This window comes from Kosakonia sp. Marseille-Q7440, from assembly GCF_965119485.1.
Window position 1 is genome coordinate 1,091,120 of record NZ_CBCPLT010000002.1, and the last position, 224,912, is coordinate 1,316,031.

Here is a 224,912-nt window from a genome sequence, read left to right on the forward strand (position 1 = left end):
AGACATGGAGCAGTATTATATCAATACAAAACAAGACGTTCCGTTAGACGTAAACTGGAAGGTTCTCTACGATATGCTTATGGCTGCCAGGGTATATGAATAGGTACTGATTTTGTGTGTGTTTAGTTGATATCGACGGGGGAATGAGCATGAGTGATAATTTTGGATATATGGAGTATGATTTTTCAAGGCTTAATAAAATTAAAAAATTAGAGCCAGAAGATGCAAAAGAGAATTTCCTTCGGCATTATCAAATTATGAAACAGTATAAATCTAAATGTACCCTTCACTTTACCGATCTGAATAAAGTACTCATCCATGAAAAATATCTTTTGATGAATAATGAGCCTCGTCGTAAAGGTAAAGTTATTTTTTTTACTGGTAATGTCATAGTCACTCATAAAGAAGATTTACTGGCATGGATTGCTGAGCCGATAAAGCGGCATGACCTTATTATTCCTTTATTGATTATCCCTGTCGTTGAAAATCCTCATCCTGACTACATTCTGGCAACCCAGGAAGACCCTGTCTTCGAATTTTTAGTGCCTATTGAATAATGTCAGATTTTATAATTATAAATTGCAACGCTGAGAGTGAGCCCTATGAGGTTTATAGAACAGACTGTGTTAAACGAGTGGAAGAATCTTGGCGCAATAGTTAGTCACGATTCTTTATCAATGGCGTTTTCTAAAATCCTTGAGTCTCTTCCCTGGGCGGCTGGTCATATTGATTTTAGCCAGCTAAATCTAATAAGCACTTCACTATGTTCACTCTCTGATGACAATGGTGATTTAGAAAGTGAGAAAGTAAAAAAATGGATAACTACTGCCGGGGCCGTTGAAGGTGAGTACATTGCTTTTTGGTATTCACAGAAGCAACCTTGCGTGATATGTAGCGCTGATTTTGCTTTTAAAAATATCGATACAGCATACTGGGGGATACCCGGTTGGAACTATATGTTTTGGTGCTCACAAAATAATGGCGTTATTGTGCCAAATTATAAAAACATTCTTTGCTATGACTCAGCAGACCAACTCGTATTGGTAACAACAGAATAAATATTGTGGCGGTCATGATATTGTTGGCAATGATTCATAGCATGAGCCTAAATTTATTTAATGAAAACGATTACGCACAAGGATCTTTATGAGCTACATCGATGGCTTTGATCACGAAATAATCGGCACCCTTGGCTACCTGCCGATCTACCATCCGCTGGAAACCATCGAGGGCGACGGCGGCTGGGGGGCGTATGACTTCAGCGCCACGCCACAAAACCTGGTGCTGGGCGGCGGGAGTGGCGAGCATCCGGGGCTGGTGGTGCATCACTTGCCGACGCTTGCCGCGCGCTTCCTGTTGGATAGCCTGACCGAGGCGCAAGCGGAGACCTTAAGCCGCGACGAGAGCGAATATGTCGACGAGCTTTATTACGCAGGCGAAACGCTGGAGTTTTGCGGCTGGCGCATCGGTCACTATGCGCGACTGCAGACGATGGCGCAAAGCCCGGCGCTGAACAATCCCGTCAGCGAAGAGGGGGAGGTTGAAGAGTGGCTTGAGCGCTCGCTTGGCGAACTGGTGTGGTTTTCGCTGCCGGAACTGAACCCGGAGCATCAACGGCTGGCAGCCATATTCCAGCGCTTCGATATCTTTCCTTCAATGCGCAACGTCGCGGTCGATCCGCCGGGCTATCCGGCCTGCGGCGGCAGGATTGTCGTTAACGGCGCGCTGAGCTGGGGGCACCAACGCTGGCGTTCACGCTAGCCGCCGCAGGCGGTTGACTATTTTGTGCAGCAGTGGTGCAGGGCGGCAATATCCGCAGGCGTAGTGCGACAGCAGCCGCCAATCAGTTTTGCGCCGCAGGCCAGCCACGCGGGCAGATGCCCGGCCAGCGTGTCGCAGGCCGCACCGTGCGCGTGCCAGCTTTTGCTTACCGCATCGTAGGTTTCGCCCGAGTTGGGGTAGACCACCAGCGGCAGCGCGCTCAGGCTATGCAGGTGCTCCAGCGCGTCGTTGGTGTTAGCAAGCGCAATGCAGTTAATGCCGAGTGCAACAATCTGCGGCGTCGCTTCCACCACCTTCACCACCTCTGCGAGCGGCGTGCCGTCGCTTAAATGTTGGGCGTCACGCAGGGTAAAAGAGAACCACGCCCGCGCGTCAGGCCAGGCCTGCAACAGCGCGGCGAGGGCTTTTATCTCGGCAAAGGAGGGGAGCGTTTCGCAGGCCAGCAGATCGGCACCCGCCGCTAACAGCGCCTCGATGCGCGGGCGGTGGAAATCCGTAAACTCGTCAGCGGTGCGCTGATAATCGCCGCGATACTCCGACCCATCCGCCAGATACGCGCCATACGGCCCCACGGAGCCTGCCACCAGTAGCGGCCCGGCCTGCGGGTTTTCCGCCAGCGCGGCATCCCGCGCCGCCTGCGCCAGCTCGACGCTTTTGCTAATCAGCGCCCGCGACTGCGCCTCATCCAGGCCGCGTGCGGCAAAGCCGAGCGGCGTCGCCTGGTAGCTGGCGGTAATCGCGACCTGCGCCCCGGCGCGAAAATAGTCGAGATGCACATCGCGGATCAGTTCCGGCGCGTCCATCAGCACTTTCGCGGACCAGAGATTATCTGCAAGGTTACAGCCGCGCGCTTCCAGCTCCGTTGCCATCGCGCCGTCGAGCACAATAAAGGGCTGCTTTTCCAGCAGCGCGGTCAGGGGATTAGGGCGCGACATGTTCACTCTCCTTCGCTTTTTCATGATGGGTCAGCCAGTAAGCACCATAGCACAGGGCCACAAATGGCAGCCCGCAGTAGAGCGCAATGCGCTGATCGGGATCGAACGCCAGGCCGACACACGCCAGCAGGCAGAGCAGGAAACCGGCGATCGGCACCAGCGGATACCACGGCGCGCGGTAGTGCAGATCCGCCAGTGTCTTGCCGGACTGCAAATGGCGGCGGCGAAAGACAAAGTGCGCCGCGCAGATGCTGAGCCACACGGCAACCACGGCGAAACCGGAAATCGCCGACAGCGCGACAAACACCGTATCCGGTGCGATAACGCTGGAGAGCAGCGCCAGCACTCCACCCAGCATAGAAACGGAGAGCGCCGTCAGCGGCACGCCGTTTTTGGTGACGCGCATAAAGCAGCGCGGCAGCGTCTTCTCATTTGAGAGCGACCACAGCATGCGCCCGGAAGCATACAGCCCCGAGTTAGCTGCCGAGAGGATCGCCGTCAGGATGACAAAGTTAAAAATATCGGCGGCATAAGGAATGCCAATCTTCTCAAACACCACCACGAAGGGGCTCTTCTCTACGCCTGCCTGCTGCATCGGGATCAGCGCCGCCAGCACAAACACGGTGCCGATAAAAAAGAGGATTAAACGCACGATAGTGGCGCGAATAGCGACCGGGATCACCTGCTGCGGGTTCTGCGTTTCGCCTGCGGCAATACCAATCAGCTCGGTGCCGGAGAAGGCAAAGTTCACCGCCACCATGGTCATCAAAATCGGCAGGCCGCCGTGCGGGAACCACCCTTCGGCGGTGATGTTGGCAAGACCGGGAGCGGCGGAGCCATCCTGCATCGGGATAAAGCCAAAGATCGCCGCGCCGCCAAGCAGGATAAAGGCAATGATGGTGATCACCTTTACCAGCGAGAACCAGAACTCGCCCTCGGCGAAAAAGCGCGTTGAAACCACGTTAAGGGCGAAAATCGCCACGCAGAAGATGACGCACCATATCCAGACCGGAACATGCGGGAACCAGTACTGCATGCAGAACCCGGCGGCGGTAAAGCTTGAGCCCAGCGCTACGGTCCAGGTGAGCCAGTAGAGCCAGGCCACGGTATAGCCGGTTGCCGGGCCGAGATAGCGCGCGGCATAGACATGAAACGCGCCGGTCACCGGCATCGCCACGGAGAGTTCGCCGAGGCACTGCATCACCAGCCAGACCACCAGCGCGCCAATCAGATATGCCAGCAGCGTGCCGGCCGCGCCGGTAGTGGAGATGATATAGCCGGTATTAAAGAACAACCCGGTACCAATCACGCCGCCCAGCGACAGCATAATTAAGTGGCGGGTCTTCATGGTGCGCTTAAGCTGCCCCTGCGCCTGATCCTGCTGATTTTGCATACAACCCTCTAAACGTATGGACGTCTAAACATCTGCGTTCAGGGTTTATAACGTGATTGTTAATAAAAAGCCAGTCTCGCAGCGGGCAGGGGCGGTTAACTGCACACTCTCTGGCCGGGATTAGCTAAAGAAAAACACCACGCTCCAGAAGAGCAGAGAGGTGAGCATATGGACTTTCATCACTCGCAGCCAGTCGATGCGTTGGCCTGTGGCATCGGTAAAGCGGAACCACTTCAGATGGGGCAGATGGGTTGCCAGCGTTTTAGCTAATAACAACCAAATAATTATCGACAGCGTGTTTATGCACAGCAAGGTCAGATAGTGCAGCGCTAATTGCCCCAGATTAATTGAGTAGAGCAATTGGGTATTTATCTGCTGATAAAGCCAGAACTGCGCGGAGGAAATCCAGGAGAAGATATGCGGAACAGGCAGCGGGCCTGACAGGGTATTAATAAACGCATACCACCAGGAGGCCAGCATATTGAAAAGATAAAAAAGAAACTCATACAGCAGAAATAATTTCAGCGCACGAGCGGCAGAGCCTGGCCATAATTTCGGCGCACCGCGCGTAAGAAAGGCTTTAGCGGCAAAAAAGAGCAGTGCGAAAAGCGAAAAAGCGGCAATTAATACAATCATGACTACACTTACCGCCGCCGGGCCTGCTGCTGCGGCATGGGGGTTTTGCGCAGCTAATCTGCGGTTAGCCTCATCGCGTTCAAACTCGCTGAGGTGGCTGTTACCGTTGTAATCGTAGTACACGATTAATCCTTATATGAGTGATAGAAAAAGCAAGGCGCACATCCTGGCTGCTTAACCGGGGGAAGTAAACAACCGCAATGAATACCCACTGAAAATGGGTGGTTTGCGCATCATCTTATTAGGATTTGAAAGGCACATAATAAAGGAGGGTTATATTTCTGGCCGTCCGGGAATAACCCGTGCACTTAAAAAAGTATTAAAAAACAGCGCCACAAAAAATAGTTAAACGCTATCTGCTTCACTCGTAACCTATTTTGTGCGGAATACTTTTATCTATTGCAGCGATTAGTGAAGCTTTAGCGCAAATTGACGATAACGTCTTTGCGTCACCCTCAATCACGCAGGGGCGCGCTTATCTTTTTTTAACGAGTTCTGATCGCGAACGGATCTGCTTTTAGCCCTCCTTTAACAATCTCTGCAAGCGCATTTTCAGGCGCAATTTTTTATTTTAAGGAAAACAGTACTATGGCTTTCGTAAGATCACTGTATCGCGGTTTGTTGGGTTCCCGTCTGGCGGGTGGCGCTCAGCCTGCCAACGGCATTTTCGACTGCCGGGATTTACCGACCTCACTTTCGGCTGCGGGTCTTAGCGCGCGCTCATCCGGTATTTTATTGACCTTCGTCCCGCCCGAAGCAGATTTTCACCGCGTTAGCCAGGCGTGGCAGCGTTTCACCTCTGCCGATCTGACGGTGATTACGCTCTCTTCTTATGGTGCGCTGAGCGCCAGCGGCCGCCAGACAACTTACTGTGCGGGCGACGGACAAGAGGGGAGTTTCCTGCTGCTACCGGATAGCCTTATCGCCGAGCACGAGACGCACATTGTCGATCTCCATCTGCACGACACCCAGAGTGCTTCACAGCGTATTAGCGCCATTCAGCGCGAATTAAACACCATTAAACCGCGTATGGCGCTCTCCGCTGAGCGCACTTTCGCGATGATTTACTGCGACGGGCTCTCCGCCTCGGAAGGTTTCTTCATGCAGGCCTGGTATAACAGCGGCCTCTTTCCGTGCCTGGCGATTGGCGGCTCCGCAGGCGGACGCGCAACCTTTGACGGCACGTGGATTGGCGTTGGCGACCGCGTTTTACAAGGCAAAGCGGTTGTTGTTTTCTGTCGCATGGCGGAAGGCAAATCCTTCTCGCCCTTCAAGAGCCAGAACTTCACCCCGCTGGATCAGAGTTGGTTGATTGCCGACGCTGACCCGATTGCCCGCACGGTAACATCGGTCTTTGACCGCCAGGGGCAGCAGAAGGCCTTTACCGAGGCGCTGGCCGAACATCTGAAATGCAAAGAGTCGCAGCTGAGCGAGCGCCTGAAAGGGCTGACCTTTGGTGTGAAAGTGGGTGACGAGTACTTCATCCGCTCGGTGGCGAAAATCGAGCACGGCATGGTGCACTTCTTCTGCGATCTGGAGTTTGGCGACCGGCTGTTCCTGATGCAGGAGACCGACTTTAAACAGGCGACGCTGCGCGACTGGCAAACCTTTATCACCGGTAAAGGCAAGCCTGCCGCCATCATGATGAATGACTGTATTTTGCGGCGTATGGGCAACAGCGATCAGCTGCACGATGCCCACTTCTTTAAAGGCATCCCGGCGGCGGGCTTCTCCAGCTTTGGCGAAATCCTCGGCGTGCCGATTAACCAGACCCTCTCCGCGCTGGTCTTCTTTAACCATGACGTGAAAGCGATGACCCAGTTTCCGGTGGAGTACGCCGGTTATGCCGCGCACTATGCCCAGCGCGCGCTGCGCCGTTGGGAAGCGCTGAACAGCATTCAGACCCGCGTGCTGGATCGCGTGGTGAGTTATCAGCAGGAGCTGGCGCCGATTGTGCAGGCGCTGCCGGCGCTGGAAGCCGCCACCCAGAGCCAGAGCGAAGCGCTGGTGATGGCAGAAAGCAGCATTCGTGGCATCAGCGATATCGCCACCGAAAGCCAGCGGGCGCAGGGGCGTCTTGGCGAAGGGCTGGATTCGCTGGAGCAGATCTCCAACGGCATCGGCGTGATCACCCACGGCATCAGCAACATCGCCTTCCAGACCAATATTCTTGCGCTCAACGCGGCGGTAGAAGCGGCGCGCGCGGGCGATGCGGGGCGCGGTTTTGCGGTAGTAGCAGGGGAAGTTCGCCGCCTGGCACACTCCTCAAAAGAGCAGGCGGAAGCGACGGCGAGCAATATCAGCGACGCGGTCAACACCATCTCCCATATCCGTGAAGTGGCCAGCAATACGGTGGAGACGGCAACCGATATGGCGGAGCGCAGTATTCTTGCCGCTAACGCCATCGCTGAGATGAGCCAGCAGACGCGCCAGGAGCGGGAAAACATTGCTAAGCAACTGAGCAACCTGCGCACCCTGACCGCCGGGATGGATGCAATGCAGGAAGCGGTTGCCCAGCTGAAAGTGCTGCAAACCCTCTCTACGGGTCGTTAAGGCGTTGAGTTGCAGACCTCCGGCGGCGCAGGCCGCCTGGGGTCAGCTTAAATCATGCAGCGCTTTGCCGAGCGGGCGGGTGATGCGCAGCTGTTCGAAGCGCACATCCAGCCCCTCTCGTTCCGGTGAGCAGCACATCACACCAACAAAGCGCTGGCCGCTGTCCTGCCACGGAAACAGCCGCAGCAGTGGCCACGTTTTACCGTCGGCGGAGTATTGCAGGCGTAACGCCTGCTTCTCAAGGGTAGCGCGCATCCAGAACTCACGCGCATCGCCGGGGAAAACACCGGTCGACCAGTCAGATTGTCCCTGCGTCACTACACAGCCAATGGCGGGCGCGCCATCGTTATACTCAATGCCGCTTTTCACCCACTGCGTCTCCGAGGCTTCAATAAAGATCCCCGCCTGGTCGTAGAGCTGTTCAAACGCGGCGGCGATCTTCACTTCAAGGGTAAACTCCCCCTCCAGCATAAAACCAAAGGCATGACCGGAGTGGCGCTCAAAGCCGTACCAGGTTTTGACCCAAAAATCGGTGTTCGCCCCGGTGCGCATCAGCAGTTGCTCATCGGTCTGCGAAACGTGGGCCGGTTTATTTATCCACAAACCTTTTTCTGACGTGAAGCTCTCAATCGGTGTCACAGGCAACCTCATCAATGTTTACAGGAAAACCGCGGCCACTCTGCCACGCTTTTGCAGTGATTGCCGCGCGATGTTTAACGTTTCGCTTTGCGCGCCAGTCTTTTACTGCGCACCGTTAACAGCGGCGTCACCGAGATGCCGTGCAGCAGCACGCTTAGCGTCACAATGGTGATGGCGATATCGGCGATGACATTGGCATCCGCGCCCTGCAAACCGTGGACATAGGCAAAGGCAATATAGTTGAGACTGCCGATGCCGCGAATGCCCAGCCAGCCGAGGCTCGCGCGGTGAAACCAGGTCGTGCCGGAGCGCAGGGTGACGATAAACACCGACAGCGGGCGGATCACCAGAAACAGCACAAAGGCCAGCCCGAGCGCGTGGGCATCCCAGTGCTGCGCGAGGGTGACGCCAAGAACAATTACCAGCAGCGCCGCCAGCAATCGCTCAACGGTATCGCCAAAAGAGAGGGCATCGCCAATCACCAGTCCGACGGATTTAATCGGGTTTTGCTCCTCCAGTGCATGGCGCAGGTGCGGGTTGACCTGCATCTCCGCCGGCACATCCTCCTCCTCTTCGGGATCGCCGTGGCGCTTCTGCACGCTAACTTCGGCGCTGCGCAGGCCAATCCCGGCGGCAAAGGCGGCGAGGAAACCGGAGGCGCTCAGCGACTGGGCCAGCGCAAAGCTCAGGCAGATCAGCGCCAGGGCGATAAAGTCACTCGGTGCGACCTCGCCCTGTTTATGGCGCGAACGGGTGGCGAGAAGGCCAATTAAGCGCCCCATAAAGAAGCCAATCAGCAGCCCGCCGACCAGCGCCCACAGCAGATCGATGCTCAGCCAGTGCAGCAGCTCTTCGCCCGACGGCACGCCATCGGCTTTGTACCAGATCAGCGCCAGCATCAGGAAGGGGAGCGCGGTGCCGTCGTTAAGCCCCGCCTCGCTGGAGAGCGCAATGCGCAACTGGTCATCATCGCGCGCGTCGTTGATCGCAACAAGGCTTGCCAGCACCGGATCGGTGGGGGCGAGGATCGCGCCAAGCGCCAGCGAGAGCGGCCAGGCCAGATCGAGCAGATAGTGGGCGGCGACCATAATTCCGCCGATGGTCAAAAGCATAGCGGGCAGCGCCAGCTTAATGCCCATCTTCCAGTAGGGGGAGGTGAGCGGCAGGCGGATTTTCAGGCCGGTAATAAACAGCGAGGCCGCCATCGCGATTTCGGTAATGCGGGCGGTGAGATCCGCATGGGCCGCCACATCGATATTAAGAACGCCCATCTCCCACGGGCCACAGATAATGCCAACCACCAGATACAAACCAAACACCGGGATCGGCACGCGGCTTATCCAGCCGTAGGATAATGACATCAACAGTAACAGGCCGCCGGTTGCGGCCATCCACATCAAATAACTCATACTCCTCCACATCAGGCCGCAACCTGAACATTGCACCCCAAAAGGTATAGTTGCTGAAAAAGGTCTGCACCAGGCCAGACGGCGCGAATAGTGCAAGGGCTGAGCATTAGCTACGCTTAAAAAAAGCGGGCGTAACGGGGGTGATAAATGAGCAAGAAGATCATGCAAGAGTATCTTGTGCTGGGCGGTAAACATCACGGCGAGGTGTGGCGTGGCGTCTACCCGGCGATGGGGCTTAATCTCTCGAAGCATGATGAGCGCTTCGGGCAGTTCTTTGACCGAAGCGGGCAGAAGAAGGTCGAGCTATCGCGTAAAGAGCAGTACTTCATTACCGAATGGCTATCGCCCGAAGGGCACACCTATCTGCTGGCCACCGCCGAAGATCTGACGGAGTTCAATATTGAAGAGGAGATAGGCCGGATCGCGCCACCGCTCCGGCCTCTGGACAGCGCTATCGAAGACTGGGCTTAGCCGTGCTCGTGCGCTGCCTGCGTTTTCAGGCGTTTCGCCGCGCGCTGCTTGCGTAACTTATCAATCAGCTTGTGCGCTTCTGCGCGGGTGGCGACCGCAGGTGACGATCCGCTCAGCGGTTTACGCGCCGTTTCGCGCAGCGTCAGCACGGTCAGCGCGCCAATCAGCCCTGCGCCCATCATGTAGTAAGCGGGCATCATCACATTGTGGGTGGTATCAACCAGCCAGGCGGTGACCAGCGGCGTGGTGCCGCCGAAGAGCGAAACCGAGAGGTTAAAGCCAATCGCCAGCGCGCTGTAGCGAATATCGGTGATAAACAGCGCTGGCAGCGTGGCTGGCATGGTGCCGCTAAAGCAGGTGTGCAGCACGCCCAGAATCACCAGCCCGCCGAAGACCGCCCACATATTGCCGGAGCCAATCAGCATAAAGCTCGGGATCGCCAGCAGCACCAGCCCCAGCGCGCCGAAAGCGATCACCGGGCGGCGGCCCAGACGGTCGGTCCAGTGTCCCCAGGCCAGCGTCAGCGGCATCATCACAAACATGATGACCATCACCAGCAGCAGGCCGGTCAGCTCGCTCATGCCCAGCACGCTGGTCAGGTAGCTCGGCATATACGAAGTGAGCATATAGTTCGAGACGTTAAACACCAGCACCAGGCCAATGCATTGCAGCATCTGTTTGCGGTATTTGTGCAGCATCTGCAACAGAGTTAGTGTCGGTTTGCTGTGCTCCAGCGCATCCTGCTTATCCATATGCTCTTTAAAAGCCGGGGTCTCTTCCAGCTTCAGGCGGATATAGAGGCCAAACAGGCCGAGCGGTGCGGCGAGGAAGAAGGGAATACGCCAGCCCCAGCTGTGCATCGCCTCGGTTGGCAGCACGGCAATCATAATCGTCACCAGGCTGGCACCCATCAAATAGCCGCCAAGGGTGCCGAACTCGAGGAAGCTGCCCATAAAGCCACGGCGCTTATCGGTGGAGTACTCGGCGATAAAGGTGGCTGCGCCGCCATACTCACCGCCGGTCGAGAAGCCCTGAACCAGGCGCGCCACCAGCAGCAGGATCGGTGCGGCAATACCGATGCTGTCGTAATCGGGGATCAGGCCGATACAGAAAGTACCAATCGACATCATGATCATCGTCAGGGCGAGGATCTTCTGGCGGCCAAAGCGGTCACCGAGCGGGCCGAAGACCATGCCGCCAATCGGACGAACCAGGAAGGCAGCGGCGAAGGTGCCGAAAGAGGCAATCAGCTGTGCGGTGCTGCTGGCACCGGGGAAGAAGACCTGGCCGATAATCACTGCCAGATAGCTGTAAACGCCGAAGTCGAACCACTCCATCGTGTTGCCCAGTGCGGCGGCACCGACGGCGCGTTTCAGCAGCTTATTATCGATGACCGTGATGTCTTCGACGGTCAGTTCACTGGCCGTTGCGGCCGAATTCGTGTGGTGCGGTAAAGTCGTTCCGTTGCTCATAAACTCCCCATGAGTGCTGGTGGTGCGACCTTATAGCTTTCGCAGCCGTAGTGCTCAAATGGAGGGAAATGAAAGCTATAAGATGCAAGAAAAAGCAGATTGCCGACGTTTTCGGCAGGGGCACACCATAATTAAAATTTATGGATGAGGCAAATTTTTGGCGAAATTCGCTACTTTTATACTGGAAAGCTGAATATTAACGTGCCGTGAGTAAAAGTAGCGGAACAAGCTAATCCCTTAGCCTCTGTTCACTCCGTGGACTTCAGTTTGTTGATGCCCATCGCCATCACCTGCGAGGGGTGGAACAGCGACAAACTCTCCACCTGCGACAGCAGCAGCACCTTGCGGAAATCGAGCGCCGACATTGGCTCTGAGGCGAGATCGATATTATGGTCGTCATACCAGGCGCTGTAGTTATGCTCGACCCGCAGATCCAGCGTCTCATGGTTGCGGTAGCCGCTCAGCATCGGGATGAGCACAATGTTGTTAGCATCGCCAACATCAAAGGTGGCGGTATGGATCATGCCGATGTAGATACGCTGAGATTTCAGGGTGATCCACGCCAGATCGCCGCGCTCCATGCACTGGTAGATCAACCCTTCAATGCCGTTAGCGCGCGAGAGGTGTTTATACAACTCGCGGCGGCCAGGGATATCAAGGCGCGCGCTGCTGGACCAGTTCGAATGCCACAGGCAAAACAGCACCGCAAAGGAGAGCATAATCACTACCGGTGCCTGGATGCCGAGGAAGGTCCAGTTCATAAACGTCATATGCAGGTGGTGCTCTTCCGCGCCAAACGTGGCGGGAAAAGAGTTCATCACCGCCGAAGTGGCGAGCAGGCAGAGCCAGATTACGGCGGTGGCGATAATCCCCTGCAGGACGAAGACGCAGCCGTAGAGCGCCACCAGAAAGTAGACGTCCCAGCCGAAGCTGCGTTTAAATTTAAAGCGTGTCGAGAGGTCGTGTGAGGTGTACCAGTAGCCGCAAACCATCAAAACCATGAATATTGCTGTACCCATCCTAAGCCCTCTTCAATGCATCAACGTGCTCTCTAAAATCTTCCTGTACCCTTTTGCAGTGGATATTCACCGAGGCGTTGCCGTCAGCATCGACCACAATGCGCTCACCATCTTCAATCGAATCCTGGATTTCACTGTGACTCATCACCTGTAACAGCTTGTCAGGGCTGGCAAATAAAGAACGAAGTAATTTTCTCATTAATAAACCTCCGCAGAGAGTATAGAAACCATTTCATGAATGTGTGAAATTTCCGAGAAAATTCTGTGCGAGAGAGATCTAAAAATGAATTTATCTTTATAGACATATCGAAACATCCTGAATGACTATTACCCGCCCAATAATAGTTGTTAAGGAGGTCTTTTTCGGGTTATCCCCCTTGTTTATCAATAATCTTATCTTTCTGTATTTGTTAACTTTCTTATATTTCACGCATTCAGGGTAAGACGCGCAAATTAAATTAAAGGGAATCTTTATTCAGCGCGTTTATATATTAATAAATGGACTGATTATTATGCATAAATCATTACTCGCACTGCTAATTACAGCAGCCTGTGCCCACGCCTCTGCACAAAAATTAACGGTTGAGGAGCGACTGAGCCAACTGGAAATGGCATTACAACGCAATATGACGGAGCTGGCGCAGGCAAAAGCGGAGCTGGAACAGGCCAGAGCAAGCGGCGATGGCGGGGCAAAATCGACCGCACAGCCGCAGGCCGCTGCGGCAGAAAAATCCCCTTATACGCTGAAAGAGATCAGCGAGTACGTCAAAGAGGATATCGGTTTTGCCTGGCACGGCTATCTGCGTTCCGGCTGGGGCGCTGCCGGTAACGGCTCGCCAAAAGAGTACGCCATCGGCTCGCTGGGGCGTTTTGGCAATGAGTACTCATCATGGTTCGATTTAACCTTCTCGCAGCGGGTCTATGAGGAGGAGGGCAAATCGGCGCATGCCGTTGTGCAGTTAGATGGCAACGTCGGCGCGCAGTACGGCACCGCGTGGTTCGACAAACACTCTGAAAATCTCCTGCAATTCTCCGATATCTACCTCACCACACGCGGCTTCCTGCCCTTTGCGCCGGAGGCGGATCTCTGGGTCGGTAAACACAACCTGCCAAAGTATGAAATTCAGATGCTGGACTGGAAAAGCCACCAGACCGACAGCGGTGCCGGGATCGGCGTGGAAAACTGGGCGCTCGGCGCGGGCAAGCTCAACGTTGCGCTGGTACGCCAGGATCTGGACGCCCATGCGGTGAATTACCCTGTCAGCCACAACACCCTTCAGGTCAACACCCACACTGTCGATCTTCGCTATAACGCCCTGCCGCTGTGGGATCGCGCCACGCTGGAGCTGTTTGGCCGCTACTCGCTGGCCAATAAATCTGCCACCTACCGGGCGGGTGAAAAAGCGGGGCAGTACTACAGCATTAAAGATGCGTGGTTAGCGGGCGCGATCCTGCGACAGAGCTTTAGCGCGGGCGGGTTTGAGGAGTTCACGCTGCAGGCGGCGGATAACGCGCTGGCGAGCGGCTTCGCGCTTATCTCCAACTCGGGAGCGAGCTACGGTTATCACGACAACTATTATGGCGAACACACCTACGGGCACGCGGTGCGCGCCATCTCGCAGGGCGAATTCTACCCCTCATCGCAGATCGTGCTGGCGCACGCGCTGGTCTATGCCGCCGGGCAGGATATTTACTGCTATGACACCGGCGCGCATACGGATTTTAGTAGCTACCGGGCAGTGATGCGCCCGGCGTGGATCTGGGATAAACATAACCAGACGGGCGTTGAGCTGGCGTGGTTTAAACAAACCAACCGCCAGCAGGGCGAGGATTACCGTGAAAAGGGGGTTAAAACCACGCTCTATCACGCGCTGAAAGTGGATACCAGCCTGCTGACGTCGCGACCGGAGCTGCGTTTTTACGCCAGCTGGATCCGCGCGCAGGAGAACGGCATCAGCCAGTTCCGCTTCGGTGACGAGCGGCGGGAACAGTTCACCGTCGGCGCTCAGGCTGAGGTGTGGTGGTAAGTCACAAATGCGGCGCAGAAATGCGCCGCAATAGTGCTGCCAAACGCCCCGGTATCAAGCTTGCTGATGCCTGAGGCGCGCAAGGGTAGCGGCGAAGTTCGGCAGCCACTTCTCATGGGCCAGCAACATCTCGCGCGCCAGCACCTCGGCGTCACCGTCGGAGTGCACCAGCGGGCTGAGGTTGAGAGCTAAAAGCACATCGTTAAACTCGCCGCTCAGGGCCGCACGGCTGGCGGCGATCTCAAAACCTTTAATGGTGTGAATAAGCCCCAGCACTTTGTCATCAAAATGGGTGACGCGTGGATGAGGCCTCGCACCATCCCGCCCAATCAGGCAGGTCATCTCAACCGCCCATTCGGGCGGAATGTTGTCGATATGTCCGTGATGGGGAATATTCACATAGTGTTCGGTCTGCTTATCGTTATAGATGGCATTAATCACTTCGCAGGCCGCATCCGAGTACCAGGCACCGCCGCGCTGCTCCAGCGCCTGCGGTTTCACATCAAGGTTGGGATCTTTATAGAGCTCAAACAGCTCTTTTTCGATCTGCTGTACCACCTGCGCCCGCGCGCCGCCTTTGTAATATTCGCCAAGCTCAATCGCCAGCATCTCTTTCTGCTTGAAGTAGTAGAGCAGGTAGGAGCAGGGCAGCAGGTTGAGGGCGCGAATCAACCCTTCGCTAAACGGCAGGTCGAAGATGTTTTTCACCGACGATGGCTGCAATTTTCCGCTGGCAACGCCGTCGAGCAACTCCGCGAAGCGCGACACGCCGTTTACCTGCACATCGCTGAGAAACACCATATGGTTGAGGCCGAAAAGATCGAGCGCGATCTCATCACTCGCCTCCAGCGCCAGCACATCGCGGACAAACATCTTCATGCCGACAGGAATATTGCAGACGCCGATAAATTTCCTGAAGTCGGTATGGCGACAGACCGCTTCGGTCACCATCCCCGCCGGGTTGGTGAAGTTAATCACCCAGGCGTTCGGGCAGATCTCCTCCACGTCGCGCAGAATATCGAAAATGACCGGAATGGTGCGCAGCCCTTTAAACAAGCCGCCTGCGCCGTTGGTCTCCTGACCAAGATAGCCGTGGCTTAAGGGAATGCGCTCATCCAGTTCGCGCGCTTTCAGCTGGCCGACGCGCAGCTGAGTGGTGACAAAATCCGCGTCCTGTAGCGCCTCGCGGCGATCCAGCGTTTGGTACACCTTCAGCGGAATGCCCGCTTTTGCCACCATCCGCTGGCAGAGCCGGAAAATAATCTCCTGCTTCTCTCTTCCCTCCTCGACGTCAACCAGCCACCACTCCGTAATCGGCAGTTCGTGGTAGCGCTTGATAAACCCCTCGAGGAGTTCCGGCGTGTAGCTGCTACCCCCGCCGATAGTGACGACTTTCAGTTTCGGATTCATGCTCTCTCCTGTGGAGGGTCGCGCCAGCGGGCGTTACTGCGTGATTTCCGTCAACCGCTTGCGATAACTGTTGGGTGTAAAGGATGTCATTTTTTTGAAGGTTTTAATAAACAGGCTTGGGCTGCTGTAGCCCGATTCCCAGGCGATATCGGCCACCGAGTAGTTGGTCATCTCGAGCTGCTTTTTCGCAAAGTCGATGCGGATCTCATTGATGATCTGCATCGGCGTTTTGTCATAAAAGCGCCGGGTCGCGCGGGTAAGGTACTCCTGTGATTTGCAGGACAACCGCACCATATTCTCCAGCGCATTGTCGCTGAACTGACGCTTATCGTGCATCGCTTCAACGGTGCTTCTCAGCCAGTGCGGAATATCCTCCAGCACCTGCTCTTCGCGGTAGTGGCGCAGGCGATTGAGCACATAAAAGGTGACGGTTTCGATAAACTCATCCAGCCCGTTCTCGCGAAAATTGAGCGAGGCAATCACTGTTTCAACATAGGTCAAAAATGCGCTGTGCGTGCGGTAAGGTTGCGAGGCAACAAAGCAGAATGGCAGCAGCGATTGATAGTACTGCTCGAAAAATTTGCGGCTGATCCCCACATTAAGGATCCGCGCGGCACCGTACTCATAGACGCTCTGGTGGTGTGAACCGAGCGGGATAAAGACGAAGTCGCCGCGCTCCAGCAGCACGCGTTTACCGTTAATGACCTGGTAGTAACGCCCGGTCAGAACAAGGGTAAATTCATAATAATCATGCTGATGCAGCCCGCTGGCGCTCTCCGATTTGTTGAAGATAAACACATGGAAAGGCTTTCCCTTAAAGAGCTGCTGTTCGTGGACGGTTTTAATCTCCTGTGTGCCGATCATTGGCGTTGGCTGCATCGTTCACTCCTTACGACTTGCTCATACATGTCAAAATTTCAGCGCGTTGGCGATCGCTTTGCGCGCGCTTCCTGCTTAATGAACGCTGCCTTTTTTTCCGGCGCGAACGCTCTTTATCTGCGTTCCGGGCTCCTGAAAATGCTTCAATAATGACCGAAGCGGCAGGATACCTGCCTCATCATTAACGGTAAGCAAACAGGCTCGCCTGCAATGTCGAAAGAGTAATATGCTTCTTTACCCTCAACGCGCGCGGCAATTATTCCCATTTTTGCCAAAAGGGCGTCAGTACATCTTCACAGGAGCCGTAAATTTGCGTTTAGTACTTTTTTCCTGAGATAAAACAAGTATACGGGAGCGTATCGGCGGGAGGTATTCTGCAATCTGCCACAATTATCTCTGGTTGACCGATTGCTATGCTCTTCTTCACAATTTCGGTAATTTTTTAGCGAGTCCGGAGAGGGCGCACGCTCCTCTCCGGCAAAAAATGTCCCTCAGGCAGCAGCAAAAATAGCTTTGCCGATCTCACGCGCTTTTTGCAGGCAAGCCTGTGGCGAACCGAGATCGGGCTGCATTAGCGTGGCGTTGGTTAACACCGGCGCGCCGCAGTAATCGAAAATACCGTGCGGAATTTGCGTATTCCAGGATTGCGCATAGCCATGTTTTTCAAACGTTTTAGTATCTGCGCCTCCTGTCGCCACCAGATGCACCGGCAGATGCCCCAGCTTCTTAATGACCTTGCCGGTGCCGCTATCTTCGTAGGCCCAGCCATTGGCAAAGACGCGATCGATCCAGCCCTTTAACTGCGCGGGCATCGTCCACCAGTAGATAGGAAACACCAGTATTAAGGCGTCAGCTTTCTCAATCCGCGCCTGCTCAGCCAGCACGTCAGCGGGCAGCGGGGCGGTTTGCATAAAAGCGTTGTAATCGGCGGCAGTGAAAGAGGGGTTAAACCCTTCGCGCGCCAGATCGGCGATCTCAACGCTGTGCTGCGCGTTCTCTTCGCGGATCCCTTCTGCGACCGCGTGCGCCAGGCCGTGGGTTAATGAGGTGTCGAGCGGGTGAGAGACTACGATCAGTGCATGCATTTTCTTCTCCTCGGTTGCCATTACGGATCAATCACCGTAGGCTTATATACTATCGGTAACCTACTACTAGTAAGTTACTAACGGTATATAAGCTTGTCAAGGAGGCAAATTATGGCCGATACGCGTGTACGCCAGCGGCTCTCGCGGGAAGAGCGCTACGCACAGCTGGTAGAAGTGGCATGGCAGATCATTCATGAGTTGGGTACCGAAGCGCTGACGCTCGGCTATTTAGCCGAACGCGCGGGCGTTACCAAACCGGTGGTTTATGACCACTTCACCAGCCGCTCCGGGCTGCTGGCGGCGCTCTATCGTGAGTACGATCAGCGCCAGAATCGCAAAATGGAGGCGCTGCTGGCGCAGACCGCGGCGGAACTGCAGCCGCGCGCGGAAGTGGTCGCGAAAGCCTATATCGAATGCGTGCTGTTCCAGGGGCGCGAGATGCCAAGCCTGCTGGCGGCACTGGCAGGAACGCCGGAGCTGGAGAAGATCCGCCGCGAATACGCGGTGGATTTCACCGGCACGTGTCGCACGCTGTTTGCGCCGTTTTGTGGTGCGCCTCTGCGCGACGCCGCATTATGGGCGATGCTCGGCGCTGCCGAAGGGCTCTCCTGGGCGGCAGTGCAGGATGCGATTAGCGAACAGCAGGCGAAAGAGGAGCTGGAGCGGGTGATTATTACCATGGTGCATGCGACGTTGAGTGACGAGAGGGCATAAAACGCGCACCCAGGGTGCCATCACGAGGCATTAAGTTGTATTATGAATGCATCTTAGTTATTGGTGATAACCATGTCTGGACCACGCATCCTGCGGGAAAAATTGACCATCCGGAAGATGATTGCCCTCTATCAACGCGCCTGCCCGGATGCGGTGAGCAGCGCGGCGCACTACGCGGATCTCTACGCCTACGCGGAGAAGCGGCTTGATAAGTGCGTCTTCGGCGAGGCGAAACCGGCCTGCAAGCAGTGCCCGGTGCACTGTTATCAGCCCGCAAAACGTGAAGAGATGAAACAGGTGATGCGCTGGGCGGGTCCACGCATGTTGTGGCGGCATCCGATATTGACGGTGCGCCATTTGATCGACGATAAGCGCCCGGTACCGGAGTTGCCGGAGAAATACCGACGTAAGTAGGCCGGATAAGGCGGAGCCGCCATCCGGCAACGGGGGGGCCAATGGAGGTTGTAGGCCGGATAAGCGTTTACGCGCCATCCGGCAATGGGGTTGCCTCGGTGGAATGGTTCCGTTCACATGACCCGTAGGCCGGATAAGCGTCAAGCGCCATCCGGCATTATCTCCGCGGCATCATTGCCGGATGGCGGCTGCGCCTTATCCGGCCTACCAAAACGAGCCTTCAGCGACATCGTTGCGACATTTATCTGCAATATGACAGCGATGGTGTTGACCCCCGCTGAAATCGGCGAACCGAAGCGGGAATGACAAGGTCTGGACGCCATGGATGGCGGACAGAGGCGAACCGAGACAGGGACTCGTTCCAGAATGGAACGAGTAAGTCGAGTCGAGCCGGCCGCGGTCAGGCACGCGAGAGGTGAGCGCAGTGCGCAGCACCGATTTCCTTGCGGGGCCGCGGGGATTGATAAGGGGAGCGCGGCTGTATGAACCGGGCACATAGGTAACACTTTAAACCGGGCACATGGGTAACAGGTTATAACGGTACGGTAAACAGCTGACGGAGGTTTACCGTGCCCTGGACTGAGACTGTTACCATGCAACGTTTGCAGTTTGTTGCGGCCTGCCTTGAAGGCAACCTCACGGTTGCCGAAGTGTGCCGCCGCTTTAATATCAGCCGTAAGACCGGCTACAAGTGGCTGGCCCGTTTTTCACCCGATGATGCCACCTCCCTCAGTGACCGTTCCCGGGCCCGCCATCACCAGAACGCAACGTCTGAACCCATGGTGAAGCTGCTGCTGGATACGAAGCAACAGCATCCCCTCTGGGGGCCTGAGAAGATAAGGCAGCGCCTTCTTAACCTGAACATCACCGGCGTTCCTGCCGCCAGTACCATTGGTGAGCTGTTCCGCAGTCATGGTCTGGTTAAAAAACGTAAGCCCCTCACCTTTAAGCCCACGAAGCGGCATGAGCTGCACGCTGCCGTGCGGCCAAACGATGTCTGGAGTGCCGATTTCAAGGGGCAGTTCACCCATGCCGGCGGCCGCTGGTGCCATCCCTTCACGCTGACCGATAACTGCAGCAGGATTGTGCTGGCCTGCGATGCCACCTATACGCCTGATGGCCGGTTTGTTATCCCCTGCCTTGAGCGGGTGTTCCGGGAATGCGGGATGCCGCAGGTGCTGCGTACGGACAACGGTCCTCCCTTTGCCGGGGCCGGTCTGTGGGGGCTGAGCCAGATGTCCGTATGGCTGATTAAATGTGGTGTCCTGCCGGAACGTATCCGGCCGGGTAAACCCACCGAAAACGGAAGACATGAGCGGATGCACCGCACCCTGAAGGATGCGCTGAAGCGACATGCGAAGTTCACTTCTCTTGAGGAGCAGCAGATCTGGATGGATGCATGGCGTCATGAATTTAATGAGATACGCCCCCACAGGGCGCTGGGCGGAAAAACACCCCGTTCGGTCTGGTATCCGTCAGAGCGCATCTTTACCGGCCCGCTGAAGGCAATGCCCGTACCGGATGATGCCCGGACACTGCGTGTCTCATTAAAAGGCGATTTATGCTTTAACAGCACACGGATATTTTTATCAGAAGCGCTGAGAGGAGAATGGGTATGGATGAAGCAGGTCGGGGAAGAGCTGGACGAAATAGGTTTTGGTGAACTGATACTGGCCCGGTACGACAGACGGAATCATCGTATAATCCGGGCCGACTGAAGCAAAAAGTGTCACCCATGTGACCGGTCAGATCTGTAACCCATGTGACCGGTTCATACACGGCCGCTTCCCTTATCCCGTTCACCGCATAAGTTGTCAATGGAACCGCACCACGTATGGTGAACGGAACCCTTCCACAAAAAGCCACATGCCAGATCCATTGCCTGATGGCGGCTTCGCCTTATCAGGCCTACAACTTATCCGGCCTACAGCCCCTCTTTATCAATCCCCAACCGTTTCATCCTTGAGAGCAGCGTCGTGCGCTTCAGCCCCAGCCGTTGCGCGGCACCTTTTGGCCCGGCGACCACGCCGTTGGTCTCCTTTAACACGCGCACAATCAGCTGATACTCATCTTCCCCGTCGCGCGGCGACTCGGCGGGCGGCGTCACGACCGCAGGCGGCATGGCGATCTCCGCCATCGAAAGCTGCAACACATTGCCGCGCGTCAGCAGCACCGCGCGCTCAATCATATTCTCCAGCTCGCGCACATTCCCCGGCCACTCCATCGCGCTCAGCACCCGCAGGGTTTCCGCCGGAATACTGTCGATATTGCGCCCCATCTTGCGGGCGATTTTGAAGGTGAAAGCTTTCACCAGCAGCGGAATATCCTCCGGGCGCTCGCGCAGCGACGGAAGCTGGATAGGAAACACATTCAGGCGGTAGTAAAGATCGCTGCGAAACTCGCGATCGGCGACCATCTTCTTCAGATCGCGATTGGTGGCGGCGATCAACCGCACATCGGTACGGATCAGTTTGTTACTGCCGAGCCGCTCAAACTCCTGCTCCTGCAACACGCGCAGCAGCTTCGGTTGCAGCTCGAGCGGCATATCGCCCACCTCATCAAGAAACAGCGAGCTCTTATCCGCCAGCTCAAAGCGGCCGATGCGCTGGGCGCTGGCGCCGGTAAACGCGCCGCGCTCATGACCAAAAAGATCGCTCTCCATCAATCCGGCCGGCATTGCCGCACAGTTCATCTTCACCATCCGGCGGCTGTTGCGCTCGCTCAGGTTGTGGATAGCGCGGGCAATCAGCTCCTTGCCGGTGCCGGTTTCGCCGAGGATCAGCACCGTGCTGTTACTGCGCGCTACCATCTCCACCTGTTTCAGCACCCGTGACATCGCCTCGCTGCGGCCTATGATCTCGCCAAACTCGCTGTCGACCTTATTCAGCTGCTCGGTCAGCGCGAGGTTCTCATCCACCAGCCGCTCCTTCAGGCGATGGATCTCCTGGTAGGCCAGCGCGTTATCCACCGCAATGGCGATACGCTCGGCGATCTGGCGCAGCAGCTTGAGGTTCGCCTGGGTAAAGACCTCTTTCTGGCACTGCGCCAGCTTCAGCACGCCGAGCAGGTTCTTGCCCGACATCAGCGGCAGCAGGCAAAGCGTCTGGATCTGGTTGCCCCAGGTCTCAAACAGCATCCGCTCATAGGGCGCAAGCTTGTCGCGCTCGTGCAGGTTGAGCAGCAGCATCTCTTTACTCATAAACACGCGCTCCGTCAGCGTGCCCGCCTCGTCCGCCTCCTGAGTTTCGTGCGTCGGGTTGGCCTCATCCAGATAGTGCGTGGAGTAGATGGTCAGCTTGCCTTTACGGCTGCCGCGTAGCACCAGGCTGATGGCGTCAATGCCGAAGTAGTAGTGGATCTCTTTGGCGACTTCGCTCACCAGCTCATCCATATGCAGCCGCGAGAGCACGGCGTTAGTGATGGCGACCAGAATGCGGTAATCGTTGCGCTCCTGGCTGAGCAGGGCATAGTCCGGCGTGCGCCGGTCGCGGGTCTGCAACTGTTCAGCCACTACCGCAACTAACTGCGTCAGCGTATTAAGGCGCTCCAGCTCGCGCTCGCTCCACGGCTGGTCGTCATAGCGGAAGAACTCGCAGCCGCCGAAAATCTGCCCCTCTGCCGCCAGCGGCAGCAGCGCGTAGTGGGCGAAGGGTGGGTAAAGCCCGCTTGCGGCAAGGACGGGCCAGGTCTCGTTAAACAGCTCCGCCGTGCAGTGCAGCGCCTGCGGGTGAGAGAGAATATGCCGCACCGGCCCGCTCGCCAGCAGCGCCTGATCGCCATACTCCGCGCCCTTTTCCGTTGTCTGCACACTGTAGCGGCTCGCCCGGTGGCTATCCGCATGCCACAGCACAATCGCCGCACCCTGCGCCAGCCCCGCCTGACGCGCCAGCTGCGCCAGCGTTTCGCTGAGCGCCGCCACGTTCGGCTGCTGTAATAAAATCCGCGTGATATCGAAAAGCCCTTGCTGTCCGAGATCGCTCATCGGTGTATACGACATTTTGCTCATCCAGAAACACACCAAGAGGTGTGAAAAATAACAACTAGCAGATCCGCGGTAACGGCTCCGCATGGGGGAGATCTAACAGGCGTTTCACGCCGTAAAGCCCGGCTAACCGCACGCCCTGTTGTTCGACGACTTCACCAATCATCGCAGCATCTTTACCTGAAGGGTGGGCGCGTAAGCGGCTGAGCGCCAGTTCGGCGCTGTCGCGCGCGACGGCGATCACCAGTTTGCCCTCATTGGCGAAGTTAAGCGCATCCAGCCCCAGCAGTTCACAGACGCCGCGCACCGCCGGGTTAATCGGCAATTTGCTCTCTTGTAATTCAATGCCATATCCGCAGGCGGCGGCAAACTCGTGCACCACCGCGTTGACGCCGCCGCGCGTCGCGTCACGCAGGGCTTTGACGCCGGGCAGATCGCGCAGCGTCCCGATTAACGGCGTCAGCACCGCGCAGTCGCTGCTTAACTCACCGTCCAGCCCCAGCCCTTCACGCAGGTTAAGGATCGTCGCGCCGTGATCGCCCAGCGTACCGCTTGCCAGCAGCACATCGCCCGGCTGTAACGAGGCCGCCGCCCAGTGAATAGTGGCGGGGATCGCGCCTATACCGGCGGTATTAATAAACAGCTTATCCGCCGCGCCGCGCTGCACCACTTTGGTGTCGCCGGTGACAATGGCGATCCCGGCGCTGCGGGCAGTTGCCGCCATGCTCTCCACCACCTGTTTTAGGGTTGCTATCGACAGCCCCTCTTCGAGGATAAAGCCGCAGGAGAGGTAGCGCGGGATCGCGCCGCTGACCGCCACATCATTAGCGGTGCCGCAGACGGCGAGTTTGCCGATGTCACCGCCGGGGAAAATCAGCGGGTCAATCACATAGCTGTCGGTGGAGAAGGCAAGCCTGTCGCCGCCCGCTGCCAGCGCGGCGAGATCGAGGCGCGCCTGATCCTCCTGCTCCGCCAGCCAGGGGTTGGCGAAGGCCTGCATAAAAAGTTCGCCGATTAGCTGCTGCATCGCCTGGCCGCCGCTGCCGTGCGCCATCTGAACCTCATTCATACTTCACACTCCTGAGCACGATAGTGATACCAGGCAGCGCAGGCCCCTTCAGAGGAGACCATCAGCGCGCCAAAGGCGCTTTGTGGATTACAGGTATTGCCAAACAGCGGGCAGTGGTGCGGTTTGCAGCGCCCGGTCAGCACGTCGCCGCAGCGGGCGCGCGGGTCGTCATACACCTGCTGCACCGCCGGCTGGAAATGGGCTTCGGCGTCAAAACGCTGATAGGGAGCGGTCAGATGCACGCCCGACTCGCCAATCATTCCGAGCCCACGCCACTCGCTGTCGCCGCGCACGGTGAACACGTCGGCAATCGCCTCTTGCGCCCGTCGGTTGCCCTCATCCGGCACCACGCGGCGATACTGATTCTCCACCTCGCTTCGCGCCGCAACTTTCTGCTCGACCAGCATCAGCACGCCCTGTAACAGGTCGAGCGGCTCAAAACCGGCGACCACCAGCGGGCGCTGAAACTCATCGGCAATAAAGGTATAGGCATCGGTGCCAATCACCATGCTGACGTGGCCGGGCGCGAGAAAGGCGTCGATGCCGTTATCGGGCTGCTCAAGCAGGCTGCGCAGGGTCGGGATCAGCGTGATGTGCTGGCAGAAGAACCAGAAGTTGTTGATATCGCGCGCTTTCGCCTGCTGTAGCGTGATGGCGGTGGCAGGCATGGTGGTTTCGAAGCCGAGGCCGAAAAAGACCACTTTACGCTGCGGGTTTTTCTCCGCCAGCGCCAGCGCATCGAGCGGCGAGTAGACGATGCGCACATCCGCGCCGTGCGCTTTCGCTTGCAGCAGGGAGCCGTTTTTGCCCGGCACACGAATCGCATCGCCGAAGGTGCAGAAGATCACCTCCGGGTGGCTGGCAATCTCTACGCAGGTGTCGATGCGCCCCATCGGCAGGACGCAGACCGGGCAGCCGGGGCCGTGGATAAACTCAATATTCTCCGGCAGCAGCTGGTCGAGGCCAAATTTGAAAATGGCATGGGTGTGGCCGCCGCACACCTCCATAATGCGCAGCGGTCGCGCGGCGGTGTAAGCCAGCCCGGTGGCGCGCTCTCGCAGGCGGGCGATAAGCTGCATCACCTGCTCCGGGGCGCGGTATTCATCGACAAAGCGCATCACCCCTCCTCGCCGTAGAGCAGCGCGCCGACATCCGGCTCAACGTCGAACATATTTTGCAGCGCCGCCAGCGTTTCGCGCGCTTCCGCTTCGTTGATGATGCTCATGGCAAAGCCGACGTGCACCAGCACCCACTGGCCGATACGCGAGCGACCTTGCTCATCTTCACTGCCGACCAGCGTTAAATCGACATTACGCTGGATGCCGCTGACGTCGACTTTCGCTTGCAGGCCGTCAATGGCGCAGATTTGCCCCGGAACGCCTATGCACATCGTTGCGCCTCCAGCCACTCAAGCCACGCGTCCATGCCGTCGCCTTTGGTGGCGGAAACCAGCAGGATCTCAATCTCCGGGTTCACCTCCCGGGCGTAGGCAATGCACTGCTCAACATCGAAGTTGAGGTAGGGAAGCAGATCGACTTTGTTGAGCAGCATCAGCGAGGCGGCGGCGAACATATGCGGATATTTGAGCGGCTTATCCTCGCCTTCGGTTACAGAGAGCACCGCCACTTTATGCCGTTCGCCGAGGTCAAAACTCGCCGGGCAGACCAGATTGCCGACGTTCTCAATAAACAGGATGCCCTGCTCAGCGAGCGGCAGACGCGGCGCGGCATCGGCAATCATCTGCGCGTCGAGGTGGCAGCCTTTGCCGGTATTAACCTGAATCGCCGGGGTACCGGTGGCGCGGATGCGCGCGGCGTCGTTAACGGTTTGCTGATCGCCCTCAATCACCGCGCAGGGGAGGCGGTTTTTCAGGCGCAGCAGGGTTTCCGTGAGCAGGGTAGTTTTGCCGGAGCCGGGGCTGGAGACCAGGTTCAGCACCAGTTGCTGGCGGGCCGCGAAGCGCGCGCGGTTGCGGGCGGCGATGCGGTTGTTCTTATCCAGCACGTCGATCTCAACTTCCAGCATCCGCCGCTGACTGATGCCCGGCGCGTGGGTTCCCGCTGCGCCGTGTCCATAATGCAGGTCGCCTTCGTCAAGCTGAGTCGGGCTGAATGCATCGGTTTTGACCCCGGTAATGGTCAGCGCCGGGCGCGTCGCCGGAGCGAAGGGGGCGCTGCGAAAGGCAGAGTGGGGGTTATGTTCATCGCCTTCTATATAGCGGTTTCCATCCTGACAACCACATGTCGTACACATTGCTTACTCCTCAATTTCCAGTCGCTGAATTTGCATACCGTCGTCGGCGACGATCTGCAACTGGTCGCTGTGGCATTGTGGACAGCGGCGTACACGCTGACTGAGTAACGTCACATACTGCTGGCAAGACTCACACCAGCACTCGGCCTGTTGTTGTTCGATATGCAGTCTACAACCTTCCGCCAGGCTGCCGCGGCAGACCAGATCAAAACAAAACGTTAAAGCGTCCGTTTCGACGCAAGAAAATGCGCCCACCTTCAGCCAGACGCCGGTGACCTTGCGTGCGCCATTCGCCGCCGCCTGTTGTTCAATCACCTCCAGCGCGCGCTGGCACAACGTGATTTCATGCATAACGCCTCCTTATCATTTCCCCTGCTAATGCAATAACAGTGCCACTCCCGGTTTAGTCAGGGTGACGATGACGACAATGACGAGATGACACGTCGAAACACGCTCCGGTTTTTATAAAATGATTAAAAATCAATTGCTTGAAAACTGGCATGGATGATGCTTATCAGCAGTTGTTTCAATTAAGCGGGTAAGCTGAGATGACGATTTGGGAAATTAGCGAAAAGGCGGATTACATCGCCGGACGGCACCACCGTCTGCAAGAGGCGTGGCGCAGTTACTGCAATACGCTGGTTCAGGGCATTACGCTCGCCAAAGCGCGTTTGCACCACACCATCGGCTGTGCGCCGGAGCAGCAGCTCTGCTTCGTACTGTTCGATCACTTCACGGTTTACATCACCCTGAGCGGCGGCTTTAACGGCCACACCATTGAGTACGCGATTGCCAATAAAGGCAGTGAAGAGAAGCGTTTAATCGCCGAAGCGCGGCTCACCAGCGACGGAAAAATTGATGGTCTGTTTGACGTCCGCGATCGCGAAAAGGTGCTTGAGCATTACCTCGGCAAACTCGCCGCCGTGTACGACAACCTCTATGCCGCAATGGAAGCCGATACGCCGGTCAACCTCACCACCCTTGCCCGCGACGGGCACTCGCCGGTGCTGGCCTGAGCTGGAGTGTCGACGGGTGTCGAGATGACACCGAAAGCGACATGTTTCGTCAAAAATGACTGCCCGTAAGCGGGCGACTCACCTGAGGATCGACTGGTGAACCGTTTTGTAATTGCCGACCCGGCGCTCTGTATTGGCTGCCACACCTGCGAGGCGGCCTGCGCCGAGACGCACCGCACGTATGGGTTGCAGGCGATGCCGCGCCTGCGCGTTATGCGCAGCCAACATGAATCCGCGCCGCAGCAGTGCCACCACTGTGAAGATGCGCCCTGCGCCGGGGTCTGCCCGGTGAACGCCATCAACCGTGAGGATGGCGCGGTGCAGCTCAACGAGAGCCTCTGCGTCAGCTGTAAGCTCTGCGCGATTGCCTGTCCGTTCGGCGCGATTGAGTTTTCCGGCAGCCGTCCGCTGGATATTCCGGCCAACGTCAACACGCCGAAAGCGCCCGCCGCACCGCCGATGCCTGCGAAAGTGAGTTCGCTGCTCGACTGGGTACCGGGTGTGCGCGCCATCGCCGTGAAGTGCGACCTCTGCTATTTCGACGCCGACGGCCCGGCCTGCGTGCGCATGTGCCCGACCAAGGCGCTGCACCTGGTCAGCCCGCACGACATCAATCGCGCCAGCCGCCGCAAACGCGAGCAGACCATTAATAGCGATTACGGCGATCTGGCGCAGTTTGCGCAGAATAACGGGAGTGCAAAATGACGCTTTTCTCTTTGTTGAGCGGCGCGGTCGTCACACTGAGCGCTGCTGCGCTGCTGGCGGGCCTGCTGAGCGCGTTCAAACCCCTGAGCGGTTTCTTCGCCGGTCTTGGCGGCGCGGCTGGCTGCCTGCTGGCGACGGCTGCGGGTGCTGGCGCACTGCTCGACGGGCAAACCGTGAGTGGTATTGTGCCGCTCATCAACCTTCATCTGTTGCTCACGCCGCTGAGCGCTGTCTGGCTGCTGACGCTTGGCGTCTGCGGCTTCTTTATCAGCCTCTTTAACCTGGCGTGGCACCGCCATCAGGCGGTAAAAGCCAATGGCCTGCTGATTAACCTTCTGCTGGCGGCGGCGATCTGCGCGGTGAGCGCAGCTAACCTCGGCGCGCTGGTGGTGATGGCGGAGATCATGGCGCTCTGCGCGGTGTTCCTCACCGGGTGCAGCGCCTCCGGCAAACTCTGGTTCGCCCTCGGGCGTCTCGGCACGCTGCTGCTGGCGCTGCTCTGCTGGCTGCTGTGGCAGCGCTACCAGACTCTCGATTTTAGCGTGCTGAGCCTGCACCCGCTGAGCGGCGGCCTCTGGCTGCTCGGCGTGATTGGTTTTGGCCTGCTGGCGGGGATCATCCCGCTGCACGCCTGGGTGCCGCAGGCCCATGCCAACGCCCCGGCTCCGGCGGCGGCGCTCTTCTCCGCCGTGGTAATGAAAGTCGGGCTGTTCGGCATCCTGACGCTCTCTTTATTTGGCGGGCAACCGCCGCTGTGGTGGGGCGTGCTGCTGCTGGCATTTGGTCTGCTGACCGCGTTTGTCGGCGGGCTTTATGCGCTGATGGAGCACAACATTCAGCGGCTGCTGGCTTACCACACGCTGGAGAACATCGGCATTATCCTGCTCGGCCTTGGCGCGGGCATCAGCGGGCTTGCGCTGCGCCAGCCTGCGCTGGTGGCGCTCGGGCTGGTCGGCGGTCTCTATCATCTTTTCAACCACAGCCTGTTTAAGTGCACGCTGTTTCTCGGCGCGGGCGCGCTCTGGTTTGCCACCGGTTTTCGCGATATCGAAAAACTGGGCGGCCTCGGTAAACGCATGCCGCTTATCTCGCTGGCGATGCTGGTCGGCCTGATGGCGATGGCCGCGCTGCCGCCGCTCAACGGTTTCGCCGGCGAGTGGGTGATCTACCAGGCCTTCTTCCGCTTAAGCGCCAGCGGCAGTTTCCTGCTGCAAGTGATGGGGCCGCTGCTGGCGGTTGGGCTGGCCATCACTGGCGCGCTGGCGGTGATGTGCATGGCGAAAGTCTATGGCGTCACCTTCCTTGGCGCACCGCGCAGCGCGCAGGCAGAAAATCCGCACCCGTTGCCGTGGCTGATGAGTGTAAGCGTGGCGGCGTTGGCAATCTGCTGTGTGATTGGCGGGGTTGCCGCGCCGTGGCTGCTGCCGCGCCTGTTCAGTGCCGTGCCGCTGCCGCTTGAAACGGCGAACACCGTGGTGTCGCAACCGATGATTGCCCTGCTGCTGATTGCCGCGACGCTGCTGCCGCTGGTGCTGCTCGTGCTGCTGAAGGGCGACCGCCTGCCGTCCCGCAGCAGGGGGGCAGCGTGGGTGTGTGGTTACGACCATGAAGCATCGATGGTCATCACCGCCCACGGTTTTGCGATGCCGGTTAAAGCGGCCTTCGCGCCGGTACTCGCGCTGCGCAAATGGCTGGAGCCAACGCTCTCGCTGCCCGTCTGGCGGGGCGACGCCGCGCCGCTGCTGTTTCGTCGCCTGGCGCTGATTGAGCTGGCGGTGCTGGTGGTTGTGGTGATTTCCCGAGGAGCCTGAAGATGAGTTTTCTGTTTGCTGTTGTACAGGCGCTGGTGCTGTTCGCCCTTGCGCCGTTGCTTTCCGGCATCAGCCGCGTGGCGCGTGCGCGTCTGCATAACCGGCGCGGGCCGGGCGTGCTGCAAGAGTATCGCGATCTGTTCAAACTGCTTGGGCGGCAGAGCGTCGCCCCGGCGGCTTCCGGCTGGGTCTTTCGCCTGACGCCGCTGGTGATGGTTGGCGTAATGCTGACGATTGCCACCGCGCTGCCGGTAGTGACGGTGGCCTCACCGCTACCGCTGCTTGGGGATCTGATCACGCTTATCTACCTCTTCGCCATTGCCCGCTTCTTCTTCGCCATCGCCGGGCTGGATACCGGTAGCCCCTTCACCGGGCTGGGTGCCAGCCGCGAAGCGATGCTCGGCGTGCTGGTGGAGCCGATCCTGCTGTTGGGGTTATGGGTGGCGGCGCTGGTCGCCGGGTCAACTCATATCACCCACATTACCGACACCGTTTATCACTGGCCGCTGCACGCCAGCCTGCCGCTGTTTCTCGCGCTCTGCGCCTGCGCTTTCGCCACTTTTATTGAGATGGGCAAACTGCCGTTCGATCTGGCGGAAGCGGAGCAGGAGTTGCAGGAGGGGCCGCTCTCCGAGTACAGCGGCAGCGGCTTCGCCATTCTCAAGTGGGGCATCAGCCTGAAACAGCTGGTGGTGCTGCAACTGTTTGTCGGCGTCTTTTTACCCTGGGGGCAGATGGCCTCCTTCAGGGTTGGCGGGCTGCTACTGGCGCTGGTTGTCGCGCTGCTGAAACTGCTGCTCGGCGTGCTGGTTATCGCCCTGTTTGAAAACAGCATGGCGCGCCTGCGTTTTGTTGCCGCCTCGCGCGTCACCTGGGCCGGTTTCGGCGTCGCCTTTCTGGCCTTTGTCTCCTTGCTGGCGACCTATTAAGAGAGTTCATCTATGTCTGAAGAAAAGATCGGCCAACACTACCTTGCTGCGCTGCATGAAAAATTCCCCGGCGTGGTGCTGGATAGCGCATGGCAGACGAAGGATCAGCTGACCCTGACCATCAAAATCAACTATCTGCCGGAAGTGGTCGAGTTTCTCTACTACCAGCAGGGCGGCTGGCTGTCGGTGCTGTTTGGCAACGATGAGCGCAAGCTCAACGGCCACTTCGCCGTTTACTACGTGCTGTCGATGGAGCAGGGCGTGAAGTGCTGGATCACCGTGCGCGTCGAAGTGGATGCCCTGAAACCGGAGTACCCCTCGGTCACGCCGCGCGTGCCGGCGGCAGTGTGGGGCGAGCGCGAAGTGCGCGATATGTATGGCCTGATCCCGGTAGGCCTGCCGGATGAGCGCCGTCTGGTGTTGCCCGACGACTGGCCGGATGAACTCTATCCGCTGCGCAAAGACAGCATGGATTACCGCCAGCGCCCCGCGCCGACCACCGATGCGGAAACCTACGAGTTCATCAACGAACTGGGTGATAAGAAGAACAATGTGGTGCCAATTGGCCCGCTGCACGTCACCTCTGACGAACCGGGCCATTTCCGCCTGTTCGTCGATGGCGAGAACATTATCGACGCCGATTACCGCATGTTCTATGTCCACCGCGGCATGGAAAAGCTGGCAGAAACCCGCATGGGTTACAACGAGGTGACCTTTCTGTCGGATCGCGTCTGCGGCATCTGCGGCTTTGCCCATAGCACCGCTTACACCACCTCGGTGGAGAACGCGATGGGCATTGTCGTGCCGGAGCGTGCGCAGATGATCCGCGCCATTTTGCTTGAGGTCGAGCGCCTGCACTCCAACCTGCTCAACCTCGGCCTTGCCTGCCACTTTGTCGGCTTTGACTCCGGCTTTATGCAGTTCTTCCGCGTGCGTGAAACCTCGATGAAGATGGCGGAAATTCTCACCGGGGCGCGTAAAACCTACGGCCTGAACCTGATTGGCGGCATCCGTCGCGACATGCTGAAGGATGAGATGATCCAGACCCGCCAGCTGGCGCAGCAGATGCGCCGCGATGTGCAGGAGCTGGTCGATATGCTGTTAAGCACGCCGAACATTGAGCAGCGCACGGTCGGCATTGGCCGCCTTGATCCGCAAATCGCCCGCGACTTCAGTAACGTTGGCCCGATGGTGCGCGCCAGCGGCCATGCCCGCGACACCCGCGCCGATCACCCGTTTGTCGGCTACGGCCTGCTGCCGATGACTGTCCACACCGAGCAGGGCTGCGATGTGATTTCGCGCCTGAAAGTGCGTATCAACGAAGTCTTTACCGCCCTGAACATGATTGATTTCGGGCTCGATAATCTGCCCGGCGGCCCGCTGATGGTCGAGGGCTTTACCTATATTCCGCACCGCTTTGCCCTCGGTTTTTCCGAAGCGCCGCGCGGGGATGATATCCACTGGAGCATGACCGGCGACAACCAGAAACTCTACCGCTGGCGCTGCCGCGCGGCGACCTACGCCAACTGGCCAACCCTGCGCTACATGCTGCGCGGCAATACCGTCTCTGACGCGCCGCTGATTATCGGCAGCCTCGATCCTTGTTACTCCTGCACCGACCGCATGACGGTGGTGGATGTGCGCAAGAAAAAGAGCCAGGTGGTGCCCTACAAAGAGCTGGAGCGCTACAGCATTGAGCGTAAGCACTCGCCGCTGAAATAGGAGGAGCGTTGCAAGCCATGTTTACCTTTATCAAAAAAGTGATCAAAACCGGTGCACCGACAAGCGACTATCCGCTGTCGCCGATGCCGGTTGATAAAAATTTTCGCGGTAAGCCGCAGCACAACCCGCAGCAGTGCATCGGCTGCGCCGCGTGCGTCAATGCCTGCCCCTCTAATGCCCTGACGGTAGAGACCGATCTCGCCACCGGCGAGCAGGCCTGGCAGTTTAATCTTGGGCGCTGCATCTTCTGTGCCCGCTGCGAAGAGGTCTGCCCGACGGCGGCGATTACCCTGTCGCAGGAGTATGAGCTGGCGGTGTGGAACAAGGCTGACTTTCTGCAACAGTCGCGTTTTGAACTGTGCCAGTGTCGTGAATGCGCGCGCCCCTTTGCCGTGCAGAAAGAGATCGATTACGCCATCGCGCTGCTGGCGCATAACGGCGACACCCATGCGGAAGCGCACCGTGCCAGCTTTGAAACCTGCCCGGCCTGTAAACGCCAGCAGTGCCTGGTGCCAACCGATCGGATTGAATTGACCCGCCACATGAGAGAGGCCAGCTGATGAGCCAGCTTATTGGACCGCGCGACGCAGAGGGCATTCCGCTGCCGATGACGGTGGAGGAGTCCATCGCCAGCATGAAAGCCTCGCTGCTGAAGAAGATCAAACGCTCCGCTTACGTCTACCGCGTGGATTGCGGCGGCTGCAACGGCTGTGAAATCGAGATTTTCGCCACTCTTTCGCCGCTGTTCGACGCCGAACGCTTTGGCATAAAGGTGGTGCCGTCGCCGCGTCACGCCGACATTTTGCTTTTTACCGGTGCGGTCACCCGCGCGATGCGCTCCCCGGCGTTACGCGCCTGGCAATCGGCGCCCGATCCGAAAATTTGTATCTCCTACGGTGCCTGCGGCAATAGCGGCGGGATCTTCCACGATCTCTACTGCGTCTGGGGTGGAACCGACAAGATCGTGCCGGTCGATGTCTATATTCCCGGCTGCCCGCCGACGCCTGCCGCCACGCTGTATGGCTTTGCGATGGCGCTCGGGCTGCTGGAGCAGAAAATTCACGCTCGTCTGCCCGGCGAGCAGGACGATCAACCGGCAGAGATCCTCCATCCGCAGATGGTGCAACCGCTGCGGGTCAAGGTGGATCGCACCGCGCGTCGGCTGGCGGGTTACCGCTATGGCCGCCAGATTGCTGATGATTACCTGCGCCTGCGCACCCTCGGCGAGCATGAAGTGATGAACTGGCTGGCGCAGGAGAACGATCCGCGCCTGACGGAGATTGTCAGCCACCTTAACCAGGTGGTGCAGGAGGCGAAAATCTGATGGGCGAAACGGTGGTCTTTAGCCAGCTGCGGCGCAAATTTATCGATGAAAACGAGGCGACGCCGCCGCAGGCGCAGCAGGTGGTCTACTACAGTCTGGCTATTGGCCACCATCTTGGGGTGATCGACTGTCTGGAGGCGGCGCTCACCTGCTCATGGGACGACTACATGGCGTGGATCGCTACCCTTGAAGCGGGCAGCGAGGCGCGGCGAAAAATGGAAGGGGTGCCGCGCTACGGCGAAATTGTGATCGACAGTACGCATGTGATGCTGCTGGCGAACGCTTTTGACCGCGCGCTGGCGCAGCAAAACGCAACGCAGCAGGCGTGGAGCCGCGAGTTGTTGTCGATACTGCATGATATTTACCAGGAGAGCGCCATCTATCTGATGGTCAGGAGGTTACGTGACTGACGTTTTACTCTGTGTCGGCAACAGTATGATGGGCGACGACGGCGCAGGCCCGCTGCTGGCGGAGATGTGCGCCGCCAAACCTGCCGGAGAGTGGCGGGTGATTGATGGCGGTAGCGCGCCGGAGAATGATGTTGCCGCGATCCGTGGTTTGCGCCCGGCGCGGCTGCTGCTGGTCGATGCCACCGATATAGGGCTTAACCCCGGCGAGATCCGCGTGGTTAACCCGGACGACATCGCCGAGATGTTTATGATGACCACCCACAATATGCCGCTCAACTACCTGATCGATCAGCTGAAAGAGGATGTCGGCGAGGTGATTTTCCTTGGCATTCAGCCCGATATCGTCGGCTTTTACTACCCGATGACGCCGCCGGTGAAGGCGGCGGTAGAGACGATCTATCAGCGGCTTGAGGGCTGGCAAGGGCAGGGCGGTTTCGCCACCCTTTAACGGCGACGTTTCTCTGCGTACATCACTTTGCCGCTCTCCTCCAGCATGTCGCGCAGGGTGGTGTACTTCTCATCCTGCTCAATCACGCCGTGAGAGTAGTTGATGTGATAGTTTTTGCCGCCGCTCATCTCCAGCGCGTCCATTCGCGTTTGCAGATCGAAGAGGAAGGCATCGACATCGTGCTCGGCGCTGTTACTGAGCAGCACGGCAAACTCCCCGCCACCCATGCGCGCGGCGATATCCTGCTCCTGCAGGCATTTCGTCAGCGTGCTGGCGAAGGTTTTCACCACCGCATCCCCCTCTTTACTGCCCAGCACTTCATTGATCGACTTCAGGTTGTCGATGCTGAAATAGAGCAGGCTAAAAGGGGTGTTGTGCTCTTTCGACAAGTTGAAGCGCTTCTCGCCGGAGCGGTAAAAGCCGCGGCTGTTGGGCATGCCGGTCAGGGCATCGGTCATCGCCATACTGAGGATTAAAAACTCATCTTCGACGATGGCGGCGAAATCGAGCAGGGTGTTGATCTCCGCGCTGGAGAAGGGGCGCGGGTAGGTATCAATGATGCAGATGGTACCGGCAATCGCGCCATCCGGCAGACGCACCGGGCAACCGGCGTAGAAACGCACCCACGGCTCGCCGGTGACAAAGGGGTTATCGGCAAAGCGCGTATCCATCTGGGTATCTTTCACAATAAAGACGCCCTCTTCGAGGATGGCGTGGGCGCAGAAAGAGAGGTTACGCGGGGTTTCGTGGGTATCGATGCCGCCGCGCGAGAGCAGCCACTGGCGATCGCGATCGAGCAGGCTGATCACCGCAATCGGCACATCGAAGGTGGTTTTCGCCATGCGGGTTAAGCGGTCGAAGCGTTCGTCATCTTTTTTATCAAGCAGATCCATCATGTATAAAGAGTGCAGACGCTCTTTTTCGTTGACTGGCATAGCTGGAAAAATCATATGACATCCTCGATAGGGCCCGTTTTCTCAAGTGTAGACATTTCTTGTAACGATTGCGTTATATATCCGTGGCTTGAGGATGGCCTTTACCCTTCGCACAAAAGGTGCATTGCCGCCTTCAGACGCGCCGCCTACAATCGACTGACTTAACACACAGGAGCAATGCTATGTCTGAACTTTCGCTTACTTATCGTCTGGGCGACAACGAAGTGGGTCGTCTGGGTTACGGTGCAATGCAGCTCGCAGGCCCTGGCGTGTTTGGCCCGCCGGCCGATGAAGCGCGCGCGCTGCAGGTGCTGCGCGATGCGGTGGCCGCCGGGGTGAATCATATTGATACCAGTGATTTTTACGGCCCGCACGTTACCAATAAATTGATTAAGCAGGCGCTGCATCCCTACCCGGATAACCTGACGATTGTCACCAAAGTCGGCGCGCGCCGCGATGAGAAAGCCAACTGGCTGCCCGCCTTTAGTGATGAAGAGCTGACCCGCGCGGTGGAAGATAACCTGCGCAATCTCGGGCTCGATGTGCTGGATGTGGTGAACCTGCGCGCGATGTTCAGCGCTCATGGCCCGGCAGAGGGTTCACTGGATGCGCCGCTGGAGACGTTAATTAAGCTTAAAGATCGCGGGTTGATTCGCCATATCGGCCTCAGTAACGTGACGGCGAAGCAGGTGGCGGACGCGCAGAAAATGACGCCCATCGTCTGCGTGCAGAATCTCTATAACGTGGCGAACCGCCAGGATGACGCGCTGATTGATAGTCTGAATGAGCAGGGCATCGCCTTTGTGCCGTTCTTCCCGCTCGGCGGTTTTTCACCGCTGCAATCGAGCGAGCTGAATGCAGTGGCGGCAGAGCTTGATGCAACGCCAATGCAGGTGGCGCTGGCGTGGTTGTTGCAGCGTTCGCCCAATATTTTGCTGATCCCTGGCACCTCCTCTCCGCAGCATTTGCAGGAGAACCTCGCCAGCGCGAAGCTGGTGTTGCCGCACGAGGCGCTGGAAACATTAAACAGCATCGGCGCGTAGCAAACGATTCGGTATTTGTCGGCGTGATAAGTATTTGTAGGCCTGATAAGCGTAGCGCCATCAGGCGTTAATCGGCGGCACTGCCGGATGGCGACTGACGCCTTATCCGGCCTACAAAGCTATCAACCGATTCGGTGTGCGTAGGCCTGATAAGCGCAGCGCCATCAGGCATTAATCGGCGGTATTGCCGGATGGCGGCTTTGCCTTATCCGGCCTACAAAACTCTCAACCGATTCGGTTTACGTAGGCCTGATAAGCGTAGCGCCATCAGGCATCAATCTGCGGCATTGCCGGATAACCGGCCCACAAAAATCCGGCATTACCCAACCTTAACCACCGACTCGCGGCACACCAACTCGCCCTGATGGGCGCGCGGCGGTGTCTCGTCCGGCAACAAGAGGATCGCCACCGCGTGGCGGATCATCTCATCCATCGGCACATGCAGGGTGGTGAGCGCCGGATTGTAATATTTGCCAATTACCGAATCATCGAACCCGGCAAGGGAAACATCCTGCGGCAGGCGCAGCCCGGCCTCCTGACACGCTTTTGCCACGCCAATCGCCATATCGTCATTCCCCGCCAGCACACAGCTGAACGGCACATTGCGCGCCAGCAGCTCGCGCCCGGCTTCATAACCGCTGTCGGTGCTCCAGCTTCCGCGCACCAGCAGTTGCGGGTCAGGCTCGATTCCGGCGTTGCGCAGCGCCTGGTGATACCCCGCCAGGCGGCTGTCACCGGTCGGCGAACCCTCGGAACCGGCGACGAAGGCAATACGCGTATGCCCCTGCGCCAGCAGATAGGCCACCATCCTTTCACTGCTCTGCTGGTGGTTAACAAACACGCACTGGCTGCGGTGGCGGGTCAGCTCGCGGTTGATCACCACAATCGGCGTCTCGCTGGTATCGATAATCTCATCCAGCTCATCAACCGTCAGGTATTTCGGGTAGATAAGAATCGCTTCACAGCGCAGCGACAGCAGCAGGTCGATAGCGTCCCGCTCCTCTTGCGCGCTGTGTTTTCCATCCGCCAGCACCAGCTGCCGACCGTGCATTTCGCTGTCGGTCGCCGCATGGTAAATCATGCTGGAGAAGAACGGGCCGTTGTAGAGCCCGTTAGTGATCACCAGACCGACGGAGTTGGTTTTATTATTGGCAAGGTTGCGCGCCAGTTGGTTTGGCTTGTAACCCGTTTCGTCAATCGCCTGCATAATGCGGGCTTTAACCTCTTCGCGGACAAAGACTTTGCCGTTCAGCGCGCGCGATACCGTCGCTTTGGAGACGCCTGCCAGCCGTGCGACATCCAGTATCGTTACCATTCTTCATCCTCGCTCGTGTTATCTCTCTTGTCAGGCCAGCGACATCAGCGGCGCTCCCGCCGTGACGGCACCTTGTGACTGATGGTGAGTAAGCGTGAACTCATCGCTGTTCACCACCAGCACCGGCGTTGTTAAATCATACCCGGCCTGCTCAATTTTCGCCTTATCGAATGCCAGCAGAGGCGTGCCTGCGGTAACCCGGTCGCCCTCTTTAACCAGCGGCGTAAAGTATTGCCCCTGTAAATTAACGGTATTCAGGCCAACATGGATCAGTAATTCTGCGCCATTGTCACAGATCAGGCCGATAGCGTGATGAGAGTCAATTAATGTCGCGACCTGCGCATCGCACGGCGCGACCACTTTCCCTTCGGCTGGGACAATCGCGATGCCATCGCCCAGCACTTTGCCGGCAAACGCTTCATCTTTCACGCTCTCCAGCGCAATCACTTCGCCTTTAATCGGGCTGAGCATTTGCAGTGTGCCAACGGTAACCGTCGCCGGTTTCTGCTCTGCGGGCGTCTCTTCAACCGGATCGTCAAAACCGACAAACTGCACCATCACCACGGTGAGCACAATCGCCGTCCCGGCACCGGCCAGTTCGCCAATAAAGGACATCGGCGCATCGGGGCTGATGGCGTTCACCAGCGTAAAGAGACCCGGCAGCGCGGCATAAGCATAATAAAGGCTGCCAAACAGGCTGGCGACCACCGCGCCGATGGCACCGCCAATACAACCGCAGATAAAGGGCTTTTTAAAGCGCAGCGTAACGCCGTAAATCGCCGGTTCGGTAATACCAAAAATGGCCGTCACGCCCGCCGAGAGCGAGGTGGCTTTCAGCTGTTTGTTACGGCTTTTGATAAACACGCCGAAGACCGCTGCCATCTGACCAATCACCGCGATGGTCTGGTAGGCCTGGAAGGAGTCATACCCCTGGGTGTCGAAGTTGGCCATGATCACCGGCGTAATGCCCCAGTGAACGCCAAAGATCACAATCACCTGCCAGACGCCGCCAATAATTGCTGCCGCCAGCGCCGGAGCGGCATGGAACAGGGCGTTGTAGCCATTTGCCACGCCAATCGCTGCCCAACTGGTCAGCGGCCCAATCACAATCAGCGTCAGCGGCACAATCACCACAAAGCAGATAAGCGGCGTAAAGAGCGGGCTTATCACCTCTGGCAACCATTTTTCCACCCGGCGCTCAAACCACGACAGCGCCCAGACGAGGAACAGCGGCGGCAGCACCGACGAGGTATAGACCGTTTCCGCCAGCGGGAAGAAGAGGAACTTCACTTCGTTACCGGCGGCGATTTTGCCCGCCAGCGCCGTCCACTCCGGGTTGATCAGCGCACAGCAGCAGAGCACGGCGATAAACGGATTGCACTTAAAGTGGCGCGCGGCGGTGATGGCAATAAACACCGGCAGGAAGGCAAACGGCGTCCAGGACATAAAGTTGAGCACCGCAAAGGTGCCGGTGGATTTGATATCCGCATCCGCAAGGCCGAGCAGGATCAACAAACCCTGTAAAATCCCGGCGGCGGCAAGAATATAGACGATCGGGGCAAAGACTGCCGACATGGTGGCGATCACCGCATCGAGCCAGCGCGTTTTGGGTGGCGGCGCATCATCGCCGCGCTCTTTCACCATGCCGCTCAGGGCGTTAAAAACATCGGCGACGTGAGTACCAATCACCACCTGAAACTGACCGCCGCTCTCAACGACCGCAATCACGCCGGGCAGACTCTGCACATTGCTTTTCGCCGTGGCGGGCGTTTCATTGAGGACGAGGCGCAGTCGTGTGGCGCAGCGGGAGAAGTTGCTGATGTTCTCTTCACCGCCAACCTCCCGCAGGATATCGCTCGCTAACTTATTGTAATCCCTGATAACGGCCATTTTTATTTACCTTTTATTATCGGAAACTGAGTAGGTGTAACTGGGTGAAACCGGTTTCATGCTAGCCTGGTGACGCTCTGCCGCAACCGGTTTCATGGAAAAGTGCGAGCTAAATCACTCCTAAAAAAGAGGGGTTACGGCGACATTTCGTTGCCGGGCGAAGCATCGCGTTGGGCGCTGCATAACACTGGCGAAACGGAACAGTGGAGGGAGTACTTATGATCGCAGTGTTATTTGAAGCGGATATTGCGCCTGGCGAGCAGCCGCGCTATATGCAACTTGCCGCAGAACTGAAGCCGCAGCTGGCGGAGATTGACGGCTTTATCACCATTGAGCGCTTTCAGAGCCTGAGCACGGAGGGGAAGATTTTGTCCCTCTCCTGGTGGCGCGATGAGGCAGCGGTGATCGCCTGGAAGCAAAACGTCCTGCACCAGGCCGCGCAGGCAGAAGGGCAGCGCACCATCTTTTCGTTCTACCGCATTCGCGTCGCGCAGGTATTTCGCGACTATGCCTCGACCGACAGGAGAGCCTGATATGTACGATCTTCACGTGGTGCTGGATAACGCGCCCGGCGCGCTGGCGGCGCTTGGCGAAACGCTTGGTCGCAATGGCGTCGGTCTTGAGGGCGGCGGGGTGTTTACCGTCAATGCGCAGTGCCATGCTCACTTTCTGGTGGAAGAGGGGGAGCGCGCAGGGCAGGTGTTGAAGGCGGCAGGCTTTACGCTGCAAAGCGTGAGAAAGCCGCTTATCCGCAAACTAAAGCAGGAGAGGCCGGGCGAGTTGGGTGAGATTGCGCGCGCGCTGGCAAACGCCGGGATCAACATTGAGGTGCAGTACAGCGATCACGATAATCGCTTGATCCTGCTCACCGATAATGATCCACTGGCGCACGAGGTGACACAACATTGGGACGTTTCGAAAGTATGAGTTTACCTGCCGACAATTCACCGCCAGTGCTGGAGACCGCTCTTGCCGCCATCGCCAGCGCCATGGCGGAGCCGTCGCGCGCGCGGATGCTCTGCGCGCTGATGGATGGGCGGGCGTGGACCGCAACGGAACTCTGCGCGGTGGTTGATATCGCCGCGTCGACGGCCAGCGCGCACTTAACCAAGCTGCTAAACAGCGGGCTGCTGGTCTGCGTCTCGCAGGGTCGGCATCGCTACTACCGGCTGGCGGGCAGCGATGTCGCCGGGCTGCTGGAAAATATGATGGGTGTCTCGATGCGCGGCGCAAAAGCCCCCGTCACCCGCACGCCGCAAGCGCTCCGCCGGGCACGTACCTGTTACGATCACCTCGCCGGTGAGGTCGCTGTTGGCATTTACAGCGTGATGCAGCGAGATGGGTGGATAACCGAAGCGGGAGATGCGGTAACCGAAACCGGCAGGCGCGAGCTTGCGAAACTCGGCGTAGCGCTCGACCCGCACACCCGGCGTAAACCTTGCAGCGCCTGCCTCGACTGGAGCGAGCGCCGCTTTCATCTCGGCGGCGATGCCGGTGCTGCGCTGCTTATCGCCTTCGAACAGCGCGGCTGGCTGCAGCGCACGCCGGGCTACCGCGAAGTGACGATTACCGAAGAGGGAAGAAGTGCACTGTTCAGGGTGTTTGGTGTGCAAGGATGAGGATAAAATTGCCGACGCAGAGTTCAGCAAGCATATGCGAAATAAGGAGTTATTATGGCAACCTTAGACGAACTATTAGTGAAACGAAGTCCTGAAAGTCTGGCGCGCATTGAAGAGCGGGTTGATGAGTTACGACGCAGCATTGTGTTAAGCCAGCTTCGTGAAGAGTTGAACATTTCCCAGACGGAGCTTGCCAGCCTGATGGGGGTGAAGCAGCCAACGCTTGCAAAAATAGAGCAGCCGGGCAACGATCCGCGTCTCTCAACCCTTAAACGCTATGTTGCGGCGCTGGGCGGCGAGTTAACCATTGATATTACGTTGCCTACCGGTAAACGGGTGGCTTTTCAGATTTGAGGCTGCCGCGCTATACCGCGTATGGCTTTCTGGTGGACGGTTGCAATATATCCAGCTACCAACCACTGTGCTGGCCCCAGCTTTAACCGCCTCGAATGCCACCATTCGCGCCCAAAGTCGTCGCATTTGTAGGCCGGATAAGGCGTCAGCCGCCATCCGGCAATGCAGCCGATTGCTGCCTGATGGCGCTGCGCTTATCAGGCCTACGCAACCCGAATCGTCTGTAGGCCGGATAAGGCATATCCCTCTCTTTGTTGTGCAAAGCGATGTGCTGTAAGGTTATGTCTCGTTTTAAAGCAAGGAGAGCTCAATGCGTATCAGTGGTGTGACAACATTACTCGTAATCCTTTTTCTCAGCGCACCCGCGATAGCGGAGCCCAAACAGCAAGCCTCTGAGCTGGTGAAAAAGTACACGCTGGCAGAGGATGCGGATAAAACTGCCGTGTTAGAGGATTTCGACAAGCTCGCGCACAAAAATCCTGAAAATATGAATGTTATTCGCAGTTATACCAGCCTGCTTTCTTCCAGAGGCGACTATCAGAAATCGCTCACTTACCTTGAGCCTGTTAACAGAGCTAACGCTAATCCATCATTATTGCTGCAAGAGTGCATGCTCAAAGAGCGTCTGGGTAAAAAAGAGGATACGTGCTATCAACGTGTAATCAGCGAATCGGAAAGTAATCATATTGAAAATATGGATTATCTGATGGCGCTGTTTTTTACCAACGACGATAAATTTCCGGCGGTTAAACAGCGTTTATTAACAAAAAATCCGGCGCTAAGTGATGATTTCAATATCTTCTCGCAGGATAAACGTAGTGTACTGATGGCGATTTATCCTTAAGAGAATAATTATGAGCCCAGTCACTGGGCTCAAAATCAGTTATCGCTAAATATTTCTGTATTACCGTCATTATCCTGAACGGCAAAGCCTACAGAGAATATGCGTGAAGAGGGGATTATCGCTTTCTCTCTTTTTTCGTCTGAGTCGAGGTACACGGTGAAGTTATAGGAGTGCCCTTTTTCAAACTTATAGCCATAAGTCGGCATGCAACTATCAGAGCTGGCCGCTGTATCGTTGATATCATATTTTTCAAACGCATTTTGCGGATTCCCGACTTCTGAGATTTTGACAATCGCCACTTTTTCATCGCCTTCGGGTTGAACAAGAACACAAACATTATTCGCGACGGTAACAGCCTTAGCCCGTAGCTGCGGAGGCTGTGGGTTCTGATGACAGGCTGCAAGCGATAATACTAACAGGCTTACTAACACCATTTTTTTCATTGGCTATTACCTTTGGTTTAAAAAGTGTGAAAGAACATATTCGTATTCTGGCAGGACAGTCTTATTTGTTACACCCCTGAAATTGATAAGGCGTACGTTTTTAATCCATCTGGAATACCCTAGTTTTCGAAGCAACCAATAATCAGCAATGATGGATGCTTGCTGTTCCATCGTGTAGTGATGGAGCAACCTCTTACCATCAAGGCGGTATGTATAATCAGCAACTCCGCTAAAAAGGCCGCTCAACCTTACCCACATACCTTTCTGGTGCTGCCAGACATGAGCCATTTCATGTATGAAAGTATGCTGAGATTCATCATTTCCTTGCGAGAAGTCGGATAAATAACCCTCTTTTCGAAACCACAGCTCTCCATTGGGGGCCATAGCATAAGCCGGATCTTGTAATCCGAATGGAAAGTAACTGTCACAATGTACTTTGACGTCGTTATAAAAAATTGAATTGCCATATATAGAGCGTGCCAGCACAACTTCCCCACATGTTAACGCTCTTTCAAAGCCTTCCCTGGTTTCCATCTTTATGCTCCCTGTTTTCCCTAAACACCAAAATAAGACCACCATTTGTAGGGGAAAAGCCAGAATCAAAATCTCAAAGTATCCGAAGAAAAAGATTAATTTCGAACGATACTGCCAGTCCACAGGAGGTGTTCCTGATAAAGAGAGGCTCTGATCCAGCTAAAACATTACTTTGCGAGGGGGCGTGAGGCCGCTTTTAGGGGGTTATAGCGGGCATCGGTTGCAGCGATGATCGGCGCTGTAGCCTGATGTTTTGGCAAGGATTACCCTATCAGCCACAAGATAAAAAAGATCCGTTCTCTACCGAGGCGCACATTGTCACCTTTTTCCCCAAAAAGCCGAATAACTTCAGCAAGGTCGATATTGTGATGACTTACGCCTTCGAAGCGAACGGCCAGACCTGGAGCAATAAAAATCAAACGCTACCATCAACACTGTCAATCCTGGCGATCACCACATCGGCAAAGCGGTTCCGGTGATCTATTACCGTGGCGACCCCAGCTTCAACCGTTTCGATCGCCACCATCCGCGCCTGAAGCCATAGCTTTGTAGGCCGGATAAGGCGTCAGCCGCTATCCGGCATTGCAGCCGATTACTGCCTGATGGCGCTGCGCTTATCAGGCCTACGTAAGCCAGTCATTTGTCAGCCGGATATCCTTTGTAGGCCGGATAAGGCGTTAGCCGCCATCCGGCATTGCAGCCGATTACTGCCTGATGGCGGCTTTGCCTTATCAGGCCTACGCAACCTGAATCGCTTGTAAAACAAACCGCATCAACCTCTTACGAATGTTCCGTTATTGCCTGCGCGGCGCAGATCAGCGCCAGATGGCTCAACCCCTGTGGCAGGTTGCCGCTCCATTTTCCGGTGCGCACGTCGAACATCTCGTTGAAAGTTTCGACGTTGCCTTTATCGCAGATGCACTCGAGGATCTCCTCCATCGCGGTTTTCGCGCAGTCAATCTCGCCCATTGCCGCCCAGGCTTCCGCCAGCCAGAACGAACAGGCGACGAAGGTGTTCTCCTCCTCCTGCACGCCGCTGTAACGGTAGGTCATGGCGCAGCCGTCGCCCAACTCTTCGCGGATGGCGCGGTAGGTGGATAACATGCGCTGCTGATTAACGCTGTTGCCATAGCGGTGCACCAATGCCAGGGACGCGTCGAGGCGCTCCTCGCTTTGCGGGTAAAAGAGGTAGGCCTGCTTGCTCTCGGACCAGCAGTGCTCCTCAACCCAGTCGCGGATGCGGTCTCGCTCGCGCTCCCAGCGGCCCACCCAGGTCGGCTCAATATGCTTCTCGCGCGCCATCTCCACCGCGCGGTCGAGCGCCAGCCAGCAGGCCATTTTGGAATGGGTATAGTGCTGGTGCTCAGGCAGTTCCCAGATGCCGCAATCCTTTTGCCGCCAGTGATCGGCGCAGCAGTTCGCCAGCTCGCCCAGTAAACGTGAAGTACGCAGATCCAGCACATGCCCGGCGTTAACAAACAGCTGCGCCGTCGCCAGCATGTCGCCATACATACTCAGCTGGAGCTGATCGCGGGCGTTGTTGCCGACGCGCACCGGGCGTGAATCTTTGTAACCGCGCAGCGGCGGATAGGTCTCGGCGGGCACCGCTTCTCCCTCTAGCGTGTAGCAAGCATGGAGGCGCACACCGTGGCGAATAATGGTTTTGGATAACCAGGAGAAGGCGGCCTTGCACTCCTCCAGCGCGCCGAGAAAGGCGAAGGCTTTGATAATCAGGCAGGCGTCGCGCACCCAGGCATAGCGGTAGTCATAATTTTTCTCTTTGCCGACCCCTTCCGGGATCGACGTCGTTGCCGCTGCGGCAAGGGCGCCGGTCGGCGAATACCAGAGAAACTTCAGTGCCAGCGCCGAGCGCCCGACATGATTTTCATACGCCCCGCGGTAGCTGAGGCTTTTTGACCAGTCGACCCACGCGGTGTGGCTGGTCTCGATCCGCTCATCAATCGCCGCGAGATCCGGCACCGCCAGCGGCTCCTTCTCCGTCACCAGCAGCGCCACCAGCGTGCGGCTCTCGGGCGATGTGGTAAAGGTGCCGTGGATCTGCTCATCATCAACATCGACGATCGCCACATCTTCGCTGGTGCGCAGCATCGCCATCAGATCGGCAATGTGGTAGACGTTGCCGTGAGCGGTCTCATTAAGCCACGGCGAGCAGGTTTCCGCCCGCGTGCCAAAACGCAGGGAGAGCTTCATCTTCACCTCTCCCTCTAGGCCTTCGACGCGCCGCGCCAGCTCGCTCCACGGCAGGCGACCCGCCAGCGTGCTGTTAATCGATTCGGTGATTAGCACTTTGCCGCTGTCGGTGGTGAAGGTGGTTTCCAGCACGTTGCTGTCATCGCGATAGCGCCGCGTCACGCTGTAGGGCGCATCCGGCTCAAGCTGAAAAAAACCGCCGATATCGGGGTCGAGCAGGCGGTCAAACAGCGGGGCCGAATCAAGATTGGGCGCGCACCACCAGTCAATCGAACCATCCGGCGCAATCAGCGCCACGGAGCGACCCTCGCCGATGGCCGCATAATCGCCCGCCTCGACAAAGCCATTTTCCCGCACGGGAGAGGTGTATTGCGCGTTCTTCACGGTCTGTTGTGTCCTGTTGAGAGGAGGGGAGAAACGGACGTGGCCGCCGGGCGGCGACCACGAGATGCAGGATTGTGGCAATCCTTACAACGTACCGGTACCCCCGTCGGAGCACCATACCTGGCCGGAGCTGTAGCTGCTTTCCGGCGACGCCATCGTTACGTACAGCGGCGCAATCTCAACCGGCTGGCCTGGGCGTTTCAGCGGTGCGCTGGCACCAAACTGCTGCACTTTCTCCTGCGGCTGACCGCCGCTCGATTGCAGCGGTGTCCAGTAAGGACCCGGTGCAACGGCATTGACGCGAATACCTTTCTCGCCCAGCTGCTGCGCCAGGGATTTGGTAAAGGCGACAATCGAGGCTTTGGTCTGGGCGTAATCAAGCAGGATCGGGCTTGGCTGGTAGGCCTGCACCGAAGAGGTGTTGATAATGCTCGCGCCTTCCGGGAGGTGTTTCACCGCCGCTTTAGTGATCCAGAACATCGCATAGACGTTGGTCTTAAAGGTGGCGTCGAAATCTTCCGTCGACAGGGTGAGGATCGATTCGTTGAACTGCTGACGACCGGCGTTGTTAACCAGAATGTCCAGCCCGCCAAGACCTTTAACGGCATCCTCTACCAGCTGCTGGCAGAAGGCTTCAGAGCGGATATCGCCCGGAATGGCAATCGCTTTGCGGCCTTCCGCTTCAATCAGTTTGATCACTTCTGCCGCATCGGACTCCTCTTCCGGCAGATAGTTAATCGCCACGTCAGCCCCTTCACGGGCATAAGCGATGGCGACAGCGCGCCCGATACCAGAGTCACCCCCGGTGATCAGCGCTTTACGTCCGGTCAAACGGCCAGAACCGCGATAACTGGTTTCGCCATGATCCGGTACCGGGATCATCTTACTGGCAAGGCCAGGCGGCGTTTGCGGTTGCTCGGCAAAAGGAGGGGTCGGGTAGTGCGGCGCTAAAGGTCGTTTAGTGTTTTGCTCTGCCATGCTTGCTCCTTAAACGTTATGTAGACACGTGTTTAAGCCTGGCATAGATGTGAGCGTTGTCACGTTACGGGCAGGAAAACCAGGAATATGTGAAATAAAACGGCAGCGAAAAGCCGTGTTTTCGCTGCCGTCAGGATCAGTCGAGATCCGCGCCGTTGCTGGCGATCACCTTCTTATACCACCAGAAGGATTTCTTGCGGCTGCGCGCCAGCGTGCCGTTGCCCTGGTCGTCGCGATCGATATAGACAAAGCCGTAGCGTTTGCTCATCTCACCGGTGGAGGCCGCCACCAGATCGATGCAGCCCCAGCTGGTATAACCCATCACCGGAATACCATCTTCAATCGCGTCACCCATCGCGCGGATATGCTCGCGCAGGTAGCTGATGCGGTAATCGTCATGGATCTCGCCGTTGGCATCGACCTCATCTTTCGCCCCCAGCCCGTTCTCCACCAAAAAGAGCGGCTTCTGATAGCGGTCATACATCATGTTCATGGTGATGCGCAGGCCAAGGGGATCGATACCCCAGCCCCATTCGCTCACCTCAACATGCGGGTTGCGCAGGGATTTGACGATATTCGCTGCGCTGGTGTTGGCGGCGTTCATCTCCGCCGAGGCGCAGCGCGAGGCGTAGTAGCTGAAGGAGACAAAATCGACGGTGTTTTTCAGGATTTCATCATCGCCATCTTCTTTAACAATCTGCACCCCTTTCTCACGGAATACGCGGGCAGAGTAGGCCGGATAGCTGCCGCGCGCCTGCACATCGATAAAGAAGAGGTTTTCGCGATCCTTCTCCAGCGCCGTCCAGACATCGGCCGGTTTGCAGGAGTAGGGGTAGAAGTTACCGCCTGCCAGCATGCAGCCCACCTGGTTTTGCGGGTTCACCTCATGGGCGATTTTGGTCGCCAGCGCGCTGGCAATCAGCTCATGGTGTGCGGCCTGGTACTTCACCTGATCCTGGTTTTCGCCCTCTTCGAACACCAGCCCGGCACCGGAGAAGGGGCTGTGCAGCATGATGTTGATTTCGTTGAAGGTAAGCCAGTACTTCACCAGCCCGTCAAAGGCTTCAAAACAGGTGCGGGCATAGCGGGTGAAAAACTCCACCATTTTGCGGTTGCGCCAGGATCCATACTCCGTCACCAGGTGCATCGGCACATCGAAGTGGCACAGCGTCACCAGCGGTTCGATATTGTACTTTTTGCACTCGGCAAACACCGCGCGATAGAAGGCGATCCCCTCTTCATTCGGCGTTAATTCGTCGCCTTTCGGGTAGAGACGGCTCCAGGCAATCGAGGTGCGGAACACCGTAAAGCCCATCTCCGCCATCAGAGCGATATCCTCTTTGTAGCGATGGTAAAAATCGATCGCCTCATGGCTGGGATAGTACTCATCGTCGCGCAGGGCAAAGCGTTTCTCCTGCCCCAGTTTCACCGCCAGACGGTTCGCGCCGTGCGGGATCATATCGACGGTGGTCAGCCCCTTGCCGCCCTCCAGATATCCCCCTTCCGACTGGTTGGCGGCCAGTGCGCCGCCCCATAAAAATCCTTGCGGAAAAACAGCCATGCGTTACCTCGCTCTATTAATCAGGCTTGTGCTTCTTTTACCGTTACCGGCTGCGCCGTCGGTGCGTTTTTCTCCGCTTCGACCGGGATATCCTCAAAGCCGAGCAGCAGCGTCAGCACAAACGACAGCACTACCGCCAGCGCCATCACGCCAAACACCCAGACAATGGTCATCGGGTTTGCCGGATCGAAGAACTGCACGCTGGTAAATAACCCCGGAGCCGCCATTGAGTGGCTGGCAAGCCCGGCGATACCGGCCACCGCGCCGCAGATAAAGCCGCTGATGAGGCTTGCGATCAGCGGGCGTTTCAGGCGAATCGCCACGCCATAAAGCGCCGGTTCGGAGATCCCGGCGAGGATCGCCGAGGCTGCCGCCGCCATCGCCGTCTGGCGCAGCTCCGGGTTTTTCGTTTTCCACGCCACCGCCAGCGACGAGCCGCCAAGGGAGAGGTTCGCGCCGATTTCCGACGGCATTACCATTCCCTCTTTGCCCGTTTCGGCAATGGTCTGAATGATAGTGGGCGTAAAGACGCGGTGCATACCGGTCATCACCAGCAGCGGCCACAGCGCGCCCATAATGGCAACCGAGAGCCAGCCGAGATAGCCGTGAATGGTGTAAACCAGCGCGGAGATGGCGCTACCGATCCAGATGCCGAGCGGGCCAATCAGCACAATCGCCAGCGGTGCAGCAATCAGCACAATCAGCATCGGCTTGAGGAAGTTTTTCGTCACCGCCGGGGTGATGCGATCGACCCAGCGTTCAATGTAGGAGAGGCACCAGGTCATCACCAGCGCCGGGATAACCGTGTAGGTATATTTCACCGCGGTCACCGGGATCAGCGCAAACTCGACGTGCTCGCCCTGCGCCGCTTTCGCCATCAGCTCGATAAAGCTCGGGTGCACCAGCACACCGGCAATGGCGATCGCCAGCGACATATTGGTTTTGAATTTTACCGCCGCCGAGGCGGCAACCATCAGCGGCAGGAAGAAGAAGGCACCGTCGCCGATCACCGTCAGGATCGTCAGGGTGGAGGAGCCTTTTGGCAGCGCGCCGGACATCTCCAGCACCATTGCCAGCAGTTTGACCATCGACCCGCCGATAATCGCCGGGATCAGCGGCGACATGGTGCCGATCAGCGCATCGAGAATGCCCGCGCCGATGCGGCGCAAGGTGAGTTTTTGTTTGGTCTGCGTCTCGACGGGCTGCATATTCTGCGGCAGCAGGCTGACCACTTCACGAAACGCCTGCGAAACCGTGTTACCGATAATCACCTGGCACTGGTTGTCGTTGCGTACCACGCCCATCACGCCGCTGATGCTTTTCAGCGTCGCGCTGTCGATGCGCGTTTCATCTTTCACCACGAAGCGCAGGCGCGTCATGCAGTGCGTTACGGCGGCAATGTTATCGACACCGCCCAGCGCATCTACCACCGAGTGGGCAAGCGCCGCATAGTTCTTAGCCATTGTTTTTTTATCCTGTTTAATCAATAGGGTAATGACTTATCGCACGCCCAGGCGGCGATGAAACATGAAATAGGTAACCGGTTCCACAAAATCATGATGAGTTTATGTGAGGGAAACAAGACCTAAAAATGAGCACTTTTTCAAAGCGTGACCGAGATCACCGGATAATCACAAACGCGCGCTTTTTGCCGGATGGTTAACTGTTTCAATACGCCTCGTGGCTGAAGTACACTTCGCCACAGGACATTTGCAGGAGCAGGACAGATGGCGACAATGCAGGAGGTGGCGAAGCGGGCAGGGGTGTCGAAAGCCACGGTTTCACGCGTATTGACGGGCAAAGGCTATGTCAGCGAGGAGACAAAAAGCCGCGTCTTTCAGGCGATTAGCGAGAGCGGCTACCGGCCAAACTTGCTGGCGCGCAGCCTTGCCAGCAGCACCACCCAGACGCTGGGATTAGTGGTTACCAACACCCTTTACCACGGCGTCTACTTCAGCGAACTGCTCTCCCACGCGGCGCGCATGACCGAAGACAAAGGGCGTCAGCTGCTGCTGGCAGACGGCAAACACAGCGCCGAAGAGGAGCGCCAGGCGATCCAGTACCTGCTCGATCTGCGCTGCGACGCCGTCATCATCTACCCGCGTTTTCTCAGCGTCGACGAGCTGGATGCGATTATCGACAGCCATACTCAGCCGATTGTGGTGCTCAACCGCCGCCTGCGCAAAAACCTCAGCCACTGCGTCTTTTGCGATCAGCACGCCGCCAGCCAGCAGGCGGTCTCGGCGCTGATTGCGCGCGGTCATCGCGATATTGCGCTTATCACCGGCTCGCTCGATTCGCCTACCGGTATTGAGCGTTTATCCGGTTACAAAGACGCGCTGCAACAGCAGGGCATTGCGGTACGTAACGAATTGATTGTCGAAGGGAAATGGACACCACAAAGCGGCGCGCTCGGCGTGCGTGAACTGCTGGAGCGCAAGGTCTCTTTCAGCGCGCTGGTGGCGAGCAATGACGATATGGCGGTGGGTGCTATCAAACAGCTGCATGACAGCGGCATCGCCATACCCGGCCAGGTTTCCGTGGTGGGCTTTGATGATATCGCCATGGCTCCCTTCACCGTGCCAGCGCTCTCCAGCGTCAAAATTCCGGTCACCGACATGATCAAAGAGACCATCAACCGCCTGATCTTTATGCTCGATGGCGGCGACTTTACCCTGCAATCCACCTTTCCCGGCGAGTTGATCCTGCGCGACTCCATCACCAGCGGCCCCTGCGCCTGAGGTGTCAGCCGTCATCGACACTTCTGTCGATGACAGCGCTGCGCTTTTACTAACATCATTAAATTCAGCCACTTAAAAAGTGGCACGCTTTATGAATACTTCAGCGGGACAAGGCTCTTAGCTGGAGAAAATGATGAACCGATTTATTATGGCCGACGCCGCAAAATGCATCGGCTGCCGCACCTGCGAGGTGGCCTGCGTGGTCTCCCATCAGGCGGATCGCGACTGCGCGGCCCTCACCCCGGAAACCTTCCTGCCGCGTATTCACGTGGTGAAAGGCGTCAATGTGTCGACGGCAACCATGTGTCGTCAGTGCGAAGACGCACCCTGTGCCAATGTCTGCCCGAACGGCGCAATCCGCCGCGATGAAGGTTTTGTGCATGTGATGCAGGAGCGCTGCATCGGCTGCAAAACCTGCGTGGTGGCCTGCCCCTATGGCGCGATGGAGGTGGTCGTGCGTCCGGTTATTCGCCACAGCGGCGCGGGCCTCAATGTGCGGGCGGAAAAAGCCGAAGCCAACAAGTGCGATCTCTGCCACCACAGCGAGAGCGGCCCGGCCTGCATTCAGGCCTGCCCGACCAAAGCGCTGGTCTGCATCGATCGTAATGTGCTGGAGCAGATGAGCGCGGATAAACGGCGTCGCGCCGCGCTCGACAGCTCCCTCTCCATTACCTTCTAACCCCTTTATTTTCACTTTTAACAGGTCTGTTACTGATGAAGAAGATCACAAGTGTTTGCCCATACTGCGGCGCGGGCTGCAAACTGAAACTGGTTGTTGATGACGGAAAAATCATCCGCGCGGAAGCCGCCGACGGCCATACCAACCAGAATGAACTCTGCCTGAAAGGCTACTACGGCTGGGATTTCCTCAACGACACCAAGCTGCTCACCCCGCGCCTGACGCAACCGATGATCCGCTATCAGAAAGGGGGCAAGCTCACCCCGGTCAGCTGGGATGAAGCGATCCGCTACACCGCTAAGCGCCTGGGCGAAATCAAAGCCCAGTTCGGCCCGCGCGCCATTATGACTACCGGTTCATCGCGCGGGACGGGGAACGAAACCAACTATGTGATGCAAAAATTCGCCCGCGGCGTGCTCAATACCAACAATGTCGACTGCTGCGCCCGCGTCTGCCACGGCCCCTCTGTTGCCGGGTTGCAGGAGACCCTCGGTAACGGCGCGATGAGCAACTCCATCAGTGATATTGAAAACTCCCGCTGCCTGCTGATTTTTGGCTACAACTGCGCCGATTCACACCCGATCGTGGCGCGAAGAGTGATTAAAGCGCGGCAAAATGGCGCGAAAATTATCGTCTGTGACCCGCGTCGTATTGAGACCGCGCGCATCGCCGACCAGCATCTGCAACTGAAAAATGGCTGCAATATGGCGCTGGTCAATGCCTTCGGTTATGTGCTGCTCGAAGAGGAGCTGTATGACAAAGATTATGTCGCCAGCTTTACCACCGGGCTGGATGCCTACCGTGAAACGGTAAAAGAGTACGCCCCGGAAGCGGTGGAACACCTCACCGGCGTGCCGGCAAAACAGGTACGCCAGGCGATGCGCACCTTTGCCGCCGCGCCGTCGGCCACCATTATGTGGGGCATGGGCGTCACGCAGTTTGGTCAGGCGGTCGATGTGGTGAAAGGGTTATCGAGCCTTGCGCTGCTCACCGGCAACCTCGGCCGCGAGCATGTCGGCGTCGGCCCGGTGCGCGGGCAAAATAACGTGCAGGGTGCCTGCGATATGGGCGTCATCCCGAACCAGTTCCCCGGTTATCAGGATGTGGTTGATCCACAGGTACGGGCGAAATTCGCCGCTGCCTGGGGGATCGATCCGGCGGTAATGGATGATCAGGTGGGCGTGCGCATTACCGAAGTGCCGCACCTGGCGCTGGAGGGCAAAGTGAAAGCCTACTACATCATGGGCGAGGATCCGCTCCAGACCGAAGCGGACCTGGGCCTGGTGCGCAAAGGCTTTGAGGCTCTCGACTTTATCGTGGTGCAGGACATCTTTATGACCAAAACCGCCGAGCAGGCAGACGTGCTGCTGCCCGCCACCTCGTGGGGTGAACATGGCGGCGTCTTTACCTGTGCCGACCGCGGTTTCCAGCGTTTCGAAAAAGCGATTGAGCCAACCTACAACGTCAAACGTGACTGGGAAATTATCAGCCTGATTGCCACCGAGATGGGCTACCCGATGCACTACGACAACAATCAGCAGATTTGGGACGAACTGCGCGAACTCTGCCCGCTCTTTTACGGCGTCACCTACGAGAAGATGGGCGATATGGGCCATGTTCAGTGGCCGTGCCCGACGCTCGAACACCCCGGCACGCCTTACCTTTACCACGACAATAAGTTTGATACGCCGGATGGCAAAGGCCACCTTTTCGCCGCACCGTGGCGCGCGCCCGCCGAGCGACCGGACAGCGAATTCCCGCTGGTGCTCTGTACCGTGCGCGAAGTGGGGCACTACTCCTGCCGCTCAATGACCGGCAACTGCGCGGCGCTGCAAACCCTCGCCGATGAGCCGGGCTTTGTGCAGATCAACCCGCAGGATGCCGATGCGCTGGGGATCCGCGACCGCCAGCTGGTGTGGGTGGAGTCGCGTCGCGGGAAGGTCATCACCCGCGCGGATGTCAGCGAGCGCATCAACCAGGGCAGCGTCTATATGACCTACCAGTGGTGGATCGGTGCCTGTAACGAGCTGACGCAGGATAATCTGGATCCGATATCGAAAACGCCGGAGACCAAATATTGCGCGGTACGGGTGAGTGCGATCAACGATCAGCCCTGGGCCGAAGCGTACACTCAGCGCACCTATCAACAGATGAAGACGCGCCTGCGCGATGCGGCGCTGCAATGATGATATGAGCCAAAGCCCTGGGGTTTGCTTACGCGTTTATGGAAAAGTGCAGGGGGTGGGCTTCCGCCCCTTTGTCTGGCAGCTGGCGCAGCAGCTGGCGCTGAACGGCGATGTCTGTAACGACGCGCAGGGCGTAGAGATACGCCTCGCTGGCGACGCGCAGGCCTTTCTCTCCCTGCTGCACCAGCGCTGTCCGCCGCTGGCGCGCATCGATCGCGTTGAGCAGCACCCCTTTCACTGGCCTGTTTTACCGCAGGCCTTCACCATCCGCGACAGCGCGGGCGGGGCAATGGATACGCAGATTGTTCCCGATGCCGCAACCTGTCCTGATTGCCTGGCGGAGATGTTCAATCCCGCCGGGCGCCGCTACCGTTATCCCTTTATCAACTGCACCCACTGCGGGCCGCGTTTCACCATCATTCATGCCATGCCCTATGACCGCCCGTTGACGGTGATGGCGGCGTTTCCCCTTTGCCCGGAGTGCGAGGCGGAGTATCGCAACCCGCTGGACAGGCGATTTCACGCCCAGCCGGTGGCCTGCGCAGAATGCGGCCCACAACTGAGCTGGCATGATGCGAGCTACCGGGCAGCGGGCGAAGAGGCGTTGCAGATGGCGGTGGCGCTGATCAAAAGCGGCGGCGTGGTGGCGGTGAAAAGCATCGGCGGCTTTCATCTGGTCTGCGATGCGGGCAACGAGGCCGCCGTGCGCTATCTGCGCGCGCGAAAACAGCGCCCGACGAAACCGCTAGCGGTGATGCTGGCGTCAAGCGACGGGCTCTCCCCTGAAGCGCAGCGCCTGCTGGCTACGCCTGCGGCACCGATTGTGCTGGTGGAGAGCGCAAGCGTCAGCGGCCTGTGCGATGCCATTGCGCCAGGGCTTGATGAGACTGGTGTGATGCTGCCTTCAAACCCGGTGCAGCATCTGCTGGCGCAGGCGTTGCAGCGCCCGCTGGTGATGACCTCCGGCAACCTCAGCGGTAGACCGCCAGCACTCACCAACGCTGCCGCGCAGGCTGAGCTGGCGTCGATGGTCGACGGTTTCCTGCTGCATAATCGCGATATTGTGCAGCGTATGGATGACTCCGTGGTGCGGGCGAGCGGCGAGATGCTGCGGCGCGCCAGGGGCTATGTGCCCGATGCGCTGCCGCTGCCGCCGGGCTTTCGTGACATTCCGCCGCTGCTCTGCCTCGGCGCGCAGATGAAAAATACCTTCTGCCTGCTGCGCGGCGATCGTGCCGTGCCGGGGCAGCATTTCGGCGATTTAACCGATGACGGCGTCGAGGCGCAGTGGCAAAATGCCCTGCGCCTGATGCAGCAGATCTACGATTTCACCCCGCAGCAGGTGGTGGTGGATGCACATCCGGCCTACCGCACTCGCGCATGGGCGGATCGCGCCGGGTTGCCGGTTCACACCGTGCTGCATCACCACGCCCACGCTGCTGCCTGCCTTGGCGAGCATGGCTGGCCGCTCGACGGCGGGGATGTGATTGCCATAACCCTGGATGGTATCGGTATGGGCGAGGACGGTACGCTGTGGGGCGGGGAGTGTTTGCGGGTCAACTACCGCGACTGCGAGCACCTCGGTGGCCTGCCGGCGGTAGCGCTGCCGGGGGGCGATCTCGCCGCGCGCCAGCCGTGGCGCAACTTGCTGGCGCAGATGCTGGCCTTTGTTGAGAGGTGGCAGGATTACCCGGAAACGGCGCTTATCCGGCAGCAGAACTGGCCGGTGCTGGAGAGAGCAATCGCGCGCGGCATCAACGCGCCGCTGGCCTCATCCTGCGGGCGTCTGTTTGATGCGCTGGCCTGCGCGCTTGGCTGCGCGCCAGAACAGCTGAGCTATGAAGGGGAGGCCGCCTGCCAGCTGGAAGCGCTGGCGGCAAAAGCGGAAAACGTTGAGCACCCGGTGAAAATGCCGCTTCGCGGGAACCGGCTAGATCTGGCGACCTTCTGGCAGACGTGGCTGGGCTGGCAGGCGGCACCGCCCGCGCGGGCATGGGCATTTCACGATGCGCTGGCGTGCGGCTTTGCCGGGCTTGCGCGCGAGCAGGCTCGAAAGCGCGGCATTACGACGCTGGTTTTCAGCGGCGGCGTGCTGCATAACCGCCTGCTGAAAGCCCGCTTACAGCACTACCTGGCCGATTTCACGCTGCTTTTTCCCCACCAGCTTCCGGCCGGGGATGGCGGCATCGCCTTCGGCCAGGGGCTGGTGGCGGCCGCGCGGGCTATTGCCCCAGCGCCTTCAGCAGCGCAAAGGCCTCTTTCATGCGATCTTCACTGACCACAAACGCGCGCAGCTTGTCGGCGTCGTCGACCCCTTTTGCCACCATGCCTGCGGCATCGGTAGCGATGTGCCAGCGCAGGTCGGCGCGCGAAGTTTCGCCCGCCAGATGCAGCGGCATCAGCGGCGTTTTCACCTTCACCAGCATCGGCGGCAGCGTCAGTTGCGACGGGCTGCCGGTGAGGTTTTTCGCCAGCGTCATGGCGCTGAGCTGAATGGGTTGCAGGAAGGGCAGCACCTGACCGTGGATTTCGGCGCAGTCGCCCAGCGCGAAGATATGCGGATGGCTGGTTTGCAGCGTTGCGTCGACGACAATTCCGCGGCGGGTCTCCAGCCCGGCAGCTTGCGCCAGTGCGGTGTGCGGCACCAGGCCGGTGGCGGCGACCACCACATCGGCATCGATACTGCGTTCATCATCCAGCTGCGCCCGTACGCCGCTCTCCCGAGCCTCAAGCCGTGCAAGCTTAGCGGCGAGCAGCAGGCGCACGCCGTTTGCCGTCAGGCAGTGTTGCAGGCGAGCGCTCACCTCCGGCGGCATCAGCGCCGGAAGGATGCTGGCGGCGTTATCCAGCAGGGTGACGGTTTTGCCCGCGCGCTGAAAATCCATCGCTAACTCACAGCCAATCAGCCCGGCACCGACAATCAGTACCCGCTTTGCCGCCCGCAGTTGCTCTTCGCAGGCGTGGTACTCCTGCAAACTGTTGAGCGTCAGCATCATTTCACGCCCCGGCAGCGGCGGCACAAAGGCTTTCGCCCCGGTCGCCAGCACTAACTTATCGTACTGCCAGCTTCTGTCGGCGCTTTTCACCACCTGCGCATGGGGATCGATGGCGGTGACGAAGGTGTAGGGGAAAAGGCGCACGTTGAACTGCTCGGCGAAGTCGCCCGCCGTCTGGCGGATCAGATCCTCAGCGCGCTGCGCCTGGCTTATCACATGGCTCAGTTCCGGCTTGCTGTACTCTTCCATGCCGTCGGCGGCAATCAGCGTCAACGGCACCTGGCTGTCCAGCTTGCGGATATTTTTCACCAGCGTGCGGGCGGCGAAGCCCGAGCCGATAATCACAATCCCGGCGCTCATTTTGCCTCCACTGCCAGTTCGTCAAATACCTCTTTACCCAGCGAACACTCCGGGCAGAGGAAGGTGTCCGGCACCTCAGACCACGGCGTACCCGGCGCGACCTCCTGCATCGGCTCGCCTTTTACAGGATCGTAAATCCACTGGCAGACGCTGCACTGCATACGCGGGCCGAGATCGGCGGCTGATTCTGCGCAGCCGCTGGCGGCTTGCGCGGCGGGCTGGCTGAGCGGCTCCGGCAGCGGAGCGAGCGCCCACTGGCGGGCGATATCGCGCCCGTGCTGGCGGCAGATCTCCAGCGCGTCGACATCCGGCCGCCATTTCGCTTTCAGGCTGAGGGACATCTCAAACCCGGCATCCTGCAAACGCGTCGAGAGGCGATCGACCGCGCCGCCGCTCCAGCCGTGGGAGCCAAAGGCGCTGGCGCGCTTATTACGAAAACGCAGACCAGTTATCTCCTCCACCAGCCCGGCGATCTTCGGCATCATCACGTTGTTCATCGTCGAGGTACCGACCAGCACCCCTTTGGAGCGGAAAACATTGGTGAGCACGTCGTTTTTATCGCTGCGCGCGACGTTAAAGATTTTCACCGCCACGCGCGGATCGACTTCGGTAATCCCCTGGGCGATGGCGTCGGCCATCATGCGGGTGTTGTTCGACATGGTGTCGTAGAAAATGGTGATGCGATCTTCCTGATAATCCGCCGCCCATTTCAGATACAGCTCAACAATCTGCGTCGGGTTATCGCGCCACACCACGCCGTGGGAGGTGGCAATCATCTCTACCGGCAGGTTAAAGCCGAGGATCTCGGTAATTTTCGGCGTCACCAGCCGGCTAAAGGGGGTGAGGATATTGGCGTAGTAGCGCTGGCACTGCTCAAACAGCTCGGCCTGATCCACCTCATCATTAAACAGATGTTCGTCGCAGTAGTGCTGGCCGAAGGCGTCATTGCTGAACAGCACCGCGTCGCCGGTCAGGTAGGTCATCATGCTGTCGGGCCAGTGCAGCATCGGCGTTTCGACGAAGATTAGCTGTTTGCCGTTGCCGATATCCAGCGTATCGCCGGTTTTCACCACATGGAAATTCCATTCAGGGTGGTGATGGTGACCGTTAATAGAGTCGATAGCGTTATGGGTACAGTAGATTGGCGTGTTGGGGATGTGCGACATCAGCTCCGTCAGCGCGCCCGCGTGATCCTCTTCGGCATGGTTGATCACGATGTAGTCGATCATCGCCAGATCGATTTCGCCACGCAGGTTCTGCACGAACTCGCGGCTGAATTTGTGAGCGACGGTATCGATCAGCACGTTTTTGCCCTCGCGGATCAGGTAGCTGTTATAGCTGCTGCCCTTCAGGGTTTTGTATTCGGTGCCGTGAAAATCACGAACTTCCCAGTCGCGCTGTCCTATCCAGTGAATGTTGTTTTTTACGTGAATCGCCATGATCGTAGTCCTGTGCAGTTTCTCAATGTGATACATGGCTATATCAAGAGGCGTGCCAGCTTTTTATCATTTTGATATTGATATATTTTTTTAAAATAATCGAAAATTGTAATGTCATTATGACTATGATAAATATAGTCAATATGACACTATGCGTTGTCAAAATGACAGTGAGGTCAGAATGAGTTTTTCACTGAATGTACTGGCGGGCATCGCCATTGAGCTGCAAAGCGGGATCGGTCACGCGGATCGTTTCCAGCGGCTGATCACCACCCTGCGCCAGGTGCTGGCGTGCGATGCCTCGGCGCTGCTGCGCTACGAGGCGCGGCAGTTTATCCCGCTGGCAATCGATGGGCTGGCGCAGGATGTGCTCGGGCGGCGCTTTACCCTTGAAGGCCACCCGCGGCTGGAAGCGATTGCCCGCGCTGGCGATGTGGTGCGCTTTCCCGCCGACAGCGATCTGCCCGATCCCTACGATGGCCTGATCCCCGGCCAGGAGAAACTCAAGGTGCATGCCTGCGTCGGCCTGCCGCTGTTTGCCGGGCAAAACCTGATTGGCGCGCTGACGCTTGATGGCATGTCGCCGGATCAGTTTGACGCCTTCAGCGACGAGGAGCTGCGGCTGGTTGCCGCGCTGGCGGCAGGCGCGCTCAATAACGCGTTGCTGATTGAGGAGCTGGAGCGGCAGAACATGTTGCCCGGTGCGCCCGCGGCATTTGAGCAGGTCGCGCGCAGCGAGATGATCGGCCTGTCGCCGGGGATGGTGCAGCTGAAAAAAGAGATCGCCATCGTTGCGCCTTCGGATCTCAACGTGCTGATTGGCGGCGAAACCGGCACCGGTAAAGAGCTGGTGGCGAAAGCAATCCATGAAGCCTCGCCGCGCGCCGACAAGCCGCTGGTCTACCTGAACTGTGCCGCGCTGCCGGAGAGCGTCGCTGAGAGCGAACTCTTCGGTCATGTGAAAGGGGCCTTTACCGGAGCCATCAGCAACCGCAGCGGCAAGTTCGAAATGGCCGACAACGGCACGCTGTTTCTTGATGAGATTGGTGAGCTTTCGTTATCGCTACAGGCGAAGCTGCTGCGCGTTTTGCAGTATGGTGATATTCAGCGCGTCGGCGATGATCGCAGCCAGCGCGTCGATGTGAGGGTGCTGGCCGCCACCAACCGCGATCTGCGCGAAGAGGTGGTTGCCGGACGGTTTCGCGCCGACCTCTATCATCGCCTGAGCGTCTTTCCTTTACAGGTGCCGCCGCTGCGCGAGCGGGGCGAGGATGTGGTGCTGCTGGCGGGCTATTTTTGCGAGCAGTGCCGCCTGCGTTTTGGTCTGGGGCGCGTGGCGTTAAGCCCCGCCGCGCGTGCGCATTTACAGCGCTACGGCTGGCCGGGAAACGTGCGCGAGCTGGAGCATGCCATCCACCGGGCGGTGGTGCTGGCGCGCGGCACGCAGCATGCCGGGGAGATCGTGCTGGAAGTGCATCACTTTGCCCTGAGCGATGAGCCTGCGCCGCAGGCAAAGCCGGTAAGCTTGCCGTTAAGCGGGCAAAACCTGCGTGAAGCGACGGAGGCGTTCCAGCGCACACTTATCTCCCGCGCGCTTGAGGAGAACGGCGGCAAGTGGGCTGCCTGCGCCAGAGCGCTGGAGATGGACGTCGCCAACCTGCACCGGCTGGCGAAGCGTCTTGGGCTGAAGGCCTAGAGAATACCGGCCTGGTAAAAGTCCTGCAGGTTGATAGCACCGACCAGTTCACCTGAATCATCCACCACCGGTGCGGCGGCGATTTTGCGCTGCATCAGGCGCTCTTTGGCATCCACCGCGCGGCTGCTGGCCTCAAGGGTAATGCCGCCCGGCGTCATCGCCTCGCTGACCGCTGCGGTTAAGGCTCCGCCCGCCACCAGCCAGCGGCGCAGGTCGCCGTCGGTAAAGACCCCGTGCACGTGGCGCTCGCCGTCGCAGACCGCCACCAGGCCCAGCCCGGTGCGGCTTAGCTCCAGCATCGCGTCCATCACGCTGCTGGTCAGCGTTACCTGTGGCACCTGGTCCGCTTTGCGCATCAGATGATGCACTTTGTTCAGCAGCCGTGCGCCCAGCGCGCCCGCCGGATGCGAGCGGGCAAAGTCCTCTTCGTCAAAGCCGCGCGCCTGCATCACCGCAATCGCCAGCGCATCGCCCATCATCAGCGTATTGACGGTGCTGGAGGTGGGGGCAAGATGCATCGGGCAGGCTTCGCGCTCAACGGTGATATCCAGCACCGCGTGGGCGGCAAGCGCCAGCGGCGAACGCGGTTTACCGGTCATCGCCAGCAGCGTGACGGCTTTCTCGTCGAGACGCGGCAGGATCAGGTCCAGCTCTTTTGCCGAGCCGGAGTAGGAGATAAACAGCATCACGTCGCGGCTCTCGATCATGCCGAGATCGCCGTGCAGCGCCTCTGCCGGGTGAACAAAAAAAGCCGGTGTGCCGGTGCTGGCAAAGGTGGCGGCAATCTTCTTGCCGATATGCCCGGATTTACCGATCCCGGAAACAATCACTTTGCCTTGGCAGTTCAGCACCGTTTCAGCGGCGCGGACAAAATCGTCGCCGAGGCGCTCCGGCAGGCGGCTTGCTTCCTGTAGCTCCAGCAGCAGCGCCTGGCGGGCGGCGTTAATAAAAGAGTCACGCATTTTCTTCTCCGGCAATAATCACATCGATTCCTTTCTCTTCCAGCGCGGCGCGAACGTCCGGCGGGATCCCGGCGTCGGTAATCAGTTTATCGACCCTCTCAAGGCTACAGACAATATTGGGGCTTTTACGGCCAAACTTGGAGGAGTCCGCCATCAGGATCACTTCGCGGGCGGCGTTGCACATCGCTTTGCTAACGGTGAAGACCTCATTAAAGGTGGTCACCCCGGCGTTGAGATCGATGCCGTCGGTGCCCATAAACAGCTTGTCGAAGCTGAACTGTTCAAAGGCGTTCTCCGCCAGCTGGCCGTGGAAGGAGGCCGATTTTTTACGGAATGTGCCGCCGGGCATCAGGATGGTCTGTTCGTTATCCAGTTCTGACAGGGCGTTGACGATATGCAGGCTGTTGGTCATCACGGTGATGTTATTGAAGTGGCTGAGCAGCGGCACCATTTGCAGCACCGTGCTGCCCGCGTCGAGGATAATCGAGTCGCCGTCGTGGATGTAGCCAACGGCTGCTTCGGCAATCAGCCCCTTTTGCACGGTGTTGATCAACGTTTTGTGATCGATGGGCGGATCGGCCTCGTCTTTATTAAGCACCACCCCGCCGTAGGTGCGGATCACCGCACCGGACTGCTCCAGCGCGACCAGATCTTTGCGGATGGTCGTCCCGGTGGTATCAAAGTGGTGTGCCAGCTCTTCAACAGAACACTTTCCCTGCTTCTGAAGATGCTCAAGAATTGCCGCCTGACGCTGACGTGGTTTCATAGGCGAAGATATCCTGCGTTACGTTGCGAAATGATAATTTCGCAAGCTATTAGCGTTCACAACGAAATTATCCATGTTTCATTTTAAGCGCCAATGATAGAGCATTCTGACAGCCGGGATCATGGGGAAAGATCACATCGGGCTCTAATTCCTCTCTTTTTACGCCGATTAAGCGCTCGATTTTGCTCGGGCGGGCAAAAACCGTCAGGCCGCGCATCAGCAGCGTGTCGCTGACGCGATCGTGTTGATCGAAGGCCACCGCCAGCACCACGCGCGGTTTAAAGCGCCCGCCCGAGCGCCCAACGCCGACGCGCCCGCGCTGGCAGAGCGCGTCAAAAGCTTTGTTAAACTGGCGGATTTGCCAGCCGCCAAGCGCCAGCTGGCTGAGCCAGGCGATAACGGCGAGAGTGATAAGGGATGAAACCATCGGTGTTTCCTTTATAAATCGCTGAACCCGTAGGCCTGATAAGCGCAGCGCCATCAGGCGTTGGTGCGGGCTGTTTGCCGGATGGCGGCTGGCGCCTTATCCGGCCTACAAAACTGCAGTGCCATCAGGTATTTGTGCGGCGGTTTGCCGGATGGCGGCTGGGGCCTTATCCGGCCTACAAAACCACAGCGCCATCAGGCGTTGGGGCCGAATCAGAACATCACCTGACCGCCGGTGACGTTGATCGACTGGCCGGTACAGTAGGAGGCTTTCGGGCTGGCGTAGAACATCAGCACGTTCAGCACATCCTGATAATCGCAGCCGCGCTTCAGCGGCACTTTATCAACGTAATGCTGCTCCACTTCCTCTGCCGGGATGCCCAGCTTGCTGGCGTATTGCGGGATCAGCGACTGGAACATCGGTGATTTCAGCAGGTTGCCAAGCATCAATGAGTGCACGGTAATGCCATACTCCGCCAGATCCAGCGCCAGGGATTGCGTCAGCCCTACGCCGCCGAACTTCGCTGCGCTGTAGCCGGAGTTGTGCTTGCTGCCCACTTTGCCGGACTTGGAGTTGATCTGGATAATGCGCCCCTGGATGCCATCGCGGATCATCAATTTGGCGAACTCGCGGGCGCAGAGGAAATACCCCACCAGGTTGACCTGCAATGAGCGGTCAAAATCCCCCAGCGCAAAGTCGCTGATAAACGCCGCTTTGGCGATCCCGGCGCTGTAGACCAGCAGATCGGCGCGACCAAAAATCTCATCAACACCGCGCGCCAGCGCCAGCACACTCTGCTCGCTGGTGGCGTCGGCACCAAAGCCATAGGCCATCCCTTCGCCATACTCGCTGTTAATTTCATTAGCGACCGTCGCCGCTTTATCACTCTGAATATCGACAACCGCCACGCGGTAGCCTTCTGCGGCAAGCCCACGGCTGAGGAACGCCCCAAGGGTCTGCCCTCCACCAATGACAACGGCAACCTGTTTCATACTCTTCTCCTTAGACCTTAAGCGACAAATTTTAAAATGCAGCCCGGCGCGATAGCGTCCGGTATCGGGCCGGCGACGTGCACCGTGCCCGGAAACTCCGCCTGCGTCTGCCCATCGAAACGCAGGGTGATATGGCCCAGCTCGCGCAAATTCTGCTCGGCGACCTCGCCGACGGCAGTCACGGGGTAGTGTTTTTCACCGAGGGTAAACTGCGCGCCCGGCAGCAGCGCGCCGCAGAGCGGGCCGTGGTTATGGATAAAACAGAACTCGGCGACATCGGCAGGTGCGCCCTCCCGGAAGGTGATCAGCATATTGTCGCTGAGCGCCTCCGGTGCGCTTTCACCAATTGCGGTTATGGTGGTTTGATAGATAACGGTCATGCATCACCCCTTATTGATAGATAAAACCGGAGACAAACCAGGCGATCAGTACCGTTGGCGCACCGGTTAAAAAGCGGCTTACCAGCACGGACGGGACGCCGACGCGTACCGTCTCCTGGCGGGCTTCTGCCAGCGACAGGCCAACGGGAATAAAGTCGCAGGCGGCCTGGGCGTTAATGGCGAACAGTGCCGGCAGCGCAAGGTGCGGAGGGATGTGCCCCTGGCCTATCTGCACGCCAATCAGCACGCCAATGACCTGAGCGATAACCGCCCCCGGGCCAAGAAAAGGCGAGAGCAGCGGGAAGGAGCAAATTAGCGCCAGCGTCACCAGCCCAAGCGGATGGCTGGCCAGCGGCGCGAGGCCGTGCGCGATCCAGTCGCCCAGCCCGGAAGCCATGATGATGCCGATCAGCGCCGAGACGAAGGCCATAAACGGCAGGATGGTTTTCAGCACCGTATCAATGGTGTCGCGACCGGCCTGGAACAGCACCGCCACCGCCGAACCCATGCCCATGCCGACTTTCGCCAGCAGGCCATCGCTCTGCTCGGTGATCTTTTTCGTGGTGTCGTAATCCCGCGGCTGTGGCTCTCTGGCAGCCGGAGCGTCACCCTGCAGCCGGATGTTCTCCTCTTTCACCCCGGAGACATAGATATCCTCAAGGATGTATTGCGCCAGCGGCCCCGACTTGCCCGTCGCATGAATATTGACGGTCGGAATGCGGCGTTTGGGGTAGATGCCGCAGCGCAGGGTGCCGCCGCAGTCAATTACCGCCACGCCGATCTCCTCTTCGGGCGGTTCGCCCTCTTTAAAGCCGTCCACCGCTTGCCACCCGGTCAGCTGTGCCAGTTTGTCGACGATTGCCGGGCGCGTGCCCGCGGTGATATAGACGATCTTCTTCTCGCTGCTGGCATCGATCTCCAGCGGGCCGCCCCAGCCGCCGGCACCTTTTTCAATAATGATTCGGCTCATGATTTTGCTCCGGCGAGGTGAACCTCTTGTGCAAGCTGAATGCCCATTTTTCGCTCAAAAATGCGGGTAGTGAGATCGGTGACCCAGCCACGGAAGAAGTTGGTCACCAGGCCGACCAGCAGGTAGCTCACCGCCAGCGGGCCGAGAGGTAAACCGAGCGTGGTGAGGCCGCTGGCGATACCGAGATAGACGAAGAGCTCCCCGGGGTTGATATGCGGGAAGAGGCCGTTCATTGAGTGGCAGCTGTAGGAGGCGGCGGCGTAGTAGCTTGGTTTGTATCTCTCCGGCATAAAGCGACCGAGGCTGAGCGTCATCGGGTTACAGAACACAAATGTGCCGATGCAGGGCAGCAGTAAGTAGCGGGCGAGCGGGTTGCCCGCGCAGCGCTGGGCAAGTTTTTCAATGCGGTGTTGGCCAATAAAATTAATCAGCGCGTTCATGATCACCAGCAGGCTTATCAGCAGCGGCAAAATACCGGTCACCATGCCGGTAAAGACCTCACCGCCTTTCTGAAACAGCCCGATGAACCATTCGGCACCATGCGTGATGGTTTCCATTGTTCTCTCCTGTAGGGGTTTTTGTTATGTCACCGGGCGCTATCATAATCATGATGAAAGGTCTTAATGTGTTATTTAGATCTCAATATGAAAGAAAAAATGATCATTTTGAAAGTTTTTGCGAGGTGCTTCGGTTTTAAATGAATGAAAAGGGGAGGGGATACAGAGGAAATGCGATCCTCTACGCAGGTGATGCCGCGCTTCCTTGTCGGCGGGGAAATGCTTTACCATACTTGCCCCCTGGCTGAATTCGTTTAAGTGGATATCCCATGTTGAAGCGTTGTTACGCGGCGTTGTTGCCCGCGTTTGTTGTGCTCTGTGCCTGTAGCAGTAAACCCCCGCTCGCTGAAGCTCCCCAGACCGTGTCGCCCGCGCCATCCGGCGGCTTTCTGCTTAAACCGCAGCATGAGGTGGTGATGAGCGGCGGCGACTTTGCCAATAACCCGGCGGCAGAGCGCTTTATTGATGCGATGGTGAGCAAGCATGGATTCGACCGTCAGCAGCTGCGTGAGATCCTCTCGCAGGCGAAACGTCTTGATTATGTGTTGCGCCTGATGGACAAACAGGCACCAACGACCGCGGGCCCAACCGGGCCAAACGGTGCGTGGCTGCGCTACCGCAAGCAGTTCATTACGCCGGATAACGTACAGAACGGTGTCGCCTTCTGGAACCAGTATCAGGATGCCCTTGATCGCGCATGGCGCGTCTACGGCGTACCGCCGGAAATTATCGTTGGCATTATCGGCGTGGAAACGCGCTGGGGCCGCGTGATGGGCAAAACCCGCATCCTCGATGGGCTGGCGACGCTGGCCTTTGACTACCCGCGTCGTGCGGACTATTTCGCCAGCGAGCTGGAGACCTTCCTGCTGATGGCGCGCGATGAGAGCGACGATCCGCTGGAGCTGAAAGGCTCTTTCGCCGGTGCAATGGGCTACGGCCAGTTTATGCCGTCGTCCTATAAGCAGTATGCGGTGGACTTCAACGGCGACGGCCATATCAACCTGTGGGATCCGGTGGATGCGATTGGCAGCGTGGCTAACTACTTCAAACAGCACGGCTGGGTGAAGGGCGATCAGGTTGCAGTTCCGGCTAACGGCCAGGCACCGGGTCTGGAGAACGGCTTTAAAACCAACTACAGCCTCGGACAGCTGGCGGCGGCGGGTCTGACACCGCAACAGCCGCTGGGCGATCATCAGCAGGCGAGCCTGCTGCGCCTCGATGTCGGCACCGGGTATGAGTACTGGTACGGTTTGCCGAACTTCTACACCATCACCCGCTATAACCACAGCACCCACTACGCGATGGCGGTCTGGCAGCTTGGCCAGGCAGTGGCGCTGGCGCGTATTCAGTAAATTGCTTTCCCCTCCTGCGGGAGGGGATTGAAACATTTCGACGCACTCCCGTTACGCTCCGCGATTTACATCAATATCACTACAGCTTATTGTTACGTTATAACATATGAGGTGTGTGAATGATTCCCGTAACCCTTTTCTCCCTTTCTGCTGCAAGCCGCCTGCTGCTGGCGTCAGGGCTATTGCTGCTGCTTTGGCTACTGACTGAGTGGGCGGTTGCGCTGCCATGATGGAACTGGACCACCTGGTAGCAGGCTATGAGCGGCTGGCGATCACCCCGGCGCTCTGCGGCACGCTGGCGCGCGGCAGTATGACGGCGATTGTTGGTGCCAATGGCTGCGGCAAATCGACACTACTGAAAACCCTTGCGGGGTTTTTGCCGCCGGTCAGCGGCGTACTGCGCTGGCAGGGCGCGCGGCCAACCATCGGCTGGCTGGCGCAGCGCCACGCGCTGGAGGCGCAATTTCCCCTGACGGTGCAGGAGGTGGTGAGCATGGGCTGCTGGCCGCGCATCTCGCTGTTTGCTGGCCTGAACCGCGATGCGCGCAAACGCGTGGCGCAGGGGCTGGAGCGTGTCGGGCTGACGGAGATGGCGCGCGAGACCATCGACACCCTCTCTGGCGGCCAGTTTCAGCGCATGCTGTTTGCCCGCATCTGGGTGCAAAATGCGCCGCTGGTGATGCTCGACGAACCCTTTACCGGCATTGATGAAGCGACGTCGCAGCTGCTGATGGAGCAGATGGTGGATATGCACCGCGCCGGGCAAACGCTGCTGGCGGTGCTGCACGACAGCGCGCGCGTCACCCGCTACTTTCCGCAGACGCTGCGGCTGGATGAGAAGCGCGCGCAGTGGGGGGCGACGCTGAGCCTTGAGGAGAACTGCGCATGATCTGGCATCTCTTTTTTCAGCCCTTTATCGAATACGGGTTTATGCGCCGCGCGCTGGTGGTCTGCCTCGCGCTCTCTGTCAGCACTACGGCGCTCGGCATCTTTCTGCTGCTGCGGCGCATGAGTCTGATGGGCGATGCGTTATCTCACGCCATCCTGCCCGGCGTCGCGGTCGGCTACCTGCTGAGCGGTATGTCGCTGCTGGCGATGAGTATTGGCGGCTTTATCGCCGGGATTAGCGTGGCGCTGGTGGCGGGGTGGGTGAGCCGCCGGACGCCGCTGAAAGAGGATGCCAGCTTTGCCGGTTTCTACCTTGGCTCGCTGGCGCTGGGCGTGACGCTGGTGTCGCTGCGCGGCTCGAACGTTGATCTGCTGCACCTGCTGTTCGGCTCAATTCTGGCGGTGGATCGCGACGCGGCGCTGTTTGTCGCAGGCGTTTCCAGCCTGACGCTGATTACCCTTGCCGTCTGCTATCGCGGATTGGTGAGTGAGGCGTTTGACAGCGCCTTTTTACAGGTCAACGCACCGCGCTTGCCGGGCGTGCTGCACGGGCTGTTTCTGGCGCTACTGGTGCTCAACCTGGTGGCCGGTTTTCAGGTGCTCGGCACGCTGATGGCGGTGGGGGTAATGATGCTGCCCGCCGTGGCGGCGCGCTGCTGGGCACGAACCTTACCGCGCCTGTTACTGCTGGCTGCGGCGATTGGCGCGCTCTGCGCCTGGCTCGGCTTGAGCCTGTCGTGGTTGGCGGGGCTGCCTGCCGGCCCGGCGATTGTGCTGACTGCCAGCCTTATCTTCTTTTTATCCATCTTATTCGGCACGCGCAGCGGGCTGGCAAACAGCCTGCGCGCGCTTTTTACATAAAGGGGAAAATAATGAAACGTACAGGGGTGATTCTGGCGCTGGCGCTCGGGTTGATGGCGCAGAGCGCAGTGGCAAAAACCATCAACGTGGTGACCAGCTTTTCGATATTGGGCGATATCACCCGCCAGGTGGGCGGAGACCATGTAAAGGTGACCTCGCTGGTGGGGCCGGATGGCGATCCGCACACCTTTGAGCCTTCGGCAAAAGATAGTGCGCTGCTTAATAAAGCAGATGTAGTGGTGGTCAACGGGCTTGGGCTGGAAGGTTGGCTCGACCGATTAGTGAAAGCCTCCGGTTTTAAAGGCCAGCTGGTGATCGCCTCTGACGGTGTGCAAACCCATACGCTGGAAGAGGATGGTGCGACGGTCACCGATCCCCACGCGTGGAACAGCGCCGCGAATGGCGCGCTTTATGCACAAAATATCCTCAAGGCGCTGGTGAAAGCCGACCCGGCGGATGAAGCGGCGCTGAACGCCTCGGGAGAGCGCTATATTGAGCAGTTGAAAGAGATGGATAGCTGGGCGAAAGAGCGCTTCAGCGCCATTCCGCAGGCGAAACGCAAAGTGCTCACCAGCCATGACGCCTTCGGCTACTTTGCCCGCGCGTATGGCGTTGAGTTTATGGCACCGCAAGGGCTCTCATCGGAAAGCGAGGCCAATGCATCGCAGGTGGCGGCGCTAATCAAACAGATCAAGGCCGATGGCGTGAAGGTGTGGTTTATGGAGAACCAGCTCGACCCGCGTCTGGTAAAACAGATCGCGAATGCCACCGGCGCGCAGCCGGGCGGCGAGCTCTACCCGGAAGCGCTGAGCGCGAAAGGGGGCGTGGCGGATACCTATCAGAAAGCCTTTCGCCACAACGTGGAAACCATCGCCAATAGCATGAAGTAAATTCTGCACGGATAGCCTGTAAACTACCCGGTGACGCTACGGCTCACCGGGCTTCTCCTCACCGCTTCGGCGGTATATCACACTGCTTTTTTCGGAAGTCACCTCGTAAAATTGCCATCTCATCCCCCTATTTGACGGGAAAGTGCTATCTTTCACGCCACGGTTTAATGGAGGTATGGGAGCCATCATGACGGACAGTGAATTAATGCAGCTCAGCGAGCGCATCGGGCTTGCGCTAAAGGCGCGCGGCGCGACGCTGACCACCGCTGAATCCTGCACCGGCGGTTGGGTTGCGAAGGTAATTACCGATATTGCAGGCAGCTCCGCCTGGTTTGAACGCGGGTTTGTGACCTACAGTAATGAAGCGAAAGCGCAAATGATCGGCGTGAAAAGCGAGACGCTGGATGCGCACGGCGCCGTCAGCGAGCCGGTGGTAGTCGAGATGGCGATTGGTGCCCTGAAAGCCGCGCGCGCTGACTATGCGATTTCGATTAGCGGCATCGCCGGGCCGGATGGCGGCAGCGAAAGCAAACCCGTCGGCACCGTCTGGTTTGGGCTTGCCTGCGTTAACGGAGAAGGGATTACGCGGCGCGAATGCTTCCAGGGAGACCGTGAATCGGTGCGTCGTCAGGCGACGGCTTATGCACTTACGACCCTCTGGCAACATTTTCTACAAAAGGCTTGATACTGTATGACTATACAGTATAATTGCCGCAACAAATCAGTTATTCACCACGGGGCGTAACGCGCTTCACTCTGCATGACAGGAGTAATAATGGCTATCGACGAAAACAAACAAAAGGCGCTTGCAGCTGCACTGGGTCAGATCGAAAAGCAATTCGGTAAAGGCTCCATCATGCGTCTGGGTGAAGACCGCTCCATGGATGTAGAGACTATCTCTACCGGCTCACTCTCCCTCGACATCGCGCTGGGCGCGGGCGGTCTGCCAATGGGCCGTATCGTCGAAATTTACGGGCCTGAGTCGTCCGGTAAAACCACCCTGACTCTGCAGGTTATCGCTGCGGCGCAGCGCGAAGGCAAAACCTGTGCGTTTATCGATGCGGAACACGCGCTGGATCCGGTGTATGCCCGCAAACTGGGCGTTGATATCGATAACCTGCTCTGCTCCCAGCCGGATACCGGCGAGCAGGCGCTGGAAATCTGTGACGCGCTGGCGCGCTCCGGTGCGGTTGACGTGCTGGTGGTCGACTCCGTTGCGGCACTGACGCCGAAAGCGGAAATCGAAGGCGAAATCGGTGACTCTCACATGGGCCTCGCGGCACGTATGATGAGCCAGGCGATGCGTAAGCTGGCCGGTAACCTGAAGCAGTCCAATACGCTGCTTATCTTCATCAACCAGATCCGTATGAAGATCGGTGTGATGTTCGGTAACCCGGAAACCACCACCGGTGGTAACGCGCTGAAGTTCTACGCTTCCGTTCGTCTCGACATCCGCCGTATCGGCGCGGTGAAAGAGGGCGATGTGGTTGTCGGCAGCGAAACCCGCGTGAAGGTTGTGAAAAACAAAATCGCGGCACCGTTTAAACAGGCTGAGTTCCAGATCCTCTACGGCGAAGGCATTAACTTCTACGGCGAGCTGGTCGACCTGGGCGTGAAAGAGAAGCTGATTGAAAAAGCGGGCGCCTGGTACAGCTACAACGGCGACAAGATCGGTCAGGGTAAAGCGAACGCGACCTCCTGGCTGAAAGAGAACCCGGCTGCTGCGAAAGAGATCGAGAAGAAGCTGCGCGAAATTCTGCTCAGCAACCAGACTGCGACGCCAGAGTTTACCGTTGACGACAAAGACGCGGGCGTTGAAGAAACTAACGAAGATTTCTGATAACGTTATCCGTAATCAAGGGCTGCTGATGCAGCCCTTGATAACGTTATCCGTAATCAAGGGCTGCTGATGCAGCCCTTTTTGTTTTTATGGTGACAGGATTTTACGATGTCCGATAACTCCTCTTCTGATAACACCTCCCGCCGCAGCGCTATGGCGCGCTTACGCGATCGCGCTATGCGCATTCTGGCGATGCGCGACCACAGCGAACTTGAATTTCGCCGTAAGCTTGCAGCACCCATCATGACGAAGAAGGGCCCCGAAGCGGTTGACGCGACGCCGGAAGAGATCGATCAGGTTGTGGCGTGGTGCATAGAGCACAGCTTTCTCGACGACAGCCGTTTTGTCCGCCAGTTTATCGCCAGCCGCGCGCGCAAAGGGTATGGCCCGGTGCGTATTCGTCAGGAACTGAACCAGAAAGGCATCGCCCGGGAGACCAGCGAAAACGCCATGCGCGAATGCGAGGTTGACTGGGTGAGCAGCGCCCGCGATCAGGCGCAGCGCAAATATGGCGAGCCGTTGCCCACTGAATTTGCTGCAAAAGTGAAAGTGCAACGCTTTCTGCTCTATCGCGGCTTTATGCAAGAAGATATTCAGGAAATATGGCGAAATTTTGCCGACTGAGCGCATACGGGATTTTACTTCCCACTAAAGAAAACTTATCTTATTCCCACTTTTTCCAGTAGCGGATGCGTCTGTCATGCGATGGCGATGGTCCGCTGCCACATTTCGTTAGCTTGATTTCAGGATAATTATGAGCAAGAGCACCGCTGAGATCCGTCAGGCGTTTCTCGATTTTTTCCATAGCAAGGGACACCAGGTAGTTGCCAGCAGCTCCCTGGTACCGAATAACGACCCGACTCTGCTGTTTACCAACGCCGGGATGAACCAGTTCAAGGACGTTTTCCTTGGGCTCGACAAACGTAATTATTCCCGCGCAACCACGTCGCAGCGCTGCGTGCGTGCAGGTGGTAAACACAACGACCTGGAAAACGTCGGCTACACCGCACGTCATCACACCTTCTTTGAAATGCTGGGCAACTTCAGCTTCGGCGACTACTTCAAACATGATGCTATTCAATACGCGTGGGAACTGCTGACCAGCGAAAACTGGTTCAACCTGCCGAAAGAGCGTCTGTGGGTGACGGTGTACGAAACCGACGATGAAGCGTACGAAATTTGGGAAAAAGAGGTCGGTATCCCGCGCGAACGTATTATTCGTATCGGTGATAACAAAGGCGCAGCGTATGCGTCTGACAACTTCTGGCAGATGGGCGACACCGGTCCGTGTGGCCCCTGCACCGAGATCTTCTACGATCACGGCGACCACATCTGGGGTGGCCCGCCGGGCAGCCCGGAAGAGGATGGCGATCGCTATATCGAGATCTGGAACATCGTCTTTATGCAGTTCAACCGCCAGGCCGATGGCACCATGGAGCCGCTGCCGAAGCCGTCCGTAGACACCGGTATGGGCCTGGAGCGTATTACAGCTGTGCTGCAGCATGTGAACTCCAACTATGAAATCGATCTCTTCGCGAAGCTGATCCAGCAGGTCGCGAAAGTGACCGGCGCAACGGATTTGAGCAACAAATCTCTGCGCGTTATCGCTGACCATATCCGCTCTTGCGCCTTCCTGATTGCGGACGGTGTGATCCCGTCGAATGAGAACCGCGGCTACGTGCTGCGCCGCATTATTCGCCGCGCGATTCGCCACGGCAACATGCTCGGCGCGAAGGATACCTTCTTCTATAAACTGGTTGGCCCGCTGATTGAAGTGATGGGTTCCGCCGGGGAAGAGCTGCAGCGTCAGCAGGCGCAGGTTGAGCAGGTTCTGAAAACCGAAGAAGAGCAGTTCGCACGTACGCTGGAGCGCGGTCTGGCGCTGCTGGATGAAGAGCTTTCCAAACTGCAGGGCGACACGCTGGATGGCGAAACCGCCTTCCGCCTGTACGACACCTACGGTTTCCCGGTCGATCTGACCGCGGACGTCTGCCGCGAGCGCAATCTGAAAGTTGATGAAGCGGGCTTCGAAGCAGCAATGGAAGAGCAGCGCCGTCGTGCACGCGAGTCGAGCGGCTTTGGCGCAGACTACAACGCGATGATCCGCGTTGATAGCGCAACGGAATTTAAAGGCTACGACCAGCTTGAGCTGAACGGCAAAGTGACCGCGCTGTTTGTCGATGGCAAACCGGTTGAGTCGATTGCAGCTGGCCAGGAAGCGGTTGTGGTGCTTGACGAAACCCCGTTCTATGCGGAATCAGGCGGCCAGGTTGGCGATAAAGGCGAGCTGAAAGGCAACGGCTTTACGTTCACCGTCCAGGATACGCAGAAGTATGGCCAGGCGATTGGTCATGTCGGCAAGCTCAGCAGCGGTTCGCTGAAAGTGGGGGACGGCGTGAAAGCGGAAGTTGACGAAGCGCGTCGCGCGCGTATCCGCCTGAACCACTCTGCCACCCACCTGATGCATGCCGCGCTGCGTAGCGTACTTGGTACGCATGTTGCGCAGAAAGGGTCGCTGGTGAATGACAAAGCGCTGCGTTTTGACTTCTCCCATTTCGAAGCCATGAAGCCGGCGGAAATCCGCGCGGTGGAAGATATGGTGAATGCGCAAATTCGTCGCAATCTGCCGATTGAAACCAACATCATGGATCTCGAAGCGGCAAAAGCGAACGGCGCGATGGCGCTGTTTGGCGAGAAGTATGAAGATCGCGTCCGCGTGCTGCAGATGGGGGATTTCTCCACCGAGCTTTGCGGCGGTACGCATGCTTCGCGCACCGGTGATATTGGTCTGTTCCGCGTTGTGTCTGAATCCGGCACCGCGGCGGGCGTGCGTCGTATCGAAGCCGTTACCGGCGAAGCGGCGATTGCCAGCCTGCATGCGCAGAACGATCAGCTACAGGATATTGCTCAGTTGCTGAAAGGCGACAGCCAGAATCTCGGCGACAAAGTGCGTTCAGTGATTGAACGTACGCGTCAGCTGGAAAAAGAGTTGCAGCAGCTTAAAGCACAGGCGGCAGCGCAAGAGAGCGCAAACCTCTCCGGTAACGCGATGGACATCAACGGCGTTAAGCTGCTGGTGAGCGAGCTGGAAGGTGTCGAGCCGAAGATGCTGCGTACCATGGTGGACGACCTGAAGAACCAACTCGGCGCTTCGGTTATCGTTCTTGCCACTGTTGTTGAAGGTAAAGTTTCTCTCATCGCGGGCGTCTCTAAGGATGTGACTGACCGCGTCAAAGCAGGGGAACTGGTAGGAATGGTCGCCCAACAGGTTGGGGGCAAAGGCGGTGGACGTCCGGACATGGCGCAAGCCGGTGGTACCGATGCGGCCGCGCTGCCTGCTGCTCTCGCCAGTGTTAAAGATTGGGTAAGCGCTAAACTGTCATAATTACAAAGCGAACGCACAAGCCATAACCTCGAGGTTATGGCTTTGTTGCCACTACGCTATTGATAACGAGAAAGTCAGGTTGAAGTTGTGTATATCGGCTAAACTTACGTCTACAGAATGTAATGCCATGGCTGCTTGCATGTTATGAGTTTGTCATCGCTTATGTTTTTGCGTTGTATGACGGATAATGCCGGGATACAGAGAGACCCGACTCTTTTAATCTTTCAAGGAGCAAAGAATGCTGATTCTGACTCGTCGAGTTGGTGAAACCCTCATGATTGGGGATGAGGTCACTGTGACTGTATTAGGGGTTAAGGGTAACCAGGTGCGCATTGGCGTAAACGCCCCCAAAGAAGTATCGGTCCATCGTGAAGAGATCTACCAGCGTATCCAGGCTGAAAAATCCCAGCAGTCCAATTTCTGATGCCATTATGCGTCTCGCGGTTGTTCGGCGAGACGCAACCCTCCCGTCGATTCTCCCGCTTCTTTGTCTCATTTTTATTGCAGATTTCCTGCATCTGATACTTTCTCGCGCCGTTTTTGTTTATCACTCATGTGTAATGTCATGCCTGCGGGGCAGTGAATTTTTGCTGATAAAACATCCTTTTTGCCCTTTTTACCGCCTAATTGCCTGCGAAGTGTGCAAACGATTCAGGGCTGGGAAAAATTGTTTGACTTATAAGTCCCAGAAAGTAATATGTGCGCCACGCAGCGACGATGAGCTCTTAACGAACTCTTCGAAGCACTCGTAAGAGGCGTGTGGTGAGGTGGCCGAGAGGCTGAAGGCGCTCCCCTGCTAAGGGAGTATGCGGTCAAAAGCTGCATCCGGGGTTCGAATCCCCGCCTCACCGCCATTTTGCATCCGTAGCTCAGCTGGATAGAGTACTCGGCTACGAACCGAGCGGTCGGAGGTTCGAATCCTCCCGGATGCACCATCTTCAGTGAAAAGCAGTTTTCGCTTTTCATCGTTAAAGTAGTAATCCTGATGCATCCGTAGCTCAGCTGGATAGAGTACTCGGCTACGAACCGAGCGGTCGGAGGTTCGAATCCTCCCGGATGCACCATCTCAATGAAAAAGCAGTGTTGCTTTTCATCGTAAAGCAGTAATCCCGATGCATCCGTAGCTCAGCTGGATAGAGTACTCGGCTACGAACCGAGCGGTCGGAGGTTCGAATCCTCCCGGATGCACCATCTTCTGCGAGATAACAGCGAATCTGTTTTCTCAGGGGTAGCGGGCCTAAACGCAAGCACCAGGGAGGATAGCGTTGCTTCAGCAACGACCCGAAGGGCGAGGCAAAGCCGAGTCATCCTCCCGGATGCACCATCTCAATGAAAAAGCAGTGTTGCTTTTCATCGTAAAGCAGTAATCCTGATGCATCCGTAGCTCAGCTGGATAGAGTACTCGGCTACGAACCGAGCGGTCGGAGGTTCGAATCCTCCCGGATGCACCATCTTTTACGAACTTATCAAAAAACTCCTCTCTTATTCTTTCTGCTTAAATCATCATCCCCACAACTCCCACACTTTCGACGAAATTCTGCCCAAAATCATATTCCCTGAAGCTAATCTCGCGCTGGATGCGACAAAAAGCCTTGTTTACGTTAAAGTAAATGCTAGTTATCCGGTTTGTGAGAACATGATGTACGCACGTTACGCTGGTTTGATTTTTGATATGGATGGCACCATCCTGGATACTGAACCAACCCACCGCAAAGCCTGGCATGAAGTGCTGGGGCGTTACGGCATGCATTTTGACGAACAGGCCATGGTCGCGCTGAACGGTTCGCCAACCTGGCGTATTGCCGAAGCCGTTATCAAAGAAAACCATGCCGATCTTGATCCCCACTTACTCGCGCAAGAGAAAACCGCAGCCGTGAAAGCGATGCTGCTCGATTGCGTGCGCCCGTTACCGCTTATTGAGGTGGTAAAAGCGTGGCACGGGCGTCGCCCGATGTCGGTTGGCACCGGGAGTGAAGGCGCTGTTGCTGAAGCGCTGCTGGCCCATCTTGGCCTGCGACACTATTTTGATGCGGTGATTGCCGCCGATCACGTTCAGCACCATAAACCCGCACCGGATACCTTTTTACTCTGCGCCGAACGTATGGGCGTGGAGCCGTCGAAGTGCGTGGTATTTGAAGATGCCGATTTCGGCCTGCAGGCGGCGCGCGCGGCCGGTATGGACGCTGTGGATGTCCGCGTATTGTGAGCGATGCGCTGTCGCTCCTTTCACTGTTCGCCAGCAGTTTTCTCAGTGCCACGATTTTACCGGGCAACTCGGAGGTGGTGCTGGTCGCAATGCTGTTGGCGAAAGTTAGCCAGCCCTGGTGGCTTGTCGTAATAGCAACAATGGGTAATAGCCTTGGAGGGCTGACTAACGTTATTCTTGGGCGCTTCTTCCCGCAGCGTAAAGCATCGCGCTGGCAGGAGAGGGCGACCGGCTGGCTCAAGCGTTACGGCGCTGCGGCGCTGTTATTGAGTTGGATGCCTGTTATAGGCGATTTGCTGTGCATACTTGCGGGATGGCTACGCCTTTCGTGGGGGCCAGTGCTCTTTTTTTTATGCCTTGGCAAAGCGTTACGCTATGTGGCTCTCGCCCTCGTAACGCTTCAGGGTATGACGTGGTGGCACTAATTGGATTGCGTGAGTGACCTTTCATCGTCAACCATTACAATTATGCTTAATAAAACGATTATTACAGGCGGGAGGTCAATTTGATCCCGGACGTATCACAGGCGTTGTCCTGGCTGGAAAAACATCCTCAGGCGCTCAAAGGCATCCAGCGTGGTCTTGAGCGCGAAACCCTGCGCGTTAACGCGGATGGGTCTTTGGCGACAACCGGTCACGCGGCAGCGCTTGGCTCTGCATTAACTCATAAATGGATTACGACGGATTTTGCCGAAGCGCTGCTGGAGTTTATCACCCCGGTTGAGGGTGATATTGACCGCATGCTGACTATCATGCGCGACATCCATCGCTATACCGCCCGCCAGATTGGCGATGAGCGTCTCTGGCCGCTGAGCATGCCCTGCTATATCAAAGAGGGGCAGGAGATTGAGCTGGCGCAGTACGGCACCTCAAATATTGGTCGCCTGAAAACCCTCTACCGCGAAGGGCTGAAAAACCGCTATGGCGCGCTGATGCAAACCATCTCCGGCGTGCACTATAACTTCTCGCTGCCGATGGCATTCTGGCAGGCGAAAAGCGGCAGCACCGATAAAGAAGCGGTCTCGGAGGGCTATTTCCGCCTGATCCGCAACTACTATCGCTTCGGCTGGGTCATCCCTTATCTTTTCGGTGCCTCACCGGCTATTTGCTCCTCCTTCCTGCAGGGCAAAGAAACGTCGCTGCCCTTCGAGAAGATGCACAACGGCATGCTCTATCTGCCTTATGCCACATCGCTGCGCTTAAGCGATCTGGGCTATACCAATAAGTCGCAGAACAGCCTCAATATTACCTTCAACAATCTTCACGATTACGTGGTAGCGCTGAAGCGCGCGATCAAAACGCCGTCGGAAGAGTACGCGAAGATCGGTTTGCAGAAAGAGGGCAAGTATCTGCAAATCAACACCAACATCCTGCAGATTGAAAATGAGCTCTACGCGCCGATTCGCCCGAAACGCGTGACCCGCAGCGGCGAAACACCGTCGGATGCGCTGCTGCGCGGCGGCATTGAATATATCGAAGTGCGCTCGCTGGATATCAACCCGTTCACCGCGATTGGCGTTGATGAAGAGCAGGTGCGTTTCCTCGATCTCTTTATGGTCTGGTGTGTGCTGGCGGATGCGCCGGAGATGAGCAGCGATGAACTGCTCTGTACGCGCACTAACTGGAACCGCGTGATCCTTGAAGGCCGTAAGCCAGGCCTGACGCTCGGAATAGGCTGTGAAACCGCGCAATACCCGCTCGCCGATGTCGGACGCGATCTGTTTAACGACCTGAAACGGGTAGCGCAAACGCTGGATGGCGTGTACGGTGGCAATGAGTATGAAGCCGTATGCGATCGGTTGGTCGCCAGCTTTGACGATCCTGAGCTGACCTTCTCGGCGCGTATTTTGCGTTCGATGATTGATGAAGGCATGGGCGGAACAGGTAAAGCGCTGAGCGAGCAGTATCGTTCGCAGCTGCGTGAAGAGCCGCTGGAAATTCTGCATGAAGAGGATTTTATTGCTGAATGCCACGCTTCGCTGGCGCGCCAGGCGGAAATTGAAGCCGGGGATAAGGAATCGTTTGAAGCGCTGCTTGCGCGTCACGCGTAGTAGAAAAGAAAAAGGCCACATCGCTGTGGCCGAAATTTCATCTCTTGAAGAACAGGGATGATGATAACAAATGCGCGTCTTTCATATATTCAGACTCGCACGCGAACAAAGAGTTCAGTTTATTTTAAAAAAAATCACTATCGGAGGTGACTAAATGCCGTTACTGGATAGCTTCACTGTCGATCATACCCGTATGGAAGCGCCTGCAGTCCGTGTTGCTAAAACTATGAACACGCCGCACGGCGACGCCATCACCGTATTCGACCTGCGTTTTTGCATTCCTAATCAAGAAGTTATGCCGGAAAAAGGGATCCACACGCTGGAGCACCTCTTTGCTGGCTTTATGCGTAATCACCTCAATGGCGATGGCGTAGAAATTATCGATATTTCGCCGATGGGTTGCCGCACTGGTTTCTACATGAGCCTGATCGGTACGCCGGATGAGCAGCGTGTCGCTGATGCCTGGAAAGCGGCGATGGCTGACGTGCTGAAAGTGAAAGAGCAGAACCAGATCCCTGAGCTGAACGTTTACCAGTGCGGTACATACCAGATGCACTCGCTGGAAGAGGCGCAGGAGATCGCGCGTCACATTCTCGATCGCGATGTCCGCGTCAACAGCAATGATGACCTGGCTCTGCCGAAAGAGAAATTGCAGGAACTGCATATTTAGTTCGCCATGCCGCTTTCTGGTTAACAGGAAGCGGCACTATTATTTGTCCGCATATTTATAAGAAAATTTTTATACATTATATCTATTTAATTCTCTTAATTATTACCTGCACTTAATATATAAATAATATCCTTGCCGCCGCCGCGCCTTCTTATTGTTATTTCAATCTTGCCATGATAGTTTGCACCGCACGTCGCTATTAGGCGAACGTGTACCTTCTGTATTTATTTTCTGCATCTATTTCAGTGAAAAGAATGCCTGAATGACGAGGATATTATGCGGCGCTCACCCATCTCTTACTTATGTCTCTCTTTTTGTCTCTCACTCACATTAACCGGCTGTGTTAAATCAAAGGCACCCGCGCTGGTGCAGGATGCGCCGCAGAAGCAGGAGACACAGCAGTGCTATGAACTGCTTACCGCCCTGCAGGGGCTCGACAAAACGGCATTTGAAACCTACAAACAGCAGTTCACCACCCTTAATCAAAGCTATGAAGTCTACAAAAAAAACCAGCCGATTATTGATAACAACTCGGCGGAAATAATGAAGACGGAAATTGATAACAAAATTGAAGTTGTTTGTTCGCGCGTACGCAGCGCGGTATTCGTTAACATGTCCCGGCGCGCAAATGCACTGAAACAGTTATGAGAAAATTATTATATTCGTCAGCTGTATTGCTATCAGCTATTTCATCCTCCGGGGTTCGTGCCGATCCGGCTGCATTACTTGAGCAGTTAAATAAAGAGAAGATTATCGCCGTTACTCCTCAATCGCCGTTTATTAACGATCGCTTTTCGGCGCAGCCGAACGCGACGCCTGCACCACCCGTGGAGGTGCAGAGTAAGGCGAGTGAGAGTGCGGCCAAGCGTGAGGAAGTCGCGCAGCTGAAGCGTAAGCTTACATTAGCGCAACGCCAGATCGCCGCGCTGAAGAAAAAGCAGCGGGCTACGACGATTGTGCTGCCCGCTAAGCAGGATGCGGTGGCAAAAGAGAGTGCGTCGTTAAGGCAGCAGTTGCAGACGCATATTCAGCAACTTGCCGAAACGAAGCAGAAGCTTGCCGATGAGAGCGACGCGCTCAAACATCTGCGTGATGAGAAAAGCCAGCTGGAAGTACAGCTCAAGACCAGCCAACAGCAACTGGCGCAGACGAACCAGAAGCACGCCGATGACACACAAGCGCTGCAGGCGTTTCGTACAGCAAACAGCGAACTTCAGCAGCAGGTGAAAACCCATCAGCAGCAGCTGGAAGCGCTGGAAAAGCAGGGCCAGCAGCACACCGCCGCACCGGCGCAAAACGCTGAGCAGGTGAAGCAACTCACCCAGGCCAAAGAGGAGATGAGCGGCAAGCTTGATCTCGCTACAAAGCAGGTCAGCAACCAGGCCGCGCGTATCGCCACGCTGGAGGCGCAGCTTAAGCAGCGCACAGAAGAGAAAGCGCAGGCTGCGCAGAAGAGTGCTGCGCCGTTAGCGCCGCCAAAAGCGCAGAGCCACTATCTGCTGACAGAGAACAAATCCTCCGCCGCGAAGATGAACTACGCCTGGGGCGCCTGGTTTGCGGCGAAAGCGCAGCAGGAGAGCATCACGCTGACCCACTCCGGGCAAAAATATCTGCCAGAGGCGTTTTTACAGGGCTTTCAGGATAAGTTCGCTGGCAGCCTGCAAATGAAGAGCGACGATATCGAAAACGTGCTGCAAAGCCTGAATAAAAAGATGGGCGATGCGCAGAAAAACGAGCTGGCGCAGAACAAGAAGCAGGCACAAAAGCTGCTCGCCGAGGCGGCAAAGCTGAAAGGCGCTGAGCGCACCGCCAATGGCATCATCTATCTGGTGGAGAAAAAAGGGCAGGGCGTGGCGCTGCTGTCCGGCGATGTGATCCGCTTTCGCGTGGATGAGAAACTGAGCTCCGGCAAGGTGCTGTCGCGCGGCGCGGTACACAGTGGGCGTATTAGCGAGCTGCCGCCGCTCATGCGCACAGGGATTGAAAAAGTGGTGGTCGGGGGGCGGATTCGAATCTATACCCCCGCTGAGCTGGCTTACGGCGAGCAGGGGATCCCGGGCATGGTGCCACCGGGTGTCGCGTCGATCATGACGCTTGAGATCCTCGGTATCGTGAAATAAAAAAACGCCTCCCTGCGGAGGCGTTTTTATTTGGCGTTAATGCGCGCCGCCGCTGCTGCCTGCACCAAACGGAGGTTTGGCGAACCACACCAGGCCAAGCAGTATCAGGAACACCCCCGCCGAGACCCAGAAAATCTCGTTCGCCGAAATGATCAGCCCCTGGTTGGTGATCTGCTGGGCAATCCAGCCTGATGACTGCTGCTGCGACATCCCCATTCCCTGCAGCTGGTTATACATCTCCTGCGCGTTCGGGTTGTAGGGGTTAACGGACTCCGTCAGCTGCGCGTGGTGCATCGATTCACGGTTAGTCCACAGCGTGGTGGTGATGGACGTGCCGATCGAGCCTGCCAGCGTTCGCGTAAAGTTCGACAAACTGGAGGCCGCAGCCAGCCGCTCCGGCGGCAACCCGGAGAGGGTAATCGTCGTCAGTGGCATAAAGAAGCAGGCCACGGCGAAGCCCTGAATAAACTGCGGCCACGCTGACGCGCCAAAATCCATTCCCGGCTCAAATGTATAGGCGCGCCAGTAGAAGCACACCGCATACATAATAAAGCTGAAGGTCACCAGCCGGCGCATATCCAGCTTATGCGCAAAGCGGCCAATAATCGGCGACAGCAGCACCGGAATCACCCCGACCGGTGCGGACGCCAGCCCGGCCCAGGTTGCGGTATAGCCATACACTTCCTGCAACAGCTGCGGCAGCAAGACAATCGCGCCGAAGTAGAGCATATAGGCAAGGCTGATACACAAGCAGCCGATGGTGAAGTTCCGCGACTTAAACAGTGAGAGATCGACAATCGGGTTATCGTCAGTAAGCTCCCACACCACGAGGAAACTCAGGGAGATCACCGCGACAATCGTCAGCACAATAATCTCTGTAGAGTTGAACCAGTCCAGTTCTTTCCCCTGGTCGAGCATCACCTGCAGGCTACCGATACCCACCACCAGCAAGGCCAGGCCAACGCCATCAATCCGCCGCTGCTCGGTACGCGTCTCGCGCCCGCGCAGGCTTTGCAGAGTCAGCAAGACCACCAGCGCGCCAATCGGCACGTTGATAAAGAAGATCCAGCCCCAGTGGTAGTTATCGCTGATATAGCCGCCGAGGATCGGCCCGCAAATCGGCGCGACAATCACCGTCATTGACCAGAGCGCCAGCGCGATAGAGCGCTTCGCCGGTGGGTAGTTACTCAGCAACAGGCTCTGCGAAAGCGGGATCAGTGGCCCGGCAACAATCCCCTGGATAACGCGGAAAAAGATCAGCATCCCAAGGCTGTTGGAGACGCCGCACGCCCACGAAGCGATGGCAAACGCCACCGTCGACCAGAGAAAGAGCCGCACTTCGCCGAAGCGTTTCGCCAGCCAGCCGGTAATCGGAATTGAGATGGCGTTCGCCACCCCAAAGGAGGTGATCACCCAGGTTCCCTGGCTCAGCGAGGAGCCAAGGTTACCGGCGATCGTCGGGATAGCCACGTTGGCGATGGTGGAATCCAGCACCTGCATGAAGGTCGCGAGTGAAAGTGCAATGGTCATTATGACCAGCTGCGCGCCTTCCAGCGGTTTCTGTTGCATGGCACTCATATAAGATTACCCGGCGTTGGCTTTCACGATGTTATTGATAAGCGTGTTGACCGGCTCAAGATTGATCTCCCGCGCGTTACTCTCATACGCTGGCGTGGTGCGTGCCTGCTTCGCCAGCACGGCGCCATCGCGCGCGGAGGTATCGACTTTCACCGTCGTTGAAAGGCCGATACGCAGCGGGTGATCGGAGAGCTGCTGGGCATCAAGCTCAACACGCACCGGCAGCCGCTGAACCACTTTGATCCAGTTCCCGGTCGCGTTCTGCGCGGGCAGCAGTGAGAAGGCGCTGCCGGTACCCATATCGAGACCGACCACTTTGCCTTTGTACTCAACCTCATCGCCATAGAAATCGCTGATGATGGTCGCGCTCTGGCCAATACGCATATGCGCCAGCTGCGTCTCTTTAAAGTTGGCATCCACCCAAAGATTGGTCGCCGGAACCACGGCCATCAACGGGGTGGTGACAGAAATCTGCGCGCCAGGCTGCACCGCGCGGCGGGAGACATAGCCGGTAAGCGGGCTGACAATTTTGGTGCGTTGCAGCGCCAGCCAGCTATTACGTACTTCAGTCGCCGCCTGCTTCACTGCGGGCTGCTCTTCAAGGGGCGTGTCCAGCACGATCGCCTGGTTGGCGTTATATTGCTGAACCGCGACATCCAGTGCGGCCTGCGCGCTGGCAACCGCATCACGGGCGTGCTGCAACTCTTCGCGGCCAATCAGATTCGCGCTGCCAAGCGGCACGCGGCGGTTAAGATCGCTCTGCGCCTGCGCAAGGGCGGTCTTTTTCAGCTCAACGCTCGCCTGCAGTTGTTTGCTGTTGATGATCGACTGGCGGGTCTGGCGCACGCTGGTGGCCAGTTGGGTCTGCGCTTTTTCAAACGCCTGGCGGGCATCGGTTTCATCAAGCGTGACCAGCACATCGCCTTTCTGCACAAAATCGGTGTTGTCGGCCCAGACTTTCGTCACGCTGCCGGAAACCTGCGACATGATCTGTACCTGGTTGCCTGCTACATACGCATCGTCCGTCTCTTCAAAATGACGCAGGACTAAAAACCAATAAATTCCGTATGCCACGGCAATAACAACAAAGAGCAAGGTCAGTAACAGCAGCAATCCCTTACGTTTGCCGCGCTTTTTGACCGGTTGCTGCGGGGTCTGGCTCTCCGCATTTGCGCTCATGATTCTCTCCACGATCTTATTTTTAGTTATGTCGGCGTGTACCGACCTTTCGTCAGAAAGGCCAGCTTAGCTGGCCCTTCACATTGCTCATCCTGGAAACTAAAGCTGCTTATCGCGTTAGCGCAGCGCCTCAAGGACCACGTCCTCTTCATCCATCTGGTCGAGACGCGACAGAAGCTTACGGGTAATCTGCTCGAGCTGATCTTTCTCAGCGTTGGTCAGGGTTGACCAGAGTTGATGCAGGCAGTTGTGCTGCGGTGGCAGAACCTGACGCAGGAACTCGTGTCCTTTGTCGGTCAGTTGCAGATGCAGACAGCGGCGATCGTTGTCGCTTTCGCGGCGCTCGATCCAGCCGCGCTTCTCCAGCTCATCGGCGATACGGGTAGCGTTGGTGCGTGACGAGCCCAGCGCGCTACTCAGCTCCGATGGCTGAATGCTGTGATTTTCCTGCGACTCCAGGGTAATCAGGGCCATAAACAGTGTCTCGTTAATGCCCTGCGCTTTCAGCATCTTATTGCGGTTTTCCAGCAGCTTGCCCTGCATGTGCATACAGAGGCGGGTCAATAAAATCTCCTGAAACGGGAAATCTTCATAGCGGCTGGCGCGAAACTTAAGCATTTGTTCGATGGGCGTAAACGAACTATCCATTTGGGTATAACCTCATTAATTGCAGTCGATATAGTAACGACGGTGACAAATAAAGTAAATGTATTATTTGTGCTAATAAATTTGCTCTATCTATGCATGTGGCAGAAATTTCCAGGCGACACCGGACAGCAGTGCGCTCACTAGCGTGAAGAAGAGAGGGCGGTGACGATGCCAGAGGTAGCGACCGGCGAAGCGGGCGTATAAAACGAAGGAAAATGCCACGGCAGGGTGGCTAAGCGTAAGGGGCAGGCGGTTTGTGATGCCTTCCGTGTGTGATGCCGCCTTTTCAGGCCCGGCGGTGTAATTCAATGAACGATCCATATCCATAAAGTTTGTTATATATCACCCACGTTAATATAACCGGGATAAACAAGTCCTATAACCTTAGCAGAGTGAAGGACGTGTTAACACCCCGGTTTGGCACCGAATTGCCTAAACGTGAGCGGTTACTTAGCTCTGCGCCTCCGTATGGCGATATCCTCGCCACCACACCAACACGTTCAGCAAGGCGAGGATACCGCCCGCAGCGCAGACGCCAGCCCAACCCGCATGCTGCCATGCCGTGGCCGAAATCAGCGACCCTGCGGCACCGCCGATAAAGTAGCTGGTCATGTAGCCAGCGGTCAGGCGGTTACGCGCTTCCGGGTTAACGCGATAGATAATCGTCTGGTTAGTGATATGCACTGCCTGCACCGCAAGATCCAGCACGATAATGCCAATAACCAGCGCCACCACCGAAGTGTGACCCCACCAGGTGGCGAGCCACGAGAGCAGCAGAAGCAGCAGACCGGCAGTGGTGGTGAGATTGCCTTTCCCGCGATCCGCAAGCCCGCCCGCCTGACGCGCGCCTAATGCACCGGCGGCACCCACCAGGCCAAACAGGCCGATCATCGCATCAGAGAAGTGAAACGGCGGCGCGGCGAGCAGAAAGGCCATCGACGTCCACAAGACGCTGAAGTTGGCAAAGCTCAGGCAGCCAAGCAGCGCGCGGGTGCGCAGCAGTTTATTGCTGACGAAAAGGGTGAAGACGGAGCCGAGCAGCTGCGGATAGTTAAGGTGCGTTTCAGACTTGAGTTTCGGCAAGCCGCGCCAGAGCGCCAGCGCCATCAGCACCATCAATACGCTGGCGACCCAGTAAACGGTGCGCCAGCCGCCGAGGCTTGCCAGCAGCCCGGCAACGGTGCGCGCAAGTAAAATCCCCAGCAGCAGGCCGCTCATAATCGTGCCGACCACTCGCCCACGGCTCTCGGGCGTGGCAAGCGTAGCGGCCAGCGGCACAAGCAGTTGCGCCACCACCGAGAAGAGGCCGGTGAGTGCCGTGCCCAGAATCATCAGGCCGAGCGATGGGCTACTGGCGGTAATCAGCATCCCGCCCGCTGAGAGTAGAGTCATCACCACAATTAATGCGCGCCGCTCAAACATATCGCCAAGCGGCACTAACAGCAGCAGCCCGGCGGCGTAGCCAAGCTGCGCGGCGGTGACGATAAACCCGGCCTGGCTTGCGGTGATCGAAAAGGCGTTAGCGATGGTATCCAGCAGCGGCTGCGGGTAGTAGTTGCTGGCAACGGCGAGACCGGTTGCCATCGACATCAGCGCAATCAGCGCCGGGCTAAGGCTGTGGTGAGTTTTTGTCATAGGTATCAACTATCAATGAGGTTTTTTGTCAGAAATCCATCATAGACAATTGCCCGGCGGCGCGTGTTGTTATCTGTGCACCCTGAGCGGATAAACGAACGCGCCACCGGGCGATAACCCGATGGCGCGTGAGAAGGTCAAAGAGTTAGCGCGTTACTTCTGCGCGGCGAGCGCCTCTTTCACCCAGCCATCAAACTGCTGCTGATGGGCTTTGATCCAGCCATCAACGTGGCCCTGCACATCTGCTTCTGAGGCTTTACCGGCGTGCATCATCGCATTCTGCGCGTTGATATCCGCCAGCGGCAGTTTCATGACAGCAAACAGCTTCGCCGCCGCCGGGTTTTTCTCCGCCCAGGCTTTATTGGCAACAATGTGCATGGTGTTCACCGGGAAGCCGTAGTTCATGCCGTTCGGCAGTTTGGTATCGATATTTTTCTGCTCGCCCGGCAGGGAGGAGAACGGCACCTGCAACCAGACCACATCTTTACCCGGTTTCAGCACATCGCTCACCCAGTACGGGGTCCAGGTGTAGTAGAGGATCGGTTTCCCTTCTTTAAAGCGGGTGATGGTGTCCGCCATCATCGCCGAGTAGTTACCGTGGTTAACCGTAACGGTGTTCTCCAGGCCATAGGCTTTGTGCTGGTGGTTAATCACCGTTTCACATCCCCAGCCCGGGGAGCAGCCCATCATATCGGCTTTACCGTCACCGTTGCCGTCGAACAGTTTGGCGATTTTCGGATCTTTTAACTGCTCAATATTGGTGATGTGGTACTTATCAGCGGTTTTTTTGTCGATCAAATAACCCTGCGCCGCGCCGGTCACATAGGTGCCTTCACGGTAGAACTTCTTATCGCCCCCGGCGGCGGCATACATATCATCATGCAGCGGCTGCCAGTTGACGGCGGTAAAGGTGACATCGCCTGCCGCCATTGAGGTGTAGCCAACGTTGTAATCCACCTCATCCGGTTTTTCGACCGTATAGCCGAGCTTCTCAAGGCCGCGGCTAACCAGCAGCGTCTGGAACGCCTCTTCGGCGATGGTGCTCTGAAACGGTTTAACGGTAATGCCTTTGCCCGGCAGATCGGCGGCAAAAGCGCTGGTGGAGAGAAGGGTGGTAAACGCTGTGGCAAAAAGTACGCTATGTCGCATCGTTATTCCTTATTTTTCAGGTGTGATGTTGTTGCCCGGCCGGTGCGCCGGGCAACAAAATTATTTGGCGAAGGGGCGGGTCAGCAGGCCGAGCGGGCCGGTCTGATACCAGCGGCGGTTACCGCGGCTGCGCGAATCGCGACCCACGGCCTGGGTCAGGCGGTCAAGAATAATCGCGAGGATAACAATCCCGACGCCGCCGACGCTGGCAAGGCCCATATCAAGGCGACCAATACCGCGCAGCACCATCTGCCCCAGCCCGCCAACGGCGATCATCGAGGCGATCACCACCATCGACAGCGCCAGCATCAGGGTCTGGTTGATGCCCGCCATAATGGTTGGCATTGCCAGCGGCAGCTGAACTTTGAACAGCATCTGGCGCGGGCTGGCACCAAAGGATCGCGAGGCTTCAATCAGATCCGCCGGCACCTGGTTAATGCCGAGGATCGTCAGGCGCACCACTGGCGGCAGAGCAAAGATAATCGTCACCACCACGCCCGGCACGTTACCGATGCCAAACAGCATCACAATCGGCACCAGGTAGACAAACGCCGGGGTGGTCTGCATCGCATCCAGCAGCGGGCGAACGATCTTCGCCGCCCGCGGGCTGCGCGCCAGCCAGATCCCCATCGGCAAGCCGATCACCACGCAGAACAGCAGCGCGGTGAGCACCAGGGCGAGCGTAATCATCGCCTGCGACCAGGCACCAATTGCGCCGATGGCAATCAGCGACACCAGCGTTGCAACACCCATTCCGGCGCTGCTCATCTGCCAGGCGATCAGCGAGAAGAGAATAATCGCCACCGGCGATGGCATGCCGAGCAGCAGCTGTTGAAAGCCGCTGAGAATGTAATCCACCGGCACGCGAATGCCCTGGAAGAGCGGGCGGAAGTGGAGCACCACCCAGTCAATCGCCTGTGTCACCCAGCTGTCGAGCGGGATCAGAGTCTTATGGAACGGATCCATAATGTTGAAGTGCTCCGGCGCGGGCGCCTGGGCGCTGTTAAGCCAGTCAGCGCTGCCGCTGTCGGTGGGTGCCGCTGCACCGCCGCCCCACGCATCTGCCGACTGTGCGGCGTTGTCTGTTGCCGGTGCGCTCTGCCACGGATTGTTTTGATCAGCCATTGTTTGCCCCCTCGCGATCTAAAGCCTGCAGCAGCATTCGTTTCGAAATGATGCCCACGTACTGTTGCTCTTCACCCACCACCGGCACCGCGCAGGGCGCCTGGCCGACATGGGAGAGCAGTTCGCTGAGTGGCGTGTCTGCCTCCACCGCAAGCGGGGAGTCAATCAACGCCGCCTCGATCCCCTGCGCTGCGGCCAGCGCCGCTTTCAGGGAGTCGATGGAGACAATGCCGACAAACTTATTGCCGCGCTCAATGACATAGCCATATTCGCGGTCCTCATCCTGCAACACTTTCAGCGCCGAGCGCGGGCCGAAACCGGGCGTTTTACGGATCAGACCCACGGGCGTACGGCGCGCAATATCTTTCGCGCTGAACACCTGGCTAATATCGACGCCGCGGAAGAAGGTGCGCACATAATCATTGGCCGGATTATTTAAAATCTCATCCGGCGTGCCGACCTGCACCACTTCACCGTTTTGCATAATCGCAATCCGGTCGCCAATGCGCATTGCTTCATCAAGATCGTGGGAAATAAAGACAATGGTGCGCTGATGTTTCGCCTGCAGCTTTACCAGCTCATCCTGCATCTCGGTACGAATTAAGGGATCGAGCGCGGAGAAGGCCTCATCCATTAATAAAATATCGGGATTGATGGCTAATGCGCGGGCTAATCCAACGCGCTGGCGCATACCGCCGGAGAGTTCATCCGGGTAGGCGTGGGCATAATTTTCCAGCCCCACCTGGCGCAGTGCATCAAGCGCTTTTTCCTGGCGCTCCTGCGCGGGCGTGCCGGCTAATTCCATACCAAATGCGGTATTATCCAGCACCGTCATATGGGGCATTAGCGCGAATGACTGGAAGACCATCGCAATTTTTTTTCTGCGCACCTCGCGCAGTTCGGCATCGGATATTTTGGCAATATCGACGCCATCAATCAGCACCTGCCCGCGGGTGGGTTCAATCAGGCGATTGAGAAGGCGTACCATAGTGGATTTACCCGAGCCGGATAACCCCATGATGACGAATATCTCGCCTTCTTCAATGGCCAGACTGGCGTCTTTCACGCCAAGCGACAGACCCGTTTTTTCCAGTATTTCTTCTTTCGAAAGTCCTTTTTCTATATATTTGAAAGCTCTCTGCGGATGCTCGCCAAATACTTTATAGAGATTCTTAACTTCTAATTTAATTGCCATGCAATAATAGAGTTCCTGTTATTTATTATTTCGATACGCTACCCAATGAATATATTTGACTGGTCATACCCTACCACACTCTCCATCTGAGACAACCCTTCTGTGCCGCGCTTTACAGAATTTGCATGCAGTCAAATGGCATTATTTCCCATGATATAAGGGCTGGCGTGGGTAATCATTTTTTCGAATTGGACAGAAAAATGCAGTTGAATGGAGATGATTTTGCGGAATATGAACAAACCATGACAGCGCAGAACGCCATAGTTATTTTGCTAAGAATCAGCTTAGATGGGGCGGAATAAATAGTGGTGAATTAAAAAACGGGGGGATATTCTCCTCCCGCAGCGCGAGAGGAGAGAATATTTAAAAGTTCCAGTCTTCGTCTTCCGTTTCGACGGCTTTACCCATCACATACGAGGAGCCGGAGCCGGAGAAAAAGTCGTGGTTTTCGTCGGCGTTGGGTGACAGCGCTGACAATATCGCCGGGTTGACGTCCGCCATCTCCGGCGGGAAGAGTGCCTCATACCCGAGGTTCATCAGCGCCTTGTTCGCGTTGTAGCAGAGAAACGCTTTCACCTCTTCGGCCCAGCCGCTGTCGGCATAGAGATCGTCAGTGTAAGCAAGCTCGTTATCGTACAGCTCCATCAGCAGATCGAGGGCGAAAGCTTTCAGCGACTCGCGCTCGGCCTCGCTCACTTTCTCTAACCCTTTCTGATACTTATAACCGATATAGTAACCGTGCACCGCTTCATCGCGGATGATGAGCCGAATCAGGTCGGCGGTGTTGGTCAGCTTGCCGCGGCTTGACCAGTACATCGGCAGCCAGAAGCCGGAGTAGAAGAGAAACGACTCCAGAAAGACGCTGGCGATCTTCTTCTTCAGCGGATCGTCAGCGCGGTAATGGCCCAGCACGATCTGCGCTTTGCACTGTAGGGCGCTGTTCTCTTCGCTCCAGGCGTACGCGGCATCGACATCGCGCGTCTGGCAAAGCGTCGAAAATATGGAGCTATAAGAGCGGGCGTGCACCGCCTCCATAAAGCTGATGTTGGAGAGCACCGCCTCTTCATGGGGCGTGGCGGCATCCGGCATCAGCGCCGGTGCGCCGACGGTATTCTGAATGGTGTCGAGCAGCGTCAGGCCGGTAAAAACGCGGATTGTCAGCTGCTGCTCAGCCGGGCTTAAGCTCTGCCAGGCCGGAATATCGTTCGACAGCGGTACTTTTTCCGGCAGCCAGAAGTTGCTGGTCAGCCGGTTCCACACTTCGAGGTCTTTATCATCCTGGATTTTGTTCCAGTTCACCGCGCTGACGCGGGAGAGTGGGGTCATCGTGTTTTCCTCATAGCGCACAGGAGACGCAGCCCTGGATTTCGGTACCTTCCAGCGCAAGCTGGCGCAGGCGTATGTAGTAGAGCGTCTTAATGCCCTTTTTCCAGGCGTAAATTTGCGCCCGGTTGATGTCGCGCGTGGTGGCGGTATCTTTGAAAAAGAGCGTCAGTGACAGGCCCTGATCGACATGGCGCGTCGCTTCGGCGTAGGTATCAATGATCTTCTCCGGCCCAATCTCATAGGCATCTTCATACAGGGCCAGGTTCTCATTGGTCATAAACGGGGCAGGGTAGTAAACGCGCCCGGTTTTGCCCTCTTTGCGGATCTCAATCTTCGACACAATCGGGTGAATACTCGATGTCGCATGGTTGATATAGGAGATCGACCCGGTCGGCGGCACCGCCTGCAAATTCTGGTTATAGATGCCGTAACGCATCACCTCTTCGCGCAGTTGTTGCCACATCTCGCGCGTTGGGATCGTGATATTGGCGCGGGCAAACAGCGCGCGCACTTTATCGGTTTTCGGCTGCCAGTCGCCTTCAAGATAGCGGTCAAAATACTCGCCGCTGGCGTAGCGAGAGGCGGGGAAACCGGCAAAGGTCTGGCAGCGCTCGCGGGCGATCATCATCGAGGTATGCAGCGCATGCCAGGTGATGGTGTAGAAGTAAAAGTTGGTGAAATCGAGTCCTTCCGGGCTGCCGTAGGCAATGCCTTCGCGGGCCAGATAGCCGTGCAGGTTCATCTGCCCAAGCCCAATCGCATGGGAGGCGGCATTGCCCGCTTCCACCGACGGCACCGAGCGAATATGGCTCATATCGGAGACGGCGGTTAAACCGCGGATCGCCGTCTCAACGGTGCGACCGAAATCGGGTGAATCCATGGTGTGGGCAATATTCAGCGAGCCAAGATTACAGGAGATATCGTGCCCGGTGTCGGCGTAATCGAGGTTGTCATCAAAGGTTGAGGCGCTGTTAACCTGCAAAATCTCCGAGCAGAGGTTGCTCATGTTGATGCGCCCGGCAATCGGGTTGGCGCGGTTAACCGTATCTTCAAACATGATGTAGGGGTAGCCGGACTCAAACTGGATCTCTGCCAGCGTCTGGAAGAAGTCACGTGCATTAATCCAGCTTTTGCGCACCCGCTCGTCGGCCACTAACCGATCGTAGTTTTCGCTGATCGCCATATCGCCAAACGGCTTGCCATACAGACGTTCCACATCGTAGGGGGAGAAGAGCGCCATCTGCGCGTTCTCTTTTGCCAGCTGGAAGGTGATATCCGGGATCACCACGCCTAATGACAGAGTTTTGATGCGGATCTTCTCATCGGCGTTTTCGCGCTTGGTATCGAGGAAACGCAGAATATCGGGATGATGCGCATGCAGATAGACCGCCCCCGCGCCCTGCCGCGCGCCCAGCTGATTAGCATAGGAGAAGGCATCTTCCAGCATCTTCATCACCGGGATCACGCCGGAAGACTGGTTTTCGATGCGCTTGATCGGCGCGCCGGCTTCACGCAGGTTGGAGAGCAAAAAGGCCACGCCGCCGCCGCGCTTGGAGAGTTGCAGGGCGGAGTTCACTGCACGACCAATCGACTCCATATTGTCTTCAATACGCAGCAGGAAACAGGAGACCAGTTCACCGCGCTGTTTCTTGCCGCAGTTGAGGAAGGTCGGCGTCGCGGGCTGGAAGCGGGCAGAGAGGATCTCCTCCACCAACTCCTGCGCCAGCGCGGTATCGCCCTGCGCCAGCGTTAGAGCCACCATGCAGGCGCGATCTTCAAAATCCTCCAGATAGCGTTTGCCATCAAAGGTTTTCAGCGTGTAGCTGGTGTAGAACTTCCATGCACCGAGGAAGGTCTGGAAGCGGAAACCGCGCGCCTTCGCTTTCGCCAGCAGATCGATGACAAACGCCCGCTCATAGCGCGCGAGCACGCTTTCATCGTAATAATTTTCCGCCACCAGCCAGTTAAGGCGCTCATCCTGGCTCGCAAAGTGAACGCTGTTGGGGCGAACATGGTGCGCCATAAAGGCGTCCACCGCCTGGTGGTCTTTTTCAAACTGAATGCGGCCATCACGATCGTAAAGATTGAGCATGGCATTCAGGGCATGGAAATCGGGCGTGCTCTGCATCACGCGCGCTGCGGTTGTCGTTGCCAAAATTCGCTTACTCCTGTTCGCACGTTGATGATGTCCTGCGCAGTCCCCATCAATTCAAACCGATAGAGATAGGGCACCGCGCACTTCTGCGCGATCACGTCGCCCGCGCGGCAAAACGCATCGCCAAAGCTGCGATTGCCGGCGGCGATCACGCCGCGAATCAACGCCCGATTATGCGGATCGTTCAAAAAGCGGATCACCTGGCGCGGCACAGCGCCTGCCGTACCGCCGCCGCCATAACTGGGAACCACCAAAATATAGGGTTCGTCTACCTGAATGCGCTCACGTTCGTTAAGCGGAATGCGCACCGCCGGCAGCCCAAGACGCTCAATAAAGCGATGGGTGTTTTCCGAGCTGCTGGAGAAGTAGACGAGCGTGCTCATGCGGCTGCGCTGAGACGATTAATCATATCCGGGCGGAAGCCGGACCACTTTGTCTCGCCTGCAACCACCACCGGCAACTGGCGAAAACCCATCGCGCGCAGCTGGTCTGCGGCATCCGGTACGTGATCAATGTTCACCATCTCAAACTCAAAGCCGCGGCTCTCCATCGCCCGTTTGGTGGCGTGGCACTGAACACAATCATCTCGAGTGTAAATAGTAATGCGCATGATTCGTATTTCCGTTAAAAGTAATAGAGCGGCGCGATAAGTCGCGTCAGTTAGTGTATGGAGTACAAGAAGAGATACTAGATGTAGTTATAAATTTTATCAACCATACAATATATGGGAAAAAGACACAGGCCGTGCCCAGGGAAGTGGCTGAATGGATAAGGGCGAAATGTCGCCGCGTATTGTAAAGCGGGGCGGAAAAAGGACAAAGAAAAACCCCTGCCATCCGGCTGGATGGGCAGAGGTTTCAGATTATTTGTATAAATTAACGACGGAAGCTGAGCAGCGCACCGACAAAAATACCGACGGCAGCAGCAGCGCCTACACTGCACCACGGACGGTCTTTCACAAAGCTATCGGCACAGCCGACGGCGTCACGTGCAGCTTGTTGCACACGGTTGCGACCATGCATGCGGGCGCGAGTCTCTTTCAGCAGCGCCTGTGCTTTACGGCGCGCAGATTCGCCTTCATCTTTCGCGTCGCTGCCCCAGGATTTAAGCAACTCTTCCAGGCTATCAGCTAACTGGTTGACATCATTATTGATATCTTCAACACCTTCATCTACTTCACGGCGTGTGGGTCTGTTTAACATAGTAGCCTCCCTTTTTTTGGTGTGCTTTTAAGCGTAGACCATAATTTTACAGGCCAAACGGCAAACGCCCTTTTACGCGCAGTTTGTGGAATTTTCTGAGTCACTGACCATGCTCAGTACTGTAAGGTTGCGAAGCAGTTGAGAGATGATGAGGAAAATCTATGTATTTACGACCCGATGAAGTGGCGCGCGTGCTGGAGAATGTCGGCTTTACGATGGATGTGGCGACCAACAAAGCGTACGGTTATCGCCGTGGCGAAAACTATGTTTATGTTAACCGTGAAGCTCGTATGGGCCGCACGGCGCTGATTATCCATCCAACCCTGAAAGAGCGCAGTTCATCGCTGGCCGATCCCGCATCGGACATTAAGTTGTGCGATCACTACCACAATTTCCCGCTCTACCTGGGCGGTCATGAACAGGATCATTACGGCATTCCGCATGGTTTCAGTTCGCGTATGGCGCTTGAGCGCTTCCTGACTGGCCTGTTCGGCGAACAGCACTAATCGAGAGCTGCCATCAGGCTTTCGCCTGGTGGTAATGACTCACCCGGAAGAGACGGCGGCAGTAGTCGAGGAAATAGCCGTACACCGCACCCATCAACATCGATATCACGATATTTGAACTGACCGCCGCCATAATCTGCTGCCAGTCCGCACCGACCGACCACAAAATCGCCACATACACCGGCGACTGGAAAGTGACATACGCCAGCACATCCGCCAGATTTTTCATCCAGCCTGCGGGGCTTATGCGGCGCGCATAGTGCATAAAGAGATCGCGATAGAAGCCATAAGGCCAGGCAATAATAATGTTAACCGGGATCGCCACCAGACGAGAGGAAAGGGACTGCTCAAAGCTCATTCCGGAGAGGAATATTTCAATCACCATGTTCACTACTGAACAGTAGACCACCATCGCGAAAGTGTCCGCAGCGGCGTGGCGCAGGCGAGACTGCGAAGAGAACATGATGAAGCTCCTTGAAAAATGATGGCGCAATGAAGATGCTTAGCGTTTTAAAACGGACTTATTTACGCGCATAGCGTATCTGTCTGATTTAAAACTCTCAACTAGCTATTAATTTTTATTTTTGACTGCCGCCTGGATAAAGTGCTCTGCAACTGCTGCAATTTTATGCATTGCCCTATTATTGTTGGAGCAGTGTATGAAAGCTTTAATTTTCATTGTGTTACATGTTTTAATTGCAGGGCGTAACGGTCAAGGCAGCGCGCTATGCTTTGGCGAAGAGTGAAAAGCGTTGAGGCAGTATGTTTTATGCTAATAAGGCGTTTTTAGCAGCATAAGATGCGGTCTGGAAGGAGAGGGGTTTTACGCATCAGGAGAGGGGATTTATGCAGGTACGCGGCGGGCGAGCCCACCGCAATAACTCAGCAGACGCCAAAGTCACCCTCTTCTTTATAGAGCGCGACATCTTCGGCTTTAAGCGTCAGCTTATCCGCCTGTTCGTCGTGAGTGGGCACCACAATAAGCTGGTCCTCATGCACTTCGAGCACTTTGAGTTTTGGCCCGCCAATGCGCGGTTGCACGATATCGCCTACAGAAAACATACGTCTCTCCTTTGTAACGAGGTTGTAAAAGTAAACATAGACTGAACGACGAGCGTGGTACAGCGTAAAAGAGGGTAAACCTCTCGATGGCAGACTGGCACACTGGCATGTAGCGGCTACGCTTAAACAGATTGTGTAAATTATCAATCACCTGGAATTTACTTTGCACAGGAGGCTCTATGGGCTTTTGGCGTATTGTCATTACGATTCTTCTTCCGCCGCTGGGCGTGCTGCTCGGGAAAGGCTTAGGCCTGGCGTTTCTTCTTAACATTCTGCTCACGCTGCTGGGTTATATCCCGGGCCTGATCCACGCCTTCTGGGTGCAATCCCGCGACTGATTCCTCCGGGGCGGTTCTCCGCCCCAAACCGATCAAGTGCACATTTTTTCGCCAAAACTCTAAAGGGATTAGTGATGACGTCGATAAATATCACGTTAGCAATCACTCTAAGGAAGCGAAATGAGCATTCAGGAAGTCGGTGCCGCTGCGGCATCGCAGTCGCAGTATGAAGTGCGTGCGTCAAAAACGATGATGTTTGGTGGCAAAGAGATTGTCACCGAGAGTTCGATTTCTGTCTCCATCTCTGAGGAAGCGCTGGCGCGCGGCGCAGCGAGCCAGCCAAAACCCACCAAAGAGCAGAGCGAAAAGGTCGCCCGTGAGATGGCCGTTGTGCGTAATAACGATATGGCCTCTTATGCACGCGGGCCGAGCCTTGCCAGCGCCTTCTATGGCGACCCGGCGACGGCCAACGACGCGGTAAGCTTTATCGACTTTTTCCAGCACTCCACCATCAATGCCGATGATATGGCTACAGCGCTGCACCAGGCGTTAACCTCGCCGCAAGGCAGCGGTGATGAGACCACCCTCGGGATGGATGTGGCGATGACCCAGGCGAAACTCAATTATGTGGTGGATAAGTTCGTCTCTGCGGATTACCAGCAGCAGGCGCGCGATTTCGTCGCCGGGTTTGTGGCAAAGAAAGGCGAGCAGGCGGATCAGACCAACCGCGCGGTGCTGACCCAGTCGGCGGCGCTGGCGCAAAGCATGGGCGACACCGCTCAGGCGAAACAGAGCCAGCAGGCGATCGAACAGCTTGATGCCGGGACACACTCCTCGCAGACGGACCGCAAGGCGATGCTGGCGATCACCGCTAACGCTGGCGACAGTAACAGCTGGTTTGCGCAGATGAATCAGCGGGTGGAAAACAGCGGCTCGCTGCCGTTTATCACCGCGCTTGAGAAAAACCACATCGGCGCGTTACAGCAGCAGTGGTCGCAGTTCACCACCCTGTTGAAACCGACGGGCGACGAAAGCCAGCGCGCTTAATACCCGACGGTAAAGGTGCGGCCTGTCTGCACGCCGTGAACACTGCGTCGATAAGCCAGTGCAGCGCGCGCGGCAGGCACACTTTCAAACCCCGGGAAGAAGGCGCCATATTTTTCAACGGATTCGCTGAGCACCGTCGGGCTGACGACGTTAATACGTAAGCCGCGCGGTAACTCACACGCCGCTGCACGCACAAACCCCTCTAGTGCTGCATTGACCGCAGTAGCGTTCACCCCCTGCGCAATGGGTTCACTGCCGATAATGCCGCTGGTCAGGGTGATCGAGCCGCCATCATTAAGATAGTGCTGACCTATAAGCGCCAGCCGCACCTGCCCCAGCAGTTTGTCATTGAGGCCGGACGCAAAATCTTCCGCGCGCATTGTCGTCAGCGGGCCGAAAAAGAGGGAGCCGGTGGTGGCAATAATCGCGTCGACGCGTCCGGTCTGCGCGAACAGCGCCTCAACGCTCTCATCACGCGTTAAATCGACCTGTAACTCGCCATGCGTTAACCCGATGCTTATCACCTCGTTATCTTTACCCAGCTCAGCCATCACTGCGCGGCCAAGGGTGCCGGTAGCACCGATTACGATAATCTTCATTTCAGCTCTCCTTCAGTGTGCGGAGTGGTCATTTTTTCGCTAATCATTGATAAGATAAATGCTCTGAATGTTTATTCATTCCTAACTAATGGTTTGTACTATGGATAAGCTGCGCAGCATGGCGGTGTTTGTTGCCGTGGTAGAAGCGGGGTCATTTACTCAGGCCGCCGCCAGGCTGGAGATCTCTGCGGTGATGGTCGGGAAATACATTGCTCAACTCGAAAACAGCCTGGCGACACGCCTGCTGGCGCGCAACACCCGACGTCAGAGCCTGACGGATGCCGGTCGCGTCTTCTATGAGGAGGCGCGGCGGGTGCTGGAGCAGGTGCATATTGCCGAAACCTCGGTCGAGCGGCTACGCGCGGCACCTGCCGGTACGCTGCGCGTCAGCGCCTCAACTACCTTTGGCGGCTGCGTTATCGCACCCATCACCGCCACCTTTCTCACGGTGTGGCCGCAGGTGCGGGTCGATCTCGATTTGAGTAATCGCAGTGTCGATCTGCTGGAGGAGGGGTTCGATCTGGCGATCCGCATCGGCGCGGTGAACAGTGAGGATGTGGTGGTAAAACCGCTCTGCCTCTACCGGATGGTGATCTGCGCCGCACCTGACTATCTGGCGCGTTACGGCGAGCCGGCCTCACCCGAGGCGCTGCGCGATCACCGCTGTCTGTCGAACGGAGTGTGGAACCGGCGCAATGAGTGGAAATTGCCGGGCGAAGCGGGAGAGATGAGCTGGCAGCGCGATCCGGTGCTGCGCTGCAATGACGGGCAGGGGTTACGGATGGCGGCGATTGCCGGAGCGGGGCTGCTGTTGCAGCCGGAAATCCTGGTGCGCGAGGAGCTGGCAAACGGCACGCTGGTGCGCATCATGCAGCCCTTCACGCCCAGGCCGCGGCCGGTGAATCTGGTTTATCGCCAGGACAACCGACCGCTACCGAAATTGACGCGGTATATCGAACACTTACATCACGAGATTACGCAGTGGGTGGCAGCGTAACCCGCGCGACAGCTTCATCGCGCGGGGTGGCTGTCAGAAGGTTTCCCAGTTGCCGTCACCGCTGCCGGTGCTGGCGGTAGCCACCGGGCGCAGCGGCGCGACGCTCGGTTTACCGGGTCTGGCATTCAGCAGCGCGCTGTGCCCGTTGACGCGAAACACGGCAACGGCCTGGCGCAACTGCTCGGCCTGCTCTTCAAGGGCGGCGGATGCGGCGGCGGACTCCTGCACCAGCGAGGCGTTCTGCTGCGTCACGCTATCCATCTGCGACACGGCCAGGCTCACCTGCTCAATACCTTTGCTCTGCTCATCGGATGCTGAAGCAATCTCGCCCATAATATCCGTCACGCGGGTAACGGCATTGACGATCTCTTTCATCGTATCGCCCGCTTCCGCCACCAGCGTGGTGCCGGAGTTGACGCGGTTTACGGAGTTTTCAATCAGCGTTTTGATCTCTTTTGCCGCCTGCGCGCTGCGGCTTGCCAGCGTACGCACTTCGCCCGCCACCACGGCGAAGCCACGGCCCTGTTCACCCGCGCGCGCCGCTTCAACGGCAGCGTTGAGCGCCAGGATATTGGTCTGGAAGGCAATGCCATCAATCACGCTGGTAATATGGGCGATCTGCTGGGAACTGTCAGAGATCTCGCTCATCGTGCGCACCACATTGCTCACCACCTGGCCGCCGCGCGCAGCGGTGTCAGACGCGGTTTTCGCCAGTTGCGACGCCTGGCGGGCGTTATCGGTGTTCTGTTTCACCGTTGCAGTCAGCTGCTCCATGCTGGCAGCGGTCTCTTCCAGCGACGCCGCCTGCTGCTCGGTGCGCGAGGAGAGATCGTTATTGCCGGTCGAAATTTCGCTGGCCCCGGTATAGATCGAGTCTGAACTGTTGCGCACCGCGCTGACGGTTTTCACCAGCGAAGATTGCATCTCATGCAGACCGGCCGCCAGCTGGCTCATCTCGTTACGTCCTTGCGCCGCAATGGACTGTGTCAAATCGCCACCGGCAATGGCGCGAATATGGTTCATCACGCTGTGCAGCGGGCGCAACAGCAGATGCTGCAGGCCGAGCCAGATCATCACCATCACCGCAATCACCACCAGCAGAATCACCCCCAGCGTCCACTGCATGCTGGTAAAGCTGTGCTGGTTTTGCTGTGCGGCAGCCTGCAAGAAGGTGTTGTTTTCAGTACGCCATTTGGCGTAGCTGGCATCCATATCATCCTGCGCCTGCTGCGCATCCAGGTTGCCATAAGCTTCATAATTGTTGGCGCGCAGGAAGGCGATCGACTGCTGCAACACATCGTGCATCTTAGTGATCTTTTGCGCGACGTCGTCCGCCAGTACGCTATCCTGCCCGGCGACGCGCGGTGTGCTTTTATAGTTACTGAAATAGGTTTCAGATTTCTGCAGGGAATCGGTTGCGGTGTTGAGCAGCTTTTCGATGCTGGCAAGAGAAGCCGGATCGCGCTGGTTTTTCAGAAAGCGAATCGCCACGCGGGTGACGGTAACGCGGGTTTTGATCAGCGTATTCACGCTGTCGCCAAGGTTTTCTTGCTGCGCATTCAGCACGCCGGTGTTCTGGAAATTCACCCGGTCGTTATTGACCGCCGAGTAAAAAAGACCCCCGGTGACCAGTTGAAGAAGGCAAAATACCGAAAGGGCGATAATAATGCCGGTGATAACACGTATGTTTTTGAGCATGGCCATAGTCCGTAAGAGAGTCGGGATTGCTCAAGAATTATCGACCTGGCCTGGCTTAACTTTACGATCGCTTATCAAACACTTCACTCAGGCAGAGTGAAGTGTCTTATGCGTCACAGATTGCTCTTCTCTTTGCGCCGTTTCACCGCCAGATCGATGCGCGGCGCCAGCAGTTTTGCCACTGCGGCAAAGACCGGCACCACCACCGAGTTGCCGAACTGGCGGTAAGCCTGGGTGTCGGAAACCGGGATGCGGAACGGCTTCTCGCCCACTTTCTCAAAACCCATCAGGCGGGCGCATTCGCGCGGCGTCAGGCGACGCGGACGGCGAGCCTGGTTTTCAGCATGGGTAAAGTCCGCTTCGCCCAGCGCTTTATCCCAGCCGCGATCGATAAGAATTTCAGAACCATCTTTGTGATAGCGCGCCGACAGCGTGCGTGCCACGCTGCCAGCATTCGTTGGGTCGACCAGCCCGAAGCCGAAACCGTTGCCTTTGGCGGCGTGCTTCTTCGCATAGCGATAGAGGTAATCCCACAGCTTGGGCGAGAGCACATATTTGCTGTCGACGGTCGGCTCCAGCAGTTCGCCAAAGGTCGGACGCTGCTGCGGATAGAGGCGGTCGATATCGCGCAGCGTAAAGCCATCGGCGAGATCGAAGTCGCGGCGAAAACCAACCAGCACAATGCGCTCGCGGTGCTGCGGCAGAAAATGTTTGCCGTCGATAATTTTCGGATCGTTCTTGCCCGAAGCTTCCGCGTCGGCGACGTCATAGCCCAGCTCATCAAGCGTATTCATGATCACGCTGAAGGTTTTGCCTTTGTCGTGGCTCTTGAGGTTTTTGACGTTCTCCAGCACGAAAATTGCCGGGCGGCGGGCTTTGATAATGCGCGCGACGTCGAAAAAGAGCGTTCCCTGCGCTTCGCATTCAAAGCCATGCGCCCGCCCGAGGGCATTCTTCTTGCTGACGCCCGCAAGGCTAAAGGGCTGGCAGGGGAAACCGGCTAATAACACATCGTGTTCAGGAATATGCTGCGCGATATGGGCGTAAGCCTGCGCTTCAGAGATAGCAGGATTGCCGCTCAGCGTCACTTCGCGGATATCCTGATTAAAAGTGTGCGTGGCGCTGTCGTTATACCAGTTGGCTTTGTAGGTGCGCACCGCGTTTTTGTTCCACTCGCTGGTAAAGACGCACTGCCCGCCAATCGCTTCAAACCCGCTGCGGATGCCGCCGATACCGGCAAAGAGATCGATAAAGCGAAAGCGGTAATCGGGATGGTGCGCGGGCGGGGAGGGCAGCAACTCGCGCAGCAACTTCTCCTCGGTAGCGGTAAGGGTTTTCGCCGCGCCTTTGCCATTAACCCAGCGGTTGAGCGCTTCGCGGCTCCACTCCGATTTGCCCGCTTTTTTTAACTGCTCCGCCACATACTTTTGACCATAGATGTCGAGTACCTGGTTGAGCAGGGCACGATCCCGTGCCTGTTGCTGCAAAGCCTCTGCCTGCGCCAGCTCTTCCTGCGCGAGTGAATCAAATTCCGCCATGGCGTCTCCTTGGGTTTAGGCCGGGAAATATATCACTCATTTGACCCGGAGGAGAAATGCCGCACATCAGGATCGGTTCCACGGCATCTTCGCCAGCAGCAGCGCCATGCCGCACCAGCCGCTTAATCCGGCGAACAATAAGCCTGCGCCGACAAACCCCGAGAGCAGAAAGAAGGCCGGATTGAGCAGGTAGCCGAGCACCACGCCAAGTAGCACCAGGCTGCCCGCAACGATCTGCACCTGCTGCATCAGCGGGCGCGGCTGAGCTTTGTCCTGCACCGTCGGCAAGCCCGCGCGCTTCCAGTTCGCCAGCCCGCCTTCAAGCAACAGCACCTGCGCAGGCGCGGCAGCCTGAATCAATGCTTCAACATTTTTCTGGGTACGCATCCCGGACTGGCAGTGGAAAATTACCGTTTGTGCGGTTTTTTCACTGCTTAGCCTTTTACCGGCCAGCAGATCGTCCAGCGGCAGGGAGAGGGCATCGGGCAGATGTTCGCGGCGAAACTCATCCGGCTGGCGAATATCAATTAACGGCACGCCCTGCTGCTGCTGGATGCGCGCATCGTGCGGGGAAATGGATGTGTAGTGCATATTCAGACCTCCGGGCAGTAGATGCCCTTGAGTGTGTTGACGATATGGTTCACGGCGGGATCTTTGATGAAGTAGGTGATGCGCTGCGCCTGGCGCACGCTCTCAATCAGCCCCTCATCTTTCATACGCGTCAGGTGCTGCGAGGTGGCCGACGGGCTAAGGCCGGTCAGCGCCGAGAGTTCGCCCGCAGGAGTGCCGGGCGCATCGCAGAGCATGCACAAAATCAGCAACCGGCGCGGGTGGCTCATCGCTTTCAGCAGCGAAGCGGCCTGTTCTGCCTGGTTCTGTAACTGGATAATGTTTGAGGGTGACATGGTATTTTAGCTTTTTCTAAATTTAGGAAAATCTAAAATATAAATGGGAAAGAAGCAAGCGCAACGTGCGCCCGCTGCGCTTAAATGCTAAGCCGATTCTTATCTGGCTGGCGCGGCTATATCGCGCCAGGCGTGGGTAAGTTACGGATGACGCCAGCGCAGCGTGGCGGGGAGAATGCGCTGCGGCGTGGTCGGTTCGTTGCCGTCCACCAGTTGCGTGATGATATCGAAGCAGTCCTGCGCCAGGCGCGGAATGTTCTGCTCGACGGTATCGATGGGCAGCGAGAGCGAGTCGTAGAGATAGTGATCGTCGAAGCTGGCGATATGGATATCGCTCTCCATCAGGTGATGCTGGCTCATATAGCGCAACACCCCTTCCAGCAGGCCGCAGGCGGCGGTAAACAGCGCTTTTGGCGGGCGGCCGAGGCGCGCGCAAAGGGCGGCGAACATCTCATACCCGCTGCTCGGGTGATAATTGCCGTGAATGATCCACTCCGGGCGCGGGGTGACACCGGCACGCTCAAGCCCCTGCATAAAGCCTGCAAGACGATCTTTAGTCGGCGATAAGCGCGGCTGGCCGCCAAGAAAATAGATCTCGTCCGGGTTGGCGCGCGCCAGGCGCTCGACCAGCTCGGCAGTGGGTGTGAGTGAATCGGTGATCACCAGCGGCAACTGGGTGTCGCTGATATGGCGGTCAAACAGCACCACCGGCAGCTGTTCGCTCAGTTTTACGTAGTCGGCGTCGTTTAACATGCTGGAGGCGACAATCAGGCCATCGACCTGGCGCGACACCAGGTTATTCACCACCACAGTTTCTTGGCTGGCGTTTTCATCGGTGCAGGAGATAAGCAGTTGCAGGCCCGCTTCGCGACAGAGGTTTTCCAGTTCGTGAGAGAAGACGGCGAAACCATAGTTAATGATTTCCGGCACCACCAGCCCCAGCGTATGGCTGCGGTTTTCACGCAGCAAGCGCGCGTAAATACTGGGCTGATAGTGGTGCTGCTGGGCAATCGCCTGCACGCGCTCGCGCGTCTCCTGGGCGACGCGCAGCTCTTTGCCGCGGCCGTTAAGCACCAGGCTGGCGGTGGCTTTTGACACCCCCGCCAGCGCGGCAATATCACTGATGGTAACGCGTTTAGGTTTTCTCACGGTTTTGCATCGCTTAAGGAAACAAGCGCTTATTCTACCATGCAAGCACGTAACGACCAGTAGCGCGCCCGCACTTCTGCGTCACCCGCAAACGTTAAGCGTGCAGGTTGCTGCGGGAAGTAGCGGCTGCTCATCACCCCTTCGCCATCATTGATAAAAATCTCGACGCTTGAGCGGTCGCAGAGGATCTGCAACTTGTGCGCCGCGCCTTGCCAGTAGCGGTAGTGCCACTCGCCGCTCTCAAAGCTTCTGCGCGCGAGGCGCAGTTCACTCTGGCTCCACTCAAGGATCAACGTGTCGGCAAAGTTCAGCGTGAGATCGCCTGCGCTCTCCACAATTAGCTCCAGCGACGCGGCATCCAGCGTGGGCAGCGCGTCGGCCTGGCCGTTGAAGATCTGCAGCTCGCCGCGCAGCGCCTGAAGCTCAACGACCGGCTGTTGATAAAGCTTACCGTTGCGCGAGGTTAATTCGCGCAGGCAGGTCATCTGGTGGATCCAGCCGTTGGCGACGGTGGGCTGGCGCATCTCTTCCCCGTCCGGCACGCCCATCCAGCCAACCAGTAAACGGCGGCCATCTTCGCTCTGCGTGGTTTGCGGCGCATAGAACTCAAACCCGGCGTCCAGCTCGTGAAACTCGCCGTGGCGGAACTGCGCGTTGTCGTAATCCAGCTCGCCGCTGAGATAAGCGCTCGGGTGGGTGTTGAGCCAGCGCTTCTCGTCGCGCGTAATCCCCTGCGGGCAGCAGATAAGATAGGTGCTGTCGCCAAGCGCGAAGAGATCCGGGCACTCCCACATATAGCCCGCGTCGCCCAGGCCGTTAAGGCCGCTACCGGCGATCTCACCGAGATTCTGCCAGTTCCACAGGTTTTCCGAGCGCAGCAGCAGCACTTTGCCCTGCAAATTGAGATCCTGCGCGCCAAGCACCATGTACCAGAAGTCGCCGTGTCGCCACACCTTCGGGTCGCGCACGTGTCCGGTGTAGCCGTTTGGCAGTGGGATCGCCGGGCCGAGTTTATCGAAGCCACCTGCGCTGTTCTGCACCGCCAGACACTGCCAGGCGGTGCGCGTGCCGTCGTCAAACTTGACGTTGCCGGTGTAGCAGAGCGTCAGCACGCCGTCATTATCCACGGCGCTTCCGGAGTAGCAGCCGCTGCGGTCATACTCTTCGTCCGGCATCAGCGCAATCGGCTCATGCTGCCAGTGGAGTAAATCCGCTGAACTCCAGTGCCCCCAGCATTTGTGGTTGTGCTGGCAGCCCAGCGCGTTCCATTGATAAAACAGATGGTAACGCCCGCCCAACTGGATAAATCCATTGGGATCGTTGAGCAGCCCGGTGACCGGCGCCAGGTGCCAGCTCGGGTAGAAGGGGTCGCTCAGCGCTTTCGGCTGGCCTTTCATCACCGCCTGTAAAATGGCGGGCAGCAGAGAGTCAGATGCCATTATTCCGCGTCCGTTTTGTATTTCAGCAAGAAGGAGAGAATGAAGGCGACGCTAAATGCGATAGCCATACCGATAATATAGTTAAGCAGCGAGCTGGCCTGCACAATCGCCAGACCCGGCAGCCCGGTGAGACCTACCGCCGTCATATAGACATGCATCGACACCACCCACGCGCCGCCGATCGCACCGCCAATCAACCCGGCGATAAACGGCTTCATAAAGCGCAGGTTGATACCAAAAATCGCCGCTTCGGTAATGCCGAGCATCGCCGAGAAGGCGGACGGCAGAGTAATCGCTTTGATCTTCGCGTCTTTGGTTTTAAACCACACCGCCAGACACGCACCGCCCTGTGCAAAGTTAGCCATCGCCCAGATCGGCAGCAGGAAGTTAACGCCAATCGACGGGTTACCGAGCAGCCCGGCCTCAATGGCGTGGAAGCTGTGGTGCACGCCGGTAATCACAATCACCGAGTAGAGCCCGCCAAACAGCAGCCCCGCCAGCCAGCCCGCGTGGGCAATCAGCGTGCTGAGCACAAACGAGATGCCGTCGCCCAGCGCGCGGCCCGCCGGGCCGATAATCAGCATGGCGATAAAGCCGGAGATAATCACCGTCAGGAACGGGGTGAGGATCAGATCCAGCGCGTCCGGAATTACCCGGCGCAGCTGTTTTTCCAGCATGCTCATAAACCACACCGCCAGCAGCACCGGGAAGACCGTGCCCTGGTAGCCGATCATCGCCACTTCGATGCCGAAGAAGTTCATGGTGTGGAAGCCCGCCGCCACGCCCCAGGCGTTGGTCAGCGCCGGGTGGGTAAGGATGCCGCCGAGCGTTGCGCCGAGATAGGGGTTGCCGCCAAACTCGCGCGCGGCGGTAAAGCCAATCAGGATTGGCAGAATGATAAACGCCGCCGAGCTGAACATGTCGAGCATGATATAGAGCGCGTTATCCGGATTGACCCAGCCGTAGGTCTTCACCATCCCCAGCAGGCCCATCAACAGGCCGGAAGCAACAATCGCCGGAATAATCGGTACGAAGATGTTCGACAGCAAACGGGCGATGCGCTGGAACGGGTTTAGCTTGCGCGCAGCGATGTCTGCGGCTTCCGATTTGCTCGACTCGCTGATCCCCGCCTCGGTAATAAACGCGGCGTAGACTTTGTTCACCACCCCGGTGCCGAAGATGACTTGTAACTGCCCGGCATTGCGAAAACAGCCCTTCACGCCGTCGAGTTTGCCAATCGCGGCGGTGTCTGCTTTCGCGTCGTCCACCAGCACCAGCCGCAGGCGCGTCGCACAGTGCGCGGCGCTGGCGATATTCTCTTTGCCGCCGAGCAAGGGCAGCAGCGAGCGGGAAATTTGTGCAAAATCCATAACAACCTCTGTCTTGTTTTTAGGCTTTCAGACTACGCAAACGGCCCCCGCAGGGGCCGCGCTATCAGAACCAGGTTTCCATCTGTACGCCGAAGTTCCACTCGCCGCCGGCCTTGAAGCCAGCGCTGCCGAAGGCATCGTCCCCGGCGTAGTTATCCAGCCGGTGATCCCAGTCCATCCAGGTAGCAAACAGGCGGATTTCCGGGCGTTTCAGGAACTCGCCGACATCGCCCGCTTTCAGCGTTGGCGCAACGGTCAGTTTGTAGAAGCTGCCGCTCACGTTATTGCGGCCGTTGTACCCTTCCGGGCGCAGATCCATGTACTGATACGTCCCTTCATACTGCATTTCAAAGTTTTCCGTCAGCCCCTGAATCAGGCGCACGTTGGCGGTCGCCCACTGGTAGCTGTCGCCTTTGACGTAACGATCTTTACTGCTCTGCGCCAGCACAGCCGGAGCAATGTGCCAGCCGCCGCCGAGCGGCGTGATGCCGTAGCTCGCCAGACGCCAGGTATCGGCCTGCGACAGCAGCGCGCCGTCGGAGCCGATGGCTTTCACTTCCGCACCGAGGCCGTGACCGTAGAGCAGCGCGGTTTTTGCTGAACCTTCACGCAGGCCGTAGAAGCTGTCGTTGTGCAGGCCGAGCAGGGCGTGAACGCCGTTATCCGCCGCGTCGCTCTTCACTTTATTACCTTCCAGATCGAGGCGGTCGTCATTATCCTTCGCGCGCATGCCGCTAACCATCAGCTGCACCGGGCCGTAGTAGTTGTTCAGGGAGAGGATGTAGTTCTGCGCGGTGTTTTCGCTGTTTTCGATATCGCCAAAGGTGCGGCCATAGAGGGAGAGGTTGCTGCGCGCCTCGTCGCTCCACTTCATGTCGTACACCCCGGCACCGGTCCCGGCGAGGAACACCACATCGGAGTCGATCCAGTGGATATCGAAGTTATCGCGGTCGAAGCGTTTCCCCGCCCAGACGGTGGAGTCTTTAAATGCGCCGGTAAAGCTTGGCAGATGGCCGATCTCCGTAAAGGCCTGGCGCAGGTTGAGATCGCTGCTGGAGGCGGTCCAGTCGTTATAGGTGCGCTGGCCGTCGGCAAGCATCACTTTAAAGCGGGTGGTCGCGCCGTTGGCGAGGGTCTGTTTATGTTCGAGGTTCATCTCGACATAGGTATCCGGTTCGTTACCCAGACGACCCACATGGCCGCCGGTCTCGCCGGCTGGCGTCACGGTCGGGCCGCCCTGGGTTTTGCTCGCCGAATCGCTCATCAGCAGGCCGGAGCGGGCATAGCCGTGGAACTCAAAGCCGCCTTCATCGCTCGCTTTCTGCTCCAGTTTGGCGGTGCGCTGCTCAACCTGCGTGGTGGTGGTGTCGGTTTTTTGCTGTGCGGCCGCTAACTGCTGGGCCTGTTTTTCCGCAGCCTGCGCGCGGCTTTCGGCGGCATTAGCGCGCTGCTCAGCGGCCTGTAAACGCTGCTCCAGCGCGGCAAGACGTGCTTCAATGCTGCTCATGCTCGGGTCGGCGGCCTGTGCCGCTCCCGCGCTGAGAATAAGACCAAGGGTTATGGCGAGCGTGCTTTTTTTCATCATTTTGCATCCCTAAGGAAGAGCCATCATCACAGAGTTATTTTTGCTAAACCGGTTTAGGTGTCGAATCATAATCGCGCATAATTTCAGGACGCAATGAAATTAGCTAAACCGGTTTAGTGAATGTGAGACGGCTCGCAAAACGAGACGTTAGGCCACACGCGTCAGGCGAGTTGCTCCTCAAGCTGGTGGCGCCAGGGCAGGGCGGTCATCGCCCCTTTGGCGGTGGTTGCCAGCGCACCGCAGATTTGCGCGCTCGCCAGCCGCGCGGCTAACTGCGGTTCGCCATCGGGCAGGCCGTGCTGCGCCAGTCCCCACAGCAGACCGGCGACAAAGGCGTCGCCCGCGCCGGTGGTATCAACGCTGATTACTGGCAGCGTCGGGTAGTGGTAGCACTTACCATTCAGGCAGGCTTTCACCCCGGCTTTGCCCTGGGTGACCAGCAGCAGGGTGATGCCATAACGCGCCGCCAGCTCAGGCAGGCTCACCTCGTCAACGGGCGCGTCGGCGATAAATGCCAGCTCCTCTTCCGAGAGTTTCACCACATCCGCCAGCACCAGCGCGCGCTCAATGCAGTGGCGAAGCTGGGCGCTGTCGGCCCATAAATCGTGGCGAATATTGGGGTCGAAGCTGACAAACCCGCCCGCGCTGCGCACCCGCTCCATCGCGCTGAAAGTGGTGGAGCGCGAAGGCTCAGCCGCCAGCGCAATCGAGCAGCAGTGCAGCCATTCGCCGCGGGCAAACGGCGGCAGATCTGTTTCAGCCAGGAACAGGTCGGCGCTCGGACGCACCATAAAGGTAAAGGAGCGCTCACCCTCTTCATCAAGCGCCACCACTACGGTGGAGGTGCGATGCTGCGCATCTGCGCGCATCCAGGCGGTGTCGACCTGCTCTTTCGCCAGCGTCTGGCGCATAAAGTGACCGAAGGGATCGTCGCCGACGCGACCGATAAAACCGCTATTTCCCTGTAAGCGCGCAATGCCGACCGCGACATTGGCCGGCGCGCCGCCGGGGCACTGCATCAGGCAGGCATCGCCCTGCGGCAATAGATCCACCACGGCGTCACCCAGACACCAGACTCGAGCTGACATGATTTTCTCCCGATAATGAGTATCGCTAAACATTAACTAAACCGGTTTAGCTGTTCAACACTGTTGGTGGGTTTATTGCGTTTTAGGGACGCAGAGTCTCTTCTGGTTGATAGCGGTGGTGTAAAAAAGCGATGAAATTCGGGGGCTTCTATTACGCGCTGAAGAGTGGAAAAATGCGCTATCCGGGAGAAATTGCAGCCGTCAGGAGGAAAAATGACACTAAAACCCCTTTACGAGATGCTGAGCAGCATAGCTGTGATAGTGGTGCTGTGGCTGATATACAAAGTATTCGCCTGGGTTCGGAAGCTTTTTATTGAGGTTCATGTAAGTAAAAACGGCATTGCTGCCAACGCCGATATCGTTGCTTTTAATCGCACTAACAGGATGGATCGCACCTCGGTCTGGTGTGAGATAGAAGTCCGGTTTACCACGCGGGAAGGGCGTGTTGTACAGGCCACTGTCACACAGGCGCTTGCGATGCGTGATATTACGCGCCTGGCCGCCGGGACTGGCACCACCATAAAGTATGATCCGCATAAACCGCAGCATGTTGTGCTGTACGATCGCCCCCTTATCCTCGGCGATTAATTTGTTAAAAAGCGTAAACAACTCTTACCTCTTTTCCCCGCCATTTTTCATCCTGAGCAAAACGCCGTTCTGAATAAAATGCCGCTAACTCTCGGTAAAATAACGGCGTAATTGGCTTAAATCCCTTCAATGTCACAAAACCCGCAAAAAAGACCCCATCGCGTTGCATCGGGTGGGTAAGGCGCTATATGTTAAATTTGTGTTTACAAAATGATAAATAGGGGTTTGTTCATGGAGATGAAAAAAAGCGTACTGGCGGGCGTAGTGGCGGCTCTCTTTTCCTCTGCCGCTCTCGCAGCTGTCCCTGCGGGCTACCCGGCGGATTATCAGAAAATCGTCGATGCCGGCACCAAAGAGGGCAAAGTGGTGGTCTACTCAACGACCGACACCAAAGCCGCTGGCCCGCTGATCAAAGGGTTTGAAGCGCAATATCCCGGTATCAAAGTTGAATATAACGATATGAACAGCACCGAGCTGTATAACCGTTATCTCAGCGAGCAGGCCTCCGGCGGTGGCAGCGGCGACGTAGTGTGGAGTTCATCGATGGACACCGCGCTGAAGCTGGCAACCGAGTACGCCGATGAGTACGCCTCCCCTGAACAGAGCAAACTGCCGAAATGGGCGGTATGGAAAAATAAAGCCTACGGCACCACCTACGAGCCGGTGGTCTTTATCTACAACAAACGCCTGATCCCGCAGGGCGACGTCCCGGATTCCCACACCGCGCTGGCGAAGCTGATTGCCAGCCAGACCGATAAATTTAAGAGCAAAGTGACCACCTACGATATCGAAAAATCGGGGCTCGGCTTTATGCTCGCCGTTGAAGACAGCAAACACGATAAAGAGTATTTCACCCATCTTGCGGATATCGCTAAAGGCGGCCTGACGGTGCAATCCTCCACCGGCACCATGATGGAGCGCGTCTCCTCCGGTGAAAACCTGGTCGGCTACAACATCCTCGGCTCCTACGCCGAAGCGCGCGCGAAAGCGGATAAATCCTTAGGCGTCTCCTACCCGAAAGATTACGTGCTGGTGCTGTCGCGCGTCTCCTTTATCAGTGCCGAAGCGGAGCACAGCAACGCAGCGAAATTGTGGTTTGACTATGTGCTGTCGGAAAAAGGGCAGAGCATTCTCGCAAGCCAGGCGGATATCCCCTCCCTGCGTAACGATATTGAAGGCAGCAATGATATCGACGGCATGACCAAACTGCTCGGCGATGCGCTGAAACCGATCCCGGTTGATGAGTCGCTGCTTGAGTATCTGGAGCCGAAAAAGCGTCTCGAATTTATTAAACAGTGGCGCACCGCCGCCGGGAAATAGAGGCGTTGCCGGTTGTGTGCGGCGCTGTTCGCACACAACCCTTTCACTCTCATCTTCTGACCACAGGGATTTTCTATGAATATCGTGCGCAGAAAATGGCAAGGGTTACCGCGCGGCGTAACGGTCCTGATTACCGCCCTGGTGATCTACGTTCCGTTATTATTTATCGTCGTACAGAGTTTTCTTTCAGCGCCTTTCTTCTCCCGCAGTAAGGAGCTGAGCCTCGAATCCTTCGCCTTTATCTTCACCGACCCCGATTTTTACCTCGCCTTAAAGTCCGGCTTTATTCTCGCCTTCGGGCTGGTGTTTATTGCCATTCCGCTCGGCGGCATTCTCGCCTTCTTAATGGTGCGTACCGACCTGCCGGGGCGGCGCTTTATTGAGCCGCTGATTCTGGTGCCCATTTTCGTCTCGCCGATGGTGCTTGGCTTTGGCTATGTCGTCTCCGCCGGGCCGGTGGGCTTCTTGTCGCAGTGGGCGCAACAGCTGTTGGGGTTTGTGCCATGGAACATCTACTCGATGTTCAGCATCGTGGTGATCGCCGGGCTAACGCACGTCCCGCATGCCTATCTCTATATCTCGTCGGCGCTGCGCAGCGTTGGCTCAGATGTCGAGGAGGCCGCGCGCACGGTGGGTGCCTCGCCTTTACAGGTGATGACCTCCGTCAGCCTGCCGATGGTGCGCCCCTCAATCCTTTACGCCTGCGTACTGCTCTTTTTCCTCGGGCTGGAGGTGTTCGGCCTGATGCTGGTGCTTGGCGATCCTGAAGGCAACATGGTGCTGGCGACCTATCTCTATAAGTTGACCAACAAGCTCGGCACGCCCTCTTATCACCTGATGGCCGCCGTGGCGGTGGTGCTGATTTGCATCACCATTCCGCTGGTGATGCTGCAACGGCGCTTAATGCGCACCGCCAACCGCTTTGTCACCATGAAAGGCAAAGCGTCGCAGGCGCGCGCGCTGCCGCTGGGCAAATGGCGCTGGGTGGCAGGTGCAGTGGTGGTGGCGTGGCTGACTGTCACTATCGGTGTGCCGCTGCTCGGCGTGGTGCTGCGCGCCTTTATCTCCCACTGGGGGGTTGGCGTGCCGCTGTGGGATAACGTCTCGCTGGAGACCTTCCGCAATATCTGGCAGCAGCCGAACTTGCTGCGGGCGATCGTTAACTCGATGGCGATTGGCGTCTTCGGCGGCGCGCTGGCGGTGATCTGCTATCTGTTTGTCGGCATCGCGATGCACCGCAAGCAGGATAACGTCACCCGTTTCCTTGACTACAGCGTGCTGGTACCGCGCGCGGTGCCCGGTCTGCTCGCCGGTCTCGCTTTTTTGTGGGTCTTCCTCTTCTTACCGATGTGGCTCGATCAATCCCTGAAAAACGGCTGGCTGTCGGGACTGCCGGTCTCCGAGTGGCTGCGCGATAACCTGATTGTCTGGCTGCGCTCGCTGCGCAACACCATCTTCAGCGTCTGGCTGGCCTACACCGTGGTGTGGATGGCCTATGGCCTGCGCCTTATCTCTTCAACCCTGCTGCAAGTGGGGCCGGAGCTGGAAGAGGCGGCGCGCAGCACCGGTGCAACACCGGGGCAGGTGACCCGCCATGTGACGGTGCCGCTGTCGCGCTATGGCCTGATCGGCTCCTGGCTGCTGATGTTTTTGATCTTTGAGCGCGAATACTCCACCGGGGTGTATCTGCTCTCGCCCGGCACGGAAACCATCGGCTCAATGCTGGTGTCGCTGTGGGCGGCAGGCGCTATCGATATTGTCGCGGCCCTCTCGTTTATCAATATTTTGCTGGTGGTCATCGGTCTTGGTGTGGCCCTGCGTTTTGGAGTGAAATTACATGATTGAGCTAACGGTAGAGAACTTACACCTGACCTACGGCGACAACCCGGTATTAAAGGGCGTGTCGATGGATCTTAAGCGTGGCGAAGTGGTCTCCCTGCTTGGCCCCTCCGGCAGCGGGAAAACCACGCTACTGCGCGCCGTCGCCGGGCTGGAGAAGCCCACCCAGGGCCGTATCACCATTGGCAAAAATGTGGTTTACGATGGCACACCGCGCAGCGAAGTGCCGGCGGAAGAGCGTAATCTCGGGCTGGTGTTCCAGTCCTACGCCCTGTGGCCGCACAAAACCGTGTTTGAGAATGTCGCCTACCCGCTGAAGCTGCGCAAAATCGCTACTCATGAGATTAGCCAGCGGGTGCAGAGTGTGCTCGATCAGCTTGGCCTCGGCGCACTCGGCCAGCGCCACCCGCATCAGCTGTCGGGCGGTCAGCAGCAGCGCGTCGCCATTGGCCGCGCGCTGGTCTATAACCCGCCGGTGATCCTGCTCGATGAACCGCTCTCCAACCTCGACGCCAAGCTGCGCGAAGAGGCGCGCGTCTTCCTGCGCGAGTTGATCGTCAAGCTTGGGCTATCGGCGCTGATGGTGACCCACGATCAGAATGAGGCGATGGCGATTTCCGACCGCATCTTGCTGCTCAACAATGGGGTGATTGAGCAGCAGGGCACGCCGCAGGAGATGTACAGCAAGCCCTCGACGCTGTTTACCGCCGAGTTTATGGGCAGCAATAACCGTCTGCATGGCAAAGTGACGGAAGTCTCCAACGGCCGGGCGCGCATTGAAGGGGCGCAGTGGGCACTGTGGGGCGTTGCCGGGCCGGGCGTTAGCGCAGGGCAGGAGGCGACGGCGGTGATCCGCGTGGAGAGCCTGCGGCTGACCGAGACGCCGCAGGATAACTCGCTGGATCTGCCGATGCTCACCAGCATGTATCTTGGCGACCGCTGGGAGTATCTCTTCCGCACGCCGGTTGATGACTATGTGGTGCGCGTCTACGGCACACAGTCGCGCGCGGCGCAAAACTACCGCGTGGTGCTGCCTGCCGATCAGCTGTGGATCTTCCCGAAAAAGTGACCGCTACGGCAGGGAAACCCAGCGGTAACCAAGCACAACGGTGAGCAGCACAATGGTGCTCACCGCGGCGATATGCATCAGCAGATCCGCCGCGCTGATGTGCGTCGGGTGGCAGAGCGAGAGCAGGGTCAGTGCCATACAGGCGACCCCTGCGCCCGCCGCGCCAAGGCTACGGGCGGGAAAGAGCGTGCGGGTGCGGCGCAGGTAACCGACCACGATTGCCGCCATCGGCACGCTCACCGCCAGCATAAAGAGGTAGCAGTTTGGCCCCTCAACCATGCCGCTCGCCGGAACGCGATGCAGATGCAGATTCAAAAAGGTGGTGGCCAGCCAGACGCCGACCAGCGGCGCAAACCAGCCCCAGCCGAGCGGACGCTGCCCGGCAATGCTGAGCAGAAAAGCGTTGCGGATCGCCAGCGTGCCGGTGGCGAAGGTCAGCAGCAGTTGCAGCATCGCCCAGGTTGCGCCAGCGTGCGACCAGTCGGTCTGTGTTCTGTTTAACAGCAGGCTGACTATCACCCCGCACGGCAGCGCCACGGCAAGCCAGCTTGCCACCCGCCAGCCGCTGCGCCAGGGCCGTTTTACCGGCTCTGCCGAACGGCCGAGTTTCTCAATTAACCACTCATGATCGGCCATGAAGGGCTCCTAACCGACGAAGATTATTCAGGGCGCGATGCAGCAGCGATTTGACGGCGGAGACCGTCAGGTTGTGCCGCGTCGCGGTTTCAGCAAGGCTCATTTCGCGCAGGTGAAAATGCTCAATCACCTCGCGCTGGCGTGCGGGTAGCTGGGCGAGCAGCGCCGCCAGTTCCTCTTCATGCAGGGTGGGCTGAGCAGCGGCGACCGGCTCTTGCAGCAGTTCGTCCGCCACTTCCCGCTGTTGATGGCGGCCGCGTTTTCGCAGCGCATCCACCGTGCGGGCATGGGCAATCGCCATCAGCCACGGCAAAAAGGGTGCGGCGGGATCGTAGGTGTGGCGCACCCGGTGCAGGGTCAGCAGCACATCCTGAATCACATCCTCGACCAGCTCGTCATCGGCTACCTGCTTACGCGCAAGCGTACGGACAACCGGCACCAGCGCTTTAAGCAGACGGGTGTAGGCCTGGCTGTCGCCCGCCTGCGCCTGGGCCATCAGATGCGGCCACTCTTCCCGCGCTGCCTCCGCTTTTTCCATCATCCGCCTTAGGTTTTTTTGCCGCTCGCTGCGTTAAGGGCATTGACCACAATCGTCGGTGTTAACACCTGCGGCAGAATGGTCGGCGCGCCGCCATCCGCCGGGTAGACGACATAGAGCGGCAGGCTGCCCTGGCCCAGCTCATTGAGCGCGTCATCAATATCGGCGTTAAATTTCGTCGAGTCCGCCACCATATAGAGCGTGCCGCTCTTCGCCAGCGCCGTTTTGACCGCCTGGGTTGAGAGCGAAGTCTTCTCATTCACCTGGCAGGTGATGCACCATGAGGCGGTAAAGTTGACGAAAATCGCTTTCCCGTGCCCGCGGTTCTCCGCCACTTTTTGCGGCGACCAGCTGGTCTCCTCCACCTGCGACGAAGCCAGCGCCGCGCCGCTGTTCACCACCGACGGCAGCGGCGCAAGGGCAGCGATAATCAGCAGTGCGGTGGCAGCGAACAGCCCTTTATGGCCGCGCCCGGCAAAGCGGCGCTGCTGCGCCATACCATAGAGCCAGGCGGCGAAGCTCACTACCACCGAAGCAGCAATGATTGCCGCCAGCGCAGTGTTGCCCGCCTGCTGCGCCAGCACCCACACCAGCCAGCCGAAGGCACCAAACATCGGAAAGGCCAGCCCGCGTTTCAGGGTGTTCATCCACGCGCCGGGTCGCGGCAGCCATTTGCCGAGAGCAGGGAAGAGCGAAATCAGGCTAAACGGTGCGGCAAAACCGAGCGCGAGGGCGAAGAAGATCGCCAGCGCGACAGCGGGCGGCTGCACCAGCGCATAGCCAATGGCACCCGCCATAAACGGCGCGGCGCAGGGCGTTGCGACAATAATTGAGAGCGCGCCGGTCAGCGCCGCGCGGATAAACGCCCCGCGTTCGATATGGATCTCCCCGGCCCGCTGCGCGGAGAGGCCCACTTCAAACACGCCGAGCAGGTTAAGCGCCGCCGCCAGCACAATCAGCGCCAGTGCGGCGATAACCAGCGGCGACTGTAGCTGGAAGCCCCAGCCAACGGCGCTGCCGCCGGCACGCAGCGCAAGCAGGATCCCGGCGAGGATCAGCATGGTCGCCACCGTACCGAGTAAAAAGCCCAGCCCTTCGCGGCGCGTCTGCCCCGCATCCCCGGTATGGCGCAGCAGGCCCAGCGCTTTCAGCGAGATAATCGGAAACACGCAGGGCATAAAGTTGAGAATAATGCCGCCTGCGAAGGCGGCGAGCATGGCGGTTAACATAGTGATTCTCTGCCGGAAAAAGGGTTAGTTACGAATGGTTTTTCGCATACTGTTTCACCGCGTCCATCGTTTTCTGGATATGCGTTTCCGGGTTTCTGTCAGTGTAGCTCAGCAGGATCTTGCCGTCCGGCGCGATAACGTAAGAGGTGCGATCGGAGAGGGTTTTGCCCTTCATCTCCATCAATGTGTCGTACTGCGCCGCCACTTTCGCGCCCGGGTCGGCAGCAACGGTAAATTTATCGCGGCACTCCTCTTTGGAGAAGGCATCCACCTGATCGGTATTACCGGCGGTGACGCCAATCACCGTTGCACCGAGCTTTTTAAAATCATCCGTCGCTTCGGCAAAGGCGTGGGCTTCAATGGTGCACCCTTTACTGAATGCCGCCGGGAAGAAGTAGAGCACCACCGGCCCTTTTTGCAGCGCTTGCTTGAGTGAGAACGTGAGCGGTTTTCCCGCCAGCGCGCCCTGTAACTGGAAATCAGGTGCCTGCGAACCGGTCGGTAGCGCCGCCTGGGCGCTGGCAACATTCAGCAGGGCTGCGGCAGAGAGGCTCAAAAAGAGTTTTTTCATCGGGGTCATCATGCGCTCCAGGTCAACGTTAAGTGTGCGTTCATCTACAGTTCGCTGGCGCAGAGGAAAAGGTTTCGCGGGCAGCGAAAAAAAAGTGAAAAATCTCATATGACCGCGCGGCGGGCGGGCAGAATCATAAGATTTATCTAATATGCTATATTCACTACTGCACTCTCCATCGTATCGAATCCCCTGTCGTCAGCTGTTTATCATGGTAAATAACCAATGGTTTATTACTCCGCTATTGAGAAGGGTAGCCTGCTGCGCCGTTATAACCGGCTGCTGGCGAAATACAGTACGCACCGGCATGAGTTATCCCTGGCGCAAATCGCCGACACCTTAGCCTGCACGGCACGCTATGCGCGTTCCCTGCTGCAAGAGATGCAGGAGGAGGGGTGGCTCATCTGGCGCTCCAGACCCGGGCGCGGCGCGCTCGGCGTATTGCAGTGCCAGATGAGCGTGGCGGCGCTGGAGAATATGCTTGGCAGCAATACCCCTGCGGCAGAGGCGAAAAGCGTGCCGGTAAATCAGGGAGCCTGTTACTCCAGCGATGGCTTTCACTACCACATCTCTTTCTATCGCCCGCTCCAGGCACCTGTGCCCTCTATTCATACCGATCGCGCCGGGCGGCACATTTTACAAATGGTGCATGCCGGGCTGACGCGCCATCTGCCGGAGCAGGCTGAGCCGGTTCCCTGTCTCGCGCATACTATTCGCGTCAGTGAAGATGGGTTGAGCTGGCACTTTATGCTGCGCCGCGGGCTGGTGTGGCACAACGGCGAGCCGCTCAAGCCTGCACAGCTTCAGACCACGCTTCAGCGTTATGCGGGCGGGCCTGGCTTGCCCCACGTGACGGATGTCATCGTGCAGGATTATGTGTTGATCATGCACCTTAATCAGCCGGACGCGATGCTGCTCTATCGGCTGGCAAGCCCGGTTTATGCCCTGTCGCACCCGGAAAATGGCGTGGTGGGCCTCGGGCCTTTTCGGCTTGGTAGCCATTCCGATGCGCAGATGATCCTCACCCGCGCGCCCGGCTGGCATGGTGAAATGCCGCAGGCGAGCGAGATCGTCTACAACACGCCGCTGGCCGCCACACCTTCGCCAGCGCTGGTGCGCCTCGATACGCCCCGCTCACAATTAACCCCGGAACCGATGATCACCCGTGAAAGCAGCGATGCGTTTTACTATGTCACCTTTAATCAACGGCGCGGCCGCTTGAACCTGGCGCAGCAGGCGGTGATCCGCCAGATTGCGCACTCCCTCGCCCGCGCGCTGATGGAGCGGGAAGAGACGCTGGTACCGCTACCGGAGTGGTTAAAGCCACTAAAAGAGGCACCCGCCCAGGCGCTGCTGCCCGCTACGCTCAACATCACCTACTTTCGATCTACCGAGATGAAAAAGCTGGTGGATGAACTGGTAAAAAGCCTGCGCTATCGCGGCTGTACGGTAAACACCAACCCAATCAGCGTTTCGCACTGGTTACTGCCCAACCAGCGCTGGGAAGAGGAGGATCTCTGTCTCGGCTTTCTGCGCTTCGACCAGCATGAAACCTTCAGCCTGGAGGAGCGCTATCGCCATAGCGAGATGTGGACCTGGTTTTGGGGACACTCGCAGTGGCTGCGCTGGCGGAGTCTGAATAAATTCTATAATTTATTGAATTAACTTGTTTTTAGTGAATTCAACTTTCATACGTATACCTAAGCGTATACCAATCGCTTCACCTAACACTCATTTAGCTCATTTCCTGGGTGCATTTATCCAGCTCGGCGGTAAGCCTGTTTAGCTCATCCCGAATATGTTTCCGACGCTGTTTTAACAACAAGCTGGCTGGAACAACACGTTCAATAATGGTCGGCTTCCTGCTCACGTACTCCGTGACGAGCCGCTTAATATCTTCTTCTGTCCAGCCATCCATCACCGGCGTTAGGTTATAAAGAAGATTACCCTGGAGGGCAGGGGCAACTTCCTCATCCAGAGTCATAAAGATCGCTTCCCGGCTGAGCCCGGATTCCTTTAACACTTTAGCCATCCATCGATAGTCATAGTCCTGGAGTTCCCGACCGGTGAAAAGCTCAGATAAGGCGTGCCAAACAGTGATGCGGTTTGTTTCGTTATCTGTCAGTTGCATGTTAGCTCCTCCCGACGCAGAAAAATAATAGGATAAGAATTTTCCTAGATTGTAAACGAAAGCAAAAAATGGCTGCCAAATGCTCAATCACGGTAGTTAAAATGATTATGGTATATAAGAAAAGGAAAAGGCAAATGGTTGATATTACAGCAGAGATGCTTTGGAATATTGCTAGGCATTACCGGCATATTGAAAGCCTGCTAAATTCACAGCATTACAATGTCCATGCCATAGCCCCACATTTGAACCAATGGTTTACCGTTTATGGAATAAATACAGAATTAAGAGCCGCCCATTTTATAGCGCAAGCATGTGTTGAAACTGCAAACTTTTCCAGATTTACTGAAGTTCCAAGAGATGGTGGCAGAGAATATGATGCAGGAACGCGGATAGGACGTAATTTAGGCAATACAGAAGTAGGTGATGGTCCAAAATTTATAGGTCGTGGGCTATTACATCTGACAGGTAGAGAAAATTATACGAATTTCGGAAGCCAGTTCGAGAAAGATTACGTAACCGATCCCACTATAGTTGCACGGAACCCATATGTTGCCGTTAAGGCAGCTTGTTATTATTGGGATCTCAGGCATGTGAATGCAGCAGCAGACAGGGATGACGTAAATAAAGTAACCCTTCTCGTGAACGGTGGCTACAACGGTCTCGAAGAAAGGAAAGGGGCGTTGGTAAGAGCAAAGAGAGAGCTTGGAATAATATGAAAGTATCAACTGGTGTTCTAACATTATTATTGTGTGCTATAACTTTTCCGTCTTTGGCTGCTGCGAAACAGTCTGAGTTAACTTGTAAAGATCAGGCAATAACAGAAGCAAATAAACTGCTGGCTTTTTATCGAGACAACGATGACAGGGCTGAGGTTGATAAAGACGTAACTGCATTAGCGAAGATGCAAAATCCGGAAAATAAATCGCAATATTTTGATGTATTGCAGACATGGGGTTATATCTACAAAGGTAAGTATCGTATGAGATTCATCTTCCTCAATGACTGTACTCTCATGGGGGAAGAAATTTTAGAGTATGCTAATCCTTAATATCACTCTGATTTTCGCATATAACTCGGGGCGGCATTTTTGCCGCTCCCCACGATAAAATAAGTATTCAATGATTATCATCCTTCATTTCCGGATTCTTAGGATGCTGTGCTAACAAGTGTTTGTACCGTTTAAGGATTATGTTCGATAAATTGAGTTCATTAAGGAAATGCTGTTCTAATGAAAACCCCGCGACATCAAGGTCAATATTTTTGTTATTCATGCTTTGTTGTGCTGTTTGTATACCTTTCATTAAAATGCTTTGCTCATGATAATAATCCATGATAAGAGTGATGTCTTCCTTGTCGAGTTTGCTTAATTCGTTGAAATAGGCTTTATATACCTCATTGGTTTGGTTAGATGCAATTTTTAAGCGAACTCCTCCGAGAAAGTTTAGATTAATGGCGAATGGTTCACCTGTTATATGCTCTGCGTTTTCGTCATAACCTATTTTTCTTGTGCTATCGAGAGATTTAAGAGTGCTATGGTTATAAGAGATTTCATAAGCAAACATTGTGCGAATGTTATTTTTTTCAGCTATCGTTTTTGCTTCATCATGACAATTGGTGTAAATAATGTTTCCTATAAAAAGCATCATTGCAAGAATTACCGAGCTTGCTTCCCAGTTTATTTTTTGGAGCATACTTCTAATTGTCATTTTTATCCTCAATTTTTCAAAAAGCTTAACTAAATCACTATAAAGTAAATGTGCAAATATATTGCAGTTATTAATTATGAACTGTGGCGAGATATTGGTACAGAAGAAAATAGGTGAACCTCGTCTTAGGGTGATCCTAATGATAGATGTTAAAGATACGCATTCTTTGGCATCATGAATGTGATGAATCATTAATTACAATCAATGACTTACCCTTTAAGCCATATCATTAAGTAGTCGTATGGGCGTCATTTCTGCGAACATCTAGAGACATAATGTCAGGTTTACAGATCGCTCTTGGAACCAGACTGCCATGGCTATGAGGATAGCGGCAGATTTCCTCATGGCTTGACATGTCACCAAGCGATTAGCTGGCTCCTCTAATATTGCTGCTGACAGAAATGGACACCATTTTCGTTTTACGCCATCGATAATGCCCTCGAGGGAGCGGGTAAAAGCTTTTTTTCAGTAAAACAGTTCAAACTGTTCACTAAGCATTTTTATCATTTATTTTCATCACGTTACGTAGTGAATGGTAGGTGAAGAGTGAACAGTTAACTCTTCACTATGTGCTAGTCGCAGGTAAAAAAAGACCGGCAATCGCCGGTCTGTGTTGGTTATTTCGATGCAGGATCATCGCACTTCGGCAGCCAGTCGCCGTTGCTTTCTTCTTTCAGTGTCAGGTTAGTCTGCATGCCCTGACTGGTTCGTCGTTTGTCGTAATTCAGGCCGTACTCTTTCAGCATGGTCGGCAAGCCCTTCCCGAACATCGTCAGGCTCAGGGTGTTTTTGTAGCCGTGGGCTTCCATGTACACCAGATAGGCGTGATACAGGTAGAGTCGTGGCTGACGCGGAATGATGTTGGCGTTACCCATATACATGCCGTCCGGTGCCGGGCATTCCTGTAAATAGCCGCAAAAATCAAATGCCGGGTCGGCGTCGCGCTTGATGCTCAGCGCCTCGCCGGAGTTCTGCTGCGACTGGAGCAGCGCGCGGGCGCTCATCGGGTCGCTGAACCGCTGCATAAGCTGGCGCACAATGACCGCCAGCTCGCGGGCGATTTTGTCCTTCAGGTGCGGGTCGCGCTCTGCCGGGGCTATCTGCTCCGGGAAGTGGATAATCACCCGGCGACGGGACACGCCGCCGCTGCGGTCGGTGAAGCGCATCGGGTTGTTGTTCACGGCCAGAATCACCGCCGGAATATGCGGGGAATACGCATCCCGGTATTTCGGGTCAACCGACACGGCATCGCCCCCGGTGATAGCCTTGAGTCCTGCCCCGTCCCCGCTCCATTTCTCCTGGTCAGGCAGGCGGATGAGTGAGAAGCCTATCAGTGCCGCACGTTCACGCGGGGATAACCAATGATGGATTCTGGCCGGATCTGAATCTGGCAGATTTTCAGTCACAGCGGGCGTTACCGCCTGATATGGACGCCAGCACCCTTGCCAGTGCGTTACTGGCGGCAGTAATGGAAGTGAATGCCGATCTGGCCACGGTAGAGGCAAAACACCGGGCGGCAGGGCATGTAAACGCCGCTGATGTGCCTGGCCCCGTCATGGATGGCCTGAACGGTCTTTGTGCGCAGTACACCAAAGCGGTGTTTGCCAGGGCAAAAGCCGATCTGCTGGGTGAGTTCGCCACTCTCGGGCGGCGTGAAACCCATCCGGGGCAGGAGAGCGACGAAACCCGCGCCGGGCTGATGGCTGAATCCTCAGTGACTATCCGGCATATGAAAGGCCTGAAACGTGCCGGGGTGCGCAAGGTATGAAAACACAGCTGGATTCGCTTACCGCGTTTTTTACGCAGAACGTGCCGGAGCGCGCGCGCCGGGGTTTCGACAGCCAGATTGACGGGATGCAGGTGATTTCCGCTGCGCGGGATTTGGGCGCAGGGCAGTGCCGCCTTTCCGTGCTGCGGTATACCGCGCTGCTTTCGTGGGAGCGCTTCCCGTTTCGCCTGGTTGATCCGCAACTGCTGGTTGCGCTGCTTGAAGTCTGGATGGATGAGCACGCCGCCCCGGTGATGGAAGAGCTGGGGATTGAAAACACGGAAGCCGACTGGGATGTGACGCTTGAGGATGAGGAAACCGCCACGGTGGTGCTGACCCTTCCCCTCGCGGATGAACTGGTTATCAGGCCGGATGCCGGTGGCCTTATCCCGTATCGCGGTGAACGCTGGTCACTGGTTGAGCCGGAGATCTGGACGGCGCTGAGTGCCACTGTTCACGGCGTGGATGAAGCGGGCGCGCCGGTGGGTGAGCCCTGATGTTTGCGGGCGGGGAGCTGAACCCGGACCAGCTGGCCGGACTGCAAAACGCGCTGTCCAGCCTTGATTTGCCGCCCCGCAAGCGTCAGCGGCTTTTGTGGCGCCTGGCGAAGTACGGCCTGATTGCCGCCGCAAAACGCAATGTGCGCAATCAACAGTCGCCCGATGGCAGCGCATGGGCGGGGCGAAAGACAAAGCGCCGGGGCAAGATGCTGCGCAATCTGCCGAAGCTGCTGCATGTGCGGGAAATGCCGGAAATTGACGCCGTGCGCGTGTACTTGCAGGGCGGTGGCTACCGCAACGGGGCTTCGCCTGTTCCTGCCGGTGTGGTGGGGTACTCGCAGCAATACGGCATGTCCGTGCGGGTAAACCGCAGCGGGCAGAGAAGCCGGGCGGAGCCGGGTAAAAAAGCCACCATCGCCCAGGCCAAAAAGCTGCGGGCGTTGGGGTATGCAGTAAAGCGCGGTAAGCGGTGGAAAAAACCGACTTACCGGCAAATCACCGACACCCTGACTTACGCGCAGGCGGGGGTAATTATCCGCAAGATGAGCGGCAGGGCGGTGAAGACGAGCTGGGTTATCAACGTCCCTGCCCGCGCATTTCTGGGCATGAATGATGATGAATTTAACAAGGCACTGGCGCGCCAGCTGCAAGCCATCGGCTTTGGCTGGGATGTGAACGCGCAGGACAGATAAGGGGTAAACATGACCTGGCCAAGTGTGGACGTAAACCAGGTAAACCAGTTGCAGGGCGAAGTGACGGAAGTCGAGCGCTGCGTACTGTTTATCGGCAGGGGTAATAAGGGCACCGGCAAGACGCAGGCGGTAAACACCCAGACGGATTTTGATGCGTTGCTGGGCAGCGCAGCGAGCCCGCTGAAAAACTATCTCACGGCGGCGCGCGCGAACGCCGGGCAGAACTGGTGGGCATTCGTGCATGTGCTGGCCGATGACGCGGAGCCGGATGCCTGGGCAAAAGCCGTTCACGCGGCGCAGCTGGCGTGCTCCGTTGAAGGGGTGGTGTTGTGTGATGCCGTGAGCGACAAAGCCGCGATCAATCTGGCCGCCACGCTTCGCGCAGAGCTCATTGCGAAGTACGGGCGCTGGGTGTGGTTCCTGCTGGCCGTGGAGGGTTTCCAGGCCGAAGAGAGCCAGGCGGATTATCTGGCGCGGCTGTCTGCACTTCAGGCTGGCATCGCAGAAAAGGCGGTTCAGCTGGTTCCGTGCCTGTGGGGTAACGAGCCGGGTGTGCTGGCCGGTCGGCTGTGTAACCGTGCCGTTACCGTCGCAGACAGCCCGGCGCGCGTGAAAACCGGGGCGCTGCTGAGTGCCGGCAGTGACGAAATGCCGGTGGACGGCGCGGGCGACACCATCACGGTGGCTACCCTCCAGGCGCTGGAGGCGCAGCGTTTCAGTGTGCCGATGTGGTATCCCGACTATGACGGCCTTTACTGGTCAGACGGGCGAACGCTGGATGTTGAGGGCGGCGATTATCAGTCTATTGAGACGCTGCGCATTGCTGACAAGGTGGCGCGCCGTGTGCGTCTGCTGGCCATCGGCAAAATTGGCGACCGTTCGCTTAACAGCACCCCGGCGAGCATTGCCGCGCACCAGTCCATTTTCGCTGCGCCGCTGCGTGAAATGTCCCGATCCGTGCAAATCAACGGTGTGACGTTTCCGGGAGAGGTGAAGCCGCCCCAGGATGGCGACGTGAAAATCGTCTGGAAAACCAAAAAACACGTCGAGATTTATATCGTGCTGCGTCCGTATGAAGTGCCGCTGCAAATCTCGATCAGTCTTGTGCTCGATCAGACCGTGGAGGCCAGCGCATGAGTAAGCGTATCAGCGGCATGTCATTTGATTTTCTGGTGAACGGTACGCAGGTGCATGCCGAGAAAATCACGCTTTCCATTACCGACAACACCGCCGCCACACAGACGCACGGTGTGCCGGATGGTTACGTTGACGGCGATGTGGCGGCAGAAGGTGAGCTGGAGCTGAGTATAAAGTATTTCGCCCTTATCAAAGGGCTGGCGCAGCAGGCCGGATCATGGCGTGGCATCCCGCCGCAGGATTTTATGTTTTACGCCAAAGCCGGGGATGAAGAGGCCAAAGTCGAGGCCTTCGGCTGCAAGATGATCATGTCTGACATTCTGGATATCGATCCGAAGGGCGGCGCACTGGCAACGCGAAAAATCCCGTTCAAGGTGACTGATCCGCGTTTTATCAACATTGACGGCATCCCGTATCTGGAAGCGGAAGCCACGGCAAACCTTATCGGATAACGGAAAAAATGCAGGAACATGAAAAAAGTTTGTATTCGCTGCTGGCTATTGGCGCGCTGATCGCGATTGCCAAAGTGCTGGCCAGCAATGACCCCATCACGCCGCGCCTGTTTGTCAGTCGCGTCATCCTGGGGAGCCTGGTTTCCGTTGTGGCCGGTGCCATCCTGATTCAGATCCCCGATGCCAGCCCGCTGGCGATTCAGGGGCTGGGAGCAGGGCTCGGGATTGCCGGTTATCAGGCCGTTGAAATGTATCTCCGCCGCCGGGCGGGGAGCGAACAGGAAGAAAAACAATGACCCTGAGCGAAAAACAACAGCTGTTTACGGCGCTGATTGCTGACCTGATCCACTGGGCGCAGAGCAAGGGCTATCGCCTGACCTTTGGCGAGGCATACCGTACCCCGGAGCAGGCAGCGCTGAATGCGAAAAAGGGCAGCGGCATCAGTAACAGTCTGCATACCCAGCGTCTGGCGGTGGACTTTAACCTGTTTATCAATGGCGTGTACCAGACGCAGACCGAAGCATACCGCCCCCTAGGGGAATACTGGGAAAGCCTTGGCGGCTGCTGGGGCGGGCGCTTCAAATCCCGCCCGGACGGTAATCATTTCAGCCTTGAGCATAACGGGGTGCGCTGATGAGCAGGGCGGCAGTTGCGGTACTGGCGGGGCTGGCACTGGCATTTCTGGCGGGCTGGAACGTGGCGACGTGGCACCGTGACAGCCTCGATCTGGCGGTGCAGAAAGCAGCCGCCGCTACCGGCAATGTGTTCCGGGGCATTGCCAGTGACTCCGCCCGCAGTCTTGAAGACAAGCTGGCGGCGCTTCAGGCCGATCAGCCAGGTGAGATTCGCTATGAAATCGTTAAGCCGGTTTTTACTAACGTCTGTGTGTCTGATGAGTTTGTGCGGCTGTACAACGACGCCGCAGATCGCGCCGAACGTGTCCTATCAGGAAAACCTGAAAACAAAATGTCCGGAGAAACTGCCACGCCTTAACGGCGTAACCGGGGCATATATTGCCGGGGCATTACTGGATTACCAGAATTTATATACAACCTGTGCAGCGCGTCATAACACGCTGGTCGATGAAATTAATAAACGAGAGGCAATAGTAAATGGAAAAGATTGAATTAATGATTGGCGGCGTTGAGCTGGTATTTACGCCTAATACCACGGCATACAATAAATTCATCAACGAAATGTCGATGGATAATAAGGTCGCCCCGGCGGTGAATTATCTGAACCGTATTGTCGCAGCAGAAAGTAAAGAAGCGCTGACGGATATTGTGAAACGTCCGGGCGCGGCGCTCCAGCTGGTTGGTAAAATTAATGAGATTTACGCACCTGAGCTGGAAATCGAAGTAAAAAACTAACGCAGCGAGTTCAGGCGATTGAATCAAATGGACTCTCGCAATATTTAATTTTACGCCGCCATTATCTCCCCCACGGGGAGGACACTATTGATGATATTGCTGCCGCCATCTGGCTGGATAACCGCCACTGGGAATTTATGTCTGCGGCGGTGGGCAATGGCATCGGAAAAGCGTTTAAAGGCTCCTGATGAATGAACTGGATTTTGAATTAAGGCTAATCGACAGATTAACGCGCCCGCTAAGGCAGGCGCAGCGATCGGTAACGGCTTTTGCCGATAAGTCTAAGGACGCCTTTAACCGCATCGGCATGGGCGCACTGGCGATGTGGGGCGTGGCGCAGACCATTAAGGGAGCGCTGAGTCCTGCTATTGAAATGTATGACGCGCTTCAGGAGGCATCGGCGCGGGGCGTGGACGACAACGCGCTGAAAACCGTCAGCCGTGATGCCACGCTTTTTAGCATGAAATACGGTGCCAGCGCGGTGGAGTTTGTGAATTCCACGGCAGAAATTAACGGCGCGATTGCCGGGCTGACCTCAACAGAGCTGCCGAAGGTGACGAAAGTTGCCAACACGCTGGCCTTTGCGATGAAAGCCACCTCCGCCGAAACCGCTGAATTTATGGGGCAGATGTTCGGTAATTTCCGCAGTGATGCCGAGCGCCTGGGCAAAGTGCAGTTCGCCGAGCAGCTGGCGGGCAAAATGGCCTTTATGCGCCAGCAGTTTGGCGTTGAACTGGGCACGGTCAAAGACCTGATCGAAGGCGCGCGCGGCGTCGGGACGAACTTCAATATCGGCCTCGATGAGCAGCTGGCCGTGCTGGGGCAACTGAGCCGGACGCTGGGCACCGAGGCCAGCGGGGCGTATGAGAGCTTTATCACCGGGGCAGTGGACGGGGCGAAAAAGCTGGGGTTGTCGTTCGAGGATGCCAACGGCAATCTCCTGTCCATGCCCGCCATGCTGGAAAAATTACAGGGCAAATACGGCAAGAGCCTCGAAGGGAACCTGAAAGCACAGAAAGAGCTGGATGATGCCTTTGGTGACAGTTCGGCCGTGGTGAAACAGCTTTACGGGAACGTGGCGCTGATGCAGCGCAACATCACCGAACTGGGCGGGTCGGACGGGCTGAAGCGTACCCAGGAGATGGCCGCGAAGATGGTTAAACCGTGGGATCGCTTTATGGCCATCCTTACCGCGATCCAGACCGTCATTGGCCTGACGCTGATCCCGGTTCTCTATCCGCTGCTGAACCGTCTGGCGGATATGGGTGCCACGTTCGCCAGATGGATGGAGATGTTTCCCAATATCGCGCGCGTGGTGGGGTATGCCGCACTGGCCGTTATGAGCCTGGCCGGTGCCGGGGCGCTCGCCAATATCGTTATGGGCGTGTCATTTTTTATCATGAGCGGCCTGCGGGGCATTATGTCCGCCGTCATGGCGGTCACGAAAGTACATATCGCCGTCATGTGGCTTGTCCGGGGCGCAACGGCGGCTTACGCCGCCACACTCTCTGCGCTGCGTGGGGTGTTGCTGGCGGTTCGTATTGCGTCGGTGCTGACCGGTGCGGCCATCAACTTTATGAGCTGGCCGATTCTGCTGATCATCGGTGCGATTGCCCTGCTGGCCATCGGTTGTTACATGCTGATTAAGCACTGGGACGACGTGAAAGCGGCAGTGATGAACACCACGGCGTTTAAGCTGGTTGAGAAATATATTTCGTGGCTGGCCGAAGTCTTTACGGGCGCGTGGGAATACATCAGCGAGGGATGGAATAAATTTACGGCCTTACTGTCCGGTTTTTCCCCGTTAGAGTCGCTGGGGAATATGGCCTCCGGCATTATGGGGTTGTTCGATAATATCTGGGACACGATTAAAGGCGGGTTTCTTAAATCGTGGAACTGGATAGTTGAAAAACTAAATAAAATTCCCGGTGTTGATATTTCGCTTGCGGCGGAAACGGCAATTAATGCTGTGCCGGTGAGTGCGCAGGAAATACCTGCGCCAACAGTGACACAAAATACATTATCCACCGGCGGGCGCTTAACCGATATTGATAAAGGCGGGCTCAGCAAAACAATCTCTGCTAATACCAGTACCGTGACAGACCGCAGCCAGAAAATCGGCACCCTGAATATTAATACCCAGCAACCGCTGACGCCGGGACAGCTTGCGGAATGGCAGGAGCTACATGCATGAGTGACCTTTTATATATTGATTTACTGATTAATGGCCGGGACTTTGTTTTAAATCCGGGGAATGAGCCGACACTCTGCAATAACAGTAAAAGCATCGGGCAGGACATTGTTCACGCCATTTTAGAAAGCGGTCTGGCGACTGAGCTTATCGCCGAGCGCAGCCCGACCCTGCGCGGCGACATTCTTACGCGTCTGGAGCTGCTGATCGAAAGTGATGAGCGTATAGAGCCGGGAACGGTGGTCATCACAGAGGAAAACCTTAAGCGCCTCTGGATCACGGCGGGCACGTGGGAGTTCGGGGCAATTTCTACCAGGGTGGAGCTATGACAAATAAGCCGCAGGTTGATTTTGAAGAGGTGGTGAAGCAGTCCGGCATGCCGGTGACGGCTGAGGCGCTACGTACCCGCTTTAACCATATCGTCGCCGACGAGGGCATTATCACCAATACCTCGCGCATGTCCCCGTTCTGGCGGTTAATCACCGCCATTGTGACCACGCCGGTGCTGTGGCTTAAGGATGTGCTGGTAAATACGGTGCTGGCCAGCATGTTTGTGGCCACTGCATCAGGGGAAATGCTGCGGCTGCTCGCCTGGGCGGTGAATGTCACGCCAAAACCCGCCAGCGCTGCGCTGGGGATGATCCGCTTTTATAAAACGGATGCCATGGCGGTGGTCACGGTGAGGGCGGGAACGCTTATCCAGACCGAGCGCATTAACGGCGTGATTTACGTGCTGACCACGTTGGACGATTTCACCATCACGGCCGACAAGCCCGCTGCGCTTATCCCGGTGAAAGCCAGTGCGCCGGGCGGTGCCTATAACCTTGCGCCGGGGTATTACCGCATTCTGCCGGTGGCCGTGGACGGTATCAGCCACGCGGTCAACGAAGAGGACTGGCTGACGACGCCGGGCGCGGATGAAGAGAGCGATGATGAGCTGCGCGAGCGCTGCCGAAACCAGTTCAATCTGGTCGGCAATTATCACACTGACGCCGTATACCGGTCGATGATTGCAGGCGTGGCCGGGCTGAGCATAGACCGCGTCTTCTTTAAGCATGACGCACCACGGGGGCCAGGCACGGCGAATGCCTATCTTCTGCTTGATACCGGCGTGGCATCCGATCCGTTTGTGGCAACCGTCAACGACTACATCACCACGCAGGGGCATCACGGCCATGGCGATGACATGCAGTGCTTTCCCATGCCGGAAACGCGGCATGCGCTGACCGTCACGGTGTATGTGCGAAACCTTGCGAGCGTCAGTGAGGATGCGCGCAGCAGTCTGAAAACCGGCGTGGAAAACATGATCCGCTGCGCCTTTCGTGAAAACGCCGATTTCAGCGTCGAAAAAACATGGCCTTATGCGCGTTTCAGTTTCTCCAGACTGGGGCAGGAAATTCACCAGGCCTTTCCGCTGGCCGATTCGGTGGCCTTTTCACTCCCGGATATTGTCAGTGAGCTGAGCGTGCCGCGCCTGCAATCCTTAACCGTGAGTGTCACTAATGCCTGAGTTTATGAAAAAGCTGGCGGCGCTCGCGCTGCCGTTCTGGATGGATAACGGTGAGCCGCAGAAGCTGCTGCGCGCCGCGCGCACATTCTGGCAGGCCGTTTATGGCTGGGTGACGTGGCCGGTGAGTCAGTTCGATCCGCTCACCTGCGCTGAGCCACTGCTTACCCTGATTGCCTATGACCGGGACATTTCCCGCTTCGACGGGGAGCCGCTGACGCTGTTCCGTAAGCGGGTGGCGTATGCCTTTATCAATGCGGCGGATGCCGGTTCCGTTGAGGGGTTTATAAGAATCTTTCAGCGACTGGGGATCGGGCTTGTTGAAGTGCTTGAACGGCAACCAGGGATTGACTGGGACATTATCACGTTACGTCTCACCGATGGCCAGATAGCCAGTAATACGCAGCTGCTTGTGCAGATAATCCAGCAGTACGGCAGAACCTGCCGCCGTTATCAGTTTGAAGTCATCACCTCCGAAAAGCTGGCCATCCGTGCTGGCTGGGATCAGGGGGAATACATTTGTTATCCGGCCAGCCTGGCCGGTTCGGTCAGCGGCGCGACGTTCAGCGCCAGCCTGTAAGGAGCAGTAAAAAATGTCACAGACAGCTATCACTACGGCATTCGAGCAATGGAAAGCCAGGCAGACCATCAGCAGTGAGCCTGTTGTGCTGGATGAATTCGTTTTCGCGAACGTACCCGGCCTCGATCCCTCGTTGCCTGTAAACCGTGCGGAGACGCTGCCGCCCGCATCGCAGATTGTTCACCGCCAGGCCGTGTCGCGCACCGGTGTGGTCAGTGCTAATGCCGTGGCCTTTTCAGTGGTGCTGGGCGCTGATGTGGGTAATTTCACCTTCAACTGGATCGGGCTTGTTAATAAAGCCAGTGGCATCCTTGCCATGGTGGTGCATGCCCCGGCGCAGCAGAAGCTGAAAACGGCCGCAGGTCAGCAGGGTAATGTGCTGACCCGCTCGTTTCTGATGGAGTTCACCGGTGCGCAGGCTGAAACCGGTATTAACACGCCTGCTGAAACATGGCAGATCGACTTTACCGCCCGCATGGCCGGGATGGATGAGCGCCAGCGCCTGGAAAATATTGATATCTATGGCATGGCGGCATTCTTTGGTGACGGCTGGCTGGTCGGGCGAACCGGCACACAATACTTTGTTACCCAGGGCGCGGGATACGTGGCCGGGCTGCGCGCACAGCTGGCCGCTAACCAGAATATTACTCTTAGCGCCAAGCCCGTTAACGTCTGGCTGGATGTGTGCTGGACGGGAACCCTGACCAGTGCCTGGACGGTACAAAGCAACATTACGGTGGCCGCAAACCTCGCGGATTACGTGCAGGACGGGGTGCAGCATTATGTCTTCGCGCTGGCGAGTATTGATGCGGCCGGAAACATTACCGACCTGCGCCCGAAGGGAACCGTGAGCGCGCGCGACGCTGATAATGCCTTACGGCTGCATGAGCAATCCCGCAATCATCCTGATGCAACGCTGACGGAGAAAGGTTTTGTCATGCTTTCCAGCGCCACAAACAGCACCAGTCAGGCTATGGCGGCGACGCCCGCAGCGGTGAAAGTGGCTTTTGATAACGCCGAAGCCGGCCTGAAAAAAAACCAGAACGGAGCAGATATTCCCGATAAACGGCTATTTGCCCGGACTATCGGTGCAGCGTGTGCCCACTCGCCTGCAATTTCAATTGGTGGCGACGCTAATCACTGGACAACTGGCGAGTTCATTACATGGCTGGAAAGTCAGGGCGCTTTTAATCACCCGTACTGGATGTGTCGGGGATCATGGATCTATGCAGAGAACAAAATCATTACCGACACTGGGTGCGGTGATATCCATCTTGCAGGCGCAGTGGTAGAGGTTATGGGCTACCGTTCGGCCATGACGATCCGTGTGACCACGACAACCACGGTGGGTGCCGGAACAAATGCAACCCGCAATTCGCAGTTCACCTACATCGACAATGGCAGCGGCTACCTGCCTGGGTGGCGACGTGATTTCAATACGAGGAACATGCCAACGGCGTCTAATGTTGGTGCGGTTGCGAAGAGTGGCGACACGATGACCGGGCGGCTGGCCATTTTTGAAGACAGCGATGCTTTATCCATCACCGCACCTTCAGCAGGCGCTGCCAGTTATATAGTTTCCCGCGATTCGTCTTCCTCAAATCAGTGGTATATCGGGAAAGGGGCGGCAGGGTCGAACGATGCATCCTTTATCAATTACAAAGGCGGAAATAATGGCCTGGTGTTGAGGGCTGGCGGCGGGCTTGAGTTGTTAACCAGGAACGGCGCTCCGCTCATTGTTAACGCTGAAATCGTTTCGACAAATCCTGATGTCGTTCGCATGGCTTATGGTGATTATGGTGCATTCTGGCGGCAGGATAACGTAAATACCTACCTGCTTCTGACGGATAAGGGAAACCCGTACGGCAGTTACAATAGTCTGCGTCCTTTCACAGTCAACAACGCTACCGGCAACGTGCATATAAACCGCCTCTCGTTAAACGACTACAGCCATTTTGACGCCCGGTATCAGTTACAAAATACTGCGGGTCTGGATGCTAATGGCTGGTTTAAGGATATCAGTACCGGACTTATTACCCAGTGGGGTTTTATCGCGCCGGGATGGGCTGGTTATGCAAATGTCACTTTCCCGATCGCTTTCCCCCGTGCATGCGTGAATGTTCAGGTCTGCATCACCGGGGACGGTGGAGACTCTTCGATCAACTTCTCATCCGTAAGAAGAGGATCAGTTACCCGAACGGGGGCTGCAATCGGCTTTGATAAGGGTGGTTCTTACTGGATGGCGACGGGGTATTAACCATGTATTACTACAGCGCAAAACATAACACGTTTATTCCTGAAGCCCTGAAACAGGATTATATCGATGCAGGCACTTTCTTTGAGGATGCAAAAGAGGTTGCTGATGAAATCTGGGCTGAATTTGCCGGTGGCGTCCCGCCTGAAGGAAAAATGCGTATTCCCGGAAAAAAAGGTCTGCCAGCCTGGGCGGATATTCCGCCGCCAGAAAAAGATGATCTGATCCAGCTGGCGACAGAGAAAAAGCAAAAACTCCTTAGCAGCGTCAACGCCGCCATCACCCCGCTACTGGATGCGGTGGAGCTGGGTATCGCGACTGAGGAAGAAAGCGAGTCACTCCAGGCGCTCAAAACCTATCGTGTGTTACTGAACCGCGTGGACGTGACCGCACCGGTCTGGCCGGAGGTGCCTGCGGATGTGGCGTAAAGCAACGCTGGCTTTTCCCGGCCAGTTTCCGGCGCTGAGCTGTTCCATTGTGGCCGCACACCCGTGGGTGTACGGGCTGGGGCAGCAGACGGATAACGGGGCGTATCTGAGCCCGGCCAATGCCGTTTCGTGGCTGGCGGAAAAATTATCCGGCGTGACCGGCGAAACAGAGGTGGTGATCATGATGGCCACCGGCGCGACGCATGATGAATTTATGGCAAGTCTCGATCCGCTGACGGCCGTTTTTCCCGCCCCGGCGTTCACACAGGTCAGTCGCCTTGCGCGTTCGGCGGCGGAGCTGGCCACCGTGAAAATGCAGAAGCCCGCCAGGGCGATGAACGGTCTGCCCGCAGCCCTGCCGCTGTCCGTTCCCACGGCCAGAACCGTCAGCAGTGCGGGTGCGATTGCGCAGGCGGGCGCAGCAGGCGGTCTGAATATGACAGCGCTCAAGGCTGCGCTTACCGGCTTTAGCGCCCGGCGCGCCGGTATGCTGGCCGATATTGCGACCGGCGCGGGCGGGGTGGCCGGGAAAAGCGCACGGGCGTGGGTATTTACTGCCCGTGGCAACGCGGCGGAAATCGTGCGCCAGCTGGCTGACGGGATTCCGGCGCTTTCATCCGTATACACCGCCGCGCTGATGCTCGCCGGTGCTGATTTAAGCAGTATCAGGGAGATGATCCATGACGACGACAACCACACTGGCGCTTAACGGCGAAGCCATCCCCCTGAAAGGCATCCGTGTGACTGTGAGCCAGCAGTTCCCGGACAAAGACCAGTCCGGGCAGACCAGTGCGACCAGTAAATCGGAGCAGGGCGCGAAGGGGAAAGAACTGCGTATTAACGGCGAAATAGCCTTTAAAGATGTGGCCGTGCTGACCCGGCTTTTCCAGCTGGCCAACGCCACCGATTCCGGCGGAAAACGCATGGTGTATCGTGTGGCCAACAGCGTTGCACGGGCGGTTAATCTGCGTGAAGCCTCATTCAGCGGCACCATCGATGCCCCGCAGCAGGACGGGCGTATGTCCTGGGCGATCACGTTTACCCTGAGCGAGCATATCAGCGTGGCGGAGAAAAAAGAGGCCGCAGTAAACAGCCGCAAAACCAGTAAGGCACAGAAGCCCGGCGCAGCTGGCGGGGCGGCAGAGGCCGGAGAGGATGCAGAACAAATGACGTGGTTTGAGCGCAAGGTGCTGAAACCGGTGAATGATGCGCTGGGGTGAGTATGAAACCTGTAAAACGTCTTCACCTGTCCGGTGACGAAGTGCATGCCGCTGATGTGAATATCGTGCTGGAGCTGAGCAACTGCGGGCGCGGTTTCATCACTGCCGCAACGGAGCAGGATTACACCGGCAAAATGGTACGTCTCGATATTGGCTACGGTGAGTCGCTGTTTCGCTGGTTTACCGGCTATGTGGAGCGCTCCCAGCCTGCGGAAAAGGGCTTTTCACGCCTGTTTGTGCGCGAGCTGTCCGGGGTGTTTGAAAAGCTGTGGCCGTGCTCTTTCCAGCACCCCACCCTGCGCGATATTACCGCCTGGCTGACGGAAAACAGCGGCCTGACGGTGGCCGTGCCGGATGCAGGGTACAGTAACAAGCCCGTGCCCCATTTCACGCATTCAGGCACCGGGTTCCAGCTGCTGAATAATCTGGGCAAGGCCTTTGGCGTGGCGGATTATATCTGGTATCAGCTGCCGGATGGCTCGCTTTACACCGGCGGGGCAGAAAAGTCCCTCTTTGCTGCGCGCCCGGTGGATATCCCGCATGAGTTCAGCCAGGCAGCGGCAGGGGGCAACAGCATGACGCTGCCGATGATCCAGACAATGCGCCCCGGTGTTGAGATGAACGGCGAGCGGGTGACGAAAGTCAGTCTCACCGGCGACACGATGGTTATCACCTGGACGCCGCGCGACAGAGCCACCGGCGCGCCCCTGCAAAAAACACCGGCACAGCGGCAGATAGAAAGCCATTTCCCGGAGCTGGCCAGCGGTATGCACCTGCCAAAGTTTGCGCGGGTGATGGCCGCGAGTGAACCGGCCAGCAGTGGGAATTTTGCCGATCCGTTCCGGCCACGTTATGCCGTCGATGTGCAGCTGCTTGACGCAGACGGCAAGCCCGACAGCGGTACGCCTGTTTATTCTGCCGTGCCGCTGCCCGTGCCAATGGCCGGGAATGATTCGGGCATGTTCCAGTTTCCGCCCGAAGGGACGCTGGTTGAGGTGGCCTTCACCGGCGGCAGGCCGGATAAGCCCTTTGTGCGCCAGACCGTGCCGGAGGGCACAAGCCTGCCGGATGTGAAGCCCGGCGAACAGCTGCAACAGCAGCGCGCCGAGGTATCGCAGCGGGTGACGCAGGGCGGTGACTGGGAGCGACAGACGGATCAGTCAATCCGCGAAACATCCATGTCACGACACGTTCAGGCCGATACTGAAACCCGCGAAATGGTGACGCGTGAAACTACCATTAAAGCCACGGACAAAACCACTGTGCTGGGAACGGCCACCCTGATGGCCGGGCATATCCAGCATGTGACCAGCGGCGATTATGCGATGGCCACCGGCGGGAAATACGTGGCGAGTGTGGCAGGCGATGCCGAAACGGAGATTGCCGGGAAACAGTCAACGAAAGTGACCGGCGGGATCAGCATTGAAACCAGCGGCGCACTGACTGAAAAGATTGCCGCGCTGCGCAAATCCGTGGCCGCCGGCGGTCAGCAGCTGATGGGGACAACCGTGCATATCGGCAGCGAAAGCATTAATGCGCTGGCCATGATGCTGGACACCATCGATTTGCTGGCAGAGCTGGCGCAGCAGTGTGCCAGCCATACCCACCCCGGCACCGGTGCACCGGCCAGTGCGAGCGCCTTTACGCAGGTGGCCGCCAGAGCGGGGCAGACCCGCAGCAAATACCAGAAGATAATCGCCTGATCTCAGCCCGCACAATGCGGGCTTTTTTATACCCTCGCGCCAGAAGCCACACAACGCGCTGTGAGCGCATGGCTCATCATCCTGTCATCACGCAACCCCTTAAACCGATCACGTCAGCACCGTTACGCAGGCGCAGCCGCACGCCGACAAAATAAATGTGTCGCAGACAAAAACGGCACTACACCGCACCCGCCTGCGGTTTTTGGATCGATAAAATTTTTCAGTTTTATTTTTCTACAAACCATATCGCCAGCCCGCGCCGCTACTGGCGTTCTGTCGGAGAACCAGAACTGAAAAGATTGAAAAGAATTTCAGTGGTTTTCAGTTTTCAGGATCGAAAGAGGATCGCGGAAAAATATTAACTATCTGTTTTTAATTAACTATTTCTGTTTTTTGTCATCGGAAAGGATCGCTATGTGCGGGCAAGGAAAATTCACCACTAAGCCGCTACGTCAGTAACGGCGGGCGGTGCAGGCGCATTTGTAATTTTGCGTGGACTGAAAATTTTTTACTTTGTTATACTGTTTTTATATACAGTATTCTGGTTTTGCGGAGGACGACAAAATGAGGCGGGTTTCCATATGTGGCGCGGTTTTCGTTTTTCTTGATGAAGGCGAGGAACTAACCAAAGACGCTTTTTATACGTCTTTCTATCTGCCGGATCAGCGCTATGTTATCCGGCCACATCCTGAAGGCTGGGACGTGCGCTATCTGGATATCACTGGCGGTACGCGTGAGTGGTTGCCCGTTGCTGGTAAAACCTTCCCTGATGAGTCTGCGGCGTGGATAAATGCTTTTGAGCACTGGGAAAAAATGTCGCGTTTGTGCATGGTAAATATCTGGCGAGGCTGATTTCTAAACTCGGAATCATCTTAAAACATTGCCGCTGAGGGTGGTCACCCTGATCAGATTTGATTAACCTTTCATCTTCGCATATTTCGTGAGATGGATTTTATGGATGCAAAAATGATAGCGAGGGGCATTCTCGATGGCCTGGCTTCAATTCCTGAGAGTGCTTATTTATCAGGGGTAAGAACGTGGGATTCGCTGGGTCTTATTGACCGCCAGACTCGAGCACGCAATGAGATTGAAACCGAGCGTTTTTTTCTTGTGCTCAAAAGTATGGCAACAAGCGAGTCACCGCTCAGACAGCTTGTCTCCACGGTGATAACGGATTTTTATAAGAAGTTAGACGAACAAGGCAAACAGGCCATTAATGACAAGCTGCATTATGCTGATGCGAAAATGGGGAGCCGGGTAGGCGCTCAGGCTTTTATAACCCAGAAAATTGCAGAAATGATAATCCAGCGTGTGCGCATGAAAAAGATTACTCAGCGACTGGTGCGTGTCGGTTCTGCTTTTACTTTCAACATCATAATGATCCAGGGGCTGATTGAGGAATCAGCAAGAGCGTCGCGTCGGATGCAGTCCAGTTATCCAGAGACATATTACAAAGTGTCACCCATGAATCTGGATATGGTCTACTTTCTTGCTGAAAAAGAATTGGAACCTTACCTGATTTACATCCACAGCCATCCGATCCAGTGCAAAGGAATTGAGAATGAAATCTGCAAAATCCTCTCCCGCTAAGTTTTGCAAATTCATCGGGCTTCAATCTGCCAGTTTGGTTGAAGGAATATCGACCTGTCTCTGTTCTTTTGCAGCTTTCGGTAGCCTGTTTGTTTTGGATGGCTGGTATAAGTTAGCTGGATTTGTAGGATTCTTTATCCTGGCCTATCTGATCGCTTGGTTAATCGATGTGCTGAAAGGCGAAGCGTAAAAGCATCCGAATTTCGAAACGATAAACAGGCTAAAGGGGTTACGTTTAACCTGGCCCCTTCCCATTATCAATAAGTCTCTTCTTAAAAAATCCATAAATTGATTTCTATCCATGGCATTTTTTAAATTTTTTACCAGAGCCACAGTAGCACGGATCATTTCTGCCAACTTTTTTCTCAGCCCTAGCTATCGGAGTTGAAGGCATAGCTGCTATTGGCGTATTGATGAAGTCAGTAAGAACTCTATATTCCTTCATTGCTGATTTTGCCAGAACTCTCTCATCTTTTGTTAAAGGTTGATCAAATCTGCAATAAACAACATCTTCTGAGCGTCCTTCCGAGTCCTTGCTTTCTGTGGCAATGATTATTAATTTTTTAATTTCACTTTTTTGATACTTCGCTGTCAAAGCATACATTTGAATGCACGATAATCGCTCCCATCTGTATTGTTCATAAGATAAGTCTTTATCACGTGGGAAGAAAAGAAATATAAAAAACTTCCCTTTGTCTTCAAGTGACTCAACAATCCTTGAGCTTCTTCTGTCAGTAGGAACTTGTTTGAATTTTTCTAAAAAGTATTTGGAAAGATAGTATCTCGACACCCTATTTTCTGCTGCAAGCTGTCTTACAGTTTCCTCATGGCTGAGAAAGCTATTTTCGAGTCCAAGTCCTACAGTAGCTGTAAGAATAGAGTCAGAAAAACGCTGTATTGTTTCATCCCAAAAACGACTCCCTTTTTTTAAAGCTTTATAGTAACTATAAATGGGCGATTTTTTTAACGATTCCCATTCGTGTTCTGCTATTTGTACAAATGTATTCTCCGGAATCGTTTTTTCATCTACTATTAGACCATGCCCGCTCAAGTAAGCTCCAAGGGTGTCATCTTCTCCTGGGCTTAACCCCAGATAACCAGAGCGAACTACACGTTCCTTCTCTTTTAAATAAGCTATAAAATCATTAATTGTATCCAATTCGGTTAGCAAAAGCTTCAAGGATAATTCATCTACAACATGGATAAATGTTTTATTTGGATACAAATCGCCAATTGTAAAAGGTTGAGCCATGCTTTCTTTTAATCCAAACGAGAAAGCATTTATAAATGTACCAGAGCTACCCTTAGCTATACGTTCAAAGTATTTGGATGCGGGTATTGAACTATTGTTGGTTACTGCAACAAGAAAAAATCGCATGTCTTCACGTGTTTTTATTGGGAAGGGTATTCTACACTTCTTGTCGAGAAATAAACGATCACTATGTTCTTTTACGAATTTTTCAGCACCATATAATTGATCAGCAGATTCGGATACAGATCTTTTGAACCATCTTTTCCATGCGATAGAAACATCAATCCCATCGTGAAATTTAATGTCCTTATCAGAGAAGATGATTATATTATTTTCAAAAACCACTAACAAATCACAAACTTCTTTGCCAGACTGGTTTTTGGAATACCCTTCGTCACTATAAACATTCGGGTAAGACCATAAGCCTATGAATGCATTGTTTGCTAGTTCTATTAATCGCTTTTCTGTTGGATTAAAGCCCTGTCCCTTGGTTATTGCTGTCAGCATAATGCACCTCTTTTAAGTATAATAAGTCGTATGGTTATGAGTTAACTCTACCTAAGTAAGATAAGTAAACATGATTTTTTATCACGAATTTTGAGATGAGTATGATACTCAGCTGAACGTTATGAGATCGCCCCCTATTCTAAGGCGATCCGACACCTTGGGTGAAGTGGCTAGAACTATCAAATACGGACACGAATGAGTTTCATCAATAGCCACTTATGCACTAGTTGGCGATCTTTCTTTTAGCAAACTATACGGATACAAGGCCTCTATGAGTTTGTTTTGCTGTGTCACCAGATAGTCAGAGCAATGCTCGCCGATAGAAAAAATGTAAAAAGTCATCATGAATTTAGCTCAATCATGATTTTTTATGAAATACGCGTGTTAGGCTTAACCAAAACCAAGCGATGAGGGAATGGGCGCGCCGGACGAGTTAGTAAGTTCTTGTCGCCATTTTGCCGCCATCGACAAAGAAAAAGGGGCTACGTTTTCACGTAACCCCTTGTTTTAATTGGTGGAGCTGGCGGGAGTTGAACCCGCGTCCGAAATTCCTACATCCTCGGTACTACATGCTTAGTCCGTCTTTACATTCGCCGGCCAGCTGCGGAAGGACACGCCACTGACAGACTAGCCTGATTAGTTTTAGCACTTCAACCCCAGGCAGGGCATCCGCGCGATCTCTTTTGGGTTTGACCTCTCTTGATCCCCGTCCTAAGAGCGGAGGCTAGGGAGAGAGGGCTCTAAGCAGGTTATTAAGCTGCTAAAGCGTAGTTTTCGTCGTTTGCGACTATTTTTTTGCGGCTTTTTACGAGGCCAACCGCCCCTCGGCATGCACCTTGGGTTTCGCGAATCCCGTCGAATCCAGAATCAGCCCCAAAAGTGTGAGAAGGAGTATAGCAAACTTTCACCGCGACATGCCAGTCCATATCCGCAACGTTTTTACTTTCAATCATTTGCCTGTTTTTTAACCGACTGGTTAAGCAGGATAGTTATATAGAAAAACAATTATTTCAGAGGTAAATAAATAAGGGGTGATACAGGGGTAATATAAATTAGGTTTTTCTAATATATTATACATTGTAAATTTCTTTACAGTTCAGCCCTGACTATTTCATTTTCAATTAATTCACTTATGCCCGAAATTAAGCCCCGCTAACTTTCTGAAATATACCCCTGAAATATATTCTGTATCTCGCTGAAATGTTATCAATTTGTGATTTGAAACGTTGCCTAATTACAATTTGTTGTTTATATCTTTCCTAATGTAAAAATTTATTAAATGATGATGGATTAACATAATAAATGAAAAACAACGACTTAGCTATTTTTCATCTCGTATGTCCCACATCCGCTTCCTGTCAATCCTGGTGAATTGGTAAACCGTAATCCTGCGCAAAAACAGATGCACGCAGGCGCTCTAATATTGCTTTCGCATCCGAGGTGAAAATATGGCCACGCAAAATAGTCTTCCTGGTTCCGTCGACGTAATAAACCAAAAAACTGGCGATGTTGTTGCGCAATATGCGAAAGGCAGCGACAGAGTAGTGAATTTAACTGACACCAGTATTGTGCGCGTTAATGCGTCGCAGGAGTCAGTAAATTTCTTCGAGCGTGAAGGGAACGACCTGATCGTCCATATGAAAGATGGTTCCACGGTGCGTTACAACAGCTTCTTCACCGTGGATGGCGAGGGCCTGCACAGCGAGATGGTGTTTGAGGATGAACTCGGCACACACCAGGCCGCCTTCCCGTATGCGGCAGCCGCGGGACCGGCCACTGCCGAAACCATCGTTCCGGCATTCAGCGATGTAGCGCTGGGATCGTTGGTGGGGGCGGGAGCCAGCGGCTTCTCGGCTCTGGCAGCGCTTGGCGGCCTGGCCGCTGTTGGTGGCATTGTCGGCGTGGCTGCTGCGGCGAATAACAGCGGTGGTGGCGGTAGCAATAACAACAATGGCGGCGGTGATAACGGCAGTGGCGGTGGTGACAACGGTACCGGCGGTGGCGACAACGGCGGTGGAGACAACGGCGGCGGTGAAACGCCTGTTACCCCCACCCTCAGGATCAACGCCATTGCCTCCGATAACATCATTAACCTCGCTGAATCGACCGAACCACAGCTGCTAAGCGGCGTGACGGAAGCGGTGAATGCAGGCAGTACCGTTACCATCAGCGCCAACGGAAAAACCTGGTCCACCACAGTCCTGGAGGATGGCAGCTGGAACGTCTTACTCATGCCTGAAGATATCAGCGCCTTTGGGCAGGGCTTCCATGTTCTGAGATTTGCTCTGTTCTCATTCTCGGGTGCGGTTGCCACGGCAAATTCAGAAATCATGATCAGTACCACGCCGCCGGTGCTTGAGCTTACTCAGTTCACACCGGGCGATATCCTCGATCAGGATCAGCACGTGGCGGATAAAATTGTCCGCGGCTACGTCGGTGCAGAGGATGCTGGCAGCACCATTTTTGTCACCCTCAACGATCGCACCTACACGGCGATTGCCAACGCTGAAGGGCAGTGGGAGCTGGTTATTCCCGCGGCAGACATGGCGCTGCTGGAAGACCGGCAGAGTTACACCCTTCTGTACCGCGCGGTCGATATTGCCGGTAACGTCTCCGAAGAGACACGCAGCTTCAGCACTAACTTCAATACCCCGGATATCACCATCAATCCGGTTGCCACCGATAACATCATCAACAGCGCCGAAATCCTTATCACGCAGGTGCTCTCCGGCCAGACCTACAACATCCCGCCGGGCCAGCTGGTGACCATTACCCTCAATGGCAAAACTTACTATGCCGAAGTAATGGGGGACGGCAGCTGGAAAACCTCAATACCTTCGGGCGATCTTGGTTTATTGCCGCAGGGCGACAGCGCCCTGACCGTCAGCGTTAACGATGCGGATGGTAATGCGATCGTCAGATCGGTTCCGATTAACGTCGACACCACTCTTACCGGTGTCGCCATCGCCATTCTCTCTACTGATGACTATCTCAACGCCAGCGAAGCGGAAAATCCGCTTGAAGTGCGCGGCGTCACCACCGTCTTTGGCGAAGGGGTGACGATTTATGTCACCGTCAACGGCATTAACTATCCAGTCACCAGCGTTGATGCCTCCGGGCGCTGGAGCGTCACCATCCCGTCGGAAGACTTGCTGCGCCTGGAAGATGGGGCGAATGTCATCACCGCCACGGTGGTGCTGAATGACGAAAGCGCGCAGGACTCGCGCACGCTGAATGTGCAGGTTCACCGCCTGCCTGACCCGGTCATGGATGCGCCGTTTGGCGACGGTTATCTCAATGCGGCAGAGAAAGGCGTCGATCAGGTGTTGAGCGGCAACACCGGCGTGACCAGTATCGGGCAGCGCGTCACCGTGCAGGTGGCGGGCAAAACCTACCTGGCAACGGTGGATAACGACGGCACCTGGAAAGTGACTATCCCGGCAGGCGATCTACAAACCATCCCGGATGGCCTGGTCACTGTGACGGTTAACGCCAGCGATGCGGCCGGAAATACGACGCCGCTCACCGAGGCGGCGATTGTCGATACCCAGTTCCCGGCGCTGAGCCTGCTGCCGCTGACCAACGACGGCAAACTGAACGGCGCAGAGCTGAGCCAGGATCAGCTTTTAAGCGGCGTAAGCGGCGTCAGCGAGCAGGGGCAGACCGTCGTTATCACCCTGAATGGCAAAACCTACACCACGGTCGTGGGCAGCGACGGTAACTGGCAGCTTCCTTTGCCTGCCGCCGATCTGAGCGCACTGCAAACCGGTAGCTACCCATTGACCGTTACGCTGACCGATGCCGCTGGCAACAGCACCACCGTTACGCAGCCAATCAGTGTCAAAACCAGCGGCGTGGAAATCGGCGTGCAGGCGCTGACGGACGGCAACTCCCTTGATGCGGCTGAAATCAAAGTCGACCAGATCCTGCGCGGCACCTCCAATGCGGAGGAGGGAAGTGTGGTTACCGTGATCCTGAACGGCGTGCGCTATGAAGGCGTGACGGATATTCAGGGTAACTGGCAGGTGACGCTCCCGGCCGTTGAACTGCAAAAGCTGGGCGATGGCGGGCAAACTCTGACCGTCAGCGTGACGGACGGTTTCGGGCAGAGCAGCACCATTGAGTCGCCCTTCAGTGTCGATACCACCAGCGATGCGGTGGCGATCAACATTATCGCCAGCGATGACTACCTCAACGCCAGTGAAGCGGCTGATGGTTTAACCATCCGGGGTAACAGCGCAGGGCTGCCTGCGGGCACGGTCGTTACCGTCACGCTGAACGGCGTGAACTATGCGGCAACGATCCAGACCGATGGTAGCTGGCAAACGGTAGTCGATCCGGCGGCGTTGCAGGCGCTGGCTGATGGCACCCAGACCGTGACGGCAACGGTCTCCACCAGCGGCGGCACGCTGATTGATAGCCATGACTTCACGGTGGCGATTAATACGCTGCCGAACGTCACGGTCGATCCGGCATTTGTCGATAACGTGGTAAATATCGCGGAAGCGGCCCAGAGCCAGACGCTGACCGGGAGTACCAATATTAGCGGCGCCGGTCAGACGGTGGTCGCAACCCTCAATAGTCAGCGCTTCAGCGGCGTGGTTAACCTCGACGGCAGCTGGTCACTCACTCTGCCGCAGGGGGCGATGGATCTTTTAGCTGAAGGGCCGGGCAGCCTGACGGTGGTCGCCACCGACGTGGCGGGCAACAGCGCCAGCAGCATCGTCAACTTCACGGTCGATAAAACCCCGCCGAGCTTAAGCGTAACGCCGATTAACGGCACCGATGTGCTCAACGGCAACAATATCGCCAATGGCGTAACGCTCTCCGGCACCACCTCTGGCGATGCGGCTTCGGTGGTTATCACCCTTAACGGCAAAAGCTACCCGGCAACCATTACCAATGGCAGCTGGAGCGTGAATCTTGATAACGCTGCGCTGGGCGGCCTGGCGAACGGTGCAAGTTCGTGGATCGTGACTGCAACTGACAATGCTGGCAACGTCACCACCGCGATCCGCACGGTCAGTGTCGATACCACCGCGCCCAACGTGGTGATGGATCCGGTTGCCCGCGACAACATTATTGATTTGGCTGAGCAGAACGCTGGCTTTAGCCTGAGCGGGCGCACCGTACCGGCCGAGCCGGGTGCGACGGTCGCCGTCACGCTGAACGGGCAAGTTCTGACCGGCGTGGTAGGCGGGGATGGTTTCTGGACCATTCCGGTCGCCCCTTCGGTCATCAACAGCCTGATCAACGGCACCTACCCCATTTCAGTGACGGTGACGGACAGCGCGGGCAACGCGTCACAGCCCGTATCCAGCACCTTCACCGTCGATACCACCGCCAGCGCGATTGCTATTAACCCGGTCGATGGCGATAACCGTATCAGCGCTGCCGACATTGCTGATGGCCTGACCATCAGCGGCACCTCGGTGCGTATCCCGGAAGGGAACACCATTACCGTAACCCTGAACGGCGTGCAGTACACCGCCACCGTAACGGCGGGCGGCAGCTGGCAGCTGACGGTGCCGAATGCGGATGCCGCCGCGATTGCCGATGGCACCGTTACGCTGACGGTCACCGGGGTGGATGAGAACAACGCGGTTGTCTCTAACGAACTGCCGTTTACCCTGATCACCCACGTGCTGCCGCAACCGGTGGTAAACGCGCCGTTCGGCGATGGCGTGGTTAATGCCCAGGAAGCGGCCGCGGGCGGCAATCTGGCGGGCAATACCGGCATCGCTGGCGCAGGCCAGAGCGTGACCATTAGTATCGATAACGGCGCGCCGCTTACCGCCCGGGTGGATGCGAACGGCAACTGGACGCTGCCGCTAACGCCTGCGCAACTCGGTGCTCTCTCCCAGGGGCCCCATACTGTGACGGTAACCGCCACCGATGCGGCGGGTAACACCGTCAGCAGTTCGGCACCGATGACCGTCGATACGGTATTGCCCACTTTCACTATCGACGACGTCACCACCGATAACATCATTAACAGCGCTGAAGCCGCTGGCGCGGTCACCATCACCGGTACCGGCGTCTACGATGCGCAGTCGGCGCAAACCGTTATCGTGCTGGTCAACGGACAGAACTACGACGCCATTATCCAGCCGGACGGCACCTGGAGCGTAGTGCTCCCTGCCGGTGCGCTGGCAGGCGTGCCGGATGGTCCGGTCGCGGTGCGCGTTACCGTTACCGATGCCGCGGGTAACAGCAGCACGCAAACCGACACCTTTACGCTCGACGCCTCTCCCGCCAATGCGCCACAGGTGCAGATCGATAAAGTCGCCGGGGATGATTTCATTAACCGCGCGGAAGCGACCGGGCAGAGCGGGGTAACGATCTCCGGCTCTACGCAGAATGTCGAGGCAGGCCAGACGCTGACGGTCACCCTAAACGGCAAAAATTATCCGGCGACGGTTAACGGCGACGGTCGCTGGTCGGTCACTGTCCCGCCAGCAGATCTGGCACAGGTGCAGGATGGCCGCCAGGCCATCTCGGTTACGGTGAACGATGTGGCGGGCAACAGCACCATCTCCAGCCATAACGTCACCTTCGCCGCACAGCCAGCCTCGCAGCCGACCATTACCCTTAATCCGGTGGCGCAGGATGATGTGATTAACGCCCTCGAGCGTGGTCAGCCGCTGAACATCAGCGGATCATCAACCTCGCTGGCAGCAGGGACGGTCATCACCGTTCTGTTTAACAATAAAACCTATACTGGCAGCGTTAACAGCAGCGGTAACTGGACCATTACCGTGCCGCAGGCCGATATGCAGGCACTGCAGGAGACGGCAAACGGCACGCCGTATGTCGTCTCGGCGTCGGCGGTCGATGCCGCGTTGAATCCGGCGAGCGCCAGCAGCAGTGTGACGGTTGATCTCAGCGCGCCGACGCTGGCGGTGGATGTCGCGAATTCGTTCCTCAGCGATGGCAATATCAACATCGCCGACGCGGCCGTCGATCAGACGGTTCGCGGCACCGGTACCCCAGGCGAAACGGTGACGCTTACCCTCAACGGCACCACGCTCTCGGCGCTGGTCAATGAGCAGGGCGCATGGAGCATGGTGATCCCGGCGGGGAGTTTGCAGGCGTTGCCGCAGGGCTCGTCGCAAATCACCTTCGTCACCACCGATGCCGCGGGCAATAGCAATCCGCAGCCGGTCGACATCAATGTTAAAACTGTCGATGGCCCGACGTTGGCACTCGATCCTATGTTCGGCAATAACATTGTCGGCATCAATGAAGCCGCCAGCGACAGCACGCTCAGCGGCAGTGCCAGCGGCCTTGCCAACGGCACGCGGGTTGTGGTGACCATCAATGGCAAAGATTATATCGGTGAGGTCAACGATGGGGCCTGGTCGGCGGTGATCCCGCAGGGTTCGCTGGACACCAGCGGGCAGTACACCGTGGCGGTCACCGGGGTGGATGCGTTTGGTAACCCGGCGACGGTCAATGGCAACCTCGATGTGGTGCTTACCCGGCCAACGGCCACGATTACCGAACCACTGTTTGGCGATGACAATATTCTCGGCCAGGCGGAAGCTAACGCCGGTGTGCAACTGACTGGCTCCACCGGCCAGGATGGGCCCGGGCAGTCAGTAAGCATCATCCTTGATAACGGTCAGGAGTTTACCGGTGCCGTCGATAACAACGGCAACTGGATCGTCTCCCTGACACCGGCGCAGCTGATTGCCATCACCGACGGGACGCACAATGTGCAGATCTCAGTCACCGATCGCGCGGGTAACACGGCGATATCTGACCCGGTAAGCGTTGAAATTCGCACCGATCCGCTGCCTGAGCCGCAACTGGCACCGCTCTTTACCGACGGCATTCTCAGCGCCACCGAGGCCGCGGGTACACAAACCCTGAGTGGGCAGCTTAACCTCGATCCGTCGCGCGTTGCCTCGGTTACCGTCAGCATCAACAACGGCGCGCCGCTGGCGGCAACCATCAATGCGGATGGCACCTGGACTCTGAATGTCGACAGCGCCACGTTGCAGGCGCTGCCGGATGGCGTGCTGCCTGTCACCGTCACGGTGACTGATACGGCAGATAACCAGGCGACCGGGCAGGGCAGCTTTGAAGCGATTATCAATGCGCTGCCGCAGGCCAACTATGTGACGCCGTTTGGCGATTTCACCATTAATAGCGCTGAAACCAAGAGCGATCAGCTCATCACCGGTAACACCGGGGTGCCTGGCACCGGGCAAACCGTGTCGGTGGTGCTGGGCACGAAAACCTACACGGGCACGGTCAATGAGAATGGCGACTGGACGGTAACGGTTCCGCAGGGCGATTTAGCGGCGCTGAGCGATAACGACTCGCTGGCGTTTAGCGTCACGGTGCGCGATCGCGCGGGCAATACCGCCACCACCGATGCGCAGCAAACCCCGGATGTGACGGTGCACACCACGGTGCCTGCGCCGACGGTTACTAATCCGTTCGGCGATGGCATTGTCAATATTAGCGAAGCGGCAAATGAGGTGACGCTAACGGGTCTCACCGGCGCTACCGGGCCGAACCAGTATGTGACGGTGAAGATCGATGTTGATGGCGTTACCTATACCGCCAACGTCGATGCCAGCGGTAACTGGTCGGTGGTGCTCCCGGCCGGTACGCTGCAATCTCTCGCGCCGGGCGCGCATCAGATCGCGATCTACGCCGAAGATCAGTATGGCAACAGCAACACCAGCACCGTCGATTACCAGGTAGCACTGACGCCGCCGTCGGTCACCATCACTGCGCCGGTCTTCGCCGATGGCTATGTCAGCGCGGCTGAAGCGGCTGCGGGCACCACGCTGAGCGGCACCTTCTCAACCTCTTACCCGGCTAACGCGCAGGTCAAAGTGACCATCGGCGATCAAACCTTTAACGCTACGGTGAACGGCAACCAGTGGACGCTGGCGATGGATGCTAACGACTGGAGCAGTATTACCGCGCGCGGTCAGCAGAGCGTCACCGTCAGCGTCACGGATGGCGCGCAAAACGTCGGTACTGCCAGCATCACCACCACGCTGCTGCTTGATCCGCCGACGGTCAGCGTCACCGCGCCGTTTGCGGGCGATAACCTGCTCGATTTTGCTGAAAGCCAGACCAGCCAGGCGATTGGCGGCACCTCAACCGGCTTAGCCACCGGCGATACGGTGCGCGTCACCTTTGCAGGCGGAAATGTCTTTGAAACCACCGTGCTGGCCGATGGCAGCTGGGAGCTGGTGTTAACGCCAACCGATCTTGCACAGCTTCAGGCTGGTGCCATTACCGTTGAAGGTATTGATAAAGCGGGCAACGTCGGTACGGCGACTAACGGCGGCACGCTGAGTATTAATCTCACGCCGCCAACCTACTCAGTGAATATGGATCTGGTCGCTGGCGACAACTATGTCAACGCCAGCGAGTTCAGCAGCGGAACACTGCGACTCTCCGGTCAGGCTTTTAACCTCAACGGCACCACGTTGACCATCCTGAATGGGCAAACGACGCTCGGCACGGCGACGGTCAACGCCGACGGCAGCTGGACGCTGGATGTGCCGCGCGCCTCTCTGCCGGACGGTAACTACACCCTGACGGTGCAGAGCGATAGCCAACCAGGCGTGTCGGCCTCACAAGCAGTAGTCGTTGATACCATCGCGCCAACGCTGGCGATGACGCAATTCACCAGCGATGACGTGATCAACAGCAGTGAAAAAGCGGTGGCGCAAACCATCAGCGGCACCTCGGATGCCAACGGCAGCCAGGTCACCGTCACGCTGAATGGCAAAACCTACACCGCGCTGGTGGCTAACGGTGCGTGGTCGGTCGACGTGCCGCCATCAGACATGGCGGCGCTGGAAGATGGCAGTTACACGATTACCGCGACTCTGAGCGATGCGGCGGGCAACGCGACGAACGCCACACAGAACTTCACCGTTGATGCCTCCGCGCCGCTGCTGGCGGTGGATGCGCTCGGCGTTCCGGCGGTGCTGAACAGCGTTAACGCCGTCTCCGGCGTGGTGGTGCAGGGGCAGGGCGAGCCGGGCAACAGCGTGACGATTCAGCTTGGGCCATTAAGCTGGACCGGCACGGTCGATCAGCAGGGTAACTGGAGCCACACCTTCCCGCAGCTCGATCTCACTACCCTGACCGACGGGCCGCAGGTAGTCACCATCTCCTCAACGGATGCGGCGGGCAACACCTCCAGCAATAATCTGTCCCTCAACGTTGCGCTGAACAAAGGCCTCGGCGTGGCCATCGACCAGGTGTTTAACGACGGGATCCTCAACGTCGCGGAATCATTGGTCACACAACTGCTTACCGGTAAGGTGAGTGGCGATTATCGCGGCGCGAAAGTCTCGCTGACGGTGATTGGTACGGACTTTACCATTAACGATCTGGCGGTAGCGCCGGATGGCTCCTACAGCTTCTCACTACCGCCTTCTCTCTGGCAGGGGCTGATTACCGATACCCTGCAACTGCAAGTTAGTGTGGTTGATGCCAATGGCAATACCCGGTATGAAACCGTGGATGTCGGACTGGCGCTGACCGATCTGCCGGTGGTCAACGATGTGGTGATCGCGGGCGATAACGTGATTAACCTCGTCGAAAGCACAGTGGCGCAGACCCTTTCCGGCACGGTGAGCAATGCCGCCAATGTTACAAGCGTGGTAGTGAACTTCGGCGGCCGGGCGATTAACGCTACCGTGGATGCGCTGGGTAACTGGAGCGCTGCGCTTCCCGCTGAACTGCTGAGCACACTGCCGGACGGCACGGCGACTGCCAACGTGACGGTGACCGATAAGTTTGGCAACGTTATCAAGAGTGATGCCAGCTTTAACGTCGTCAGCCATAACCTGCCGGCTATCTCTCTCGATCCGCTGTTTGGCGATGGCGTGCTGAGCATTCCTGAACTTGCCAGCGGCCTGCTGAGCGGCACGGCGACTAACCTTGCCGGGCGTGAACTGACCATCAAGATTGGTGATGCCACCGCTTTCACCACCAATGTCGATAACAGCGGGCGCTGGTCGGTAAACCTGCCGGATGCGGTGAAAGCCGCGCTGCAAGGGCTGGGCAGCGGTACGCAAACCGTGACCATTACCGCCACCGATCAGTATGGTAACCAGGCCTCGCAGAGCGCAGGCCTGAAGGTCAACCTGGTGGCACCGGTACTCAACAGCGTGACGCTGTTTGGCGATGGTTTGCTGAACGTGGCCGATTCGCTGGTCAATCAGACCATCAGCGGGGCCGCCAGCGGTGCGCCGATCGGCAGTACCGTGCAGGTGGCGATTGGCGCGAAAGTCTTTAATGGCGTCGTGAATGCCGACGGCACCTTCGTTATTGCCCTGACGCCGACGGATCTTGCCGGGCTGGCGGATGGCACCTTTACGCCGTCTATTACGCTGCTCACGCCGGACGGTAACAGTTCAACCACGGCCGGTAGCCAGGTGATTATCGGCGTGAAAAATGTGCCGACGGTGGCAATCACTTCGCTGTTTGGCAACGATGGTTTCCTTAACCAGAGCGAAGCGCTGGCGGCGCAGACTATCTCCGGCACCGTTACCGGGCTGACCTCCGGGCAGGTGACGGTGAATGTCGGCGGCACAACTTATCAGGTGCCGGTCACCGACGGGCGCTGGTCGCTGGCACTCTCTGCCGGTGCGCTGGCTTCAATTGCAGATGGCACACTGAGCGTGACGGCAACGGTAACCGATGCGGTGGGTAACACCGCGACCGGTAGCCAGCTGGTGAACGCCATTGTGCAGGCGGTGCCTTCGATCGGTATCAACACGCTGTTTGGCAACGGCACGCTGGATCTTAACGATCTGCTCTCCAACCCGATCCTCTCCGGCACCAGTAGCAACCTGGCGGCGGGCACCCAAATCACCGTCAAGGTCGGGCTGCTCTCCTATACCACTACCGTGGGGGCTAACGGCCAGTGGCAGCTGGCGATCCCGGCGGTGTCACTGCAAAACCTGCAGGATGGCAACAACGCGCTGCAGGTCTCTGCCAGCGCGACGGATGCGGCGGGCAATATCGCCAATGTGGTGCAGAGCGCCAGCGTGGCGATCCAGGCCCTGCCGACGGTGGCGATCACCTCGCTGTTTGGTGATGGCGCGCTGAGCCTTGCGGATATCACCACCGCGCAGGTGATCTCCGGCACCAGCCAGAACGCTGTTGGTTCGCAGCTGACGGTCACGGTTGGCGGTAAAAACTACCTCACCACCGTGGCATCGAACGGCAGCTGGAGCGTAACGGTACCGAAGGTCGATCTCAGCGCGCTGGCGGACGGTACCCAGGCGGTGAGCGTCGCGGTGACGAACGCCGCTGGCAAAGTGGCGAACATCACCAGCCCGCTGGATGTGATTACCCATAATCTGCCGACGATCTCTCTCTCCTCGCTCTTCGGTAACGATGGCTATCTGAACATCAGTGAAGCGGCGAACGGCCAGGTCATTGGCGGCAAAATTGGCGGGGTGGTCAGCGGCTCGAAAGTGGTGGTGACCGTTGGCGGCACGGCAATCAATGCCACCGTCGATGCGAACGGCAACTGGACGGCGACGGTAAACAAAACCCTGTTGCAGGGGCTGAGTAGCGGCGCGACGAAAGTGGGCATTTCGGTCACCGACCGGGTGGGCAACACCACCGCGACGGAAGCCGATGTGCAGGTGAAACTGACCCAGCCGACGCTCAGCACTAACCCGATTACCAACCTGACCAGTGTCCTCGGCAACGTCCTGCTAGGGTTGGTAGGGTCGGCAAAACTGACGATCAGCGGTGCGTCAACTAATCTCAATCAAGGGGCGATTGTTCACGTTAATTTACTCAACCTCGCCATGGCGACGGCGATTGTTGGCGCGGACGGCAAGTGGTCGACGCAGCTTGATGTCGGCCTCGATCTGGCGAAAATCCTCTCGCTCAATACGGTGGTGAACCTCTATACCGCGGATATGGCGGGTAACCTGGCCTATCTCAACGTCGGCCTTAACGGCAGCAACCCGACCACCACTCCACCGGCGGGCACCAGCGCGTCGCTAATGGCCGAGGCCAACAGCTTCTCACTGCTGGCAGCGAGCGCGAGTGAAGAGTCGGACCCCACCAGCAGTGACAGCCTGAATACGCAGCATACGGCCACGGTGGAGACGGCGCGTCAGCCAGAGACGGAAACGGCGGCTGCTGCCCCGGCAAGCGACGAGAGCTACACCATTGGCGGGCTGAGTATCGATCTTGCCGATGGCACCAGTGAGAGCGGCGAAAGTGTGGAGGGGAGCAGCGGCAATGACACCATCCACCTCTCTTCCCTCGGCTTTGTGCAGATCGATGGCGGCGCGGGGACGGATACGCTGGTGCTTGACGGTGCCAACCTGCTGCTGAACCTGATCGAACTGGGGAGCAAAGTCAGCAATATCGAGGTTATCGATCTCGGTAAATCGGGCAGCAACAGCGTCACGCTGGATGTTAACGAGGCGCTGAGCATCACCGACAAACCGGAAGATGATCTGCTGATCAAAGGCAGCATCGGGGATGAGATCAACCTCAAACATGGCGTCAGCGATACCTGGGCTATCAGCGGGCAGCGCGACGTGGATGGCATTCAGTTCGACGTTTATCACAACAGTTCGCAGGCCAATACCCTCAGCGATGTGCTGATCCAGCATGGCCTGCACGTCAATATGGTCTGACGGTCTGCCGCCTCAGGGATGAGGCGCATTAAGGAAGAGGTCATTACGGGCGCACCAGGGGTGGATGAATGAAAAGAGCGGTAGGGTTGTTGTTGTTGTTGGTTATGCCCGTTACGAGTTTATTAGCAGCACCCGGCGAAGAGCAGGATTTTCGCTGGCAGAGGGCGCCGAGCGAACAGCGCGCGGCGCAGCTTACGATCAAAGACGCGATTTTGCGCGCCTTTGCCCGTAATCCAAAAATTGCCCAGGCGGCCGCACAGATCCGCGTGGGCAAAGCAAATTTAACCGAAGCGGAGAGCGCCTGGTTCCCCCAGCTCTCTTTGCAGGGCAACCTGGGGCGCTCGCACCGCACCGACTCGTCCGGGTCATTAAATAACAACGGTTCCGGCGGCGTCACCTTACGCCAGCTGATCTACGATTTTGGCAAAACCGGCGGCAGCATCGATGAGCAGCACAATCTCTCTGATGCCTGGCGCTACGATCTCTACAGCACGCTCAATGAGGTAGGGATGCAGACCCTGCAAGCCTATTTGCAGGTCAAGCGCTACCAGGCGCTGGCTGACGCGGCACGCAACAATATCCACTCGCTGGAGAGCGTGCTGGAGATGGCGACGTTGCGCTCCGAAGCGGGATTAAGCTCCTCCTCCGATGGACTGCAAGCGCAGTCGCGCATCGCCGGGGTGAAGGCCTCGCTTGCGCAATATGAGGCGCAGATGCGCTCCGCCCAGGCGGCGCTCAGCGTGTTGACCGGCGTGGTTGCCGATAACTTGCCCGACCTGCCTGAAGATCTCCTTAAACAAAATATCACCCTCGATGCGCTGCCCTATGAGCGCAACAACACCGTGCGCAGCGCGCAGGCGAAACAGCAGGCGGCCGAGCAGCGTATTCGCCAGGCGCAGGCGCAGCACTGGCCGACGCTTTCGGTGCAGGCGGGGCGCACCCGTTATCAGAACGATCAAAGCAGCTACTGGGATGACCAGGTGCAATTGGTGGTTGATGCGCCGCTCTATCAGGGCGGGGCGGTGAGCGCCCGCGTTGATGCCGCGCAGGGCGATCGCGCCAATGCGCAGGCGGCGGTAGAGGCCAGCAAGCTGGATGTTAATCAGCGGGCGGCCACGGCGTGGGCCGATTTGACCGGCGCGCAGCTGCGCCAGCAGGCGGGCGAGGCGCAGGCCAACAGCGCCGGACGCGCGCGCGGCGTCTACCGTGATGAGTACCGGCTGAGCAAGCGCAGCCTGAACGACCTGCTCAGCATTGAACAGGATGTCTTCCAGGCCGATACCGCGTCGATTACCGCGCGCTATGACGCCTGGGACGCCGCCGTGCGCTATGCCGCCGCGGCAGACAACCTGCTTGATATGTTGGGGGTTGAACGTAGTCGTACCGTGGGCGATGACCTGCCCGCGCTGTAAGCGCACAACACTGGAGTGGTAATGCAAGAGCCGGATACCGAAAGCTGGATTAATGTGATGGTGCGCGCGGCAGGACGCTTTGGTCTGCCCGCCGATGCGCCCGCGGTGCGTCAACAGATGCGCTGGTTTGAAGCGCTGCCGCTCAGCGCAAAGCTTGAGCGCCTGAGCGGATTAATGGGGTTGCAGGTGCGCAGTGTGCCTCTCGCCCGCATGCGCTGGAATGCGCAAAACCTGCCGGTGATTGTGCAACTGGAGAGCGGTGAGTTGCTGCTGCTCGAGTCGCTGGATGCCGACGGGCTGGCGACCTACTGGCTCGATAACGGCGGCGATCTGGTGCGCGAAGAGCCGCTGGAAACGCTGCTCACCCGCGTGAAGCCTGAGGTGGTGATGCTGGGCATCGCCGCGCGCGGGCGCGATTCGCGTATTGATGATTTTACCCGCCCGTGGGAGGCGCACTGGTTCTGGAAGCACTTCCGCCACAGCGGACGCAAGCTTACGGAGATCGCCCTCGCCTCGGTGGTCGGCAACGTGCTGGCGCTGGCCGGTATTCTCTTCTCGATGCAGGTTTACGACCGGGTGATCCCGGCCCAGTCCCTACCGACGCTGTGGGTGCTCTTTTTCGGCGTCCTGCTGGCGGCGGCGCTGGAGTTCTTTATCCGCCTCGCGCGTACCCATGTTTCTGACATTATGGGCAAACATATCGACCTCAATGTCTCATCGCTCTTTTTTGCCCGCGCGATGGCAATCAAAAACGATGCGCGACCCAAATCGACCGGATCGTTTATCTCCCAGTTGCGCGAGCTTGATCAGGTGCGCGAACTGCTTACCTCCACCACCGTCGGCGCGGCGATGGATATCCCGTTTGTGCTGCTGTTTCTCGGCATTATGGCACTGGTCGGTGGCCCGCTGGTGATTATCCCGCTGATTGCCATTCCGCTGATTATCATCCCCGGGCTGCTGGTGCAGTGGCCAATGGCGAAGCTGGCGAAAGCGGGGATGCGTGAGAGCGCAATTCGCAACGCGGTGCTGGTGGAGTCCATCGAAGGGGTGGAGGACATTAAAGCGCTACAGGCGGAGCCCTACTTCCAGCGGCAGTGGGAAAACACCCACGCCGTGGGGGCCAATGTTGGCATGAAGCAGCGCGTGTGGGGCGCACGGCTGAGCGGCTGGGCTTCGACAGTGCAGCAGATCACCTATGCCGGGATGCTGGTGTTTGGCTGCTTTCTGGTGATCGATGGCGACATTACTACCGGGACGCTGGTGGCCTGTAGTTTGCTCTCGTCACGCACCATTGCGCCGCTGATGCAGCTCACTATGGTTTTCTCCCGCTGGCAGCATGCCAAATCGGCGATGAGCGGCCTTAACGATCTGCTGAAAAAGCCGCTCGATAAAGAGGCAAATAAGAAGATGGCGCACTGCCCGGTGCTGGCAGGCCACTTTCAGTTGCAGCAGATGCAGTACAGCTATGACGAAGAGAAGGGCGATCTGGCGCTCAACATTAATGAACTGGAGATCAAACCGGGCGAGCGGGTGGCGATCCTCGGCAAAACCGGCGCCGGGAAATCAACGCTGTTAAAACTGCTCGCCGGGCAGGCGCAGGCCAGCAAAGGGAAAGTGATTATTGATGGCGTCGATATGGCGCATATCGATCCGACCGATGTGCGCCGCCAGGTGGGTTATCTGTCGCAGGATTCGCGCCTCTTTTTCGGCACGCTGCGTCAGAACCTGATGCTCGGGCATCCGCATGCCACCGAGGCGGAGCTGATTCAGGCGCTGCGCATCAGCGGGGCGATCAACCTTGTGCAGCAGGATGCCGCCAGCCTCGATCGGCTGATTAATGAGGGCGGGCGCGGGCTTTCCGGCGGCCAGCGGCAGATGGTGCTGCTGAGCCGTTTGATTGTGCGCAATCCGCAAATTGTGCTGCTGGATGAACCAACGGCCTCCATGGATGAGCAACTGGAAGCGTGGGTGATCCGCCAGCTACAACAGTGGCTCACCGGACGCACGCTGGTGCTGGTAACCCATCGCCCGGCGCTGCTCAACCTGGTGGATCGGATTGTGGTGATGGAGAACGGCAAAGTGGTGGCCGATGGGCCGCGCGATACGCTGCTGAAACAGGCGGCGCGCAACAGTAACGTGGCGTCCATCGTCTGAGGAGCGGGAAATGAGTCAACTCTCAATGCAGGATGAGCTGGCGCGTCAGGGGCGCTTCTACTCGTCGGTGATCTGGCTGACGCTGCTTGGCCTGGTGGTGTTTATTGCCTGGGCGACCTTTGCCATTCTTGATGAAGTGACGGTCGGCACTGGCAAAATTACCCCCTCGACCCATGCGCAGGTGATTGAAAGCCTTGATGGCGGGATTGTCAGCGCCCTGATGGTGAAGGAGGGCGATATTGTTGAGCGCGGGCAGATGCTGGCGCGACTCGATCCGACCCGTTTCCAGTCTAACTATGGCGAAGCGGCGGCACGTGTGCGGGCACTGCGTGCCTCCAGCGAGCGTCTGCGCTCGGAGCTGACCGGCGAGCCGCTGCGTTTTAGCGCCGAGTCGATGCGCGAGCCGGATCTGGTCGCCCGCGAACGGCAGTTGTATGAGTCGCGGCGGCGCAACCTCAACGAGACGGTGGCGAATCTGCAAAAAACGCATCAGCTGGTGATGTCGGAGCTGCGCATGACGCAGCCGCTGGTGGCAAAGGGCGCGGCGAGCGATGTCGAAGTGATCCGCCTGCAACGCCAGGCGACGGAGCTGAAGGGAAAAATCGACGAGGCGCGTAACCAGTTTGCGGTGCGCGCCCGCGAAGAGCAGGTGAAGAACAATGCCGATCTCGATGCGCAGCTACAGGTGATGGCGGGCAAAGCAGATCAGCTGGATCGCGCGGTGCTTAACTCTCCGGTGCGTGGGATCGTGAAAGATGTGCAGATCAACACCGTGGGCGGGGTGGTGCAGCCGGGCGGCAAGCTGATGGAGATTGTGCCGCTGGAGGATCAACTGTTGGTGGAGACGCGCATCAACCCGCGCGATATCGCCTATATTCGCCCCGGTTTACCGGCGACGGTCAAAGTGACGGCCTATGACTCTTCTATTTATGGCGATTTGAAAGGCACTGTTGAGGTGGTCTCGCCGGATACATTGCAGGATGAAGTGCGCCGCGATCAGTTTTACTACCGCGTTTATGTTCGCACGCAGAGCGCGGAGCTGAAGAACCGCAGCGGCAAAAGTTTCCCTATCCTGCCGGGGATGATCGCCAACGTGGAGATTAAAACCGGGCAAAAATCGGTGATGGATTATCTGATTAAACCGTTGAATAAACTTAATGAGGCGCTGCGCGAGCGGTAGGGCGGAGAGTTGATGCCCTCTCCCGGGGTGAGAGGGCAGCGCGGGCGAGCACTTAGCGGCCCGCGTTTTTCATGATGCGTGCTTTATCGAGCTGCCATTCGCGCTCTTTCACATCGGTACGTTTGTCGTGCTGTTTCTTACCTTTCGCCACGCCGATCTTCACTTTACACCACGCGTTCTTCCAGTAGAGGGAGAGCGCAACCACGGTGTAACCTTCGCGGTTGATGCGGCCGTAGAGTGAATCCAGCTCGCGCTGGTTGAGCAGCAGCTTGCGCGTGCGCGTCGGGTCGCAAACATAGTGGCTGGAGGCGACGGTCAGCGGCGTGAAGTTAGCGCCAAAGAGATAGGCTTCGCCATCTTTAAGGATCACGTAGCTATCACCAATGTTGGCTTTACCGGCACGTAAGGATTTTACTTCCCAGCCCTGCAATGAAAGCCCGGCCTCAAACTCCTCTTCAATGAAGTATTCATGGCGGGCGCGCTTGTTCAGCGCAATGGTGGCTGAACCTGGTTTATATGCTTTTTTCTTCGTCATAGTATCGTGGAGCCATCCGGTAATCTGATATCTGAAACTGACCTCATTGCGTCCTGTGAGGCTGAACGGGTTATCTTAGCATGAGTTAGGGCAACGCGTTTTCCTTTCAACCGGGGGAGATGTTATTATTTAACGATTGTGTGAATGCGGAAAACCTTATGCCTCAGATTAGCCGTACTGCGCTGGTGCCCTATAGCGCTGAGCAGATGTATCAGTTAGTGAACGATGTGGACTCCTACCCGCAGTTTCTGCCGGGGTGTACCGGCAGCCGAATTCTGGACTCCGGGCCGACGGAGATGACGGCGGCCGTGGACGTGTCAAAAGCGGGGATCAGCAAGACCTTTACCACGCGCAACACGCTGGAAGCTAACAAAAGCATTTTGATGCACCTGGTGGATGGCCCGTTTAAGTCGCTGAGCGGCGGCTGGACCTTTTCCCCGCTTAGCTCGAATGCGTGCCGGGTGGAGTTTCAGCTCAACTTCGAGTTTACCAATAAGCTGATTGAGCTGGCTTTCGGCCGCATCTTTAAAGAGCTGGCGGCGAACATGGTGCAGGCGTTTACCCATCGCGCGAAAGAGGTTTATCGTGCCGGGTAAAATCGCCGTCGAAGTGGCCTACGCGTTGCCGGAAAAGCAGTATCTGCTGCGGGTGAAGCTGGAAGTGGGCGCGACAGTCGAAGAGGCGATTCGCGCATCCGGGCTGCTGGAGCTGCGCGAAGATATCGACTTAAAGGTGAACAAGGTTGGTATTTACAGCCGGACGGTGAAGCTGCACGACACTGTAAATGATGGCGATCGCGTGGAGATCTACCGCCCGCTGATTGCCGATCCGAAAGAGCTGCGTCGCCAGCGTGCTGAAAAAGCGGCGAACGAGAAAGCGGCAAACAAGTCGTAACTCCTTTGCCTGGCGCGAGATACAAAAAAGGTGCTCACTGAGCACCTTTTTCTTTTTCAGGCAGTTAAACCGGCTGGCGTTTACCGCTTTTTCAAACTTAGCGCTGGTTGGTTAGTGCCGGTTTGTTGTCGATATTGGTTAACACGCCGTTGCTGTTGAAGGTCAGAGTCAGCGTCTGCTGAGTCACATCTTCATGGCCTGGCTGCTGACGGAAGATATAGAACCAGGTGTTGGTGCCAAACGGATCGCTCATCATCGGGGTTCCCAGTGCGTACGCAACCTGCTGTTGCGTCATGCCCACACGGATTTTGGCAACGTCGGTGGGCGTCAGGTAGTTCCCCTGGTTGATATCCGGACGGTAAACCACGCGTTCCAGAGTGGAGCAACCAGCGGTCAACATCAGAAGAACCGCTGCGGCAGCAGTCAGCATTTTACAGCGCATAGTGATTTGATTCCTTTTCGGGCCCGAACAGTACGTGGCTCATATGTAATATGCCGATAATAATAGACCTTTCGCCAGTTTAAAACCTTTGTGGCCGGGTCTGTTGTCGTTTTGTCGAGAAGTCAGACCGTCATATTACCGAAAAGTTTACGCTGCCAGCAGCTCTTTGGCATTCGCCAGCGCGTTGCGCGTCACTTCGCTGCCGCCGAGCAGACGCGCCAGCTCCTGCAGACGCGCACGCTTATCCAGCGGCTGCATATGGGTTTCTGTCATGGCACCATCAGTCTCTTTGCTGACATAGAAGTGGTGATGCCCACAGCCGGCCACCTGCGGCAGGTGCGTTACGCACATAACCTGCGTCGATTCGCCAAGCTGGCGCAGCATTTTACCGACCACAGCAGCTGTCGGGCCGCTAATACCCACGTCCACTTCATCGAAGATCAGCGCCGGGGTTTCCATCTTACGAGCGGTAATCACCTGAATCGCCAGCGCGATACGTGACAGCTCACCACCGGAGGCCACTTTAGCAATCGCCTGGAGCGGCTGCCCTGGGTTGGTGGTCACGCGGAACTCAATACGATCCGCACCGTCCGCCGTCAGCGTATGGTCATTGAACGCCACATCAATCTCAAACACGCCGTGCGGCATGGAGAGTAAGTGCATACTTTCGGTGATCAGTTGGCTGAGCTCCTGCGCATACTTCACGCGCTGCGCATGCAGCTGCTGTGCGCTCTCCAGCGCCAGCTGGTGGTGATGGCTAACGGCCAGCGCCAGCGTCTCCTGCGAATCCGCCTGGTCTTCAAGCAGCTGCTGCTCATCCAGCAGAGACTGGTGGAACTGCGGCAGCTCTTCCGGCGCGATATGGTGCTTGCGCGCCAGCGAGATCTGGCGGGAGATACGCTGCTCCAGCTCGTAAAGGCGGTTCGGATCGAGGTCTAAACGGTCGCAGTAGTGGCGCAGCTCGTCGCTGGCTTCGCTGATCTGGATTGCCGCCTCTTCCAGCATCTCCAGCACGCTGGAGAGACGTGTATCCATCCCGGTCAGCTCTGTAAGCAGCTGGCGGGCGCTGTAAAGCTGGCTCTGCAGGTTAACGTCTTCGCCATCGGCAAGCACGTTCAGCGCATGCTGGCTGGTGGAGAGCAGCTGTCCGCTGTTAGCGAGACGCTTGTACTCTTCATCAATCTGTTCGAATTCGCCCGGTTGCGGGCTGAACTCATTAAGCTCTTTCAACTGGTAGTGCAGCAGCTCGGCGCGCGCGGCGCGCTCCTGGCTCTGCTGCTGGTGCTGTGCCAGTTCACGACAGCTCTGATGCCAGGCGCGGTAGCGCTCTGCCATTTGCTGAGTGAGCACATACTCACCGGCATAGCCATCGAGTAGGGTTTTCTGGTGTTCGGATTTAATCAGCAGCTGATGCGCATGCTGACCGTGGATCTGGATAAGCAGCTGACCCAGTTCGCGCAACTGGGAAAGGGGAACGGCAGTGCCGTTGATAAAGCCGCGGGAACGGCCATCGCTGCTGATGACGCGGCGAAGTAAACACTCACGTCCATCTTCAAGCTGATTCTCTTCGAGCCAGCGCTGCGCGGCGGGGGTATCTTTCAGGGCAAAGCGAGCGCAGAGATCGGCGCGCTGTGCGCCGGCGCGTACCATGTCAGCTTCAGCGCGACCGCCAAGGCAGAGCCCGAGCGCGTCAATCGCGATGGATTTACCTGCGCCGGTTTCGCCGGTAATAGCCGTCATCCCGCTATTAAAATCGATCTCAAGCTCACGAACGATAGCAAAATTACTGATGGTGAGTTGTGCCAACATGGTTGCTTTCCTGTATGAAAAACCATAACTGTGTTTTCGTACAGTATAAACTGGAATTATATACAGTAAAGCCCCGCAGCCTCTTTTCAGAACAATTTTTTTGACCAGCCGAGCTTTGAGCTTAACGTGTTGAAATAGCTGTAATCTTTCGGGTGAATCAGGTTCAGATGATAGTCACAACGGCGGATTAACACATCTTCACCCTCCTGAATCGGTAGCGCGATCTGGCTGTCACAGCTCACTTCAAGGTCGCTACGGCGATGGGAAAAACGCAGGCGAATGGTGCTGCTGCTGTTAATCACCAGCGGACGCGCCGAGAGGGTATGCGGAAACATCGGCACCAGCGTAATGGCGTCCAGCGAAGGGGTGAGGATCGGGCCACCCGCTGAGAGCGAGTAGGCCGTGGAGCCAGTTGGTGTGGAGATAATCAGGCCATCCGAGCGCTGGGAGAAGGCAAAAACTTCATCTATATAGACTTCAAACTCAATCATGTGCGCCACTTTGCCAGGGTGCAGCACCACTTCATTAATGGCAGTGCTGATGCGCTTCTGGCAATCCTGCTGGCACACCTGTACTTCCAGCAAAAACCGTTTCTCTGCGATGTAGTGACCCTCAAGCACATCGGCCAACTGCTGCTGCGCATTATCGGGGTCGAGATCGGTCAGAAAGCCCAGGTTGCCGCGGTTGATGCCAATGACTTTGATGTCGTAACGCGCCAGCGTGCGCGCCGCGCCAAGCATATTGCCATCGCCGCCAACCACCACCGCCAGATCCGCCTGCTGCCCAATGTCCGCCAGCGTACCGGTTCTCACATTCGCGAGTTTCAGCTCATGGGCGATGCGCTGTTCAACCATCACGTCATAGCCTTTGGCATGCAGCCAGCGGTAGAGCATTTCATGTGTGGTGAGCGCGGTAGGGTGGCGCGGGTGCCCGACAATACCAATACACTTGAAATGTTGGGTCATTTTCTGCGGGTCCTTGTGGCGAATGAATGATGACAATCTGACTTGTTCCCTTGAATCCAGGAAACGGATCCCCATAATAATGCAGGTTAGCGAGATGATTGCAAAAAAACGCGGAGAAATTCATGAGTAGTGAAGAACAGAAAACGCCTGACGGGCAGTCCCCGGAAGAAATTATCAAGGAACAGCACGACGACGTTGAGGCAGTAGTTGAGCCTGACGAAGCGGCTGAGCAGGTGGATCCGCGCGATGAGAAAATTGCGAATCTGGAAGCGCAGTTAGCAGCAGCGGAAACCCGCGAGCGCGAGACGGTGCTGCGTATCAAAGCGGAGATGGAAAACCTGCGTCGCCGTACCGAACTGGATATCGAGAAAGCGCACAAATTTGCGCTGGAGAAGTTCATTAATGAACTGCTGCCGGTTATCGATAGTCTGGATCGCGCGCTGGAAGTGGCTGACAAAGAGAACGCCGAGATGGCGCCGATGGTCGAAGGTATCGAACTGACCCTGAAAAACATGCTGGATGTGGTGAAGAAATTTGGTGTTGAGGTGATTGCCGACACCAACGTTCCACTGGATCCAAATGTGCATCAGGCGATTGCGATGGTCGAGTCGGAAGAGGTCAGCGCCGGCAACGTGCTGGGTGTGATGCAGAAAGGGTTCACCCTGAATGGTCGCACTATTCGCGCCGCGATGGTCACCGTCGCCAAAGCGAAAGCATAAAACTAAAACCCTCTCATCATGAGAGGGTTTTTTTTACTCTGTAACGCTCTCCCGCAGCGCTTTAACCGGGATCACTTTTACCTGTTTAATCATGTTCTCCTGCACATCGAGAATATCGATATCATACTGCTCAATGCGCACGCGCGTTCCCGCCGCCGGGATCTCTTCTAACTCTTCAAGCACCATGCCGTTGATGGTGCGCGCTTCATCTTCCGGTAATCGCCAGTTAAAGGCTTTGTTCAGCTCGCGTACGCTGGCGCTGCCGTCAATAATCACCGAACCGTCATTCTGCGGCGTCGCTTCATCCGCCAGCGCAGGCGACATAGACGTGGTGAAATCCCCGACAATCTCTTCAAGAATATCTTCGACCGTCACCAGCCCCTGAATATCGCCATATTCATCCACCACCAGGCCGACTTTCTTCTTATTGCGCTGAAACTTCACCAGCTGAACGCTGAGCGGCGTGCCTTCCGGCACATAGTAAATTTCATCGGCGGCGCGCAGCATCACCTCTTTGGTGAACTCCTTTTTCTCGGTCATCAGGCGATAGGCTTCACGCACGCGCAGCATGCTGATGGTGTCATCCAGCGAGTCGCGGTAAAGCACAATGCGGCCGTGCGGCGAGTGGGTCAGCTGGCGCACAATCGATTTCCAGTCATCATTGATATCGATACCAACGATCTCATTGCGCGGCACCATGATGTCGTCGACGTTGACCTTCTCCAGATCGAGAATCGACAGCAGCATATCCTGATTGCGGCGGGAAATTTTCGAGCGCGACTCATGAACGATGGTGCGCAGTTCCTCTTTACTGAGCGCACCGCTGACCACCACATCGGCTTTAATGCCAATCATACGCATCAAAATGCGCGTCACGCCGTTCAGCAGCCACACCAGCGGCAGCATGATAATTTGCAGCGGGCCGAGCAGCAGGCTGCTGGGAAAGGCGACCTTTTCCGGATAAAGCGCAGCGATGGTTTTTGGCAGCACTTCAGAAAAGACCAGCACTACGAAGGTCAGCACACCGGTAGCGATGGCAACCCCGGCATTGCCGTACAGGCGCATACCGACAATAGTCGCCAGCGACGAGGCGAGAATATTGACCAGGTTGTTGCCGATCAGCACCAGGCTAATCAGGCGATCCGGCTTACGCAGCAGCTTTTCGACGCGTTTGGCCGCACGGTTGCCCTGTTTGGCCATATGGCGCAGGCGATAGCGGTTGAGGGTCATCATTCCGGTTTCTGAACCGGAGAAATAGGCTGAAACCACGACCATGATGATAAGCGTAATAATCAGCGTCGTGGTGGAGATGTGTTCCAGGGGGAACTCCTTTGCTTTAACTTACGAAATGTTGCAGGACGCGGCTGCCGAAATAGGCGAGCGTTAAAATACCGGCTCCTGCGACGTTGAACCAGACGACGCGGCGACCGCGCCAGCCTTCATGATAGTGGCCCCACAGCAGGACAATATAGACAAACCAGGCGATGATCGAGAGCACCGCTTTGTCGATATTTTCCATGCTGAACAGGTTCTGCATATAGAACAGACCGGTGCAGAGCGTCAGCGTCAGCAGCACCACGCCGACCTGGGTGATATGAAACATCTTGCGTTCAATCACCAGCAGCGGCGGCATTTCATTGCTGAAAGCCAGCTTTTTGTTCTTCAGCTGGTAATCGATCCACGCCAACTGGAGCGCATACATGGCCGCGATAATTAAGGTGGCGTAGGCGAACAGCGACAGACCGATATGCACCATCATGCCGGGCGTGGTTTCCAGATGGGTGATGAACTCATTCGGCATAAAAATGGCGAAAGCGAGATTGATTAACGCAAACGTATAAACAATCGGCAGCAGCAGCCAGCCGCGGTTTTTCGAGGCGACAATCGTCATCACCGTACAGATCATCAGGCTGACCAGTGAACCGACGTTCAGCAGGCTGAGGTTTTGACCGCCATCGTCAGGGAAGATGCGCTCTTTCAGCGCGAAGCCGTGGAATATAAGCGCAAGCACCGCTGAAAAGATGGCCATTTTGCGCCAGCCGCTATTTTTTTGTAACAAGCTGGGAACAATCAGCGCGATGCTGGTTGAGTAGGCAACAAGAGCGATCAGGGCAAAAACGGGCATAGGCGTGTCGACAGTTGACTAAGAGAGAAAGAGAAGCAGTATAACGTTACGTGACTCAGCCTCCAACAGTTCCATCACATACAGCCGCGATGTCTTCATGCTATACTGCGGCGAATTTCTGTTATGCGTCGCGCTGGCGGCCAATCGTATCACCTCAGGCGAGAGACAATGTTTGATAATTTAACCGATCGTTTGTCGCGCTCACTGCGCAATATCAGTGGCCGTGGACGCCTCACTGAAGACAACATCAAAGAGACCCTGCGCGAAGTGCGCATGGCGCTGCTGGAAGCTGACGTTGCGCTGCCGGTAGTGCGTGACTTTATCAACCGCGTGAAAGAGAAAGCGGTAGGCCACGAAGTCAACAAGAGTCTGACCCCGGGCCAGGAGTTCGTCAAAATCGTGCGCAACGAACTGGTTGCCGCGATGGGCGAAGAGAACCAGAGCCTCAACCTGGCGGCGCAGCCACCGGCGGTAGTGCTGATGGCGGGCCTGCAGGGTGCGGGTAAAACCACCAGCGTTGGTAAGCTCGGTAAGTTCCTGCGCGAGAAGCACAAGAAGAAAGTGATGGTCGTCTCCGCGGACGTTTACCGCCCGGCGGCGATCAAACAGCTGGAGACGCTGGCGCAGCAGGTCGAGGTCGATTTCTTCCCCTCTGACGTCGCGCAAAAGCCGGTCGACATCGTTAACGCGGCGCTGAAAGAGGCGAAGCTGAAGTTTTATGACGTGCTGCTGGTGGATACCGCCGGTCGTCTGCACGTTGATGAAGCGATGATGGAGGAGATCAAACAGGTTCACGCGGCGATTAAGCCCGTTGAGACGCTGTTTGTTGTCGACGCCATGACCGGTCAGGATGCCGCCAACACGGCAAAAGCCTTTAATGAAGCGCTGCCGCTGACCGGTGTTGTGCTGACCAAAGTGGACGGCGATGCCCGCGGCGGTGCTGCGCTCTCTATCCGCCATATCACCGGTAAGCCGATTAAGTTCCTCGGCGTCGGCGAGAAAACCGAAGCGCTGGAGCCGTTCCACCCGGATCGTATCGCGTCGCGTATTCTCGGCATGGGCGATGTGCTGTCGCTGATCGAAGATATCGAAAGCAAAGTTGACCGCGCGCAGGCTGAGAAGCTGGCAAACAAGCTGAAAAAAGGCGACGGCTTCGATCTGACCGACTTCCTGGAGCAGTTGCGCCAGATGAAAAACATGGGCGGTATGGCGAGTCTGATGGGCAAGCTGCCGGGCATGGGCCAGATCCCGGATAACGTTAAAGCGCAGATGGATGACAAAGTGCTGGTGCGGATGGAAGCGATCATCAACTCGATGACCTTCAAAGAGCGCGCCAACCCGGACATCATCAAAGGCTCGCGCAAACGCCGCATCGCCGCAGGCTGCGGTATGCAGGTGCAGGATGTAAACCGTCTGCTCAAACAGTTCGACGACATGCAGCGCATGATGAAGAAGATGAAGAAGGGCGGTATGGCGAAGATGATGCGCGGGATGAAGGGGATGATGCCGCCAGGTTTCCCAGGCCGCTGATTCCGGCCTGGCTTATTTGTCATTTTGATACCGGGGTGTGCTCGAAATGCTCACGTACTACGTGTACGCTCCGCTTTCTGCGCGCACGCCGGCACCAAACTGACGGCAACGCCGACGGCCTCGACTCTCACTGAACCGCACGTTCCGATTGCTTTTTAGCAAAAAATGAGTAAAATTTTCGGGCTTTTAATATGACACCAGGCTCCGTTCCTCGATGGGGCCGGGTGTTTTATTCACACAAGAGGATGTTATGGTAACTATTCGTTTAGCTCGTCACGGCGCTAAAAAGCGTCCGTTCTACCAGGTTGTTGTTACTGACAGCCGTAATGCACGCAACGGTCGCTTCATTGAGCGCGTTGGTTTCTTCAACCCGATCGCATCTGATAAAGAAGAAGGCACTCGCCTGGATCTGGATCGCATCGCACATTGGGTTGGCCAGGGCGCTACCGTTTCCGATCGCGTTTCCGCGCTGATCAAAGAAGCAAAGAAAGCAGCTTAATCTGTCACGGTGGTCATGATGAGCAAGCAACAAACCGCATCGGCCCCTGCTGAGCCAATTATTGTTGGCAAACTGGGATCTTCTTACGGAATTCGTGGTTGGCTCAGAGTGTTTTCCTCCACCGAAGACGCCGAAAGCATTTTTGACTATCAGCCCTGGTTTATCCAGAAGGCGGGTCAGTGGCAGAGCATCGAGCTGGAAAGCTGGCGCTACCACAATCAGGATATCGTCATCAAGCTTAAAGGCGTTGACGATCGCGATGCCGCGAATCTTCTGACGAATTGCGAAATTCTCGTTGATTCCGCGCAGTTGCCGCAACTGGAAGAGGGTGACTACTACTGGAAAGACCTTATGGGTTGCCAGGTAGTGACTACTGAAGGTTACAGCCTCGGTAAAGTCATCGATATGATGGAAACCGGGTCGAATGACGTTCTCGTCATCAAGGCAAACCTGAAAGATGCGTTCGGTATCAAGGAGCGGTTGGTTCCGTTCCTCGATGGGCAGGTTATCAAGAAAGTCGATCTCGCTACTCAAACCATTGAAGTAGATTGGGATCCTGGTTTTTAAACCTCCGGATATACGGTAAAAGACGGCGCTATGTGGATTGGCATAATTAGCCTGTTTCCTGAAATGTTCCGCGCGATTACCGACTACGGGGTAACTGGCCGGGCAGTAAAAAAAGGCCTGCTGAGCATTGAGAGCTGGAGTCCACGTGACTTCGCTCATGACCGGCACCGTACCGTGGATGAACGTCCTTACGGCGGCGGACCGGGAATGCTAATGATGGTGAATCCTTTACGGGACGCCATTCACGCAGCGAAAGCCGCGGCGGGCGAAGGCGCGAAGGTGATTTATCTTTCGCCTCAGGGACGCAAGCTTGATCAAGCGGGCGTGAGCGAACTGGCTACCAATCAGAAACTGATTCTGGTGTGCGGTCGCTACGAAGGGATAGATGAGCGGGTAATCCAGACCGAGATTGACGAAGAGTGGTCTATTGGTGATTACGTGCTCAGTGGCGGTGAGCTGCCAGCAATGACGCTGATTGACTCGGTTTCCCGGTTTATTCCGGGGGTACTGGGCCACGAAGCTTCAGCAACGGAAGACTCCTTTGCTGATGGATTGCTGGACTGTCCGCACTATACTCGTCCTGAAGTGTTAGAAGGGATGGAAGTACCGGCGGTTTTGCTGTCGGGAAATCATGCCGAGATACGTCGCTGGCGTCTGAAGCAGTCGCTGGGCCGCACCTGGCTTAGAAGACCTGAACTTCTGGAAAACCTGGCTCTGACTGAAGAGCAAGCAAGGTTGCTGGCGGAGTTCAAAAGCGAACACGCACAACAGCAGCAACAGAAACATGATGGGATGGCTTAAGCCCTCCAAATATCAGTTTACCCAGGATAAGAGATTAAATTATGAGCAACATCATTAAGCAAATTGAACAAGAGCAGATGAAGCAGGACGTACCTTCCTTCCGTCCGGGTGATACCGTGGAAGTGAAAGTATGGGTTGTTGAAGGTTCAAAAAAACGTCTGCAGGCATTCGAGGGCGTGGTTATCGCTATTCGTAACCGCGGTCTGCACTCTGCATTCACTGTTCGCAAAATTTCCAACGGCGAAGGCGTTGAGCGTGTCTTCCAGACTCACTCTCCGGTAGTTGACAGCATTGCTGTTAAACGTCGTGGTGCTGTACGTAAAGCTAAACTGTACTACCTGCGTGAGCGCACCGGTAAGTCTGCTCGTATTAAAGAGCGTCTTAACTAAGATTGCGCACGCGCTACATCCAAAGCGTGTTATAGAACAAGGGGTTAGCGTAATGCTAACCCCTTTTTTATTGCTGTTGGCGGCACAGTGGCGGCAGAAAAACAGGCGATCTACAGGCATAAAAAAAGCCTGCGGATGCAGGCTTAATGAGATGGCGACGTTAGCGCAGGCTGGCAGGCGAAGCGGTGGGCGCTGCCGGAGGCCGGACAATATAGCGTGCCAGCGATTCATGGGTGACAAATGTACAACCACACTCAACGTTCTGACACTGGTGATAACGCTCTTTGGTTTCGGTACTGAGGTAGCGGCTTGAGCGCGCATGCGCGGCCTGCTGGCATACCGGACAATGCATCATAATGGGGTCTCCTTCGTGTTTATGCCAGTTATGATAACTCTTAAGCTTGCAAATGCAAGTTATAAGTTGTTTTTGCCCTTTTGTACGATTTCAACTGTTGTGTTCTGGATGTTGACCTCCAGTTCCACTTTGCTGATAAAACCCTGAGTGTTCATGGTATGGGTCACTTTTTTGATCACCCAGAACGTATCGTCGATCGCTTTTTTAAAGCCAGTAACGATGACCGGCATTTCGGGCCGCAGATCTGCCCGACCGAACGCAAGCGTAAGGGAAAATTGTGCGCCATAACGCTGAATAGCACTCCATTCTGCCTGAGCCGCCCGTATTGCCTCTTCCTGGTTTGCGAAAGTCGTTGTAAGAACCAGAACATTATCGTCCGCACCGGCCGTGTAGCCTGTCGACTCTGTTTTCTCTTTTGAGGCTGTGGCGCTGCTGACCGCCTGCGGATGGGAAATGGGCGTGATCTTCTGTTGCGATGATTTTCTCTGCAATTGAACCGTGTTCTGGTTTTTGGGCGTGGCGGTATCTTGCCAGTAAGCCGTGACGCCAGAGTAGTTGATGCGATCGGCAACCGAGAAATCATGGCTGTCGCCATCGCTACGGGCTATTGTGGCGGAGGGCATCGTTTTGCCCCCCACCATGCACATGCCGGGAACGATGAAGAATAATTTCCCCGATTTGACGGCAATCTCTGCACCGTTACGCCGCGCCAGGCGCGTCAGAAAATCTGCGTCGGACTCTTTAGACTGATCGATATGCGCAATCTTAATTTGCGACAGCGCAGGTGGCAGGCTGCTCTCCAGCTTATTACGTTTCGCAATCTCCTCAACGATGGCACCGAGCGTCGTATCATGCCAGGAGCCAGACTTTTGGCTGTTCAGGCTACCGCGAAAATCCGCGCTTTTGGCGGTAACGCTAACCTGATCCGGCGCCCCTTTATGGCTGACCTGGTCGACGATAAAGGTACCCATTTCAGTCAGCGCAGCACCCTGCCAGCCGATGGCCAGCGTGATAATAGTGCTCCGCTCCGGCATCTCGATTTGCCCGTCAGCATCATCGAGCGTCAGCGTCAGCATATCGGCTTCAAATCCCCGGTTATCGGTGACTATCAGAGATATCAGCCGGGACTGAATATTGCCCGTAATATCCTTTTCCCCGAGTTTTAGCGAAAATGCCGGCGTTCGTACCCGTGCTAAGCCGTTTGTAAACGCATTAAGCATCAGAACCTCTCCAGCATGTCGGTCGCCAACTGCTTACCCTGGTCATAAATGTCGCCAAACATTGCTTTCAGCGACTCATCGACGCGGGTCAGCTTCAAGGTGAAGTTGATTTTGCGCGGCGAGCCGTCCGGGTAAAAAAGAGCGCCGGTTTCGCTGACGCTATTAATCACAAACATCCCGTAAATCATGCCCGTACCCTCAATCAGCGGCCAGGCTTTGCCCTGTTCCGCCATCAGCCGTACCGCCGAAAGTGACAGCGTGCCGCCGGTAATCTCCGGGAAGAGTTCGCCACTGATAGTGATGGTGTCGTTTTCCGGCCCGGTGTACTGAAAGGCGTTGCGTTTACCCATGCGCGCGTTGCTGGGCCATCTGAAGGTGCTATCGCGTTGCATGGTTTGATAGGGCAGCGTCTGCCGCATAAAAACAAAAAGCCCAAGTGCCAGCATCATGAGGCGTATCCTCCTGCCGCGCTGAATTGTGAAAGGGAGTTAGTGCGTTTCTCCTGCTCGTGCTGCGCCAGCAGATCTCTTAACTGACGCGTACCATCGCCGCCGGACGACATATCACCCTGCAGAGTGATGTTGTATTCGCTCTTGCTTTGATCGACATAGGAGCCGCCGGCCGCAGGGCGCGCCGCCTGATAGTTCTCTAAGCGTGGAGGTTGCACCATGCCAAACGCTGCACCGCCAGTGGTCGGTTGGGTTTGCTTATCCGGGCTGGCATCAGCGGATTGTTTGTTAATAACGCCGAGCTTATCCAGCAACCACGTAACTCCCTGGATCAGCACTATTAGCGGTTTGAAAGGAGCCATCAGCCAATATACCAACCCTTGACCGAACATTTTTCCGACGTTACCGAAGCTCTCCAGGGTTTGCTGGCTGGCTTTGACGGGGGTGAGTAGATCGCCGAACCACCCGGCAATATCACTTATTACTTTACCTATACCCTCGAAAAGCGGCTGGAACGGTGTAAACAACTCGGCGATGGGAGCAAACGCCGTTTTGATCCCTTCAATAACGCCGCCAAAGAAGGCGCTAATCGGCTCCCAATATTTGTAAATCGCAAACACAACGGCGGCGACAACCGCGATAATCGGCAGGGTGAGTGAGCCAAATAGTGCCGCTATCCCGCCGAAAATAGTGGTAAATACGCTGCCAAGCGTCGTCGCGATGGTGATAAGCGTGCTGATGCCGGTGAACACCGGCGCGATAACGCCCGCTACGGTGCCGACAGCGCCTGCAATGCCCACCACGACCGTGGCGATAAGCCCAAAACTCTGCACCAGGCCCTGATTATTTTGCACCCACTCTTGCAGCTTCCCGACATAGCGGGTCGCAGTCTGCACCAGCGATCGCAGGGATGACTCCTGGGTACTGAAAATATCAACGCTCAGCGACTGATATGCCGCCTGTAGGGCTTCGAGATCGGTGCCCAGGTTGCCGACACTGCTCTGCATCGCCGCAGCCGGGCCGGCAGCGCTATTTTGCAGTGCTGCGACCGCCGTTCCCGGGGCACCGGCACTGTTTTGCAGGGTAGCAACGGCTGTTCCTGAGCTGTTTTGCAGGGTAGCAACCGCTGTTCCGGAGGCGGGGGTACTGTTCTGCACGTCTGACTCTGCGTTATCAGACGCTGTCGCAGGCGCAAGCGGGCTGTTTTTCAGCGACGCTTCATAGCCCGGCTGCATAATTTTTTTGCCGAGTTCAAAGCCGGTGGTGGCAATCGACTTGCCTCTCTCGCCAATGGCGGAGACCTTTTCGCCCGCACCCAAAATGCGCTGCTGCACGGCCTGGATTTTTGCCGCACGTAGCTGGCGCTTCTGGTGCTGCTCCTGTTTGAGCGCCTGGCGCTGGGTGATCAACTGTGCCGACTCATCGCTGATACGGCTATTGAGCTGGAGTCGTGCGGATAACGGCGTTCTCGCCTCAATACCGGCTGTCTTCAGGGAGGTCTTATTAGCTTTGATCGTTCTGCGCAGGGTAAGACGTTCCTTTTTGAGCGCTTTCTCCGACCTGGGTTTTCCGCTCCAGGGATCGATAATCGCTGGCGCTGCTGTGCCGTTGGCGGCATTTTGCCTGTTCTGTTTGATGTCGTTCAGCTGCGCATTGACGGATGCAAGGGCTTTTTCCGCGCGCATGATGTCGTCGACCTGCGCAAGCTGACCGTACAAGCCGCGCAGGTTTTTCTCCGTTCCTTTCACGCTGTCAGACAGAGAGAGACTCTCTGTCTGCAACGATTGAAACGGGCGCGTCGCCTGATCAACAGCCGTGAGCAATTCCTCTAATTTTGCGCTGTTACTCATATCTGTTTCCGCTTCGCTGTAGCGCTTTCTCGCGCCAGGTGATGAGTTCTGTCAGGCTCAGGGGGTAGAGTTCTGACGGCGGCCAGTGAAAGATCACCGCAATATCCGCCATCAGATCGTCAACCGACAGAGTGGCCGGAAAAGTTACTGTGCCGAAGCCGGTGACAAAAAACCGACCACCTTGCCCGCCAGCGCCACCATATCGACCAGGTCGAGGGCACCCACTTCCTGCTCCGTCAGCGACGGGGAGGTGATGCGCGGCAGCACTTTAATCAGCGCGTCGACATCGGCGTTCGCCACCGACGCGAGGCTTAATCCGCGCAGCGTGCCGGCATTGGGTTTCATCAGCGTAACGCTGTTAATCAGCTGCTCACCGCGCTTAATCGGCGTTTCCAGGGTAATCACGTTGTCAGTTTCGTTGCTCATGGCATCCTCACTCTCTTCTTCGCGGGAAAAGGTACCCGGCCAGCAGGCTGACCGGGCGGTTATTACAGGCCGATGTTACGGCGGTGCTGCTCAAGGCGATCGACGCCGTTCACTTTCTCCACCATGTTGACGGTGTCGATTTCTACCAGCTCCTTGCCATCCATCGTCAGCTTGAAGTAGCTGCAGACCACGGAGATTTTGGACTCGGTATCTTCGCCCGGCTTGTTCTCGCCGGTGTCGATCTCTTTCTGACGACCACGCATCACCACTTCAACGGCAACCGTTTCGCCGGTGTCGTCGCGCTGGTAGGAGCCGGCAAAGCGAATCGGAACCGCATCCGCGGTGGTGGCGCCATAGAGTTCCCAGATGGCAGCATCCGGGAAACCGCCCAGCGACCACTCCATTGACAGGGCTTCGTCATCGAGACCCATATCAATCGGTGCTACGCCGTTCATGCCTGCGCCACGGTAGTTCTCCAGCTTGCGGGTCAGCTTCGGCAGCGTGATGGATTTGGCGATCCCCTGATAGCTAAAGCCATTGAGGAACACATTCATATATTTAAGTTTTCGCGGCATTGCCATCTATCTGTTCCTTACTTGCTGTTAACTGAGGAGACCAGGTTCGCCAGGTACTTATCCGTGATGCGCTGGCGCAGGGTCAGGTTTTCCAGAGGCGGCACCGGCGTATAGTCGTAATCGATATAGAGCTTGCCCGCCTTCAGCGATGCGGCGTCGTTAGCCTCTTCATCGAACCAGCAGGTGGCATCGATGATGTAGCCATTGCTTTTCAGCTCGCGGAATTTGGCATTGATGCCGTCGATGATGTCGCGAATCAGCGATGCGGTGATCGGTTTGTCCACCGCCCACATATGCGCGTCAGCCATGGTGTCGGCAATCACCTGCGCGGTACGGGTGTAGTTTTCAAACAGGAACAGCGGATCGTCGGAGCAGGTGCGGTTGCCCCAGAAACGGAAGCCATCTTTGCGAATCAGCGTGGTAATGCCCGCTTCGTTCAGCAGATCGGCATCGGTGCCCGACTCCTGCAGATCCCAGAACACCGGGGTGCTGATGCCGGTAACGCCATTGACGCCGACATTGGAGAGGGTTTTATGCCAGCCGGCGGACTGATCGATCGCCGCACGCAGACCCAGCGCACGAGCCGTTGAGTAGGCCACGGCAGAGCTGTTGCTGGCGGTGTTCCAGGCGAGGAAATCGGGCCAAATGACCATCAGTTCGCGCTGGCTGAAGTTTTCGCGATACTTAATCGCTTCAGAAATGGTTTTGCAGCCCCAGGCGCTGACATAACCGAAGGCGCGCAGCTTCTGGCAAATCGGTGCCAGCGCGGTAGCGACTTCGAGGCTATCAAGACCCGGTACGCCAAGAATGCGCGGTTTCACGCCGGTCACCGCTTCGGCGGTCAGCAGCGCTTTCAGGCCGGTATATTTACCGTTTTCGTCGGTGGTGCCGATGATATTGGAGAGGGTCTGCGCCTGCGCATCCTCACCGCTGCCTTCAGCAACGCGAACAACAACGATCACCGGTTTCGCCTGGTCAGCAATCGCCTGCAGCGATGCCGCCAGTGTGCCTTGCTTGCCCGCTTTGGCGATCGCGCTCTGCACATTAGTGATCAGAACCGGTTCATTAAGGGGGAACATCCCTGCGTCTGCATCGCTGGCGGTACAAACCATGCCGACAATGGCCGTTGAGACTGTGGAAATGACGCGCGTGCCATCGTTGATTTCGACGACCTGAACGCCATGATGGTAATCACTCATCCGTTTAACTCCGTGGTGTTGGGGTGAGTGCTATTTTCGAGTGTGGCGTCGCGGCGCGCTATTTGTCCGGGTTGGGTGCTGCGCAGGACAACAACGGTCAATAAAAAAAGCGGGCTTACGCCCGCCTGGTTTATGCTGGCCTTTCCGGCCAGATAATGTCTGATGCCTCAGTGTCTATCCTGTTGAGAAACACCCGGTATTTTTTCCATGCGGCAAGCTGTAACTGCTCCTTATCCGAGGCAATTTCAAGCTCAACGGCATCCTGCAATGGTGCAATGGCTTCACTGGCCTGCGTCATCAGTACGCTTTTCAGCTCCGCCATTTCCAGCTTCCTGGCCGCGCGTTCCGCTTCAGCGTCATCAACCCATTTCTTGCCGTCCCACTTCTGATAATTACCGGTGGGGGAAAGCAGGGTGACATTGTCTGGTAATGGCCCCAGTGCAGAAATATTAAGTTGCTTACCGGTATTAATATCAAACACCGTCAGGCCGCGGTGATCCTCCTTCACTTCCCAGCTTGTAGTGAGGGAGTTAAATACCGCGATCTTGCTGTTTACTGTCTTCGGCGGTTCGATGTCAGTGCAGTGCGCAGGCAGGCCCGTATGCGGCGGTATGTAGGCACTACCTTTTTCGATAAGTTCACCAGTTTCCGTACTCAGGTTATATACGGTGATCGTCCTGGGTTTGTCGATCATTCTGAACATTATGCAAGCCTCACGATGTAGTTAAATGCGATGTTTTTAACGGTGTTTTCATGGTTGCCCACCCCGGAGACCGTTGCTGTATGACTGTGTGCACCAATCGCGACGGTGTGTGAGTGCGCGCCAAGGGCGACGGTGTGGCTATGGGCCCCGATGGGCACGCTGTGCGCATGATTTCCCGCTGCTGATGAATTAGACACTGCCCCCCAGCGTGGCACTTGGTTTGCTGTGTTGTTACCTGAATCAACATAACTCCCACCAAAACCCGTTGAGTGCGCGTGCTCCCCTGTGGCATTGGTTGTTTTTGTTCCATAATCGAATATGCTGGTCGCCCGGGTGCCGTAGTCAAAAGCACTGGTTGCCCTCGTCCCCAAATCAGTTGCGGAAACGCTGACAGGGTGGTCATGAAACAGGATGCCGTCGAGCTCCTGAGATAACACCGCTCGACCCGCTGCCGGTTTGCCTTTCACCGTCCAGCCGCGCATATCCGGTATCACACCTGACGGGTAAGCCGCCGCCAAAAAAGGATACGCGCTGGTATTAAAGGTCTGTCCCGCCATGAGTGCATAACCTGCCGGGAGGGTATCGGACGGCCAGGGGATCGGGGTACCTACCGGGCAATTGTTGTAGCCGTCGTGATGGATCATCTTCCACGGATTAAATTTGCCATCGCAGACAGCGGCAAAGCCGATTAAATTGCCGTAGAAATCAATTCCGATAGTAGTGTTAAAACCTACGCTGTTGCCGTGAGCCGAATTGATGTAATGCTTCCATGGATGTCCACCAGGCATGCCGTTTAACGCTGAGGGGGAATTAAAAAAACCCGAACGCTGACGCAGATCAACAGCAACATCACTGATAAGCTCAGCGTAGGTATTAAGACCGGCTCCTTTCGGGACACGCCCTTCGGCATTCTCATTGGCTTTTACTGCCGCATCGAACGCCGCTTTAACGGCTTTCGGCGTCGCGGCTAGCTCTTCCGTATTACTATCGGTACCGCTATAGAGCCGGGTAATACCTTTCTGCGCAGTGGTGGCGTCCTGTGCAACGTATTTCGAACTGGCATAATCAACCACCGCTTTAAGTGCTTTCGAGGTGGCCGCGTGCGCCTCTGATTCGCTGTCGGTTGCGCTGCTGAGCTGGACAATCCCTTTTTGCGTCGTGGTGGCGTCCTGCGCGGTGTATTTGGCGCTGGCAAGGTCATACGCCGTTTTCACCGCTTTCGGTGTGGCGGCGAGCGTCTCTGACAGGCTGTCAGTGGCGCTGCTGAGTTGAGTAAAGCCTTTTGCGGTAAGCGTGGCGTCGGGATGACGGCGCGACTGCTCATGCTCGAGGAGCTTGCTGTCGACATAGTCCTGTGAGGCGAGCACGGTTGTTGCGTCGATCCTTAGCTCAACGGAGGCCAGATCTGAAAGAATGATAACCATGCGCAATGTCTGCGCGCGCCCGGATCCCTCTTCGAGTTTGGGCTTATAACTCTCTGCCATATTGCTGACGGCAACCAGCGTGCCGGTGTCGTCATAAAGCCCCATTTCGCGCAGCCAGAATCCGCCCGTTTCCGGCGGGATAACCAGCTCGGCTACGATGTAATTTTTATATTTATTGTCCTGGCTGATTTTATTCAGCTTATTGCGCCAGACCTCATTAATGAGCTTCGTCTGGCTGGCTGCAGGCTCAGGAAGATTACCGCCGCCATCTCCGACCGCCATCGCAGTAATATTTACTTTTTTACCGCCTGGTGTAAGCGCAGCAGCAAATTTTGCCGCGCCTGCGGTGGTGACTACCGTTCTGTATTTCGTTGTCATGCTGTTCTCGCTTAACCCGGATAAACCGTAATAATGTCGCCGTCGTAATGTGTCCCACCGGCGAAGAGATATCCCGCAACATCCTGAATGATATTGAGCCCGATGAGATGGCGGCTGGCAGGCTTCGCATCGGTGATAAGCCGCTCCATCTCGTTATACATTTCCTCCGTGATACCCGTTTCCAGTACGCCAATATCAAGGCGGAACGTACCTGGCGGGTCGTTGTTTTCCCACCACTCAATTATGTTGATGACATAGCCGAGTGGCTCAACGACACGCCGCACCGCGCCGATGGTTCCTTTGTGAGAGTGAATAAAATAAGCACTGCGAATAACGTCGCGCTTGGTCTTTTCCGGCCAGGCTTCATCCCAGCGGTCAACGGAAAATGCCCATGCCAGCCAGGGCAATAAGTTTGCCGGGCAGGTATCAGGGTTCCACAATCTGCGCAGCGGTATTGGCGTATTTTCTATGACCGCGCAGGCACGCGACGCCGCCACCTCAAGCGGGGTTGACCCCACGGGTAACAAGCGCGAATTACTCATCAGAACCTCCGATCTCGATGTTGAAATCAGAGCAGTAAGAGGCCTGAGTTTTATCCAGCACGATATCTGCGGCTGGTGAAGCAAGCTCTACACGCTGTACTCCCTCTACATGGAGCGCTGCATAGATGGCTGATTTACGGATATCCCGGCCGAGCCGATGCTGCGCCGTAATATAGGCTCGCAGTTTTGCTGCAGCGGCGGCACGAACAGGCTCGCGTTCAGGCCCGGGATAAAGGAACAGAGAAGCGCGGATCTGATAGTCAACGATACTGGCTGATTGTACCGTCACGCGATCGGCCACCGGCCTGACATCTTCGCCACTTAACGCGTTGCGAACTGCTGTGAGCAGATCGGGTGATGCTTCACCATTGCCGTCGCGGGATAGGACGGAAATAGTGACGCAGGCTGGCGCCGGGCTTACGACAGAGATATCCGCCACGCGTCCGTCAGCGCTCCGGCCATGAAACTCATAGGCACCGACCGACCCGGCTACACTCAGACCTTCCAGTGCTTGCTGAATACGCAGACGAAAATCGCTGTCCGTTTCCAGCACGGCTGCAACAGGTGGGATAGCCGTATTGTCTGCGGGTGTGATAACCAGGCGAGACACGTTGTAGTTCGCCCCAAGTACATCGAGATCGCCACCTGAGGCATACGCCAGCATCACCGCGCGGGCCGCTTCGTTGACGCGCTGGCGCCAGACCACTTCGCGGTAAGCATTCTCTTCGAGAAACTTGGTCAGCGGCTCGGACTCCAGCGCCAGCGTACGGGCGATGGCCTCCTGCTGATCGGCGGGAAACAGCGAAACAAGGGTGGTTTTGCGCTCATCCAGGATGCGCTCATAATCCAGCGCCTCGACAACATCGGGCGCGGGCAATTGGCTCAGATCGATAATCGGCATGGTATCAACTCACAGGAAGGGTTAAAGAGAGGGACTCGCCGGTGCTGGCAAGCTGACCGGTCAGATTGACCACCATCTTGCCGTCGAACTGACGTTCGGCCGTCACCGCGCTGAGGGCAATGCGCGGCTCCCATTGCAGCAGCGCCATATAGCAGGCCACCTGAATTTGCAGCGCCAGCGCCGGGGTCTGCGGCTGATCGAGCATATCGAACAGCAGCGAACCGTAATCGCGGCGCATCACGCGCGAGCCCACCGGCGTGCGCAGAATATCGCTGATGCTCTGGCGAATATGGTCGACGTCGGTCAGGCTGCGCCCGCTGGTGCGATCGAGGCCGAAATAACGTGCTGTCATAAAGGTGCTCCTGTGGTACCGCCGCTGTCGCCAGGGTGTTGGTGGCTATGCAGCACTTTGCCATTCGAGGTGAGCGAGCCGCCGCTGTGGGTTACATTGCCGCTCATCGTGCCGCCTTTTTGCACCTCCAGCGTGGCGGTGATCAGCTTATTGGTGCAGACCACTTCCGGCGTATCGAGGGTGATGCGCGTCGCGGCTTTCACCAGCACTTGCGGCACGCTGGCGGTAATCGATTCGGACGCGGTGATATCGGCAGTTTTAATCCCGCTCACCTTCAGAGCACTGGTCTGCGGTTCATATTCAAACACCGCGCCATCGGGAAAAGTGACGTGCCAGGCGTCCGCCGAGGCGGAGGGTGCCGGATGATCGTTGGCATAAATCCCCGGCATAACGAAGGCGGTCTCCAGCTCGCCGCCGACGGCGAGCAATAACACCTGCTCATCGACGGAGGGTGCCCACCAGCTGCGCGAACGCCCGGCACGGTGGGTTAACCACTGTAGCCAGTCGGTCACCATACCGCCGGTCTGCACCCGGCAGCGCCCGGCTTTCAGGTCGACCTCAACGATAATTCCGGTGCGGATCATATTGCGAAGCTGGCGGGCCAGTTCGTGAAGCGAAAGTTGTCTGTTCATAAGCGAAATGATGCTATGCGTCCCCGGTTTTGAAAATTGAACAAGGCTGTCCGGCTTTTGGCACAACGCAGCCCGTGGCGTAGGGTGCAGGCGATCACGCCTGCCAGCGGCTCACCAGCTCGCCGTTGATATAGAGCTCTTTCGGGCGGGTGACGAAGGCCGGCGGCAGCGGCTCCGGCAGCGTTTCGGCAATCAGCGCGCCGTTGACCTCTTTCACCTGGGTGCGCTCGGTCAGCTGGAGCACCATCGTCACATCCTGGGTACCGTCGGCATTGGTCAGCAGCGTCCAGCTAAAGCCGCCTTTCTGCCCCGCTTCGACGGAGAGAATGTCGGGCTGGTTATCGCGCAGCCAGGCCATCACCGGCACAAACAGCGTGTCGATATCGCCGTCAAAACCGGTGATCGCGACGTTGAGGCTGAACTGTTTTTCAAACGATAAGGAGCTGGCGAGCGTGGCGATATTGCTGCCTTTGTCGACCCACAGGCGCAGCATCGAGGGGGTATCGTGCAGCACCGGGACGGCGTTAATCAGGGCGCTGCGCAGAGAGTTGGGTTTTAGCATTGATCTCATCCTGGCAATGTTTAAGGGTTTCAACTTGCAGCGCGCACTGCACCAGCGCGTGCTCAAGCTGGCGAATATCGGCGCTCAAATCGCCGTTAGTTTGCGGCGCGCTTGCCGGCATCGGACAGAGGCTGACCTGCGGGCAGCTGTTGTAAACAATGAGCGGCGGAGGGGCAGGCGGGGCGTTGGTGCACCCGGCGCACAGCATCAGGTAACTCAGTGCGATACCAGTGGCGAAAAGCCTCGTTCTCATTTAATAACCTCGCAATCGCGTTTTCTCGTTGCAGCGCCAGCGCGCTGGCGGCATCGAGCTGCTGGCGTAGCGTGACCTGCGCCTGCTGGTTCTTTGCCGCCAGTTCGGCAGTGGCGTTGAGGGCAGTTTTAAGGCGCGTCAGCGTGGCGTTCTGCTCCCGCGCCAGCTGCTGCGCGTTGGCTAAAGAGGCCCGCAGAGCGTGGTTTTGCTCAAACAACCACAGCCCGGTCAGCGTCGCCAGTAGCGCGGCCACTATCACCAGGCGGGTGCTCATTTCACCCCCCGGAGGCACCAGTCGCGCTCACGCTGGCGGCGGTTTTCCAGCCCGCGGTTGCGTACGCCATCGACATAGACCCAGCGCGGCAGCTGATCGCAGGCCTGTTTCCACGCCTTCTGGCGCAGGTGCCAGGCAAGCGTTGAGGCGCACGCCGCGCCGCTGCCGACGTTAAAGGTGAAACTGACTACCGCGTCATAGACCGGTTGCGGCATCTCCACCGGCACGCAGTGCGCCAGGCGGCGCTCAACGTTCAGCACGTCGGCAACCAGGTTGACGGCGGCCTCTTTTTCGCTGATATCGCGCGTGGGAATCACTTTCGCCGTGTGGCCAATCCCCGAGGTCCAGACTCCCGCGCTGCACTGGTAGGGGCGCAGACGGCAGCCTTCGAGATCGGTAATCAGCGCCAGCCCCGCCTGCGAGGTGTGCAGCAGATGAAAATCGGGTAGCAGCAGCGCCAGCGCCAGTACGGCCGCCGCGCTACAGCGTTTAACGGGTAAGCCCATTGACCACCTCCTGGCTCACCGCACAGGATTTGAGGAACAGATAGCTTTTACGGCGGTAATACCAGTTCACGCCGACGGTCATGGCGACGCCGAGCGCGCCGAAGTAAGCGGCAAAGTCTTGCGGCGTCATCGCGCCAAAAAAGGTCAGGGCGACGCTAATCCAGTAGGCCAGCGACGAGCTGATTCTCTCGATACTTACGCCCATAGATTTACCGTCTCCTGCATGGCCTGAACCGCGACATCGGGCAGGGTGAGGGTGGTGCCATGCGGGAGCACGACGCCCAGCTCGGCAAGACCGGGATTGGCGGCCAGCACGCGTTCGACGACGCCCGCCGTTCGCCCGTAGTAGCGCAGGCAGATCAGATCGAGGGTGTCGCCTTGTTGTGTTATCGCATTCATCGTTTTGCGTCTCTTACCATCCGGAAGGTTTTTTCCATGGTTAAGTTTCCGCAACAGAGAGGCTAAGGGCTATGGCCTGGTGCTGGCGCGTGGCTGGTACAACAACGGGGAGGAAAAAGCGACGCACCGGGCGAGGGAAACGCTAGCCGGTGCGTAAGAGTACGGTAAAGAGAGTGGCCGGAATGGCGTTCAGCGGGCTATTCGGCTTTGTAATAAATATCCTCATCATCGGGAGTAGTGTTCTCGCTCTCTGCCAGATCCGCGATCAGGCTTAAGGCCAGCTTCAGGTCGGAAGGCTTGCAGTTGGCGATAAGCGACACCTCGGCAATGAATTGCACGCATGCCCATTTGTGCTGAGTCTTATTTAGTCGTTCAAAGACCATGAATTCCTCTCATGAATTCTCTTACTGTATGTATATACAGTATCATAGGCTGGATATTTATGGGAAGCGAAGATTATTTTGTCTAATCACTATGTCGCTGATAAAAAAACAGTATTGTGAAGTGACAAATATTCTGACCATCTATCGCTTGCCAAAAAGTCATTATTCTCAATGATGTTGAGATCGGTTTTTAACCTCCCGTTTCGTTCGCTGAGGATCCCTTCCCGCAGCCGGCGGGTGAGTTGCCGCCGCTCATAATTCGTTAGCGGTTTACCCGGCTCGAAGGGCGTACAGTTATTGACAGAACTCCAAGCGGGCGCAGCCGCGCCCTGAAAAACCGCCGCCGCGCGCTTCGGCACAATGGTCCACTTCTTCAGGCGCGTCAGCACCGGTGAACCGCTGCCGATGACGGTGTCATACACGCCGCGAATACGAACGGTCGGTTCGCCGTACTGGTTAAACTCCTCCTCTGCCTGATACAGGGTGCGTACCTGCAGATCGTCACGGCGCACGAACGGGCCGCCCTGAGCATTAACGTAGCCAGCCCAGTCGCCGTTATCGGCGGCATCATGTACTTCGGCGAACTCCACGCTCAGCCCTTTGGCCGTGGCGCTGTCGGCCATTTTGCGTAATTCCCGGTAGACGGTGACCGGTGCGCCGCCGACAAACTGAAACTGGCGGATATGCCAGCGCGCCGCCCAGGCGGAGACCGCGCAGGCGCTCTCTTTCAGCGGCGCGTCCGTTTCGTGGTCGGTTTCATTATCCAGCGCGTAGCCGTCGATATTCTTGGCGATATACTTCGCCACATATCCTGTCGCGCTCCCTTTTTGCGCATCGATCGCTTCGGCATGAAAACGGGCTTTCCGCGCCTTGTCGCTGCGCAGCTCCTCGCTATCTTGCTGGTGGGCAAAATCACGCAGGATCTCGCGCACCTTCTCTCTCTCCTGCGGCTGCATAAACAGCAGCAGATGCCAGTGCGGGGTGCCATCGTGATGCGGCTCCGCAACGCGAATACCAAAAATGCGCAGGCCATCGCGGTGCAGCCTGGCGCGAATGCGCGCCCACAGACGAGTGAAGTAACCCTGGGTTTGCGCCGGGCTGGCGCCGTTCCATTTCAGGTTGCGATGCCCGGTGTGGGAGGTGGCGTGAAAGGCGGCAGGCGCGGTCAGCGTGTAAAACTCGCCGACGTAGCCAAGGGACTGACAGATAGTTTCGAAACCGCGGATGCGCGTCATCAGCTCGCAGCGGCGGATCGCCGGGTTGGCTATCGACCCATCATACTTATCAATCAGGCTGATGCGGTTTCCCTCTTCATCCTCCAGCTCCATGCTTTTGAGAAACGCGCGGTGGCGGCGCTTTTGTTCGCGCCAGGTAGTGATGCAGTCCCGGCTGGCGTAGGGCTGCGTTTTACGGCTGACCACGCCCAGCGCGATGTGCAGATGCTCGCGCCACTGAGCCGCTGCGCGGCGAAGATGACCGCGCCACCACTGTTCACTGAAAAGACGGATCACCGCCGGGGCGAGATCCTCCGCGCAGACGCGGTGTTGCGTCACGCGCTGCCAGTGCGGCGGGGTGATATTAAATTGCAGGGCGATAAGAGCAGCGTGGTGATACCAGCGGTGCAGGGTTTTCAGCTCGGTCTGCTCATCGGCATCGATATCCGCCAGCTCGCCGCGGATAAAGTGGGCGATATCTTCTGCCAGGCGATCGACGCTGGCCCGGTTGCAGTCCGCTAACTGGTTATAGCGGTGAACCAGATCGACCAGCCGGCCAGCCAGCGCCTGCTGGAAAGCCGTATCAAAATGGCCATTGAAAACTGCCTTTGAGACGCGTGATTGCAGGCCATCGAGCTGGTAGCGGGCATTCACCGCCTTCAGCCGTGGCAGGGTTTGCCTGGCGAAGCGCAGCAGAAAAGCGTGCGCCCGCGCAGCGCCATGCGCCTTTTCCAGCGCTTGCTCTGTGCGGCTGATGGAGAGGCGCACGCAGGCAGGTTGCAGCGCCAGTGCGTGACGCGCCTGCAGCACCGCCGCAATATGCTGATTGCGGCGGTGCTGTTCGGCGTGGGTCAGGTAGGGGCTGGCAATAGCGCTGCGCGGCGCGTTCCAGGGGTAGGCCAGGCTGACAGCCACTTATCCTCTCCTGAAGTGCTTATCTTTCAGTTCGGCGATCTGCTGGCAGCTGACGCAGCAGGTCACGCCCGGCAGCGCCATGCGACGTGCCTCGGGTATCGGCATGTCGCAGCATTCGCAGGTTAAGCGTGAAGGGAGGAGTAAACGGCGGCGGGCGTGCAGGATATGCCGCTCGCGCTCCTCCATTTCGCGTTGTTGAACGCCATCCATTTCATCGGCCATCAGTGCAGCTCCAGCGCCTGGTTATCGATATGAGTCGCCTCCTGGCGCAACAGCTCGGCGGCGTCGCTCCAGTCGAGGCGCTGGGAGGCAATAAAGCTCGCCAGCGTATCAAGGCGGGCAGAAACGGCCCCGGCGCAGCGCAGGCGTTCGTTATTGCGGGCTTCAGCCAGCAGCAGCGTGACTTCATCGCCGCTGCGGGTGGGGGAGTGAATCGCGGTCTTTCTCATGGTAACTCTCCTGATTTTGGGCAAAGGGATGCCCGACGGGTTGACGTCCTGGGTTGAAAGTTGGGGTTAAAGCGGCATGGTTAGCCGTTTCGGAAACAGGCTGACGACGGCGCGAAAGTGGTTCATGGCGGCGATCAGCGCGCGCTTCTCCTCGAGGGTAAGCTGATGCGGGTCGAGCGCCTGGCGAGCGGTGGGGACGCGGGCGAGAAAGAAGATCGCCGCCAGCGCCCGGGCATTTGCCTCATACTGCTCATCGCGTCTGTCGCGCATATCGTCGATAAAGTTCGCCACCTCGCTCCAGCTGTCGCCCCAGTGGCGACCGCGAAGTTCGCTGATGTGGTTTAACCCGGTAAGCCGCTCGCCGGCACTCAGCGGTGCGCTGGCGGCAGGTGAGGTGATCGCCATAGATCCTCCTGCGTGAGCGTGAACTCGCAAATGCAAAATTAACCGAATGAGGTGGCGGAGCGTCGGTCGATGTAACGGCAGTCGATAGCCTGCTGCGTTAATTTATCGCGCCAGGCTTTGACGTTTATCAGCGTACGGCTGCGTTTACCGGCGTCGTTATGCTCGCGGGTTGGCGCTTTGAGCAGCACCCCCTCATCGAGCCACTGCCACACCAGACGCTCGCTGATACCGCGCATTGCGGCGAAATCCTTCACCGTCATCGCATCGGACATCGCTGAGCGGATCAGGGTTTGCAACGCCGGCAGCAGGGCAGACATCAGCTCATCCATCTGTCCATGCGAAAAGGTGCTGAATTGCATTTGAGAGCCGGATAACGGATGCGACGGCATTGATTTTGCATCTGACATATCGCATTATCTCCTGTTGTTTGAAATGTAGTGCACTGCTGTGCATTTTGGTCGATGAACAGCAATATAAATCGCAAGTGCGATTGTGTAAATCACTTTTTCGATGTTGGTGTCCATGAGTGAAAACAAGATGAGTGTTCAGGATGTGGTGGATCGCATTGCAGCGTCCTACTCCGTATCCAGTCAGAAAGCGCTTGCCGAGGCGCTGGATGTGCCGGCGAACAATATCAGCAGCTGGATCCAGCGGGAAAGCGTGCCCTATAAAGCGGTGGTCAAATGCGCGCTGGATACCGGCGCGGATCTGCACTGGCTGGTAAACGGTGAGTTTGCAAATGCGAATCTGGTCGAGAAGCCGCAGGTAAAAGGCAAGGCATTGTATGAGGAGATCCTCTCGGCGGGCGGACGCCCGGTGCTGCGTCGCATTCTTGATGCCTATGGCTTCCAGATGCAAAAGGATCTAGGCGATTTGCTCGATATCTCTTCAGGCACTATCAGCACCTGGGTGCGCCGCGACTTCTTCCCCGGTGATGTGGTCGTCACCTGCGCGCTGGATACCGGCGTCTCGCTGAAGTGGCTGGCAACCGGGCAGGGTGAGATGTATCCGGCGCCGGCTGCTGCGCAGAACGATGCTGTTATTACCATTCCGAAATTCCGCCATGAGTCTGGCGAGCTGAAAGAGGCAGGCGTCTGGACATTAGATCCTTCGCTGGCGCCAGCAGCTACCGATAGCCTGCGCTTTATTGATGGGCTGCATGCCGGCTGGCTGGTGGATACCGCCGCGCAGAAGATTGGCAACGGGCGCTGGGTGATTGGCATTGATGATGCGCTGGATGTCTTTGATGTCGTGCGTTTGCCCGGCGGCAAAGTGCGTCTGAGCAATAACGCGGTCGATTTTGAGTGCGGCGTAGCGGAGATCGAACCGTTCGGCGTGGTGCTCTTCACGCTGGAAAAGCATGTGTAAGCGGCAATGACGGTCAGCAAACAGAAGAGCGGAAAGTGGCTCTGCGAAGTCTATCCGCAGGGGCGCGACGGGCGGCGTATCCGCAAACAGTTCGCCACCAAAGGCGAAGCTGAAGCCTTTGAAACCTGGGCGAAGCGGGAAGCGGAGGAGAAACCCTGGCTCGGCGAGAAGGCCGACCGCCGCCGCTTAAGCGAGCTGATTGCGCTCTGGTATAAGCTGCACGGTCAGTCGCTGGCGGCGAGCAAATCGCGGCTGGCGAAGCTGGAGATTGTCTGCCGCGGGCTGGGCGATCCCATCGCTGCGCAGCTGACGGCGAAAGCCTGGGCCCACTACCGCGATAAGCGCCTGAGCGGTGAGATCGACAATGGCTATACGCCGGACCCGGCAAAGTGGAAAGTGAAGCCCATCACCGTCAACCGCGAGCAGCACTACCTTAGCGCGGTGTTTAATGAACTCACCCGGCTGGGCGAGTGGTCGCTGCCTAATCCGCTGGAGAGCGTGCGGCCGTTTCGCGAAAAAGAGCGCGAGATGAGCTGGCTGACGCAGGCGCAGATCGCCGAACTGCTGGCGGCCTGTGTTCGTTTCGGCAATGTCGATTTAACGCGGGTGGTGAAAATTTGCCTTGCCACCGGCGCGCGCTGGCGGGAAGCAGAATCTCTCACCCGCACCCAGCTGGTACCCAATAAACTTACTTTTGTTAAAACCAAAGGCGGCAGGAACCGCACCGTGCCGATCCCGCAGTGGCTGTTCGATGAGCTCGCGCCGCTTGAAGGAGCGCTGTTTCAGCCCTGTTATGCCGACTTCACCCGTATGCTGGCCACTACCTCTCTGGCCCTTGCCGAGGGGCAGAAAACCCACGTTTTGCGCCACACCTTCGCCTCGCATTTTATGATGAATGGCGGCAATATCCTTGTGCTGCAACGCATCCTTGGCCATGCCAATATTCGTGAAACCATGCGTTATGCCCACTTCGCTCCCGATCATCTCGAAGAGGCGGTGACGCTCAACCCGCTGGCGGCGTTTAATGGCGGCAATGTGGCGGCAGAAGATGCATAACCCTGCATTTCGCTGCACTTAACTTGCCTGGCATACCGGGAAAATCAGGGCGCAGGCCAGATGGTGTGGGCGGGCCTGCAAAAGCGGCTTAACTAACTTATCTGGCCTTTTTGCGCCACGCCGTTTTGTCTCTTCGGGTAAAATCATTAACCTTCTGGTGATGTTTAATTTACAATGCCGCTTCGACCTGAAGGAGACGCGGTGAAGCACGTTTTTCATCTTACGAGAGCCCAACGCTCAGCCCTGTGGCTGGCGCTGTTTGCGATCCTGCTGATCCTCGTCGCCCCCCTTATTTCTACTGCCCTGCAAAAAGATCCGATGAGCGCGATGCCCGGTATGCATCATGAGATGAGTATGCCGATGCCCGCGCAGAACGATCATGCACACCACGATCATTCACACCATGAGATGTCGCAGCCGGAGAGCCCGCCGCCTGCCATGCCGCTCGATCATGCCGAAGCGTGTGGTTACTGTGTGTTGCTGGCCCATGTTCCCGGCCTGATTTTCCTGCTGGTTCTGCTGCTGCTGAGACGCGTGCTGCGCGTGACCTGCCCGCCTGCCCGCACGCGCCCGCGGTTGTGGCACTTTATCCCCTGGCTCTGGCCGGACACCCGCGCGCCGCCATCTTTACGCTTTTCCTGACCCCAAAATAGTGTTCCGCCTGCGCGGAATGGCACACCTTTGCGCTTTTTGAGGAAAAGTATGACTTCCTGCCCCCCTCGTGCGGCGTGGCTTAACCTGCTGCGACGCCTCCATTTCTATATTGGCCTGTTTGTTGGCCCCTTTATCTTTATCGCCGCGTTGAGCGGCACGCTCTACGTTGCCACGCCGCAGCTGGAGAACTCGCTTTATCACGATGCGCTGTATGGCGTGGAGAGTGGTGAGCGGCAACCGCTGGCCGACCAGCTTCGCGTCGCCGAACAGGTAACGGGCGGACATCTGCGTTTACAGGCAGTTCGCCCCGGACTGAGCGGCAATGAAACGACGCGGATGATGTTTGCTGACCCGCAGCTTGGCGTCTCGGAAAGCCGGGCGATTTTTGTCGATCCGGTGACGTTGCAGGTGAAAGGGGATATGACCGTTTACGGCACCAGCGGTATTTTGCCGCTGCGCCAGTGGATTGATTATCTTCACCGCTCGCTGCTGCTGGGCGATACCGGCAGGCTCTACAGTGAGCTGGCGGCGTCGTGGATGTGGATCGCCGCGCTCGGCGGCATTGCGCTGTGGTTTTTTACCCGGCCGAAGCGGCGCATCAATAACCGCGTACAGAACCATCGCCGCCTGCACGTCACGCTCGGCTGGCTACTGCTGGCCGGGATGCTGCTCTTCTCTGCCACCGGCCTGACCTGGTCACAGTGGGCGGGTGGCAACGTCGATAAACTGCGCGCCGCGTTTAACTGGATGACGCCGCAAGTTAATACGCAGCTCCAGGGCGAAGCCGCACCGGCCGATCCGCACGCCGAGCACCATATGCATCACGCAGGGATGGAGATGCCCGGCATGACGCTTAACCCGGCACAACTTGACGCGGTGCTCGCCCGCGCGCAGGCGGCCGGGATCGCGGCGAAGAAAATTGAGATTCGCCCGCCGCGCGATGCGGAACATGCCTGGACGGTCACGGAGATCGATCGCCGCTGGCCGACGCAGGTGGATGCAGTCGCCATTGCGGGAAGTTCGCTGGCAGTGATAGATCATGTGCACTTCGCCGATTTTCCGTTAATGGCGAAGCTGACACGCTGGGGCGTCGATTTCCATATGGGCGTGCTGTTCGGCATCTTAAATCAGCTGGTGCTGATCGCCTTTGGCAGTGCGCTGTGCGTGATGATTATCGTCGGCTATCGTTTGTGGTGGATCCGCCGTCCGGCGGCGAGCGAGACATTGCTCCACGCCTGGCTGCAACTCCCCGTCGTAGGCCGCGGTGTAGTGCTGGTCGTCGCCTTGTTGCTGGGGCTGGCAATGCCGGTCATGGGCGGCAGTTTACTCCTGTTTATGCTGGTTGATGTTCTGCGCTGGCAGCGGAAAAAGCAGCCCGTGCGCACGGCGTAAAGTGCCAGTGGCTGCTGGCTGTAAAATTATTATTACAGTTGGTAGCCATATAAGCGCTATTAAAGTTGGTGGTGTAACGTTATCTGTACGATTTGTGGATTGAAATCTTTACCTGATGTGATATGGTGTCAGCTCCCTCGCTTGAGGAAACCTATCGCACACGAGCCATACAGGATTTGATCATGCAAAAAGACGCGCTGAACAACGTACACATCACCGACGAGCAGGTTCTGATCACCCCGGAACAGCTGAAAACCGCTTTCCCGCTGACCAGCGAACAAGAGGCGCAAATCGCGCAATCCCGCCAGACCATCTCCAACATCATTGCCGGGCGCGATCCGCGCCTGCTGGTGGTCTGCGGCCCTTGTTCCATTCACGACCCGGAAGCAGCGCTCGAGTACGCCCGTCGGTTTAAAACCCTTGCCGCAGAGGTCAGCGATAGCCTCTACCTGGTGATGCGCGTCTATTTTGAAAAACCCCGTACCACCGTTGGCTGGAAAGGGCTGATTAACGATCCGCACATGGATGGCTCGTTTGATGTGGAAGCTGGCCTGAAGATTGCGCGTCGTCTGCTGGTGGAATTGGTCAGCATGGGCCTGCCGCTGGCGACCGAAGCGCTCGATCCGAACAGCCCGCAGTTCCTCGGCGATCTCTTTAGCTGGTCAGCGATTGGTGCGCGTACTACGGAGTCACAAACCCACCGTGAAATGGCCTCCGGTCTGTCGATGCCGGTCGGCTTCAAAAACGGTACCGACGGCAGCCTGGCTACCGCCATCAATGCGATGCGCGCCGCTGCGATGCCGCACCGCTTTGTCGGCATCAACCAGGCCGGCCAGGTCTGCCTGCTGCAAACCCAGGGCAACCCGGATGGTCACGTGATCCTGCGCGGCGGCAAAGCGCCGAACTACAGCCCGGCGGATGTGGCGCAGTGTGAAAAAGAGATGCAGCAGGCGGGACTGAAACCGTCGCTGATGGTAGATTGCAGCCACGGGAATTCCAATAAAGATTACCGTCGCCAGCCTGCCGTTGCCGAGTCCGTTGTCGCGCAGATCAAAGATGGCAACCGTTCGATTACCGGCCTGATGATTGAGAGCAACATTCACGAAGGCAATCAATCATCCGAGCAGCCGCGCTGTAATATGAAGTACGGTGTTTCTGTTACCGATGCCTGCATCAGTTGGGAGGCGACCGAAGCGCTGCTGCGTGAAATCGACAGCGATCTGCGCAATAGCCTGGCGGCGCGTTTTGCATAAGAGGGTGTTATGGTTGCTGAACTGACCGCGCTGCGCGATCAAATTGATGAAGTGGATAAGGCGTTGCTGGATCTGCTGGCGCGCCGGCTGGAGCTGGTGGCACAGGTGGGCGAAGTCAAAAGCCACTACGGGCTGCCGATTTACGTTCCCGAGCGTGAGGCCTCAATGCTTGCCTCGCGGCGTAAAGAGGCCGAAGGGCTGGGCGTACCGCCCGATCTGATTGAGGATGTGCTGCGCCGCGTGATGCGCGAATCCTACTCCAGCGAAAATGACAAAGGGTTTAAAACGCTCTGTCCTGCGCTGCGTCCGGTGGTCATTGTTGGCGGTGGCGGCCAGATGGGGAAACTGTTTGGCAAAATGCTGACGCTCTCGGGCTACCAGGTGCGTACGCTGGAGAAAGAGGATTGGGCGCAGGCGGAAACGCTGCTGGCGGATGCAGGCATGGTGATTGTCAGCGTACCGATCCACGTCACCGAAGCGGTGATTGCGAAGCTGCCGCCGCTGCCGGAGGATTGCATTCTGGTCGATCTGGCATCGGTGAAAAGCGGCCCGTTACAAGCGATGTTGTCGGCGCATAACGGCCCGGTGCTTGGTCTGCACCCAATGTTTGGCCCGGACAGCGGTAGCCTCGCCAAGCAGGTGGTGGTGTGGTGCGATGGCCGTAAACCGGAAGCCTATCAGTGGTTCCTGGAACAGATTCAGGTCTGGGGGGCGCGGCTGCACCGCATCAGCGCAGTCGAGCACGATCAGAACATGGCCTTTATCCAGGCGCTGCGCCACTTTGCGACCTTCGCCTATGGCCTGCACCTGGCGGAAGAGAATGTGCAGCTTGAACAACTGTTGTCGCTCTCATCACCGATTTATCGCCTTGAGCTGGCAATGGTTGGGCGCTTGTTCGCCCAGGATCCGCAGCTCTATGCCGACATTATTATGTCCTCGCCCGATAACCTGGCGCTGATCAAGCGTTACTACCAGCGCTTCGGCGAAGCGATTGGCCTGCTGGAGCAGGGCGATAAGCAGGCGTTTATCGACAGCTTCCGCAAAGTTGAACACTGGTTTGGCGATTATGCCCAGCGTTTCCAGAGCGAGAGCCGTACCCTGTTACGCCAGGCCAACGACAGCCGGGCGTAACTTCAAAAGCCGTTTATACTGAAAAGCCAGTGGTCACCCGCTGGCTTTTTTTATTTAAGGGATGCGCAATGGCTGAGTTGCAGAGACTGTTTGATTACACCGGACATTTACCTGAGTGTCCGACCTGGAGCGAAGCCGAACAGGCGCTCTACTGGGCTGATATTCTGGAAGGTGAAATCCACCGTTACCGGCTGGAGACGGAGGAGCATACGGTGCTCTCGTTCCCGGAAGAGGTGGGCTGCTTCGCGCTGCGTGAGAAGGGCGGTTTTATCGTCGCCATGCGGCAGGCCGTCTGGCTGACGGATGAGCGCGGGCTGCTGCGACAGAAAGTGTGCGATAACCCATCAAATCCACAGCTGGCGCGTTTTAACGATGGCGGCACCGATCACCATGGCCGCTTTTATGCTGGCACCTTCTGGGCTCCGGGGGATTATAACGGCGCGCTGCTGCTGCGCGTGGATAACGATCTGACGCCGAAAGTGGTGCAGTGTGATATTCACGGCGCAAACGGCCTGGCCTTCAGCCATGACAAACAGTGGATGTTCACCTCTGACACACCGCACGGCGTGATTTACCGTACACCGCTGGATGAGCAGGGCGAGCCGGGGCGGCGCGAGCTGTTCCGTCGCTTCAACCCGGGAGAAGGGATCCCGGACGGTGCGGCGATGGATGTCGAAGGGTGCTACTGGAGCGCGATGTATGATGGCTGGCGCATTGCCCGTTTCTCACCGCAGGGCGAGCAGCTAGAGGAGTACCGTTTGCCGGTGCGCTGCCCGACGATGGTCTGCTTTGGCGGGGCGGATATGAAGACGCTGTTTATTACTACTACCCGCGAAAATATGGATGAGCAAGAGATTGCCGATTATCCGCTTTCGGGGGCAATCTTCACCCTGCCTGTGTCGGTGGCAGGGATGAAGAAAGCGCTCTTTATCGAGCGTTAAACCGGATCGACCGGCACGACGTTTTCGCTGGGGTAGCAGCCCAGCACTTTCAGCGAGCGGGTGATACTGCCCAGCTCGCGCAGCGCTTTTTGCATCGCGCTGGCGTGCAGGTTGGCCTGAATATCCAGATAGAACATCTCTTCCCACGGATTACCGTGGATCGGGCGCGACTCCAGCTTGGTCATGATCAGGTTGTGGTTGCGCAGCACCAGCAGCGCTTCTACCAGCGCACCCGCCTGTTGCCCGGTCGCCATCAGCAGCGTGGTTTTCGCCGGTACCTGCTCAGAGACATCAATCGCTTTACGCGCCAGCACCACAAAACGGGTGATGTTCTGCGTCTGGTTTGCCAGGTTGCGCTCCAGCACCTGTAAACCATACAGCGCGCCGCCCGGTTCATTGCCCAGCGCCGCGACGTGCGGTGAGTTCAGTTGCGCGACTTTCTCCATCGCCGCCGAGGTGCTTTCACAATACTCAATCTTCCAGTGCGGATAGCGGTTCAGGAACTGGCTGCACTGCAGGAACGGTTGCGGATGGCTGTAGACCGTCTGGATCTGCTCAAGAGTTGTGGTACCTGATACCAGCACGCAGTGATCGATCGGCACCGTCAGCTCGCCGACAATCGACAGGCTGGTGTGCTGAAGCAGATCGTAGACATCGTTAATCGCGCCAGAGCTGGTGTTCTCCAGCGGCACGACGGCGTAATCCGCCTGGCCGGTTTCGACCTGACTAAAAATATCCTGAAAACGTGCGCAGCCGCTCTCGATAAACTGCTCGAAATGGCGTGCGGCATACTGGCGCGCGGCAAGATGCGAATAGGAGCCTTTTGGGCCAAGAAACGCGATACGTGCAGAGCGTGGGTTGATGTTGTTAAGGTGGTGCTGGAGCAGAGCTTGCTGGGTGAGAACAGAGTCTTCAATGATGAGCTGAAACAGGCGGGTGATGTAATGGGCATCTAAATGATGCGTTTTGCCAAGCTCGATTAAATGTTCCAGCAGGGCCCGCTCTCTGTCGATATCGCGTACCGGGCGGTGGGAGGCGAGTTTCGCTTTGCCAACTTCAACGGAGAGCTGGCGGCGCTCGGCCAGCAGCGTCAGCAACTGCTCGTCGAGCGCGCTGATCTTCACGCGTAAATCCAGTAAGGGGTTTTCAGCCGTCATGTTGTTGCCTTTCATTGTTATCAATAAAAAAGCCTCCCGGCTTGGGAGGCTTTATTGTTCGTCTTCGCACTTTTTCTCACAAAACGAATCGCCTCCCTAACTGGGGAAGGTAAAAAAGAGTGCGAAGAGAAACGGGGTAGTTTTCATCATTTTTCCTGTTGAGCGAGGGAGTTAAAGTAACTGCTCTCTTTTCGCTCTGTCAATAAAAAACGCGCCCGCAGGCGCGTTGGAAACTCAATGTAGAGACTACTCTTCTTCTTCTTCAACGAAGTTGGCATCTTTCACCGATGTTGCGGCGCGACGCGCTTCGCCTTTGTGCTGCACTTTATTGAGCTGCCGTTCCAGCTTGTTGATCAAATCGTTGATGGCGATATACATATCATCGTGTTTAGCGCTGGCGACAAGCTGCCCGTTAGGCGTGTTGATGGTCGCATCGGCGGTAAAACCCTGTGGCTCTTTAGAGAGGACGATATGGGGATTAATCAGCTGAGTTTGCCATTTATCCAGTTTGGCGAGACGGTCGGTGACATGCTGGCGGATTGCCGGAGTAATTTCCATTTGTTTACTGGTAATGTTCATTGTCATACATCTTACCTCTCTGTCTTTCCGTCTAAGTCATTTCAGCATAGCGCGCCTAATGTCAAAATGTGTGATTAAAATCACGTAATTTTGTCACTTTTTGTCAAAGACGAGGGGTTTGTGAGGCAGGGCAGGAAGAGGGGAAATTTAGCTTGTCGGATGCGAAGTTAGCAGTCATAGTTGATAGGTTGCATCGGCGCGAAAGCGCGTCAGCGATGCATTCAACGGATAAAAAAACGGCAGCCCGCGGGCTGCCGTTTTGCGTTTACAGGCGTTATGCGTTGCTGTTATTGGCGGCGATAATTTTCGCCACTTTGTCAGCCTGCGCATTGAGCTGCAGCTCGCGATAAGCGTGCTCCATCAATGGCAGCGCATCGCGCGTTGCTTTGGTATCCGGGAAATCACGCAGCATGCCTTCCACGCGATTGGTCACCGCAACCCACGCACCGCGATCGGTGTAATACTGCGCGACGGAGTATTCATACTTCGCCAGGCGATCTTTCAGGTAGACCAGACGCTTGTTGGCATCGGTCGCATACTGACTTTGCGGGTAACCGCGCACCAGCCGTGAGAAGTCATTGAATGCATCACGCGCATGAGCCGGATCGCGATCGCTGCGGTCAACGCCGAAGAAGCCCTGCAGCGCGCTGTCATCAAGTGCCATGTTGGTCAACCCGCGCATATACATCACGTAGTCGATGTTCGGATGCGTTGGGTTAAGACGAATAAAGCGATCGATGGCGGCCTGCGCCAGCGGCAGATCGGCGTTTTTGTAGTAGGCGTAGATAAGATCTAACTGCACTTGCTGGGAGTAAGGACCAAACGGATAACGATTATCCAGAGCTTCCAGTTGCGTTATTGCCGCCTTCCAGTTACCGTCTTGCAGCTTTTGCTGGGCGGTCGCGTAGATTTCGTTTGGTGGATTATCAGGTACCTCTTCCTTAGAACCGGAGCAACCTGCCAAAGCCAGACTTAACGTGGCGGCTGCCACCAGATATTTCAAGCGCGTCATAACGTTTAGACTTTCCTCAGAATGTTCATGCGGGAGATTCTTTACTCCTGCTCCCGACTAAGACCAGCTACAATAGCACACTATATTAAACGGCGAAGCCGTAAAACCCAACGTTAACGAAGAAGCTGTATATGGCACAACTGGTACAACTCACCGCAACGGTATCCGAGAGTCAACTCGGTCAACGCTTAGATCAGGCTTTGGCCGAATTGTTCCCTGATTATTCACGTTCGCGTATAAAAGAATGGATTCTTGATCGGCGCGTGCTGGTCAACGATGTCGTTAGCGACAAACCGAAAGAGAAAGTGTTGGGCGGTGAGCGCATTGCCATCAATGCGGAAATTGAAGAAGAAGCGCGCTTTGAGCCGCAGGATATTCCTCTCAATATCGTCTATGAAGATGACGATATTCTCGTCATTAATAAGCCGCGCGACTTTGTCGTGCATCCCGGCGCTGGTAATCCTGACGGTACCGTGCTGAATGCGCTGCTTCACTACTATCCGCCGATTGTCGATGTACCGCGCGCTGGTATCGTGCACCGTCTGGATAAAGACACCACTGGCTTGATGGTTGTAGCGAAAACCGTTCCGGCGCAAACCCGGCTGGTTGAATCCTTGCAACTGCGTGAAATCACCCGTGAATATGAAGCGGTTGCCATTGGTCATATGACCGCGGGCGGTACGGTGGAGGAGCCTATCAGCCGCCATCCGACCAAACGCACCCATATGTCCGTTCACCCGATGGGCAAACCGGCCGTCACGCACTACCGCATTATGGAACATTTCCGTATCCATACGCGTCTGCGTCTGCGTCTTGAAACCGGTCGTACGCACCAGATTCGTGTGCATATGGCGCATATCACTCATCCGCTGGTGGGCGATCAGCTCTACGGCGGTCGTCCTCGTCCGCCGAAAGGCGCGTCGGATGAATTTATTGATGCGCTGCGCAAGTTTGATCGTCAGGCGCTGCACGCAACTATGCTGCGTCTCTACCATCCGATTAGCGGTATCGAAATGGAGTGGCATGCGCCAATTCCACAGGATATGGTCGATCTTATTGCCGCGATGCGCGCGGATTTTGAAACCCATAAGGATGATGTCGCCTGGTTATGACCAAACTGATCGTCCCGGACTGGCCGCTGCCGAAAGGCGTGGCGGCCTGTAGCTCAACGCGTATCGGCGGTGTAAGCCTGCCGCCTTATGATGCCATGAACCTCGGCGCGCACTGCGGCGATAACATCGAGCATGTTGAAGAGAACCGCGCGCGCCTGTTTGCGGCTGCCGGGTTGCCTTCAAAACCGGTCTGGCTTGAGCAGGTGCACGGCACGGCGGTATTGAAGCTCGACGGTGAGCCTTATGCCTCGAAACGCGCGGATGCTTCATACAGCAACACGCCGGGCACGGTGTGCGCGGTGATGACCGCCGACTGCCTGCCGGTGCTGTTTTGTAACCGGGATGGCAGTGAAGTGGCGGCAGCGCACGCTGGCTGGCGCGGACTGTGCGGCGGCGTGCTGGAAGAGACGGTAGCCTGTTTTGCCGACAAACCTGAAAATCTGCTGGCGTGGCTTGGCCCGGCGATTGGTCCGGAGGCCTTCGAAGTGGGCCCGGAAGTGCGTGAGGCATTTATGGCTCACGATGCCGCAGCCGAAGGCGCATTTCGCCCGCAGGGTGAAAAATATTTCGCTGATATTTATCAGCTGGCGCGCCAGCGGCTGGCAAGCGTCGGCGTCGAGCATATCTACGGCGGTGAGCACTGCACCTTCAGCCAGCAGAGTGATTTTTTCTCATACCGTCGGGACAAGACGACCGGGCGTATGGCAAGTTTCATTTGGCTGATATAACCTAACGAATCAAGACGATCCAGTGCGCGTAAGTTTTCTTCGCATAAATCAGGTCAATCACCTTGAATAATTGAGGGATGACCTCATTTAATCTCCAGTAGCAAATTTGACCTGTTATGGGAGGAGTTATGCGTCTGGATCGTCTTACTAATAAATTCCAGCTTGCTCTTGCCGATGCCCAGTCGCTCGCACTGGGGCACGACAACCAATTCATCGAACCACTTCATTTAATGAGCGCCTTACTGAACCAGGAAGGCGGTTCGGTTCAACCTTTATTAACCTCTGCCGGCGTCAATGCTGGCCAGTTACGTATTGCGATCGAACAAGCGCTGAGCCGCTTACCGCAGGTAGAAGGTACCGGCGGTGATGTGCAGCCTTCGCAGGATTTGATGCGCGTGCTTAACCTTTGCGACAAGCTGGCGCAAAAACGGGGTGATAACTTTATTTCGTCAGAGCTGTTTGTTCTGGCTGCGCTGGAGTCACGCGGCACGCTGACGGATTTGCTGAAATCCGCTGGTGCAACGACCGCGAACGTGACCCAGGCTATCGAGCAAATGCGTGGGGGAGAGAACGTGAACGACCAGGGGGCTGAAGACCAACGTCAGGCCTTGAAAAAATTTACCGTCGATCTGACCGAGCGTGCCGAGCAGGGCAAACTTGACCCGGTCATCGGCCGTGACGAAGAGATCCGCCGTACCATTCAGGTATTACAGCGCCGTACCAAAAACAACCCGGTGTTAATCGGTGAGCCGGGTGTCGGTAAAACCGCCATCGTTGAAGGGCTGGCGCAGCGCATCGTGAACGGTGAAGTGCCGGAAGGGCTGAAAGGCCGTCGCGTGCTGGCGCTGGATATGGGTTCGCTGGTCGCCGGGGCAAAATACCGCGGTGAGTTTGAGGAGCGCCTGAAAGGGGTGCTCAACGATCTCTCCAAACAGGAAGGCAACGTCATCCTGTTTATCGATGAATTGCATACCATGGTCGGTGCCGGTAAAGCCGACGGCGCAATGGATGCCGGGAACATGCTGAAACCGGCGCTGGCGCGCGGTGAGCTGCATTGCGTCGGCGCAACGACGCTTGATGAGTACCGTCAGTACATCGAGAAAGATGCCGCGCTGGAGCGTCGATTCCAGAAAGTGCTGGTGGCCGAACCCTCTGTTGAAGATACCATCGCTATTCTGCGCGGTCTGAAAGAGCGCTATGAGCTGCACCACCATGTGCAAATCACTGACCCGGCGATTGTCGCGGCGGCATCGCTCTCGCATCGATATATCTCCGATCGCCAGCTGCCGGATAAAGCCATCGACCTGATCGATGAAGCGGCATCCAGCATTCGTATGCAGATTGACTCGAAACCGGAAGAGCTCGACCGGCTCGACCGACGCATTATCCAGCTCAAGCTGGAACAGCGCGCGTTGATGAAAGAGTCTGATGAGGCGAGTAAAAAACGCCTCGACATGCTGAACGAAGAACTGGAAGAGAAAGAGCGTCAATACTCCTCCCTTGAAGAGGAGTGGAAGGCCGAAAAAGCTTCCCTTTCCGGCACGCAGACCATTAAAGCAGAGCTTGAGCAGGCGAAAGTCGCTATGGAACAGGCCCGTCGTAATGGCGACCTGGGCAGAATGTCTGAATTGCAGTACGGGAAAATCCCCGAGCTGGAGAAACAGCTGGCGGCGGCGACACAGAGTGAAGGCAAAACCATGCGCCTGCTGCGTAACCGTGTAACCGATGCTGAGATTGCAGAAGTACTGGCGCGCTGGACCGGTATCCCCGTATCGCGAATGATGGAAGGTGAGCGTGAGAAACTGCTGCGCATGGAACACGATCTTCACCATCGCGTGATTGGTCAGGATGAGGCTGTCGATGCGGTCTCAAACGCTATTCGCCGTAGCCGCGCAGGGTTGTCCGATCCGAATCGCCCGATTGGCTCCTTCCTCTTCCTTGGGCCGACCGGGGTCGGGAAAACCGAGCTGTGCAAAGCGCTGGCGAACTTTATGTTTGATAGCGACGACGCCATGGTACGTATCGATATGTCCGAGTTTATGGAGAAACACTCCGTTTCGCGGCTGGTCGGTGCGCCTCCGGGCTATGTCGGCTATGAAGAGGGCGGTTATCTGACGGAAGCGGTTCGTCGGCGTCCCTATTCCGTCATTCTCCTTGATGAGGTGGAGAAAGCGCATCCGGATGTTTTCAACATTCTGTTGCAGGTGCTTGACGACGGTCGGTTGACGGACGGGCAGGGCAGAACGGTGGACTTCCGTAATACGGTGGTCATCATGACTTCGAACCTGGGTTCCGACCTGATTCAGGAACGTTTTGGCGATCTCGATTACGGCCATATGAAAGAGCTGGTTATGGGCGTAGTGAGCCAGAGCTTCCGCCCTGAATTCATCAACCGTATAGATGAAGTCGTTGTGTTCCATCCATTAGGTGAAAAACACATTGCTTCTATTGCGCAGATCCAGCTGCAGCGTTTGTATAAACGTCTTGAGGAGCGCGGCTACAGTGTGACGCTTTCTGACGAGGCGCTGAAACTGCTTAGCGCCAATGGTTACGATCCGGTATATGGCGCACGGCCGTTGAAACGTGCGATCCAGCAACAGATTGAGAACCCGCTGGCGCAGCAGATCCTCTCCGGTACGCTGATTCCGGGCAAGCCGGTGCAGCTTGTGGTGAAAGATGACCGCATTGTTGCTGTTCAATAAAAGATAAAAACTGAAAAACGGGCCTCTTGGGGCCCGTTTTTGTTTAATAAAAGAGCAGAAATAGACTCTTTCCACAGTTTCTGCCTGGAAATTGAGCGAACGGTAACTTTTTTCAAATTAAGGGTTGTCAGGGAGAATTAACTGCCTATAATGCGCCTCCACTGACACGGCACAACGGCAAACACACCGGCCTGTCAGGTGAAGAATTCTGAAAACAATCAGTTGACTTCACAGCGGGAAAGCGTAATATGCACACCCCGCGCCGCTGCGAAAAGCGAAGCGGCACTGCTCTTTAACAATTTATCAGACAATCTGTGTGGGCACTCAGGTGACATGGATTCTTAACGTCCTCGGACGATAAATGAATACCAAGTCTCACGGGTGAACACGTAATTCATTACGGTTTAATTCGATGAGCATCAAACTTTAAATTGAAGAGTTTGATCATGGCTCAGATTGAACGCTGGCGGCAGGCCTAACACATGCAAGTCGAACGGTAACAGGAAGCAGCTTGCTGCTTTGCTGACGAGTGGCGGACGGGTGAGTAATGTCTGGGAAACTGCCTGATGGAGGGGGATAACTACTGGAAACGGTAGCTAATACCGCATAATGTCGCAAGACCAAAGAGGGGGACCTTCGGGCCTCTTGCCATCAGATGTGCCCAGATGGGATTAGCTAGTAGGTGGGGTAACGGCTCACCTAGGCGACGATCCCTAGCTGGTCTGAGAGGATGACCAGCCACACTGGAACTGAGACACGGTCCAGACTCCTACGGGAGGCAGCAGTGGGGAATATTGCACAATGGGCGCAAGCCTGATGCAGCCATGCCGCGTGTATGAAGAAGGCCTTCGGGTTGTAAAGTACTTTCAGCGGGGAGGAAGGCGATGCGGTTAATAACCGCGTCGATTGACGTTACCCGCAGAAGAAGCACCGGCTAACTCCGTGCCAGCAGCCGCGGTAATACGGAGGGTGCAAGCGTTAATCGGAATTACTGGGCGTAAAGCGCACGCAGGCGGTCTGTCAAGTCGGATGTGAAATCCCCGGGCTCAACCTGGGAACTGCATCCGAAACTGGCAGGCTTGAGTCTCGTAGAGGGGGGTAGAATTCCAGGTGTAGCGGTGAAATGCGTAGAGATCTGGAGGAATACCGGTGGCGAAGGCGGCCCCCTGGACGAAGACTGACGCTCAGGTGCGAAAGCGTGGGGAGCAAACAGGATTAGATACCCTGGTAGTCCACGCCGTAAACGATGTCGACTTGGAGGTTGTGCCCTTGAGGCGTGGCTTCCGGAGCTAACGCGTTAAGTCGACCGCCTGGGGAGTACGGCCGCAAGGTTAAAACTCAAATGAATTGACGGGGGCCCGCACAAGCGGTGGAGCATGTGGTTTAATTCGATGCAACGCGAAGAACCTTACCTGGTCTTGACATCCACAGAACTTTCCAGAGATGGATTGGTGCCTTCGGGAACTGTGAGACAGGTGCTGCATGGCTGTCGTCAGCTCGTGTTGTGAAATGTTGGGTTAAGTCCCGCAACGAGCGCAACCCTTATCCTTTGTTGCCAGCGGTTAGGCCGGGAACTCAAAGGAGACTGCCAGTGATAAACTGGAGGAAGGTGGGGATGACGTCAAGTCATCATGGCCCTTACGACCAGGGCTACACACGTGCTACAATGGCGCATACAAAGAGAAGCAATCTCGCGAGAGCTAGCGGACCTCATAAAGTGCGTCGTAGTCCGGATTGGAGTCTGCAACTCGACTCCATGAAGTCGGAATCGCTAGTAATCGTGAATCAGAATGTCACGGTGAATACGTTCCCGGGCCTTGTACACACCGCCCGTCACACCATGGGAGTGGGTTGCAAAAGAAGTAGGTAGCTTAACCTTCGGGAGGGCGCTTACCACTTTGTGATTCATGACTGGGGTGAAGTCGTAACAAGGTAACCGTAGGGGAACCTGCGGTTGGATCACCTCCTTACCTTAAAGAACCTTTCCCTGCAGTGTCCACACAGATTGTCTGATGAAAAGTAAAAAGCAAGGCGTCTTGCGAGTGAGACTTTGTGTCCCCTTCGTCTAGAGGCCCAGGACACCGCCCTTTCACGGCGGTAACAGGGGTTCGAATCCCCTAGGGGACGCCACTTGCTGGTTTGTGAGTGAAAGTCACCTGCCGATGTATCTCAAACCTGATTCCTGTGTGAACAGTGAGTCATGTCTGAGATATTTGCTCTTTAAAAATCTGGATCAAGCTGAAAATTGAAACACAGAACAATGCGAATTGTTCCGTGAGTCTCTCAAATTTTCGCAACTGAGGGTGTTTTACGAAACATCTTCGGGTTGTGAGGTTAAGCGACTAAGCGTACACGGTGGATGCCCTGGCAGTCAGAGGCGATGAAGGACGTGCTAATCTGCGAAAAGCGCCGGTAAGGTGATATGAACCGTTACAGCCGGCGATGTCCGAATGGGGAAACCCAGTGCAATCCGTTGCACTATCACAGCATGAATACATAGTGCTGTGAGGCGAACCGGGGGAACTGAAACATCTAAGTACCCCGAGGAAAAGAAATCAACCGAGATTCCCCCAGTAGCGGCGAGCGAACGGGGAACAGCCCAGAGCCTGAATCAGCCTGAGTGTTAGTGGAAGCGTCTGGAAAGTCGCGCGATACAGGGTGACAGCCCCGTACACAAAAGCACACAGGTTGTGAGCTCGATGAGTAGGGCGGGACACGTGGTATCCTGTCTGAATATGGGGGGACCATCCTCCAAGGCTAAATACTCCTGACTGACCGATAGTGAACCAGTACCGTGAGGGAAAGGCGAAAAGAACCCCGGCGAGGGGAGTGAAACAGAACCTGAAACCGTGTACGTACAAGCAGTGGGAGCCTCTTTTATGGGGTGACTGCGTACCTTTTGTATAATGGGTCAGCGACTTATATTCTGTAGCAAGGTTAACCGTATAGGGGAGCCGCAGGGAAACCGAGTCTTAACTGGGCGTTAAGTTGCAGGGTATAGACCCGAAACCCGGTGATCTAGCCATGGGCAGGTTGAAGGTTGGGTAACACTAACTGGAGGACCGAACCGACTAATGTTGAAAAATTAGCGGATGACCTGTGGCTGGGGGTGAAAGGCCAATCAAACCGGGAGATAGCTGGTTCTCCCCGAAAGCTATTTAGGTAGCGCCTCGTGAATTCATCTCCGGGGGTAGAGCACTGTTTCGGCTAGGGGGCCATCCCGGCTTACCAACCCGATGCAAACTACGAATACCGGAGAATGTTATCACGGGAGACACACGGCGGGTGCTAACGTCCGTCGTGAAGAGGGAAACAACCCAGACCGCCAGCTAAGGTCCCAAAGTCATGGTTAAGTGGGAAACGATGTGGGAAGGCCCAGACAGCCAGGATGTTGGCTTAGAAGCAGCCATCATTTAAAGAAAGCGTAATAGCTCACTGGTCGAGTCGGCCTGCGCGGAAGATGTAACGGGGCTAAACCATGCACCGAAGCTGCGGCAGCGACACTATGTGTTGTTGGGTAGGGGAGCGTTCTGTAAGCCGTCGAAGGTGTGCTGTGAGGCATGCTGGAGGTATCAGAAGTGCGAATGCTGACATAAGTAACGATAAAGCGGGTGAAAAGCCCGCTCGCCGGAAGACCAAGGGTTCCTGTCCAACGTTAATCGGGGCAGGGTGAGTCGACCCCTAAGGCGAGGCCGAAAGGCGTAGTCGATGGGAAACAGGTTAATATTCCTGTACTTGGTGTTACTGCGAAGGGGGGACGGAGAAGGCTATGTCGGCCGGGCGACGGTTGTCCCGGTTTAAGCGTGTAGGTGTGTGTTCCAGGTAAATCCGGTTCACTTTAACACTGAGGCGTGATGACGAGGCACTACGGTGCTGAAGTGACAAATGCCCTGCTTCCAGGAAAAGCCTCTAAGCATCAGGTAACACGAAATCGTACCCCAAACCGACACAGGTGGTCAGGTAGAGAATACCAAGGCGCTTGAGAGAACTCGGGTGAAGGAACTAGGCAAAATGGTGCCGTAACTTCGGGAGAAGGCACGCTGGTGTGTAGGTGAAGTGACTTGCTCACGGAGCTGAAACCAGTCGAAGATACCAGCTGGCTGCAACTGTTTATTAAAAACACAGCACTGTGCAAACACGAAAGTGGACGTATACGGTGTGACGCCTGCCCGGTGCCGGAAGGTTAATTGATGGGGTCAACCGCAAGGTGAAGCTCTTGATCGAAGCCCCGGTAAACGGCGGCCGTAACTATAACGGTCCTAAGGTAGCGAAATTCCTTGTCGGGTAAGTTCCGACCTGCACGAATGGCGTAATGATGGCCAGGCTGTCTCCACCCGAGACTCAGTGAAATTGAACTCGCTGTGAAGATGCAGTGTACCCGCGGCAAGACGGAAAGACCCCGTGAACCTTTACTATAGCTTGACACTGAACATTGAGCCTTGATGTGTAGGATAGGTGGGAGGCTTTGAAGCGTGGACGCCAGTCTGCGTGGAGCCAACCTTGAAATACCACCCTTTAATGTTTGATGTTCTAACGTGGACCCGTGATCCGGGTTGCGGACAGTGTCTGGTGGGTAGTTTGACTGGGGCGGTCTCCTCCTAAAGCGTAACGGAGGAGCACGAAGGTCAGCTAATCCTGGTCGGACATCAGGAGGTTAGTGCAATGGCATAAGCTGGCTTGACTGCGAGCGTGACGGCGCGAGCAGGTGCGAAAGCAGGTCATAGTGATCCGGTGGTTCTGAATGGAAGGGCCATCGCTCAACGGATAAAAGGTACTCCGGGGATAACAGGCTGATACCGCCCAAGAGTTCATATCGACGGCGGTGTTTGGCACCTCGATGTCGGCTCATCACATCCTGGGGCTGAAGTAGGTCCCAAGGGTATGGCTGTTCGCCATTTAAAGTGGTACGCGAGCTGGGTTTAGAACGTCGTGAGACAGTTCGGTCCCTATCTGCCGTGGGCGCTGGAGAATTGAGGGGGGCTGCTCCTAGTACGAGAGGACCGGAGTGGACGCATCACTGGTGTTCGGGTTGTCATGCCAATGGCACTGCCCGGTAGCTAAATGCGGAAGAGATAAGTGCTGAAAGCATCTAAGCACGAAACTTGCCCCGAGATGAGTTCTCCCTGAGACTTTAAGTCTCCTGAAGGAACGTTGAAGACGACGACGTTGATAGGCCGGGTGTGTAAGCGCAGCGATGCGTTGAGCTAACCGGTACTAATGAACCGTGAGGCTTAACCTTACAACGCCGAAGATGTTTTGGCGGATGAGAGACAGATTTTCAGCTGATACCAGATTTGAAGGAACGAACGCTTTTGCACTGAGGCAAGGCGGCAAGTGACGGAAAGGAAGGAGCATACTGAAGTATGTGACTGACTTTACGAGCGCAGCCAACGCCGCATCAGGGTAAAAGAGACGTTCCGGGCACAAAGAATTTGCCTGGCGGCACTAGCGCGGTGGTCCCACCTGACCCCATGCCGAACTCAGAAGTGAAACGCCGTAGCGCCGATGGTAGTGTGGGGTCTCCCCATGCGAGAGTAGGGAACTGCCAGGCATCAAACCAAGCCGAAAGCCTCATGCGAAAGCATGAGGCTTTTTGCTATGCTTTTTTCGCCATCGACGGGCTTGCTGGAAAAGATCTTTTAACCCTGATACTTATCATCCAGGCCGCCGTGACGTATCACTACGAACGCACCCGCCAGGTCATAATCTTAATTACTAACCTACCTAAGTCGAAATGGGATCTTCGTCACCTTTTAACCATAACAAAGATGTAACATCTCACTCTTTTGTCCACATTGAGCAGGGACGTTCGCTCTAAAAATAATACCTATCGTAAGCAGGAGTTACATTCGAATGGCTGAGAACAGCATGAAAAATAGTGAATCGCTCACCAGCAGCGATACGCGTCGCCGCGTATGGGCCATCGTCGGGGCCTCATCGGGTAACCTGGTGGAGTGGTTCGATTTTTACGTCTACTCATTTTGCTCCCTCTATTTCGCGCACATCTTTTTTCCGCAAGGTAACCCTACTACCCAACTTCTTCAGACCGCCGGTGTTTTTGCCGCAGGTTTTCTGATGCGCCCCATCGGCGGTTGGCTATTTGGTCGTATTGCGGATCGGCACGGGCGTAAAAGATCGATGCTGATCTCAGTCTGCATGATGTGTTTTGGCTCGCTGGTGATCGCCTGTTTACCGGGATATGAAACCATTGGTACGTGGGCTCCGGCATTACTGCTATTGGCACGTCTCTTCCAGGGGCTGTCGGTCGGCGGCGAATATGGTACAAGCGCGACCTATATGAGCGAAGTGGCAGTAGAGGGGCGCAAAGGTTTTTATGCCTCATTTCAGTATGTCACCCTGATTGGCGGACAACTGCTGGCATTACTGGTTGTGGTGATCCTGCAGCAAGTGATGGAAGACTCGGAACTCAGGGCCTGGGGATGGCGTATACCTTTCGCTCTTGGCGCTGCGCTGGCGATTGTCGCGCTCTGGTTACGTCGCCAGCTGGATGAAACCTCCCAGCAGGAAGTGCGTTCCCTGAAAGAAGCTGGCTCCATGAAAGGGTTGTGGCGCAACCGTAAAGCGTTCCTGATGGTGCTTGGCTTTACGGCCGGCGGCTCGCTCACCTTCTACACCTTTACCACCTATATGCAGAAATATCTGGTCAATACGGCCGGTATGCATGCCAATGTCGCCAGTGTCATCATGACCGTTGCGCTGTTCCTCTTTATGCTGATCCAGCCGATTATCGGTGCATTATCCGATCGCATCGGGCGGCGCACATCCATGCTGCTGTTTGGCGGGCTGGCGACCGTTTGTACGGTGCCTATTCTCACAGCGCTGCACAGCGTCACCTCACCTTATGCCGCTTTCGCGCTCGTCATGCTGGCGCTGGTGATTGCCAGTTTCTACACCTCAATCAGCGGGATATTAAAAGCAGAGATGTTCCCGGCGCAGGTGCGTGCCCTGGGCGTTGGCTTATCTTACGCCGTGGCAAATGCGGTGTTTGGCGGATCGGCTGAATATGTGGCGCTGTCGTTAAAATCAGTCGGTTTCGAAACGGTTTTCTTCTGGTATGTCACCGCAATGGGCGCAGTGGCATTTCTGGTATCGCTGACGCTGCACCGTAAAGGGAAGGGCATACGCCTTTAATGGTCAGCCAGCTGCCACACGGCGTAGCCCGTTGTGGCACCGGCGACATCCCAGGCGAAGTCTTTCCAGCTCCAGCCGCTCCCCGCCGGGCGGCTGTCCCACAGCTCTTTAGACGCACCAAGGCTTACTGAAAACATTACTCCGACAAGGGCGCTGCGATCGCGGCTGATACCCTGATGCTGCGCATACTCATTGCCTGCGGCAGAAAGCATTGCCGAGGCCAGAAAGTGCTGCGCTTTATCCTGGCCGCTCCAGCTATCGTTCGCCATGTGGCTACAGCCGGTTAATAAGAGGGTGCTTAACAGAAAGGTTTTGTTCATACGCAGAGACCTGAAAAAAAGCCCCGTCATAAGACAGGGCTTCAATATTAGAGGATCCGGCTAATCAGTTTATCGATACGGATACGGCGCAAGCGACGAATAAGCTTACGCACTTTCACCGGGTACTCGGCGATGCTTTGCAGATCGCGATAGTGGTTCACTACCGTCGTATGGGTGCGGATAAGTTCCAGCTCTTTATCGCGCTGGGCCGCCAGCTGCTGTTTCGGATCGTGAATCAATACTGCGTTTTCCAGATCCAGACGCCAGGCGCGCGGGTTAAGATTATTACCCGTCAGCAGCATCCACTCATCGTCGACCCACATCCCTTTCAGGTGGTAACTGTTTTCGCCATCTTTCCACAGGCGAACCACAAGCTGATCGGTATTAACGTAATACTGCAGGCGGCTCAGGAAGCGGCGCAGGTTAATCTCATAGAGATAGGGCAGCGCACCGATGATTTTAAACGGCTCATCTTCCGGAATAAAAAAGTCATTCGCCGTTTTATCGCCAACGATAATCTCCACCTTTTTCCCGTCGCGCAGCAGCTGAATAATGTTGCGAACGAGCACGGCCGGCAGGTTGAAGTACGGAGTACAGATGGTCAGTTTCTGTTCCGCACAGGGCATAAGGTGGAAGATGGTTTTATTCAGCAGGCTCGATTTTCCGAGGCCAACCAGCGGCGTAACCGCCAGTTCGTCGTTGCTGGCATTGCCGTCAAAATGGAACGAGGCATCGCGCAACGCCTGGCGGAACTGACGAATATCGTTTTTAATTTCCGGGCTTTTTGGCCGCTCTGGATCGTCAAGACGATTAACACCGCGCCCGTGAATCAGGTTTGACTCCAGCCAGCCGCGCATCACTTCCGCCATCTGCGGATTGCGGATCAACTGATAGCGGTCATAGCGGTATTTATCATGCTGATGGAGGTAAACATCATTGAGGCTCGCGCCGCTGTAGAGCACCGCGTCATCAATAATAAAGCCTTTGAAATGGAGAACGCCGAGAGCTTCGCGCGTATTGACCGGCACGCCATAAACAGGAACATCAACGCCGGGATTCTCCTGCGCTAAGCGGCAGTACCAGTCAGCGTTGGTGTTCGACGCCGCCGCACCAATGCGGCCACGCTGGGCGCGATGCCAGTCAACCAGTACGCGCACGTCCAGCTCCGGACGCTGACGTTTTGCTTCATACAGCGCTTTCATCACGCCTTTGCCGCCATCGTCCTGTTCCAGATACAGAGCGATGATATAGATTTGGCGCGTCGCGCTCGCTATCCGGGCAAGCAACGTCTCCCTGAAATCGGCCGGTGAGTAGAAGAACTCTACCTCATCAACTGACTGAGAAAGCTTGGGGAGTTGGGCAAGGTGTTGTTGATGTTTATTACGCTTAAATTTTGACAACATCACAGTGCGTTTCTTCTCTGTTTATTGAAGGGTCTTCTGTACCATGCAGACGACATAAGCGGGCAATAATAACACCGTGTCCACTAAAGTGGTCAACATTTCCAGTACCTTACTCAGGATTGCGCCGTCTGTGCCAGAGGAAGTGAAAGCCCTACAATCCCGTCTTCCATCTGGATATCGACATCAAATCCCAGTTTACGCGCCAGCGTCACCATACCGCGATTGTTGGGCATAGTAATACCATTCAAACGCTTAAGTCCGTGATCCCGGGTATAGGCAATAAGTTTTTCCAGCAGACGCCGCCCAAGCCCGAGACCTTTTAAATCAGAACGCACCAACACGGAAAATTCGGCATCAACGTTATCCGGATCGGATATCGCTCGGGTTACGCCGAGGATCTCTTCACCCTGCTCCGTGCGGCGTACTGCGACAAATGCCATTTCCCGATCGTAGTCGATTTGCGTCATATTCGCTAAATCATCATGGGTAAATTCGTTGATCTCGCTAAAGTAGCGGTAATAGAGATCCTCTTTTGTTACCTGCGAGATAAATTGCTGCAACAGAGGCTCATCTTCCGGCAGGATCGGGCGGAACAGGCAGTGCTCGCCGTTTTTCATTGTCACCTGCTCTTCGAGATATTGCGGATAGGGGCGGATTGCCAGCCGCGCTTCGCCATTTTCACTGGCCGCCGCTAACGTCATCGAGACATCCAGCGCCGTGAATTCGCTGCCGGACGCCAGCAGAGGGTGAATATCGAGCCGTGCGATCTCCGGGCAATCAATAATCAGGTTGGAGACCTGCACCAGAAACTGGCTCAGCCCGGCAATATCGAGCGAGCGTAAAGCGCTGCGCCCACGGATCTTTTTACGCTTAATTGCCTGAATCACCAGATAGCGGGCGAGGTTCATATTGAGCGGCGGTAACGCCACCGCGGCCTGATCCTCCGCGCGCCACTCGACCCCGCCTTCGCCAAGCATAATCAGCGGGCCGAACACCGGATCGTGCTCCACTACCACCCGCAACTCCTGCGCGCCTGCGCGGTTCGCCATGCTCTGCACCTGCAAACCCTGGATGCGCGCCTGCGGCCAGTTGAGCTTAACGCGCTCAATAATGGCATCCGCCGCCTGCTGCACCTCTTTGGCGGTACGCAGATAGAGCATCACCCCCTGTACCTCGGATTTATGCGGAATATCGGGCGAGCGCAGCTTCAGCGCGACGGGGTAGCCAATCTGCTCGGCAATATGTACCGCTTCGGCGCTGTCGCCCGCAATCCAGGTGGGCAGCGTTTGCAGCCCCCAGGCACGCAAAATCGGCTGAACTTCATGGGTGTCGAGCGTCGTTGCGCCCTCGGCCAGCGCCTGTTGCAGTAGTTTCCGCGCATCGGCGGTATCTGCCGTCAGGCGCAGGGAGAGCGCCGGGGTTTCACGCAGCTGTTTCTGGTTACGGCGATACTCAACCATATGCATAAAGGCGGTAATGGTTCCTTCCGGCGTCCGGTAAGTCGGCAGACCCGCTTCGCTAAAGAGCCGACGCGCCTCCTGCGACGAGAACTCGCCGCACCAGTTAGTCAGCACGGTGACATATTTGCCGCGCGGGTGTTTTTTCAATACGTCGATCAACGCCAGTGCGCTTTCGCTGCCCGGTGCCGCGGCGCTCGGCGCGTGGATCACCATCAACGCATCGTAATCGTGGCTGTCGAGCAGGATGTTGAGCGCTGCGGCGTAGCGTTCGCTACTGGCATCATCGCGCAGATCGAGCGGGTTTCTGGCGGCGACAGACTCCGGCAGCGCAGTGGAGAGTTGCGCCAGTGTCTCTTCGCTCAGCGTCGCCAGCTTGCCATTGCGTGACCAGAGCTGATCCAGCGCCAGCGCTGCGGGTGCCGCACCGTTGCTGATAATCATTAGCCGCTCGCCGCGCAGTGGGCGCATATGGCTCAGCGTCTCAACAGCGGAGAAGAGCTCGTGGGTATCCTGTACGCGCAGCAGACCGGCGCGCTGGATTGCCGCGTCCCAGGCGGGATCGAGCCCGGCGTGGGCATGCAGCAAGCGCTGCGCTTCGGGGCTGCGGCCACTCTTGATCACCAGGATCGGTTTATTACGCGACGCGCTGCGGGCGGCGGAGACAAAACGGCGCGCATCGCTGAGGTGCTCGAGATAGAGCAGGATAGCGCTGGTCTTGCTGTCGCGGGCCAGGAAATCAAGCAGCTCATCAACATCAATATCCAGGCTATCGCCGAGCGCAATAAAGTAGGAGAACCCCATCTCGCGCTGCTGCGCCCAGTCAAGAATGGTATTGGAGACGGCGGCGGACTGGGAAATAAACGCCAGCTTGCCGCGCGTGATCGGCACCGGCGAGAAACTGGCGTTCAGACCCTGCCACGGCGCGAGCAGTCCTAAGCTATTTGGCCCGAGCAGGCGCATCTGATAGCGGCCCGCGCAGGCAAGGAGATCGGCGTGCTGTTCCGGCGGGGCCGAGAGAATAATGCAGGTTTTACACCCCTTTTCGCCAAGCGCCTCCAGCAGCGCCAGATTGCGTTTCGCATGGGTGCAGAGCACCGCGAGATCGGGGGTAAAGGGGAGGCTGGCGACATCCGGCCAGGCAAGCACGCCCTGCACGGCTTTGTAGGCGGGCGTGACCGGCAGCACCGGCCCGGCAAAGCCGCCGGCGAGAAGATTGCGCATCATCAGAAAACCGGCGCGATCCGGTTTCATGGATGCGCCAATAACCGCAATCGAACGGGGACGTAATAACGCTTCCAACCCTCGCTGGCTCATACCGGTCTCCACAAATAAGTGACCCGATGATTTTAAACGCTTTCTTCCGCTTTTGCTGTGACGGTGGACGAATGATGCGGTTTCCCGGCCAGATAGCGCTCACGAAACAGCGTGAAATGATCGCCCAACGCTTGCGCTGCGGCGTTATCAGCGGCCAGATCGAGCAGGGCGATGGCTACTTCTGCCGTGCAGTATTGATCCTCGGCGTGCGCTTCCCGCAGGCGATAAGCCGAAACCCGCGACAGATCGACGGAGATAATCGGCAGGGCATCAAGATAGGGGCTTTTGCGGAACATCTTGCGCGCTTCGGTCCAGGTACCGTCGAGCATAATAAACAGCGGCGGTTTTCCTGCGGGCGGCGCGCTCAGCACTTGTCGCTCACTGCCAGCATAAGAAGCGGGAAACACCACCATCGGTTGATACGCGTCGCTGCTACATAAATCAATGAGCTCCTGCGGCGGTTCGGTGCGCGACCACTGAAACGCCAGCGTATCTGGCAGCACATCGGCAATTAAACGCCCGGTATTGCTCGGCTTCATCGGCTCGGTATCGAACATCACCAGGCAGAAGCGGCTGGCGGCAGCGGTTGGCTTTAAGGTATCGCACAGGCAGTTACGCAGCGGCAGCAGACAGCGCTGACAGCGACGGATGCGATTACCGCGCGCAAGAAAAGGGCGGGTCGAGCGGGCAAGGCGCTCAGCGCGGAGTTTGAGAACGGCGTTATCAGTCATGGCGGTCGCACAGGAAAAACGCCATTGTCGCAGAGGTAAAAACGGGGCACAAGATGCGCCCCGACAGGATCAAAGAGATTCGTTCAGCCAGCTGTCGAACGGGGCTTTCGGTACCGCGCCGCTCAGCATGTCCACCACTTCGCCATTTTTGAACAGCATGATGGTCGGAATGCTGCGAATGCGAAAACGCGCGCTCAGTTCGCGTTCTGCTTCGGTGTTCACTTTTACAAAGCGTACCTGGCCACTGCGCTCTTCCGCGACATCTTCAAAGATCGGCGCAAAGTTACGGCACGGGCCGCACCACGGCGCCCAGAAATCGACGACCACCGGCAGATCGTCTTTCAGGAGTTTATCGAGCGTTTCGCCGGTGGCGTTGATCACGTCGCCGTCGAACAGCTCATGCCCGCAACGCCCACATTTCGCTGCATCTTGCATGCGTTCTTGTGGGATACGGTTCAACGCCTGGCAGCTTGCACATACGGTATTCATAACTAACCTCAGGGAAGCGGTGGTACACAGCGGCATGATGCCGTTATGTTTCTACAATGTTACGTATTATTGATGTACAGGTTTTAAACAACAACGTGGTTTATTCAATGAGTACAATAGTCGCTGGCTTTTGAATGAATTAATGGCGAAGCGTCGGCACATCAGGTAATCTGCGCGCTTCGCGCAGCGCTGGTGGAGAAAAGCATGAACGATGAGTTAAAGAACAAGAGCGGCAAGGTCAAAGTGATGTATGTCCGCAGTGATGATGATTCCGATAAACGAGGTCACAACCCGCGTACCGGGAAAGGGCCTGCTCGTACCGGAAACGCTTCCCGCAATGACAGAAGTCGCCCGGGCCGTGACGACAAAGGTCGTTCTGCACGTGATGACAGAGGTGGTCGTCCGCAACGCGATGAGAGAAGTCGCGCACCGCGTGATGATTACAGCGCACGGGGTGATTCACCGTGGCGCACCGTGTCACGCGCACCTGGCGATGAAACGCCGGAGAAGCCGGACCACGGCGGTATTAGCGGTAAAAGCTATATCGATCCTGAAGTATTGCGCCGTCAGCGTGCAGAAGAGACGCGCGTGTATGGCGAAAACGCCTGCCAGGCGCTGTTCAGCAGCCGCCCGGATTGTATCGTGCGCGCCTGGTTTGTGCAGAGCGTCACGCCGCGCTTTAAAGAAGCGCTGCGCTGGATGGCGGCTAACCGCAAAGCGTACCACGTGGTCGATGAGCAGGAGCTGGCAAAAGCGTCCGGCACCGAGCACCACGGCGGCGTCTGCTTCCTGATCAAAAAACGCAACGGTTTGAGCGTTGAGAAGTGGGTGGCGAGCGCAGGTGAAGAAGATTGCGTACTGGCGCTGGAAGATGTGGGTAACCCGCACAACCTCGGCGCGATTATGCGTAGCTGTGCGCACTTTGGCGTAAAAGGCGTGGTGTTGCAGGACGCGGGCGTGATCGAATCCGGTGCTGCGGTACGTACGGCAGAGGGCGGGGCGGAACACGTTCAGGCGATCACCGGCGAAAGCTTTGTCGGCGCGCTGGAAGCATTCCGTCAGGCAGGTTACGCGCTGGTGACAACATCCAGCCATAACGGCACGCCGCTGTTCAAAGCCGAGCTGCCGAAGAAGATGGTGCTGGTGTTAGGCCAGGAGCGTGATGGTATTTCTGATGAAACTCTGTCGCGCGCCGATCTGAGCGTCTCTATCGAAGGCACCGGCAACGTTGAAAGCCTCAACGTTTCGGTCGCAACCGGTGTGTTGCTCGCCGAGTGGTGGCGTCAGAACAAGGCGTAAAGTATCAAGGTCGGGCGGCGCGAGCGTCTACCCGACCTTATCTGCTCCTCGATCTAAAATACCCGCACTATTTCGTAGGCCGGATAAGGCAACGCCGCCATCCGGCACATCATCCGCATACCCTATTCGCTTTCCGCCGGCAGTTCCGGCATCCAGTTAATCGGCTTTTCGCCATGCTGCTCCAGCCACTCATTCGCCAGCACAAAATGGTTACAGCCAAAAAAGCCGCGATGTGCCGAAAGCGGCGACGGATGCGGCGCGGTCAGCACATGATGGCGTTTCCTGTCGATAATCGCCCCCTTCTTCTGCGCATGCGACCCCCACAGCAAAAAGACCACGCCTTCACGGTGCTCATTAATCAGGCTGATAACTTTATCGGTAAAGGTTTCCCAACCAAGGCTGGCGTGCGAGTGCGCCTGCCCGGCGCGTACGGTAAGCACCGTATTAAGCAGCAGCACGCCCTGGCGCGCCCAGCTCTCCAGATAACCGTGATCAGGGCGGGTAAAGCCCGGCACGGTTTTCTCTAACTCTTTGTACATATTCAATAAAGAAGGGGGAACGGCGACGCCGGGCCGCACGGAAAAGGCCAGCCCGTGCGCCTGACCGGGGCCATGATAGGGATCCTGGCCGAGGATCACGACTTTCACATCGCCAAGCTCGGTAAAACGAAAGGCGTTAAAGACATCTTTCTGCGGCGGATAGATCGTCGCGCCGGACTGGCGTTCAGCGGCCACGGTATTAAGGGTGTTCACAAAGTAGGGCTGCTGTTTCTCTTCTGCCAGTACGTCATGCCATGTCAATGAAGTCGTCATCCCGATCTCCTGCAAAGTTGGTTTGCCGTAGCTTAACTGCTTCTTTCTCCATAACAAAATTAGCCGCGCCCGGGAGCGCATACACACTAAAAAATAGTTGAAAATTTACGTAAATTTTTAGTGCGTCCGCGCGGCATAAATTGATATAAAACAAGAACAAACCCTAATAGCCATTTTTGCTGCATGGTTTTTATTGACTAAAATCAAAGAATGGCCCGGTGCGGGCTGGTATATAAACAGCCAGACAACAATGGTTTTACCAATTGGCCGGCCTGCGTTCGGTCAATCACCTAATCTGCCTAGGGAGGCTATACATGATTACAGGTATCCAGATTACAAAAGCGGCTAATGACGATCTGTTGAACTCATTTTGGCTGCTTGATAGCGAAAAGGGCGAAGCACGCTGCGTCTGCGCTAAAGCGGGTTTTGCTGAAGATGATGTTGTTGCGGTAAGTAAACTCGGCGATATCGAATACCGCGAAATTCCGATGGAAGTGCAGCCGGAAGTCCGCGTTGAAGGGGGCCAGCATCTGAACGTGAACGTGCTGCGTCGTGAAACGCTGATGGACGCCGTTGAGCATCCGGAAAAATACCCGCAGCTGACGATTCGTGTTTCCGGTTACGCTGTGCGTTTCAACTCGCTGACACCGGAACAGCAGCGCGACGTTATCGCTCGTACCTTCACTGAAAGCCTGTAATCGCAGGCAGCAATAAAAAACGCCGGGTCTCCCCGGCGTTTTTTTACTCTTCGCTCTTCTGCTGTTCGCTGCCCGCCGTACTTGGCTTGCGGCGCTTACCAATATTCTTGGTATCGCGATGGCGCTGCTTAACGCGCGGCTTATCTTTATCTTTCTCTTTTTTCTTCTCTTCGCGCTTCGCTAAGGCTTTTTTCGACGGCTTACCGTTCAGCTTTTCACTTGGCGGACGGCTTGTCGGGCGCAGCTCATCAATGACGCGCGCTTTCAGCGGCTCTTCAACGTAACGGCCCACTTTGCCCAGCAGCAGGTGGTCGTGCGCTTCAACCAGTGAAATGGCGATGCCTTTGCGCCCGGCGCGGCCGGTACGGCCGATACGGTGCAGGTAAGTATCACCGCTGCGCGGCATATCGAAGTTAATCACGTGGCTGACATCGGGAATATCAATCCCGCGCGCGGCAACGTCGGTTGCGACCAGAACATTGACACGGCCTTCGGTCAGGCGCTTGATCGCTTCGTTACGCTTGATCTGTACCATCTCGCCTTCGAGATAGCAGTTGTTAATGCCCGCTTCGCGCAGCCAGGTTGCCAGCTCATGCACACGCTCACGCTTGCGTACAAAGACGATGGTACGGGTGGCATCCGGCTGTTTCAGCAGGTGCACCAGCAGCGCGGTTTTGTGCTGCACATCATCGGCACGGTAGTACCACTGATGAATTTTTTTACGCTCGCGGGTCGATGGTGTGGCTGAGACCTCAACCGGCTCTTCCAGCAGGCGCTCGGCAAAATCTTTGATCGCGTCGCCTTCCAGCGTGGCGGAGAAGAGCATCGTCTGCTTGCGCCAGCGCGTTTCAGCCGCAATGGTCTCGATATCCTGCGCGAAGCCCATATCCAGCATGCGGTCCGCTTCGTCAAGGATCAGCGTCTCGACCGCGCGGCAGTCGAAGTTCTCTTCTTTTATATACTGCAACAGGCGGCCGGTTGTCGCGACCACGATATCCTGGTTTTCGCTGAACACTTCGGCGTGGTTCATATACGCCACACCGCCGGTAATGGTGGCGATATCAAGATGAGTGTTAGCCGCCAGTTCACGCGCGTGGTCGGCAACCTGCATCGCCAGCTCACGGGTTGGCGTCAGGATCAGGATACGCGGCGGGCCGGATTTCTTACGCGGAAAGTCCAGAAGGTGTTGCAACGCCGGCAGCAAAAAGGCTGCGGTTTTACCTGTCCCGGTGGGCGCAGAACCGAGGACATCACGCCCTTCAAGCGCAGGCGGAATAACAGCGGCCTGGATAGCGGTTGGGCGTGTAAAGCCTTTATTCTGGAGCGCGTCCAGAAGGCTGTCGTCAAGTTCGAGTTCGGAAAAAGTCGTTACAGTCATGTTCTACCTCTGTGTGGGGCGCTGATTATAGACGTTACGGCTGCAATCTTCATCTGTTGTCTGCTTATCGCTTTTCTGACGCTACGCTTTCCCCTATGCTACAGCGGTTTTCCGTTTTGAGGTTGTAAAGATGTCCCAGCCAAAGGCTCAGCTTCGCCGCGATGGCTTCACGTTTAAATCTTTTTTCGTCGCGCATGACCGCTGTGCCATGAAAGTCGGTACCGATGGTGTGATGTTAGGCGCCTGGGCACCGGTCTCCCGCGCCCGTCATATTCTTGATATTGGTAGTGGCAGCGGTTTACTGGCGCTGATGCTGGCGCAGCGTACCGCAGCCGATGTCACCGTCGATGCGGTTGAGCTTGATGAGCAGGCGGCAGGGCAGGCGCAGGAGAACGTGCAGGCTTCTATGTGGGCCGATCGCATTCGCGTCCATTGCGCCGATATTCTCGCCTGGAGCCAGCAGAACACCGCGCGTTTTGATCTTATCGTCAGCAATCCGCCCTATTTTGAAGAGGGTGTTAAGTGCGCCACGCCTGAGCGCGACCGCGCGCGTTACACCACCACCCTCGATCACCAGACGCTGCTGGAGATCGCCGCGACGCTTATCACCGAAGAGGGTTTTTTCTGCGTGGTGCTGCCGGTGGAGACCTGTGAAGGCTTTAGCGAGAAAGCGCGACAGCTCGGCTGGCATTTGCGTCTGCGTACCGATGTTGCGGAAACGGAAGGGCGCTTACCGCACCGCGTGCTGCTGGCCTTCTCGCCGCGACAGGGCGAACTCTTTGCCGACAGGCTGGTGATCCGCGGCGCGGATCAGCGCTATTCAGAAAGCTATAGTGCACTGACCCAGGCCTTCTATCTTTTTATGTAACTTTGCGGTGAGAGCACCGTCGGCCCCGATTCCGGCAACTGATGCGGGTAATCGAGCGTGTAGTGCAGGCCGCGGCTCTCTTTGCGCATCATTGCGCAGCGCACAATCAGCTCCGCCACCTGTACCAGGTTGCGCACTTCAAGCAGGTTATTCGACACGCGGAAGTGCGCGTAATACTCGTCGATCTCCTGCTGTAGCAAATTAATGCGTCGCAACGCCCGCTCAAGGCGTTTAGTGGTCCGCACAATCCCGACGTAATCCCACATAAATAGCCGCAGCTCATGCCAGTTATGTTGCAGGATCACCCGCTCATCGGCATCGTCGACGCGGCTCTCATCCCACGCCGGTAACGCAGGCACGCTTTCGACGTCCGGCATACGGTGCGCAATATCTTCAGCGGCCGACCAGCCATAGACCAGACACTCCAGCAATGAATTCGAGGCCATGCGATTAGCGCCATGCAGCCCGCTGTAGCTCACTTCGCCGACCGCATAGAGACCATCAACATCGGTACGGCCGCAATCGTCAATCATCACCCCGCCACAGGTGTAGTGTGCCGCTGGCACAATCGGCACCGGCTCTTTGGTCAGATCGATGCCGAGGCCAAGCAGTTTCTCGTAAATCATCGGAAAGTGATGGCGCACAAACTCAGGCGGTTTGTGGCTGATATCCAGGTACATGCATTCTACGCCGAGACGTTTCATTTCATGGTCGATGGCGCGCGCCACCACATCGCGCGGAGCAAGCTCGCCGCGCGGGTCGAAGTCGGGCATAAAGCGCGTGCCGTCCGGGCGTTTCAGGTGTGCGCCTTCGCCGCGAAGCGCTTCCGTCAGCAGGAAATTGCGCGCCTGCGGGTGAAACAGCGCGGTGGGGTGAAACTGATTAAACTCCAGATTCGCTACCCGGCAACCCGCCCGCCAGGCCATGGCAATACCGTCGCCGGAAGCGATATCAGGATTGGTGGTGTACTGATAAACCTTCGATGCGCCGCCGGTGGCCAGCACCACCGCTTTTGCGCGACAGGTCTCAACCTGCTCTTTATTGCGATTCCACAACCATGCACCCACCACCCGGCGTGTACCGGGCAGGCCAATTTTGTCAGAGATAATCAGGTCAACCGCATTGGTGCGCTCGAGCAGGCGAATATTCGGATGACTCATCGCCTGGCTCACCAGCGTGTTCTCCACCGCTTTGCCGGTGGCATCAGCAGCATGAAGAATCCGGCGATGGCTGTGTCCGCCTTCGCGGGTGAGGTGATAGCTGGCATCGCCGCTTTCACTCAGCTCCGTATCAAACATCACGCCCTGGTCGATAAGCCACTGTACGCAGTGACGCGCATGGCTGGCGACAAACTCCGCCGCGTGGCGATCGACAATACCGGCACCGGCAATCAGGGTATCTTCGACATGGGAGGCGATGCTGTCAGTTTTATCAAACACCGCCGCAATACCGCCTTGCGCGTAGAGTGTTGACCCTTCGCTGACCGGCCCTTTGCTTAAAACGATAACGGAGTGCTGAGCCGCCAGACGTAACGCAACGGAAAGGCCCGCCGCACCGCTACCAATAACCAGCACATCACAGGATAGTTCAGGAGTTGTTTGCATAGTGTGTTTAATTTACTAAACAAGTGTTGCCCGAGAATAGCACCACCCGCGCAGCAAATGCACATTTTTTTGTTTTGTGTATTAAGCACTAAACATGAAGGGTGCTGGTGGCTGAAGAGAGAGGATAAAAACTAAGGAAAGGCTGTTTGTTTACTAAGGCGTATTAAGGATGAAAAAAAAGCATTAGTGCGGTAATCTCTGGCGATCTTAAGGTCTTTTCTTTGAGAACAGGGTGCATGTGGTCGGCAGACTTATAATGAGTGATAACGAAAGTTCTGCGTAACCCTGCACAAAAACAAAGGCGTGACGGAACTTTCTTACTGGTCTGCTCTCTAATTGGCTGCTTGCTCATAATGCAGTTTTGGAGTGGCGTTCTGGCTACGCGTGGAAATGGGTTTTGGGGAGACTTTACCTCGGATGAGCGAGCAGTTAACGGATCAGATTCTTGTTGAAAGGGTCCAGAAGGGAGATCAGAAAGCCTTTAACTTACTGGTGGTGCGCTACCAGCATAAAGTGGCTAGCCTGGTCTCTCGTTATGTCCCTTCAGGCGATGTGCCTGACGTAACACAAGAGTCCTTTATTAAAGCCTATCGCGCGCTTGATTCTTTCAGGGGTGATAGCGCTTTTTATACCTGGCTCTACCGTATTGCTGTGAATACAGCGAAAAATTACCTGGTTGCTCAGGGGCGCAGGCCGCCATCCAGCGATGTGGATGCGAATGAAGCGGAAAACTTCGAAAGCGGCGGTGCGCTGAAAGAAATTTCGAACCCTGAGAACTTAATGTTGTCAGAAGAACTGCGACAAATCGTTTTCCGCACTATTGAGTCTCTCCCGGAAGATTTACGTATGGCAATTACGTTACGGGAGCTGGATGGCCTAAGCTATGAAGAGATAGCGGTCATCATGGATTGCCCGGTGGGTACAGTTCGTTCTCGTATCTTCCGTGCGCGGGAAGCCATTGATAATAAAGTTCAACCGCTTATCAGGCGTTGACGATAGCGGGATACTGGAAAAGGTATTAGGCATGCAGAAAGAAAAACTTTCCGCTTTAATGGATGGTGAGACCCTGGATAACGAACTGCTCAGTGAGCTGTCCCGTGATCCAGAAATGCAGCGAACCTGGGCGAGTTACCACCTCATCCGTGATTCAATGCGTGGTGATACTGCCGACCTGCTGCATTTCGATATCTCCGATCGGGTGATGGCAGCGATTGAGAGTGACGCCGTGCAGCCTGCGACGCCGCTTATCCCTGAAGCGCAGCCGGCACCGCAGCAATGGCAGAAGATGCCGTTCTGGCACAAAGTGCGTCCGTGGGCGAGCCAGCTCACCCAAATGGGCGTTGCGGCATGCGTATCGTTAGCTGTCATTGTTGGCGTTCAGCACTATAATGGCCAGGCTGAATCCACCCAGCAGCCCGAAGCGCCAGTGTTTAACACACTGCCGATGATGGGCAAAGCCAGCCCGGTAAGCCTGGGTGTTCCGGCTGATGCGACGGCAAGCGCCGGTCAGCAGCAGCAGGTTCAGGAACAGCGTCGCCGCATCAACGCGATGCTGCAGGATTACGAACTGCAACGCCGTCTGCACGCTGAGCAGCTTCAGTTTGAACAGGCGCAAACTCAGCAGGCCGCTGTCCAGGTGCCAGGAAATCAAACCTTAGGAACGCAATCGCAGTAATGAAGCAACTTTGGTGTGCCCTCTCTTTTGTGGCTGCTGGTCTACTTTGCTCAACTAACGCCTCGGCTGATGTTTCATCCGGGGCGTTGTTACAGCAGATGAATGTAGCGAGCCAGTCCCTCAATTACGAACTCTCCTTTATCAGCATCAACAAACAGGGTGTCGAATCGCTGCGCTATCGTCATGCGCGCCTCGACAACCAGGCGCTTGCGCAGCTGTTGCAGATGGATGGCCCGCGCCGTGAAGTGGTGCAGCGCGGCAATGAGATCAGCTACTTCGAACCGGGCCTTGAGCCCTTCACGCTCAACGGTAACTACATCGTCGATTCGCTGCCGTCGCTGGTCTATACCGATTTTAAACGTCTCTCGCCGTACTACGACTTTATCTCCGTCGGGCGCACGCGCATTGCCGACAGGCTGTGTGAAGTGATCCGCGTCGTGGCGCGCGACGGTACGCGCTACAGCTACATTGTGTGGATGGATGAAGAGAGCCGGCTGCCGATGCGCGTCGATCTGCTCGATCGCGATGGCGAAACCCTTGAACAGTTCCGCGTGATTGCGTTCAACGTCAATGGTCAGGTGAGCGACAGCATGCAAACGCTGGCGAAAGCGAGCCTGCCGCCGTTGCTCTCGGTGCCGACGGGCGACAAAGTGAACTTTAACTGGGTGCCGTCATGGCTGCCGCAGGGCTTCACCGAAGTGGCCAGCAGCCGCCGTCAGCTGCCGACCGTCGATGTACCCGTCGAATCACGCCTCTACTCCGATGGATTGTTCAGCTTCTCGGTTAACATCAACCGTGCGAACCAGAACAGCAGCGACCAGATGCTACGCACCGGTCGACGCACCGTCAGCACTACCGTGCGCGACAACGCCGAAATTACCATCGTGGGCGAGCTGCCGCCGCAAACGGCAAAACGCATTGCGGATAACGTCAAATTCAGGGCTGCACAATGATTAAAGAGTGGGCAACCGTCGTCTCCTGGCAGCATGGCCAGGCGCTGGTCGAATGTGACGTGAAAGCCTCCTGCAGCAGTTGCGCCTCGCGCGCAGGCTGCGGCAGCCGCGTACTCAACAAGCTTGGCCCGCAAACTACGCACACCATCGCTGTACCCTGCGCTGAGCCGCTGGAGCCGGGGCAGAAAGTGGAACTGGGCATTGCGGAGAGCAGCCTGCTTGGCTCCGCGGTGCTGGTCTATATGACGCCGCTGCTTGGCCTGTTTGTAATGGGCGCGCTGTTCCAGACGCTGTTCGGTAACGATATGGCGGCGTTTAGCGGCGCAGTGCTGGGCGGAATCGGCGGTTTTCTGCTGGCGCGCGG

At 56.8% G+C, this 224,912-nt stretch carries 220 protein-coding genes, 6 tRNA genes, 3 rRNA genes, 1 other RNA gene, 1 pseudogene and 1 other annotated feature (2 of these 232 running past the window's edge); of the genes and pseudogenes, 119 read left to right on the forward strand and 112 right to left on the reverse strand.

Annotated elements, in window-relative coordinates; genetic code table 11:
* The 4 genes from ACWPW2_RS18935 to ACWPW2_RS18950 form a co-directional block, all read left to right on the forward strand.
* Positions 1-103 carry the end of a DUF7660 family protein gene (locus tag ACWPW2_RS18935; RefSeq protein WP_454124708.1) on the forward strand. It extends 146 nt beyond the left edge of the window, so the window shows 103 of its 249 coding nt (coding positions 147-249); its start codon lies beyond the left edge, outside the window; its stop codon occupies positions 101-103.
* A gap of 46 nt (positions 104-149) precedes the next feature.
* Entirely contained in the window at positions 150-557 is a 408-nt protein-coding gene (locus tag ACWPW2_RS18940; protein WP_454124710.1) for a hypothetical protein, read from the forward strand.
* 66 nt (positions 558-623) lie between these two features.
* Positions 624-1,058: a hypothetical protein gene (locus ACWPW2_RS18945; RefSeq protein ID WP_454124712.1), complete on the forward strand. Its 435-nt coding sequence runs from the start codon at positions 624-626 to the stop codon at positions 1,056-1,058.
* Between the two features lie 88 nt (positions 1,059-1,146).
* On the forward strand, positions 1,147-1,761 hold the full coding sequence (locus ACWPW2_RS18950) for a hypothetical protein (RefSeq protein WP_454124714.1): 615 nt from the start codon (positions 1,147-1,149) through the stop codon (positions 1,759-1,761).
* 17 nt (positions 1,762-1,778) lie between these two features.
* Here ACWPW2_RS18950 and mmuM read toward each other — a convergent pair whose 3' ends face one another.
* The 3 genes from mmuM to ACWPW2_RS18965 all read right to left on the reverse strand — a co-directional run bounded on the left by mmuM (position 1,779) and on the right by ACWPW2_RS18965 (position 4,869).
* The gene (gene mmuM / locus ACWPW2_RS18955; protein WP_454124716.1) at positions 1,779-2,717 is read right to left on the reverse strand and encodes a homocysteine S-methyltransferase; all 939 of its coding nucleotides are present in this window, start codon (positions 2,715-2,717) and stop codon (positions 1,779-1,781) included.
* Complete coding sequence (gene mmuP, locus ACWPW2_RS18960) at positions 2,704-4,110, reverse strand: S-methylmethionine permease (RefSeq protein ID WP_305207607.1); 1,407 nt, start codon at positions 4,108-4,110, stop codon at positions 2,704-2,706. The genes mmuM and mmuP overlap by 14 nt, the downstream gene beginning before the upstream one ends.
* Before the next feature lie 120 nt (positions 4,111-4,230).
* The gene (locus ACWPW2_RS18965) at positions 4,231-4,869 is read right to left on the reverse strand and encodes a hypothetical protein (RefSeq protein WP_454124718.1); all 639 of its coding nucleotides are present in this window, start codon (positions 4,867-4,869) and stop codon (positions 4,231-4,233) included.
* A gap of 465 nt (positions 4,870-5,334) precedes the next feature.
* Here ACWPW2_RS18965 and ACWPW2_RS18970 point away from each other — a divergent pair, with 465 nt between their 5' ends.
* On the forward strand, positions 5,335-7,299 hold the full coding sequence (locus ACWPW2_RS18970; RefSeq protein WP_454124720.1) for a methyl-accepting chemotaxis protein: 1,965 nt from the start codon (positions 5,335-5,337) through the stop codon (positions 7,297-7,299).
* A 42-nt stretch (positions 7,300-7,341) separates the two neighbouring features.
* Here the strand turns inward: ACWPW2_RS18970 and ACWPW2_RS18975 are convergent, their stop codons facing one another.
* Positions 7,342-7,950 carry a DUF1349 domain-containing protein gene (locus ACWPW2_RS18975; protein ID WP_376748480.1) on the reverse strand — a complete coding sequence of 203 codons (609 nt, stop codon included), beginning with the start codon at positions 7,948-7,950 and terminating at the stop codon, positions 7,342-7,344.
* Positions 7,951-8,012: 62 nt separating this feature from the next.
* Complete coding sequence (locus tag ACWPW2_RS18980) at positions 8,013-9,347, reverse strand: cation:proton antiporter (protein WP_454124723.1); 1,335 nt, start codon at positions 9,345-9,347, stop codon at positions 8,013-8,015.
* A 147-nt stretch (positions 9,348-9,494) separates the two neighbouring features.
* Between ACWPW2_RS18980 and ACWPW2_RS18985 the strand changes: the two genes are divergently transcribed.
* Entirely contained in the window at positions 9,495-9,818 is a 324-nt protein-coding gene (locus ACWPW2_RS18985) for a hypothetical protein (protein ID WP_034813787.1), read from the forward strand.
* Here ACWPW2_RS18985 and proP read toward each other — a convergent pair.
* The 3 genes from proP to ACWPW2_RS19000 all read right to left on the reverse strand — a co-directional run bounded on the left by proP (position 9,815) and on the right by ACWPW2_RS19000 (position 12,508).
* Positions 9,815-11,290, reverse strand: coding sequence for a glycine betaine/L-proline transporter ProP (gene proP / locus ACWPW2_RS18990; protein ID WP_279794473.1), 1,476 nt, complete (start codon positions 11,288-11,290; stop codon positions 9,815-9,817). The genes ACWPW2_RS18985 and proP overlap by 4 nt on opposite strands.
* Before the next feature lie 248 nt (positions 11,291-11,538).
* Complete coding sequence (locus tag ACWPW2_RS18995; protein ID WP_023481071.1) at positions 11,539-12,309, reverse strand: hypothetical protein; 771 nt, start codon at positions 12,307-12,309, stop codon at positions 11,539-11,541.
* Position 12,310: 1 nt separating this feature from the next.
* The gene (locus tag ACWPW2_RS19000) at positions 12,311-12,508 is read right to left on the reverse strand and encodes a hypothetical protein (RefSeq protein ID WP_023481113.1); all 198 of its coding nucleotides are present in this window, start codon (positions 12,506-12,508) and stop codon (positions 12,311-12,313) included.
* A 313-nt stretch (positions 12,509-12,821) separates the two neighbouring features.
* Here ACWPW2_RS19000 and ACWPW2_RS19005 point away from each other — a divergent pair, with 313 nt between their 5' ends.
* A complete protein-coding gene (locus tag ACWPW2_RS19005; protein WP_454124726.1) occupies positions 12,822-14,336 on the forward strand; it encodes a carbohydrate porin in 1,515 nt (504 codons plus the stop codon).
* 54 nt (positions 14,337-14,390) lie between these two features.
* Here ACWPW2_RS19005 and ACWPW2_RS19010 read toward each other — a convergent pair whose 3' ends face one another.
* From ACWPW2_RS19010 to ACWPW2_RS19020, 3 genes are all read right to left on the reverse strand, one after another.
* The gene (locus ACWPW2_RS19010; RefSeq protein ID WP_454124728.1) at positions 14,391-15,746 is read right to left on the reverse strand and encodes a 6-phospho-beta-glucosidase; all 1,356 of its coding nucleotides are present in this window, start codon (positions 15,744-15,746) and stop codon (positions 14,391-14,393) included.
* Positions 15,747-15,779: 33 nt separating this feature from the next.
* A complete protein-coding gene (gene chbR / locus ACWPW2_RS19015) occupies positions 15,780-16,625 on the reverse strand; it encodes a transcriptional regulator ChbR (protein WP_454124730.1) in 846 nt (281 codons plus the stop codon).
* 491 nt (positions 16,626-17,116) lie between these two features.
* Positions 17,117-17,710 (reverse strand): NAD(P)H-dependent oxidoreductase, encoded by a 594-nt coding sequence (locus ACWPW2_RS19020; RefSeq protein ID WP_312122165.1) that lies wholly within the window; start codon positions 17,708-17,710, stop codon positions 17,117-17,119.
* Between the two features lie 111 nt (positions 17,711-17,821).
* On the opposite strand from ACWPW2_RS19020, the gene ACWPW2_RS19025 reads away from it, so the two are divergent.
* The 3 genes from ACWPW2_RS19025 (at position 17,822) to ACWPW2_RS19035 (ending at position 20,556) form a co-directional block, all read left to right on the forward strand.
* The gene (locus tag ACWPW2_RS19025; RefSeq protein ID WP_454124732.1) at positions 17,822-18,424 is read left to right on the forward strand and encodes a TetR/AcrR family transcriptional regulator; all 603 of its coding nucleotides are present in this window, start codon (positions 17,822-17,824) and stop codon (positions 18,422-18,424) included.
* Positions 18,425-18,496: 72 nt separating this feature from the next.
* Positions 18,497-18,838, forward strand: coding sequence for a nitrous oxide-stimulated promoter family protein (locus ACWPW2_RS19030; RefSeq protein WP_023481143.1), 342 nt, complete (start codon positions 18,497-18,499; stop codon positions 18,836-18,838).
* A 569-nt stretch (positions 18,839-19,407) separates the two neighbouring features.
* Positions 19,408-20,556, forward strand: coding sequence for an integrase core domain-containing protein (locus tag ACWPW2_RS19035; protein WP_454121351.1), 1,149 nt, complete (start codon positions 19,408-19,410; stop codon positions 20,554-20,556).
* A gap of 206 nt (positions 20,557-20,762) precedes the next feature.
* On the opposite strand, the gene flhA is transcribed toward ACWPW2_RS19035, so the two are convergent.
* From flhA to hypA, 6 genes are read right to left on the reverse strand one after another with little or no spacing between them, the layout of a single operon-like run.
* Entirely contained in the window at positions 20,763-22,835 is a 2,073-nt protein-coding gene (gene flhA / locus ACWPW2_RS19040; RefSeq protein WP_454124734.1) for a formate hydrogenlyase transcriptional activator FlhA, read from the reverse strand.
* A 43-nt stretch (positions 22,836-22,878) separates the two neighbouring features.
* On the reverse strand, positions 22,879-23,889 hold the full coding sequence (gene hypE, locus ACWPW2_RS19045; RefSeq protein WP_454124736.1) for a hydrogenase expression/formation protein HypE: 1,011 nt from the start codon (positions 23,887-23,889) through the stop codon (positions 22,879-22,881).
* Positions 23,886-25,007: a hydrogenase formation protein HypD gene (hypD, locus tag ACWPW2_RS19050; RefSeq protein WP_454124738.1), complete on the reverse strand. Its 1,122-nt coding sequence runs from the start codon at positions 25,005-25,007 to the stop codon at positions 23,886-23,888. Before hypD ends, hypE begins: the two co-directional genes overlap by 4 nt.
* The gene (locus ACWPW2_RS19055) at positions 25,007-25,279 is read right to left on the reverse strand and encodes a HypC/HybG/HupF family hydrogenase formation chaperone (RefSeq protein ID WP_042718782.1); all 273 of its coding nucleotides are present in this window, start codon (positions 25,277-25,279) and stop codon (positions 25,007-25,009) included. The genes hypD and ACWPW2_RS19055 overlap by 1 nt, the downstream gene beginning before the upstream one ends.
* Complete coding sequence (gene hypB / locus ACWPW2_RS19060; RefSeq protein WP_042718780.1) at positions 25,270-26,142, reverse strand: hydrogenase nickel incorporation protein HypB; 873 nt, start codon at positions 26,140-26,142, stop codon at positions 25,270-25,272. Before hypB ends, ACWPW2_RS19055 begins: the two co-directional genes overlap by 10 nt.
* Positions 26,143-26,145: 3 nt before the next feature.
* Positions 26,146-26,493, reverse strand: coding sequence for a hydrogenase maturation nickel metallochaperone HypA (gene hypA, locus ACWPW2_RS19065; protein ID WP_023480549.1), 348 nt, complete (start codon positions 26,491-26,493; stop codon positions 26,146-26,148).
* Positions 26,494-26,690: 197 nt separating this feature from the next.
* Here hypA and hycA point away from each other — a divergent pair, with 197 nt between their 5' ends.
* The 9 genes from hycA to hycI all read left to right on the forward strand — a co-directional run bounded on the left by hycA (position 26,691) and on the right by hycI (position 34,507).
* The gene (hycA, locus tag ACWPW2_RS19070) at positions 26,691-27,158 is read left to right on the forward strand and encodes a formate hydrogenlyase regulator HycA (protein WP_454124741.1); all 468 of its coding nucleotides are present in this window, start codon (positions 26,691-26,693) and stop codon (positions 27,156-27,158) included.
* Positions 27,159-27,254: 96 nt separating this feature from the next.
* Entirely contained in the window at positions 27,255-27,863 is a 609-nt protein-coding gene (locus tag ACWPW2_RS19075; RefSeq protein WP_454124743.1) for a 4Fe-4S dicluster domain-containing protein, read from the forward strand.
* Positions 27,860-29,674 carry a formate hydrogenlyase subunit 3 gene (gene hycC / locus ACWPW2_RS19080; RefSeq protein WP_454124745.1) on the forward strand — a complete coding sequence of 605 codons (1,815 nt, stop codon included), beginning with the start codon at positions 27,860-27,862 and terminating at the stop codon, positions 29,672-29,674. The genes ACWPW2_RS19075 and hycC overlap by 4 nt, the downstream gene beginning before the upstream one ends.
* A gap of 2 nt (positions 29,675-29,676) precedes the next feature.
* Positions 29,677-30,603 carry a respiratory chain complex I subunit 1 family protein gene (locus ACWPW2_RS19085; RefSeq protein ID WP_454124747.1) on the forward strand — a complete coding sequence of 309 codons (927 nt, stop codon included), beginning with the start codon at positions 29,677-29,679 and terminating at the stop codon, positions 30,601-30,603.
* A gap of 12 nt (positions 30,604-30,615) precedes the next feature.
* A complete protein-coding gene (gene hycE, locus ACWPW2_RS19090; protein WP_023480644.1) occupies positions 30,616-32,325 on the forward strand; it encodes a formate hydrogenlyase subunit HycE in 1,710 nt (569 codons plus the stop codon).
* A gap of 17 nt (positions 32,326-32,342) precedes the next feature.
* Positions 32,343-32,885 carry a formate hydrogenlyase complex iron-sulfur subunit gene (locus ACWPW2_RS19095; RefSeq protein WP_454124749.1) on the forward strand — a complete coding sequence of 181 codons (543 nt, stop codon included), beginning with the start codon at positions 32,343-32,345 and terminating at the stop codon, positions 32,883-32,885.
* Complete coding sequence (locus ACWPW2_RS19100; RefSeq protein ID WP_042714733.1) at positions 32,885-33,649, forward strand: NADH-quinone oxidoreductase subunit B family protein; 765 nt, start codon at positions 32,885-32,887, stop codon at positions 33,647-33,649. The genes ACWPW2_RS19095 and ACWPW2_RS19100 overlap by 1 nt, the downstream gene beginning before the upstream one ends.
* Entirely contained in the window at positions 33,649-34,059 is a 411-nt protein-coding gene (locus ACWPW2_RS19105) for a formate hydrogenlyase maturation HycH family protein (RefSeq protein WP_454124752.1), read from the forward strand. The genes ACWPW2_RS19100 and ACWPW2_RS19105 overlap by 1 nt, the downstream gene beginning before the upstream one ends.
* Positions 34,052-34,507, forward strand: coding sequence for a hydrogenase maturation peptidase HycI (hycI, locus tag ACWPW2_RS19110; RefSeq protein WP_454124754.1), 456 nt, complete (start codon positions 34,052-34,054; stop codon positions 34,505-34,507). Before ACWPW2_RS19105 ends, hycI begins: the two co-directional genes overlap by 8 nt.
* Here the strand turns inward: hycI and ACWPW2_RS19115 are convergent.
* Positions 34,504-35,457 (reverse strand): diguanylate cyclase domain-containing protein, encoded by a 954-nt coding sequence (locus tag ACWPW2_RS19115; RefSeq protein ID WP_454124756.1) that lies wholly within the window; start codon positions 35,455-35,457, stop codon positions 34,504-34,506. The two genes, hycI and ACWPW2_RS19115, sit on opposite strands and share 4 nt — an antisense overlap.
* A gap of 167 nt (positions 35,458-35,624) precedes the next feature.
* Here ACWPW2_RS19115 and ACWPW2_RS19120 point away from each other — a divergent pair, with 167 nt between their 5' ends.
* Entirely contained in the window at positions 35,625-36,485 is an 861-nt protein-coding gene (locus tag ACWPW2_RS19120; RefSeq protein WP_454124758.1) for an aldo/keto reductase family oxidoreductase, read from the forward strand.
* A gap of 319 nt (positions 36,486-36,804) precedes the next feature.
* Here the strand turns inward: ACWPW2_RS19120 and ACWPW2_RS19125 are convergent, their stop codons facing one another.
* Both ACWPW2_RS19125 and ACWPW2_RS19130 read right to left on the reverse strand, forming a co-directional pair.
* A complete protein-coding gene (locus ACWPW2_RS19125) occupies positions 36,805-37,800 on the reverse strand; it encodes a LacI family DNA-binding transcriptional regulator (protein WP_454124760.1) in 996 nt (331 codons plus the stop codon).
* A 30-nt stretch (positions 37,801-37,830) separates the two neighbouring features.
* Entirely contained in the window at positions 37,831-39,690 is a 1,860-nt protein-coding gene (locus ACWPW2_RS19130) for a beta-glucoside-specific PTS transporter subunit IIABC (protein WP_454124762.1), read from the reverse strand.
* Between the two features lie 218 nt (positions 39,691-39,908).
* Between ACWPW2_RS19130 and ACWPW2_RS19135 the strand changes: the two genes are divergently transcribed.
* From ACWPW2_RS19135 to ACWPW2_RS19155, 5 genes are all read left to right on the forward strand, one after another.
* Positions 39,909-40,223 carry an antibiotic biosynthesis monooxygenase family protein gene (locus ACWPW2_RS19135; RefSeq protein WP_454124764.1) on the forward strand — a complete coding sequence of 105 codons (315 nt, stop codon included), beginning with the start codon at positions 39,909-39,911 and terminating at the stop codon, positions 40,221-40,223.
* A gap of 1 nt (position 40,224) precedes the next feature.
* Positions 40,225-40,617, forward strand: coding sequence for an amino acid-binding protein (locus ACWPW2_RS19140; protein ID WP_042714719.1), 393 nt, complete (start codon positions 40,225-40,227; stop codon positions 40,615-40,617).
* Entirely contained in the window at positions 40,614-41,309 is a 696-nt protein-coding gene (locus tag ACWPW2_RS19145) for an ArsR/SmtB family transcription factor (RefSeq protein WP_454124766.1), read from the forward strand. Before ACWPW2_RS19140 ends, ACWPW2_RS19145 begins: the two co-directional genes overlap by 4 nt.
* Before the next feature lie 54 nt (positions 41,310-41,363).
* Positions 41,364-41,663 carry a helix-turn-helix domain-containing protein gene (locus ACWPW2_RS19150; RefSeq protein ID WP_454124768.1) on the forward strand — a complete coding sequence of 100 codons (300 nt, stop codon included), beginning with the start codon at positions 41,364-41,366 and terminating at the stop codon, positions 41,661-41,663.
* Between the two features lie 310 nt (positions 41,664-41,973).
* Positions 41,974-42,507, forward strand: coding sequence for a hypothetical protein (locus tag ACWPW2_RS19155; RefSeq protein WP_454124770.1), 534 nt, complete (start codon positions 41,974-41,976; stop codon positions 42,505-42,507).
* A 35-nt stretch (positions 42,508-42,542) separates the two neighbouring features.
* Here the strand turns inward: ACWPW2_RS19155 and ACWPW2_RS19160 are convergent, their stop codons facing one another.
* Positions 42,543-42,950: a putative T6SS immunity periplasmic lipoprotein gene (locus ACWPW2_RS19160; RefSeq protein WP_279794443.1), complete on the reverse strand. Its 408-nt coding sequence runs from the start codon at positions 42,948-42,950 to the stop codon at positions 42,543-42,545.
* Between the two features lie 6 nt (positions 42,951-42,956).
* Entirely contained in the window at positions 42,957-43,484 is a 528-nt protein-coding gene (locus tag ACWPW2_RS19165) for a hypothetical protein (protein WP_034813591.1), read from the reverse strand.
* Positions 43,485-43,732: 248 nt separating this feature from the next.
* On the opposite strand from ACWPW2_RS19165, the gene ACWPW2_RS19170 reads away from it, so the two are divergent.
* Complete coding sequence (locus ACWPW2_RS19170; protein WP_023480567.1) at positions 43,733-43,963, forward strand: hypothetical protein; 231 nt, start codon at positions 43,733-43,735, stop codon at positions 43,961-43,963.
* A gap of 301 nt (positions 43,964-44,264) precedes the next feature.
* On the opposite strand, the gene ACWPW2_RS19175 is transcribed toward ACWPW2_RS19170, so the two are convergent.
* The 4 genes from ACWPW2_RS19175 to ascF all read right to left on the reverse strand — a co-directional run bounded on the left by ACWPW2_RS19175 (position 44,265) and on the right by ascF (position 50,081).
* Positions 44,265-46,079 (reverse strand): glycoside hydrolase family 15 protein, encoded by a 1,815-nt coding sequence (locus ACWPW2_RS19175; RefSeq protein ID WP_454124773.1) that lies wholly within the window; start codon positions 46,077-46,079, stop codon positions 44,265-44,267.
* Positions 46,080-46,163: 84 nt separating this feature from the next.
* Complete coding sequence (locus ACWPW2_RS19180; protein ID WP_124967441.1) at positions 46,164-47,057, reverse strand: SDR family oxidoreductase; 894 nt, start codon at positions 47,055-47,057, stop codon at positions 46,164-46,166.
* A gap of 136 nt (positions 47,058-47,193) precedes the next feature.
* Positions 47,194-48,618, reverse strand: coding sequence for a 6-phospho-beta-glucosidase (locus ACWPW2_RS19185; RefSeq protein WP_454124775.1), 1,425 nt, complete (start codon positions 48,616-48,618; stop codon positions 47,194-47,196).
* Between the two features lie 20 nt (positions 48,619-48,638).
* Entirely contained in the window at positions 48,639-50,081 is a 1,443-nt protein-coding gene (ascF, locus tag ACWPW2_RS19190) for a PTS cellobiose/arbutin/salicin transporter subunit IIBC (protein WP_454124777.1), read from the reverse strand.
* A 264-nt stretch (positions 50,082-50,345) separates the two neighbouring features.
* Here ascF and ACWPW2_RS19195 point away from each other — a divergent pair, with 264 nt between their 5' ends.
* The 4 genes from ACWPW2_RS19195 to hypF all read left to right on the forward strand — a co-directional run bounded on the left by ACWPW2_RS19195 (position 50,346) and on the right by hypF (position 56,502).
* Positions 50,346-51,359, forward strand: a complete 1,014-nt coding sequence (locus ACWPW2_RS19195; protein WP_454124779.1) for a LacI family DNA-binding transcriptional regulator — start codon at positions 50,346-50,348, stop codon at positions 51,357-51,359.
* Positions 51,360-51,492: 133 nt separating this feature from the next.
* A complete protein-coding gene (gene hydN / locus ACWPW2_RS19200; protein ID WP_023480526.1) occupies positions 51,493-52,038 on the forward strand; it encodes an electron transport protein HydN in 546 nt (181 codons plus the stop codon).
* A gap of 35 nt (positions 52,039-52,073) precedes the next feature.
* Positions 52,074-54,224 carry a formate dehydrogenase subunit alpha gene (gene fdhF, locus ACWPW2_RS19205; protein WP_454124781.1) on the forward strand — a complete coding sequence of 717 codons (2,151 nt, stop codon included), beginning with the start codon at positions 52,074-52,076 and terminating at the stop codon, positions 54,222-54,224.
* 4 nt (positions 54,225-54,228) lie between these two features.
* Entirely contained in the window at positions 54,229-56,502 is a 2,274-nt protein-coding gene (gene hypF / locus ACWPW2_RS19210; RefSeq protein ID WP_454124783.1) for a carbamoyltransferase HypF, read from the forward strand.
* Here the strand turns inward: hypF and norW are convergent.
* Together norW and norV are read right to left on the reverse strand one after the other, a co-directional pair.
* Complete coding sequence (gene norW / locus ACWPW2_RS19215) at positions 56,447-57,580, reverse strand: NADH:flavorubredoxin reductase NorW (protein ID WP_454124785.1); 1,134 nt, start codon at positions 57,578-57,580, stop codon at positions 56,447-56,449. The genes hypF and norW overlap by 56 nt on opposite strands.
* Positions 57,577-59,019: an anaerobic nitric oxide reductase flavorubredoxin gene (gene norV, locus ACWPW2_RS19220; protein ID WP_454124787.1), complete on the reverse strand. Its 1,443-nt coding sequence runs from the start codon at positions 59,017-59,019 to the stop codon at positions 57,577-57,579. Before norV ends, norW begins: the two co-directional genes overlap by 4 nt.
* Positions 59,020-59,200: 181 nt before the next feature.
* On the opposite strand from norV, the gene norR reads away from it, so the two are divergent.
* On the forward strand, positions 59,201-60,715 hold the full coding sequence (gene norR / locus ACWPW2_RS19225) for a nitric oxide reductase transcriptional regulator NorR (RefSeq protein WP_454124789.1): 1,515 nt from the start codon (positions 59,201-59,203) through the stop codon (positions 60,713-60,715).
* Here the strand turns inward: norR and gutQ are convergent.
* From gutQ to srlA, 7 genes are all read right to left on the reverse strand, one after another.
* Positions 60,712-61,677 (reverse strand): arabinose-5-phosphate isomerase GutQ, encoded by a 966-nt coding sequence (gene gutQ, locus ACWPW2_RS19230; RefSeq protein WP_454124791.1) that lies wholly within the window; start codon positions 61,675-61,677, stop codon positions 60,712-60,714. The two genes, norR and gutQ, sit on opposite strands and share 4 nt — an antisense overlap.
* Complete coding sequence (gene srlR, locus ACWPW2_RS19235; RefSeq protein ID WP_454124793.1) at positions 61,670-62,443, reverse strand: glucitol operon DNA-binding transcriptional repressor SrlR; 774 nt, start codon at positions 62,441-62,443, stop codon at positions 61,670-61,672. Before srlR ends, gutQ begins: the two co-directional genes overlap by 8 nt.
* A gap of 67 nt (positions 62,444-62,510) precedes the next feature.
* Positions 62,511-62,870 (reverse strand): transcriptional regulator GutM, encoded by a 360-nt coding sequence (gene gutM, locus ACWPW2_RS19240; RefSeq protein WP_023480516.1) that lies wholly within the window; start codon positions 62,868-62,870, stop codon positions 62,511-62,513.
* 212 nt (positions 62,871-63,082) lie between these two features.
* Complete coding sequence (srlD, locus tag ACWPW2_RS19245; protein WP_054804638.1) at positions 63,083-63,862, reverse strand: sorbitol-6-phosphate dehydrogenase; 780 nt, start codon at positions 63,860-63,862, stop codon at positions 63,083-63,085.
* 17 nt (positions 63,863-63,879) lie between these two features.
* Complete coding sequence (gene srlB, locus ACWPW2_RS19250) at positions 63,880-64,242, reverse strand: PTS glucitol/sorbitol transporter subunit IIA (RefSeq protein ID WP_279794417.1); 363 nt, start codon at positions 64,240-64,242, stop codon at positions 63,880-63,882.
* 10 nt (positions 64,243-64,252) lie between these two features.
* Complete coding sequence (gene srlE, locus ACWPW2_RS19255; protein ID WP_312121877.1) at positions 64,253-65,212, reverse strand: PTS glucitol/sorbitol transporter subunit IIB; 960 nt, start codon at positions 65,210-65,212, stop codon at positions 64,253-64,255.
* Entirely contained in the window at positions 65,209-65,769 is a 561-nt protein-coding gene (srlA, locus tag ACWPW2_RS19260; protein ID WP_042714687.1) for a PTS glucitol/sorbitol transporter subunit IIC, read from the reverse strand. The genes srlE and srlA overlap by 4 nt, the downstream gene beginning before the upstream one ends.
* A gap of 269 nt (positions 65,770-66,038) precedes the next feature.
* Here srlA and mltB point away from each other — a divergent pair, with 269 nt between their 5' ends.
* The 20 genes from mltB (at position 66,039) to ACWPW2_RS19360 (ending at position 82,031) form a co-directional block, all read left to right on the forward strand.
* The gene (mltB, locus tag ACWPW2_RS19265; RefSeq protein ID WP_023480659.1) at positions 66,039-67,121 is read left to right on the forward strand and encodes a lytic murein transglycosylase B; all 1,083 of its coding nucleotides are present in this window, start codon (positions 66,039-66,041) and stop codon (positions 67,119-67,121) included.
* Positions 67,122-67,347: 226 nt separating this feature from the next.
* Entirely contained in the window at positions 67,348-68,010 is a 663-nt protein-coding gene (locus ACWPW2_RS19270; RefSeq protein WP_454124797.1) for a metal ABC transporter ATP-binding protein, read from the forward strand.
* Positions 68,007-68,870: a metal ABC transporter permease gene (locus ACWPW2_RS19275; protein ID WP_023480637.1), complete on the forward strand. Its 864-nt coding sequence runs from the start codon at positions 68,007-68,009 to the stop codon at positions 68,868-68,870. The genes ACWPW2_RS19270 and ACWPW2_RS19275 overlap by 4 nt, the downstream gene beginning before the upstream one ends.
* An 11-nt stretch (positions 68,871-68,881) precedes the next feature.
* Complete coding sequence (locus tag ACWPW2_RS19280) at positions 68,882-69,760, forward strand: metal ABC transporter substrate-binding protein (protein ID WP_454124800.1); 879 nt, start codon at positions 68,882-68,884, stop codon at positions 69,758-69,760.
* A gap of 187 nt (positions 69,761-69,947) precedes the next feature.
* Positions 69,948-70,445 (forward strand): nicotinamide-nucleotide amidase, encoded by a 498-nt coding sequence (gene pncC, locus ACWPW2_RS19285; RefSeq protein ID WP_023480601.1) that lies wholly within the window; start codon positions 69,948-69,950, stop codon positions 70,443-70,445.
* A gap of 90 nt (positions 70,446-70,535) precedes the next feature.
* Positions 70,536-71,600, forward strand: a complete 1,065-nt coding sequence (recA, locus tag ACWPW2_RS19290) for a recombinase RecA (protein ID WP_023480527.1) — start codon at positions 70,536-70,538, stop codon at positions 71,598-71,600.
* A 108-nt stretch (positions 71,601-71,708) separates the two neighbouring features.
* A complete protein-coding gene (gene recX / locus ACWPW2_RS19295; RefSeq protein WP_312424773.1) occupies positions 71,709-72,224 on the forward strand; it encodes a recombination regulator RecX in 516 nt (171 codons plus the stop codon).
* A 130-nt stretch (positions 72,225-72,354) separates the two neighbouring features.
* A complete protein-coding gene (gene alaS, locus ACWPW2_RS19300) occupies positions 72,355-74,985 on the forward strand; it encodes an alanine--tRNA ligase (RefSeq protein ID WP_454124803.1) in 2,631 nt (876 codons plus the stop codon).
* Between the two features lie 238 nt (positions 74,986-75,223).
* Positions 75,224-75,409: a carbon storage regulator CsrA gene (gene csrA / locus ACWPW2_RS19305; protein ID WP_023480680.1), complete on the forward strand. Its 186-nt coding sequence runs from the start codon at positions 75,224-75,226 to the stop codon at positions 75,407-75,409.
* 337 nt (positions 75,410-75,746) lie between these two features.
* Positions 75,747-75,839 (forward strand) — tRNA-Ser (locus ACWPW2_RS19310).
* Between the two features lie 4 nt (positions 75,840-75,843).
* A tRNA-Arg gene (locus ACWPW2_RS19315) sits at positions 75,844-75,920 on the forward strand.
* A gap of 52 nt (positions 75,921-75,972) precedes the next feature.
* A tRNA-Arg gene (locus ACWPW2_RS19320) sits at positions 75,973-76,049 on the forward strand.
* A 50-nt stretch (positions 76,050-76,099) separates the two neighbouring features.
* Positions 76,100-76,176, forward strand: a tRNA-Arg gene (locus ACWPW2_RS19325).
* A 183-nt stretch (positions 76,177-76,359) separates the two neighbouring features.
* Positions 76,360-76,436: transfer RNA gene (locus ACWPW2_RS19330), tRNA-Arg, on the forward strand.
* 188 nt (positions 76,437-76,624) lie between these two features.
* Complete coding sequence (yqaB, locus tag ACWPW2_RS19335; protein WP_454125283.1) at positions 76,625-77,191, forward strand: fructose-1-phosphate/6-phosphogluconate phosphatase; 567 nt, start codon at positions 76,625-76,627, stop codon at positions 77,189-77,191.
* Positions 77,188-77,616: a YqaA family protein gene (locus ACWPW2_RS19340; RefSeq protein WP_023480519.1), complete on the forward strand. Its 429-nt coding sequence runs from the start codon at positions 77,188-77,190 to the stop codon at positions 77,614-77,616. The genes yqaB and ACWPW2_RS19340 overlap by 4 nt, the downstream gene beginning before the upstream one ends.
* An 80-nt stretch (positions 77,617-77,696) precedes the next feature.
* Positions 77,697-79,241: a glutamate--cysteine ligase gene (gshA, locus tag ACWPW2_RS19345; RefSeq protein ID WP_023480558.1), complete on the forward strand. Its 1,545-nt coding sequence runs from the start codon at positions 77,697-77,699 to the stop codon at positions 79,239-79,241.
* Between the two features lie 154 nt (positions 79,242-79,395).
* Positions 79,396-79,911 carry an S-ribosylhomocysteine lyase gene (gene luxS, locus ACWPW2_RS19350; RefSeq protein ID WP_023480587.1) on the forward strand — a complete coding sequence of 172 codons (516 nt, stop codon included), beginning with the start codon at positions 79,396-79,398 and terminating at the stop codon, positions 79,909-79,911.
* 276 nt (positions 79,912-80,187) lie between these two features.
* A complete protein-coding gene (locus ACWPW2_RS19355; RefSeq protein WP_023480542.1) occupies positions 80,188-80,559 on the forward strand; it encodes a hypothetical protein in 372 nt (123 codons plus the stop codon).
* Positions 80,556-82,031, forward strand: a complete 1,476-nt coding sequence (locus ACWPW2_RS19360; RefSeq protein WP_454124807.1) for an FKBP-type peptidyl-prolyl cis-trans isomerase N-terminal domain-containing protein — start codon at positions 80,556-80,558, stop codon at positions 82,029-82,031. Before ACWPW2_RS19355 ends, ACWPW2_RS19360 begins: the two co-directional genes overlap by 4 nt.
* A 36-nt stretch (positions 82,032-82,067) precedes the next feature.
* Here the strand turns inward: ACWPW2_RS19360 and emrB are convergent, their stop codons facing one another.
* The 7 genes from emrB to proV all read right to left on the reverse strand — a co-directional run bounded on the left by emrB (position 82,068) and on the right by proV (position 90,540).
* Positions 82,068-83,600 (reverse strand): multidrug efflux MFS transporter permease subunit EmrB, encoded by a 1,533-nt coding sequence (gene emrB, locus ACWPW2_RS19365; RefSeq protein ID WP_023480531.1) that lies wholly within the window; start codon positions 83,598-83,600, stop codon positions 82,068-82,070.
* 15 nt (positions 83,601-83,615) lie between these two features.
* Positions 83,616-84,788 (reverse strand): multidrug efflux MFS transporter periplasmic adaptor subunit EmrA, encoded by a 1,173-nt coding sequence (gene emrA, locus ACWPW2_RS19370; RefSeq protein WP_454124809.1) that lies wholly within the window; start codon positions 84,786-84,788, stop codon positions 83,616-83,618.
* A gap of 117 nt (positions 84,789-84,905) precedes the next feature.
* A complete protein-coding gene (gene mprA, locus ACWPW2_RS19375) occupies positions 84,906-85,436 on the reverse strand; it encodes a transcriptional repressor MprA (protein ID WP_023480518.1) in 531 nt (176 codons plus the stop codon).
* 450 nt (positions 85,437-85,886) lie between these two features.
* Positions 85,887-87,071 (reverse strand): MFS transporter, encoded by a 1,185-nt coding sequence (locus ACWPW2_RS19380; RefSeq protein WP_454124811.1) that lies wholly within the window; start codon positions 87,069-87,071, stop codon positions 85,887-85,889.
* A gap of 153 nt (positions 87,072-87,224) precedes the next feature.
* The gene (gene proX, locus ACWPW2_RS19385; protein ID WP_042712559.1) at positions 87,225-88,220 is read right to left on the reverse strand and encodes a glycine betaine/L-proline ABC transporter substrate-binding protein ProX; all 996 of its coding nucleotides are present in this window, start codon (positions 88,218-88,220) and stop codon (positions 87,225-87,227) included.
* 60 nt (positions 88,221-88,280) lie between these two features.
* A complete protein-coding gene (gene proW / locus ACWPW2_RS19390; RefSeq protein ID WP_454124814.1) occupies positions 88,281-89,345 on the reverse strand; it encodes a glycine betaine/L-proline ABC transporter permease ProW in 1,065 nt (354 codons plus the stop codon).
* Positions 89,338-90,540 (reverse strand): glycine betaine/L-proline ABC transporter ATP-binding protein ProV, encoded by a 1,203-nt coding sequence (proV, locus tag ACWPW2_RS19395; protein ID WP_312120989.1) that lies wholly within the window; start codon positions 90,538-90,540, stop codon positions 89,338-89,340. Before proV ends, proW begins: the two co-directional genes overlap by 8 nt.
* Positions 90,541-90,665: 125 nt before the next feature.
* Between proV and ACWPW2_RS19400 the strand changes: the two genes are divergently transcribed.
* Positions 90,666-90,842: a hypothetical protein gene (locus ACWPW2_RS19400; RefSeq protein ID WP_454124816.1), complete on the forward strand. Its 177-nt coding sequence runs from the start codon at positions 90,666-90,668 to the stop codon at positions 90,840-90,842.
* Between the two features lie 61 nt (positions 90,843-90,903).
* On the opposite strand, the gene nrdF is transcribed toward ACWPW2_RS19400, so the two are convergent.
* From nrdF to ACWPW2_RS19425, 5 genes are all read right to left on the reverse strand, one after another.
* A complete protein-coding gene (gene nrdF / locus ACWPW2_RS19405; protein ID WP_454124818.1) occupies positions 90,904-91,866 on the reverse strand; it encodes a class 1b ribonucleoside-diphosphate reductase subunit beta in 963 nt (320 codons plus the stop codon).
* A gap of 10 nt (positions 91,867-91,876) precedes the next feature.
* Positions 91,877-94,021: a class 1b ribonucleoside-diphosphate reductase subunit alpha gene (nrdE, locus tag ACWPW2_RS19410; RefSeq protein ID WP_454124820.1), complete on the reverse strand. Its 2,145-nt coding sequence runs from the start codon at positions 94,019-94,021 to the stop codon at positions 91,877-91,879.
* Positions 93,994-94,404 carry a class Ib ribonucleoside-diphosphate reductase assembly flavoprotein NrdI gene (gene nrdI / locus ACWPW2_RS19415; protein ID WP_124967462.1) on the reverse strand — a complete coding sequence of 137 codons (411 nt, stop codon included), beginning with the start codon at positions 94,402-94,404 and terminating at the stop codon, positions 93,994-93,996. The genes nrdE and nrdI overlap by 28 nt, the downstream gene beginning before the upstream one ends.
* On the reverse strand, positions 94,401-94,631 hold the full coding sequence (gene nrdH / locus ACWPW2_RS19420; RefSeq protein WP_042712550.1) for a glutaredoxin-like protein NrdH: 231 nt from the start codon (positions 94,629-94,631) through the stop codon (positions 94,401-94,403). The genes nrdI and nrdH overlap by 4 nt, the downstream gene beginning before the upstream one ends.
* 265 nt (positions 94,632-94,896) lie before the next feature.
* Positions 94,897-95,223 carry a DUF883 domain-containing protein gene (locus tag ACWPW2_RS19425; protein WP_023480666.1) on the reverse strand — a complete coding sequence of 109 codons (327 nt, stop codon included), beginning with the start codon at positions 95,221-95,223 and terminating at the stop codon, positions 94,897-94,899.
* 161 nt (positions 95,224-95,384) lie between these two features.
* On the opposite strand from ACWPW2_RS19425, the gene ACWPW2_RS19430 reads away from it, so the two are divergent.
* Positions 95,385-95,729 carry a DUF2002 family protein gene (locus ACWPW2_RS19430; protein ID WP_023480645.1) on the forward strand — a complete coding sequence of 115 codons (345 nt, stop codon included), beginning with the start codon at positions 95,385-95,387 and terminating at the stop codon, positions 95,727-95,729.
* A gap of 13 nt (positions 95,730-95,742) precedes the next feature.
* On the opposite strand, the gene alaE is transcribed toward ACWPW2_RS19430, so the two are convergent.
* Both alaE and ACWPW2_RS19440 read right to left on the reverse strand, forming a co-directional pair.
* The gene (gene alaE / locus ACWPW2_RS19435; protein ID WP_124967464.1) at positions 95,743-96,192 is read right to left on the reverse strand and encodes an L-alanine exporter AlaE; all 450 of its coding nucleotides are present in this window, start codon (positions 96,190-96,192) and stop codon (positions 95,743-95,745) included.
* A gap of 419 nt (positions 96,193-96,611) precedes the next feature.
* Positions 96,612-96,791, reverse strand: coding sequence for a hypothetical protein (locus ACWPW2_RS19440; RefSeq protein WP_023480566.1), 180 nt, complete (start codon positions 96,789-96,791; stop codon positions 96,612-96,614).
* A gap of 179 nt (positions 96,792-96,970) precedes the next feature.
* On the opposite strand from ACWPW2_RS19440, the gene ACWPW2_RS19445 reads away from it, so the two are divergent.
* Entirely contained in the window at positions 96,971-97,129 is a 159-nt protein-coding gene (locus ACWPW2_RS19445; protein WP_023480545.1) for a YqaE/Pmp3 family membrane protein, read from the forward strand.
* Positions 97,130-97,249: 120 nt separating this feature from the next.
* Complete coding sequence (locus ACWPW2_RS19450) at positions 97,250-98,116, forward strand: hypothetical protein (protein WP_454124825.1); 867 nt, start codon at positions 97,250-97,252, stop codon at positions 98,114-98,116.
* Here ACWPW2_RS19450 and ACWPW2_RS19455 read toward each other — a convergent pair.
* On the reverse strand, positions 98,113-98,715 hold the full coding sequence (locus ACWPW2_RS19455; protein ID WP_454124827.1) for a short chain dehydrogenase: 603 nt from the start codon (positions 98,713-98,715) through the stop codon (positions 98,113-98,115). The two genes, ACWPW2_RS19450 and ACWPW2_RS19455, sit on opposite strands and share 4 nt — an antisense overlap.
* Before the next feature lie 100 nt (positions 98,716-98,815).
* Here ACWPW2_RS19455 and ACWPW2_RS19460 point away from each other — a divergent pair, with 100 nt between their 5' ends.
* Positions 98,816-99,712, forward strand: coding sequence for a LysR family transcriptional regulator (locus ACWPW2_RS19460; protein ID WP_454124831.1), 897 nt, complete (start codon positions 98,816-98,818; stop codon positions 99,710-99,712).
* Between the two features lie 33 nt (positions 99,713-99,745).
* Here ACWPW2_RS19460 and tcp read toward each other — a convergent pair whose 3' ends face one another.
* The 9 genes from tcp to ACWPW2_RS19505 form a co-directional block, all read right to left on the reverse strand.
* Complete coding sequence (gene tcp, locus ACWPW2_RS19465) at positions 99,746-101,410, reverse strand: methyl-accepting chemotaxis citrate transducer (protein WP_454124833.1); 1,665 nt, start codon at positions 101,408-101,410, stop codon at positions 99,746-99,748.
* Between the two features lie 113 nt (positions 101,411-101,523).
* Positions 101,524-102,948, reverse strand: coding sequence for a DNA cytosine methyltransferase (locus ACWPW2_RS19470; protein WP_454124835.1), 1,425 nt, complete (start codon positions 102,946-102,948; stop codon positions 101,524-101,526).
* A 66-nt stretch (positions 102,949-103,014) separates the two neighbouring features.
* A complete protein-coding gene (locus tag ACWPW2_RS19475; RefSeq protein ID WP_454124837.1) occupies positions 103,015-103,539 on the reverse strand; it encodes a rhodanese family protein in 525 nt (174 codons plus the stop codon).
* Between the two features lie 2 nt (positions 103,540-103,541).
* Positions 103,542-103,853 (reverse strand): ArsR/SmtB family transcription factor, encoded by a 312-nt coding sequence (locus ACWPW2_RS19480; protein ID WP_454124839.1) that lies wholly within the window; start codon positions 103,851-103,853, stop codon positions 103,542-103,544.
* A gap of 141 nt (positions 103,854-103,994) precedes the next feature.
* Positions 103,995-105,002, reverse strand: coding sequence for a substrate-binding domain-containing protein (locus tag ACWPW2_RS19485; RefSeq protein ID WP_124967472.1), 1,008 nt, complete (start codon positions 105,000-105,002; stop codon positions 103,995-103,997).
* Positions 105,003-105,031: 29 nt separating this feature from the next.
* A complete protein-coding gene (locus tag ACWPW2_RS19490; protein WP_454124842.1) occupies positions 105,032-106,441 on the reverse strand; it encodes a sucrose-6-phosphate hydrolase in 1,410 nt (469 codons plus the stop codon).
* On the reverse strand, positions 106,441-107,811 hold the full coding sequence (locus tag ACWPW2_RS19495) for a sucrose-specific PTS transporter subunit IIBC (RefSeq protein WP_312120957.1): 1,371 nt from the start codon (positions 107,809-107,811) through the stop codon (positions 106,441-106,443). The genes ACWPW2_RS19490 and ACWPW2_RS19495 overlap by 1 nt, the downstream gene beginning before the upstream one ends.
* Positions 107,812-107,875: 64 nt before the next feature.
* The gene (locus ACWPW2_RS19500) at positions 107,876-109,393 is read right to left on the reverse strand and encodes a carbohydrate porin (RefSeq protein ID WP_023480624.1); all 1,518 of its coding nucleotides are present in this window, start codon (positions 109,391-109,393) and stop codon (positions 107,876-107,878) included.
* A gap of 164 nt (positions 109,394-109,557) precedes the next feature.
* The gene (locus ACWPW2_RS19505) at positions 109,558-110,484 is read right to left on the reverse strand and encodes an aminoimidazole riboside kinase (protein ID WP_454124844.1); all 927 of its coding nucleotides are present in this window, start codon (positions 110,482-110,484) and stop codon (positions 109,558-109,560) included.
* Positions 110,485-110,697: 213 nt separating this feature from the next.
* On the opposite strand from ACWPW2_RS19505, the gene ACWPW2_RS19510 reads away from it, so the two are divergent.
* The 4 genes from ACWPW2_RS19510 (at position 110,698) to ACWPW2_RS19525 (ending at position 115,300) form a co-directional block, all read left to right on the forward strand.
* Positions 110,698-111,072 carry a DUF3592 domain-containing protein gene (locus tag ACWPW2_RS19510; RefSeq protein ID WP_454124846.1) on the forward strand — a complete coding sequence of 125 codons (375 nt, stop codon included), beginning with the start codon at positions 110,698-110,700 and terminating at the stop codon, positions 111,070-111,072.
* Between the two features lie 231 nt (positions 111,073-111,303).
* Complete coding sequence (locus ACWPW2_RS19515) at positions 111,304-112,392, forward strand: ABC transporter substrate-binding protein (protein WP_023480653.1); 1,089 nt, start codon at positions 111,304-111,306, stop codon at positions 112,390-112,392.
* A gap of 75 nt (positions 112,393-112,467) precedes the next feature.
* Positions 112,468-114,237 (forward strand): ABC transporter permease, encoded by a 1,770-nt coding sequence (locus ACWPW2_RS19520; protein ID WP_054803948.1) that lies wholly within the window; start codon positions 112,468-112,470, stop codon positions 114,235-114,237.
* Entirely contained in the window at positions 114,230-115,300 is a 1,071-nt protein-coding gene (locus ACWPW2_RS19525) for an ABC transporter ATP-binding protein (RefSeq protein ID WP_454124849.1), read from the forward strand. Before ACWPW2_RS19520 ends, ACWPW2_RS19525 begins: the two co-directional genes overlap by 8 nt.
* 3 nt (positions 115,301-115,303) lie before the next feature.
* Here ACWPW2_RS19525 and ACWPW2_RS19530 read toward each other — a convergent pair whose 3' ends face one another.
* Genes ACWPW2_RS19530 through ACWPW2_RS19545 form a run of 4 tightly spaced genes read right to left on the reverse strand, consistent with a single transcriptional unit; the run spans position 115,304 to position 118,283 of the window.
* Complete coding sequence (locus ACWPW2_RS19530; RefSeq protein ID WP_454124851.1) at positions 115,304-115,936, reverse strand: DUF1109 domain-containing protein; 633 nt, start codon at positions 115,934-115,936, stop codon at positions 115,304-115,306.
* Positions 115,923-116,474: a sigma-70 family RNA polymerase sigma factor gene (locus ACWPW2_RS19535; RefSeq protein WP_454125285.1), complete on the reverse strand. Its 552-nt coding sequence runs from the start codon at positions 116,472-116,474 to the stop codon at positions 115,923-115,925. Before ACWPW2_RS19535 ends, ACWPW2_RS19530 begins: the two co-directional genes overlap by 14 nt.
* A gap of 8 nt (positions 116,475-116,482) precedes the next feature.
* A complete protein-coding gene (locus ACWPW2_RS19540) occupies positions 116,483-117,703 on the reverse strand; it encodes a protein-disulfide reductase DsbD family protein (RefSeq protein ID WP_454124853.1) in 1,221 nt (406 codons plus the stop codon).
* A 28-nt stretch (positions 117,704-117,731) separates the two neighbouring features.
* Entirely contained in the window at positions 117,732-118,283 is a 552-nt protein-coding gene (locus ACWPW2_RS19545; protein WP_034813523.1) for a peroxiredoxin, read from the reverse strand.
* A gap of 216 nt (positions 118,284-118,499) precedes the next feature.
* On the opposite strand from ACWPW2_RS19545, the gene ACWPW2_RS19550 reads away from it, so the two are divergent.
* On the forward strand, positions 118,500-119,939 hold the full coding sequence (locus ACWPW2_RS19550; protein WP_454124855.1) for an SgrR family transcriptional regulator: 1,440 nt from the start codon (positions 118,500-118,502) through the stop codon (positions 119,937-119,939).
* A gap of 70 nt (positions 119,940-120,009) precedes the next feature.
* Here ACWPW2_RS19550 and ACWPW2_RS19555 read toward each other — a convergent pair whose 3' ends face one another.
* On the reverse strand, positions 120,010-120,405 hold the full coding sequence (locus ACWPW2_RS19555) for a DUF7079 family protein (protein ID WP_312120941.1): 396 nt from the start codon (positions 120,403-120,405) through the stop codon (positions 120,010-120,012).
* 134 nt (positions 120,406-120,539) lie between these two features.
* Here ACWPW2_RS19555 and ACWPW2_RS19560 point away from each other — a divergent pair, with 134 nt between their 5' ends.
* Together ACWPW2_RS19560 and ACWPW2_RS19565 are read left to right on the forward strand one after the other, a co-directional pair.
* Positions 120,540-121,121, forward strand: coding sequence for a glycoside hydrolase family 19 protein (locus ACWPW2_RS19560; RefSeq protein WP_312120938.1), 582 nt, complete (start codon positions 120,540-120,542; stop codon positions 121,119-121,121).
* Positions 121,118-121,453, forward strand: a complete 336-nt coding sequence (locus ACWPW2_RS19565) for a hypothetical protein (RefSeq protein ID WP_312120936.1) — start codon at positions 121,118-121,120, stop codon at positions 121,451-121,453. The genes ACWPW2_RS19560 and ACWPW2_RS19565 overlap by 4 nt, the downstream gene beginning before the upstream one ends.
* Positions 121,454-121,520: 67 nt before the next feature.
* Here ACWPW2_RS19565 and ACWPW2_RS19570 read toward each other — a convergent pair whose 3' ends face one another.
* Positions 121,521-122,111, reverse strand: a complete 591-nt coding sequence (locus ACWPW2_RS19570; protein ID WP_454124858.1) for a lysogenic conversion protein — start codon at positions 122,109-122,111, stop codon at positions 121,521-121,523.
* A 617-nt stretch (positions 122,112-122,728) separates the two neighbouring features.
* Positions 122,729-123,472, reverse strand: a pseudogene (locus tag ACWPW2_RS19575) (primase-like DNA-binding domain-containing protein); the annotation flags it as partial.
* Between ACWPW2_RS19575 and ACWPW2_RS19580 the strand changes: the two are divergent.
* The 22 genes from ACWPW2_RS19580 (at position 123,430) to ACWPW2_RS19685 (ending at position 139,693) form a co-directional block, all read left to right on the forward strand.
* Positions 123,430-123,879, forward strand: coding sequence for a head completion/stabilization protein (locus ACWPW2_RS19580; RefSeq protein ID WP_454124860.1), 450 nt, complete (start codon positions 123,430-123,432; stop codon positions 123,877-123,879). The pseudogene ACWPW2_RS19575 and the gene ACWPW2_RS19580 overlap by 43 nt on opposite strands.
* Positions 123,876-124,376: a phage tail protein gene (locus tag ACWPW2_RS19585; RefSeq protein ID WP_454124862.1), complete on the forward strand. Its 501-nt coding sequence runs from the start codon at positions 123,876-123,878 to the stop codon at positions 124,374-124,376. Before ACWPW2_RS19580 ends, ACWPW2_RS19585 begins: the two co-directional genes overlap by 4 nt.
* Complete coding sequence (locus ACWPW2_RS19590; RefSeq protein ID WP_454124864.1) at positions 124,376-125,071, forward strand: phage virion morphogenesis protein; 696 nt, start codon at positions 124,376-124,378, stop codon at positions 125,069-125,071. Before ACWPW2_RS19585 ends, ACWPW2_RS19590 begins: the two co-directional genes overlap by 1 nt.
* Positions 125,072-125,080: 9 nt before the next feature.
* Complete coding sequence (locus ACWPW2_RS19595; RefSeq protein ID WP_454124866.1) at positions 125,081-126,208, forward strand: DUF2586 domain-containing protein; 1,128 nt, start codon at positions 125,081-125,083, stop codon at positions 126,206-126,208.
* Positions 126,205-126,660, forward strand: coding sequence for a phage protein (locus tag ACWPW2_RS19600; RefSeq protein ID WP_139567899.1), 456 nt, complete (start codon positions 126,205-126,207; stop codon positions 126,658-126,660). The genes ACWPW2_RS19595 and ACWPW2_RS19600 overlap by 4 nt, the downstream gene beginning before the upstream one ends.
* A gap of 8 nt (positions 126,661-126,668) precedes the next feature.
* Positions 126,669-126,956 carry a phage holin family protein gene (locus ACWPW2_RS19605; RefSeq protein WP_139567900.1) on the forward strand — a complete coding sequence of 96 codons (288 nt, stop codon included), beginning with the start codon at positions 126,669-126,671 and terminating at the stop codon, positions 126,954-126,956.
* Positions 126,953-127,294, forward strand: coding sequence for a M15 family metallopeptidase (locus tag ACWPW2_RS19610; RefSeq protein WP_232045030.1), 342 nt, complete (start codon positions 126,953-126,955; stop codon positions 127,292-127,294). Before ACWPW2_RS19605 ends, ACWPW2_RS19610 begins: the two co-directional genes overlap by 4 nt.
* The gene (locus ACWPW2_RS19615; RefSeq protein WP_454124869.1) at positions 127,294-127,653 is read left to right on the forward strand and encodes a hypothetical protein; all 360 of its coding nucleotides are present in this window, start codon (positions 127,294-127,296) and stop codon (positions 127,651-127,653) included. The genes ACWPW2_RS19610 and ACWPW2_RS19615 overlap by 1 nt, the downstream gene beginning before the upstream one ends.
* A 119-nt stretch (positions 127,654-127,772) precedes the next feature.
* Complete coding sequence (locus ACWPW2_RS19620) at positions 127,773-128,030, forward strand: putative phage tail assembly chaperone (protein WP_454124871.1); 258 nt, start codon at positions 127,773-127,775, stop codon at positions 128,028-128,030.
* Between the two features lie 47 nt (positions 128,031-128,077).
* Positions 128,078-128,218 (forward strand): DUF6890 family protein, encoded by a 141-nt coding sequence (locus ACWPW2_RS19625; RefSeq protein WP_404882687.1) that lies wholly within the window; start codon positions 128,078-128,080, stop codon positions 128,216-128,218.
* Positions 128,218-130,224, forward strand: coding sequence for a phage tail tape measure protein (locus tag ACWPW2_RS19630; RefSeq protein ID WP_454124873.1), 2,007 nt, complete (start codon positions 128,218-128,220; stop codon positions 130,222-130,224). The genes ACWPW2_RS19625 and ACWPW2_RS19630 overlap by 1 nt, the downstream gene beginning before the upstream one ends.
* Positions 130,221-130,550, forward strand: coding sequence for a DUF2590 family protein (locus ACWPW2_RS19635; RefSeq protein ID WP_433691040.1), 330 nt, complete (start codon positions 130,221-130,223; stop codon positions 130,548-130,550). Before ACWPW2_RS19630 ends, ACWPW2_RS19635 begins: the two co-directional genes overlap by 4 nt.
* A complete protein-coding gene (locus ACWPW2_RS19640; RefSeq protein ID WP_454124875.1) occupies positions 130,547-131,731 on the forward strand; it encodes a baseplate J/gp47 family protein in 1,185 nt (394 codons plus the stop codon). Before ACWPW2_RS19635 ends, ACWPW2_RS19640 begins: the two co-directional genes overlap by 4 nt.
* Positions 131,724-132,308 (forward strand): hypothetical protein, encoded by a 585-nt coding sequence (locus ACWPW2_RS19645; RefSeq protein ID WP_454124877.1) that lies wholly within the window; start codon positions 131,724-131,726, stop codon positions 132,306-132,308. Before ACWPW2_RS19640 ends, ACWPW2_RS19645 begins: the two co-directional genes overlap by 8 nt.
* Positions 132,309-132,321: 13 nt before the next feature.
* The gene (locus ACWPW2_RS19650) at positions 132,322-134,565 is read left to right on the forward strand and encodes a phage tail-collar fiber domain-containing protein (protein ID WP_454124879.1); all 2,244 of its coding nucleotides are present in this window, start codon (positions 132,322-132,324) and stop codon (positions 134,563-134,565) included.
* A 2-nt stretch (positions 134,566-134,567) separates the two neighbouring features.
* On the forward strand, positions 134,568-134,990 hold the full coding sequence (locus ACWPW2_RS19655; RefSeq protein ID WP_232045023.1) for a tail fiber assembly protein: 423 nt from the start codon (positions 134,568-134,570) through the stop codon (positions 134,988-134,990).
* Complete coding sequence (locus ACWPW2_RS19660) at positions 134,980-135,699, forward strand: hypothetical protein (RefSeq protein ID WP_454124881.1); 720 nt, start codon at positions 134,980-134,982, stop codon at positions 135,697-135,699. The genes ACWPW2_RS19655 and ACWPW2_RS19660 overlap by 11 nt, the downstream gene beginning before the upstream one ends.
* Positions 135,671-136,210, forward strand: a complete 540-nt coding sequence (locus tag ACWPW2_RS19665; protein WP_139567911.1) for a baseplate complex protein — start codon at positions 135,671-135,673, stop codon at positions 136,208-136,210. Before ACWPW2_RS19660 ends, ACWPW2_RS19665 begins: the two co-directional genes overlap by 29 nt.
* A 2-nt stretch (positions 136,211-136,212) precedes the next feature.
* Positions 136,213-137,913 (forward strand): hypothetical protein, encoded by a 1,701-nt coding sequence (locus ACWPW2_RS19670; RefSeq protein ID WP_454124883.1) that lies wholly within the window; start codon positions 136,213-136,215, stop codon positions 137,911-137,913.
* A 564-nt stretch (positions 137,914-138,477) separates the two neighbouring features.
* Positions 138,478-138,765, forward strand: a complete 288-nt coding sequence (locus ACWPW2_RS19675) for a hypothetical protein (RefSeq protein ID WP_454124885.1) — start codon at positions 138,478-138,480, stop codon at positions 138,763-138,765.
* A 102-nt stretch (positions 138,766-138,867) separates the two neighbouring features.
* Positions 138,868-139,503 (forward strand): hypothetical protein, encoded by a 636-nt coding sequence (locus ACWPW2_RS19680; protein ID WP_454124887.1) that lies wholly within the window; start codon positions 138,868-138,870, stop codon positions 139,501-139,503.
* Positions 139,475-139,693 (forward strand): hypothetical protein, encoded by a 219-nt coding sequence (locus tag ACWPW2_RS19685; RefSeq protein WP_454124889.1) that lies wholly within the window; start codon positions 139,475-139,477, stop codon positions 139,691-139,693. Before ACWPW2_RS19680 ends, ACWPW2_RS19685 begins: the two co-directional genes overlap by 29 nt.
* A gap of 105 nt (positions 139,694-139,798) precedes the next feature.
* On the opposite strand, the gene ACWPW2_RS19690 is transcribed toward ACWPW2_RS19685, so the two are convergent.
* Both ACWPW2_RS19690 and ssrA read right to left on the reverse strand, forming a co-directional pair.
* Positions 139,799-141,262, reverse strand: a complete 1,464-nt coding sequence (locus ACWPW2_RS19690; protein WP_454124891.1) for a YecA family protein — start codon at positions 141,260-141,262, stop codon at positions 139,799-139,801.
* Positions 141,263-141,774: 512 nt separating this feature from the next.
* Positions 141,775-142,137: a transfer-messenger RNA gene (gene ssrA / locus ACWPW2_RS19695) on the reverse strand.
* A gap of 573 nt (positions 142,138-142,710) precedes the next feature.
* On the opposite strand from ssrA, the gene ACWPW2_RS19700 reads away from it, so the two are divergent.
* The 4 genes from ACWPW2_RS19700 to ACWPW2_RS19715 all read left to right on the forward strand — a co-directional run bounded on the left by ACWPW2_RS19700 (position 142,711) and on the right by ACWPW2_RS19715 (position 159,666).
* Positions 142,711-154,920, forward strand: coding sequence for an Ig-like domain-containing protein (locus tag ACWPW2_RS19700; RefSeq protein ID WP_454124893.1), 12,210 nt, complete (start codon positions 142,711-142,713; stop codon positions 154,918-154,920).
* Positions 154,921-155,024: 104 nt separating this feature from the next.
* Complete coding sequence (locus ACWPW2_RS19705) at positions 155,025-156,332, forward strand: TolC family outer membrane protein (RefSeq protein WP_454125288.1); 1,308 nt, start codon at positions 155,025-155,027, stop codon at positions 156,330-156,332.
* A 21-nt stretch (positions 156,333-156,353) separates the two neighbouring features.
* Positions 156,354-158,486 carry a type I secretion system permease/ATPase gene (locus ACWPW2_RS19710; RefSeq protein WP_454124895.1) on the forward strand — a complete coding sequence of 711 codons (2,133 nt, stop codon included), beginning with the start codon at positions 156,354-156,356 and terminating at the stop codon, positions 158,484-158,486.
* Between the two features lie 10 nt (positions 158,487-158,496).
* A complete protein-coding gene (locus ACWPW2_RS19715) occupies positions 158,497-159,666 on the forward strand; it encodes an HlyD family efflux transporter periplasmic adaptor subunit (protein WP_042712414.1) in 1,170 nt (389 codons plus the stop codon).
* Positions 159,667-159,718: 52 nt separating this feature from the next.
* Here the strand turns inward: ACWPW2_RS19715 and smpB are convergent, their stop codons facing one another.
* Entirely contained in the window at positions 159,719-160,201 is a 483-nt protein-coding gene (gene smpB, locus ACWPW2_RS19720) for an SsrA-binding protein SmpB (RefSeq protein ID WP_023480573.1), read from the reverse strand.
* 158 nt (positions 160,202-160,359) lie between these two features.
* On the opposite strand from smpB, the gene ACWPW2_RS19725 reads away from it, so the two are divergent.
* The gene (locus ACWPW2_RS19725) at positions 160,360-160,797 is read left to right on the forward strand and encodes a type II toxin-antitoxin system RatA family toxin (RefSeq protein ID WP_023480643.1); all 438 of its coding nucleotides are present in this window, start codon (positions 160,360-160,362) and stop codon (positions 160,795-160,797) included.
* A complete protein-coding gene (locus ACWPW2_RS19730) occupies positions 160,787-161,095 on the forward strand; it encodes an RnfH family protein (protein WP_023480665.1) in 309 nt (102 codons plus the stop codon). Before ACWPW2_RS19725 ends, ACWPW2_RS19730 begins: the two co-directional genes overlap by 11 nt.
* A 97-nt stretch (positions 161,096-161,192) precedes the next feature.
* On the opposite strand, the gene bamE is transcribed toward ACWPW2_RS19730, so the two are convergent.
* From bamE to nadK, 3 genes are all read right to left on the reverse strand, one after another.
* A complete protein-coding gene (bamE, locus tag ACWPW2_RS19735; protein ID WP_023480683.1) occupies positions 161,193-161,537 on the reverse strand; it encodes an outer membrane protein assembly factor BamE in 345 nt (114 codons plus the stop codon).
* A gap of 147 nt (positions 161,538-161,684) precedes the next feature.
* The gene (gene recN, locus ACWPW2_RS19740) at positions 161,685-163,346 is read right to left on the reverse strand and encodes a DNA repair protein RecN (protein ID WP_312203697.1); all 1,662 of its coding nucleotides are present in this window, start codon (positions 163,344-163,346) and stop codon (positions 161,685-161,687) included.
* Between the two features lie 86 nt (positions 163,347-163,432).
* Positions 163,433-164,311, reverse strand: a complete 879-nt coding sequence (gene nadK, locus ACWPW2_RS19745; protein ID WP_023480522.1) for an NAD(+) kinase — start codon at positions 164,309-164,311, stop codon at positions 163,433-163,435.
* A gap of 122 nt (positions 164,312-164,433) precedes the next feature.
* On the opposite strand from nadK, the gene grpE reads away from it, so the two are divergent.
* Positions 164,434-165,030 (forward strand): nucleotide exchange factor GrpE, encoded by a 597-nt coding sequence (gene grpE, locus ACWPW2_RS19750; RefSeq protein WP_023480606.1) that lies wholly within the window; start codon positions 164,434-164,436, stop codon positions 165,028-165,030.
* Between the two features lie 33 nt (positions 165,031-165,063).
* On the opposite strand, the gene ACWPW2_RS19755 is transcribed toward grpE, so the two are convergent.
* Entirely contained in the window at positions 165,064-166,350 is a 1,287-nt protein-coding gene (locus tag ACWPW2_RS19755; protein WP_094421679.1) for an HlyC/CorC family transporter, read from the reverse strand.
* A 16-nt stretch (positions 166,351-166,366) separates the two neighbouring features.
* The gene (locus ACWPW2_RS19760; protein ID WP_023480617.1) at positions 166,367-167,155 is read right to left on the reverse strand and encodes a cytochrome C assembly family protein; all 789 of its coding nucleotides are present in this window, start codon (positions 167,153-167,155) and stop codon (positions 166,367-166,369) included.
* Between the two features lie 168 nt (positions 167,156-167,323).
* Between ACWPW2_RS19760 and ffh the strand changes: the two genes are divergently transcribed.
* The 5 genes from ffh to rplS all read left to right on the forward strand — a co-directional run bounded on the left by ffh (position 167,324) and on the right by rplS (position 170,941).
* A complete protein-coding gene (ffh, locus tag ACWPW2_RS19765) occupies positions 167,324-168,685 on the forward strand; it encodes a signal recognition particle protein (protein WP_023480583.1) in 1,362 nt (453 codons plus the stop codon).
* A 250-nt stretch (positions 168,686-168,935) separates the two neighbouring features.
* Positions 168,936-169,184 carry a 30S ribosomal protein S16 gene (gene rpsP / locus ACWPW2_RS19770; RefSeq protein WP_023480584.1) on the forward strand — a complete coding sequence of 83 codons (249 nt, stop codon included), beginning with the start codon at positions 168,936-168,938 and terminating at the stop codon, positions 169,182-169,184.
* Positions 169,185-169,202: 18 nt separating this feature from the next.
* Complete coding sequence (rimM, locus tag ACWPW2_RS19775) at positions 169,203-169,751, forward strand: ribosome maturation factor RimM (RefSeq protein ID WP_023480523.1); 549 nt, start codon at positions 169,203-169,205, stop codon at positions 169,749-169,751.
* 30 nt (positions 169,752-169,781) lie between these two features.
* Entirely contained in the window at positions 169,782-170,552 is a 771-nt protein-coding gene (gene trmD / locus ACWPW2_RS19780; RefSeq protein ID WP_023480607.1) for a tRNA (guanosine(37)-N1)-methyltransferase TrmD, read from the forward strand.
* Between the two features lie 41 nt (positions 170,553-170,593).
* Entirely contained in the window at positions 170,594-170,941 is a 348-nt protein-coding gene (gene rplS / locus ACWPW2_RS19785) for a 50S ribosomal protein L19 (RefSeq protein WP_006178051.1), read from the forward strand.
* Between the two features lie 160 nt (positions 170,942-171,101).
* Here rplS and ACWPW2_RS19790 read toward each other — a convergent pair whose 3' ends face one another.
* The 26 genes from ACWPW2_RS19790 to ACWPW2_RS19915 form a co-directional block, all read right to left on the reverse strand.
* Positions 171,102-171,296, reverse strand: coding sequence for an ogr/Delta-like zinc finger family protein (locus tag ACWPW2_RS19790; protein WP_454124902.1), 195 nt, complete (start codon positions 171,294-171,296; stop codon positions 171,102-171,104).
* 59 nt (positions 171,297-171,355) lie between these two features.
* Positions 171,356-172,516 carry a phage late control D family protein gene (locus ACWPW2_RS19795; protein ID WP_454124904.1) on the reverse strand — a complete coding sequence of 387 codons (1,161 nt, stop codon included), beginning with the start codon at positions 172,514-172,516 and terminating at the stop codon, positions 171,356-171,358.
* Complete coding sequence (locus ACWPW2_RS19800; protein WP_023480638.1) at positions 172,516-172,965, reverse strand: phage tail protein; 450 nt, start codon at positions 172,963-172,965, stop codon at positions 172,516-172,518. The genes ACWPW2_RS19795 and ACWPW2_RS19800 overlap by 1 nt, the downstream gene beginning before the upstream one ends.
* Positions 172,962-174,815: a phage tail tape measure protein gene (locus ACWPW2_RS19805; RefSeq protein ID WP_454124906.1), complete on the reverse strand. Its 1,854-nt coding sequence runs from the start codon at positions 174,813-174,815 to the stop codon at positions 172,962-172,964. Before ACWPW2_RS19805 ends, ACWPW2_RS19800 begins: the two co-directional genes overlap by 4 nt.
* Positions 174,808-174,927, reverse strand: a complete 120-nt coding sequence (locus ACWPW2_RS19810) for a GpE family phage tail protein (RefSeq protein ID WP_034813568.1) — start codon at positions 174,925-174,927, stop codon at positions 174,808-174,810. The genes ACWPW2_RS19805 and ACWPW2_RS19810 overlap by 8 nt, the downstream gene beginning before the upstream one ends.
* Before the next feature lie 32 nt (positions 174,928-174,959).
* A complete protein-coding gene (locus ACWPW2_RS19815; protein WP_042713148.1) occupies positions 174,960-175,241 on the reverse strand; it encodes a phage tail assembly protein in 282 nt (93 codons plus the stop codon).
* A 62-nt stretch (positions 175,242-175,303) separates the two neighbouring features.
* Complete coding sequence (locus ACWPW2_RS19820) at positions 175,304-175,822, reverse strand: phage major tail tube protein (protein ID WP_023480575.1); 519 nt, start codon at positions 175,820-175,822, stop codon at positions 175,304-175,306.
* A gap of 11 nt (positions 175,823-175,833) precedes the next feature.
* Positions 175,834-177,015, reverse strand: coding sequence for a phage tail sheath protein (locus tag ACWPW2_RS19825; RefSeq protein ID WP_124967535.1), 1,182 nt, complete (start codon positions 177,013-177,015; stop codon positions 175,834-175,836).
* Between the two features lie 130 nt (positions 177,016-177,145).
* The gene (locus ACWPW2_RS19830) at positions 177,146-177,721 is read right to left on the reverse strand and encodes a tail fiber assembly protein (protein ID WP_034813573.1); all 576 of its coding nucleotides are present in this window, start codon (positions 177,719-177,721) and stop codon (positions 177,146-177,148) included.
* On the reverse strand, positions 177,718-179,520 hold the full coding sequence (locus ACWPW2_RS19835) for a phage tail-collar fiber domain-containing protein (RefSeq protein WP_454124909.1): 1,803 nt from the start codon (positions 179,518-179,520) through the stop codon (positions 177,718-177,720). Before ACWPW2_RS19835 ends, ACWPW2_RS19830 begins: the two co-directional genes overlap by 4 nt.
* 11 nt (positions 179,521-179,531) lie before the next feature.
* On the reverse strand, positions 179,532-180,062 hold the full coding sequence (locus ACWPW2_RS19840; protein ID WP_023480579.1) for a phage tail protein I: 531 nt from the start codon (positions 180,060-180,062) through the stop codon (positions 179,532-179,534).
* Entirely contained in the window at positions 180,055-180,963 is a 909-nt protein-coding gene (locus tag ACWPW2_RS19845; RefSeq protein ID WP_312122515.1) for a baseplate assembly protein, read from the reverse strand. The genes ACWPW2_RS19840 and ACWPW2_RS19845 overlap by 8 nt, the downstream gene beginning before the upstream one ends.
* Before the next feature lie 4 nt (positions 180,964-180,967).
* Positions 180,968-181,315, reverse strand: a complete 348-nt coding sequence (locus tag ACWPW2_RS19850) for a GPW/gp25 family protein (RefSeq protein WP_454124912.1) — start codon at positions 181,313-181,315, stop codon at positions 180,968-180,970.
* The gene (locus ACWPW2_RS19855; protein ID WP_454124914.1) at positions 181,312-181,947 is read right to left on the reverse strand and encodes a phage baseplate assembly protein V; all 636 of its coding nucleotides are present in this window, start codon (positions 181,945-181,947) and stop codon (positions 181,312-181,314) included. Before ACWPW2_RS19855 ends, ACWPW2_RS19850 begins: the two co-directional genes overlap by 4 nt.
* A 94-nt stretch (positions 181,948-182,041) precedes the next feature.
* Positions 182,042-182,509, reverse strand: a complete 468-nt coding sequence (locus tag ACWPW2_RS19860) for a phage tail protein (protein ID WP_454124916.1) — start codon at positions 182,507-182,509, stop codon at positions 182,042-182,044.
* Positions 182,472-182,717, reverse strand: a complete 246-nt coding sequence (gene lysC, locus ACWPW2_RS19865; protein ID WP_241175006.1) for an Rz1-like lysis system protein LysC — start codon at positions 182,715-182,717, stop codon at positions 182,472-182,474. Before lysC ends, ACWPW2_RS19860 begins: the two co-directional genes overlap by 38 nt.
* The gene (lysB, locus tag ACWPW2_RS19870; protein WP_454124918.1) at positions 182,605-183,036 is read right to left on the reverse strand and encodes an Rz-like lysis system protein LysB; all 432 of its coding nucleotides are present in this window, start codon (positions 183,034-183,036) and stop codon (positions 182,605-182,607) included. The genes lysC and lysB overlap by 113 nt, the downstream gene beginning before the upstream one ends.
* A complete protein-coding gene (locus ACWPW2_RS19875) occupies positions 183,033-183,542 on the reverse strand; it encodes a lysozyme (RefSeq protein WP_054804231.1) in 510 nt (169 codons plus the stop codon). The genes lysB and ACWPW2_RS19875 overlap by 4 nt, the downstream gene beginning before the upstream one ends.
* Positions 183,526-183,747 carry an HP1 family phage holin gene (locus tag ACWPW2_RS19880; protein ID WP_023480641.1) on the reverse strand — a complete coding sequence of 74 codons (222 nt, stop codon included), beginning with the start codon at positions 183,745-183,747 and terminating at the stop codon, positions 183,526-183,528. The genes ACWPW2_RS19875 and ACWPW2_RS19880 overlap by 17 nt, the downstream gene beginning before the upstream one ends.
* Positions 183,738-183,941, reverse strand: coding sequence for a tail protein X (locus tag ACWPW2_RS19885; protein ID WP_023480535.1), 204 nt, complete (start codon positions 183,939-183,941; stop codon positions 183,738-183,740). Before ACWPW2_RS19885 ends, ACWPW2_RS19880 begins: the two co-directional genes overlap by 10 nt.
* A gap of 197 nt (positions 183,942-184,138) precedes the next feature.
* Positions 184,139-184,324, reverse strand: coding sequence for a hypothetical protein (locus ACWPW2_RS19890; RefSeq protein WP_023480627.1), 186 nt, complete (start codon positions 184,322-184,324; stop codon positions 184,139-184,141).
* Positions 184,325-184,413: 89 nt separating this feature from the next.
* The gene (locus ACWPW2_RS19895; protein WP_454124922.1) at positions 184,414-186,453 is read right to left on the reverse strand and encodes a replication endonuclease; all 2,040 of its coding nucleotides are present in this window, start codon (positions 186,451-186,453) and stop codon (positions 184,414-184,416) included.
* Positions 186,454-186,675 carry a TraR/DksA C4-type zinc finger protein gene (locus tag ACWPW2_RS19900; protein ID WP_124967547.1) on the reverse strand — a complete coding sequence of 74 codons (222 nt, stop codon included), beginning with the start codon at positions 186,673-186,675 and terminating at the stop codon, positions 186,454-186,456.
* Complete coding sequence (locus ACWPW2_RS19905; RefSeq protein ID WP_279794329.1) at positions 186,675-186,902, reverse strand: DUF2732 family protein; 228 nt, start codon at positions 186,900-186,902, stop codon at positions 186,675-186,677. The genes ACWPW2_RS19900 and ACWPW2_RS19905 overlap by 1 nt, the downstream gene beginning before the upstream one ends.
* A 66-nt stretch (positions 186,903-186,968) precedes the next feature.
* On the reverse strand, positions 186,969-187,307 hold the full coding sequence (locus ACWPW2_RS19910; protein WP_023480646.1) for a DUF5347 domain-containing protein: 339 nt from the start codon (positions 187,305-187,307) through the stop codon (positions 186,969-186,971).
* Positions 187,308-187,345: 38 nt separating this feature from the next.
* The gene (locus ACWPW2_RS19915; RefSeq protein WP_454125291.1) at positions 187,346-187,636 is read right to left on the reverse strand and encodes a Cro/Cl family transcriptional regulator; all 291 of its coding nucleotides are present in this window, start codon (positions 187,634-187,636) and stop codon (positions 187,346-187,348) included.
* Between the two features lie 193 nt (positions 187,637-187,829).
* Here ACWPW2_RS19915 and ACWPW2_RS19920 point away from each other — a divergent pair, with 193 nt between their 5' ends.
* From ACWPW2_RS19920 to ACWPW2_RS19950, 7 genes are all read left to right on the forward strand, one after another.
* Positions 187,830-188,675 (forward strand): helix-turn-helix domain-containing protein, encoded by an 846-nt coding sequence (locus ACWPW2_RS19920; protein ID WP_279794328.1) that lies wholly within the window; start codon positions 187,830-187,832, stop codon positions 188,673-188,675.
* Between the two features lie 6 nt (positions 188,676-188,681).
* A complete protein-coding gene (locus ACWPW2_RS19925) occupies positions 188,682-189,731 on the forward strand; it encodes a site-specific integrase (protein ID WP_124967551.1) in 1,050 nt (349 codons plus the stop codon).
* Positions 189,732-189,905: 174 nt separating this feature from the next.
* On the forward strand, positions 189,906-190,373 hold the full coding sequence (locus ACWPW2_RS19930) for a DUF2946 domain-containing protein (RefSeq protein WP_454124925.1): 468 nt from the start codon (positions 189,906-189,908) through the stop codon (positions 190,371-190,373).
* 60 nt (positions 190,374-190,433) lie between these two features.
* Positions 190,434-191,777 (forward strand): PepSY-associated TM helix domain-containing protein, encoded by a 1,344-nt coding sequence (locus ACWPW2_RS19935; protein WP_454124927.1) that lies wholly within the window; start codon positions 190,434-190,436, stop codon positions 191,775-191,777.
* A gap of 182 nt (positions 191,778-191,959) precedes the next feature.
* Positions 191,960-193,030, forward strand: a complete 1,071-nt coding sequence (gene aroF, locus ACWPW2_RS19940) for a 3-deoxy-7-phosphoheptulonate synthase AroF (protein ID WP_454124929.1) — start codon at positions 191,960-191,962, stop codon at positions 193,028-193,030.
* A gap of 9 nt (positions 193,031-193,039) precedes the next feature.
* The gene (gene tyrA / locus ACWPW2_RS19945; protein ID WP_023480608.1) at positions 193,040-194,161 is read left to right on the forward strand and encodes a bifunctional chorismate mutase/prephenate dehydrogenase; all 1,122 of its coding nucleotides are present in this window, start codon (positions 193,040-193,042) and stop codon (positions 194,159-194,161) included.
* Between the two features lie 68 nt (positions 194,162-194,229).
* Entirely contained in the window at positions 194,230-195,102 is an 873-nt protein-coding gene (locus ACWPW2_RS19950) for an SMP-30/gluconolactonase/LRE family protein (RefSeq protein ID WP_454124932.1), read from the forward strand.
* Here the strand turns inward: ACWPW2_RS19950 and pheA are convergent.
* The 4 genes from pheA to bamD form a co-directional block, all read right to left on the reverse strand.
* A complete protein-coding gene (pheA, locus tag ACWPW2_RS19955; RefSeq protein WP_454124934.1) occupies positions 195,099-196,259 on the reverse strand; it encodes a bifunctional chorismate mutase/prephenate dehydratase in 1,161 nt (386 codons plus the stop codon). The two genes, ACWPW2_RS19950 and pheA, sit on opposite strands and share 4 nt — an antisense overlap.
* Positions 196,260-196,281: 22 nt before the next feature.
* Positions 196,282-196,407, reverse strand: a sequence feature (Phe leader region).
* Positions 196,356-196,406, reverse strand: a complete 51-nt coding sequence (pheL, locus tag ACWPW2_RS19960; protein ID WP_200134660.1) for a pheA operon leader peptide PheL — start codon at positions 196,404-196,406, stop codon at positions 196,356-196,358. (Overlaps the previous feature by 51 nt.)
* Positions 196,408-196,505: 98 nt before the next feature.
* Positions 196,506-196,844 carry a ribosome-associated translation inhibitor RaiA gene (gene raiA, locus ACWPW2_RS19965; protein ID WP_023480581.1) on the reverse strand — a complete coding sequence of 113 codons (339 nt, stop codon included), beginning with the start codon at positions 196,842-196,844 and terminating at the stop codon, positions 196,506-196,508.
* Between the two features lie 268 nt (positions 196,845-197,112).
* Positions 197,113-197,850 carry an outer membrane protein assembly factor BamD gene (gene bamD / locus ACWPW2_RS19970; protein ID WP_023480633.1) on the reverse strand — a complete coding sequence of 246 codons (738 nt, stop codon included), beginning with the start codon at positions 197,848-197,850 and terminating at the stop codon, positions 197,113-197,115.
* A gap of 131 nt (positions 197,851-197,981) precedes the next feature.
* Here bamD and rluD point away from each other — a divergent pair, with 131 nt between their 5' ends.
* The 8 genes from rluD (at position 197,982) to ACWPW2_RS20010 (ending at position 209,544) form a co-directional block, all read left to right on the forward strand.
* The gene (rluD, locus tag ACWPW2_RS19975) at positions 197,982-198,962 is read left to right on the forward strand and encodes a 23S rRNA pseudouridine(1911/1915/1917) synthase RluD (protein ID WP_454124936.1); all 981 of its coding nucleotides are present in this window, start codon (positions 197,982-197,984) and stop codon (positions 198,960-198,962) included.
* On the forward strand, positions 198,959-199,690 hold the full coding sequence (gene yfiH / locus ACWPW2_RS19980) for a purine nucleoside phosphorylase YfiH (RefSeq protein WP_454124938.1): 732 nt from the start codon (positions 198,959-198,961) through the stop codon (positions 199,688-199,690). Before rluD ends, yfiH begins: the two co-directional genes overlap by 4 nt.
* Before the next feature lie 128 nt (positions 199,691-199,818).
* On the forward strand, positions 199,819-202,392 hold the full coding sequence (gene clpB / locus ACWPW2_RS19985; protein ID WP_454124940.1) for an ATP-dependent chaperone ClpB: 2,574 nt from the start codon (positions 199,819-199,821) through the stop codon (positions 202,390-202,392).
* Positions 202,393-202,820: 428 nt separating this feature from the next.
* A 16S ribosomal RNA gene (locus ACWPW2_RS19990) occupies positions 202,821-204,362 on the forward strand.
* An 84-nt stretch (positions 204,363-204,446) separates the two neighbouring features.
* Positions 204,447-204,522: transfer RNA gene (locus tag ACWPW2_RS19995), tRNA-Glu, on the forward strand.
* Positions 204,523-204,724: 202 nt separating this feature from the next.
* A 23S ribosomal RNA gene (locus tag ACWPW2_RS20000) occupies positions 204,725-207,631 on the forward strand.
* A gap of 196 nt (positions 207,632-207,827) precedes the next feature.
* Positions 207,828-207,943, forward strand: a 5S ribosomal RNA gene (rrf, locus tag ACWPW2_RS20005).
* The 16S, 23S and 5S rRNA genes sit together here with 1 tRNA gene alongside, the layout of an rRNA operon.
* A gap of 302 nt (positions 207,944-208,245) precedes the next feature.
* Positions 208,246-209,544 (forward strand): MFS transporter, encoded by a 1,299-nt coding sequence (locus tag ACWPW2_RS20010; protein WP_279792765.1) that lies wholly within the window; start codon positions 208,246-208,248, stop codon positions 209,542-209,544.
* Here the strand turns inward: ACWPW2_RS20010 and ACWPW2_RS20015 are convergent.
* From ACWPW2_RS20015 to trxC, 5 genes are all read right to left on the reverse strand, one after another.
* Entirely contained in the window at positions 209,541-209,864 is a 324-nt protein-coding gene (locus ACWPW2_RS20015; RefSeq protein ID WP_279792766.1) for a YfiM family lipoprotein, read from the reverse strand. The two genes, ACWPW2_RS20010 and ACWPW2_RS20015, sit on opposite strands and share 4 nt — an antisense overlap.
* Positions 209,865-209,911: 47 nt before the next feature.
* Positions 209,912-211,267 (reverse strand): CDP-diacylglycerol--serine O-phosphatidyltransferase, encoded by a 1,356-nt coding sequence (pssA, locus tag ACWPW2_RS20020; protein WP_454124943.1) that lies wholly within the window; start codon positions 211,265-211,267, stop codon positions 209,912-209,914.
* A 113-nt stretch (positions 211,268-211,380) separates the two neighbouring features.
* Positions 211,381-214,041, reverse strand: coding sequence for a bifunctional acetate--CoA ligase family protein/GNAT family N-acetyltransferase (locus ACWPW2_RS20025; RefSeq protein WP_454124945.1), 2,661 nt, complete (start codon positions 214,039-214,041; stop codon positions 211,381-211,383).
* Positions 214,042-214,073: 32 nt separating this feature from the next.
* The gene (locus ACWPW2_RS20030; protein WP_454124947.1) at positions 214,074-214,772 is read right to left on the reverse strand and encodes a tRNA-uridine aminocarboxypropyltransferase; all 699 of its coding nucleotides are present in this window, start codon (positions 214,770-214,772) and stop codon (positions 214,074-214,076) included.
* A gap of 69 nt (positions 214,773-214,841) precedes the next feature.
* Positions 214,842-215,261, reverse strand: coding sequence for a thioredoxin TrxC (gene trxC / locus ACWPW2_RS20035; RefSeq protein WP_023481256.1), 420 nt, complete (start codon positions 215,259-215,261; stop codon positions 214,842-214,844).
* 204 nt (positions 215,262-215,465) lie between these two features.
* Here trxC and ACWPW2_RS20040 point away from each other — a divergent pair, with 204 nt between their 5' ends.
* The gene (locus ACWPW2_RS20040; protein ID WP_023481180.1) at positions 215,466-216,560 is read left to right on the forward strand and encodes a tRNA/rRNA methyltransferase; all 1,095 of its coding nucleotides are present in this window, start codon (positions 215,466-215,468) and stop codon (positions 216,558-216,560) included.
* A 122-nt stretch (positions 216,561-216,682) separates the two neighbouring features.
* On the opposite strand, the gene ung is transcribed toward ACWPW2_RS20040, so the two are convergent.
* Positions 216,683-217,372, reverse strand: a complete 690-nt coding sequence (ung, locus tag ACWPW2_RS20045; RefSeq protein ID WP_124967564.1) for a uracil-DNA glycosylase — start codon at positions 217,370-217,372, stop codon at positions 216,683-216,685.
* A gap of 314 nt (positions 217,373-217,686) precedes the next feature.
* On the opposite strand from ung, the gene grcA reads away from it, so the two are divergent.
* Positions 217,687-218,070, forward strand: a complete 384-nt coding sequence (gene grcA, locus ACWPW2_RS20050) for an autonomous glycyl radical cofactor GrcA (RefSeq protein WP_023481164.1) — start codon at positions 217,687-217,689, stop codon at positions 218,068-218,070.
* 43 nt (positions 218,071-218,113) lie between these two features.
* Here the strand turns inward: grcA and srmB are convergent, their stop codons facing one another.
* Entirely contained in the window at positions 218,114-219,448 is a 1,335-nt protein-coding gene (gene srmB / locus ACWPW2_RS20055) for an ATP-dependent RNA helicase SrmB (protein WP_023481243.1), read from the reverse strand.
* Between the two features lie 130 nt (positions 219,449-219,578).
* On the opposite strand from srmB, the gene trmN reads away from it, so the two are divergent.
* Positions 219,579-220,316 (forward strand): tRNA(1)(Val) (adenine(37)-N(6))-methyltransferase TrmN, encoded by a 738-nt coding sequence (gene trmN / locus ACWPW2_RS20060; RefSeq protein WP_454124950.1) that lies wholly within the window; start codon positions 219,579-219,581, stop codon positions 220,314-220,316.
* Here trmN and nadB read toward each other — a convergent pair.
* Complete coding sequence (gene nadB, locus ACWPW2_RS20065) at positions 220,301-221,920, reverse strand: L-aspartate oxidase (protein ID WP_454124952.1); 1,620 nt, start codon at positions 221,918-221,920, stop codon at positions 220,301-220,303. The two genes, trmN and nadB, sit on opposite strands and share 16 nt — an antisense overlap.
* Before the next feature lie 417 nt (positions 221,921-222,337).
* On the opposite strand from nadB, the gene rpoE reads away from it, so the two are divergent.
* The 4 genes in view from rpoE to rseC are tightly spaced (at most 31 nt apart) and all read left to right on the forward strand, a layout consistent with a single transcriptional unit that may run on beyond the window.
* Complete coding sequence (gene rpoE / locus ACWPW2_RS20070) at positions 222,338-222,913, forward strand: RNA polymerase sigma factor RpoE (protein ID WP_023481263.1); 576 nt, start codon at positions 222,338-222,340, stop codon at positions 222,911-222,913.
* A 31-nt stretch (positions 222,914-222,944) separates the two neighbouring features.
* Complete coding sequence (rseA, locus tag ACWPW2_RS20075) at positions 222,945-223,595, forward strand: anti-sigma-E factor RseA (RefSeq protein ID WP_023481278.1); 651 nt, start codon at positions 222,945-222,947, stop codon at positions 223,593-223,595.
* Positions 223,595-224,548, forward strand: coding sequence for a sigma-E factor regulatory protein RseB (gene rseB / locus ACWPW2_RS20080; RefSeq protein ID WP_023481233.1), 954 nt, complete (start codon positions 223,595-223,597; stop codon positions 224,546-224,548). The genes rseA and rseB overlap by 1 nt, the downstream gene beginning before the upstream one ends.
* Positions 224,545-224,912, forward strand: partial view of a SoxR-reducing system protein RseC gene (rseC, locus tag ACWPW2_RS20085; RefSeq protein ID WP_023481219.1) — the 5' portion only. It continues 112 nt past the right edge of the window; 368 of the gene's 480 nt are visible here — the first part of the coding sequence; its start codon is at positions 224,545-224,547; its stop codon lies beyond the right edge, outside the window. Before rseB ends, rseC begins: the two co-directional genes overlap by 4 nt.

Excerpts from the sequence above, each read along its gene's own strand:
- ACWPW2_RS19820 (WP_023480575.1), bottom strand. The coding sequence starts at position 175,822 with ATGGCAATGCCGCGAAAACTTAAATATATGAATGTGTTCCTCAATGGC.
- ACWPW2_RS19455 (WP_454124827.1), bottom strand. The coding sequence starts at position 98,715 with ATGAAGATTATCGTAATCGGTGCTACCGGCACCCTTGGCCGCGCAGTG.
- recN (WP_312203697.1), bottom strand. The coding sequence starts at position 163,346 with ATGTTGGCACAACTCACCATCAGTAATTTTGCTATCGTTCGTGAGCTT.
- trmN (WP_454124950.1), top strand. The coding sequence starts at position 219,579 with ATGTCCCAGCCAAAGGCTCAGCTTCGCCGCGATGGCTTCACGTTTAAA.
- ACWPW2_RS19685 (WP_454124889.1), top strand. The coding sequence starts at position 139,475 with ATGAAATCTGCAAAATCCTCTCCCGCTAAGTTTTGCAAATTCATCGGG.
- nrdH (WP_042712550.1), bottom strand. The coding sequence starts at position 94,631 with ATGCGCATTACTATTTACACTCGAGATGATTGTGTTCAGTGCCACGCC.
- ung (WP_124967564.1), bottom strand. The coding sequence starts at position 217,372 with ATGACGACTTCATTGACATGGCATGACGTACTGGCAGAAGAGAAACAG.
- ACWPW2_RS19025 (WP_454124732.1), top strand. The coding sequence starts at position 17,822 with ATGGCCGATACGCGTGTACGCCAGCGGCTCTCGCGGGAAGAGCGCTAC.
- ACWPW2_RS19570 (WP_454124858.1), bottom strand. The coding sequence starts at position 122,111 with ATGACAATTAGAAGTATGCTCCAAAAAATAAACTGGGAAGCAAGCTCG.
- mltB (WP_023480659.1), top strand. The coding sequence starts at position 66,039 with ATGTTGAAGCGTTGTTACGCGGCGTTGTTGCCCGCGTTTGTTGTGCTC.
- ascF (WP_454124777.1), bottom strand. The coding sequence starts at position 50,081 with ATGGCTAAGAACTATGCGGCGCTTGCCCACTCGGTGGTAGATGCGCTG.
- ACWPW2_RS19085 (WP_454124747.1), top strand. The coding sequence starts at position 29,677 with ATGAGTTTTCTGTTTGCTGTTGTACAGGCGCTGGTGCTGTTCGCCCTT.
- ACWPW2_RS19655 (WP_232045023.1), top strand. The coding sequence starts at position 134,568 with ATGTATTACTACAGCGCAAAACATAACACGTTTATTCCTGAAGCCCTG.
- ACWPW2_RS19500 (WP_023480624.1), bottom strand. The coding sequence starts at position 109,393 with ATGAAAAAAAGCACGCTCGCCATAACCCTTGGTCTTATTCTCAGCGCG.
- srlR (WP_454124793.1), bottom strand. The coding sequence starts at position 62,443 with ATGAAACCACGTCAGCGTCAGGCGGCAATTCTTGAGCATCTTCAGAAG.
- pssA (WP_454124943.1), bottom strand. The coding sequence starts at position 211,267 with ATGTTGTCAAAATTTAAGCGTAATAAACATCAACAACACCTTGCCCAA.
- trxC (WP_023481256.1), bottom strand. The coding sequence starts at position 215,261 with ATGAATACCGTATGTGCAAGCTGCCAGGCGTTGAACCGTATCCCACAA.
- raiA (WP_023480581.1), bottom strand. The coding sequence starts at position 196,844 with ATGACAATGAACATTACCAGTAAACAAATGGAAATTACTCCGGCAATC.
- ACWPW2_RS19585 (WP_454124862.1), top strand. The coding sequence starts at position 123,876 with ATGAAAACACAGCTGGATTCGCTTACCGCGTTTTTTACGCAGAACGTG.
- ACWPW2_RS19790 (WP_454124902.1), bottom strand. The coding sequence starts at position 171,296 with ATGATGCATTGTCCGGTATGCCAGCAGGCCGCGCATGCGCGCTCAAGC.
- ACWPW2_RS19605 (WP_139567900.1), top strand. The coding sequence starts at position 126,669 with ATGCAGGAACATGAAAAAAGTTTGTATTCGCTGCTGGCTATTGGCGCG.
- ACWPW2_RS19875 (WP_054804231.1), bottom strand. The coding sequence starts at position 183,542 with ATGGGCTTACCCGTTAAACGCTGTAGCGCGGCGGCCGTACTGGCGCTG.
- gutM (WP_023480516.1), bottom strand. The coding sequence starts at position 62,870 with ATGGTTTCATCCCTTATCACTCTCGCCGTTATCGCCTGGCTCAGCCAG.
- chbR (WP_454124730.1), bottom strand. The coding sequence starts at position 16,625 with ATGCAGCCAACGCCAATGATCGGCACACAGGAGATTAAAACCGTCCAC.
- ACWPW2_RS19600 (WP_139567899.1), top strand. The coding sequence starts at position 126,205 with ATGAGTAAGCGTATCAGCGGCATGTCATTTGATTTTCTGGTGAACGGT.
- ACWPW2_RS19665 (WP_139567911.1), top strand. The coding sequence starts at position 135,671 with ATGACGACGACAACCACACTGGCGCTTAACGGCGAAGCCATCCCCCTG.
- ACWPW2_RS19925 (WP_124967551.1), top strand. The coding sequence starts at position 188,682 with ATGACGGTCAGCAAACAGAAGAGCGGAAAGTGGCTCTGCGAAGTCTAT.
- srlA (WP_042714687.1), bottom strand. The coding sequence starts at position 65,769 with ATGGAAACCATCACGCATGGTGCCGAATGGTTCATCGGGCTGTTTCAG.
- hycA (WP_454124741.1), top strand. The coding sequence starts at position 26,691 with ATGACGATTTGGGAAATTAGCGAAAAGGCGGATTACATCGCCGGACGG.
- srlD (WP_054804638.1), bottom strand. The coding sequence starts at position 63,862 with ATGAAACAGGTTGCCGTTGTCATTGGTGGAGGGCAGACCCTTGGGGCG.
- alaE (WP_124967464.1), bottom strand. The coding sequence starts at position 96,192 with ATGTTCTCTTCGCAGTCTCGCCTGCGCCACGCCGCTGCGGACACTTTC.
- ACWPW2_RS19165 (WP_034813591.1), bottom strand. The coding sequence starts at position 43,484 with ATGGAAACCAGGGAAGGCTTTGAAAGAGCGTTAACATGTGGGGAAGTT.
- ACWPW2_RS19705 (WP_454125288.1), top strand. The coding sequence starts at position 155,025 with ATGCCCGTTACGAGTTTATTAGCAGCACCCGGCGAAGAGCAGGATTTT.
- ACWPW2_RS19505 (WP_454124844.1), bottom strand. The coding sequence starts at position 110,484 with ATGTCAGCTCGAGTCTGGTGTCTGGGTGACGCCGTGGTGGATCTATTG.
- ACWPW2_RS19560 (WP_312120938.1), top strand. The coding sequence starts at position 120,540 with ATGGTTGATATTACAGCAGAGATGCTTTGGAATATTGCTAGGCATTAC.
- ACWPW2_RS20040 (WP_023481180.1), top strand. The coding sequence starts at position 215,466 with ATGAACGATGAGTTAAAGAACAAGAGCGGCAAGGTCAAAGTGATGTAT.
- clpB (WP_454124940.1), top strand. The coding sequence starts at position 199,819 with ATGCGTCTGGATCGTCTTACTAATAAATTCCAGCTTGCTCTTGCCGAT.
- ACWPW2_RS19760 (WP_023480617.1), bottom strand. The coding sequence starts at position 167,155 with ATGCCCGTTTTTGCCCTGATCGCTCTTGTTGCCTACTCAACCAGCATC.
- ACWPW2_RS19525 (WP_454124849.1), top strand. The coding sequence starts at position 114,230 with ATGATTGAGCTAACGGTAGAGAACTTACACCTGACCTACGGCGACAAC.
- ffh (WP_023480583.1), top strand. The coding sequence starts at position 167,324 with ATGTTTGATAATTTAACCGATCGTTTGTCGCGCTCACTGCGCAATATC.
- ACWPW2_RS18985 (WP_034813787.1), top strand. The coding sequence starts at position 9,495 with ATGAGCAAGAAGATCATGCAAGAGTATCTTGTGCTGGGCGGTAAACAT.
- ACWPW2_RS19535 (WP_454125285.1), bottom strand. The coding sequence starts at position 116,474 with ATGGAAAAAGCGGAGGCAGCGCGGGAAGAGTGGCCGCATCTGATGGCC.
- ACWPW2_RS19640 (WP_454124875.1), top strand. The coding sequence starts at position 130,547 with ATGACAAATAAGCCGCAGGTTGATTTTGAAGAGGTGGTGAAGCAGTCC.
- ACWPW2_RS19360 (WP_454124807.1), top strand. The coding sequence starts at position 80,556 with ATGAGAAAATTATTATATTCGTCAGCTGTATTGCTATCAGCTATTTCA.
- tyrA (WP_023480608.1), top strand. The coding sequence starts at position 193,040 with ATGGTTGCTGAACTGACCGCGCTGCGCGATCAAATTGATGAAGTGGAT.
- ACWPW2_RS19430 (WP_023480645.1), top strand. The coding sequence starts at position 95,385 with ATGTATTTACGACCCGATGAAGTGGCGCGCGTGCTGGAGAATGTCGGC.
- ACWPW2_RS19470 (WP_454124835.1), bottom strand. The coding sequence starts at position 102,948 with ATGGCGGAATTTGATTCACTCGCGCAGGAAGAGCTGGCGCAGGCAGAG.
- bamE (WP_023480683.1), bottom strand. The coding sequence starts at position 161,537 with ATGCGCTGTAAAATGCTGACTGCTGCCGCAGCGGTTCTTCTGATGTTG.
- nrdF (WP_454124818.1), bottom strand. The coding sequence starts at position 91,866 with ATGACCCCACTCTCCCGCGTCAGCGCGGTGAACTGGAACAAAATCCAG.
- proW (WP_454124814.1), bottom strand. The coding sequence starts at position 89,345 with ATGGCTGATCAAAACAATCCGTGGCAGAGCGCACCGGCAACAGACAAC.
- ACWPW2_RS19270 (WP_454124797.1), top strand. The coding sequence starts at position 67,348 with ATGATGGAACTGGACCACCTGGTAGCAGGCTATGAGCGGCTGGCGATC.
- ACWPW2_RS19000 (WP_023481113.1), bottom strand. The coding sequence starts at position 12,508 with ATGAGAAAATTACTTCGTTCTTTATTTGCCAGCCCTGACAAGCTGTTA.
- rluD (WP_454124936.1), top strand. The coding sequence starts at position 197,982 with ATGGCACAACTGGTACAACTCACCGCAACGGTATCCGAGAGTCAACTC.
- proP (WP_279794473.1), bottom strand. The coding sequence starts at position 11,290 with ATGAGCAACGGAACGACTTTACCGCACCACACGAATTCGGCCGCAACG.
- ACWPW2_RS18980 (WP_454124723.1), bottom strand. The coding sequence starts at position 9,347 with ATGAGTTATTTGATGTGGATGGCCGCAACCGGCGGCCTGTTACTGTTG.
- ACWPW2_RS19185 (WP_454124775.1), bottom strand. The coding sequence starts at position 48,618 with ATGGCTGTTTTTCCGCAAGGATTTTTATGGGGCGGCGCACTGGCCGCC.
- trmD (WP_023480607.1), top strand. The coding sequence starts at position 169,782 with ATGTGGATTGGCATAATTAGCCTGTTTCCTGAAATGTTCCGCGCGATT.
- ACWPW2_RS19595 (WP_454124866.1), top strand. The coding sequence starts at position 125,081 with ATGACCTGGCCAAGTGTGGACGTAAACCAGGTAAACCAGTTGCAGGGC.
- ACWPW2_RS19615 (WP_454124869.1), top strand. The coding sequence starts at position 127,294 with ATGAGCAGGGCGGCAGTTGCGGTACTGGCGGGGCTGGCACTGGCATTT.
- ACWPW2_RS19610 (WP_232045030.1), top strand. The coding sequence starts at position 126,953 with ATGACCCTGAGCGAAAAACAACAGCTGTTTACGGCGCTGATTGCTGAC.
- ACWPW2_RS19825 (WP_124967535.1), bottom strand. The coding sequence starts at position 177,015 with ATGAGTGATTACCATCATGGCGTTCAGGTCGTCGAAATCAACGATGGC.
- ACWPW2_RS19930 (WP_454124925.1), top strand. The coding sequence starts at position 189,906 with ATGCCGCTTCGACCTGAAGGAGACGCGGTGAAGCACGTTTTTCATCTT.
- csrA (WP_023480680.1), top strand. The coding sequence starts at position 75,224 with ATGCTGATTCTGACTCGTCGAGTTGGTGAAACCCTCATGATTGGGGAT.
- ACWPW2_RS19680 (WP_454124887.1), top strand. The coding sequence starts at position 138,868 with ATGGATGCAAAAATGATAGCGAGGGGCATTCTCGATGGCCTGGCTTCA.
- ACWPW2_RS19795 (WP_454124904.1), bottom strand. The coding sequence starts at position 172,516 with ATGCTTAATGCGTTTACAAACGGCTTAGCACGGGTACGAACGCCGGCA.
- ACWPW2_RS19905 (WP_279794329.1), bottom strand. The coding sequence starts at position 186,902 with ATGAGAAAGACCGCGATTCACTCCCCCACCCGCAGCGGCGATGAAGTC.
- ACWPW2_RS19100 (WP_042714733.1), top strand. The coding sequence starts at position 32,885 with ATGAGCCAGCTTATTGGACCGCGCGACGCAGAGGGCATTCCGCTGCCG.
- rseA (WP_023481278.1), top strand. The coding sequence starts at position 222,945 with ATGCAGAAAGAAAAACTTTCCGCTTTAATGGATGGTGAGACCCTGGAT.
- ACWPW2_RS19670 (WP_454124883.1), top strand. The coding sequence starts at position 136,213 with ATGAAACCTGTAAAACGTCTTCACCTGTCCGGTGACGAAGTGCATGCC.
- emrA (WP_454124809.1), bottom strand. The coding sequence starts at position 84,788 with ATGAGCGCAAATGCGGAGAGCCAGACCCCGCAGCAACCGGTCAAAAAG.
- ACWPW2_RS19130 (WP_454124762.1), bottom strand. The coding sequence starts at position 39,690 with ATGGCCGTTATCAGGGATTACAATAAGTTAGCGAGCGATATCCTGCGG.
- ACWPW2_RS19550 (WP_454124855.1), top strand. The coding sequence starts at position 118,500 with ATGGTTTATTACTCCGCTATTGAGAAGGGTAGCCTGCTGCGCCGTTAT.
- ACWPW2_RS18940 (WP_454124710.1), top strand. The coding sequence starts at position 150 with ATGAGTGATAATTTTGGATATATGGAGTATGATTTTTCAAGGCTTAAT.
- gutQ (WP_454124791.1), bottom strand. The coding sequence starts at position 61,677 with ATGCGTGACTCTTTTATTAACGCCGCCCGCCAGGCGCTGCTGCTGGAG.
- norV (WP_454124787.1), bottom strand. The coding sequence starts at position 59,019 with ATGGCGATTCACGTAAAAAACAACATTCACTGGATAGGACAGCGCGAC.
- ACWPW2_RS19725 (WP_023480643.1), top strand. The coding sequence starts at position 160,360 with ATGCCTCAGATTAGCCGTACTGCGCTGGTGCCCTATAGCGCTGAGCAG.
- grpE (WP_023480606.1), top strand. The coding sequence starts at position 164,434 with ATGAGTAGTGAAGAACAGAAAACGCCTGACGGGCAGTCCCCGGAAGAA.
- ACWPW2_RS19030 (WP_023481143.1), top strand. The coding sequence starts at position 18,497 with ATGTCTGGACCACGCATCCTGCGGGAAAAATTGACCATCCGGAAGATG.
- ACWPW2_RS19545 (WP_034813523.1), bottom strand. The coding sequence starts at position 118,283 with ATGACCCCGATGAAAAAACTCTTTTTGAGCCTCTCTGCCGCAGCCCTG.
- mmuM (WP_454124716.1), bottom strand. The coding sequence starts at position 2,717 with ATGTCGCGCCCTAATCCCCTGACCGCGCTGCTGGAAAAGCAGCCCTTT.
- ACWPW2_RS19055 (WP_042718782.1), bottom strand. The coding sequence starts at position 25,279 with ATGTGCATAGGCGTTCCGGGGCAAATCTGCGCCATTGACGGCCTGCAA.
- ACWPW2_RS19530 (WP_454124851.1), bottom strand. The coding sequence starts at position 115,936 with ATGGCCGATCATGAGTGGTTAATTGAGAAACTCGGCCGTTCGGCAGAG.
- ACWPW2_RS19555 (WP_312120941.1), bottom strand. The coding sequence starts at position 120,405 with ATGCAACTGACAGATAACGAAACAAACCGCATCACTGTTTGGCACGCC.
- ACWPW2_RS19920 (WP_279794328.1), top strand. The coding sequence starts at position 187,830 with ATGAGTGAAAACAAGATGAGTGTTCAGGATGTGGTGGATCGCATTGCA.
- ACWPW2_RS19885 (WP_023480535.1), bottom strand. The coding sequence starts at position 183,941 with ATGAATGCGATAACACAACAAGGCGACACCCTCGATCTGATCTGCCTG.
- ACWPW2_RS19480 (WP_454124839.1), bottom strand. The coding sequence starts at position 103,853 with ATGTCACCCTCAAACATTATCCAGTTACAGAACCAGGCAGAACAGGCC.
- ACWPW2_RS19280 (WP_454124800.1), top strand. The coding sequence starts at position 68,882 with ATGAAACGTACAGGGGTGATTCTGGCGCTGGCGCTCGGGTTGATGGCG.
- proX (WP_042712559.1), bottom strand. The coding sequence starts at position 88,220 with ATGCGACATAGCGTACTTTTTGCCACAGCGTTTACCACCCTTCTCTCC.
- ACWPW2_RS19715 (WP_042712414.1), top strand. The coding sequence starts at position 158,497 with ATGAGTCAACTCTCAATGCAGGATGAGCTGGCGCGTCAGGGGCGCTTC.
- pncC (WP_023480601.1), top strand. The coding sequence starts at position 69,948 with ATGACGGACAGTGAATTAATGCAGCTCAGCGAGCGCATCGGGCTTGCG.
- ACWPW2_RS19565 (WP_312120936.1), top strand. The coding sequence starts at position 121,118 with ATGAAAGTATCAACTGGTGTTCTAACATTATTATTGTGTGCTATAACT.
- rplS (WP_006178051.1), top strand. The coding sequence starts at position 170,594 with ATGAGCAACATCATTAAGCAAATTGAACAAGAGCAGATGAAGCAGGAC.
- hypB (WP_042718780.1), bottom strand. The coding sequence starts at position 26,142 with ATGTGTACGACATGTGGTTGTCAGGATGGAAACCGCTATATAGAAGGC.
- ACWPW2_RS19800 (WP_023480638.1), bottom strand. The coding sequence starts at position 172,965 with ATGATGCTGGCACTTGGGCTTTTTGTTTTTATGCGGCAGACGCTGCCC.
- hypF (WP_454124783.1), top strand. The coding sequence starts at position 54,229 with ATGAGCCAAAGCCCTGGGGTTTGCTTACGCGTTTATGGAAAAGTGCAG.
- nadB (WP_454124952.1), bottom strand. The coding sequence starts at position 221,920 with ATGCAAACAACTCCTGAACTATCCTGTGATGTGCTGGTTATTGGTAGC.
- ACWPW2_RS19005 (WP_454124726.1), top strand. The coding sequence starts at position 12,822 with ATGCATAAATCATTACTCGCACTGCTAATTACAGCAGCCTGTGCCCAC.
- ACWPW2_RS19490 (WP_454124842.1), bottom strand. The coding sequence starts at position 106,441 with ATGGCATCTGACTCTCTGCTGCCCGCCATTTTACAGGCGGTGATGAAA.
- proV (WP_312120989.1), bottom strand. The coding sequence starts at position 90,540 with ATGGCAATTAAATTAGAAGTTAAGAATCTCTATAAAGTATTTGGCGAG.
- ACWPW2_RS19010 (WP_454124728.1), bottom strand. The coding sequence starts at position 15,746 with ATGAATCCGAAACTGAAAGTCGTCACTATCGGCGGGGGTAGCAGCTAC.
- srmB (WP_023481243.1), bottom strand. The coding sequence starts at position 219,448 with ATGACTGTAACGACTTTTTCCGAACTCGAACTTGACGACAGCCTTCTG.
- ACWPW2_RS19620 (WP_454124871.1), top strand. The coding sequence starts at position 127,773 with ATGGAAAAGATTGAATTAATGATTGGCGGCGTTGAGCTGGTATTTACG.
- ACWPW2_RS19170 (WP_023480567.1), top strand. The coding sequence starts at position 43,733 with ATGTTTTGGCAAGGATTACCCTATCAGCCACAAGATAAAAAAGATCCG.
- hycC (WP_454124745.1), top strand. The coding sequence starts at position 27,860 with ATGACGCTTTTCTCTTTGTTGAGCGGCGCGGTCGTCACACTGAGCGCT.
- ACWPW2_RS19400 (WP_454124816.1), top strand. The coding sequence starts at position 90,666 with ATGCAGTCAAATGGCATTATTTCCCATGATATAAGGGCTGGCGTGGGT.
- srlE (WP_312121877.1), bottom strand. The coding sequence starts at position 65,212 with ATGAGCCGAATCATTATTGAAAAAGGTGCCGGCGGCTGGGGCGGCCCG.
- ACWPW2_RS19900 (WP_124967547.1), bottom strand. The coding sequence starts at position 186,675 with ATGGCCGATGAAATGGATGGCGTTCAACAACGCGAAATGGAGGAGCGC.
- yqaB (WP_454125283.1), top strand. The coding sequence starts at position 76,625 with ATGTACGCACGTTACGCTGGTTTGATTTTTGATATGGATGGCACCATC.
- ACWPW2_RS19635 (WP_433691040.1), top strand. The coding sequence starts at position 130,221 with ATGAGTGACCTTTTATATATTGATTTACTGATTAATGGCCGGGACTTT.
- ACWPW2_RS19805 (WP_454124906.1), bottom strand. The coding sequence starts at position 174,815 with ATGAGTAACAGCGCAAAATTAGAGGAATTGCTCACGGCTGTTGATCAG.
- ACWPW2_RS19440 (WP_023480566.1), bottom strand. The coding sequence starts at position 96,791 with ATGTTTTCTGTAGGCGATATCGTGCAACCGCGCATTGGCGGGCCAAAA.
- ACWPW2_RS19460 (WP_454124831.1), top strand. The coding sequence starts at position 98,816 with ATGGATAAGCTGCGCAGCATGGCGGTGTTTGTTGCCGTGGTAGAAGCG.
- ACWPW2_RS19590 (WP_454124864.1), top strand. The coding sequence starts at position 124,376 with ATGTTTGCGGGCGGGGAGCTGAACCCGGACCAGCTGGCCGGACTGCAA.
- ACWPW2_RS19125 (WP_454124760.1), bottom strand. The coding sequence starts at position 37,800 with ATGGTAACGATACTGGATGTCGCACGGCTGGCAGGCGTCTCCAAAGCG.
- ACWPW2_RS18950 (WP_454124714.1), top strand. The coding sequence starts at position 1,147 with ATGAGCTACATCGATGGCTTTGATCACGAAATAATCGGCACCCTTGGC.
- ACWPW2_RS19105 (WP_454124752.1), top strand. The coding sequence starts at position 33,649 with ATGGGCGAAACGGTGGTCTTTAGCCAGCTGCGGCGCAAATTTATCGAT.
- ACWPW2_RS19380 (WP_454124811.1), bottom strand. The coding sequence starts at position 87,071 with ATGACAAAAACTCACCACAGCCTTAGCCCGGCGCTGATTGCGCTGATG.
- ACWPW2_RS19540 (WP_454124853.1), bottom strand. The coding sequence starts at position 117,703 with ATGTTAACCGCCATGCTCGCCGCCTTCGCAGGCGGCATTATTCTCAAC.
- ACWPW2_RS19160 (WP_279794443.1), bottom strand. The coding sequence starts at position 42,950 with ATGAAAAAAATGGTGTTAGTAAGCCTGTTAGTATTATCGCTTGCAGCC.
- lysC (WP_241175006.1), bottom strand. The coding sequence starts at position 182,717 with ATGCTGTGCGCCGGGTGCACCAACGCCCCGCCTGCCCCTCCGCCGCTC.
- ACWPW2_RS19095 (WP_454124749.1), top strand. The coding sequence starts at position 32,343 with ATGTTTACCTTTATCAAAAAAGTGATCAAAACCGGTGCACCGACAAGC.
- ACWPW2_RS19910 (WP_023480646.1), bottom strand. The coding sequence starts at position 187,307 with ATGGCGATCACCTCACCTGCCGCCAGCGCACCGCTGAGTGCCGGCGAG.
- emrB (WP_023480531.1), bottom strand. The coding sequence starts at position 83,600 with ATGCAACAGAAACCGCTGGAAGGCGCGCAGCTGGTCATAATGACCATT.
- ACWPW2_RS19890 (WP_023480627.1), bottom strand. The coding sequence starts at position 184,324 with ATGGTCTTTGAACGACTAAATAAGACTCAGCACAAATGGGCATGCGTG.
- ACWPW2_RS19855 (WP_454124914.1), bottom strand. The coding sequence starts at position 181,947 with ATGAACAGACAACTTTCGCTTCACGAACTGGCCCGCCAGCTTCGCAAT.
- nrdI (WP_124967462.1), bottom strand. The coding sequence starts at position 94,404 with ATGAGCACGCTCGTCTACTTCTCCAGCAGCTCGGAAAACACCCATCGC.
- ACWPW2_RS19425 (WP_023480666.1), bottom strand. The coding sequence starts at position 95,223 with ATGTTAAACAGACCCACACGCCGTGAAGTAGATGAAGGTGTTGAAGAT.
- ACWPW2_RS19515 (WP_023480653.1), top strand. The coding sequence starts at position 111,304 with ATGGAGATGAAAAAAAGCGTACTGGCGGGCGTAGTGGCGGCTCTCTTT.
- recA (WP_023480527.1), top strand. The coding sequence starts at position 70,536 with ATGGCTATCGACGAAAACAAACAAAAGGCGCTTGCAGCTGCACTGGGT.
- flhA (WP_454124734.1), bottom strand. The coding sequence starts at position 22,835 with ATGTCGTATACACCGATGAGCGATCTCGGACAGCAAGGGCTTTTCGAT.
- ACWPW2_RS19140 (WP_042714719.1), top strand. The coding sequence starts at position 40,225 with ATGTACGATCTTCACGTGGTGCTGGATAACGCGCCCGGCGCGCTGGCG.
- ACWPW2_RS19510 (WP_454124846.1), top strand. The coding sequence starts at position 110,698 with ATGACACTAAAACCCCTTTACGAGATGCTGAGCAGCATAGCTGTGATA.
- ACWPW2_RS19860 (WP_454124916.1), bottom strand. The coding sequence starts at position 182,509 with ATGCTAAAACCCAACTCTCTGCGCAGCGCCCTGATTAACGCCGTCCCG.
- mprA (WP_023480518.1), bottom strand. The coding sequence starts at position 85,436 with ATGGATAGTTCGTTTACGCCCATCGAACAAATGCTTAAGTTTCGCGCC.
- mmuP (WP_305207607.1), bottom strand. The coding sequence starts at position 4,110 with ATGCAAAATCAGCAGGATCAGGCGCAGGGGCAGCTTAAGCGCACCATG.
- nadK (WP_023480522.1), bottom strand. The coding sequence starts at position 164,311 with ATGACCCAACATTTCAAGTGTATTGGTATTGTCGGGCACCCGCGCCAC.
- norR (WP_454124789.1), top strand. The coding sequence starts at position 59,201 with ATGAGTTTTTCACTGAATGTACTGGCGGGCATCGCCATTGAGCTGCAA.
- ACWPW2_RS19950 (WP_454124932.1), top strand. The coding sequence starts at position 194,230 with ATGGCTGAGTTGCAGAGACTGTTTGATTACACCGGACATTTACCTGAG.
- tcp (WP_454124833.1), bottom strand. The coding sequence starts at position 101,410 with ATGCTCAAAAACATACGTGTTATCACCGGCATTATTATCGCCCTTTCG.
- ACWPW2_RS19845 (WP_312122515.1), bottom strand. The coding sequence starts at position 180,963 with ATGCCGATTATCGATCTGAGCCAATTGCCCGCGCCCGATGTTGTCGAG.
- ACWPW2_RS19020 (WP_312122165.1), bottom strand. The coding sequence starts at position 17,710 with ATGCATGCACTGATCGTAGTCTCTCACCCGCTCGACACCTCATTAACC.
- ACWPW2_RS20025 (WP_454124945.1), bottom strand. The coding sequence starts at position 214,041 with ATGAGCCAGCGAGGGTTGGAAGCGTTATTACGTCCCCGTTCGATTGCG.
- norW (WP_454124785.1), bottom strand. The coding sequence starts at position 57,580 with ATGAGCGCCGGGATTGTGATTATCGGCTCGGGCTTCGCCGCCCGCACG.
- ACWPW2_RS19840 (WP_023480579.1), bottom strand. The coding sequence starts at position 180,062 with ATGAGTAATTCGCGCTTGTTACCCGTGGGGTCAACCCCGCTTGAGGTG.
- rimM (WP_023480523.1), top strand. The coding sequence starts at position 169,203 with ATGAGCAAGCAACAAACCGCATCGGCCCCTGCTGAGCCAATTATTGTT.
- luxS (WP_023480587.1), top strand. The coding sequence starts at position 79,396 with ATGCCGTTACTGGATAGCTTCACTGTCGATCATACCCGTATGGAAGCG.
- yfiH (WP_454124938.1), top strand. The coding sequence starts at position 198,959 with ATGACCAAACTGATCGTCCCGGACTGGCCGCTGCCGAAAGGCGTGGCG.
- ACWPW2_RS19275 (WP_023480637.1), top strand. The coding sequence starts at position 68,007 with ATGATCTGGCATCTCTTTTTTCAGCCCTTTATCGAATACGGGTTTATG.
- lysB (WP_454124918.1), bottom strand. The coding sequence starts at position 183,036 with ATGAGCACCCGCCTGGTGATAGTGGCCGCGCTACTGGCGACGCTGACC.
- rpoE (WP_023481263.1), top strand. The coding sequence starts at position 222,338 with ATGAGCGAGCAGTTAACGGATCAGATTCTTGTTGAAAGGGTCCAGAAG.
- ACWPW2_RS19495 (WP_312120957.1), bottom strand. The coding sequence starts at position 107,811 with ATGGATTTTGCACAAATTTCCCGCTCGCTGCTGCCCTTGCTCGGCGGC.
- ACWPW2_RS19915 (WP_454125291.1), bottom strand. The coding sequence starts at position 187,636 with ATGGATGAGCTGATGTCTGCCCTGCTGCCGGCGTTGCAAACCCTGATC.
- ACWPW2_RS19145 (WP_454124766.1), top strand. The coding sequence starts at position 40,614 with ATGAGTTTACCTGCCGACAATTCACCGCCAGTGCTGGAGACCGCTCTT.
- fdhF (WP_454124781.1), top strand. The coding sequence starts at position 52,074 with ATGAAGAAGATCACAAGTGTTTGCCCATACTGCGGCGCGGGCTGCAAA.
- ACWPW2_RS19150 (WP_454124768.1), top strand. The coding sequence starts at position 41,364 with ATGGCAACCTTAGACGAACTATTAGTGAAACGAAGTCCTGAAAGTCTG.
- ACWPW2_RS19355 (WP_023480542.1), top strand. The coding sequence starts at position 80,188 with ATGCGGCGCTCACCCATCTCTTACTTATGTCTCTCTTTTTGTCTCTCA.
- ACWPW2_RS19155 (WP_454124770.1), top strand. The coding sequence starts at position 41,974 with ATGCGTATCAGTGGTGTGACAACATTACTCGTAATCCTTTTTCTCAGC.
- ACWPW2_RS20015 (WP_279792766.1), bottom strand. The coding sequence starts at position 209,864 with ATGAACAAAACCTTTCTGTTAAGCACCCTCTTATTAACCGGCTGTAGC.
- ACWPW2_RS19180 (WP_124967441.1), bottom strand. The coding sequence starts at position 47,057 with ATGGCAGAGCAAAACACTAAACGACCTTTAGCGCCGCACTACCCGACC.
- rseB (WP_023481233.1), top strand. The coding sequence starts at position 223,595 with ATGAAGCAACTTTGGTGTGCCCTCTCTTTTGTGGCTGCTGGTCTACTT.
- ACWPW2_RS18970 (WP_454124720.1), top strand. The coding sequence starts at position 5,335 with ATGGCTTTCGTAAGATCACTGTATCGCGGTTTGTTGGGTTCCCGTCTG.
- ACWPW2_RS19815 (WP_042713148.1), bottom strand. The coding sequence starts at position 175,241 with ATGAGCAACGAAACTGACAACGTGATTACCCTGGAAACGCCGATTAAG.
- ACWPW2_RS19135 (WP_454124764.1), top strand. The coding sequence starts at position 39,909 with ATGATCGCAGTGTTATTTGAAGCGGATATTGCGCCTGGCGAGCAGCCG.
- ACWPW2_RS19445 (WP_023480545.1), top strand. The coding sequence starts at position 96,971 with ATGGGCTTTTGGCGTATTGTCATTACGATTCTTCTTCCGCCGCTGGGC.
- ACWPW2_RS19195 (WP_454124779.1), top strand. The coding sequence starts at position 50,346 with ATGGCGACAATGCAGGAGGTGGCGAAGCGGGCAGGGGTGTCGAAAGCC.
- aroF (WP_454124929.1), top strand. The coding sequence starts at position 191,960 with ATGCAAAAAGACGCGCTGAACAACGTACACATCACCGACGAGCAGGTT.
- bamD (WP_023480633.1), bottom strand. The coding sequence starts at position 197,850 with ATGACGCGCTTGAAATATCTGGTGGCAGCCGCCACGTTAAGTCTGGCT.
- ACWPW2_RS19690 (WP_454124891.1), bottom strand. The coding sequence starts at position 141,262 with ATGCTGACAGCAATAACCAAGGGACAGGGCTTTAATCCAACAGAAAAG.
- ACWPW2_RS19675 (WP_454124885.1), top strand. The coding sequence starts at position 138,478 with ATGAGGCGGGTTTCCATATGTGGCGCGGTTTTCGTTTTTCTTGATGAA.
- ACWPW2_RS19630 (WP_454124873.1), top strand. The coding sequence starts at position 128,218 with ATGAATGAACTGGATTTTGAATTAAGGCTAATCGACAGATTAACGCGC.
- alaS (WP_454124803.1), top strand. The coding sequence starts at position 72,355 with ATGAGCAAGAGCACCGCTGAGATCCGTCAGGCGTTTCTCGATTTTTTC.
- ACWPW2_RS19710 (WP_454124895.1), top strand. The coding sequence starts at position 156,354 with ATGCAAGAGCCGGATACCGAAAGCTGGATTAATGTGATGGTGCGCGCG.
- smpB (WP_023480573.1), bottom strand. The coding sequence starts at position 160,201 with ATGACGAAGAAAAAAGCATATAAACCAGGTTCAGCCACCATTGCGCTG.
- ACWPW2_RS19520 (WP_054803948.1), top strand. The coding sequence starts at position 112,468 with ATGAATATCGTGCGCAGAAAATGGCAAGGGTTACCGCGCGGCGTAACG.
- ACWPW2_RS19120 (WP_454124758.1), top strand. The coding sequence starts at position 35,625 with ATGTCTGAACTTTCGCTTACTTATCGTCTGGGCGACAACGAAGTGGGT.
- rpsP (WP_023480584.1), top strand. The coding sequence starts at position 168,936 with ATGGTAACTATTCGTTTAGCTCGTCACGGCGCTAAAAAGCGTCCGTTC.
- ACWPW2_RS19115 (WP_454124756.1), bottom strand. The coding sequence starts at position 35,457 with ATGATTTTTCCAGCTATGCCAGTCAACGAAAAAGAGCGTCTGCACTCT.
- recX (WP_312424773.1), top strand. The coding sequence starts at position 71,709 with ATGTCCGATAACTCCTCTTCTGATAACACCTCCCGCCGCAGCGCTATG.
- ACWPW2_RS19810 (WP_034813568.1), bottom strand. The coding sequence starts at position 174,927 with ATGGCGGATATTGCGGTGATCTTTCACTGGCCGCCGTCAGAACTCTAC.
- ACWPW2_RS19880 (WP_023480641.1), bottom strand. The coding sequence starts at position 183,747 with ATGGGCGTAAGTATCGAGAGAATCAGCTCGTCGCTGGCCTACTGGATT.
- ACWPW2_RS19700 (WP_454124893.1), top strand. The coding sequence starts at position 142,711 with ATGGCCACGCAAAATAGTCTTCCTGGTTCCGTCGACGTAATAAACCAA.
- ACWPW2_RS18975 (WP_376748480.1), bottom strand. The coding sequence starts at position 7,950 with ATGAGGTTGCCTGTGACACCGATTGAGAGCTTCACGTCAGAAAAAGGT.
- hycE (WP_023480644.1), top strand. The coding sequence starts at position 30,616 with ATGTCTGAAGAAAAGATCGGCCAACACTACCTTGCTGCGCTGCATGAA.
- pheA (WP_454124934.1), bottom strand. The coding sequence starts at position 196,259 with ATGACGGCTGAAAACCCCTTACTGGATTTACGCGTGAAGATCAGCGCG.
- ACWPW2_RS20010 (WP_279792765.1), top strand. The coding sequence starts at position 208,246 with ATGGCTGAGAACAGCATGAAAAATAGTGAATCGCTCACCAGCAGCGAT.
- grcA (WP_023481164.1), top strand. The coding sequence starts at position 217,687 with ATGATTACAGGTATCCAGATTACAAAAGCGGCTAATGACGATCTGTTG.
- hypD (WP_454124738.1), bottom strand. The coding sequence starts at position 25,007 with ATGCGCTTTGTCGATGAATACCGCGCCCCGGAGCAGGTGATGCAGCTT.
- ACWPW2_RS19660 (WP_454124881.1), top strand. The coding sequence starts at position 134,980 with ATGTGGCGTAAAGCAACGCTGGCTTTTCCCGGCCAGTTTCCGGCGCTG.
- ACWPW2_RS19450 (WP_454124825.1), top strand. The coding sequence starts at position 97,250 with ATGAGCATTCAGGAAGTCGGTGCCGCTGCGGCATCGCAGTCGCAGTAT.
- ACWPW2_RS19850 (WP_454124912.1), bottom strand. The coding sequence starts at position 181,315 with ATGACAGCACGTTATTTCGGCCTCGATCGCACCAGCGGGCGCAGCCTG.
- ACWPW2_RS19835 (WP_454124909.1), bottom strand. The coding sequence starts at position 179,520 with ATGACAACGAAATACAGAACGGTAGTCACCACCGCAGGCGCGGCAAAA.
- hypA (WP_023480549.1), bottom strand. The coding sequence starts at position 26,493 with ATGCATGAAATCACGTTGTGCCAGCGCGCGCTGGAGGTGATTGAACAA.
- ACWPW2_RS19645 (WP_454124877.1), top strand. The coding sequence starts at position 131,724 with ATGCCTGAGTTTATGAAAAAGCTGGCGGCGCTCGCGCTGCCGTTCTGG.
- hypE (WP_454124736.1), bottom strand. The coding sequence starts at position 23,889 with ATGAATGAGGTTCAGATGGCGCACGGCAGCGGCGGCCAGGCGATGCAG.
- ACWPW2_RS19475 (WP_454124837.1), bottom strand. The coding sequence starts at position 103,539 with ATGCACTACACATCCATTTCCCCGCACGATGCGCGCATCCAGCAGCAG.
- ACWPW2_RS19935 (WP_454124927.1), top strand. The coding sequence starts at position 190,434 with ATGACTTCCTGCCCCCCTCGTGCGGCGTGGCTTAACCTGCTGCGACGC.
- hydN (WP_023480526.1), top strand. The coding sequence starts at position 51,493 with ATGAACCGATTTATTATGGCCGACGCCGCAAAATGCATCGGCTGCCGC.
- ACWPW2_RS18995 (WP_023481071.1), bottom strand. The coding sequence starts at position 12,309 with ATGGGTACAGCAATATTCATGGTTTTGATGGTTTGCGGCTACTGGTAC.
- ACWPW2_RS20030 (WP_454124947.1), bottom strand. The coding sequence starts at position 214,772 with ATGACTGATAACGCCGTTCTCAAACTCCGCGCTGAGCGCCTTGCCCGC.
- ACWPW2_RS19650 (WP_454124879.1), top strand. The coding sequence starts at position 132,322 with ATGTCACAGACAGCTATCACTACGGCATTCGAGCAATGGAAAGCCAGG.
- srlB (WP_279794417.1), bottom strand. The coding sequence starts at position 64,242 with ATGACCGTTATCTATCAAACCACCATAACCGCAATTGGTGAAAGCGCA.